Source organism: Arsukibacterium sp. MJ3 (assembly GCF_000987765.1).
In the GTDB taxonomy this organism is placed as follows: Bacteria; Pseudomonadota; Gammaproteobacteria; order Enterobacterales; family Alteromonadaceae; genus Alishewanella.
Map to the genome: position 1 here is coordinate 1 of NZ_LAHP01000001.1, position 230,686 is coordinate 230,686.

Sequence of the window (230,686 nt, forward strand, 5' to 3'; positions counted from 1 at the left end):
TCCCAATTCAATAAATAAGCCCCTCTCGTAAGAGCTGGGGCTTTTTTATTGGCTGTGCAATGTTAGTACTACGCTAAAAGGCCCGCTCAAGCGTTTTAGGCGCTATGTTACTCTAACGATTTATCTCCCCAAAAAGCTATCCCAATCTTTCCATACTGGTTGCAAGCCTTGTTGCATCAGCGCGGCGGCTACTTGTTCTGGTGATCTGGTATCGTCAATGCTGAATTGCTCCAAGTTTTCCGGTGCAACACTATAGCCACCAGGTTGGGTTTTTGAACCGGCGCTAACGCTGGTGATCGCCAAGGGTACTGCGTGCTGACGAAACAGCGCTGATTCCCGGGTAGAGAGGCTAATCTCAAGCTCTGGCGCGAACAAACGAAAAGCGCAGATCAACTGGATCAACTCTTTATCACTGATAGACGTTGCAGCACTGTTGTTGCCGCCACCGTTACAAGGACGGATCCTGGGCACTGATAAACTAAAGCGGCTTTGCCAATACTGCTTTTGTAAATACTGCAGATGTTGCGCCAGGTAGATGGCATCAGTACGCCAATCCGTTAAGCCCAGCAGAATACCCAGGCCAATTTTATCAATACCCGCTTGGCCAACTCTGTCAGGCCCATCCAGTCGCCAGTTTATATCGGTTTTTTTGCCTTTTAGATGATACTGCTGATACGCTTGAGCATGGTAGGTTTCCTGATATAGCATTACTGCATCAACACCCAGTAATTTAAGTTTACTATATTCAACAGTGCTGAGTGGTTGCACTTCTAGCTGGACACTACTGAAGTAGCTACGAACTAAGGGTAGCATTTCGCAAAAATACTCAATGCCGACTTTGCGTTCATGCTCACCGGTAACCAGCAGAACCTGATCAATGCCTAATGCTTTGATAGCCTGACATTCTTGCTCCACTTCAGCATAGTTTAAGGTGCGGCGCTTCACTTTTTGGCTAAGGGAAAAACCGCAATAGGTACATTCATTGGCGCACAGATTAGATAAATACAGTGGGGCGAAAAACTGCACGTTATAACCAAAACGTTGCTGGGTTAAACGCTGTGCTTTGCTAGCCAGCTGAGCCAGAAACGGTAACGCGGCTGGCGATAGCAATGCCTGTAAGTCATCGAGAGTTAACCGGGTTTTCTGCAGCACGGTTGCTATCTGAAAGTGCGAGAAACTTCGACTTTTTAGTTGCCATTGTTGCCAGTTTTGCTGTTGCCAGTGGTTGTAAAAGCTCATAGCGCTGCCAAAAAGTCAGTGAATGGGCTTGACGCAGTAGCTTGTTGTTGCGGTGTTACCAAACCAGCCAGATAAGCCGTACGGCCGGCGTTGACCGCGTTAGCAAAGGCGCCGGCCATCGCTACCGGATCACTGCTGCTGGCAATAGCAGTATTTACCAGCACTGCCGCGGCGCCTAACTCCATAGCGGTAGCCGCATGAGAAGGCGCACCTAATCCTGCATCAATAATTACTGGTACCGTGGCTTGCTCAATAATAATCTCGAGCATGGCTCGGGTTTGCAAGCCCTGGTTGGAACCTATAGCAGCACCTAGCGGCATTACGGCAGCGCAACCTGCTTGCTCCAGCCGTTTACATAGCACCGGATCAGCACTGCAGTAGGGCAGCACCACAAACCCCAACTTGACCAGTTGCTCTGCAGCTAACAGGGTTTCAATTGGGTCTGGCATTAAATAACGTGGATCTGGGTGAATCTCCAGTTTAAGCCAGTTAGTTTGTAGCGCTTCACGCGCTAATTCTGCGACAAAAATTGCCTCTTTGGCAGTTTTCGCGCCGGAGGTATTCGGTAATAGTTGAATATTCAGGGCTCGAAGTGGGGCAAGTAACTCATCTTTTGGTTTCTTTAACTGCAGCCGTTTTAGTGCAAGGGTTACCAACTTACAACCACTGGCTATTACTGCTTGCTGCATTATTATTGGGCTTGAAAATTTGCCGCTACCGAGCAAAAGCCGGCTATTAAAATTTTGGTTTGCAATGCGCAGCATGCTTAGCCTCCGGTTACAATCTGAAATAGCTGTACGTTATCATCTGGCTGCAGCTGATACTCTGGCCATAATCGCTTGGCCAGAACCGTATTATTTATCGCAACTGCCAGACCTTCTGTTGGTAACTGCTGCTGTTGCAGTAATGTAGAAACGGTTGTTTCTGCAGTTAGCAACTGCAGGTGGTCGTTAAGCGTTATGTGCATAAAACTGCTCCACCCTGTGTTTAAATTTGAGAAATGCTTGTTCTGGTTGCCGCTGCCCGGTAATTGCTGACACCACGGCGACCCCATCGACTTCGCAAGCCAGTACTTTATCCAGTCGCTGTAAATTGATACCGCCTATAGCAACAGTAGGAATACCATGGCAAAGAGCCGCATAGCGCTTAAGGCGTTTTAGTCCCTGCGGCTGCGACAACATCTGCTTGGTTTGAGTAGCAAAAATATGGCCCAATGCAATATAAGAGGGAGTAAGTTGTTTTGCCCGCAGCAGTTCATAATAGCTATGGGTTGAAATTCCCAGCCGCAGGCCAGCTGCGGCGATAGCGTTAAGGTCAGCCAATGCCAGATCTTCCTGGCCCAGATGCACACCATAAGCGCCATATTTAATTGCCAGCTGCCAGTGATCATTAATAAACAACCGCAGGTTATAGTCGCGGCTAAGCTGTACCGCCTTGGCAATTTGTTGTTCAATTTGGTTGGTGCTGCCTTGCTTTATCCGTAGTTGAATCACATCAGGCTCTAGCGGCAGTAAGCGTTTCAGCCACATTACATTGTCGACAACCGGGTATAGCCCTATAGGGGTAGCCATACTGGCAAAACTGACCTTTTTAACGGTAGGTTCTTGCTGCCAATACAGCTTGGAGAAATATTGGTAATCAGTGGGCCAGCTATAATGCTGTAAACAACCAGGACCTTCACCGACAGAATAGCTGTGGCTTAACGCCTGTTGCAAATAAGCTCTGCCAACAATAATGCTGTCGCTAAGCGGGTAGTCTTGAGCACATACGGCGGCGATGGCACTGGACAACACACAACCAGTACCATGGTTATGCTTGGTATTGATTCTGCATTGCTGAAGTGCAAAACGGATATCTTTGCTGAAAAAATAGTCAGTGATATCACCGCCGATGTCGCCATGGCCACCCTTTACTAACACCGCTGCAGCGCCCCATGTTAATAACTGGGTCGCTTGGTTGGCAACGGTTGCCTGGGGCATAGCGCTTAATAAGGCTAATTCTGGCAAATTAGGGGTGATAAGGTCCAGCAGTGGCAGCAGTTGTTGCCGCCAGCTCTCTATAATAGCTTGGCTGGCAAAGTGATAGCCGCTACTGCTGCTTAGTACCGGATCCGCGATGATCATAAAGCCGCTAGCGGTTTTATGTTGGTGCAACCACTGTGCTAGTTGTGTTAATAATTTGGGCTCGGGAATAAGCCCTATTTTGATGACGTTAGGTGGCATATCCTGCAGCAGGCAATCTAATTGATTGGCAAATAGCGCTGGACTGACAGGTTCTACTCTGACTATCTGTGTGCTGTTTTGCGCAGTTATGGCGGCAATTACACTGCAGCCATGACAGCCCAGCGCATTAAAGGTATGTAAGTCAGCCTGAATACCGGCACCGCCGCCACTGTCGGAGCTGGCGATAGTCCAGACTATGGGTTTTTTAGCCATTGTTTGCTCTGCAATTGGTTTATGCATCACTTGGCGCCTCTTGTTGCTGAATTTGTTGGTTAAGTTTCATCGAGCAAAACTTCGGGCCGCACATTGAACAAAACTGCTCAGTGTCAGCCCCTTCATGGCTTAGCGTTTCATCGTGATAGGCTTTAGCAGTAAAAGGGTCCAACGACAGATTGTACTGATCTTGCCAGCGAAACTCGTAGCGGGCTTTGGAAAGCGCATTATCTCTTAACTGAGCTGCCGGATGGCCTTTGGCAAGATCGGCAGCATGGGCGGCAATTTTATAAGCAATAAGACCTTGCTTTACGTCTTCCTTGTTTGGCAGGCCCAGATGTTCTTTTGGTGTAACGTAACAAAGCATGGCACAACCAAACCAGCCAATCATCGCCGCACCAATAGCAGAAGTAATATGATCATAACCTGGCGCAATATCGGTAGTAAGCGGCCCAAGGGTGTAAAAAGGTGCTTCGTGGCAGTGCTTTAGCTGCTCGGTCATATTTTCTTGAATAAGCTGCATCGGCACATGCCCCGGCCCTTCAATCATAACCTGTACATCATAGCGCCAGGCAATTTTGGTTAGTTCACCCAAGGTGCGTAGTTCAGCAAACTGAGCTTCATCGTTTGCATCGGCAATACTGCCTGGGCGTAAGCCATCACCTAGGGATAGTGAAATGTCATAGGCGGCACACAATTGACAAATTTGCTCAAAGTGCTGATATAAAAAGCTCTCCTGATTATATAACCGAGTCCACTGCGCCATAATTGCGCCTCCACGCGATACAATGCCGGTAACCCGATTGGCCGTTAGGGCAACATAATCCTTCAATACACCGGCATGAATGGTGAAATAATCGACACCTTGCTCCGCTTGCTCGACCAAAGTGTCATAAAAAACTTGCCAATTAAGCTTACTAACATCACCATTTACTTTTTCCAGCGCCTGATAGATTGGCACAGTACCAATGGGCACCGGGCTGTTACGTAAAATCCAGTCGCGGGTTTGATGAATACGACGGCCAGTTGATAAATCCATCACCGTATCGGCTCCCCAACGGGTAGCCCATATCAGTTTTTCTACTTCTTCTTCAATACTGGAGCTAACTGAAGAGTTACCGATATTAGCATTTACTTTTACTTTAAAATTGCGGCCAATAATCATTGGTTCGGCTTCAGGGTGGTTAATATTAGCCGGAATAATGGCCCGTCCGGCAGCCACTTCTTGCCTGACAAATTCAGCGCTAATTTGGTTAGGGATTGCTGCACCGAAACTCTCACCCTGATGCGTTCTGACACCATCGCTAGCCGTTGCCATATTTTCGCGCAAGGCAATAAATTGCATCTCCAGGGTGATAATACCCGCGCGGGCATAGTGTAATTGGGTTACGGTGCTACCGGGTTTGGCTCTTAATGGCTGATGGTCAAATTCAGTGATCTGCTCATCCAGAGCAATGTCAGCAAACGCTGGCAACGGCGAAGGTTCAACATCGTTGCGGGCAGTAATCCATTGTTGTCGCAGCTTCGCCAGCCCTTTAAGCACATCTAATTGCTGCGCAGGATCACCATAAGGTCCAGATGTGTCATACACCGGCAGTGTGGAATTAACCCGTTCAGTGCCGTTAGCTAAGCGGGTAGGGGTAAGCTGGATATCCCGAACCGGTACCTGCACTTTGCTCTGTTCGCATAGCAAATAACGACGGCTGGAGCCGGGGAAAGTTTCACCCTGCAGCGCCTGAATATAAGCTCTGGCATGGGCACGTAAATCGCGTTTAGATAAGGTTTTATCAGACATAGCAAACTCCGGTTAACAAGTAAGGGTTGCTTGTCCGGAGTGGGGGCAGGTTGAAGCAGGCAGCAGATCCGTTGGGCGGAACTGTGCTCTGTTATTTGCTGTATTTCCCCTTGTTTCCCTTCGCAGGTATTAGCCTGATCAGGTTCAACGGATCCCGTTTTCACGGTCTCAGCCCGCTGTAAACAGCTGGGCACTCCGACAAGTACCCGCGGAGTATAAAGCCAGCCCGCTTAAATTGAAAGGCCGATTTGGTTGTTAATAAAGGTTACTCGTCGGAGTTGTTCGCCAGCGTGAATTAACTTATGTTGGCAGTTCGAGTCAGAATTAATAATTTAAAAAACATAATAATAAATGGGAATTACTATGAAAGATGTACTTTTTTTTAATTCAATGCTGACACCAAAGATTATTACTATTGTTTACTGGTTACTGCTATTTGCTGTGTTAGTCAGTGGTTTAGGCTCAATATTTACTGCTTATGGTAGTTTTTGGTCTGGGTTAGGAATTTTAGTATTTGGTAGCATTGGTGTGCGAATTTGGTGCGAATTATTAATTGTACTGTTTAAAATTCATGAGAACCTGAAAAAACTGGCTGACTCAGACTAAATAAACACCGGCTTTAACACCGGTATTTATCGATAGCTAAAGGCTTTGTGCATACAAATACAAAGCCTTTAAAATATTCATTTTCTGCTCATCACTAGCATGCTCATGCGTTAAATTCTCTAACAGTAAACTAAAGTCTTCCATGGTCAGGTTAGGGTTGTCGACGCCATGCATTAGTTTGTCGGTACGATAGCGTTGCCATTTTTGCTGCTCGCTGTCATTTAAACTTTGCGGGTAATTTCGGGCTCGATACAAAAATAGCAGACTGTTTAAGCGTTCATCAGTAAATAGTGGCGCTTTTACGGCCAGTTGTTCTGGTGTCAGTTGATGCAGTTGCAACATTTTCTGCTGGTCTGCATCACTACTAAACCCATTATATAATTGGTAATCAGGGTTAGTCTCTTTTGGGTAATCTGTTGGCTGCTGATAAAGCTCAACAACCTTTTGTTGCACTTGCCGATGCTGTTTAAACCACTCCAGATGCGCCAGGCAGCGGGCACGATCTATACCAAGCTCAGTGGCTCGTTCACCGCTTAATGCTTTGGCATTAGCTAGCACCGGGCATTTATTTAAGTGTATAAGCTTTAAACCCAGTCGTTCTTCACCTGCAGCTAAATCAGCCGTGCGGGTATAAAGTTTACTGGTTAACGTAGCGATGTCATCTGTTAATAAAGGCGAGGGATCGGCCTGCAGGTTATAACAAATAACGGCATTTTTATTGGTAGGATGAAAGGCCAGTGGCACTATCCAACTAATACAGCCAGAATTGGCAGGAAATTTTGATGAGACATGTACCAGTGGCGTTAAACCGGCAACGTCAATGAGCTCTGCCGTTTTAGCCTTTTTCCGCAGATCAAATAAATAACTAAATAGTTTTGGCTGTTTTTGTTTAATTAATTTAGCAATAGCAATAGTGGCATAAACGTCTGATAACGCATCGTGCGCGTGTTCATGAGTTAAACCATTGGCTTTAGTTAATGCTTCCAGTTTAAAGCTGGGGCTGCCATCTTCACGCATCGGCCAGTTTATTCCCTCAGGACGCAGTGCGTAGCAGGCCCTTACAACATCAATTAAATCCCAGCGGCTATTACCGTGCTGCCATTCGCGGCCATAGGGCTCATAAAAATTACGGTATAAGCTGTATCGGGTAACTTCATCATCAAACCGAAGGCTGTTATAGCCAAGCACGCAAGTGTTGGCAACACTAAAGCACCCAATAATGTGTTGCATAAATTCGCTTTCATTTAAGCCTTTTTTATTGCACAGTTGTGGTGTTAAGCCGGTAATCAATGCCGCTTGCGGATGAGGTAAATAATCATTTGCTAGTTGGCAGTACCAGACATCAGGTTCACTGATAATATTTAATTCTAAATCGGTGCGAATACCAGCAAATTGGGCAGGACGGTCGCGTTTTGGATCGGCGCCCCAGGTTTCAAAGTCATAAAAATATAAGCTGTCATCAGTCATCAGAGCATTCTTTAGCATAAAATTTTCGTCATTATAGCAAGTCGATATCTGGCTGCACCCGTTAAGTATGATAAAAAGTATTATAAATCATCGCACAGTACTGCGGTTCTACCGTAATTTACAGTTAACGAGTGACTATCACGGCATAGTAAATACTACATCAACAAATATAGGCTGAAAATGAAAACGATAAAAATACCAGCAATAACATTAAGTATATTGGTACTTGTAAGTGGATTTACTGAGGCTAAGGCTCCGGTAGGCATTGTGATCCATGGCGGTGCCGGTACCATTGAGCGCAGTCAGATGAGTGCTGAGCAACAACAACAGTATGAAGCAACCCTAACCGATGCTGTTAATAAGGGTTATCAATTATTAGCGGCGGGTGGCACAAGCCTGGATGCGGTAATCGCGGCGGTTACCCTATTGGAAGACTCCCCCTTATTTAATGCCGGTAAAGGCGCGGTATACACCTGGGATGAAACTCACGAGCTTGATGCTGCCATTATGACCGGGCAGGATCGTAAGGCAGGTGCGGTTGCCAGTGTTAGTAATGTCAAAAACCCGATCTTATTAGCGCGTGCGGTAATGGAGCATTCCGAGCATGTTATGTTAACGGGCAAAGGCGCGGAGCAGTTTGCTGACACGCAGCAACTTGAACTGGTAGAAAACAGTTATTTTAATACCGAGTTTCGCTATGAAGCATTAAAGCGCGCTAAGCAAGCAAAACAAGCACTACCACATCAGGCTGCAGTGCTGACCGATCCAAACTGGAAAATGGGTACCGTCGGTGCAGTGGCTATCGATAGCCAGGGTAACCTGGCCGCAGCAACCTCAACCGGCGGTATGACAGCCAAACGCTGGGGACGAATTGGTGACGTGCCGGTTATTGGCGCGGGTAATTTTGCCGACAACAGCAGCTGTGCAGTATCAGGTACTGGCCATGGTGAATACTTTATTCGTTATAACGTGGCATCCGATATTTGTGCTCGGGTTAAATACCAGGGAAAAACCGCGGCAACTGCAGCTGGAGAAGTAATGCGTGAATTACTGGCAGTGGGCGGTACTGGCGGCGTTATTGTTGTTGATCCTAAAGGAGAACTAAGCTGGGCATTTAATACCCCCGGCATGTATCGGGCTAAACGTAACGCTGCAGGTACAGTTGTTGAAATATTCGGCAATCAAAACGAAAAAACAAGCAATTAACACATGGTTGGCTACACTGACTACGTTGGATTAGGTTCGTTGTTTTGGAGGGTAATACATGGATCTACTTAAAGTGGCCGACTATATGCACCGTCATCCGGTAACATTTACCGTTGAAATGCCCGTCGAATTAGCGGTAGCCCGGCTAATAAAAGGTCGGCAGACGGGCGGGCCGGTTGTAAATAATGAGAATAAAATTGTTGGTTTTATTTCTGAACAAGATTGTCTGGCCCGGATGTTGATGTCAACATATCACGACCAGCAGGCAGCCCAGGTTGCTGACGTAATGAACTCACAGGTGTTAACAGTAAAACCTTATGACAATATTATCGATGTAGCTCAAATGATGTTAAAAATTAAGCCGAAGGTATATCCAGTAGTTGATGATGATGGTTACCTGCAGGGCATTATAACCCGTTCAGATGTGCTGGGGGCCATTGATAAAGAGCTCCATTCTCACTACAACCGGCTTGTTTCACGCTAAAGCTGGATTTTTACCCCGCTAGCTTGGTAGCATGGCGCCCTCTGATTTCTGAGGGTGTTATTTTGTCAGTTGAGCCTGTGTTATCTGCTGCATCGTTATATTCCAAACTACAAGACTGCTTGTTACCGGATCAGTTCCGGTTACGCCGGCGGCTGGCTAACAGCAAAAAATTAAATCCGCCCGCTAAACAGCAACAAGCACTTGAGGTTATTGCTGCAGATATAGCACGCTCTGCCGCGGCTCGCCTTGCCCGCCTGGCTGCAATGCCCCGCATTACCTATCCACTAGAACTGCCGGTAGCAGCAAGAAAAGAAGATATAAAAGCCGCTATTGCTGCTAATCAGGTGGTCATTATTGCTGGTGAAACCGGCTCAGGGAAAACAACTCAAATCCCGAAAATATGTCTGGAGCTTGGACGTGGCGTCGCCGGGACTATTGCGCATACTCAGCCTAGGCGTTTGGCCGCTCGAAGCGTTGCTGACAGAATTGCCCAGGAGCTGGCGTGTCAGGTGGGCCAGCAGGTGGGGTATAAAATCCGTTTTGGTGATCATACTAGTGCCCGTACGTTAGTTAAGTTGATGACTGATGGCGTGTTATTGGCAGAAATGCAGCAAGATCGGTTTTTAAATCAGTACGACACCATTATCATTGATGAAGCGCATGAACGTAGTCTCAATATCGATTTTTTGTTAGGGTATTTAAAGCAGTTACTGCCAAAGCGGCCCGATTTAAAATTAATTATTACCTCAGCAACGATAGATCCGCAGCGTTTCTCCCAACATTTTTTTGATGCGCCAATTATTGAAGTGTCGGGCCGCACTTATCCGGTTGAAACCCGTTATCGGCCTTACAGTGAGCAAACAGATAAAGATGCTGATCAGTTACAGGGTATTTTTGATGCCGTGGATGAGTTATATCGAGAAGCCCCCGGCGATATTCTGATTTTCTTAAATGGCGAGCGGGAAATTCGAGATACTGCCGAGGCATTGGATAAGCTTAATTTACCGCATACCGAAGTGTTGCCATTATACGCACGATTAAGTGCTGCCGAACAAAACCGCATATTTCAAAGCCATCCCGGGCGGCGTATTGTTCTGGCAACTAATGTTGCCGAAACCTCGCTTACCGTGCCGGGTATTCGCTATGTTATTGACCCGGGCACGGCCCGCTTATCGCGTTACAGTTATCGCTCTAAAGTACAGCAATTACCCATAGAAGCGATTAGCCAGGCTAGCGCCAACCAACGCAAAGGCCGCTGCGGGCGTGTGGCGGCGGGGATCTGTATTCGTTTGTACAGTGAAGAAGACTTTTTAGGCCGGTCTGAGTTTACTGATCCTGAGATTTTACGCACTAATTTAGCGTCAGTTATTATGCAAATGTTGGCGCTTGGTCTGGGTGATATTGATGCCTTCCCGTTTTTACAGCGCCCTGACAGTCGCTTTGTTAATGATGGTATAAAGCTGCTGGAGGAACTTAGCGCTATTGAACCGCAACGTGGCCGGCAGCAACTAAGTTTAACGGCTTTAGGTAAGCAATTGGCACGGTTACCTATTGATCCGCGTCTGGCCAGAATGGTAGTGGCAGCCAGTGACAATGCTGCACTAAACGAAGTATTGGTTATCGTTGCCGCGTTATCAATACAGGATCCACGCGAGCGACCGCTGGATAAACAGCAAAAAGCCGATGAGTGTCATAGTCGTTTTGTTGATACTGATTCCGATTTTAGCAGCTGGTTAAAGTTGTGGGCCTATTTGCAGCAACAACAAGATGACTTAAGTAATAATCAGTTTCGTCGTTTATGCCGCCAAGAGTTTTTAAATTACTTACGGGTACGGGAGTGGCAAGATTTAGTCAGCCAGCTTAGCCAGGTGAGCAAGGAGCAGGGGCTGACCTTCAATAGCAGTACGCCAGATTATCAACAATTGCACAGTGCTTTATTAACCGGCTTATTAGGCCAGATAGGTTTTAAAGACGTTGATGCAGATTATTTAGGGCCACGACAAACCCGTTTTTATGCTTTTCCCGGCAGTCATTTATTTAAACGCAAACCAAAGTGGGTGATGGCCGCAGAGTTGGTTGAAACCAGCCGGTTATATGCGCGTAGCCTTGCTAAAATTGAGCCAGAATGGATAGAACCCTTAGCCGCTCATTTGGTTAGTCGTAGTTATAGTGAGCCACATTGGCAAAAAAAACGTGGGGCAGTAATAGCGTTTGAGCAAGTGTCACTTTACGGTCTGGTTATCGTGGCCAAACGACCAGTGCTATATAGTAAAATTGATGAAGCCGTATGTCATCAACTGTTTATTCGTGAAGCACTGGTTAATCAGGATCTGGGTAGTAATGAAGCTTTTTTAGATTATAATCAGAAACTTATTGATAATGTTACGGCGTTGGAAGAAAAGTCACGCCGGCGCGATATTCTGGTTGACGAAGAAAGTTTGGCTGCTTTTTATGTCGAGAAAATTCCCAGCTGGGCCAATAACCGGATTGATTTCACTAAGTGGTGGAAAAAACAGCGCGGCATTGATGCCAGCTTTTTAAATTTTGACCCTGATAGCTTGTTAAACAGAGATACCAGCGACATTACCGCCGATAAATTTCCTGAAAGCTGGCGTCAGGGTAATGTAACGCTGCCATTAGTGTATCACTTTGCACCAACAGAGCCTGATGATGGTATTAGCGTTATTATTCCGCTAGCCTTGCTTAACCAGGTAGAAGATGTTGGTTTTGACTGGCTTATTCCAGCACTGCGGCATGAATTATTAGTGGCTTTGATAAAATCGTTACCGAAACAATATCGTCGTAATTTTGTGCCGGCACCAAACTATGCTGATGCACTACTGCAGCTGATTAGCCCAGAGCAGGGTACATTGCTGGAGGTAATAAGCCAGCGCTTAAAACGGATGTCTGGCCTGACCATTCCTGATGATGCCTGGGAATTAACCAGCTTAGCGCAGCATTTGAAAATGAACTTTAAGGTGGTCGATGACAATGGCACCGTAATACAGCAAAACCGCTCATTAAGCTTATTAAAGCAAGGTTTACAAGGTGAAGTGCAGCAAAGTTTAAGCCAGGTGGCTGAACAGGGTATTGAACAAAGCAAGCTAACTGAATGGAGCTTTGGCCAGTTACCACAGGAATATGTTAAGTTACAGGCCGGTTACGAAATAAAAGCCTTCCCGGCATTGGTAGATGAACGCGATTCAGTAGCCATTAAATTACTGGATAATCCGCAACAAGCTGCAGCAACTACTAGGCAGGGTTTACGGCGTTTGTTGCTGTTAAATGTGCCCTCACCCATAAAATATCTGCAGGAGTCACTACCGAATAAAGCAAAACTGGGGCTTTATTTTAATCCGTTTGGCCGGGTATTGGAGTTAATAGACGATTGTATTGCGGCAGGAGTAGACGCCTTGCTTGATAAAGTAGCGTTGCCAGAGAATGCCACAGATTTTATGGTACTGCGAGAGTCAGTTCGGGCTGAATTAGGTGATACTGTGGTGGCGATAGCATTAAAGGTTGAGCAAATTTTAACCTTAGGTCATGCTATTCAAAAGTTGCTAAAAGGCAAAGTTGACTTGGCGCATATTCAATCGCAGGGTGACATAAAACAGCAATTAACTGAGTTGGTTTTTAAGGGGTTCGTCAGTAGTCATGGTGCCGCCAGGCTGGATGATATTTTGCGGTATTTACAGGCAATGCAAAAGCGGCTGGAGAAATTGCCGGTGGATCCGCAGCGCGACCGGTTATTGATGCACGAATATCAAAAAGCGGCAGAAGCTTATGAGCACTTACTTGGTAAATTTGTTGGAAACAGTTTGCTATCTCAGCCCGTGCAGGCTATTTACTGGATGTTGCAGGAATTAAAAGTGTCATTACATGCACAGCAGCTGGGTACACCTTATCCTATTTCAGTGAAACGGATATTACATGCGGTGGCAGAGTTAAAAAGTGCATAACCCACATCGTGATTAAAAGAATAAGCTGGCATTAATCGAAAATCTGCTGATAGCTTGCGCCAGTGATTACGCTACTTTACACGCAGCATGGAAAGTTCTATAACTAGCATTGTAGTATTGACAGGGGAAAGTTATGTTAACAAAAGGCGATGGACGGCATTATTTCAGAATGATGGTAAATGCCGATGTGCAATTACAGCTAAATGATCCTGAAGCAGGCCGGATGATAGATGGTATTTGCCGTGATTTAAGTGCATCTGGTATGTCAGTTGATATCGATGAACCACTGGAAATGGGGACGTTGATTAAAATACGCTTAGAATCTAATAACGCCAGTATTTCACCACTGGATGCCACCGCGAAAGTGGTGCGCTGCGCTCAGGAAAGTGAAGCGTGTTATCAGATAGGCCTGGCCTTTATGGAATTAAATTAAACCAACAGTAATTGCCGGTTTAATTTAATATTACGGTTAATAGCGCAGCTTAGCCTAGTGTGCAAATTAACCCTTTCAGATAATGGCCTTCCGGGAATGTGCTTAATACCGGATGGTCGCTATCTTGCTGTAATCGCTCTAAAAACTGGCAATGTCGTTTAGCATCCAGCGCGGCATCGGCTACCACTTTCTGAAACAAGCTGTCTTCCATTAAACCGGAGCAGGAAAACGTAAATAACAATCCACCGGGCTTGACCAGTTGCATAGCAATCATATTAATATCTTTATAGCCCCGACAGGCCCCAACTAATTGGCTTTTGTTATCGGCAAACTTTGGTGGATCCAGGATCACCAAGTCAAATTGAACCCCTTGCTCCCGATAGTGGCGTAACTGTTTAAATACATCGGCTTTTACCTGCTCTATCGCGCTTAACGCTAAATGATTCAACTGCGCATTACGATGAGCGGTGGCCAGGGCCAATTCAGATAAATCAATATTGGTCACTTTACTGGCCCCACCTTGAAGGGCAGCAACAGCAAAAGTACCGGTATAGCTAAAGCAATTTAAAACCGTTTTTCCTTTGGCGTAACGCTTAACGGCTTGGCGGTTAGCACGTTGGTCGAGGTAGAAACCAGTTTTATGGCCATTAATTACATTTACCAGTAACGCCATGCCATGTTCGGTAATAATGACTTCACCATCGCTGCGTGGTAAGTGTAACCAACCTGTGGTGGGCTCTAAACCTTCTTTCTTTCGAACATCCGCATCGGAACGCTCGTAAATACTATGTTCCGGGAATAATTGGATCAAGGCGGCTAGCAGCAGCTTGCGGCTGGCTTCAGCACCAGCGGATAACAGTTGGCATACCAGCACATCGGCATATTTATCGATAGTAATGCCCGGCAAACCGTCAGATTCTCCGGCGATTAATCGCACAGCGTTAGTGCTTTGCTGATCAAACAAGCGTTGTCGCAACTGCCAGGCATTTGCTAGCGTGTTATAAAAAAACTGGGCATCGATAGCCTGCTCTTGCACAAAGGTCCAGACCCTGGCGCGAATTTGCGAGCGGGGAGAATAGGCTGCCCTCGCTAACCATTCACCTTTACTGCTAAGCACATCGACAATATCACCACTGTTGGGTGTACTGATAACCTGACTAATGGCGTTAGAAAAAATCCAGGGATGCTGCCGCTTTAACGCTTTCTCTCGACCTGGGGCCAAAATAATAGCGGGACTTATAGTTTGCTTGCTCATGCGCTTAGTTACACTGTGCTAGACTAAAAGGCGTATTTTAGTGAAGCTTGCACTAAAGCTAAAGGAAAAACTGTCAATTGACGGTAAATAGAGTGGTTATGATGAAAATCCCGCGGGACATGCAAGTGATGATGGTAATGCAGCCGGGTAAAAACAGTACCCTTGAGTTACAACAGCGGGCTATGCCCATTATCAAGCCGGGTCAGTTACTGCTTAAAGTGCACGCTGCAGGAGTAAACCGGGCTGACTTAATGCAGCGCCAGGGGCTTTACCCTGCGCCGGCCGGTGAAAGCGACATTCTGGGCTTAGAAGTAGCAGGTAGTGTTGTGCAGGTTGGCAGCAACGCTGATGAACATTGGTTAGGTGAAGAGGTATTTGGTATCGTTGCCGGCGGTGGTTACGCAGAATATGCGGTGTTACAGGCAAACCACGCCATTAAAAAACCACTATGCTGGAATTGGTCGCAGGCGGCTGGGGCGGCGGAAACGTTTTTAACAGCCTATCAGCTGTTATTTACCCTTGGTAAGCTAAAGGCGGGCCAACGCGTCCTGCTGCACGCCGGTGCCAGTGGTGTGGGCACCAGCGCTGTGCAATTAGCAACGGTTGCCGGCGCAGAGGTTGCAGTAACGGTAGGCCGGCCAGATAAAGTGCAAGCCTGCTTAGCACTAGGCGCTAAGATTGCTATTAATTACCAACACAGTAACTTTGCCAGCGAGTTGGCCTTAAGCTGGCCGGAGGGCGCTGATATTATTCTTGATCCGGTAGCCGGCAGTTATCTTAACGATAACGTGAAAGTATTAGCTGAGGATGGCGTCATTATCGTTTATGCCTTGATGGGAGGACGCTTAATAGAGAAATTTGACCTGGCTCCATTGTTTAAAAAACGTGGCCGGATAATTTGTAGTACTTTGCGTAACCGCAGTAATGAGTATAAAACCAGTTTAACAGCGGCATTTACTGCTGCCTATGGGCAAGCAATGGCCGAGGGGCAAATTGCACCGCTTATTAACCAGTGTTTTGGCTGGGAAAATGCCGAGCAAGCGCATAATATGATGGTAAATAACGATAATATTGGTAAATTAGTACTAACATTTTAAGCTTTTGGCATAATAACAAGGATAACCCCGGATAATGTCGATTGGTAATGTAGGTAAATCCAATTTTACTAAGGCAGTAAAAACATTATTAAATCGTATCTACGATGCCACGCCGGTTGCCGATTCTCTTTTTGAGCAAGCCGTTAATTGGTTTGCTAATCACGCTGAGCGTCAGCAGCAGCGAGCAGAGCTGGAACAACAGCTGTTGCTTTTTAAAGACCGTCAGAGCAACGTAAGCAAAGGGCAGCAAGCATTAATTGAGCGTAACTTGCAGCAGGCACAACGTGAGCAAGAGCTGTTTATACAGCAGCAGCAGGATGAGAATACCCTGCGCTACGATGCATTACGACGTTTATGTCTGGATATTCTGACATTATCGGAAAGTGACTCGTTTGCAGAGACTAATACTCAGACGGCAAAAATGCTGGGTACTATACAATTAATGTCGCCTACGGTTGGTAAGAACGTCGCCTTATCAAATCAGAAAAGTAAACATTTGTACAAAGCCTTACTCAGTCTTCGCTTGTTAGATCGCCTACTGCTAGATAAGCATATAAGTCATCCGTTTATTCTGAATCGAAAACAGGCAATGGCTGATACCCCGCCTGACAGCCCTTATCAGCCTTTTCGAGATGATATTCAAGTACCGCTGTTAATGGCGGCACTGCTACAGGATATTGGCAGCTGCCATCCTGATGCGTTGCACATATTAAAAGGGCCGGCCGGCGATCTTGATGAATTTCGAATATTAGAAAATGACGAGCGGACTGAATTGCTGAAAACAAGCTATCGGGAGGGGCTGAACTTTGTGGTGCAAGCGCTTGGGGTAGGGGTTTATCAGGGTAATTCCAAAGTAGAGCGAGACAGTTATCTGCAAAACGAACGGGAAAAGCAATCTTTTTTGATATTTCTATTAAAAAATGCCATTAAACCCGAGCATGGTGTGGGTAATTTATTGAAAATTCCACAAATTTATACCTCAGTAGTGCTATCAACTAAAGCTAATTACAGTTATGACAGCCTGCCTAAGGTGGGGTTAGTATTAGAAAAAGGGGTAGAAAAAGGCGTTTATAGCCAGCTCGCCGTCGCTGGCCTGCTGCAAATAACCGGCACTTTTCCGCAGGGATTTGGAGTAACGTATATTCCAAAAGGTTCTGATCGGCAGGATATGGACCGCTATGAATATGCCATTGTAACTAGTTTATATCCGGACGATCCGCGGGTGCCGGTGTGTCGGATAGTAACCCGCAATCTTACGTATGCAGTTTCTGCACAGGGTTGTACGGTAAGTGTCGAGAATAACTTATATTATCCGCATGCTAGGAAAAAATTGGAGCGAATAAGTGAAGAGCGCTTATTAGAAATCTTAAGTAAATTAGTCTCTAACTTTGAAGAGCGTAAAAACATGGCACTGTTACCAAAATGTTGGCATCCGACAGAGTATTTTTCTTATACTAAGAATCAGAACTTATGGAACAACGCTTTGATTAATCCAAACTAACCATTAATCGGCTTTTGGCTGTTGTGGCAACTCTGCTGTTGTTACTGAAGCTTCAAACACTGCGGTGTCTGCTTCTGCTTCATGTGCTGCCGGGCAGGCTATATCAGCGGTAGCATCTGTCAGTGGCTCGTTACGCATTTGCTGCTGAACTAATGCTTCATCAACCCGCGGATCTAGTGCTGCTGCCAGCGGTGAAGATACTAAATCGCCTGACGCCATCTGATAATCTGATGACTGTTGCTGCGCTAGCATCCGCTTGGCCATTTTCTGATTATAATTAACCCGTTGTAGCCGAATAAATAAAATTAAGCACGCCACCGCCATATAACCATACAGCATACTGTTACCCAGTAATTGCATCATTCCCGAGGCAATTAGCGGGCCTATGGTTGCACCAATACCAAACGTCAGCAAAATAGTGGCTGACAAGGCGACCCGGTCTTGTGCTTCAATATGCTGGTTTGCCAGTGCCGTCGCCAGTGGATATAGCGTAAAAGCCAAGATACCGAAGCAAAACGTCATGCCAATTAGCAGTGGCCCTTTTATGGGCAATATCGCCATTGTTAGCACTAGTAAGCCTAATAAGGCACTGTTAACCCGCAATAATCGACTACGGGGTATTCTATCTGACAACTTACCCATCGGCCATTGCGCCAATAGCCCGGCCATAATAGTGGCCGACATAAATAGCGCAATTTCTTTCGTGGATAAACCCGAGCCTGCAGCAAACGCCGGTGCTAAACCATAGAATGAACCTGAAATGCCACCTGCCATTAAAATTGTGGTGAGCGATTGTGGCACCTGGCGCCAGAATGGCAAAATTTTCAGTGGTGCCAGGTGCAGTGGTGCCGGGTGAATACGACGGGTCAGGGCGATAGGCACAATACATAAGGCGTAACACATGCCAACCAGTAATAATGGTTTTAACCCCAACTCCGGGAAAAATGACAACACGGTTTGACCCGCCACCATTCCAAAGTAAGAGACAATCATATAACTGGCAAACACGGTACCGCGTTGATTGGTTTCTGCTTGCTCGTTTAACCAGCTTTCTAACACCATGTACTGGCACATCATACCAGTACCCACTAATAGCCGCAGTACCAGCCAGATTTGTAAGTCAGAGGTAAGCGCATGCCCCAGTGCGGAAGCAGTAACCATTCCGGCACTGGCGACAAAGGTGCGGATATGCCCAACCCGACCAATTAGCTTATGACCAAGCTTAGAGCCCAGCACCAGCCCAAGATAATAAGCCGACATCATACCGCCAATCCACAGCTGTGCTATACCGTCTGCTGCCAGCGATAACCCCAGATAGGTCGTTAACAAGCCAGCACCCAATACCATGATTAGGGTGCTGGCAAATAACGACGAAAAACTGCGAAACGGGCTGGCCACCGGTTTATTTTACCCTCATTCCTGCAGTAGCGCCGTCATCCGGGCTCAGAATAAACAACTCGCTACCGCCCGGGCCTGCGGCCAGCACCATACCTTCTGATAAACCAAAGCGCATTTTACGGGGCGCCAGATTCGCGACCATGACCGTGCTACGGCCGACTAAATCTTCCGGTACATAAGCGGCCTTAATACCGGCGAATACCTGGCGGGTTTCACCGTTACCAATATCCAGTTGCAACTGCACCAGTTTGTCGGCGCCTTCTACGGCACTGGCCGCGACTATCCGGGCTACCCGTAAATCAATTTTTGCAAAGTCATCAATGCTAACGGTGTCGCTAATCGGCTCACGTTCGCGGCTAGTCACTGTATTGCTGTTAACCATGGTTGTTGGCGCTTGAGGTGTCGCTTGCAAATTTTCGGTGGAGGCAGCAACCATAGCAGCGACTTTTAGCGGGTCAACCCGTTGCATCAAGGCTTGAAACGGATTTATAGCATGGTCAACTAATGGGCTCTGGTAGGTGTTCCAGCTAAGCTCACTGTTTAAAAATAATTCCACTTCACCGGCCATGACGGGTAATACGGGTTTTAAATAATGCATTAATACCCGGAACAAGTTAATGCCCATTGAACAGACTGCATGCGCTTCCTGCTGACGGGCTTCATCTTTCACCAATACCCAGGGTGCTTTGTGATCAATATACTGGTTAGCTTTATCAGCCAGCGCCATAATGTCACGAATAGCTCTGGCAAACTCGCGTTTCTCAAAACTATCAGCAATGCTGTCACCCGCTGCCACAAAACCGTTTAATAAGGCGGGTTCAGCTACCGTGGCGGCCAGCTTGCCGTCAAAGCGTTTGCTGATAAAACCGGCGCAGCGGCTAGCAATATTAACCACCTTACCGACTAAATCGGCATTCACTTTTTGAGTGAAATCATCTAGGTTTAAATCCAGATCAGTAATGCCGGAAGTAAGCTTTGAGGCAAAATAATAGCGCAGGTATTCCGGGTTTAAGTTATCCAGATAGGTGCGGGCTTTAATAAAGGTGCCGCGAGATTTAGACATTTTCGCGCCATTAACCGTAACAAAACCATGAGCATAAACGGCGTTAGGTTTTCTAAAGCCAGCGCCTTCTAACATAGCTGGCCAGAACAAACTATGGAAATAAATAATATCTTTGCCAATAAAATGATAAACCTCGGCGCTAGAATCGGGCCGCCAGAAACTGTCAAAATCAATATTATGTTGGTTACAGTAGTGTTTAAAACTGGCTAAGTAGCCTATTGGCGCGTCTAGCCAAACGTAAAAAAACTTGCCGGGTGCCCCGGGTATTTCAAAACCAAAGTAGGGGGCGTCGCGGCTAATGTCCCACATTTGTAAACCATCGTTAAACCACTCTTGCAGTTTGTTGGCCATTTCTTCTTGCAGGGCGCCGCTGCGGGTCCAGTCTTGCAGCATCTGACTAAAAGCGGGCAAATCAAAAAAGTAGTGTTCAGAATCTTTTAATACCGGGGTAGCACCTGATACCACTGAGCGTGGGTTTTTAACATCTGTTGGGCTGTAAGTTGCCCCACAGACATCGCAACTGTCGCCATTTTGATCTACGGCACCGCATTTAGGGCAGTCGCCTTTGACAAAACGGTCAGGTAAAAACATGTTTTTCTGTGGATCGTACAATTGGCTAATAACTTTACGTTTAATATAACCGGCCTGGTCCAGACGCTGATAAATAAGACTGGCAAACTCGCGGTTCTCTTCGCTATGGGTCGAGTAATAATTATCAAAACCAATAGCAAAGCCAGCAAAATCAGCTTCATGTTCAATTTTTGTTTCGGCAATCATCTGCTCCGGATCCATGCCCTGCTGCTGGGCCTTCAGCATAATAGGGGTACCATGGGCATCATCAGCGCAAACGTAATAGCATTCATGCCCTCGCGCTTTTTGAAAACGTGACCAAATATCCGTTTGAATATATTCAAGCAAATGACCTAAATGAATAGGGCCATTGGCATAGGGTAAAGCGCTGGTGATCAAGATTTTCCGTGGCGGCATCAGGGGGTGCTCTTTGCATAAATTACTAAAAAATGATGGCTTAATGATACAATAGCCAGCATCAAATCGCATCTGCCAATGCCCCAATGTGGCAAAAATGCGGCAAAAAACCGCTATTTCTTTCAGATTTGGAGTAACAATGTTCAATTGGTTGAAAAAGTCAGCAGAAAAACCAACTTCAGCTATCGGTAATACTGAAAAAGCTAGCCCTGGACATGCTAACGTTGAGTTAACCACCTTGCTAGATTCATTGCGTGCAAGTGAGCCGGTAAAAGCCAATATTCAGCACATTGTGCTGGTGGCGTCGGGTAAAGGCGGCGTTGGTAAGTCGACTACGGCGGTTAATTTAGCCACCACTGTGGCTACTATGGGGCTGCGCACCGGCTTGCTTGATGCCGATATTTATGGGCCGTCTATTCCGATAATGCTCGGGTTGGAAGGGGCTAAGGCCGACTCTCCTGACAATAAATTGCTTAATCCAAAGCACGCTTTTGGTTTGAGCTTACAATCTATTGGTTTTTTGGTTGACCCAAGCCAGGCGTCAGTGTGGCGCGGGCCAATGGCCAGTCAGGCATTATTGCAGCTGATTAACGAAACCTTATGGCCCGATTTAGACATACTGATTGTTGATATGCCGCCAGGTACCGGCGATATTCAACTTACTCTGGCACAGAAGCTTAGTGTAAGTGGTGCTGTTATTGTTACCACTCCGCAAGATGTGGCGTTAACCGATGCCGGAAAAGCCATTGCCATGTTTAATCAGGTTAAGATCCCGGTGCTTGGCCTGATAGAAAATATGAGTTATTACCTGTGCCCGCATTGTGGCGAAAGCGATGATATTTTCGGCACAGCCGGTGGTGTTAAATTAGCCGAGCGTTATCAGGTGCCGGTGCTGGGCCAGTTGCCACTGCAGCGAGAAATTCGTGAACATGCTGATCGGGGTGAGCCGGCGGTATTAAAGCTGCAGCCAATTGCTGAAATATACCGTACAATCGCCTGGCAAATGTTAATCAATATAACCGGTGCCAGCGCGCCAGTGGTTAAAATTATAATAACGGATGATTAAGCATGAGATTGAGTGACCGCGATATAGAACGTTACCTGGCTGAAGGTAAAATTGGCATTACCCCGGCACCCGATGCCGATATGATCAGCGGTGTTAGTGTTGATATTCGCCTCGGCAATAAATTTCGAGTGTTTCAGGCGCATGCTGCCCCCTTTATTGACTTAAGTGGTCCGCGGGCCGAGGTTGATGCCGCACTGAACTCGGTGATGAGTGATGAAATTTATATTGCCGATGATCAGGTGTTTATTTTGCATCCCAGTGAGTTAGCGTTAGGCGTAACCCAAGAGTCAGTGCGTTTGCCGGCTGATATTGTCGGTTGGCTGGATGGCCGCTCGTCTTTGGCCCGTTTAGGTTTAATGGTTCATGTTACGGCACATCGCATTGACCCGGGCTGGTCTGGCAATATTGTACTGGAATTTTATAATAGTGGTAAATTGCCATTAGCGCTGCGCCCACATATGAAAATTGGTGCGCTTAATTTTGAATTAATGACCACCCCAGCCGATCGGCCCTATAATACCCGTGCCGACGCCAAGTATCGTCAACAAACTGGTGCCGACGCCAGCCGTATTGGTCATGACGATAAAAGCTAACTATTTTTTGCTTAACGGTAATAAAAAACCCACGCATTTGCGTGGGTCAAAAGCTATAAAGCAAAAATGAAGCAGGATTATTATGCAATAAAGCTGCATAGCTTGGCAATGCGCTGTTCACTATTATTTGATTATTTTATTCCGTTACCACAGAGGCATCGACATGCAATTATTTGGCTCACAAACCTCCCCATATGTGCGGCGCATTCGTCTGTTATTGGCCGATGCAGCCTATGAATATATAAATATGAATATTTTTGAAGAGACTGATCGCCATACGCTAGCGGTAATGAACCCTACGTTACGAATTCCAATGCTGCTTGATAACGAGCAGGTTATTTTTGACTCAACCGTCATTTATCGTTATCTGACTCAAAACACTACCACAGCACCACTAAGTTGGTATCAGGAGAATCAGTTAACCGTGATTAACGCCGTCAATGACTCACTGGTTATGCTTTATCAATGCAGTCGTAGTGGTTTTGATACTAACGACGATAAACTCTTTTTTAACTTACAGCGCGAGCGGATCGCCAGCTCAATGTTTGTGTTGGAGCAACAAGCGGCTAATGGCGAATTTGCCAACTGGAACTATATCGCAATAGCACTTTATAGCTTGCTGGACTGGACCGCATTTCGGCAGTTAATGGAATTGGATGATTATCCGGCGTTATTAGCTTTTATGCAGCAACATCAGCAACAGTCGTTTGTTAGTAAAACGGATCCGCGCCTTAGCTAAGGCGCTTACTTTGCCGCTTTTAGCAGTATTGGTTCAATTAATACGCTTTGGTTGGCATCAGATAACCAAATTTGGCCTTCGCTAACATTACATTGCAGCTGCATGTTGCGGTTAACCAAGCCTGCCATTGCTTTAACCGCCTCTTCTGGAATGTCGGTTACCTGCAAGTTCTGATAGCGCTGCAGTGCTGGCTCAATATTTTTCCACCATACCGGCACACTGCGGCCACCATAGCAAAATAGGTGAACCTGGCGTGCACGGCCGCAAGCTTTACGCAACCATTTCTCATCAGGTTGGCCAAACTCAACCCATAAATTAATGTTGCCGGTAAGGTCGCAATCCCACAGTTCGGCCTGATCTGCATCCGCACTTAAGCCTTTGGTAAAACTTAAGCTGGTCGAAGCATTAATCACAAAAGCTAATAACCGTACCATCATGCGCTCATCATTTTCAGACGGGTGCTGTGCCAGCGTTAAACTATGGTCTTGATAATAATTGCGGTCCATATCTGCAATTTGCAGCTGAACTTTGAAAACGGTCGCTTTAAGTGCCATATCGTTATTCCGGCCATTAAAAAACCGCAGTGTAACGCAGCACTGCGGCTATAGCATTAAAAACAGCTTAGTTAGTGGCAGTACTAAATAACGCATTTACTTTTTGCCAGTTAACAATTTGCCACCAGGCACTGGCGTAGTCACCACGCTTATTCTGATACTGCAGGTAATAGGCATGCTCCCACACATCTAGCGCCAGTATTGGCGTACCTTGTACCTCCACCATATCCATTAATGGATTATCCTGATTGGGAGTAGAGGTAACCACCAGCTTATTGTTGCTATCAACAATAAGCCAGGCCCATCCTGAACCAAAGCGGGTTGCCGCAGCCTGATTAAAGGCATTTTGTAGTGCAGGTAACGAACCAAAATCACGTTTTATGGCTTCGGCAAGTTGCACAGACGGTTCACCGCCCTGGCCTGGCGGGGACAGTAGCTGCCAAAACAGCTGATGATTATAATGGCCGCCGCCATTATTGCGCACCGCCGCATTGTAACGCGACATGCGCGACATAATAGCTTCGAGCGGCAGTTTGGCTAATTCCGGAAAGGTTTCAAGCTGACCATTTAAGTTATTTACATAAGCCTGATGGTGTTTCCCATGATGAATTTGCATGGTTTGTTCATCAATAACCGGCGCCAGTGCATCAGCAGCGTAGGGCAGTGGTGCCAGGGTAAACGTCGCCGCAGCAGCGACAGTGCTTAGTGACATGAACGTTGCAATTAACAACGATTTGGCAGTATTTAATAGCATTACACATTCCTATTTTGATATAAATTTAGTATGAAGTCGTTTGTATTTACACATACTGCAGATTAAAAGTAACCAAGGCAATCAAAAACGATTAGTTACTATCATTACAGACTACAACTGTATTTAAGCACATATTTAGGACGGTATTGTTATAGCTGGCTCTCTTGTATTTATCGCTAAACTAATCATAAAGAAGGATGTTAAGGTCATTAAAATGAAAACATGTTGCTTTCAGCCACGCTTATCTTTGGGGGGCAGATCCAATTGTTAATAATTGGCATATCCAATTACACAAATAAAAAAGCCTGTTATTAAACAGGCTTTTTTATGGAGATTTTGGTCGGTACGAGAGGATTCGAACCTCCGACCCCTTCACCCCCAGCGAAGTGCGCTACCAAGCTGCGCTACGTACCGACGTAGGGCGTATCATAATGATTCCGCGCCAGAAAGCAATGCTCGTTGAGCTAACTGCAGTAATTTTAGCCAGTTGCTGACCGCTTTTATTGTAAGCGCTAGTAAAGACAATAGTGAATGATAGCCTGATGGTAAACGGGTAGCCGCAATTTACTGGCTTATTAGGCAGAATAAATGCGTTCAACGCTGGTGAATTTTTGCTAACTCAGTAAAATAGGCCGCTGTTTTAAGTAACCGAACTGAGTAATAGTGCAGCAAGATCCTTTTGCCGATATCCGGCCTTACCATGACGACGAAGTGGCGCCGGCAATAGCGCGCTTAATAGCCGATCGTGAATTTATTCAGGCGATACTACATTACCGCTTCCCTCGTTTATCCGGCCCTTTGGGGTGGTTACTATCGCCATTGGTAAAGTTATGGTTAAAACGGCGCTGGGCCAGATTAAAATCGGTTAGGGCGGTGCAGCTGCAGGTTGCGGGTTTTATAGACCGGATGATTGCCAATACTACAGATAAGGTAACCTATTCCGGGTTGGATCAGCTAAACCCGGCGCAATCGTATTTATTTTTATCTAATCATCGTGATATTGCTATGGATCCGGCCCTGGTAAACTGGTGTTTGCACCAATGCGGTTTTGCGACGGCGCGCATTGCAATTGGTGATAATTTATTACGTAAAGCTTGTGCCACTGAACTGATGAAACTGAATAAAAGCTTTATCGTTAAACGCGGCGCCAAAGGGCCGCGGGAAATACTAAAAAATCTGTCACAATTATCGGCCTACATTAAGCATTCACTTGATGAGCGTCATTCAGTCTGGATTGCTCAACGTGAAGGTAGGGCAAAAGATGGTAATGACCAAACCGATGCGACCATTTTAAAAATGTTTTTTATGCATGGCAAAAAGCACGGGCAAACGTTTAGCGATTACCTGCAAAGTTTAAATATTGTGCCGGTGTGCATATCGTACGAATTTGACCCTTGTGATAGCGATAAAATTAACGAGTTATGGCAAAGAAAATTGCATGGCAGTTACCAAAAAACGGAGTTTGAAGATATTGATGCCATTATTAAAGGTATTGTTGGCTATAAAGGCCGGGTACATGTTGCCTTTGCCAAGCCGCTTGAGTACATTCCTGACGATCCGGATGCCGCAGCGGCGTTAATTGATCAGCAAATTTGGCAGCGTTATCGCTTATACCCGATTAATGCGCTGGCTGCCGGTGGCAATGCGTCTGACATTTCTGCAGCGACAGCCGAGCAGTGGCAACAACGGCTGCAAAGCGTGCCGCATGCAGCGCAAGACATGATGACCGCCTTATATGCTGCGCCTGTACTGAAAAACCAACAGCAATGAAATATTTAATTAGTGTCACGCTGCTATGGGCGTTTTCTTTCAGCCTGATAGGTGTGTATCTGGCGGGGCAGGTAGATGCCTACTTTGCGGTATTAAGCCGGGTGCTATTGGCGTTATTATTGTTTAGCCCGTTGATAGTGCGCTATCGTTTTGCGGCCAAGCTAGTGTGGCCGGTTATTGGCCTTGGCGCAGTGCAACTGGGTTTGATGTATCTGTTTTATTATCAGTCATTTTTACTATTAAGCGTACCTGAAGTGCTGATATTTACTATTTTTACCCCGCTGTACATCACCTTGTTGCATGATCTGCTGGCACGACGTTTTAACCCAGTGTTTTTACTGGCAGCGTTAATTGCGGTATTGGCGGCAGCATTAATGCGCTATCAGTCACTAAGTGCACACTACTGGACCGGCTTTGCCGTGGTGCAGGGCGCCAATATTTGTTTTGCCATTGGCCAGGTTGGCTATAAAAGGCTATTGGCCAAGCACCCGACGGTGGCCCAGTATCAGCTCTTTGGCTGGTTTTATGTTGGGGCGGCGCTGGTAGCCATTCCCGCTTGGTGGTTATTGGGCAGTGCACAATATCCGTCCACCACTGTCCACTGGGGAGTGTTACTGTGGCTTGGGCTTATCGCGTCCGGCTTGGGATATTATGGCTGGAATAAAGGCGCCACCCAGGTTTCCAGTGGTATGCTGGCCGTTATGAATAATGCGTTAATTCCGGCCGGCTTATTAGTCAACGTTATTATTTGGCAACGCGATACCGATTTATTGCGCCTGAGCATCGGTAGCGCTATGATCATTTTTTCAATCTGGTTGTGCCGCAGGCCAGCCTGGCAGGGAGGTTAAGTGGCAAGACAAGTACAGTATACGTTTAAAGGTAGCACTAAAATTATTGCCTTTAGTTACGATCGTTTCATCGATTTGTATGAAGCAGTTGCTGCTGCTGAAGACATTAGTTTAGTCAGTTTTCTGGCAATGGAGCAGCAAGTGGCTAAAACGGCTAAAGATAAAGCAGCAATAAAAAACTTTCGTCAGCAAGCGTTTAGCAAAATGGGCTTTAGTAATATTACTTTTCTGCGGGATGAACCTTAGCAGCCCTGCTTGGCTATGTTAGGCTTAATACATTTTAAAACAGGAACCGAATTATGAAAATCACCAGTAACTTTGACAGCGGCAATATTGATATTATTAACGCTGATGATCCGGCCGACATTCAACTGGCTATTCGCAAAGATAATCAGTCAGACTTTTATCAATGGTTTCATTTTCGGTTAAATAGCACTCATCCACAACTACATAAAATTACCCTGACCAATGCCGCGGGTTCAGCGTATCCTGACGGTTGGCAAGATTATCAGGCGGTGGCGTCATATGACCGGCAAACCTGGTTTCGGGTAGAAACAGAATTTGACGGTAAAGCGTTAATTATTAATCATTTCCCGGAAGCTGAATCGGTGTATTTTGCCTACTTTGCGCCATACAGTTACGAGCGTCATCAAGATTTACTGCATCAGGCGCAAAATGATTTTAATTGTCAGCTGGTTGATTTGGGCGATACCCTGGATGGCCGCGACATGAGCTTGCTGGTAATTGGTGAGCCTGATGATAACAAAAAGAAAATTTGGATTATCGCTCGGCAACACCCTGGCGAAACCATGGCCGAATGGTTTATTGAAGGCTTGTTAGACCGTTTACTGGATGAAGACGATGGTGTAGCGCGCAGCCTGCTGGCTAAAGCGGTATTTTATATCGTGCCCAACATGAACCCGGATGGCAGCGTGCGTGGTAATTTACGCACTAACGCCGCCGGTGCTAACCTGAACCGCGAATGGCAAAACCCGACCATGGAACATAGCCCGGAAGTGTATCTGGTGCGCCAGAAAATGTTAGAAACCGGGCTGGATATGTTTTTAGATATTCACGGTGATGAAAACCTGCCGTATAACTTTGTGGCTGGTGCCGAAGGTGTGCCGTCTTACAATGACCATATGCATCAGTTAGCACAAGACTTTAAAGCCGCGCTACTTACCATAACACCGGAGTTTCAGGTAAAACACGGTTATGACATCGATGCCCCGGGGCAAGCCAATTTAACGGTAGCAACTAATTGGGTAGCTGAACAATTTAAGTGTTTAGCTTACACCGTAGAAATGCCCTTCAAAGACAATGCCGATTTACCGGATGCCGCTTTTGGCTGGTCAGATATTCGTTCAATGAAATTAGGCCAGGATAGCTTAGCAGCCATATTACAGGTTGTAGATAAATTGCGTTAAGGCAAATAGAGAGGTAAAGGTAAGTATTATGGCCATTATTTCCTGCCCGTTTTGCGGGCAACGTATTTCAGACAAAGCAGCGGCCTGCAGCAAATGTGCTGGCGATCTCAGCAGTAACACCCCAGAGCAGCTGGCGTTGATTGAACGGGAAAAGAAAAACCGTAAGCTGCAATCATTAATGAATCAATCGATGTTGTCGATGTTGTTGTTTCTAGGCGGCTTTGGCATTTTGTATTGGTGGCAGCCAGCGTCGCACAGTTACAATCAATATGCCTCTAACATCGCCATTGTGCTGGGTTTCAGTTGGTATGTGGTTACCCGGGCCCGAATTATTTTGTTAAAGCGAAAATAACCTATGGACTTTAAAACGCTGGTTAGCGCGATGGCGCCTGAAACCTATCATAAACTGGCCGATGCGGTCGGAACCGGGCGCTGGGCTGATGGCACGCCGCTCACCGAGCAGCAAAAAGGGCAAACATTACAACTGGTACTGGCGTATCAGTCAACGGTGTTGCAGTCGAACGAATTATTTACCGTGGGTGCCGATGGCCAGCTGGTACAAAAAACCAAAGCTGAACTTAAAAAGCAATTTGACAATAACGATGCAATAGCAAGGTTTGGGCACGATGATCTTTAAAAACTGGTTTAAACCGAAGTGGCAACACCCTGATTTTGCTGTACGCCAGCTGGCGATTGCCAGCCTGTCGTCTAGCCAGCTTGAGCATAAGGCAATATTACATGAGCTGGCGTTTAACGATAGCAGTGAAACTGTGCGACGCAGTGCGCTGGAGCAACTAAACGATTTTTCATTGTGGTGGCAAGCCAGTAAACAGGACAACACCGAAAAATTACGTCAGTTTGCCGAACAACAGTTACTGACCATGCTATTAACCCAGCAAATATCCGCTTCATTAAAGCGCCAGTTTGTGGCGCAGTGCAATCGTATGGCTTTACTGGAGCAGCTAGCTGAGCGCGAAACCGACGCCGAAGTACTGTTTAGCGTGTTAGAGCGCCTAAATAAGCCAGACTTAAATATCAAAGCCTTGTTAGGCTCAGTGCTAACTATTGCGCAGAAGCAGCAGTTGTTAGCGCAACTGGACGATCAGAAACAGCTGGAAAAACTTAGTAAATTGTTAAGCGGTGAATTGGCCGGGCAGTTACAACAAATGCTAACGGCTCACGCCAATCAACAGCAAAAGCCACCAAAACTTCGTAAAGATCTTACCTTATTACTGGCCCGGCTTAATGCCCTGCGTGAGCGGTTTGCAGTAGCCGACATTCCAGAACAATTCACTGCGCTGCAGCAACAGTGGCAACAGTATCAAACCGAGCTACATTTTTTACCCGGCGCAGAAGCCGAAAGTATCAGTAACAAATACCAGCAGCTGGTAAGTAAACTGGATAACTGGTTAGCGCCGCAGTTAAAGCAAATTGCCGCAGTGCAGGCCGCCGCAGTTCTGGCTGCTGAAGCAGCCGCACAGTACCAGCAGTTTTCAACGGCTATAGCTGAACTTACTTTACAGCTAAGCACCGCTTTAGCCAGTGCTGATATCAGTAAAGCAGAGAACATTACTCAGCCATTAGCCTTGTTAACGTCAGAAATAGCCAACGCAACACTATTAAGTGATGTACAGCGTAGCAACCTAACAACACAGCTAAGCCTATTGACTAGCCAGTTAACCGATTTAGCACAAACAGCCGAGAAATTAACGGAGGCTGCGGCATTAATAACTGATTGGGCGGCGCAAGCATTGCCAACAGAGTTAACGCAACTTGACCAAGCAAACCAACAATTTGCTGACTATAAGCGCACTTGGCTAACTATTAGCCGTGAGTTACCACTGTTATTACCGGCAGCACTAAGCCAAGCTAAACAACAGTTACAACAGCAGTGGCAGCAAAGTATTGCTGCGTTAACCTCTCAGCGCGAACAAGCATTGCGCCAATGCCGCAGTAAGTTAGCCGAATTTAAACGGCTGGATCAGCAAGGGCGCTATAAAGTGCTATTTGGCTTATTTAAAGGCATTTGTAGCGATTATGTCGAACTTACTCCGTCAGAGCAGAAAAAACTGGCAACTGAAGTAGAGGCAGCCAGTGCCAGAGTAACGGAGTTAGCCAATTTGCAAGCCTACATTGCTGCGCCGCGAAAGCAGGAATTGTTAACAGAGATGCAATTGTTGCTACAAACCGAACCAACGGATATGCCCGCTAGGGCAGAGCAAGTAAAATACGCCCGTCAACAATGGGGCAGTTATGGTAAAGCCGCACCAGAGCAAGACGCTGAGCTTAACCAAGCCTTTGATAGTGCTTGCGAGCAGGCTTATGCGCCTTGCCGTCGTTATTTTGCCGAGCAGGATGAACTAAAAGCGGCAAATTTAGCTGAGCGTGCAGCGATTGTTAACCAGTTAGAGCAACTGGCTAGCCAAGAGCTTACCCCGGCGGCACTAGACAGTGCGCTAAAAGCGACAAGTCAGGCCTGGCAGCAAGCAGGGGCCGTGAAACGGCAAGACTTTTTGCCAGTGCAGCAGCGTTACCAGCAGGCGCTAAACCTACTTAAGGCGCGGGCCAGTGTATGGCAACAGCACGCTGCCAGCGACAAGCAGGCACTTATTGCGGAAGGTCAGGCGGCATTAAGCTTAACTGATACTAATCAAACCAGTAAAATATTAAAAGAGCTGCAGCAACGCTGGAAGCAACTGGGTTATGCCGGTAAAAAACACGATCAGCAACTGTGGCAGCAATTACGGCAATTGTGCGACGGCTTCTTTAATCAGCGTCAGGTCGAACTCGCAGAGCAACAGCAGCAGCAGCGTATTGATGAGCAAGCGTTAAATACCCGCCTTGCTGAAATTGAACAGGCTGTAAATGCGTTAACTATTGCTAGTGCCAGTACGGCATTTACGGCGGTGAGCGAGCAATTGCAGACGCTGGATGTTGGTGTTAATGCCAGTGCTCGTAAACAGCGTGATAAGCTGCAACAACAGTTAACCAGTTTACAGCAACAGCAGGCTAGCCAGGCTGCAAGCCAGGGCGTTATTAATTTATTTAAGGTGTTACAACAAGCTGACACCAGCACCGACGCTTGGCCAGTTGAATTTAAACCACAGCCTGAATTAGCCGGTGCGCTTAAATTAGACCGCCTGGGTGTTACTCAGGCGCTGGAAATTATTGCAGGCATTAGCGGCCCAGAGCAGGAAAGCAGCCAGCGCCAACAGGTACAGCTAACGTTATTGACCTTAAAGCATAACGCTGGTGAGGTTACTGATAAACCGGATTTGTTACGACATTGGCTGGCTTTTGGCCCGGTAACGGCAGCCGAGCTAAGCTTGGTTAGCCGGATAAAAGCGGCCTATCTGGAATAAAATAGCGGGCCATTGGTTAGTGGCCCGCAGTGTGTTGTTGTAGCCTGTAAACCGTACTTAAAGTGTTAGCTCACCACGCAAATTTTGCTGCATTTTCTGGCGAATTTGCGCTGGTTCTAATGGTTGGCTTAACAGGTAATGCAGCTTGGTTAGTGTGGCTTCCAGCGTCATGTCAAAACCACTGATTACGCCACTGGTTTTTAAAGCATTACCGGTGGCGTAACCGTCCATATTTACTTTACCTTTAAAGCACTGCGTGCAATTCACCAGTATTTGGCCATGCTCGCTGGCAGCTTGTAATACTTGTAGCAATTCAGGCCGTTGCGGTGCATTACCTACCCCAAATGACTTAATAATTAATGCCCGCACCGGCGCGCCCAGCATATTACGGATAACATCGGTGCTGATGCCGGGGTATAACGTCACCACACTAATTGGCTGCGGCGTAATAGCGGTTACTTGTAACTCGGCAATTTTTTCACCCGGCTTGCTAACCCTACCTTCGATTAAATCAATATTAATACCCGCTTCGAGCAGGGGTAAAAAATTGGGCGAAGCAAAGGCATTAAAGCCATCGGCATCAGCCTTCGTTGCCCGGTTACCCCGAAACAGTTGGTTATTAAAAAATAACGCCACTTCAGCAATGGGGTAGCACGCGGCCAGGTATAAGGCATTGAGTAAATTTACCTGACCGTCTGAACGCAGCTGTGCCAGTGGAATTTGTGAGCCGGTAATAATGACCGGTTTTTGCAAATTCTCCAGCATAAATGACAAGGCAGAAGCAGTATAGGCCATGGTATCGGTGCCATGCAGCACCACAAAACCGTCATATTGCTGGTAGTGTTGCTGAATATCTTCAGCAATATGTTGCCAGTGGCTTGGTGTCATATCGGAGGAGTCGATAACCGGATGATATTCATGAATATCAAATAATGGCATATCGGGGTGAAAAAACTCTGGCATTTTATTAACAGTAGCCGTTAAAAAGCCAGGTACCGGCACAAAGCCCTGTGCCGATTGCTGCATACCAATAGTACCACCGGTATACGCGACATAAATGCGTTTTCTGTTCATATAAGCTATTAATTTACATAAAAATGCCCGCTAACATAGCGGGCATTGTAAAGCAGTTAATGCCTGTTGTCAGTTAATGCTACAGGTCATGCAATAAGAGTATACGCCGTTCGGATCGTTAAACTGATTCAGTATCACAAAGTCTTGGCGTAACTGCTTACTCATCCGTTGCAGCATTTGTTGCTCGGGTGTGGCCTGCACTTGTGGTAACCAGCCACTCGCTTTGGCACTGGCAAACAATTCTTTTAGCATTTGCTCAGTAGGTGACAATTCCTGAGTAATAACCTGTACATCATAGGTGGTTAAGCCGGCTTTTTCTGCGGCGGCGGCAATAGCGTCGTCAAAGTTGCCCAGCTTATCAACTAAGCCAAGTTCCAGCGCTTTACTGCCGGTCCATACCCGGCCTTGCGCTACAGCATCAACTTCATCAAGCGACATATTACGATTACTGCCAACCATGGTTAAAAACTCGGTATAACCACGTTCAATCAGTAATTGCATAATATCTTTCGCTTTGCTGTTCAGGCCCTGGTAAAGCGGCAAACCGGCAGATAAACCGGCAAGTTCAGTGGTACCTACGCCATCAACGTTTAAGCCAAGTGCTGCCAATGAATCTTCAGCGGTGTGTAGCAAGCCGAAAATGCCAATAGAGCCGGTAATGGTAGTTGGTGAGGCCCAAATTTCATTGGCTGGTGCCGCAATCCAGTAGCCGCCTGATGCCGCAACCGCACCCATAGAGGCAATAACTGGCTTGCCTGCTTCACGTAGCAGGCTAATTTCCTGGCCAATAATTTCTGACGCAAAGGCGCTGCCACCGCCACTGTCAATTCGCAGTACCACGGCTTTTACTTTATCGTCAAAGCGGGCCCGGCGCAGTAAAGCTGCAGTGGTGTCGCCACCAATGGTGCCGGCTTTAGCACTGCCGTCAACAATCATACCTCGGGCCACTACTACAGCTACTTTTGAAGTTAATGGATTAACAAACGCCTTAGAGGGCACAGCATACTTGGCATAGTCGTCAAAGCTAACGTGGTTGTAAACGTGCTTGTCGTTTTTACCCACAATGCCAATCAGTTTTTGCTGAAATTGCTCACGGGTTGCCACGTTATCAACGAACTTATTATTAATGGCATACTGCGCGGTATCACCGTCTGCGGCTTGCATTTTTTGCAGCAGGGCGTCGTAGCTTTCATCAAAGTTAGTCATGTCAAAACCACGACGGCTACTGACATCTTGCTTATAGGTTTGCCACAGGCCTGATAACCAGCCAATGTTGGCTTCTTTTGCTGCATCAGACATATCGTTTCGCAAAAAAGGCTCTACTGCTGATTTATAAGTACCTACCCTAAATACGTGGGTATTAATTTTCAGTTTTTCTAAGGCGGCTTTGTAATACATCGGATAGCTGCCATAACCTTCCAGAATAACGGCGCCCATCGGGTTTAAGCTAATTTCATCGGCGTAACTGGCCAGGTAATACTGGGTTTGTCCAAAGTAAGCGCCATGGCTGAATACTTTTTTGCCAGCCGCTTTAAAACTTTCTATAGCAACACCTACCCGCTGCATTTTATCCAGTGAGGCAGAGCGTAAAGCTGAGACGTCAAGTACCATCGCCTGGATACGGTTATCTGTGGTGGCGGTCTCAATCACTTTAACTATATCCGACACCAGCATTTCCGGTGAATCTTCTGCTGCGCCTAAGCCTTGATTAACCAAACTGGAGAACGGATCGACCCAGCGTTTTTCTTCAACCAAATCACCGTGTAAATTAAGCACCAAGGCGGCGGTATCTGCTATTTTTACTTTGTCTTTACCACTAAATACCGCGATGAGCACAATGGCAACAATAAAAATAAATAATAGGTTAAGCACGGTAGCGCGAAAACCCCGGTAAACACGCCAAATAGCGCCAAAGAAGCGCCGAATGGGACCTTTTCTGATGTCAGACATAGTAAATTCCTGTACTGTTAATAAAGTTTAATCATTAATATTGCTATGCTAACCAATTTAGCGGCAAAGACTAAATTGAATTTGTAAGTAAATGTTTAGCGCTTGCTATCAGCCGCTAAAGCGGCTACATTCTTCCCATTTAACAGGTAAGACCAGAGAGGCTGCGGTGGCATATCAACGATTATTACAACCACTGGATTTAGGGTTCACAACGCTGAAAAATCGCGTCATTATGGGGTCAATGCATACTGGCCTTGAAGAAGAGAAAAACGGTTTTGCGAAACTTGCTGCTTTTTATGCTGAGCGGGCTAAAGGCGGCGTAGGCTTAATTATTACCGGCGGTATCAGCCCAAACTTTCGCGGCAATCTGGTGCCATTTGGGAGCCAGCTTAGCTATTGGTGGCAGGTAAAGAAACATTGTCAGGTTACTGCTGCGGTGCATCAGTACGATGCAAAAATATGCTTGCAACTGCTGCATGCCGGCCGATACGGTTACCATCCTTTTAATGTTGCACCCAGCAAAATACAATCACCTATTACGCCTTTTAAACCCTCTGCCATGTCAGCGCGGCAAGTTACTGGCACCATTAAAGACTTTGCCTCTGCGGCGAAGTTGGCTAAAAAAGCCGGTTACGATGGTGTTGAAATAATGGGTTCTGAAGGCTATTTAATTAATCAATTTGTGTGCCGGCGTACCAACCATCGTAAGGATGAGTGGGGTGGCAGTTTTGAGAACCGTAGCCGCTTTGCGGTTGAAACGGTAAAAGCGGTGCGGGAGCGGTGTGGTCCAGACTTTATTATTATTTACCGTTTATCAATGCTGGATTTAGTAGAAGATGGTAATAGTTTTGAAGAAGTAGTCGCACTAGGCAAAGCCGTTGCAGAAGCTGGCGCTACCTTAATAAACACTGGCATTGGCTGGCATGAAGCTCGGGTGCCAACAATTACCACCCGAGTGCCCCGAGCGGCCTTTAGTTGGATAACTGAACGGGTTAAAAAAGAGCTGAGCATACCGGTTATTGCTACCAATCGCATAAACGATCCGCAGGTAGCGGAAGATATTCTGGCTAACGGCCAGGCTGATATGGTGTGTATGGCCCGGCCATTTTTAGCGGATGCTGATTTTGTTAACAAAGCGGCTGCCGATAACGCCGATTTGATCAATACCTGCATAGCCTGTAATCAGGCATGTCTTGATCATGTGTTTCAAAATAAACGCGCCAGTTGTTTAGTTAACCCCAGAGCTTGCTATGAAACCGAACTGAATTTTGACGCTGCCACAATGCCTAAAAAATTAGCGGTAGTCGGTGCCGGTCCGGCAGGTTTAGCCTTTAGTGTGTATGCGGCGCAGCGTGGTCATCAGGTGCATTTATTTGATAAATCGCATCAAATCGGTGGCCAGTTTAATTATGCCAAGCAAATTCCGGGCAAAGAAGAGTTTTATGAAACCTTACGTTATTTTGGTCGAATGATTGAATTACATGCCATTAAACTGCATTTAAATTCTGAGCAAACGGCAGAAAGTTTAGCAGAAGGTGGCTTTGATGACGTTATTTTAGCCAGTGGTATTTTACCGCGTCAAATTGACTTGGCCGGGCAAGACCATCCGAAAGTACTCAGTTACTTAGATGTGTTACGCGATCATAAATCGGTAGGTAAAAACGTAGCTATTATTGGTGCTGGTGGTATCGGTTTTGATGTTGCCGAGTATTTAACTGAAGATAACTCGTTAACGCTGCAACCCGACGCTTGGTTAAAAGAGTGGGGCGTAGATAAAAGCTACCAGGGCCGTGGTGCTTTACTGCCAGATAGTTTACCTGAGCCTGCCGCGCGTAAAATTTATCTGATGCAACGTAAAGCCAGCAAAGTGGGTGGCAGTTTAGGCAAAACCACTGGTTGGACGCACCGCGCCTCGCTAAAGAAAAAAGGCGTGGAAATGATGGCGGGCGTTAACTATTTAAAAGTAGACGATAACGGTTTATGGCTGGAAATTAACGGCGAAGAGCGCTGCCTCGACGTCGACAATGTAATTATTTGTGCCGGGCAGATACCACAACGGGCGTTACAGCAAGGGTTAACAGAACGGGGTATACGCCATCATTTAATTGGTGGCGCCGATGTTGCCGCCGAACTAGATGCAAAACAAGCGATTCGCCAGGGGGCAGAGCTAGCCGCACAAATTTAACGGTTGGCGGTAAGTAATGAACAGAAGCGTTAAAATGCTACTGTTGCCAACGCCTTATTTTTTGCTTTTGCCACTTCTAAGGCCTGGCGCACTCTTAGCAACTGCTGCTGTGCAGCGCTATAGCGCCCAGTGGCGAGCTGAAAAGCCTCGCTGCCGGCCAGGCTCTGCTGTAACTGCAGCTCTGCTTGCTGTGCTTGTATTTCTGCTGCCGTTACGGCTTGTTCAGCGGTGTTTAACTGCACCCTTGCTTCAGCCTGTTGCTGCTGTAGTGGTGACAATGCTTTCTGTGTCAGATTATTTGTTTGTAACGCGATGGCAGCTTTCGGATCAGCTGCCATCGCGAGTGCCACGTTTAATTCGGCGGGTATTTCTGCATAAAGCTTATTGCTGGCGGCAGAGATGGCTTTTTGCTGCAACGCCGCCGGATCAGCGTAATCAGCTAACGCTTTAGGCCAGCTCGGTATCAGCTGCTCAGCCTGTTTATTGATGTGCTCAGCGAAAATCTGTGGCGCACCACCTGTTACTAATAATACCGCCAGCTGATTAGTATCGGCATTCCAGACTAGGCCTGCTTTTTCTGCCAATAGTGGTATTGGAGTATGTCTTGACACCAGATAAAACAGCGGTCCTTCTTGCTGAATTTCATTGGCGGTTTTTAATAAACTCACTGTAGTGTCGTAATTTGCACCCAGCAAAGACTGCACTCGGCTTTTTATTAGCGGTTGTTCAAATAAATTAACCTCATTGGGATCTAACCCAACCAACGGTTTTAACAATGCCCACATTAACTGGCCTTGGGGTGAAAACAGTAAGGCTGGCGCAATACAGCCGCTTAACAAAAATACTATGGCTACATACCATGCACGCGAAACGGGCACTTTGGGCAAGCAAAACATTGTCATATAACCTCAGAGGGTAAGGTGTTTCGGGTGGGGTTGGGTAAAACCTGCGCAATTTAGCATGCCAAGTTGACGTTGTGCACTAGGCCTGATAACTATATTTTTTAGTGGTTTAAATTTTTGCAGTCAACATGTCGAATACTCCCCTAAGTTCTTGTTTACAGAATACCATAGGGCCACTTATCAGGCTGATTTTCGCTGTTCTTGCGGACATTTCTGGTGCTTTATCTGTTAATAATGCTATCGTGGTATTAGCTTCGCCGCACATTCTATCTATTACCGTTTACTTTTACAGTGTAAATACAGGGAGTCTTTATGTCAGGTGTGTTAACCATGGTGCTTGCAGGGGGTGAAGGAACCCGTTTAGCACCGCTTACCGGGATCCGTGCTAAACCGGCCGTGCCATTTGGTGGCAATTATCGGATTGTCGACTTTGTACTGAATAACTTTGTAAATTCTGATTTATTACAGATATTCGTTATAACGCAGTTTAAATCGCATTCACTGATGAAGCATCTGGGTCGCGCTTGGCGAGTAAGTGGCTTAACCAACCGTTTTATCGACCCGATACCGGCGCAAATGCAAACGGGTAAGCATTGGTATTTAGGTACTGCCGATGCCATTTATCAGAATTTACATTTAATTGAAGGCTTAGATCCAGAGCATGTTTGTGTATTTGGCGGTGACCATATTTATAAGATGGATGTGCGGCAAATGCTTGATTTTCATCGTAATAATAAAGCCAAACTTACGGTGGCGGCGATACCAGTACCGGTAAGTCAGGCGCATGAGTTTGGTGTTATTGAAGTTGACGAGCATGGAAAAATGATTGGTTTTGAAGAAAAGCCGAAACAGAACCCGAAAACCATTCCTGGGCGTCCCGATTTTGTGCTGGCATCGATGGGGAATTATATTTTTGAAGCGCGCTGCCTGGTAGATGTACTGGAAGCCGATGCGCAGCTGGCCGACTCTAAACACGATTTTGGTCACAATATTATTCCGGGTTTGTATCCGCAGGGCGAAGTTTATGTGTATGATTTTTCAAGTAATCGTATTCGCGGCGAGTCTGAAAGCAGTGCCGGTTATTGGCGCGATGTGGGTACCATAGATTCTTATTATGAAGCCAATATGGATTTAATTTCTATTAATCCGCCATTTGATGTGTATAACCGCTACTGGCCATTACGTAGCTATACGCCGCCCATGCCACCCGCGAAGTTTGTGCATGACGAAACCAACCGTACCGGTCAGGCTATCAGTTCTATGGTGGCATCAGGCTGCATTGTTAGTGGTGGTATCGTGTATCAGTCAATACTGGGTTACAACGTGCATGTGCATAGCCACAGTTATATTGAGAAATGTGTATTGATGGGCAATAACGATATAGGACGGGGGTGTCGTATTCACCGGGCGATTATTGATAAAGACGTTAAAATTGCCCCAGGTACTATTATTGGTGAAGATCCGGTGCAAGATAAAGCGCGTTTTCATATATCGCCGGGTGGCGTGGTGGTGATCCCAAAAGGCGCTAAGGTTGGTTTTGACGTTTAAGTAATTTAGGAAGGTTTTTTTGCGTATTTTGTTTATTTGCAGTGAATATGAAGGATTAATTAAAACCGGTGGCTTGGCCGATGCTTGTCGCGGTCTGGCCAGCAATTTGCTAGCCAGTGGTCATCAGGTTAGTGTGATTTTACCGAGGTACGCCACGCTTTATCAGCTGAAAACTGAACACTCAGAGTCGGTATTTGTAGAGTTAGGTGGCCGTACTTTAGGCTGTGCGGTGCGCAGTACTTCGCTTGCCGGGGTAACTATACATCTGGTTGAACATCATGATTTTTTTGGCCGGTCCCGACCTTATGATGATGGCCAGCATGGCTACGCCGATAACCCGCTGCGTTTTGCTTTTTTTTGCAAGGCGGCTTTGGCATGGGCCAGTAACCAGCCTGCCTTTGACGTGCTGCATGGCCATGACTGGCAAACCGCGCCTGCCGCCTTTTACTTATCTACGTTGCGCCAACACGTGTCTGCGTTAGCTGCAACGCCTTTTATATTTACCATTCATAATGGTGCTTATCAGCAGCAGTGTCAGCCGTTTTGGGCAGAACAGCTTGATTTGCCAACAACCGGACAGAACATTAATTTTTTACAATTAGCCCTGCAATACGCCACTAAAATTAATACGGTAAGCCGGGGCTATCGTGACGAGTTACTAACAGAGCCAGCGGCTAATGGCCTGGCATATTGGTATCAGCTGCGCCAAAACGATTTTAGTGGCATTTTAAATGGCTGTGATTACGCGATGTGGGATCCGGCGACGGATCCGGCCATAGCAGCGCCTTATCATCTTACCAATTTGGCGGGCAAAGCTTGCTGTAAACAACAGCTGCAGCAAGATTATCAGCTTGCCATAGCCAATAGCCCCTTATTCGTTGCGGTGAGCCGGGTGACCGGCCAAAAGGGCTTTGATATGCTGATCCCAGCATTGCAGCAATGGTTAAAAGAAGCACCGGTGCAAGTGGTTATTGTGGGCAGTGGCGAGGTGTATTACTGCCAACAATTACATCAATTAGCCCTAACGTTTCCAGACAAGTTCCGTTTTATTGAAGGTTTTAATGAACGTCTGGCACATCAGGTAGAAGCAGCGGGAGATTTTTTTCTAATGCCCAGTTTGTTTGAACCCTGCGGTTTAAATCAGTTATACAGTTTACGTTACGGTAATTTGCCGATTGTAAGGTTAACCGGTGGGTTAAAAGATACCGTGCTGCCCTGGCCGGACAAACAGGCTACAGGTATTGGTTTTGCTGAACCAACTACACCAGCACTACTACAAGCACTACAACAAGCATTAACATTATATGAAAACCGGAAAATGTATAACAAAGTACAACAAAGGGCGATGAAGCAGAGTTTTGGTTGGGATGAGGCTAGTGCGCACTATCTGGCACTGTATCAACAGGCGATATCAGCGCTATAGTGCTGTTATTGCTGTTACTAGACGCGTACTGGTCGGCGAATGAGCAAACAACCGCTATTGTACTAGTTTCTCATGTGCATAATGAGTGAACTTTGTTAGCCTGCTGGCCGAGTCGTTGAATGAGGTTAAATTATGGATGCGTTGACACTACTGACAACACGGTATTCCACCCCGCGATTAACCGAGCCGGCACCTGCTGGCGAGGTGTTAGAGCTTATTAAGCGGGCCGCATTAAAGGTGCCTGATCATGGTGGTTTACGCCCCTGGCGGTTTGTTATTGTCACCGGTAAAGAGCCGCTTAATCGGTTGGGTGATGTGTTTGCCGAAGCGGCTATTGAAGATGCACCGGGTATTTCACCAGAAATGCATGAGCGGGCGCGGCAATTGCCGCTGCGGGCGCCAATGGTGATTGTATGTATAGCAAAAGTTATTGAGCATCCTAAGGTGCCGGCCCATGAACAAGTGCAATCGGCGGCTTGTGCGGTAATGGCGATGCAACAAGCGGCCTTTGCACAAGGGTTTGGTGGGGTATGGCGCACTGGCGGTTATGCTCAGCAAGACTTTGTTAAGCAATCGCTGGAAGTAGGTGAAGATGATGAAATTGTCGGCTTTTTGTATTTAGGCACCGCCGTCAGTACTGCACCGGTACGCACTGATATTGATCCTGCTGCGTTTTTTTCTTACTTCTAGCAGTATTCGTGAAACAAAACCATTAAAAAGGGAGCCGGTGGCTCCCTTTTGCTATTTACGATTATTGATAATCGCTTAGAACTCGGCGTTACCCGGCGTACGCGGGAAGGCGATAACATCACGCACGTTACCTACCCCGGTAACATAGGATACTAAACGCTCGAAGCCTAAGCCAAAGCCTGCATGTGGTACGGTGCCGTAGCGACGTAAATCACGATACCAACTGTAATCTTCCTTATTCAGGCCCATTTCATCAAGTCGACGGTCAAAATGCTCCAGCCGCTCTTCCCGTTGGCTCCCACCAATAATTTCACCAATACCAGGCGCCAATACATCCATGGCAGCAACGGTTTTACCATCGTCATTTAAGCGCATATAAAACGCTTTAATGTCTTTTGGGTAGTTTTGCATAATGATTGGTGCGCCCACATGCTCCTCTGCTAAGTAGCGTTCGTGTTCAGATTGCAAATCAACACCCCATTCCACTGGATATTGGAAGGTTTTGCCACAGGTTTTTAATATTTCAATGGCATCGGTGTAGTCCATCCGCACAAAAGGCGAGCTAACTAACTGTTGTAAGCGGGTAATGGCTGTCGGGTCGATGCGCTCCGCAAAAAACGCCATATCATCAGCGCGCTCAGTCAGTACTGCCTGGCAAACGTACTTCAGCATGTCTTCAGCCAGCTGAGCAATGTCTTTTAGCTCGGCAAAGGCCACTTCTGGCTCTATCATCCAAAACTCTGCTAAATGGCGGCTGGTATTGGAGTTTTCAGCTCGAAAGGTTGGGCCAAAAGTATAAATTTTTGACATGGCACAAGCGTAGGTTTCACCATTAAGCTGGCCAGATACGGTAAGGTAAGTTTCTTTACCGAAAAAATCCTTGCTGTAGTCAATGTTGCCTTTGTCGGTACGCGGTAAGTTTTCCAAATCCAGCGTACTAACCCGGAACATTTCACCAGCACCTTCGGTATCGGAACCGGTAATAATCGGCGTACTGATCCAATAATAGCCTTGCTCATGAAAAAAACGGTGCACCGCTTGGGCCAAACAATGTCTTACCCGGGTAACCGCACCCATTACATTGGTCCGCGCACGCAGATGGGCGTGCTCGCGCAGGTACTCCATGCTGTGCCGCTTTGGCGCCATTGGGTAGGTGTCTGGGTTTTCAACCCAGCCGACCACGCTAACATGGTCAGCTTGAATTTCATACGCCTGGCCCTGGCCCTCAGAGCGGGCAACGGTGCCGGTTACCATAACCGAACAGGCTGTGGTTAAGCGCTTAATTTCATTTTCATAATTAGCCAGCTCTGATGGCACAACAGCCTGCACTGCATCAAAACAGCTGCCATCGTGCACAGCTAAAAAAGAAATACCGGCTTTCGAATCGCGACGGGTGCGGATCCAGCCTTTAACTGTGATCTGTGAACCGGTAGGGTATTTACCGGCCAACACATCTTTAACTACGGCGTGCGTCATGCAACAAACTCCAGATGGTGTTATAACTAAGCTATATTTATGAAAGTTGTAATCATACTTTGCCAGTAGCTGAAAACAAGTAAAAATTGGAAGGAAGCCAAAAATGACCGCACATTACAGAACAGGACAAGATAAAGGCGGCCCCGACTTTGAACGTAGAGCTGGCCCTGACTTGCTATGCCGGGCTTTTAAGTATCTGGCGATTATTGCCTGGCTGCTGTTTTTTGTGGCGTTAGTGCTTAGCCATTACGCCCGGCCAGACATGGACTCTGGTTTAGTGCGTTACCTGGGTATAGACATTCGGGACTATTGGCGGCCACAGTTAACGTTTTGGCTGGTTTATTTACTCTGGGGTTGCGTTATTATTACTGCCGCCAGCATCGTGCTAAATTGGGTGCGTTTAAAGCGCTATAGTGACCATCTGCATTTTAATATTATTGTGTTACTGCTCAGTGCCAGCGGTATGTTGTTTTATATTATGCGTTAGCGCCGGCCACCGTTGCCATGGCCGAAGTTAGCCTGCTTAACTGTGCCGGACTGATAATAAACGGCGGCATAATATAAATTAAGTTATTAAATGGTCGGATCCACACGCCTAATTCCACAAATTGCTGCTGTAGTGTTGCTACATCAACGTTGTGTCGCATTTCCAGCACACCAATAGCGCCCAATACCCTGACATCTTTTACCGCAGCTGAAGTATTGCATACCGCTAATTCATGCTGCATTTGCTGCTCAATAGCTTTAACCTGAGCCGGCCAGTTATCTTGCCGAATTAAAGTAACACTGGCATTGGCAACGGCACAGGCCAGTGGGTTAGCCATAAAAGTGGGGCCATGCATTAAGCCGCCAGCAGCACTTTGGCTGATGCCCCGCGCAACTTCATCGGTGCATAGCGTAGCTGCCAGCGTAATATAGCCGCCGCTAAGGGCCTTACCTAAGCACATAATATCGGGTGTTATACCGGCATGCTCGCAGGCAAACAACTTACCGGTACGGCCAAAGCCAGTGGCAATTTCATCGGCAATTAATAGTATCCGATAGTGATCGCATAACGCCCGTGCCTGGCGCAGATACTCCGGGTGATAAAAGCGCATACCGCCATAACCCTGCACAATCGGCTCTAAAATAAGTGCGGCAATATGCTGGTGTTCTTTCGCTAAAAGGGTGGCTAAAGGCGCAATATCAGCCGGGTTAAAGGTTTCACTAAACGTACTGGCTGGTGCCGGTAAAAAATAATGCTTATTGAGAATGCCAGCAAAAAGGTCGTGCATGCCGTCTACCGGATCACAAACAGCCATCGCGGCAAAGGTATCGCCATGATAGCCTTTACGCAAGCTCACCAGCTTGGTTTTTTGCGGCGTGTCGCTGGCGAGCCAGTACTGTAAAGCCATTTTAATGGCCACTTCGACCGCCACTGAACCACTGTCAGCTAAAAACACTTTAGTGAGTGCTGCAGGGGTTATCTCAATCAGTTGCTGACATAAACTGACGGCAGGTTGATGGGTTATACCGCCAAACATCACGTGGGCCATTTGTTGCAGCTGCGCTGTTACTGCTGCATTTAATACCGGATGATTATAGCCATGGGCGGCGGCCCACCACGATGAGGTACCATCAATGAGATGCTGGCCATTTTCTAAAATAAGTTCGCAGCCCTTGGCCGCCACAACTGGATAAACCGGCAGTGGTTTGTCCATTGAGGTATAAGGATGCCAAATATGGTTACGGTCAAACTCTAAATCAATGCTCATAAAATAACCAGTAGTAAAGTTAATGATGTGGTCGGCGTTGACAACGGCTAATGGCCGGTTAGACTAGCCGAAAAACCTTATAACAACAATGGATACGCTCTATGCATGCTACAGCCACTCACCCCCAAGTTCGTTATAACTGGACGCTCGCTGAAGTGAATGCGCTGTATGCGCTGCCGTTTAACGACTTATTATTTCAGGCACAAAGCACTCATCGCCAGTTTTTTAAACCAAACGAAGTACAAATTAGTACGTTATTGTCGATTAAAACCGGTGCTTGCGCCGAAGATTGTAAGTATTGTCCACAAAGCGGCCATTATAACACCGGCCTGGAACGCGAACGCTTATTGGAAGTAGAAAAGGTGTTAACTCAGGCTGCGGCAGCCAAGGCGCAAGGAGCCAGTCGTTTTTGTATGGGGGCGGCCTGGAGTAACCCTAAACAGCGTGATATGCCTTACATAATTGAAATGGTGCAGGGCGTTAAAGCCATGGGCCTGGAAACCTGCATGACCCTTGGCATGCTTAACACCACTCAGGCGCAGAGCTTGGCGCAGGCCGGTTTAGATTTTTATAATCATAATTTGGACACTTCACCGGAATTTTATGGTGAAATTATTACCACTCGCAGTTATCAAGATCGGTTGGATACGCTCAGCCATGTTCGTGATGCCGGTATGAAAGTCTGTTGTGGTGGCATTGTCGGGCTGGGTGAAAGCGCCAATGACCGTTCGGCGTTATTAATGCAGTTGGCAAATTTACCAGAGCATCCACAAAGTGTGCCGATCAATATGCTGGTTAAAGTGAAAGGTACGCCGCTGGAAAATGTGGACGATTTAGACGGTTTTGAATTTATTCGTACTATTGCCGTAGCACGAATCATGTTACCGCAAAGCCATGTGCGTTTGTCGGCGGGCCGCTCGCGCATGAATGAGCAAATGCAGGCGTTGTGTTTCTTTGCTGGTGCTAATTCAATATTTTATGGTGATAAATTACTGACCACAGATAACCCGGAAGCTAATTCAGATATGCAGCTGTTTGCGAAGCTTGGCATAAAACCTGAGCAGCGTGCTGACGTATCGGATGAGGCACACGAATTGGCGCTGGCCGATGCCATTAACGAGCAGGTTACGCCGCCGTTGTATCACGCGGCAGGCTAAATGAGCCAGCGCAAACTTGCCGAGCTGCAACACGCGTTGCAGCAAAGGGCCAGCAGCCAACAACTGCGCACACCGATTACTGTAGAGCAGTATGCTGGTCGATTGCTTGGCATTGCCGGGCAGCACTATATTAACTTTTCTGGCAACGATTATCTGGGGCTGGCGACTGAGCCGATGGTATTGCAAGCGTTTGCCGAGGGTGCCGCGCGGTTTGGGGCTGGCAGTAGTGGTTCACCTTTAGTCACTGGCCAACATCAGGTGCACCGGCAATTAATCGATGCGCTGTGCGACTGGCTTGGCGTAGACCGAGTATTGTTGTTTTCATCCGGCTTTGCTGCCAATCAGGCGATGTTATCAACGCTAAGCGCTAAAACCGACACCTTGCTGCTGGATAAATTAAGCCATGCTTCGTTAATTGATGCGGCGTTACACAGTGACGCTGACTTTAAGCGCTTTGCTCATAATGATCTGCCAGCGCTTGAGCACTATTTAAGGCAGTGCAAACACGCCATGGTGGTTACCGAGGGTGTGTTCAGTATGGATGGTGACAGTCCGGATATACTGGCTGTGCTGCAGCTTTGTCAGCAGTATGCTGCGCCGCTGTTATTAGACGATGCCCATGGCTTAGGGGTGCTGGGTAATGAAGGTCGTGGTAGTGCTGTTGCACAAGGTGTGGCCAATAGCGAGTTATTTTGTCTGATGGCTAATTTTGGCAAGGCGCTGGGGGTTAGTGGTGCTTTTTTGGCCGGCAGCAACACGGTTATGGATTATCTGGAACAATTTGGTCGGCATTATATTTACAGCACCGGGTTATCTCCGGCAGTTTGTGCAGCGGTTATAAAAAGTATTGAATTGTGCCGCAGCCAAGACTGGCGGCGTGACAAGTTACACAGCAATATCCGGCTATTTAAGCAGTTGGCTGCAGATTTGCCACTGCTTGCTTCAAGCACGGCTATTCAGGGGCTGGTATTAGGCAGTAGCGAGCAGGCGCTGAATGCCAGCACCCAATTGAGAGAGGCGGGCGTCTGGCTTAGCGCTATTCGGCCACCGACGGTGCCAAAAGGCAGCGCTAGGTTACGCATAACCTTAAGTAGCCATCATAACCAGCACGATATAGCGCTATTAGTAAAGCAATTGAGACTGTTGATATGAGTGAAGCCAGCCCATTACCACTATTACTTCAACTACCAGCCTGCCGTGAGCAATTTGTAGAGCAGGTTGCCAGAAGTTTTGGCAACGCTTGTCACAGCTACACCAGCGCTGCCCGTTTACAACAACAGGTGGCACTGGATGCACTAGCATTATTACCGGCTACGCCGCAAGGCCACTTGCTTGATGTAGGTTGCGGCCCGGGCTGGGTTCACCCTCGTTTCAGCGGCTATTGCCACACCTTTAGTGCCGTTGACTTAAGTGCTGGTATGTTGGCCAAAGCTGCCAGCCAGCAATTAGCCACCGACTATATTCAGGCTGATGCCGAAAGCCTGCCGCTACCGTCACAAAGTGTAGATACGGTATTTTCCAGCCTGATGCTGCAATGGTGCCAGCGCCCTGCAGCAGTATTAGCGGAGATTACGCGGGTATTAACGCCCGGTGGCCAACTGGTGCTGACCACGTTAGTGGACGGCAGCCTGGCTGAGCTGAAACGCGCCTTTGCTGCACTGGACAACAAGCAGCATGTTAATCACTTTTTAGCGGTAAGCGATGTAATAGCAGCAGCCAGCACAGTCAGTGGGGTGCGATGGCAGTTTACCGAGCGCAGTTATTCACTGTTTTATGCCGATGTGCAAAGCCTGGCTCGCGAACTAAAAGCCTTGGGGGCAAATAAAGTGGCTGGCAGGCAAAGTCAGGGGTTAACTGGCAAAGGCTACTGGCAAAAACTCGCTGCCGCATACGATGCAAAACGAAGTGCTGCTGGCTTACCGGCAACGTACCAGGTACTACTGATAACTGGAGTAAAAGATGGCCGTTAAGCGCTACTTTATTACCGCAACGGATACCGATGCTGGCAAAACCTTTGTCAGTACCTTGTTGTTACAAGGTTTTGCCACGCTGGGGAGCGTAGCTGTTGGGGTAAAGCCAATAGCCGCAGGGGTTGACGCACAAGGCCTTAACAGTGACGCGTTACTGCTGCAGCGCTATTCTGGTATCGCGTTACCGTATAAGATGATAAACCCCATTTGCTATCAGCAACCTGTAGCGCCGCATCTGGCGGCGATACTTGAGCAGCAACCAATATGCGAAACACAGCTTTCTCAGGCGCTACATAGCTGGCAGCAGTTACCGCTGCAGCAACTACTAATTGAAGGGGCCGGCGGCTGGTTACTGCCAATTAGCAACCAGCGGTATTTAGCCGATTGGGTAGCCGAGCAGCAATTACCAGTAATTTTAGTAGTTGGTATGAAACTGGGCTGTTTAAACCACGCCATGCTAACCGTGCGGGAAATTGCACGCAGTGGTGCCACGTTAGTTGGCTGGGTGGCCAATTGCATTGACCCTGATATGGCATTGCTGCAGCAAAATATTACTGACTTACAGCAGCGAATTTCGGTGCCGTGTCTGGGGGTAGTGCCATTTCAGCCTGAACACCAGCAGCAGCTTGGCTTGAGTTTAGCCAGCGAGCTACTTATGACGTCAGCGTAGTTATTTTTAACGCAATAAGTGCGATAAATCGCTGTTTTCGGGTATGGCCGTTTTATCGCCGCCCTTAAACAAATAGCCACCGTTGCTACCCAGCAGGTTAAGCTTATCGCCACTGCGCTTAAGTGCGGTACCTTCTGGCAAGGCAATAATCGGCGTAGTGGGGTTTAGTATCATAAACTCCGCTAACCGCATATCTCGGGTTTCACCATGGAAACCCTCTGGTTCATAGTCACTGTAATGCGGGTTTAATTGCAATGGCAACAGCGTTAATCCGTTAAAAGATTGTGGTTCAACAATAGGCATATCATTGGTGGTGCGAATACTGCTGCCGGCAATGTTAGAGCCGGCGCTCCAGCCAATATATGGCACACCGCTGGTTACGCGTTTCTTGATAAGCTGCAGTATATCATGTTGATATAAAAGATGAAGTAACTGAAATGTGTTACCACCTCCAACGACAATTGCCTGCGCTTGCGCCAGTGCTTTTTTAGGATCGGTACATTGGTGAATGCTGTTGACGTTAATGTTTAAGGGTGCGAATGCCGTCGCGACTTGTTGTAAATAGGTGTCGTAACTTACCGATACGCCAGCATAGGGGATAAACAACAACTCGCTAACACCTTGCAGATGTGTTTGCAGCCAGTTCATATAAGGTGCCAGATAAGCACTGTTGTTCGCACGTGAACTGCTTAGTAGTAATAATTTCATTGGGTGTTCCTGCTTTTTTGGCTATTGTAGCTAAAACTAGCCAATTCAACATGTTTAGTTACACTTTATTGGTGTGACTTTAATTTGATATTCAGCTTGATGGCCATATATTATGCTCAGTTAAAATATGAGGTAAGTGTATATGAAAAGAGTTTTGCTGTTTTTGGCAACAAACCTGGCGGTTATTCTGGTACTGAGTATCGTGTTGAATATCGTCTTTAGCTTCTTCGGGATAGATCACAGCAGTATCAGCGGTTTGCTGGTGTTTGCTGCAATTTTTGGTTTTGGTGGTTCTTTTATCTCTTTAGCATTGTCGAAATGGATGGCGAAACGCTCTACCGGTGCGGTGGTAATTACCCAGCCCCGAAATGCGACTGAGCAGTGGTTGATGACGACGGTTGCCCGACAGGCAAAACAAGCCGGTATTGGCATGCCAGAAGTAGCCGTTTATGACTCGCCGGAGATGAATGCTTTTGCCACCGGTATGAATCGTAATGCGGCGTTAGTTGCGGTCAGTACAGGTTTGCTGCGTAATATGAAAGAAGATGAAGTAGAAGCGGTGTTGGCACATGAGGTATCGCATATTGCTAACGGCGATATGGTAACGCTTACGCTGATCCAGGGTGTGGTCAATACCTTTGTTATTTTCTTTGCCCGCTTAATCGCTGGTGCTATTCGTAATAATAACCAGCAGTTAGGCACTATTGCCTACTTTGGTATTGTTATTGTGTTGGAGCTAGTGTTTGGTTTCTTGGCTAGCATCATCGTTATGTGGTTCTCGCGTCAGCGGGAGTACCGTGCTGATGCCGGTGCTGCTCGTTTGGCTGGTCCAACTAAAATGATTGCGGCATTGGAGCGCCTGAAAAACAACCATGAAAGCCGGTTGGAAGGCAGTATGATGGCGTTTGGTATAGCCGGTAAAAAAGCAAAGTCAGAGTTGTTATTAACCCATCCACCGCTGGATAAACGCATAGCCGCACTGCGTAATAGCCGCGAGTTTTAACAATGTAAGCTGTAACAGTGCGCATTATTCGTTATTTCAGGCCCCAGATATTGGGGCTTTTTTCGCTTATGAGTATTAAGCCACTGAATAACCGTGGTGGTATGGCCGTATGCGTTGCATGAGGCCTTACTTTTATTGGCGGCAGAAGGGTTAGAAAACCCCTAGCTGACGTGGAACACGCCGATAAGTACTGGTAAAGATATTCTGCTGGCTAATCGAAAAATTACTGCAAAAAAGGCTGCCAATAATCAGTGATAACCGTTATCTTGATACGGCTTAATAACAGAGGATGTATGCTATGCCAGTAACTGCAGAGCTAAATGCTGAGATAAAAATTCTTAGTTTATTTAATCTCGATTCACAGATGGAAGGATTAAAAGTTCACAAAAATGCTGACAACGACAGCCGGGCTGCCATTGCCAGGTTACATGCGAAAGGTTTGCTTACCCAATCTGATGGTGGTTATCTTACCGATCTGGGTGTGCATTGTGCTGAACATATTCAAACGGCACTGCGGATTTTAACCTCACCCTAATAAGTTGCTGTATTAACTGGCTTGTGACTGCTTATTAGGCTCAGGCCAGTTTAACCCCGCTAGTTGTTTGCGGTTACACTGTAACAGGGTTTTTAATTGTTGCATTGCGTACTGATCTTCAGCAAACAATGCACGCTGATACAGAGTGTCTACGTCAGCTAACAGTAAAGCCTGTGCTGGATTATAGTTGCTAAGCTGTAATATAAAAGCACTATGTGATTGGCTAAGCGCTTTATATACCAGCATTTTTTGAAGATATCGCTGTAATAATAATACCGGTGCTGCAAGTTTTGCCGGGCGTTTTGTATAATAACGATACCACGTTAACAATAGCGCTATTAACACGACTATCCCGAGCAGGGCGATAAATTTACTGGCGGCTTTCAATTGTTGCCACAGATTACGTTGCTGACTGTCATCAAAACCCAATACCCAAACTGACCAATAATAGTCAAGATGTAAAAATTGCTGACTAATAAAATTGATTGCAGAAAACCGGCGCCAGTTAGCTTGTAATTGATTTTGCTCATCGGCAGATAACACCGCATCAAGTCCTGCCAATACGCGTTCTGGCGCAATGACCGCGGTAGGATCGAATCGCTGCCATCGATTTTGATCAAAATATTCTACCCAGGCATGGGCTTCACGTTGCCGAACTTCCAAATATTGTTGATCTTCATGCCAAACGCCGCCCTGATAGCCGCCAACCACCCGCGCAGCAATTCCCGCCTCACGTAAAATAACCGCAGTAGCTGAAGCGTAGTGACTGCAAAAGCCAGTGCGACTGTCAAACAAAAAGGCATCAACACTATTAGCGCCTAACCTGGGAGGATTGAGGCTGTAATAAAAAGGCTGTTGTCGAAATAAACTACTGATTTGCTCTATTATTTCAGGCGTTGAAGAACCGTTTGCTGCCCATTTCCTGGCCAGTGCTCTGGTTTGTGGGTTGGCATTTGCGGTGCGTAAATTAAGTTGTGTTTCATCGGCAGAGTCTGCTGGTACCTTATTCAGGGTGCTGGTAAGCCGATAACTTAAGCGTTGACTTACCGGTCGTCTGGCCTCTATCAAAGAAGCTGCTGTTGGCCGGATTTCGCTGGTCAGTTCCAGCGGTTCGCTCAGCGCAAACAAACTTCGCTGATTACTCACTTCGGCTATTATCTGATAGCTGACTTTTGTGCCGGCTTCATCGCTTGAGGTTGCTTGTTTAGTTAGCTGAGCACGCAGAAACCTTGGGTTTACTGTCCAGCTGCGACCATCAAAGTTTTCATACACTTTAGCACGCCAATACCATTCCTGACGTGGCGGTGGCAGAGTGTTAAAAACAACCCTAAATGCCAGCGCGTCGCTTTGTACCAGGTTCTCGATACTACCGGGGTCCAATGTGTCAGCCAAACCGGTTATGGCAGCCTGAGCGGTAGGGATCTGCCATAGCGGTTGTAACCGTGGAAATAATAGAAATAAAGTCAGCCACACCGGCATGGTGATTAATAATGCTTTCCCTATTTGTACCAGCTGAATGCGCTGGTTTTTGCTGGCATATAATTGATAATGGCAACAAAGCGTTAACAATAGCAATGTCATTATTAGCAGGCTGATCATTATGCTTTGATAAAAAATAAAGCAGCAGGCTAATAAAAAATACAGTACCCATAACAGTTGATGGCTATCTTTACGCTGGCGCACCAACACTAAACGACTGGCTGCAGACAGTAATAAAATTTGCAGCATAAGATGAAACACACCACTTTGCTTAATACTGACGAGTAACAGCAGCAAGATAAGTGCGGCGATAATGTTTACTCTTTTTAACTTGTTTACGGTATTACTGCTTTGCTGCAATGGCCAGCGGTAAAGCAATAACAATATGAGAATAGCGCTATACCAAAGTGGCAAGGCAGATTGCAGTAATGCAATAACTGACACCAAGATGACATTGAACGTTAAGATAGTTTGTCGGTTTAGCAGTATCAGCATAGCGCTAACTCGCGTAAACAGCGCTCAAGATGTTGTTGTCCACAGGAAGGATTTAAACGTTTGTTGTTAATGCGCAGACCATAAGGCTTATTGCGTTGTTCCAGTTGCAGCATCAAATAGCAGGCTTTAGACAGCGCCATTTCCAGTGCTGCGCCTGATACCGCAGGTATTATAATCCAGTCAGGTTCTGGCTGTGGAGTGCTTTGTGCATATTTTACCACTGGATTAGCCGGATCGCGGGCGAGTCGCTTCCACAGCATTAGCTTAAGGTTATCACCAGCCTGATAACCACGAATAGTATCGTATTCATCTGCCGCCTTATTTTTACTACCGCTGTCATCGCTACTGACATGCAGGGTCTCAATGGCCAACGGTTTAGGAAAAACCCAGTAATGATAGTCAAGATTTAACATACTTTTACAGTTGAATAAGCCAAAAGGAAAATAGCTGTGTAACGTAAGACGCGGCACTGGAAAGTAACCGCGGCTGTCGGTGACCAGTGGCACCATTGCTGCATTGTTTGCGTCGGTTATTGAGGTGGGTTGTTGCTTATTAATAAAGTAAAACTGTAATTGCTGACGCGGTTGGTCAGATTGTATTGTGACCGGTACCATTAAAGTTTCTTCGGCATAGGCACTGAGCACCGGGGCAACCGAGACGGTTAGGCCGTGTAAATTTCGCCAAGCCATCACCATGGCCAGTAATAGCACTGATAACAACATATAACTCATCAATAAAATAAGATTATTTTGATAATTAGTGCCAAGTAAGTACAGTATTACCAGTAATAATATATACCAAAGACCAAATCGACTGGGCAGGATATAAATGATTTTTTGACTCAGTTTCACTTGTCTGGCCTTTGGCTGGCGATTATCCAGCCAGCTATTAAGCCATTGACGAAGTTGTTGCCGCACTCTGCTCATAGCGGGCAAACTGTTTGCTCAAGTATAATGTGACTGAGGCTATGGCTGGCCGCACTGGATCGGGGGTCTAACCGGTGCTCTGCCACAGAGGGAAAGACCTGTTGTACATCGTCAGCGTTAGTGAAATCGCGGCCGGCCAGCAAGGCATGTGCTTTACTGGCTCGCAGCAGTGCTTTCGATGCACGCGGTGATAACGGCAGCATGTCATTGCGGTTTCTGCTGGCATCTACCAGGCTTAGTAAGTAATCAATGACGCCATCACTCACTGTAACGTTGGCAACGTTTTGCTGTAATTTTTGCAGCGTGTTGCTGTCTAATTGCTGCGTTAAAAACTGCAGTCTGGAACCTTTGGCGTCATCGACCAGCAACTGATGCTCTGCTGCGCGTTCCGGAAACCCTAATGATAGACGCATTAAAAAGCGATCTAGTTGCGATTCTGGCAAGGCAGAAGTACCGGCATGAAACAATGGATTCTGAGTGGCAATAACGAAAAAGGGTGCCGGTAGAGGTCGGGTTTCGCCGTCGGTACTAACCTGACGCTCCTCCATGGCTTCTAGCAACGCACTTTGGGTTTTGGGACTTGCCCGGTTAATTTCATCAGCCAGTAAAACTTGAGAAAACACTGGGCCAGGTTGAAAATGAAATTGTTGTGAACGGGCATCATAAATATTGATACCGGTTAAATCTGCTGGCAATAAATCGCTGGTAAACTGTACCCGTCGATAACTTAACCCAAGGCTATTTGCCAAGGCATGGGCGAGGGTAGTTTTACCCAGACCAGGCAAATCTTCTAATAATAAGTGTCCTTCAGCTAACAAGCAGCACAAGGCAAAACGTATTTGTTGTTGTTTGCCCAGAATAACCTGATTAAGACTTTGTTCGACCTGATGTAGTTGTGATAACACGTCATCTCCTTACTGCAGATATAGCAAAATAACGCATACGAGATAATTTGCTGAGATTGCCGGATCTAGTTCGAAAAGCATCAAACATACCGAGTTATCTATACTAACTGCTCTGGCAATGGGATCAACAAAAGAATAAGGCAGCCGCAGCTGCCTTATTGACGGATGACTTAGTAGGGTTAGAAAGTAACCAATAAATCAGCTGAACATAGGGTTGTGCCTTCCAGGCACAGACTATAGGTCGCCGAAGCGGCCATAGAATTAAACCGATCACGATGTTTACCGGTATTTTCTATAGTTCGTATAAACTGGCCATCTCGATATAAATCGAGACTATCCGTAGCGCCAGTCCAGCGTAAATCGACAATAGTAGAACCGGTACGTGCTCTGATTGCCCGATGTAAGGTGACAGTAATATCACTTTCTACCAGCGTAACGGACTGGGTTATCATTGCCGATAATCCGGTGCTGTCAGTAACAGTAAGGCTAACGCTGTAGCTACCTTCTGCTGCATAACTGTGGCTTGGGTTTTGTTCATCTGAAAGCACACCATCACCAAAGTCCCAGCTCCAGCTGTTGATATCGTTATCTGCATCTGTTGAACTGTCAGTAAAATCAACGTTTAAGCCTGAAGCAATATAGCTAAAGTCGGCAACCGGTGCCACAGGATCGGGATTAACAATATCACCGGCAAGCGCGGTAATTGTTAAATTCCAACTATTTAAAGTGCCAATATCGGCGCCGGCATTGTCTGAGACAGCAAGCGTCCAATCACCTTGCATTGCCTCTTCATTAAATGTTTCAACAGTCCAAGTATTAACAATATCGTCAGCACTGCCACCAGTACGGTTATGTAAGGTGTGCATCGTACCTTCAGGTGAGCGTAAGGTAACCAGCAGATCACCACGCCAGGTATGGCTAATATTGACGCCAACATCAGTACTAAATACCGTGCCTTCGTTTGGTACGTTTATAATGCTGGCAATACCTACCGGGGCATTATCAGGAATTGCTATCGGGGTGGTGTTTTCAAAACTGAAATCTGCCAAGCCTTGTGGTAATACATTTAAATTAGCCGAGATGTCTTTAATAATGCTTGCATCACTAGCACCTACCCCTGTTACGGTGAGCTGATAATCGCCCCAAGCAGTGCTTGCAGTGGTTGGCACGGTTACCGTTAAGGTATCCCCAGGTTGAGCGGTCATTGCCGACAAACTCACGCCCTCAATGCTGGGGTTAATGCTGACACTTAATTCAACATCGCCCATCCAGTCAGCGATATTGCCAACCACCAGGCTATATTCAGCATTGGCGCCTGCGACAATTTGCTGATTACCTGGCGACATTGACAGGCGGAAGCTTGGTGTTGGATCAGCTTCTGCCAATGCATTTACCAGATTTAATCGTTTACCTGAGACAGTTTTGCCTGCCAGTGATAATAGTTCGTCACCGCTGTCCATCAAAATAGCTTTCATCTCTAATGGCGTAATGTCTGGATTAATTGACCATAACAAAGCGGCAGCCCCGGCAACATGAGGCGATGCCATCGAGGTTCCGGAATAGGCAGCATAACCGTTACCCGGAATAGTAGATAAAATTGCCGATCCGGGCGCACCAAGGTCGACAGTTGTTGCACCAAAGTTTGATGCACCAGATGAAAATACCGATAAATTATCATTGCGATCCGTTGACGCTACTGAGACGATGACATCTAAATCGTAACCCGCCGGATACATTGGGCTGACATCTGCATCAGCACCATCGTTACCCGATGCAGCAATAAAAAGAATACCGGCATCACCAGCAGATTGGATAGCAGCTCTTAGGGTTCCAGAAAAGCCACCGCCCCCCCAAGAATTATTAGTTGCCTTGATATTGACACCATAATTCGTTTTAAGATCAGTGTAATAATCAATACATTCAATGGCGCCAGCGGTGCTGCCACCGGTTGGGCCTAAAAATTGGCATGGTAATAATGTAACATTCCAGCTTACCCCAACAATGCCAATCCCATTATCACCCGCAGCGCCAATAGTACCGGCAACGTGTGTACCATGGCTGTCACTGTCCATTGGATCATTTGCCGCATTTAACGTTGAGTAGCCATAAGGGTGGCCAGGATAACTGCCATCGTTTTCCCAGCGATTAGGAATTAAATCAGGATGGTTATAATCCATGCCTGAATCAATGACCCCGATAATTACCTCCCGACTGCCTGTTGTGGTGTTCCAGGCTTCAATGGCACTGATATCGGCACCTGCCGTACCGCCATTTTGACCAGTATTATTTAAACCCCACATCTCACCAAACCTTGGGTCGCCTGGTATGGCAAAAGGCGCAACCAGTGCTTTCACTAAGTAATTTGGCTCGGCTATTTCAATAGTCGGATTTAGGGTGAGTTGCTTAATTAAATAGTCTCGATTTACACCCTTGGGTACCTTGATTTTGGCAATACGGCCATCGGCAATATGACGCATTTTTATATCCCGGCCTTGCGCGTCCAGTTGGCGAAGACTGGCGCCACTGCGTTTAATGGTAGAAACCCGCTCTTGCTTCGATACACCGGGTTTAAACATCACCAGAATAGAATCATCTGCTTGTGTTGCTTTGGCGTTGGCAAAGGCAGTTCCTGAGGAAAGAGCAGCAGCAACCGCTAATGCTATAATTTTTTGCTTTGACATGTCAGTTCCCATTTTAATTATTTGTAATAAATATGCTTAATATTTCGCACCTATTAGCATTAGCATGCTTATTAACAATTTGCTTATAAGATTAATAAAATAATACAAATGGGCTAGTAAGTAAGTCTGGTCACTTGTTAACTATTCTGCCATTACGCGTTGTAAATAAAGCAATTAATCTTTTTTGTGCTCCAACAAAAGTAAAATAAAAATAAAACATTTGTCCTATTGTGGCTTTCTGATATGTCTTTAGTCTGGTTCTTGTAATAACAAATGAAGGAGTATTTGTGTGTAATGTAACTTTGAAGGCGATAGGGTTGTTAGCCACACTGGTAACAAGCGGTAGTGCGTTTGCAGATGTCTCGTTGCAATTAACTTCGTTGTTAGAGCGTCATGCCTTGGCTAACGGGGTTGATATTACTCAACTGGGTGATCTGAATGTTGCTGATGTAACACAAGGTGGTGATACTAATTACGCTGTGTTATTACAACAAGGTGTCCTTAACCAGGTTTTGCTGCAGCAATACGGCAGTGGTAATCAAGCTCAGATCCGCCAGTTTGGCAATAACAATACTGCTGATATTTTACAGCAAGGAGAAAGCAACCTTATCCAGTTAGAACAATGGGGAAACCGTGGTTTCTCTATTGAGCAAATTGGAAATGGTGCGGAAATCTCAATTATTCAATACTAATAAGAGACTCAGGGAGAACTACATGAACCTTATTAAACCACGTAAACATTTGTTGGGCTTAGCTGTCGCATTGTGTTTTGCGAGCAGCGCCTTGGCCGATAATGAAGCCTTTATATACCAAAGCTCTGACGCGGGTGCGCTAGAGGGGAACACGGCAGAAATTACCCAAACAAATACTGGCGGTAACGTAAACCTGGCAGTAATTGAACAAACGGGGTTGTTAAATTACAGCAGTATTTTACAAAACGGTTTATGGCTTGAAGGTTATAGCTTTAATACTGGTAATGATAACTCAGTTCGCTTGGAGCAGTTTGCCGACTGGCATATTGCCTATAGCGAGATTATCGGCGATGACAACATTGTCACCATTACCCAAGACGGCTTTTATAATCAAACTGAAGTTATTATCGAGGGTAATACTAATGATGCTGTAGTACTTCAACTCGGTGAAGTAAATGAAGCTTTTGCAACCTTTATTGGCGATGTGAATGTTGCTGAAATTGAACAAAATGGTAATGCCAACTGGACTAATGCTGGCTTTACGGGTAACGATAATATGTTTTTCAGTTTTCAGGAAGGTAACGACAACCAGGCGGGCATGTTTAACCTTTTTGGCAATGCAAACGAATTTGAAGCTGAGCAGTTTGGCGACCAAAATGTTGCGGGTGTTATTGGTTTAACCGGCGATAACAATGCGGTATATGTGCAGCAAGATGGTTTAGCTAATGCATTTATTGCGAGGAGTGTGTCTGGCAATAACAACGTTGTAGATATTAAACAAGACGGTTTTGACAATGTATTTTTGGTAGAGCCATTAGATGGCGATAACAATATGGTGCTGATTGACCAGACTGGCGATAGCAACCTGGTAGAAGCGCCAATTGGTCTGGTAGGAAACGATAACTTAATAGATATGCGCCAAGATGGCATTGAAAATTATGCACTGATTACCACCGATGGTGATGGCCATAATCTGACGCTCTACCAGAATGGCGAACTTAATAACGCTGAAATGAGCTTAAGTGGCGACAGTAATGACGGCGTAATCTATAGTTTTGGCAACGCCAATTATGCTGGTATTGTATTAGATGGCAGTACTAACCGTGCAGAAATTAATCAACTTGGTGATGATAATTTTGCTTTAATTGATGTAATTGGTGATGACAATGAAATATTGGTTGCTCAGAGTGGCGATTTAAATGAAATTCTGATTAACAGTGAAGTTGCTGTTTCAATGAATACCATTGATGTTGAGCAAAGCGGTGACTTAAACTTAGTTGATATGCTGGTTGAGGGGAGCCGTAACATTGCCGATATTCTGCAGCAAGGCGATGGTAACTGGGTGCTCGGCAACAATGGTTATTTTGCACTTTCGGGTGATAATGGCACGGTAGCTATTAACCAAATTGGCAACGATAACCTGGTACTAGGCGAGCAGTTCGGTAATGGCAATATTATGAATATTACCCAGCTAGGTGATTTTAATACCGCTATAGTGACGCAAAACTAACTTTAAGGGCGGCGCAAGCCGCCAGAGATGTATGAAAGTATTTTTTCTGCTCCTTTTTTTGCTGCTACCTGCCAAGGTAGCAGCAAATGACATCGAACTCAGCGGTTTAGTTATTGATCGCACTATCTCACGTTTTGGTAAAGATTTTATGTTTTACTATGCCGGTTATTGGCGCGATATGCCGGCAACTGAAGGCGTGTCTGTGGTTATTTATGAACAAGTTTATCCGCAAGCGGGGACTTTTCTCTGGGTTGAGCTAAACCAGCAGCGGGTTTATCAAACGTATTTTGGCCGGCGTTATAATGATGTCAAACAGATGGCTGAACAGGCTATTTTGCAAAGTATTAACGAACTGGCTAATATTCAGTCCAGTTTATTGTTGGGTGACCAGGAACAAGACATTTTCTAAAAGGGAATAATAATGAAGAAAATCGCAGTACTGTTATTATTGCTGGCAACCCATTGTGCCGGTGCTACTGAATTAGTGTACACCCCCATTAATCCCAGTTTTGGTGGTAATCCATTAAATGGCAATTTTTTGTTGCAAAAAGCACAAAGTCAGAATGATTATTCAGCAGAGCGTCCAACCTTATCATTTGTAGATAAATTTCAGGAAGCGCTGGAGCGTAACATCATTAATTCACTAACCCGACGTATAGCCGACGGCAACGTAGTTGATGGTGTGTATAACACGGGGGAATTTTTAGTGGAAATTACCACCGGTACTGATGGCAGTGTTATCGTCAACATTACTAACCTTGTTACAGGTGAAGTAACCATTATTACCATTCCTGTTATTGGGGGGTAGTGATGAAACTTATCATTATAACCGCCATATTACTGGCATTAGCCAGCTGTTCTCTGGTACCCAAACCAGAGCTCAATATTACACCAGCTAGTGTTGATAAGGTAAGCAGCACCATGTTGGCACTTCAACAGCAAGCAAAACCCCGGCAACAAATACCCGTGTCGGTTTATGCCTTTCGCGACCAAACGGGCCAGTATAAACCGCAAGCAAACGTCTCAAGCTTTTCTACTGCAGTAACCCAGGGCGCAACGTCTATGTTAACTCAGATTTTGCTGGATAGTGGCTGGTTTGCACCATTAGAGCGGGAAGGGCTGCAAAATTTGCTAACTGAGCGCAAGATTCACGGCTCAAATAAGAAGCTTAACGATTTACCCCCATTAAAAGAAGCGAGATTGGTATTTGAAGGCGGTATTATTGGCTATGAAACGAATTTAACAACGGGAGGGATAGGCGCTGAATATTTTGGTTTGGGATTATCAGAGCTGTATCGGGAAGATCAGGTTACTGTTTATTTGCGGGCAATAGATGTACATAGTGGCCAGGTATTATTATCAGTCTCTACCACTAAAAAAGTGTTTTCACAGGAACTTCGGGCTGGACTATTTCGATATGTGTCATTAAACAGGCTGGTTGAAATGGAAGGCGGGTACTCCACTAATGAACCGGTACAGTTTTGCGTAAAACAAGCCATGGAAAGTGCAGTTGTCGAATTAATTACTGTTGGTATAGCGCGTGGTTTTTGGCGATCGGACGATCAGGCTAGTCTGGCGAATGCCGGCTGACATTCTGATAGCAGGGTTGATTGTTGCAACCAACGCAATAGTTCAACCCGGTTTCTGGCCTGAATTTTCCGAAAAATTGCTGATAAATGCGCTTTAACGGTATGAGCACTAATATTTAAAACTTCAGCAATCTCTTTGTTACGAGCCCCTTCAGCCACTAAACCAATAATCCTTTTTTCTTGTTTAGTTAATTGCGCATTTGCGCTGCTGGTAGCATCGTAGTTTACCTTTTTAGGTTGGTTGATTAACAGGTCTACAACGTCAGACATGACGGTTCTGGAAAAGTATAACTGACCCGACATTAAGGTTTTTAATGCGGTAAGTACCCGATCTAACTGCTCGTCGCGGTAAATTAACCCCCTTAGCCCATTATGCACCGCAATAACAGGATCGATAAGTGCCCGTTCTGCCTGAAAGATAAAGGCTGGGCTGTGCTGCATCAGCAGTAATAACTCACTGGAAATACCTTTTTTTGTTAGATCATGACTGTTAAACTGGCACCCAATAATTACACCCGGTTTTATCGGTTGCTGCAAAAACTCTTCGCGGGTGTATTGCTGCACTTGTATGCCAACCGACTGAGCTAACATTGCGGTATTATGTAATTGTTTGCGTTCTGTCAGTATTACTAGCTTAGAAAACCGTTCCATTGTCTTCACCTCCAAACTTCTTTAGCCAAAATGTGCGGCTAAAATAACTTTTGGTATACTGTACCGCGCTGCGGCGAATTGCAACTATTGTTGGCCGGTAACGCCAAAATAGTGTTGTACAATTGCTGTATCTTGAAGGGGATACATTAAAGGATATTAGATGTCTGGTAAAAAAATTCTTGTGGTGTGTTTAGGAAATATTTGTCGCTCACCTACGGCACAAGCTGTATTACGACATAAAGCATTGTTACAAAACCGAGATATTACTATCGATTCTGCTGGCACCAGTGCCTCACACAAAGGAGCGCTACCCGATAGTCGCAGCATTCGTGCAGGTGCGGCCAGAGGCTACAATTTTAGCGGGTTGTATTCACGTCCGGTGTTCGAGCAGGATTTTGTTAACTTCGATTTAATTCTGGCTATGGACAAAAGTAATTTGGCAGAGCTACGGCGTCGCTGTCCTGCAGAACATCACCATAAGCTTGGTTTGTTTTTGCAACATCTTCCAGATTACCCGAAAATAAATGAAGTGCCCGATCCCTATTATAGTGGAAGCCAGGGCTTTGAATTAGTTTTAGATTTAATTGAACAAGCCAGTGAACAGCTACTTATTGCGTTAACGCGCTAGGCTGAAAATTTGAGCTGCTTAGACCAATAACCATTAGGCTATTGCTAAAAACTCTGAGACCGCCATTGAATTCATGTCCAGAAGTCTATAACTTTGCCAGTGTTTGATTAATTCATTTTTTTATAGGAAAACCATTGTGACTACCTGGACGCCAGATAGCTGGAGAGCTCTGCCTATTCAACAACAGCCGTCCTATCAGGACCAACCATTACTTAAGCAAGTTGAACAACAGCTGCATCGTTATCCACCACTGGTTTTTGCGCAGGAAACCCGGGATTTACACCGACAGTTAGGTCAGGTTGCTCAGGGACAGGGTTTTTTGCTGCAGGGCGGCGATTGCGCTGAGAGCTTTAATGACTTTAATGCCCCAAAAATCCGTGACACCTTTAAGGTGTTGTTACAAATGGCAGTAGTACTAACTTATGCCGGCGGCTTGCCGGTAGTCAAAGTTGCCCGGATGGCTGGCCAGTATGCCAAACCACGTTCCAGTGATCTGGAAACCATTGATGGCGTTTCTTTGCCCAGTTACCGTGGTGATATTGTTAATAGTTTTGAATTTACCGAAGCGGCCCGGCAGCCTGATCCAAATCGTTTGGTAACCGCTTATCATCATTCTGCTGCTACCTTAAATTTGTTACGGGCTTTTGCCCAAGGTGGCTTAGCTGATTTACATCAGGTCAGTAAGTGGAATATGGGTTTTGTTGAATCTAACCCGTTAAAAGATCGCTATCATAGTGTGGCACAACGTATTCAAGAAGCGCTGCGGTTTATGGAAATTTGCGGCATTACTGCTCAGAACTCGCCCTCTATCCGCGAAACCCAGCTCTATACTTCTCACGAAGCCTTACTGCTTAATTATGAAGAAGCATTGACCCGTCGAGATTCGCTGACGGGGGACTGGTATGATTGTTCAGCGCATATGGTATGGATTGGTGAGCGTACTAGGCAGTTAGATCATGCGCATCTTGAGTTTTTCAGGGGTATTCATAATCCGGTTGGTGTAAAAGTAGGCCCGGGTATGCAACCAGATGAATTAATTCGTCTGATTGATGCGCTAAATCCCGCGAATACGCCAGGTCGTTTAACGCTGATTACCCGGATGGGAGCAGATAAGTTAGCAGATAAACTACCGGCACTAGTGCGTAGGGTCAAAGCTGAAGGGCGGACAGTGGTCTGGAGCTCAGACCCAATGCACGGTAATACCGTCAAAGCCAGTAATGATTATAAAACCCGTGATTTTGAAGCTATTTTACGCGAAATTAGGAGCTTCTTTGCGGTACACAAGGCTGAAGGTACGCATGCCGGCGGTATTCATCTGGAGATGACCGGTGATCATGTTACCGAATGTACCGGTGGGGCTTATGGTTTAAGCGAGCATGATTTGGGTAAGCGCTATTTCACTCAATGTGATCCTCGCCTAAACGCCGATCAGGTTCTGGAGTTAGCTTTTTTAATTGCAGACACCCTGAGCGCTAGTCGCTGATAGCTGCACCCTGTTTTTTATTTTAACAATGTTAAAATTAATGGCCCGTTTGGGCCATTAATATTTATGCCGTTTTAACCCTGTTTTCGCGATAATTTTCGCGGATATCTCTTCGATAGACAAATGGGTTGAGTTTAAAAAAGGAATTTTCTCCTGTCGATATAATGCCTCTACCTCATTCAGCTCGCTGGTGCATTGTCTGATCGAGGCATAGCGGCTATCGGGACGGCGCTGTTGTCTAATTTGACTAAGCCGCTCGGCGGTAATACTTAAGCCAAACAATTTTCTTCTGTTACGCATAAGCTCTGGCGGCAAGTGCAGGCTGGCCATATCTTCTTCTACAAAAGGATAATTCGCGGCTTTAATACCATATTGCAACGCCAAATACAGACTGGTAGGGGTTTTACCAGAGCGACTGACACCAATTAAAATAATATCGGCCTGGTCAAGGTTTTTCATATTCGCGCCGTCATCATTAGCCAGGGCGTAATTTACCGCATCAATTCGGAAATCGTAGGTTTTCTCATGCATGCTATGCGTGCGATGCGTTTTTGGTACCGGCGCAACCCCTAATTCACGCTGAATTGGCTCGACAAAGCTATTAAGAAAATCATAGCAAACGCCATTACTACTATTAATAATGTGGCGTAAATTATCGTCAACGAAGGTCTGAAAAATAAGGGGGCGTGCCCCCGTAGTTTTATACCGATCATTAATACGTTGTTTAACTTGCTCTGCCATATCAATTGTTTCTACAAAAGGAATAGTAACATGCTCAAATTGTGCTGGAAAAAGAGTAAGTAAGGCATGGCCAAACACTTCAGCCGTAATGGCTGTCCCATCTGAAATGTAAAATGCAGTTCGCACCGTTATCTCCAATTTGTTGTAATTAAATTACACTAAAATTAAGGTTTTAATTAATCTCAGCCAGAGTGTAAAATCAAAATACTACGTAATACAGGCTGTAAGCTTACACGTCATATAACAAAAAATGGAGATGAACTGTGCAAGAATTTGTAATTTGGTATGAAAACCTTGGAATGCACGATGTTAACCGAGTAGGGGGCAAGAATGCGTCCTTAGGTGAGATGATCAGTAATCTGGCTAACGCCAACGTGCAAGTGCCCGGCGGTTTTGCAACCACTGCCGATGCCTTTAATCAGTTCTTAGAGCAAAGTGGCGTTAACGAGCGAATTTATCAATTACTAGATGGCTTGGACGTAGATGATGTGACGGCGCTTAGCAAAGCGGGAGCACAAATTCGGCAGTGGGTTATTGATACGCCTTTTCAGCCAGCGTTAGAGCAAGCTATCCATGCAGCTTATCAGCAATTGCATCCCGATTTAAGTCAGGATGTTTCTTTTGCAGTGCGTTCATCTGCTACGGCTGAAGACATGCCAGATGCCTCATTTGCCGGCCAACAGGAAACCTTTTTAAATGTGCGTGGTTATGATGCGGTTATTATTGCCATTAAGCATGTTTTTGCCTCGTTATTTAACGATAGAGCTATTTCTTATCGGGTACATCAAGGCTATGACCATCGGGGCGTGGCGTTGTCTGCCGGCATTCAGAAAATGGTTCGATCCGATTTAGCTGCATCGGGTGTGATGTTTAGCATTGACACTGAATCAGGATTTGAAGAGGTGGTCTTTATTACTTCCTCTTATGGTTTGGGTGAAATGGTTGTTCAAGGTGCCGTTAACCCAGACGAGTTTTATGTGCATAAACCCACGCTGGCGGCTGGCCGCCCGGCTGTTGTAAAACGCAGTTTAGGCAGCAAAAAAGTTGAAATGGTCTATTCCACTGAGCCGGGACATGGTAAGCAAGTAAAAATAACCGACATTGAACCACAGCGGAGTCAACAATTTTCATTAACCGATGCCGAAGTGGAAGAATTAGCCAAGCAGGCCGTCATTATTGCTGAGCATTATGGTCGTGCAATGGATATTGAGTGGGCTAAAGATGGTAACGATGGCAAATTATACATCGTGCAGGCGCGGCCAGAAACAGTTAAAAGCCGCGAAGACAGCAATACCATGGAACGTTTTCAGCTATTAGCTAAAGCGCCGGTATTAGTCGAGGGGCGGGCAATAGGTCAGCGCATTGGCGCCGGTACGGCCAAAGTGCTCAAAGGCATTGAGCAGATGGATCAAATTCAGCCTGGCGATGTGTTAGTCACTGATATGACCGATCCAGATTGGGAACCTATTATGAAACGGGCTTCCGCTATTGTGACTAACCGTGGTGGCCGCACGTGTCATGCCGCTATTATTGCCCGTGAATTAGGCATTCCTGCGGTAGTAGGCTGTGGTGATGCGACCAGTAAACTGAAGACCGGGCAACAGGTTACGGTTTCTTGTGCTGAAGGCGACACCGGTTTTATCTACGATGGCAAGCTGGACTATAAAGTGGTTAGCAGCCGGGTTGACCAAATGCCGGCGCTTGATTTAAAAATAATGATGAATGTTGGTAATCCGGAGCGCGCTTTCTCTTTTGCCAAATTACCCCATGCTGGCATCGGCTTAGCGCGTTTAGAGTTTATTATTAATCGAATGATAGGCATTCACCCTAAAGCATTGCTGAATTTTGAGACGCAAACTCCGGAACTTAAAGCTACTATCAGTGAAATGATCGCCGGTTACGCTAATCCGGTAGAGTTTTATATCGCTAAACTTACTGAAGGCATTGCAACATTAGCCTGTGCTTTTGCTCCAGAAAAAGTCATCGTGCGGATGTCTGATTTCAAATCAAACGAATATGCTAATTTAGTTGGCGGTCGTCAGTATGAACCGCATGAAGAAAATCCGATGATTGGTTTTCGTGGTGCGTCTCGTTATATTTCAAAAGATTTCCAAGAGTGTTTTGCGTTGGAAGTTGAAGCGTTAAAACGGGTACGTAATGTCATGGGCTTCACTAATGTTGAGGTGATGATCCCGTTCGTTCGCACCTTAGAAGAAGCCAGTGCCGTGATTGATTTACTGGCCGAGCATGGTTTGAAGCGCGGTGATAATGGCCTTAGAGTTATTATGATGTGTGAGCTGCCATCGAACGCGTTACTGGCGGAAGAGTTTTTAGAGTATTTCGATGGTTTTTCTATTGGCTCTAACGATTTAACCCAGCTTACTCTGGGGTTAGATCGGGACAGTGGCTTAATTGCTCATCTGTTTGATGAACGAAACCCGGCTATCTATAAACTGCTGGAAATGGCCATTACTACCTGTAAAGCCAAAGGCAAGTATATTGGTATCTGTGGCCAGGGACCTTCAGACCATGACGATTTTGCCGGCTGGTTAATGCAACAGGGCATTGATAGTGTGTCACTTAACCCGGATACCGTGCTGGAAACCTGGTTATATCTGGCTGAAAAATTTGGTAAAAAATAATAAAGTTAGCTCATCAAGCCCCGCATTGCGGGGCTTTTTTATTTCGGCAGATAAGATTAGTTCCGCCTTTAACGGTAAAACGCGTCAAAAAACCGCTAAACATCGGCAAGCGGTATGGTCAGGCGTAGCTATTCACTGTCTGTTATGGCAAATTAACTGCCGTTATTAATTATTAATACATCCAACAAAAAAATAATTACAGGAGAAACGAATGGAAGCTTTTGTCAGCGCTGTTAACACTATTATCTGGAGCCCAGCGCTAATATTTTTGTGCCTCGGTGCCGGTTTATTTTACTCCATCCTTACCCGCTTTGCTCAGGTTCGACATTTTAAAGAAATGTGTAAATTGCTATTTAGTAGCAATGAATCTGATAAAGGTATCTCATCGTTTCAGGCGCTTGCGGTATCACTATCAGGCCGGGTTGGGGTAGGTAATATTGCGGGTGTCGCTGCTGCTATCGGCTTTGGTGGTCCGGGTGCGGTATTTTGGATGTGGGTTGTAGCTTTTCTTGGGGCCAGTACAGCCTATGCCGAATCTACTCTGGGACAGATTTATAAAGTTGAAGAAGAGGGTCAGTATCGAGGTGGCCCGGCTTATTATTTTGAGCGTTGCCTGGGGCAGAAGTGGTTAGCCATTTTGTTTGCGATATCAGCTATTATTGCATGTGGAGTATTTCTTCCTGGCGTGCAGGCCAACGCAGTAGGCAACGCTTTTACCCAGGTATTTGGTGAAGGCAACATGGTCGTCACCAGTTTTGGTGAGGTAGGAAGCTTTAAACTGGTTGCATTGGCGATCATTTTAATTGTACTGGCCTTTATCATTTTCGGTGGTATTAAGCGGATTGCGCAGTTTACCCAAATCGTCGTACCTTTTATGGCATTGGGTTACATTGTTATGGCGTTAATCGTGGTGTTTTTAAATCTGGATAAAGTGCCTGGTATTTTTAGTCTTATTATTTCTGATGCCTTTACCGCACAAGCAGGTATGGGGGCCGCCATTGGCTGGGGAGTTAAGCGGGGTATTTATTCCAATGAGGCTGGTCAGGGCACCGGTCCGCATGCCGCGGCCGCAGCAGAGGTCGATCATCCAGCGCAGCAAGGCCTGGTGCAGGCTTTTTCGGTCTATGTTGATACCTTGTTTGTTTGTACCGCTACCGCTTTAATGATTTTAATAACATCGCAATACAATATCCAGACTGAAGACTTTAATGCGGCTACTGGCGCCGGTGCTATTATTCTGCAAAACATAGATGCGACTACTGAAGTGGCCTCGCCAGCGTTTACCCAAATGGCACTCAATAGTGTGTTTGGTCAATTTGGTCAAGTGTTTGTTGGTATAGCTATTTTCTTCTTTGCTTTTACCACTATCCTGGCTTATTACTATATTGCTGAAACCAACGTAGCGTATTTAAATCGCTATTTTAAGGGCAATATTCCGTTAGTACTGGTGAAAATCGTTATTATGGCAATGGTAGCGTACGGCATGGTTAATAGCTCAGGCTACATTTGGGCTATTGGTGATATTGGTGTGGGCTTAATGGCTTGGATAAACATTCTGGGCATACTGGCTATCTTCTTTGTCGCTAAACCGGCTATTTTGTGTTTACGTGATTATGAAGACCAAAAGAAAGCCGGCGGGCCCATTAATTTTGACCCAGTAAAGTTAGGCATTAAAAACGCAACCTTTTGGGAAAAGCGTTTAGACAAACAACAGCAAGACAAACAACAATAACCCGTTTTTTGGTTTACGGTTTTTGAAAAATCCCGGCTAGATTTGCCGGGATTTTGTTATTCTACACCAATAAAACCACCGGTTTGATGAGCCCATAACTGGGCGTAGATACCACCACTGGCGATAAGCTCGCTGTGAGTACCTTGTTCGACAATAGTACCTTGGTCTAACACAATTAACCGGTCCATTTGGGCAATGGTTGATAATCGATGGGCAATGGCAATAACGGTTTTACCATCCATTAAGGTGTTCAAGCTGGCCTGAATAGCCGCTTCCACTTCAGAATCTAAAGCGGACGTGGCTTCGTCAAGGATCAAAATAGGCGCGTTTTTTAGCAACACCCGGGCAATGGCGATGCGCTGGCGCTGGCCACCTGACAGCTTAACCCCGCGTTCACCCACTTGTGCATCTAAACCACTATTGCCTTTGGGGTCGGTTAAGTCATTAATAAAGTCAGTTGCTTCGGCCTGTTTTGCTGCTAACAGCAATTCTGCTTCAGTGGCGTCAGGTTTACCATAAGCAATATTTTCCCGCACCGAGCGATGTAGTAACGAGGTATCTTGAGTGACCATCGCAATATTTTGGCGCAAGCTTTCCTGGGTAACGTTGCTAATATCCTGACCATCAATTAAGATTTTGCCGTTTTCAATATCGTAGAAACGCAGCAACAGATTAACTAATGTTGACTTGCCCGCACCAGAGCGACCAACCAGCCCAACTTTTTCTCCAGGTGCAATGCTCAGATCCAGTTGTTGCAATACTGCGGCTTTGCCACCTTCAATTGCTGGTTTGCCATAGTTAAAACACACTTGTTGAAATTCAATTTTACCTTGCGGTACTTTTAATGAACTGGCATTGGCATTATCTTGCACTTCAATTGGCCGAGCCAGAGTGGTAATACCATCCGCAACTGTGCCAATATTTTCAAATAATGAACTTACTTCCCACATAATCCATTGCGCCATACCATTTAAGCGAAGTGCCAGGCTGATGGCGATAGCAATGGCACCCACCGTTATGGCACTCCCTGCCCACAGGTAAAGTGATAGCGCAGCGACACTGAACACTAAAACATAATTGAGGGACTGCACTGATACGCTAAGCCCGGTGGCCAGCCGCATTTGCTGATAAACCGGTTGCAGAAAAACATCCATGCTGTCTTTGCTATAACCTTCTTCACGGTTGGTATGCGAAAATAATTTGATGGTGGTAATGTTAGTGTAGCTATCAACAATACGGCCGGTCATTTCAGAACGAGCATCGGCCTGAGCCGTGGACACCCTTTTCAACCGGGGTACAAAATAAAATTGCAGGGCAATATACAATACCAGCCAAATTAGCATGGGCACTATTAAACGCAGGTCAGCATTAGCTACAAAAAACAGCATTGCACCGAAATAAACCAGTACATAAACCATAACATCAAGCAGTTTCATTACTGTTTCCCGCACCGAAAGCGCCGTTTGCATCACCTTGGTGGCAATACGTCCGGCAAAGTCGTTCTGATAAAAACTGACACTTTGACGCAGTAAATAACGATGCGCTAACCAGCGTATTGACATTGGATAGTTGCCTAACAGCGTTTGATGGACAATTGCTGAATGTAAAAATGTCATTACAGGCAGTATTACTAGTGTAACCAGTGCCATCCAAATTAGCGTACCGCGTTGTTCACTAAAGAAATTCTCTGGATCGTTTGCTACCAGCCAATCAACTAGCTGGCCCATAAAACTAAAAAGCGATACCTCTAAAATTGCTAAAAAGGCGGACGTTAACGACATAAAAAATAAGGAGGTTTCCATACCTTTAGTATAGTGACGACAGAAAGCGAACAAGCCACGAGGTGGTTGCCCTGGCGCTGCCGCTGGGAAGGGTTTAGTAAGTCGTTCAAAAAAACGCAGCATGAGATGTCCTGAATGCGTGAAGAAATTATTGAGGCGCCATATTGTACCCGAGTTTGCCGGTTTGGATCAGGCCGATCAGCTAAATTACGCTTTATGGGCGTAGTTATATTGAGCTGTCACGTTCTTTATGATGGTTTCACCAATCAATATTGTGCTGGCACTGGGATGGACGGTTATAATCTGCGTAAGTTACAAAGTGGCTTTTGCTGAAGTATCGTTAAGGTATGACTTGAATTACGCGTCTACAGACCCAACTTTATTAAGCTATTGAGTAATTTATTCTGCCCGTTTTTGCTGAGAAGTATCAATGACTATTAAACTTGTCACCTCCACCGTGTTACCGACTCCTTTTGCCGAATTCCGATTGCATGGCTTTATTGCCAATAATGGTAAAGAGCATGTCGCACTGACGCTAGGTGATGTCACTTCTGCTGAACCGGTGTTAACCCGGGTTCATTCAGAGTGTTTAACAGGGGATGCTTTGTTTAGTCTGCGCTGCGATTGCGGCCCGCAATTAGAGGCGGCAATGCGGAAAATTGCCGACGCCGGCCGAGGTTGTATTTTGTATTTACGCCAGGAAGGCCGAGGTATTGGCCTTATTAATAAAATTAGGGCTTATGCCGAGCAAGATAAAGGTCTTGATACGGTAGAAGCTAATGAAATTTTAGGGTTTCTGCCCGATATGCGTGAGTACGATATTGCTGCACAAATGTTTCAGCAGTTAGACGTAAAGCACATCAGACTACTGACTAACAATCCCCGAAAATTAAAAGCGTTAGCCGACGCTGGGGTGAATATAGTTGAACGTGTTCAGCATAGGGTAAAAACTACCGCTCACAGTCATCGCTATCTGGCAACCAAAGCGTCTAAAATGGGCCATATGGATTAATACGCTAAAAAACGGCTGCCATAGCATTACCGCATGGTATAATTTTTAACCTTTTTCGTGGTGTTTGCCGCTTATGATACCAAAGCTTAATCCTGAGTTAGCGCTGGATGCCAGTATTGTTGCTTATAGTAAGGCTTTGCAGGTAGCCGGCTTTACTGGAGACATTGAAACCAGCTATGGCAGCCGTTTAGCGGTTGCCACTGATAACAGCGTCTATCAAGCCCTACCGCAAGCGGTGCTATTGCCCAAAACCACCGACGACTTGGTTATCTTGACCTCTTTAGCTCAAACCTCTAGTTTTTCTCATATTAAATTTAGCCCCCGTGGTGGTGGTACTGGCACAAATGGTCAGGCCCTGACAGAACATGTGGTGATAGATTTGTCACGTCACATGCGCGAAATTTTGGAAATTAATGTTGAACAGCGCTGGGTTCGGGTTCAAGCCGGTGTAATTAAAGATCAGCTTAACGCCTTCTTAAAACCGTATGGTTTTTTCTTCGCTCCAGATTTGTCAACCTCAAGTCGCGCCACCATTGGTGGCATGATTAATACCGACGCCTCGGGCCAGGGGTCGTTAGTTTATGGTAAAACCAGTAACCACGTGTTAGCGCTAAAAACGGTTTTAATCGACGGGACAATTTTAAAAACGCATAAAATGGCTACGTTTGAAGCGGAGCACCGGGCAGAGATGCCAAGCCGTATTGGTTTCATTTACCGACAAGTGCTGGACAGTTGCCGCCAGTTCCGGCCACAAATTCTCGAGACATTCCCACGATTAAACCGATTTTTAACTGGTTATGATTTAGAACATGTATTTAACGATGATCTGAGCGAGTTCGATTTATCCCGCATCATAACGGGCTCAGAAGGATCGCTCGGTTTTGTCAGCGAAGCAAAACTAACCATTACCCCTATTGCCACATATAAATGTCTGGTTAACATCAAATATAACAGTTTTGAGAGCGCACTTAGAAATTCGCCATTTTTAGTGGCGGCAGAAGCTACATCGGTAGAGACGGTTGATAGCAAGGTACTTAATTTAGCTCGCAGCGACATTATTTGGCATCAGGTTAAAGATCTGATAACCGATATACCGGGTGTGGCGATGCAAGGCCTGAACATGGTCGAGTTCAACAGTGAAGATCACGCCGCAATTGAGCAAAAAATTGCTGACTTAACCGCACGTTTAGACAGCGCCATTACCGAGAAAACTGACGGTATTATTGGTTACCAGCTTACCTACAACAATGCTGATATTGCCAATATTTACGCCATGCGAAAAAAAGCGGTAGGGTTATTGGGCAACACTACCGGTTCGCAAAAACCCATTGCCTTTGCCGAAGATACTGCGGTACCACCAGAGCATTTAGCCGATTATATTATGGAATTTCGGGCATTGCTTGACAGCTACGGTTTGCACTATGGCATGTTTGGTCATGTTGATGCGGGTGTGTTGCATGTGCGCCCTGCGCTCGATTTATGCGATCCAGAGCAGGAAAAGTTGCTGCGCACTATTTCAGATAAGGTCGTTACGTTAACTGCTAAATATGGCGGTTTAATGTGGGGAGAGCATGGTAAAGGTTATCGTAGCGAATATGGCCCGGCCTTTTTTGGTGACGAGCTGTTTAATGAGCTACGTAAAATTAAAGCGGCTTTTGATCCGCGTAACAGAGTTAATCCCGGAAAAATTTGTACGCCTTATCACAGTGCGGAGCAATTAGTGTCGGTTGATGGCGTAAAGCGTGCGTACTTTGATCGACAAATTCCCATAGCAGTAAAAGAAAGTTTTGACAGCAGCTTAAATTGTAATGGTAATGGCTTGTGTTTTAACTATGACGAAAACTCACCAATGTGCCCGTCAAGCAAAGTGACCAAAGATCGGCGGCATAGCCCAAAAGGCCGGGCGGGCCTAATGCGCGAGTGGTTACGCCTAACCGAGCAGCAGGGTCTTAATGTCCTGGCAGAAGAACAGCAGCTTCTTAGTAAATCTTCAGGTATTAGCAGCTTATGGCAAAAAACTAAAAACACCTTGGCCAAACAACAAGGTGAACAAGATTTTTCACACGAAGTGATGGAGGCAATGGAAGGATGTTTAGCCTGTAAAGCTTGTGCGGGCCAATGTCCGATAAAAGTTGATGTGCCTTCGTTTCGTTCACGCTTTTTGCAATTGTATTACAGCCGCTATTTACGGCCAGTAAAAGATTACATTGTTGGTAATATTGAACGCACTGCGCCAATATTGGCGAAAGCGCCTAGGCTGGTAAATTTTGTGTTGCGGCGTAAATTGACCGCTGCCATGTTAAAAACGACAGTCGGTTATGTGGATACACCGCTATTATCGGTGCCAACACTGGCGCAGCAAATTGGTGAACGTTATGGTTTTAACTTAGCGGCACTGCAACAATTAACGGCTGAGCAACACTCGCGAACTGTTTTGCTGGTACAAGACCCTTTTACCAGTTTTTATGAAGCAGAGTTGGTAGCGGATGCATTAACGTTATTAGAAAAATTGGGCTTTAAGCCCGTGCTGCTGCCATTTTTACCCAATGGCAAACCGCAACATGTAAAAGGTTTTTTACGTGACTTTGCTAAAACCGCAGCGACCGCAGCGCAGTTTTTAAATCAGTTGCAGCAACTTGCTATGCCGCTAATAGGCTTAGATGCTTCATTAGTGCTGGTTTACCGGGATGAGTATAATAAAGCGCTTGGCGCTAAACGTGGCGATTTTAACGTACAGTTACTACACGAGTGGCTGGTTAATCAAACACTGCCTAAAACAGTGAATACTGCTGATTTCGCCTTGCTGGCACATTGCACTGAAAAAACCGCGTTGCCAGCCACTGAGCAAGCCTGGCAACAGATATTTAGCCGGGTTGGTCTTAGCTTAAAACCGGTAAGTGTCGGTTGTTGTGGTATGGCGGGCACGTATGGCCATGAAGCGCAGAACATTGATAACAGCAAAGCACTATTTGACATGAGCTGGCGCGCTCCTGTTGAGCAATATGGCGTGCAAAATATTGTTGTTACCGGTTTTTCCTGTCGAAGCCAGGTTAAGCGCCTGGTAGGTGCTAAGCCTTTACATCCGTTACAAGCGTTGTTACAGCGCTTATAACAAAATTGAGTTATACGCTTTATAGCATAAAAAACGCCCTCAGCTGAGGGCGTTTTATCACTCACGACACTTGTTTAGAATTTATAGCTTGCCCGTACATAGTAGTAACCACCGTTAATACCCATTGGTGATGTTTCATAGTACTTGCCACCAAACTCATTATTGGCAACACCGGCCTGACCTAGCATTAGCTTTTCAGGCTCAACATCAAATAAATTTTGAGCACCGACAGCCAGCATAACGTTATCAGTAATAAAGTAACTGACTTCGGCATCAAATGTTATTTTTGCAGAGGCATTAATCTCAGTACCCGGTTCGGCTGGTGAACCTACCCAGTCAACGTGCACTCCCTGATATTCGCCATAATAGTTGGCCCGGGCGAAGAAGCTCCAATCGTCCCAACTTTGGTTCAAGCTAAAAGTAGCACGATGATTAGGTAAGTCATTTTCTAAGCGGGATACTTTGTCTGGACCAGTAATAGGTTGACGACCTTGTGGTGGTGTAGTGATCCGATCGACCGTTGTTTCATTCCAGTTGTAAGCCACGCTAAAAGTACTGCGACCATTAAATAAGTTCATAGCATAGTTTGCCACTAAGTCGATACCCTGGGTGGTGGTATCAAAGTCATTAGTGAAAAAGCTAACTTGCTGAATAGCGTCAACGTTTCTGACACCTGCCGCGCTTAGCGCAATACGGTCAGCATTAGTAAGGTTAATTTTACTTGATTGGCTGATCCTATCGGTCACTTCAATATTGTAATAATCAGCAGTAATAAACAGACCGTTATCGTTCCTATAGACTACACCCATGGCATAGCTGGTTGACTCTTCTGGTGTCAGTTCTTTACCGCCTAACTGCAATGACACAGGATTGGTTGGTGGCAGTAAAGCCGAATCGACTAATACGCCAGATTCGAGGTTGGTCTGAACATTACTGACATTAGCCTGGCCTACGGTGGGTGCTCTGAAACCACTGCTGGTTGATGCCCGCAGCGCCCATTCCTCATTTAAACGATATTGGCCAGTTAATTTGTAATTGGTGGTATCACCGAAGGTATCATAGTCTTCGTAGCGTAATGCCAAGCCTAACAATAAGGCATCGGTTACTTCAGCTTCCATATCAACATAAGCGGCATAGTTACGACGGCTGTATACGCCAGCATCTTCTGGTTTAAAACCGGGAAAACCATTAGAGCCGATACTAAATCCCTGATCAACAAAAGGACCAACAGTAAAGGAGGCGACATCGCCAGCAACCACTTCAAAGGTTTCTTCGGTCCACTGGGCGCCAAAAGCAACTGTTAAATCTTCGTATAAACCTGCTGGTACAAACTTAACAAAATCAGCACTGAAGGTTTTTTCTAACTGAATATATTTACCCGGATTAAATTCAGTTGGAGACTCAGGGCCTAGCGAGGCGTTAATGGTGTTGGTCATTTTGTAGCTTGACTCATTGCGGCCAACTGAACCGCTGAAATCATACGTAATGTCTGTTAACCAGCCTTGTTTAAATTCACCTTTGGTACCAATAGCTAATGCAGTATCGGTAACATTACCACCAAAAGTTGGCGTAAAGCCGCCGGGGAATAATTCATTAAAAGCGAAACAATTTTGGCCAACGGCGGTATTTGGGTCGGCAATTAAGCCGTAGTCGGCTTGGGTAAGAACATTGCCTGTGGTGATATTCACCGTTGGGCAAGCAATGTTGGGGTTAAGCTGTGCCACCAAAAGTGTTGCACCACCATCGTTTGAAAACACGCCTGGCCGATTATGTGGGTTACGAAAGTAAAAGCCACCGATAACATCGCGCTCAGAGTAGTTACCAAACATATACGCTTCAGCACCATTGCCTAAATCTAAACCTGAATTAACGAAGATAGTAAAATCGTCTTTTATTTCAGGAGAGCCCCAAACCTGAGTTATTGGTGCAATAGCGGTGTTGCCAGCAGCAATAAAACCTAACGCATCACGGCGTTGTTCACTGCGACTGGTGGCATCGGAGTTTTTATATTGGGCACTAACATTAACAAAGCCATTATCGGTTAATGGCATACCAATGTTAGCTGCATATTCAGTTGACGTGCCATCACCTTCATAAAATTCACCACGTTTTACTTCAAAACTACCGCCCTCGGCCGAATCTTTAAGCACAAAGTTAATAACACCGGCTATCGCATCAGAGCCATATTGCGCTGCTGCACCATCGCGTAAAATTTCGACTTGTTTTAAGGCAATACCGGGAATTACCGAAATGTCAGCACCCTGAGCCCCATCGTTAATACCGCCGCCTAAAAAGGCAATAACAGAGGCTTTATGGCGCCGTTTGCCGTTAGTAAGAATGAGGGTACTGTCGGCAGATAGACCGCGAAGGTTAGCCGGGCGGACAAGAGTTGCGGCATCACTTATGGGGTTAGAATGTACATTTAACGAGGGTACTGTGGTGGTGATCATGTTTAGCATATCTGAACTACCACTTCTAGTAAGTTCATCACCGCCGATAATATCCACCGGCACCGGTGAGTCACCAATAGAGCGGGGTGCTGCGCGACTACCTACTACGGCAATTTTTTCGATAGCTTGCTCTTTCGCCGTGGTGTCAGTTGTTTCCTGTGCAACAGCTGCACCGCTTGCTAATCCTAACGCAAAAGTAGTTGCTATGGCATACTTTACAGCATGTGCAACCGGATGGTATTTATTGTTATGTTTCATAATTTTTCCTGGATTATTTTTTTAGTGACGCTAATAGTTAGACGCTAATAGTTTATAGGCGCCGAATTAACCATATTTTAAATAGCGCCTGTTGTCTATCGCATTTTTAAAGCTATTGGTCGAATACATAGAGCAAGTTTATAAAAACACCTGTTTTGTAAACCGCTGAAATACAGAGGTAAGGTGGGATGAAATCGATTTTAACTATGCAACCAGAGTATTTTTCACAAATTGTCAAGTTAGCCAATCAGGTGCATGGTGATAATTATCTTAATTTATCAACACTTAACGATTTGTATCAGCGCGGTATTCAACACAATATCAATGCCAGCTTTATAGCGTTGAATGGCGATAAGGTTGTGGCTTATCGCTTAACGTATGCCGCCGGGCAGTGGCCATTAGATGAATGGTGCTCTGTTGATTTATGGCCGGTAAAACCAGCTAAAATGGCGTATTTTAAATCTGTTGCGGTGGTGCCAGGCATGCAAGGGCAAGGGCTGGGGACCGCGTTATTAAAAGCATCCATTGCTGCATTAGTTGCACAAGGTGCTACTGCAGGCTTAGCCCATATTTGGCGTGATAGCCCCGGCAATGCAGCAGAGCGGTATTTTAGTAAGGCGGGTGGGCAACGACTGAAAATCCATCCCAATAGATGGTTATATTTAAGTGCAACCGCGAGCTATGTTTGTCCACTGTGTGGCAATCAATGCCATTGTTCAGCTGCTGAAATGGCACTGTTATTTACCGAGCAAGTACTGGCAGAGCAAACCTGATGTACGATCCTTATACCACTTCGGCATTAAGCGTATCGCAGCCTGATGTTGCCAGCTATTGGCAGGCTATTACACCTGCTGCTCGCGACCTATATCCACCGCTTAATCGTGATATTAGTTGTGATACCCTAGTGATTGGGGCCGGTTATACCGGGTTAAGTTGTGGCTATGAACTGGCAGCCAGTCAGCAGCGCGATGTGGTTATCCTGGATGCCCTGCAACCGGGTTGGGGTTGCAGTGGCCGCAATGGTGGCTTCGTGCTAAGAGGTACTGGCAGGTTAGGGTTAAGCCAGTTAAAGCATAAGTTTGGGCTAGATACGGCCATGTTGTTTCATCGGGAATATGGTGATGCTATTACGCGGGTAAATCAGTTAATTGCGCTTGGCAACATTGACTGTCAGCCACAGCCGTTAGGCTATTATAAACTAGCCCATAAAGCGACTATGGCAACTGAACTAGCGAATCAAGCCAAGTGGCTACAACAAGAATTTGGTTATCAGGTGCAGTACCTGAACCAATCAGAAATAGCACAGACGGTGGCTCATCATCAACAGGCGTTCGCTGCGCTGCGGTTTCCGGACTGTTATGGCTTAAACCCATTAGCTTTAGCACGAGGTTATGCTACTTTAGCCGAAACAACTGGCGCTAAGGTATATGGCCAGAGCCCGGTAACCCGCTGGCAACGAATAGCGACTGGCTTTAAGGTGATAACACCGCAAGCAGAAATTAGCGCTAAAAATATTGTATTGGCAACCAATGCCTATACCGCTAAAGGGTTTTATCCGGCCCTTAATAACAGCTGTTTGCCGGTATTAAGTAGTGTTATTGTTACCGAGCCATTAAGTCCAGACCAGCTGCAGCAGCTAAATTGGCAGCACAATAGTATTATGATGGATACCCGCACCCTTAAATACTATTATCGGTTACTGCCGGATAATCGAATTTTGTTTGGTGGGCGTGGTGCCATAACCGGCAAAGCGGCTGCTGATCCTATATACTCCCGCCGCTTACTTGCTGCGTTAAAACACTGTTTTCCTGCTTTAGCGCAGCTTAAATCTCAATATCAATGGAGTGGATGGGTAGGGGTGTCATTTGATGATTTACCACGGGTTTATTCACCAGAGCCTAACCTGTTTTATGCGGCGGGCTATTGTGGTAGTGGTTTATCTTTTAGTACTCTTGCCGGTAAACGCTTGGCACAATTAGTGGCTAAGGAAGCACTACCTGCCTTACCTATTTATCAAAGCCCTTTGCCCACCTTTCCCTTTTCAGCATGTCGACGCCAGGGGCAGCAATTGTATTATCAGTGGGGCCGCTTTAAAGATCGGTTTTTATAATGTTTTTTCAGGCAGATTAGTTATGTCATTTTGGCCAGAATTTTTTCTTATTGCATCCATTCATTTATTAGCCGTTGCCAGCCCGGGGCCCGATTTTGCTATTGTCTTGCGTTATGCCGTGCGTTATGGCCGTAGGGCGGCACTATTTGCCAGTTTAGGCATTGGTTTAGGTATTTTGGTACATGTTACGTATTCATTAATTGGTATTGGGGTAATAATTAAAACCACCCCTTGGTTATTTAAATTATTGTCGGTATCAGCAGCTTGTTACCTGCTATATCTGGCACAAGGTGCTTTACGAGCTACCGCGCCAGTTGCAGATGACGTTATCGCACTGCAGCAATCCGCTGCTCCCGCCAGCACTAAAGCGTTTAGTGCTGGTTTTATTACTAATGGTTTAAATCCGAAAGCTACGCTGTTTTTCCTGTCACTTTTTGCGGTAGTTATTTCTGCAGAAACGCCATTTAGCTATAAGGTTATTTATGGTTTATATATGGCATTGGCAACGGCAGCCTGGTTTATGTTTTTATCACTGGTACTGACTAATACCAAAGTGCGGGGTTTTTTGTTATTAAAAGGCTATTGGTTCGACCGTTTAATGGGCTTATTGTTGTTGGCTTTAGCGGCTCAGTTGCTTTTTAACAGTTTCAGTAATTCGGTTAACGGTTAATTAATGGCAAAGCGGGTATCTTTCAGCGCTTTGCCCGGCTGTAAACTAGCGGTATAATAGTGGCCGTTGTTAATTTGCTCTGGATTTACGGTCCAGCGTTGCAAGAGGTAAACTATGTACGTTGTTGCTGCTTTATATAAATTTGTTCATTTGCCTGATTATCATGCGCTGCGTCAGCCTCTTTATGATGTTATGGCTGAAAATGAGGTAAAAGGCACCTTGTTGCTGGCTGCTGAAGGTATTAATGGCACCATTTGTGGTAGTCGCTCTGGAATTAATGCGCTGAATGCTTGGTTTGCTGCTGATATGCGCTTTGCTGATTTAAGCTACAAAGAGTCTTTTGCCAATGAACCGGCGTTTTACCGAACTAAAGTTAAGCTTAAAAGCGAAATAGTCACTATGGGAATAGAGGGTATTAATCCGGCACATATTGTCGGCACCTATGTTAAAGGTGATGCCTGGAACGAACTGATCAATGATGCCGATACGTTGCTTATTGATACCCGAAATGACTATGAAGTGGCTATTGGAACCTTTAAAAATGCTATTAACCCTAACACCACCTCCTTTCGAGAATTTCCACAGTGGGCCGCTGAAAACTTAAATCAAAACAAGCATAAAAAAGTAGCGATGTTTTGTACCGGGGGTATTCGTTGTGAAAAATCGACTGCTTTTTTAAAAGAACAGGGATTTGCTGAGGTGTATCACTTAGAAGGCGGCATTTTAAAATATCTTGAAGAAGTACCGGCGGCCAAAAGCTTGTGGCAAGGAGAATGCTTTGTGTTCGATCAACGCGTAGCGGTTAAGCACGGTTTGGAGCAGGGTAGCTATGATCAGTGCTACGCCTGCAGGATGCCGCTGTCGGTTGTTGAAATGGCATCAGAGCATTACATCAAGGGGTTAAGTTGTCCGCATTGTTACGATAAAACCACCGATGAGCAAAAGGCCGCTTTTGCTGAACGACAAAAACAAGTTTCATTGGCCGAGGCTCGTGGCGAAAAACATATTCGGGATGGTAAACTAGATCATTAAGGTTTTAGTAGTAGTTGTTGGTAACGCTTTACGGTATTACTGACAACTGTAGCTTCACCTGATCTTTTAAATCCATAAAATCTTCATCAGCACTGGTTGTGTTGACAATATCAGAAAATAACAATTCTGCACGGCCGATACTGCCCGATAATATAAACAATTGTACAAGGCGTAACTTAGCCCAGTTTAATCTGATCTGTTCACTGTTTTGGTAAAAACCAATGTAGTCAGACAACGCAGTAATACCTTGCAGCACGTCATTATTATTTAACACCGCTAACCGGCCAACCTGATATAACGCATTGTAACGTTGCAACGGCTCAGTACTGAATTCTGCTGTTTTACTGTATAACTGCTGAGCCACCAAAAAAGCATTTTGTCGAGCCAGAATGCTGGCTTTACTTGCCAATAAATCTGGCTGGTTTGGCATACGGGTGAGATGTTTATCTAGCAGGGCAACGGCTTCACTAAACCGCTCTTCCAGTATTAATATTTGAATTTGCGCTAAGGCGCCTTGTAATGGATTGAGGCCGGCAAGCAAGGTTGCTTGCTGCTGCGCTAACATTTCACTGCCACCCGTAGCAGCAGGAGCCGACTGGTAGAAACTTATAAGCGCTTGTTGTGCCTGATAGTTATGCGGGTTAACCGTTACCGCTTGCATTATTAATTGCAGACCGTCGCTGGTGCGTTGACGGGCATTAAAAATATTACCACCCGACGCCAGTATTATCTTGTTGATACCGGCCAGATACAGTAACTCGCTGTGTTGTGGAAATTCAGACCTGAGTTGGTTTAACAACGTATTGGCTTGCTCTCGTTGGCGCAGGTTAAACATCGCTTTAACATAGAACGCAATTACGTTAGGATCTTTTTTTAGGCTGGGTTGCCGGTCAATTTCGGTTAATATCTTTTGATATTGTGCTTGCTCAAACCAACTGGTAGCCTGGTTTAACTCAACGGCTACAGCAGTAAAGTTAAGCAATAAACTAAGCAATAAACTAAGAAACGCTATCTTCATTGAAACCAGCCTTAACGCAAGATAAATACCCGCTAAGTGTGCGATATAACGTGGGGAATTACCATAGGATCACGGTATTTCAATGTGGATATCGGTAACGGGGATGCTACAACAGGGTAAAAACTCTCCTTTACGAACAAACGCTAATGGCTCGTTCAGGTAGTGAATAGTACCGCTAATCAATTTACAGCGACACGCACCGCAATAGCCTTCACGACATTGGTAGCTGACTTCTTGCTGTTGCTGTTCCAAACAGCTAAGAATAGTCAGTTGGCTGCCATCAAATAAGATAGCAGCTTGTCCGGCTATGTTGATTTCAGGCATCGCAGACTACACTACAGGTCGAAATCGCCAAAATCGGTACCACTGACTTCGTTATCAATTTGACCAACCAGATAAGAGCTAATTTCAGATTCTTGCGGCGCTACCTGTACGTTATCTGATACCAGCCAGGCATTGATCCAAGGGATCGGGTTTTGGGTAGTTGAAAAACTGGCTTTTAAGCCAATGGCTTGCATTCTACTGTTAGTAATATATTCGACGTACTGACACAAGATATCTTTATTAAGACCTATCATTGAGCCATCTTTAAATAAATAGTGTGCCCAATCTTTTTCTTGCTCAGCAGCTTTTAAGAAAATAGCATAAGCATCTGCTTCACATTCTTTAGCAATGTCAGCCATATCGGAATCATCATCACCGGCGGCCATAATATTCAGAATATGTTGGGTACCGGTGAGGTGCAGTGCTTCATCCCGGGCAATTAACTTAATAATTTTGGCGTTGCCTTCCATTAGCTCCCGCTCAGCGAAGGCAAAACTGCAGGCAAAGCTGACGTAAAAACGAATGGCTTCCAGTACATTGACTGATAGCATGCACAAATACAGCCGCTTTTTCAGCTCGCGCAAAGTAATGCTAGCCGTTTGACCATTAATTTGATGATCTCCTTCACCGCAACGCTGATATAAATTGATACCCTCAATCAGGCTATCGTAGTAGCGGGTGACATCATCGGCTCGCTCTAATATTTTCTCATTTAGCATAATGTCATCAAATACTTTATGCGGTTCTGACGTAATGTTGCGCACGATATGGGTATAGCTGCGGCTATGGATAGTTTCACTAAAAGCCCAGGTTTCAATCCAGGTTTCTAGCTCGGGTATTGATACTATCGGTAAAAAAGCGACATTAGGTGAACGGCCTTGCACAGAGTCCAATAATGTTTGATATTTTAGATTACTCAAAAAAATATGCTTTTCATGATCAGGCAAGTTTTGAAAATCAATCCGATCTTTGCTGACATCAATTTCTTCTGGTCGCCAGAAAAAACTCAGTTGTTTTTCAATCAGTTTTTCAAAAATAGGGTATTTTTGCTGATCATAACGCGACACATTGACAGCATTGCCAAAGAACATCGGTTCTTTTAGTTGATCATTGATTTTACGGTTAAAGGTTGTGTACGCCATTACTGTTGCTATCCTAACTTAAACACTTGTCTTTACTACGCTCCAGCACGCTGGAGCGATGACTTTTTCGGATTAAATTTTACAGGCGCCACCGGCACAACTGTCATCTTCCAACTCAGGCTTAATATCTTCCTGTATATCGGCTGCACCATCACGGGTGTTATGATAATACATGGTCTTAACCCCCAGTTTGTAGGCAGTTAGCAGGTCTTTTAGTAATAGCTTCATGGGTACCCGGCCACCATCAAACTTATTCGGGTCATAATTGGTATTAGCAGAAATAGTCTGATCAACAAATTTTTGCATTATCGCTACCAGGCTTATATATCCATCGTTTGATGGAATATCCCACAGGAGTTCATACTGATTTTTTAGCCGTTCATATTCAGGTACAACCTGCTTTAAAATACCGTCTTTACTGGCTTTAACACTAATGTGACCGCGCGGTGGTTCAATACCATTGGTGGCATTAGAAATTTGTGATGAGGTTTCTGACGGCATCAATGCCGACAAGGTGGAGTTGCGCAGGCCGAATTGCAAAATGTCTTTGCGTAATTGCTCCCAGTTTAACAACAACGGTTCAGCACACACTTTATCGAGATCTTTTTTGTAGCTGTCGATGGGTAAAATACCATCAGCGTAGGTTGTTTCATTAAATTTAGGGCAGGGGCCTTGCTCCTGAGCTAATTTATTAGAAGCTTTTAGCAGATAATACTGAATAGCTTCAAAAGTACGGTGGGTTAAACCGTTGGCTGATCCATCGGAATATTTAACGCCATTTTTAGCCAGGTAGTAAGCATAGTTTATAACACCCACCCCTAATGTCCGGCGGTTAATTGAAGCATGGTAGGCTGCGGGAATGGGATAATCCTGATAATCAAGTAAACTGTCTAATGCCCGCACCGCGAGTTCTGCCAGTTCTTCTAATTCGCTCAGGTCGCTAATGGCCCCCAGGTTAAACGCGGACAAAGTGCACAGGGCAATTTCACCATTAGGGTCGTTAATATGTTCCAGTGGCTTGGTTGGCAAGGCAATTTCTAAACACAGATTACTTTGCCGCACCGGTGCCAGTTTCGGATTAAACGGACTATGGGTATTGCAGTGGTCAACGTTCTGTAAATAAATGCGACCGGTGCTGGCGCGTTCTTGCATAAACAGGGTAAATAACTCTAACGCTTTTATGCGCTTCTTGCGGATACTGCTATCGGCTTCATATTGAACATATAGCTTGTCAAACTGTTCCTGATCCTGAAAGAACGCATCATATAATCCCGGGACATCTGACGGACTAAACAGGGTAATATAGTCATCTTTAATCAGTCGGGTATACATTAGCCGGTTAAACTGTACGCCATAGTCAAGATGGCGTACTCGGTTCTCTTCTACTCCCCGGTTGTTTTTCAGCACCAGCAAGGATTCTACTTCCAAATGCCATAATGGAAAAAACAGTGTCGCCGCACCACCGCGAACACCGCCTTGAGAGCAGCTTTTTACCGCAGTCTGAAAATGCTTGTAAAAAGGTATACAACCAGTGTGAAACGCTTCGCCATTGCGAATAGGGCTGCCTAAAGCGCGGATCCGGCCGGCGTTAATACCAATGCCTGCACGCTGTGACACATATTTAACAATAGCACTTGAGGTAGCGTTGATTGAGTCGAGGCTGTCACCACATTCAATTAATACGCAAGAGCTAAACTGACGGGTTGGGGTGCGTACACCAGACATAATAGGGGTAGGTAGCGATATTTTAAATAATGATGTGGCATCATAAAAACGGCGTACAAATTCTAAACGGGTGCTTTTCGGGTAATTGGCAAACAAGCAGGCTGCCACCAGAATGTATAAAAACTGCGCGCTTTCATAAATTTCGCCACTTACCCGGTTTTGTACCAGGTATTTACCTTCCAGCTGTTTTACGGCGGCGTAACTAAAGTTTAAATCCCGGCCATGGTCAATAAAACCATTAATTGTTTCCAGCTCTTGCTGGCTATAGTCGGCCAAAATATGCTGATCATAACGTTTAGCGGCTACCATCTTAAGCAGATGAGCATATAAATGAGGCGGTTCAAACTGGCCATAGGCTTTTTTACGCAGGTGAAATACCGCCAGCCGTGCAGACAAATACTGATAGTCAGGGCTCTCTTTTGAGATCAGATCGGCAGCCGCTTTAATAATAGTTTCATGAATGTCAGACGACTTAATGCCATCGTAAAACTGGATATGAGATTTAAGTTCGACCTGCGACACCGATACATTGTGTAAGCCTTCGGCAGCCCAGGTAATGACTCGATGGATTTTATCTAAATCGAGGGGTTCACGGCGTCCGTCACGTTTAGTGACAAAAAGTTTTTGCGTCATCGCTGAAGAGTTCCGTTTCAATAGTTATTATTAACTGACAGCCCGTTAGCGCACGGCCCTATACACGCACCTTATTATTGGCTGTTTGCACAACATATAGGTGTAAATTCAAAACTTATCACAAGATAGTGTGTATTAACGGTTTTTGCAAGAGCGTGGATTGTTGAAAAAAACCCGTAATTGTTAGCTGTTAGTAGCTACTAACCTGTTAGCGCCTGTCAGGGAAATAGCAAAAATGAAGCAAGCTTTATATTGGTTATAAAATTATTTGTTCTAAGCAACGACTTTTAAGTGCAACTGGCTATTTAGCAGGCGTCAGCACGCTGACTAACGCCGTCTTGGGACAGTTAGTTGTTGACTGGTTTACGAGCTACTACAAAATAATTTACGTCCAGCCCGGGACCGGTTTTAAAGGTATTATTAAACGGATTAAAATGCAGACCAGTAGCATCGACCAGTTCCAGTCCCGCTTGCTCAATATCATGCATGAGTTGCGATGGCCGGATAAACTTACTAAATTGATGGGTGCCCTTGGGTACCAGTCGCAAAATATACTCAGCGCCGACAATGGCCATTACATAGGCTTTAACGCTTTTATTAATTGTCGAAAAAAATAACAGGCCGCCTGGTTTCGCTAATTCAGCACAGGCCTGAATAACCGAGGACGGCTTTGGCACATGCTCCAGCATCTCCATGCAGGTAACAATATCAAATTGTGCCGGCTGACTGGCAGCAAAGCTTTCGGCAGTACTTTGCACATAAGTAACCGCTACGGCACTTTCCATCGCATGCAGTCGGCCAACTTGTAATGCATCTTCGGCCATATCAATACCAGTAACCACCGCGCCGCTGCGTGCCAAGCTCTCAGCTAAAATACCGCCGCCGCAGCCAACATCTACAATATTTTTACCAAATACGCCGCCGGCCATATCACTGATGTAGCCCAGTCGGGTAGGATTTAGCAAATGCAACGGTTTAAATTCACCGTCTACATCCCACCAGCGGGCAGCAATATCATTAAATTTTGCAATTTCAGCTGGATCAACATTTGTATTTTGTGTCATGGTTCAAGCCTTAATGTTTTTGCCATTATAAAGCCTTGATCTGTTTCAGCAAATAGCTGGCTGCTTTTAGCAAGCATAACAGGCATGGCAACTGGCATTTTATGTGGTAGAATCGTGCGTTGTCTCGCGCTTTATAACATCGAAAAAAGCGAGTTATCTATCTGATTTAAGGGAAATTAGCGTTATATGACAGATCTGGCCAAACAAATAATTCCAATTAATATCGAAGAGGAATTAAAAAACTCCTACCTCGATTACGCTATGAGCGTAATTGTTGGCCGGGCTTTACCCGATGTAAGAGACGGTTTAAAGCCTGTACACCGTCGTGTTCTGTTCGCTATGAAGGAACTGGGTAACGACTGGAACAAGGCATATAAAAAGTCTGCCCGGGTGGTGGGTGACGTTATTGGTAAATACCACCCGCACGGCGACAGTGCGGTATACGACACCATTGTTCGAATGGCTCAACCCTTTTCATTACGTTATATGCTGGTTGATGGTCAGGGTAACTTTGGTTCTATTGATGGCGACTCTGCGGCGGCAATGCGTTATACCGAAGTAAGAATGTCTCGTATAGCGCACGAGTTGCTGGCCGACCTGGATAAAGAAACGGTCGATTTTGTGCCTAACTATGATGGTACTGAGCAAATACCGGCGGTGTTACCGACAAAAATCCCCAATTTATTGATAAATGGCTCTTCCGGCATTGCGGTAGGTATGGCCACTAATATTCCGCCACACAACCTGAACGAAGTTATTGATGGTTGTCTAGCACTAATTGCTAACCCTGATATTGAACTGCATGAATTAATGCAATTTATACCGGGCCCGGATTTCCCCACTGCCGCGATTATTAACGGCCGAAAAGGTATTGAAGAAGCCTATCGTACCGGGCGGGGTAAAGTTTACATTCGCAGTAAAACCTTTATTGAAACGGATGAGAAAACCGGTCGCGAAACCATTATTGTTTACGAACTACCGTACCAGGTTAATAAAGCTCGTTTAATTGAAAAAATTGCCGAGCTGGTTAAAGAAAAGCGAATTGAAGGTATTTCGGCATTGCGCGATGAGTCTGACAAAGACGGTATGCGTATTGTTATTGAATTAAAGCGCGGTGAATCGTCCGATGTCATGCTTAATCAGTTGTACTCGAACACTCAGATGCAAACGGTGTTTGGTATCAACATGGTGGCCCTGGATGATGGCCAGCCCAAATTACTCAGCTTAAAGAAAATGCTCGAGTGTTTTGTGCTACACCGGCGTGAAGTGGTTACCCGTCGGACTGTTTACGATTTACGCAAAGCGCGAGATCGTGCGCACATTCTAGAAGGCCTGGCAGTGGCGCTTGCCAACATTGACGAAATAATCGAATTGGTTAAAACTTCTGCCAGCCCATCTGAAGCCAAAGCAGGTTTACTTGCCCGAGGTTGGCAATTAGGCGGTGTCAGTGCCATGCTAGAGCGCGCTGGCGAAAACGCAGCCCGGCCAGAATGGTTAGAAGCGCATTTTGGCATTCGTGATAACTTTTATTTCTTAACAGAACAACAAGCGCAAGCCATTCTGGATTTACGCTTACATAAGCTAACCGGCTTAGAGCATGAAAAAATTCTGGATGAGTACAAGCAGTTGCTCGAAGTGATTGCCGAGTTACTGCATATTCTGGCCAGCCCAGAGCGTTTAATGGAAGTTATTTGTGAAGAGCTAGAAGCGGCAAAAGCGCAGTATGGCGACGCAAGGCGCACCGATATTCAGGATAATATGCTGGATATCAACATGGAAGATTTAATTACCGAAGAAGATGTAGTCGTAACCTTGTCACATTTGGGCTATGCCAAGTATCAGCCTTTATCGGATTACGAAGCGCAGCGTCGTGGCGGTAAAGGTAAAGCAGCAACTACCGTTAAAGATGAAGATTTTGTCGATAAACTGTTGGTAGCCAGTACCCACGACACCATTTTATGTTTCTCGAATCGTGGCCGTTTATACTGGATGAAGGTATATCAATTGCCGCTAGCCAGTCGAACCGCGCGGGGCAAGCCAATCGTTAACTTGCTACCGCTGGAGCAAGGCGAGCGTATTAACGCCATTTTACCGGTGCGTGAATATGAAGAGGGCAAGTATGTCTTTATGGCCACTGCAAATGGTACCGTAAAGAAAACCGCTCTTACCGATTATTCGCGGCCGCGGGCTAACGGCATTATTGCTGTTAATCTGAATGAAGGTGACCATTTAATTGGCGTTGATATCACCGATGGCAGCAATGAAATTATGCTGTTCTCTGATGATGGTAAAGTTGTGCGTTTTACCGAAGATCAGGTACGCGGCATGGGCCGTACTGCCACTGGTGTACGTGGGATTCGGCTGCGTGAAGGTGGTTCAGTGGTGTCCTTAATTATTCCAAAAGGCGAAGGTGCTGTCTTAACGGTTACTGAAAATGGTTATGGTAAGCGCACAGCGTTAACCGAGTATCCAGCGAAGAGCCGAGCTACCCAGGGCGTGCTATCGATCAAAGTCTCTGAACGTAATGGCCTGGTTGTCGGGGCGGTACAAGTAAGCGAGTCGGATGAAATTATGATGATTTCAAACCGTGGCACTTTAGTTCGAACTAGGGTTAAAGAAGTGTCTGAAGTGGGTCGAAACACCCAAGGTGTTATTTTGATCCGTACTCAGGAGCAAGAGAAAGTGGTTGGTGTAGCAAAAGTCGATGAAATTCAAGAGCAAGACCTGCCACAGAATATTGAGGAGGGCACTGATAACATTACTGCTAGTGCAGAAAATGTTGAAAGCGCCGAGGTGTCAGGTCCTGATCTGCAAGATAGCCAGTTAGCTCAGGATAACGATACCGAGCAGTAACATTCCTACATTAAACGGGCGCAGTAGCGCTCGTTTTTTTTAACGTATTTTAAGCATAAATGTGAGTAGTAAGTGATGACCACCTTTAATTTTTGTGCCGGCCCGGCGATGTTACCCACTGCAGTAATGCAACAGGCTCAACAAGAGTTCATTAACTGGCAGCACCAAGGCTGTTCGGTAATGGAAATAAGCCACCGTAGTAAACCTTTTATCAAGGTTGCAGCAGAGGCTGAACAAGACTTACGGGATTTACTCCAGATACCTGCTAACTATAAAGTACTGTTTATGCATGGCGGTGGCCGTGGGCAATTTTCTGCAGTACCGTTAAACCTGTTTAACAATGACATAAATAGCAATAATAAAATGGCAGATTATGTGATATCCGGTGCCTGGTCAAAATCGGCAGTGGATGAAGGACAAAAATATGGACAGCTGAATGTGCAGGATATCCGGCATAAAACGCCTGAGGGGTTGCGCACGATCACTGATCCGGCCAACTGGCAATTAAGCCGTAACGCGGCCTTTATTCATTGCTGTCCGAATGAAACCATTGATGGCATAGAGTTTACCGGCCTGCCAGTTACAGATGTTCCGATTGTGGTTGATTTGTCTTCAACCATATTATCCCGCCCAATTGATATTAGTCGTTATGGCGTGATATACGCGGGTGCTCAGAAAAACATCGGGCCCTCTGGTTTAACCTTGGCTATTGTTCGTGAAGATTTATTGCCGGCGAAAAATTCCGCCATACCATCGGTACTGGATTACCGCTTAGCGGCTGAAAATGACAGTATGTATAACACGCCTCCTACTTTTGCCTGGTACCTAGCTGGTTTGGTATTTAAATGGTTAAAACAGCAGGGTGGCATAACCGAAATGGCTACGCGTAACCAAGCTAAAGCAAGTTTACTTTATGATTACATTGATAAAAGTGGTTTTTACAGTAATGATGTTGCCAAACCATATCGGTCGTGGATGAACGTACCGTTTTTTTTGGCCGACGAGCGTTTAAACGATATGTTTGTTGAGCAGGCGCAGCTGCATGGCTTGCTGGCATTAAAAGGCCATCGAATAGTAGGTGGTATGCGGGCCAGCATTTACAACGCGATGCCATTAGAGGGCGTACAGACTTTAGTGGGTTATATGCAGGAATTTGAGCGAGTGCATGGATGAAGACATTAACCATACAGCCTATTGCTAACGTGGCCGGTAAGGTGCATTTGCCAGGATCAAAAAGTATCTCAAACCGGGTGTTGTTGCTGGCGGCACTGGCAAAAGGCCGCACCGAAATTAGCAACATGCTAGACAGCGACGATGTACGCCACATGCTAAATGCGTTAACCGCTCTGGGCGTCAGTTACCAATTGTCTGCTTGTCGGACAACATGCACGATTGAAGGTGTTGGCGGTTTGTTTCGGCAGGTTACGCCTAAAACCTTGTTTTTGGGTAATGCCGGTACTGCGATGCGACCACTTACGGCAGCGTTAGCCGCGTCTGATGTTCAGGTAACACTTAACGGTGAACCGCGAATGCACGAGCGGCCTATTGGTCATCTGGTCGATGCGTTACGCCAGTGGCAAGCCAACATTGTTTATCTGGAAAAGGAAGGTTTTCCACCTTTACAGATTAATGGTAAGGCACTGGCTGGTGGTAACATTCAAATTAATGGCAGTATCTCCAGTCAGTTCCTTACCGCGGTACTTATGGTAGCACCGCTGCTTAACGGCGATAGCAACATTGATATCATCGGCGAGCTGGTGTCCAAGCCCTATATCGATATTACTCTGGCACTGATGCAACGATTTGGAGTGCAAGTGGTTAACCATGGTTATCAGCGTTTTACCATTAAAGGTCAGCAACACTATAGCTCGCCGGGTAAGTGGTTGGTAGAAGGCGATGCTTCTTCAGCTTCCTATTTTCTGGCTGCCGCAGCAATAAAAGGCGGTAGCATTACGGTAAGCGGTATTGGCAAAAATGCGGTACAAGGTGATATTTATTTTGCTGATGCATTGCAGCAAATGGGGGCTGATGTTGAGTGGGGTGACGACTACATAAAGGTTACGCGTAACGAGCTAAATGGTATTGACCGTGATTATAACGCTATACCAGACGCTGCTATGACCATTGCTACTACCGCCTTATTTGCTAAGGGGCCGACCGTTATTCGTAATGTCTACAATTGGCGGGTAAAAGAGACTGACCGCTTAGCTGCCATGGCTACTGAGCTTCGAAAAGTAGGTGCCATAGTTGAAGAAGGACACGACTATCTTAAGATAACCCCACCAGTTCAATTAACGCATGCCAGTATTGCTACTTATAACGACCATCGAATGGCGATGTGTTTTTCATTAGTGGCACTTAGTGATACCGCTGTAACAATTGAAGATCCTGATTGTACAGCAAAAACCTTTCCAGGTTATTTTAGCTTATTTCAGAGCTTACAAACGACACCCACAACCGACGGTTAAGTACTGTTTGTGCTTTTAAGCTGTATTATCAGCGGCCCTTTGTTGTAAGTAATCAGAACTTTTGTTGCGAAAAGCTGTATAATATGCCGGTTTTAAAATTTGAATTAGCAGAATGATGCTTTGAAGGAGGTAGGATGCCACAACATGCACCAGTAATTACCATTGATGGACCGGGAGGCTCAGGTAAAGGTACCTTAAGTCGATTACTGGCTCAAAAGCTAGGGTGGCAATTACTAGACAGTGGCGCCATCTACCGTGTTCTGGCATTGGCTGCAATGCATCATCAGATTTCAGCAGATGATGAGGAAGCACTGCAACCGCTGGCTGCACATCTTGATGTCCAGTTTAGCGCTGATGAGCACGGCAATACCAAAGTGACGTTGGAAGGTGAGAATGTATCGCATACCATTCGGACGGAAGACGTAGGTAGCGTTGCCTCTAAGATCGCGTCACTACCACGAGTTCGAGAAGCGTTGTTAAGGCGTCAGCGCGCTTTCGCCGAATCCCCAGGTCTGATTGCCGACGGTCGCGATATGGGTACTGTGGTGTTCCCTCAGGCAGAAGTTAAAATCTTTTTAACGGCTGATGCTGCAGAACGCGCCAACCGTAGATATTTAGAGTTGAAACAAAAGGGGCTGGATGTTAATATCGGCGAGCTTTTGAACGAAATCCAAACGCGTGATGAGCGCGATATCAGCAGAACAACGGCACCATTGAAGCCAGCTGCTGGTGCTTACATGTTGGATTCGACTAATAAACCTATTGAACAAGTGTTGGAAGAGGTACTGAATTACATCAACAGCAATTCACTGTTGAACGTAGTTTAACGATCACAACCACATTTTGGACAGCCCGTAACAAGGAATGTTGCAGGTAAACTTAGCAACCCCATAACGCATGATGCGAAGTGGAGCACTTAACTGAAAAAGTGACTATGACTGAAAATTTTGCACTATTATTTGAGGAAAGCCTCAAGACCATCGAAACCCGCCCGGGTGCCATTGTTAAAGGTACCGTTGTTGCGATTCTGAAAGACGTTGTTATGGTTGACGCCGGTCTTAAATCAGAAGCCGCTATCCCTATTGAGCAGTTTAAATCGCTTAGCGGTGAAATCGAAGTTAGCGTAGGCGACATTATTGACGTTGCTTTAGATGCTATCGAAGATGGTTTTGGTGAGACCTTATTATCTCGTGAAAAAGCTAAGCGCCATGAGGCCTGGGTTCGCCTGGAAAAAGCTTGCGAAGATAAAGAAACTGTTATTGGTGTTATCACTGGTAAAGTTAAAGGTGGTTTTACGGTTGAAGTCGACGGTATTCGTGCCTTCCTGCCAGGTTCGTTAGTAGATGTCCGTCCGGTACGTGACACTTTACACCTGGAAAACAAAGAACTTGAATTCAAAGTTATTAAGCTGGATCAAAAGCGCAACAACGTGGTGGTTTCACGTCGTGCCGTGATCGAGTCTGAAAGCAGCCAGGAACGTGATCAGCTGTTAGAAACCTTAGAAGAAGGTATGGAAGTCAAAGGTATTGTTAAGAACCTTACTGATTACGGTGCGTTCGTAGACTTAGGTGGTGTTGACGGCTTACTGCATATCACCGATATGGCTTGGAAGCGTGTTAAGCACCCAAGCGAAATCGTAAATGTTGGCGACGAAATTCCAGTAAAAGTACTGAAATTTGACCGCGAGAAACAACGTGTTTCATTAGGCTTGAAGCAAATGGGTGAAGATCCATGGGCCGCTATTGCCTCACGTTACCCTGAAGGTGCTCGCATCTCTGGTCGCGTAACCAACCTAACTGACTATGGCTGCTTCGTAGAAATCGAAGAAGGCGTTGAAGGCTTAGTTCACGTTTCAGAAATGGATTGGACTAACAAAAATATTCACCCATCTAAAGTGGTTAACTTAGGTGACGCTGTTGAAGTTATGGTACTTGAAATTGACGAAGAACGTCGTCGTATTTCATTAGGCCTTAAACAGTGTAAAGCTAATCCATGGGAAGAGTTTGCTAAAGGCTTTAACAAAAATGACCGGGTTAGCGGTAAGATCAAGTCAATCACTGACTTTGGTATCTTTATCGGCTTAGACGGCGGCATTGATGGTTTGGTTCACTTATCTGATATCAGCTGGAACGCTACTGGTGAAGAAGCGGTTCGTGAATTTAAGAAAGGCGATGAAGTGCATGCTGTGGTACTGCAAGTTGACCCAGAGCGCGAGCGTATTTCTTTAGGTATCAAACAACTGGATGAAGACCCGTTCAACGGTTACCTTGCTGACAACAAAAAAGGTGCTATTGTTAAAGGTGAAGTAACTGCCGTTGACGCTAAAGGCGCTACTGTAATGTTGGAAGGTGCTGTTGAAGGTTACATTCGCGTATCTGATATTGCGCGTGAGCGTATTGAAGACGCATCAACGGTACTGAAAGTAGGCGAAGAAGTTGAAGCTCGTTTAATGGGTGTTGATCGCAAAAATCGCGTAATCAGCCTGTCAATCAAAGCGAAATTCGACGCTGAAGAAAAAGAAGCTATGGATACCGTTAATACCAAGCAGCAGCAAGAAGCTGACTTTGGTGGTAACGCTATGGCCGAAGCATTTAAAGCTGCTCAGAAGCAGGATTAATTGCTAGCAAAGCAGGGGGCATCTAGCCCCTTGCTTTACTTTTTGGGTTTTGCAGGAGGGTCTATGACCAAGTCTGAATTGATTGAAAAATTAGCAACCGATTTCCCGCATATTCAAGTCAAGGATGTCGAAGCATCTGTTAAAGAAATACTGGAACAGATGGCCCAGTCACTGTCATCAAATGAACGAATTGAAATTCGCGGTTTTGGCAGCTTCTCGCTACATTATCGTGCTCCCCGTGTTGGTCGCAATCCTAAAACCGGTGACAAAGTTGAATTAGACGGTAAATACGTCCCACACTTTAAACCAGGAAAAGAGTTACGCGACCGGGTAAAAGATAATTCCTGATCCTGTATCAGGGCCATTGCAGTAAACGGAGTGTCTTTTGAGCAGATTACTGTATCTGATATTAATTATTGCTTTTTTAGTGATTGGTTTTATATTTGGTGCAATTAACCAACAACTTACCGACGTGCATTTTCTTATCATCAAACTTCAATTACGTATTGTAGATGTTGCCATCATTTTCTTACTTACTGGTGTAGCGTTGGGATTAGTCATTGCGGCCTGGCTAAGTATGATACGCCGTACTAAAGGTTGGTTTAACCGAACTGCTGAGAAAAACTGACATATATGTTGGAATTGCTATTTTTGTTACTACCTGTTGCTGCCGCTTACGGTTGGTTTATGGGTAGGAATAGTGTTAAACATACCGAACTGAAAGACCGCGCCAGTGTTACCCGTAATTTGTCCTCAGGACTAAATTTTTTACTTACTGATCAAGAAGATAAAGCAATAGAGCAATTGCTTGAATTGCTTGATATTGAAGCGGCTACTATTGAAACTTATTTAGCATTAGCCAATTTATTCCGGCGTAAAGGCGATTGGGACAAAGCCATTCGGATCCATGAAAAACTGCATCAGCTAAAACTTACCAAACCACAAGCACAGCAAATTCAATATGAACTGGCAAAAGACTACTTCTCAGCGGGTCTGTACGACAGAGCAGAGAGTTTGGTAACACCACTTATTAATACGCCACGTTGGCGTGAACCAGCACTTAAGCAATTATTTAGTATTTTTACTGCAAGCCACGATTGGCATAAAGCAGTAGCATTGGAAAGTGTGGTGATGCAAAGTGAATCGCGCTCACTGAAGATTGCGCTGGCCAATATGGCAGTTGAAGCGATGCAAAATGCGCCAAATTCAGAACAATTACTGCAATTGGTTAGTGTTAACCCGCTAGCAATAAGACCCCGTTATGCCTTAGCAGAACATTACTTGGCAATAGGGCAAACTGAACACGCTAAACCTGGCTTGCTTAGTATTATTAAACAAAAGCCGCAATGGAGCGCAGATGTATTGCCCTTGTTGCAGCAATGTCATTTTGACGGCGACGAGTGGTATCAATTACTTAGCCAATTGGCGAATAAACAAAATAATGTTACAGCCTGTAGTTTACTGGCCGACTGGCTAGCTGAGCATGGTTCAGCCAAAGCGGCCGAACAATTTCTATTAGACAAACTGCACCAGCAACCGAGTATCCGGTTGTTTCAAAAGTTATTACAAGTGCGCCAACACCAATCTAGTGCAGCCGCTGAGGCATTGCTATCGGTAGAAGGATTAGTACAGGCCTATCTGGCAAATAAAGTATTATACAGCTGCCGCAATTGCGGTTTTAAAACACGTCAGCAATACTGGCTATGTCCGTCATGTCAGCAATGGGAGACAGTAGAGCCGATTACCGGTATTGACGGCCGTTAATCTTCCATCCGAGTACTAAGGAATACCAATGTCTTGTCATACCCCTGTTATCGTTGCGCTTGATTATGCTTGCAAGGCTGAAGCGTTTCACGTAGTGGCACAACTCGACCCATCGTTGTGCCGCTTAAAAGTAGGTAAAGAAATGTTTACTCATTTTGGTCCGGGTTTTGTCAGCGAATTACAACAACGCCACTTTGACGTTTTTCTCGATTTAAAATTTCATGATATTCCCAACACGGTAGCAAAGGCAGTACAGGCTGCGGCTGATTTAGGGGTATGGATGGTCAATGTACATGCCAGTGGCGGTAGCAAAATGATGCGGGCCGCCTATGATGCCTTACAGCAGTTCGGTAGCAGTAGACCAAAATTGATTGCTGTAACGGTGTTGACCAGCATGGATCAGAATGACTTAACGGAGCTTGGCGTTACATTAAGCTTAGCAGAGCAAGTACAAAAACTAGCAGCACTGGCAGCAGCCAGTAAATTAGATGGTGTGGTATGCTCTGCTCAGGAAGCGGTTGCTTTAAAACAGCAATTTGGGACAAGTTTTCAACTTATTACACCAGGCATTCGGCCGGCCAGTAGCCATGTTGATGATCAAAAAAGGATTATGACGCCAACGGCGGCAATGGCTGCCGGAGTTGATTACTTAGTCATTGGCCGGCCCATTACTCAGGCCGTATCGCCATTAATTGCTTTGCAGGACATCGTAACTGAAATCAACATGCATAAAGTAATGTAGTGTTTAGCCATTAACCATTAATAAAAGGAGGTTTTTTTGGATGCTATAAACCTCACTATTTTAGTTGCTGGACTATTATTTTTCGTCAGCATTATTGCGACATTAATTTCGGCGCGCTTAGGTGCGCCCATGCTACTTATTTTTCTTATTATTGGTATGCTTGCCGGTGAAGATGGTATTGCTGGTATTCAATTTGATAATCCGCAAACCGCATTTTTAATCGGCTCAATTGCGTTGGTTATTATTTTATTTGATGGTGGTATGCGTACTCATCCGGAGCGCTTTCGGGTGGCTTTGGCGCCGGCGTCAATGTTAGCCACCCTTGGTGTTGTCATTACCTGCGGAGTAGTGGGGGTGTCAGCTGCTTATATGCTTGATTTATCTATTATGGAAGGGTTGTTATTAGGGGCAATTTTAAGTTCTACTGATGCAGCCGCAGTCTTTTCAATATTTCAGTCACAACGACTCAGAATTAAACAACGGGTTGCCTCTACCCTGGAAATTGAGTCAGGCAGTAATGATCCGATGGCTGTTATGCTCACCCTGACATTGGTTAGTGTACTAGCACAAGACGCCAAACTAGATTGGTTAGTATTATTGTCTTTTTTACAACAGGCGGTAGTCGGTGCAGCCATGGGGTATGGGGCAGGGCGGGTATTCGTGTTTTTATGCCGCAAGTTACCGTTAAGCTTTGCGTTTTTCCCATTATTAGCCGTTGCCAGTAGCATCTTTATCTACGCTATAACGAACAGCTTTGGCGGTAGTGGTTTCTTGGCCGTATATCTAATGGGGTATCTGGTGGGTAACGCCAGATTACCGCAAATTATTCATATTCTCAGAATGCACGATGGCTTAGCCTGGATCAGCCAAATCAGTATGTTCTTAATGCTCGGGCTGTTGGTTGTTCCCAGCAATTTAAAAGAACATTTAATTGATGCGCTGATCCTGGCGGGTATTCTTATTTTTATCGCTAGACCCTTGGCCGTTTTAATCAGTCTAGTTCCATTTCGATTTCCGGTTAAGGATCAGATTTTTATCAGTTGGGTTGGTTTGCGCGGCGCGGTTCCTATTATTCTTGCGTTATTTCCCTGGCTGGCCGGTGTACCAAACGAGCATTTATATTTCGATGTGGCTTTTGTGGTGGTGATTGTGTCGCTGGTGTTACAGGGCTGGACGTTGGTACCGGTAGCTCGCTGGCTGAAGCTTGAGGTACCGGGTGAATTAGCACCTGATCAAGCTATGCCGCTTGATGCTATTCCCAGTAAAGATGTAATGGAAGTGCTGGCTTTTAGTGTTACGGATCAATCGCCTATTCGCGGCATTTGCTGGCATGATTTAAAATTTTCAGTGCCAATACAGTTTCTTGGGATTATTCGTGACGGGGAATGGCAACTACCCTTTACTGAGCCGGTGTTTAATAGTCTCGATACGCTAATGGTGTTGGCTAAGCTAAAGGATGTGAAAAAAATCAGTAATATCCTGGCCAGTGAAGCAGAAATATCTGGTTTAAGTAACAGTAATTTCTTCGGTGATTTTATGCTAAATGGCGAGGTTAGTCTGGCCGATTTAGATGCTTTTTATACCATAAATATGGAAAACCAACAAAAACTCCAAAGCCTTTCATCTTACATTAGCGAACGATTTCATCGACGAGTGGTTATTGGCGACCAGGTTAGCCTGGATAAGTTGGTGCTGACAGTTCGAGAGCTTAATGAGCAAGGAATTATTACACAAGTTGGTATAAAAGCGTTGGAGCCATAATCGATATAACTATGTTATATCGATTGCAACGTTGTTAATTGAATCGAGTACAACACAATGCTATAAGGTCCGGCATTTTTATCTGCCAGCATCACACTGATATGACTAATATCAGCGAAATTCAAAGGTGGCACATTACTTACTCTGCGGCCCCGAAACTGAGCAACAAATGCAGTTGGTTGAAAAAGATAGTGGCTAAGTGCTTCACTGCTGCTAAATTCTGCAACATAAGCGACACCACGAGGTATATAGGGGGTTTTAAGTCGTAGCTGATAAGCCCTGCCATCAGATGCAACGTTAAGTTGCAAACCATTAAAAGCCCGGTCAGGTACCGGCTGCGCTAGTGTAAACTCAGCTGAAGCAAAACCGCCATTATTAGCCAATGACAAGTTACCAAAAAACTGCAAACCAGCAGGTTCGGTCACGGCCCTAATCATACCGTCTGAACGGCCACCCATAACGGTATCATGTATAAGTTGTACCTGACTAAAATGGCTAGCGTTATTAAATTCTAACAGCATCGATCCTGGCATAACGTTAAATGCTCGTGTTGGTAGCGTCACCGCTTCGCCTTTAGAACAGGCAACCGCTAAAAACGCGATAAAAGTTAGTAATAAGCCGCGCATGGTAGCCTCCGGCAGCAGATTTTGCTGGTAAGTTTTTAAATGATACTCAGCTAAAATACGCAACAAAAAAGCATTCAGATTGCTCTCAATACAAAACCACAACAGCGCATATCTCGTTTAAGCTTAAAAGCCTGAGCAAGAAATGCTATGAGTAAAGCAGATATCTGCCAATTGTGTGCCAGACCGTGTCAGTTAACATTTCATCATCTTATTCCACGAAAAATGCACCGACGGCCGTATTTTAAAAAGCATTACCAGAGAAGCCAGCTACAAGAAGGTGTCATGTTATGTAAGCTTTGCCATAAAGCCATACACATTTTTTATGATGAAATGACTTTAGCTAAACATTTAAATACATTACTGCTTTTGCAACAGGATAACCGAGTGCAAATACATGTCGTTTGGGTAAAAAAACAAAAAGCTTAAAACATGCTCTTTGTGTTGTCCGTTTTCTTTACATTAATTCAAATTTATAAAAATGAATTACCATTTATTTTATCTAAAATATTGTTTTTAAAGGAATAAAATATATCGGCCTAATTTTTGCACTATAAATCGCGAGATTCTATGGTGAACCGAAAGGTTTTTATAATATAAGGAAGTTATTATGAAGTTTACAAAAAAAATATTAGGCGCTACAGTTTTTGCACTAGCAAGTTTATCAGCGCATGCAGCCCCAATTAATGTTGGTGGTGTTACCTGGGATCCGGCTTGGGTTGATGGTGGTGAGCAAGATTTTGCAATGAAATATGATTTTACGCAGTGGTTTTCAACTACCTCTGCTGGCAATAATAACGTTGCTAACATGCAAACGTCTTACACTACTGCAATTGGCATCAATACCTTGTTAAGTACACTTAATGGTTCGAATACTGCTACTGGATATTTTTTATCTGGTGTAGGCGAAACTTATTATATTAACGGCAGTACTTCGTTTTGTACTGGCTGTGAATTAACACTTGCCTTTGGTGGTTTAGGCTTAAATAACAACAATACCTTTGATATAACCAATGCCTGGATTAATTTGTATGTTGATTTTACAGCAGATTATACATCTCCGACCTCAAATGTTGGTGAAGTTGCAAGTGCAATGGATGGTAATTTGTGGCTTTCTGCCTCCGTACTTTCATTTGGATTGACAAGTGGTACTGTTCAAAATGCTTTGGCAAGTGCCCAGTTCCAAGTAACTGGCGGCTTGGCAGCAAATAACTTTTTAAATTCACCCAAAGCTGGTTTTGCCAATCAATCAGGTAGTGCATTTTTTAATACAAGTATTAATGCCAAGTTTTCATCCTTAGGCAATGGCCAGGTTGTCTCTGAAACCATTCCTGAACCAGCTAGTTTAGCTATATTTGGTTTAGGTTTAATTGGCTTGGCTGGCATGGCTCGTCGTAAAACAAAAAAAAGTTAGGTTAAAACTTGGCTGTAACAAAATTATCACCTATGGATGATGCTTTTAGCTTAAAAACCGCCTTTGGCGGTTTTTTGTTTTGTTAATCTATAAAAAAGGAGCATTTTTTTGGGTATAGCTCAATGAATAAACAAACAACTGCAGTGTGTTTTGGAAGTTAATTCCCCATTTTAAATAAGTCATACCTAGCCGCTAATGTATATTATGTTAAATAGCGTTTAAGCTGAGTATTTTAAAATCTATTTATGATGATACAACTCCAATGGCAGATCCTTATAATCGGATCCAAAACTAATATATGTTTGGCCAAAATTAATGGAATTCCTGTTTGATTATGCTGCCGTACACAGGATTGAAATAGATTTCAACTCGCTCTTTGCACCAATTAATACCCTCAATCAGCTAAAACCGAATGCGTTTAAACCCATAAAATAGGGAGCGAAGCTAATCTAAAAATAATTAGCTTCGACCGCTTTAGCCTTTTTCGACCCCTTTTTCGGAAACGGAAATGTTAAAAATAGTGCGAATTTAAGGTCAAATGTGTGACTACTCCGGCAGCGTATCCCAGTAAAATCACCGGCGTCCATTTTAAATGGCCAGCAAAGGTATAATATCCGCGAGCTTGTCCCATTAACGCTACGCCCGCTGCAGATCCAATTGAGAGTAAACTGCCTCCAATTCCTGCGGTAAGCGTTATAAGCAACCACTGCCCGTGCGACATTTCAGGCATCATGGTCAGCACGGCAAACATGACCGGAATATTATCAATTACGGCAGAGATGAGGCCAAGTGTGATGTTAGCCCCGGTCGCGTTCCAGTCGTTATAGAGGACATCGGACATAATAGACAAATACCCCAAAAACCCGAGCCCACCTACACACATAACCACACCGTAAAAAAACAAAAGCGTGTCCCACTCTGCGCGCGCTACTCGACTAAATACGTCAAAAGGAACAACAGAGCCTAAACGGCTAAGCCGTTGTGTATCACCGCTTTGTTCAGCTAGTGCGCGTTTGCGAGCCAGCGATCCTGGTAAGGTCATACGCAAGAAATACCCAAAAAACTGTAGGTATCCTAAGCCCATCATCATGCCTAAAACAGGAGGCAAATGTAGTGTTATTTTTAACACCACGGCGGTTGCAATTGTAAATAAAAATAGCGCTAAAATCCTAAACGCACCTCGCTTCAACTCAATTTCTTCAATAACATTTTGAGGTTTTTTGTTTTCAATAAAAAGTGACATAATAGCGGCAGGCACAAGGTAACTGACTAAAGCAGGAAAAAACAAAACCAAAAACTCAAAAAACTCAATCACATTAGCCTGCCAGACCATTAATGTAGTAATGTCACCAAATGGACTGAACGCGCCGCCAGCGTTTGCCGCCACAACGATGTTGATACAACTCATACCGATAAATTCTTTATCGCCATCGGCAACCTTCATCACTACTGCACATAGCAGCAAAGCGGTGGTAAGGTTGTCTGCAACGGGTGATATGAAAAAAGCAAGAAACCCCGTTATCCAAAACAGCTGTTTGTAACTAAATCCTTTCTTAACCAGCCATACGCGCAAGCCATCGAAAAGACGTCGTTCTTCAAGCGCATTAATGTAAGTCATTGCGACAAGCAAAAATAGCATTAGCTCTGCGAACTCCAAAAGCGTGTGCCTAAAAGCTTCAGCGCTTAATTCAGGCATGTCCGCAGCTGTATATTGCCATGCTATTAAAATCCATATTAGGCCTGCTGCCACTAACACAGGTTTGGACTTTCTCAGATGAATTTTTTCTTCCAATATCACTAAAGTGTAGGCTAATACAAATATTACCAAACAAGCTAAGCTTGCTGTCGTTGCAGTAAGATCAAGGACTCCCGTGGCAGCATATGACGAGGGGCTTAGCAAAATCAGTATTAAAAAAAATATAACGGGGAAATGACGTTTTATGTTCATTTGGAATATTCCAAGTGCCAACCATGAGAAAGTGAGCGCGTAAATTTGAGGATAAAGCATAAAGAATGCTCAGAAGCTTTTCAATAACAACTTTAGTCTCATCTCAATATAACCATTTGCAGCTTTTTGCCAGGGTGCCATACCACCAATACAATACTTTACGGCACTACCCTCGCCGCTTAATTACTGGTTAGGTTTAAAGGCCAGTATGCTTAATTAAACGCCAGCGATGCTGGCGGTGGATAGTTTTCATTCATCGGAACAAGGTTGTAATAGTTGGGCTAAGCAGCTGGCGAAAACAATTAAAGCTGTTGTTACTGATTAACCCAAACTTATATTTTTAATGTACTCTATTAGTATTTACCTGACTACAGGCCTTTTATGCTAGATTTACCGTATTCTCAAGCCTGTGAAAACAATAAAGCGCCTATTTTGGCATTGCTTAAGCAGGCATTTGCTAATCGCAGCAAGGTATTGGAAATTGGCAGTGGTACCGGCCAGCATGCGTTACATTTTGCTGAAAACTTACCCCATTTATACTGGCAGGCGTCTGATCAACCACTGTATTTAGTTCCACTAGCTGAACGAATTCGCCGGGCAGCGTTACCTAATCTACCAATGCCGTTAATATTAGATATTGGTAATAATGCGGCACCGGCTGAGCCATTTGATGGAATATTCACCGCTAATACCTTGCATATTATGCCCTGGCCTTTGGTAAAGCAGTTTTTCAACCGTCTGAGTGAATTCACTCAAACCAATGCTACCCTATGCATTTACGGACCTTTTAATTATAACGGTCAGTTCAGCAGTGCCAGTAATCAGGTATTTAATGCCAGCTTAAAAAGCCGTGATACTGCTACGGGCATTCGCGATATTGAACAGGTACAAGCGCTGGCTCTGCAGCAAGGGTTTAGTTTGCTGCAGGATTACGCTATGCCGGCCAATAATCGACTTTTATGGTTTACGAGTAATCGGTAGAATGATCGCCTGCCATGACTTAACTTAATATCTCGTTCACAGGTAAGTATATGTCAGTCCGTAACGCATTCTCCTCAGTAAGTTCAGGGTCATCAAGATAGTGCAATAAGCAAGGTTTATCAGCCGGCAGCTGTTGGTCATCCAGAAGTGTGACCAAGTACAGATCATCAATAATTTTAGCTAAATCCTGATATGACCCTTGATGTCGCACTACTGCATAGCGTTGCTCGGGGTTAGGCTGTACTATAAAAGGTTCTGGCAAGGTATCAGGAATTTTCCTCAACAACACGCCACAATCAAAACGCGACTGCTCTTTTTCCCCAGACTCTATATCACCATATGCTAAGCCCAAGATAGCCGCCACATTCTCGGGGCCACCAGCCAATTCAAACAGCTGTGCGTACAGTTCGTTCAGGTTGGGATAACGATTGTCAGTAGAGACAGCCACCATTTGAAACGGTGCTAGTGATGTTAATCTAACCTCAAATGGCGAAGCCTGCGGGTTTTCTGGGTTTAACGGAGCATTCAATTTAAGCAATATACTAGATAGCTGCTCAGGATCTGCTCGCAAATTACTAGCTGTAGTGCCAAGTTCTCGTTTGATCACTTTGGCAAACGCTTGTGAGGAGCTGAAACCAGCTTGTAATGCAATATCAGTGATCGTTACCGAATTATCTTTTAATGCGTTTGCTGCTTTAAGCATTTGTAATCTAGTAATAGTTTGTTGGCATGTCTCCCCAAGTAGTAACCGGTAAATCCTATGGAAATGAAAACGCGAAATCGATGCTGTATCCGCTAACTCACACAAAGTGGGTGGCGTTTGTTCTGACTGCAGTCTTTGTTCAATAAGTACAATAGCTTTGTTTAATTGACGCAGTATATGTTGGTTTGATCTCATAATTATTTCTCAGCTTTGGTTTTACTCCTATAAGATTACCTGAGAATTTACTGTTAAGCGTGTCCATAATTGCTCAAAATGTATCTAAGATTTGTTAAGTTACCTTGCCCTTAATTGCATACTGCGGTTTTAAATACTCCTCGGTGCGAACAATATCTGCCAATATTTCAACAGCAGTCCACATATCGATATAACGTAAATAAAGCGGTGTAAACCCCAGGCGAAGAATATTCGGCGCCCGAAAATCAGTTATTACCCCCTGCTTGATTAGCGCCTGACACAGCGCATACGCATCGGGATGCTGATAAGCCAGTTGGCTGCCCCGCTCTACCGGGTTTGCTGGTGTAAGCAATTGTAGCACTTGCAGGCAGTCATGTTGTCGCAGCAGTTGGTGAAAACAGCTACTTAAAGCCAGTGATTTCTGCCGGAGTTGTAACATGTTAACGTCGAAAAAAACGTCTAATGCTGCATCTAATACGCTCATAGATATAATGGGCGGTGTGCCAGTAAGAAACTGCTCAATGCCAGGGGCACTTTGGTATTTATTATCAAAGCTAAAGGGCGTTTTATGCCCCATCCAACCGCATAATGGCTGACTAATAGTGGCATGATGGCGCTGTGCAGCATATAAAAAAGCCGGTGCTCCCGGGCCGCCATTAAGATACTTGTAACCACAACCCACCGCAAAATCAACCTTGCAGGCATCAAGCTCCACTTCGATGGCACCGGCGCTATGCGCTAAATCCCAAATTACTACGATCCCTTTAGCATGAGCTAACGCAGTGAGTCGCTGCATATCGAGAACCCTGCCACTACGAAAATCAACCTGAGTAAGCATTAATACTGCAATATCAGTTGATAACTCGTCGATAAGTGCATGTTCGTCAGTTGCTAATACCAGTTGGCAATGTTCTTCGCCCAGCAAGCTGGCCAAACCTTGCACCATATATAAATCGGTTGGGAAGTTGCCCGCCTGTGACAGTATTTTCATTCGACCTTGTTGCATTAACATGGCGCCACTAAGCACTTTAAATAAATTGACAGAAGTTGAATCGCAACATATCACCTGGCCGGCTGCAGCGCCGATTAAACGGGCTATTTTTTCACCCACTATGACCGGTAAATCTATCCAGTTATGGCTGTTCCAACTTTTAATTAAATCCAGTGACCATTGTTGTTGCAACACATTGCTGGCGCGTTCAATAGCAACTTCAGGCATAGCGCCGAGCGAATTGCCGTCCAGATAAATAGTATCTGCAGGCAATCTAAACGCGTCTCGCTTGGCGGCTAACGAGTCTAGTTTGTCTTGTTGAACAATATCATGGTAATTCACTGGTTATTAACTCCTGCAGCGTAGATAGAAATACCTTATACGCGTTACTTTGTGAGTGGATCCGATTACTAAGGCACCACACTACCATATTCGAATTTAATCTGACTTAGTCCTAAAGTCTATGCGTTAACTGGCCTCGTTGGCTTGTAATTAGTGCTAGTAAAGCCAATATTAGTAGTTGCTCGCTATTTTACTTAGCAACGATAAAAAGGCTTTTTATGAGTAACCAGTATATCCCACCAAAAATTTGGCAAAAAGACGTGGAAAGCGGCGGCCAGTTTGCCAGTATTAACCGCCCGGTGTCAGGCGCTACTCACCAAAAAAACTTACCTGAAGGTAAACAGCCATTTCAGCTGTATTCATTGGCAACACCGAACGGTGTCAAAGTTACCATATTACTGGAAGAGTTGCTGGAACTGGGTCATCACGAAGCTGAATATGATGCCTGGCTAATCAGTATTAAAGATGGTGACCAGTTTAGTAGCGGGTTTGTTGAGCTTAACCCTAATTCGAAAATTCCAGCACTGCTTGATACCACAAACGGTAACCGCGTATTTGAATCCGGCGCAATTTTGCTATATCTGGCGGAAAAGTTTGGCGTGTTTTTGCCAAAAAATGCAGAAAAAAGAACTGAAACACTCAGCTGGCTGTTTTGGCAAATGGGTAGCGCACCCTTTCTTGGCGGTGGTTTCGGCCACTTTTATGCTTACGCACCAGAAAAATTTGAATACCCGATAAACCGTTATACCATGGAAGTAAAACGGCAATTGGATGTGTTAGATAAACAACTGGCACAACATGGATATGTGGCTGGAGATGAATACAGTATTGCCGATATGGCAATCTGGCCCTGGTATGGCGCACTGGTACTTGGCCGTTTATACGACGCGGCTGAATTTTTACAAGTTGCAGACTACCCTAATCTGCAACGCTGGGCTAGGCAACTGGATGCCCGCCCTGCAGTAAAACGGGGTGCTATGGTTAACCGAAATTGGGGTGACGAGCCGCAACTTCCTCAGCGGCACAGCAGCGCTGATTTTACGTAAAATATTATTGAATAAACGTTTACCAGCCGGACACTTTCTGGGCCGATTCGGCCCAGATGTAGGTAACACCCAGCCCTACTGACCAACCCCCGTTTTTTACCACCAAGGGGCTTGGCTTGTTTTTGGCAGCAGTAACAAATTCATAGCGGGCAAAACCAAAACCGCGCCATTTAGATGAGAATTTTTTACTTATAGCACCAGAGCCGCGAAGTGCAATTAAACCAGGCTTGGCATCATAAAACGGGCGTTCAATAGTGGCATATTGTTCCGCTACCTGATAATAACGGTCGGTAAGTTTTTCACTGCCAAAAAGCGCACTAACACCAAAGGTATAAGATAAATTATGATCAGTGACAACATCGGCAAAAAGCGCAGGTTCAAAACTAATACCGCTGTAACGCATACTGTCTTCAATATCTAATACTGCTCTTAACGGCAAATCTAAGCGTACCCTGCTACCGAATATACTGTCACTTAGTGTCCAGCGTAACCGTGGGCCAGCCTCAATCAAGGTGCCAAGCTCCGGCATATCCTGACGAATTTCAATATCGTCTTCCGATGAGCCAAGTGCAGCAGCAAAACCAACGTCAAGCTCAAAGTTGTCGCTTTTATATGCCCGCAAGCCAACATTACCCCGATCGGCCCTGAAGAAGTCACCACGATAAACCAGATAAGGTAGCACAATACTACGCTGTACCTGTTCCTTCGCTCCTGGATAAGCTAACTGATTAATACCAAAACCAATCAAGCCAGCTTCCCACAAGGGTAACTCGGTTGCCGGCTCCGCCTGCAACGACACTGATGTCAGGGCTAAAGCCATGTATACAGAAGTGTTAAGCTGTTTCATAGTTATCCTGTGCCGAATGCGTAACGAGCGAGTGAGTTAAATAAGGTGTAATTAACGACCTAACATTAACCCGGGCGCCCAGCCTAGCGGCCAGTAAATATAATCCGGCAATTTTACGATGTAAAAACAACGCATCTGCCGGCGGACTATGCCAATAATTTTGTTGCATACTCAGTGCAGTTCCCGCTTCACGCACCCGTTGAGCTAAATTGCTTTGCCCAAAATCAAACGGGGTATTTTGCTGCAATGGCTCGCAGGCCAACAGCACCAGATTTAGCACGGCTTGCTTCTGCTCTGGTAAAATACTCTGACTGAAAAATCCTATAGCCGTTAACGCGTTTTCAATAGCGTCTGAATTATCGTTACATGCTGCGGTAAATAAAGCCTGATAACCGGCACTTATCTTATCTGGGTAATCACGACAGGCGCCAAAATCTAGTAACACCAGCTGAGTTGTTAACGGGTTATACAAAAAATTAGCAAAATTAGGATCTGTTTGCACCAGCTTAAATTCAAATAACTCACGAAACAGTAGCGTAAACATTAAAGCTAGCACACGATCACGCTCTGCTTGCGGTGCGTTTTGTAAAGATTCAATCGGCTCCCCTGCAACATACGACATCACTAAAATATTATTGCTACTTAGTTCAGGATAAACTTTGGGTAATAAATAGTTATCGTCATCAGCTAAATGCCAGCGATAACGTGTTAAGTAATCTGCTTCTTTTAAATAGTCGGCTTCATTTTTTAACTGCAATTTTGCTTCATGCAGCAAGCTTTGGTATTCAACACCCGCCGGGATAAGACCACTTATTTTAAGCAACGTTGCCACATTGTCGACATCACTATCAATACTAGCTTTAATGCCCGGATACTGTACTTTAACCGCCAGTTTAGTGCCATTATCATGAAAGGCCTGATGCACCTGACCAATAGATGCAGCAGCCATGGGTACAAAGGTAAAGTCGGCAAAGTGTTGTTGCCATTGCTCGCCTAATTCTTGCCGTAACACTTGTGATAGCTGCTTTACCGGCATAGGGTTAGCGCTGGCACGCAACCGGGCAAGTAATTCAGTAAGCTCAGGAGGTAATAAGTCACCGGCATCCATCGACAATAATTGGCCCATTTTCATAGCAGCGCCGCGCATGTGTGCCAGCTTATCAGCTACTCGCCGGGCGTTGGCGGGTGTCAGTAGCATACCTTTACCTGTTGGCCGCTTACCTTGCGCTAACTGACGGGCGCCTTCAGCTAACATACCGCCGGCAACCCTGCCGGCCAGTGATGCTAAGCCACCTATCCGGCTTAGTCTGTTCGTTGGTACTTGTGAGTTCTTATCTGACATTGCAACCTCTGCACCCTAATAGAGGGTTCTAGGTGGTTTACGCAACCAAGGCGCGCAAAGCTCAGTTATCGGCTAAAAAAATCACTCGGTAACCATTTGTTCTGCGGCTAATGCTTGTTGTTTTAATTCTTGCTGTAAAGCCAACGGCAATTTTAATTGCTGGCCCAGTTCATTTAAATAACTGCGCTCCATAAAGCTTTCTTCGTCGATGATTAATACGCTTACTAAATACATTTCAGCCGCAATTTCCTGCGTAGACGCCGCCATGGCAATCGTTACCGGATCTAATGGTTTTTGTAATTCGCTATCAACCCAGCGCAGCATTGTGGTATCACGGGTGAATTTTTTAATTTCAGCATCAATTATTTCCCGCTCACGATCATCAATATGGCCATCCGATTTTGCGGCAGCAATAACGGCTATTAAAATTGCTTTGCAATGAATTTCAACATCAGCTTCAGGTACACGATCAATAGTGGCGGGCGGGGTTGCTGATTGTTGCTGATTATTGCTTTGCCAATTGTTATAGGCTTTAAAGGCTACTACACCCAACGCCGCCATGCCGCCATAGGTTAATACCTTACCACCGAGCTTACGCCCTTTTTTACTGCCTAATAGTAAACCCAGCGCACCACCACCGAGCGCCGCACCGCCTTTACCAGATAACAACTCGCTAAGGCCACTACCGGACTTCGCATTTGTACTACTAGCTGCTGAATTATTGCTATTTAAAAAACCAGAACCTGACTGTAATAACTGGCCTAATAAGCCTTTGGTATTCATAACACGCCCCCATTGTTTTTAAGACAAATAATAGATTTAGAAACCAGGAAATAATTCAATTTTTTCTTACAAACGTGATTAAAGTTAATCACTAAGCTCATAGTGCTGTAGCAAGGCTTGACGTTCACGTTGGCAATAGTCAGCAATTGGCTTACTTAACACCGTTGGACTAAAATCATAAAAACCATGACGCAGTACCGGCATAAACCCTCGGGTTAGCTTGTGCTCACCCTGCGCGCCCGCATCAAACTGGCGTAAACCATTCGCAATACAATAATCAATGCCAGCATAGTAACAGCATTCAAAGTGCAACTTATCAAATTCGGCAAGGCATCCCCAGTAGCGGCCATATAAGCTATTAGCCGATTTAAAGCACAGTGAAGCAGCCACTAGTTTACCCACAGCATAGGCGGCAAAAACCACTATGTTATTAGCCATATACTGGCCCCATGCTTGGAATGTTTCAGCGGTTAAATACCCATTATGGCCCGCTCTTTTTTGATAAGTTGCCTGATAAAAACCGGTAAAGTGTGGCCAAAAATCATCAGGCAAGTCGTTGCCATGGAAGACTTTAATGGCAATGTTTTGCTGAGAAACCTGCAACCGTTCTTTCTTAATTTGTTTACGCTTACGTGACGTCAATTGCGCTAAAAAGTCGTTAAAATCGGTATAACTGTGGTTAAACCATTGAAACTGCACATCATAACGATGCAGCATACTGTGTTTAGCCAGTAAACGTTGTAACGGTTGCTCAACATATAAACACTGAAAATTGCTGCAGCCTAACTGCTGCTGGCGTTGCTTAATAGCATGCATGAGTAAAGTGAAAAGCTCAGCAGCATCTTCACCTATAGCAATACCCAACCTTGGGCCTTGTACCGGGGTAAACGGAATGGCAGATACTAATTTGGGGTAATAGCTAAGCTGATGCTGCTGATACGCTTCGGCGATGGTCCAGTCAAATAGGTATTCACCATAAGAGTGTAATTTTAAATAGAGCGGCATGGCAGCAATTAAGCTGTCATGCCGATAAAGCAATAGATGCTGTGGTAGCCAACCGGTGCCTTCACCAACACTGCCGCCCTGCTCCAGGCCGTTTAGAAAACCATGCCGGCAAAACGGATTGTCTGCAGGGAAAAGGCTATCCCACTGTGCCGGCGCTATAGTGGCCAAGTCATCACATAAGCGTATTTCAATCATTAGTCTAGCCGCTTGGCTGCCTCTAACTCTTGTTCCAGTCGGTTGCTTTCATCGGCACGGGGTTTAGCAAAACGTGCCAGTGCTAAATACAATACCGGTGTTAGATACAAGGTGAAAATTACCGCGATACCTAAGCCGCCAAATACCACCCACCCAATGGCACTGCGCGCTTCCGCGCCGGCACCAGTAGACAGTATAAGCGGCAACCCGCCAAGTAAAGTGGATAATAAGGTCATGGCAATGGGCCGCAGACGAATTTGCGCCGCTTCTTCCACTGCTTTACGAACGCTGTAACCACGATCGCGCAACTGATCAGCAAACTCTACCAATAAAATGGCATTTTTTGCTAATAATCCAATTAACATCACTAAACCAATTTGCGAATAAATGTTTATTGAGGTGCCGGTTAAAAATAACGCAAATATTGCTGCAGCAATACCAAAAGGCACGGTAGCCATGACCACAATAGCGCTGTTAGCACTTTCAAACTGGGCCGCCAGCACTAACAATACAATTAAAAAGGCCAGTACATAGGTTAACGATATTTCACGGGCCGTTTCTTCAAAGGTCAGTGCTTCGCCCAAAAACACTAAACCAATGTTTGACGGCAATACTGTTTGTGCCAACGCACGAAGTTGTTCAACTGCCTGCGCCATCGACAAATCAGCTGGTAACTCCAGTTCCATTTCTATAGCACGGCGCTGCGCCTGTCGTTCTAACTCAGCCGCAACCCCTTCTTCAGAAATATATGCCAAGCTGGATAACGGCACCAAACCGCCGCTACGCGACCCTACATACAAATTGGCTAAATCAGACGGATCCGTTACCGACGCCGCTGCCGCCTGCAAAATAATAGGAATAGATTGATCGCCTACATTTAAATCTGCCAAGTCGTCACCGTTAATGGCTACCCGTAACGTGGTGGCAATATCGGATAATGGTACGCCTAACGCTTCTGCACGACGCCGGTCAATATTAACCCGTAGTTGTGGTTGAGTAGGCTGATAAGAAATACGTGGCATGCCAAGTTCCGGCATTTTTTGCTGAATAGCTGCAGATAGCTTTTGGGCTGCGGCAAAAATACCCGCATACGACTCACCCGTCAGGGCCATTTCTAAGCCGCCACCCTGGCCACGCAAATTTAAACTGTTTGAACCAAATGCCCGGGCTGGCGCACCAGGAATTGCGCCAAGTTGCGGGCTAATTTCGGTAATAATTTCCTGTTGCGAGCGGCTGCGCTCACTCCAGTTTTTCAACGGTACGGTAATAAAGACTAAGTTAGGATCCCATTGGCCTACTACGGTATATATAGAATCAATGTCACCACCATTCACATAGGGCAGTAACACTTCTTCCATCTTATCAGCTTGCCGGTCCATAAAATTCAAACCAACTCCGTCCGGACCACGGGCAAATACCCTAATGGTACCGCGGTCTTCGCTTGGCATCAATTCATTATCCAGTACCGTATATAATGCTCCGGCACTGCCTGCTGCCAATAAACAGGCAGCAAAAACCAACCAGGCATGATCAAGGGTCCAGTGTAAGCTGCGGCTATAATAATTCAGCAACGCGTTACCAATACCACCAAACATATTTTTAGCATTTGGCTTAATGGGTAAGCGTGCAGTTAGCGCTGGCACCAGAGATAACGCCACAAAAGAGGAAATAATAACGGCAGCGGCGAACACGCCACCAAATTCACGAAAGAGCCGACCTGCGGTCGAAGGTAAAAACGCAATCGGTACAAACACGGCGACTAGCACCGCCGTAGTGGCGACTACCGCGAAAAACACTTCTCGCGTGCCAATTACCGCTGCCGCTCTGGCACCTAGCCCCATGCTGCGCCGGCGCTGAATATTTTCAGAAACAACTATGGCATCGTCAACAATAAGGCCGGTGGCCAGCACTAACGCCAGTAAGGTTAAAATATTGATTGAGAAGCCCATTAACCAAATTGCCGCCAGCGCGCCTATCAGCGAAACCGGTATCGATAAGGCGGGTACAATAGTGGCGCGCCAGGAGCCAATAAATAACCAAAGGGTAAATATAACCAGTAATACTGTCAGTGCCAGCGAGGTAATCACTTCACGCACTGAACTGCGGATAAATTCAGCATCATCTGAGGTAACTTGTAATTGCAGCTCCGGAAAACGGTTTTCCAGTTGTTTAACCAATGCTAATACTTCGTCTGAAATTTCTATAGTGTTAGAGCGTGCCTGACGAATAATACCTAAACCAATAACGGGGCGGCCGTCTAATCGCACCATACTGTTAGCATCAGCCGGACCAAAATACACCGTGGCCACGTCGCCAATCCGGGTATTACCGCTAATAATAATGTCTTCTACCTGTTCGGCACTGACTGACGTCGCATCGGCCCGTACAATAAGCTGCTGATCGGTAGAGCGCAGGCTGCCAGCCGGAACATCAAAGGGCGCCAGGCGCAGCGCTGCTGCTACATCGGTTACCGCTAAATTAAAACTGGTTAAGCGTAACGGGTCCAGAATTACCCGCAGCACCCGCTCCCGATCGCCATTTAACCTAACGTCTGCCACGCCGGGAATGGTTAAAAATAATGGCGCTAAATCGGTTTCAATCCGCTCGGTCAGGGTTTCTAGATCCAGAGTGGTACTGGATACAGCAATACTCACAACCGATTCGGCATCGTTGTCGGCTTTAATAATAGCCAAACGGTCTACCCCATCAGGTAACTCTCGTTGCACTCGGCTAACGGCCTCGCGGGTTTCATTGGCCGCATCATCTAAGTTGGTACCCGGCCGAAACACTACTCTAACGCGTGAGCTGCCCTCTTCACTGGAAGCATTAATGGACTTTACACCGGTAACTCGGGCCACAGCGCCTTCGAGCTTACTGGTTACCTCGGTATCGACTGTTTCTGGTGAGCCACCTGGAAAACTGGCAGTAACAGATACTATTGGCTGATCAACATCAGGTAACTCGCGCACTTCCAAACCGTTAATGGCGGCAATACCAGCGATAATAATCAGTAAATTAAGAACAATAATCAGTACCGGTCGACGAATAGAGAGTGACGGTAAGTCATTTTGCACGGGTTCTTGTTTCATAAACCGGCCTTTTGTTCGTTAACGGCATTAACCGCCTGGCCTTCACGTAACGTTTGCACACCTTCGGTGATTAACATATCGCCTTGGTTTAACGCCGCAGATACTAATATACGGCCACTTAAACGCTGTTTAATTTGCACATCTACCCGCTTAGCTTGGCTATTTTGTGCTAACCAAACATAAGCCCCTGTGGCACTCCACAATAATGCGGCTTCAGGGATAACGGCATAGGCAGCACCCAGCACTTCAAGGCTTACCCGAAAGCTCATGCCAGGTCGGTATAGATCTGCCTCATTGTCAAGTAATGCTCTAACCCGGATAGTGCGGTTAGTACTGTCAATTCTTGAATCAATTTGGCTAATTATCGCTTTAAGATTCAAGGCATCGCCCTGCCATGGCTGCAATGTCAACGTAGGTTGTTGTTGCAACATCTCCAACGCACTTTCAGGTGCCCGAAAATTAATTAATAACTCACTACGATTATCCAGGGTAGTGATGGCGGTTTGCTGGGTGATCCGATCACCCGGTTCAACATCAGTTAACCCTACTACCCCATCGAATGGTGCCCGCACGGTGCGGTCTTCTAATTCAGTCTGTGCTTCAGTGAGCATTACCTGCATTAAATCGCGGGCGGTCACCGCATCATCTAACTGACTTTGCGCAATGGCGCCCTGACGGCGGCTCGCATTTAACCGCTCTACCGTGCGCTGTGCATCGGTAAGCTGAATACGGGCACGGTCAACCGCCACTTTTTGCCGGCGGGCATCCAGCTCTACTAACATATCACCCTGCTGCACTTTCTGGCCTGGCACAAAATTAATGGCAGTAACTTTGTCCGCTACTGCAGGATAAATAACCACTGACTGAATAGCTTCGGCTGAGCCAACAGCTTCTATCCGGCTGCTTTGTTGCTCAAATTCTACCGGCATACTAATAATTTGCGCCGGACGACCGCCACCACGGCTTTGTGCCTGAAGTGTTAACGTCGAACTGCCAATTAAAATCGTTATTATCAGGCAGCCTGCTTTTTGCCATGCTATGGTCATTTAGTGTCCTTTTCTCACATCACTATTCTTGTTAACCCTGACTAATGCTGGTGCCATTTTGACAAGATATCACCGGTTAATGTTGTTTTATATTAGTATCCATTACAGCGGATAATTGCCGCCAATATACGAATTTTAACCGAGGATGATCACAAAACACGCTCAATAGGCGATAAACAACAGTATTTTAAGCTAAGTGGCAGTCGGCCATCGACACTGCAGGTTGTGACTGCTAGCATCATTTTATGCACCGCTAATTTGGAACAATGCTGAATATGGTTGAAGTAACAGCAACTCACTATCGGTATCAGCTGCGCTGGTGGTTGTTTGCCATTATTGTGTTAAGTGTAGCATTGTCCTGGAGCGGGATTATTGAGAACTACACAACCGCTTATATTGATGATGCTCTGGTGCAGGCAAGCTCAGCTTTTGTTATTGCCCGGGGCATGAATGCCCTTATTTCCTTTTTACAATCTGTTACCTTTGAGTTCAGTTTTGGTGTTGGCGGCTCGGTTGGTGCAGGTCAGGTGCTTGACCCATTAAACGATTTAGTTGAGCAGTATTCGTCGGCAATGAAACTGGCCATCGGTTCTTTGGTTATTCAAAAAGTGTTACTGGAAATTGTCAGTGACACTTTTTTCAACGTGTTGCTCAGCCTATCGGCACTATCTGTACTGTTAAGCACCTTTTTCAGTACATTATTGTCTCAAGCCGGACTTAAATTAGTGTTACTGCGTATTTTTCTTATTTTATTGTTTTTACGTTTTGCACTGGTGTTAGTGGTTGCCGCTAATGGTGTGGTTGATAATAGCTTCTTAAATGAGCGTACGGTAAAGCAAATGCACATTCTTGAAAATATAGAAGGCGTGAAAGAACAAAACACGCCGCTAATTGAACCGGCATTACGTCAGGCACTTACTGCGGACATTACCCAGTTACAACAGCAAGTCTCGCTATTAGATAGTAATGTTTTAGCGTTAAAACAGCGACAACTGCGAGGACGGCAAGCGCTTGAACAACTGCAGCTACAACAGAAAAATGTGGTGCGTGAGTTGGGCACTTTGCAACGCCTAAATTATTTAAATCCTGATCCCAGAGTAGAAGCCTTGAATGAAAAAATTGAGCAGCAACGCAGCCAGCTGAACACTTGGCAAGATGAGCAGCAACGCCAACAACGACAATCGGCAGATTTAAACCATCAAATTCAGCTGGCTGAGTTAACCCTGGAAGGGAAAACCCCCGGCTTCTTTGCTGAAATTTCAACAAGTTTTAGCTCGTTAGGCGATGGTATCGCCGCCATTAAAGACGCCGTTAACCCACGGCAGGTATATCAGTTAAAGCAACGGCTAGATGATGCCGTGTCTAACATTCTTAATTTAATGGCGCTATTTATGCTTAAAACACTCATTTTGCCGCTGTTGTTTTTATATTTACTCAACAATGGTTTTAAACTTATCTGGCGTAGTAATCCACTGCTGGCAATTGCCCCATAGCAAAGCAGCTAATTGCTGGTTAACCATGATTTTTAAACTCAGCCAAGGAAATAGTAAATGTTGTATATGGTCATGCTGGGCGGAAGCCACCCTAAAGCCAATATTGAAGTACATGATGTGGTGTTTGTGGCGGGTGATACACTGATGCAAACTTACCCGCAGTTACAGACATTGTGGTTTGCAGAACCTAAAGGGCTGCATATTGATGCCTGGATGGCGATTTCTGGCATTGATCAGTATGCTGTCAGGTTATGTGATACCCCGGCTACCAGTGGCCCTAAATTGTTTTTCATTAATTTAGGGGGGTATTTCTCCAGCATTTTTGGTGAAGACCATCGCTATTTTGTGCTGGCAGCCAACAACAAAACCGAAGCGAAAAAACAAGCTAAACAGCAGCTAGCCCTAAAATGGGATAAGCCACATACCGATAATGTTTTTGAAATAGAGCAGTGTCTGGCAATAGAGCACGTAGCCGGGCGCTATGTTCAGCTTTACCCGGCCTCGCATAAGGGCTGTTATTTTGAAAACGACTATATTGTTATAGCCTAGCCTGCATTAATTGGTAACATAATGGCTCAGCCAATCGTTAATAAGGCGTTACGTCTAAATCTTAATGTAACAAGCTTTATCAAAGAGTTTTATATTAGCCACTTACTCTTTTGTAGTGCCGGTATTGCGGTTTCCAGAAGTTATCCTCAATACGCTGTTGTAGGGTATTGTCATCAATTTCTAATGCCAGCCCTTGCTGCTGCGCTACCTTTGCCACAGCAAAAGCCATTTTTTTACTTAATTCCGCCAGAGCAGTAAAAGGCGGTAACAGGCCACCTTTACCGGTATTTGCCAACGGCGAGGTGGCGGCCAGGGTTTTACTGGCCGCACGCAGCATTTCATCACTTATAACCTGTGCTTTAACTGCAATAACACCCAGCCCTACTCCGGGGAAAATATAACTGTTGTTACATTGGGCAATATGGTGCACCTTGCCCTGAAACTCTACCGGTGGAAAAGGGCTGCCCGTTGCTATAATCACTTCGCCATCGGTCCATTCGATAACCTGTTGCGGTGTGGCTTCAACCTGGCGTGACGGATTACTTAATGGAAATATAATCGGCTTAGCACAACCCTTTTTCATCGCCCGAATAATTTGCTCTGTAAACAACCCGGCCTGGCCAGACACGCCAATAAGAATATCGGGGCTGGCGCAATTCATTACGTCCAATAAGCTGGGGTAGTCACCACTATAATTCCAACTACCGATATTGGCGGCACTTTGTATAAGCACTTGTTGAAAATCACGTAAATCGAGCATAGTGTCGGTTAACAGACCAAAGCGGTCTACCATAAAAATTTGTTGCCGGGCCTGTCGCTCTGTTATTCCCTCAGCCACCATCTGACTGATAATTTGCTCGGCAATACCACAACCGGCTGAACCAGCACCGACAAAGACTACGCGCTGCTCACTGAGTTTAACGCCTTTACTTAGACAAGCGGCTAGTAAGGTACCTACCGTCACTGCGGCGGTACCTTGAATATCATCATTAAAACAACACACTTGATCGCGATAACGTTGCAATAACGGCATGGCGTTAGGCTGGGCAAAATCTTCGAACTGAATAATGGCTGTGGGCCAGCGGCGTTTTACCGCCTGGATAAACAGCTCAATAAATTCGTTATAGTCGTCATGGCCTACTCGTTTTTGGCGTAAGCCCATGTACATAGGGTCATTGAGTAGTTTTTCATTATTGGTACCAACATCCAGCATCACTGGTAAGGTATAGGCGGGGCTAATGCCACCACAAGCGGTATACAATGACAGTTTACCAATAGAAATACCCATACCTCCTATGCCCTGATCGCCTAACCCCAATACACGCTCACCATCGGTTACCACTATTACTTTTACTTTAGCTTTGGTGGCATTACGCAGAACATCATCTAAGTTATAGCGATCATCAAAGCTAATAAATAAGCCACGGGCACTGCGATAGATATCAGAGAATTGCTCGCAGGCATCGCCAACGGTCGGAGTATAAATAATGGGGATCATTTCTTCTAAATGCTGCTGCACCAAGCGGTAAAATAAGGTTTCGTTGTTGTCTTGAATTGCCCGCAAGTAGATATGCTTATTAATCGCTGTATCAAAGCTTTTATATTGTAAATAAGCACGGCTAACCTGTTCTTCAATGCTTTCATAACGTGGTGGTAACAAACCAGTTAAATTAAACGCCGCGCGTTCTTCACGGTTAAAAGCACTGCCTTTATTTAATAATGGTGTTTCCAGTAAAGCAGAGCCTGAATAGGCGGTGTATAACGATGCTTTAACTTTTAGTTCAGACATAGTGATGTTCCAATAAATAACAGCGGCAATTTATACCGGATAATAACAAGAGAGGCTCAGTAAAGCGTTCTGTCAGTCGTGTGGTAGTTGCTCAGTAAATAGTGCTGATACGTGGATTAAGCACCGATAAAATAAATAAACCTTCGGTATTACAAAAATCGATGGCTTTAATTAAGTCGGCTTGTTCAAGATGTAATAATTCCAACACGAAGGGATCAACCAGGTTTTTAATGCTGTATAAATCAGGATGCTGATTGGACAGGGCCAGCCTTACCGCCAAATAGCTTATCAAAATATCAGGCTCTGCTGCATTAAACTGGGTGTTATGCTGGCGGGCCAGCGGCTCAACAATACTATCTGGTAACTGCCATAAGTTAAGCAGTTCTGCACCACAGGCTGCGTAAGTAAAGCCCAAAGTGCTTTGCTGTAACTGCCAAGGTTTAGTGTCATTATTGTAATTCTGACACAACGTGGCATTATCTGCGGCTAGTTGCATTACCACCAGCTCGCCAATGTTGTGAAGTAATCCAACAACATACAGTCGATCAGGTTGACGTAAGCCGCAAAAATTAGCCAGGTATTTAGCAATTAGCGCGGCATTAACACTTTGTTCCCAAAACCTCTCAATGTCGATAGCTTTAGAAGTCAGTTTACTGCATGCTGAGCTGACCGCGATACTCACTACCAGATTAAATAATTGAGTTTTACCTAACACCAATAATGCTTTGCTAACGGATTCAACCTGATAAGGTAAGCGGTAAACCGCACTGTTAGCCAACTTTAATAATTTAGAGGTGAGCACCGGATCCAGTAAAATAACCTCAGCGATATCATCCAGACTGGCAGTTTCCGATTCCATTAATTCTTTAACGCGAAAATAACTATCTGGAAAGGCAAATAAAGCAACAGAGTTTTGCGCATATTGCAAAGCGTTCATCGGGGACATCTCCGGTTGGGTCTATCAGCACTAAAAAACTGATGCTTTTAAGTGTTGCTGCTAAGACTGATTTTACAAGTTTTTACCGGAAATTCTTAGTACTTTTTTATGACATTGTAATTAAATCAGTATTTTGACTATTATCGGATAAAAAAACAGCGCTTTAGGCGCTGCTTTTGTAATGCTGCTGACGGTTAAATTTTTAACCAACCTGACTGTTCAAATTTATAGCTCAATTTAACTAAGCCACCATGCTGCGCAACATCCAGGCGGTTTTTTCATGAACCATCATTCGCTGTGTCAACAAATCCAGAGTAACTTCATCGGCAGCCTCGTCAGCAACAGGCACGATAGAACGTGCTGTTTTGGCGATAGCCTCCTGCCCTTCAACCAAATCTTTAATCATCGCTTCAGCGCTGGGTATACCATCGGCTTCTTTAATATTAGTGAGCTTGGCAAATTCTTTGTAAGAGCCAGGAGCAAACTCACCCAGGGCACGAATGCGCTCTGCAATGTCATCCACTGCCAATGCCAGTTCGGTGTACTGGGTTTCAAATAAGGTATGCAGTGACTGAAACATCGGCCCTGTCACATTCCAATGATAATTATGCGTTTTCAAATACAAGGTATAAGTATCTGCCAGTAATACCGCTAAACCCTGGCATATCGCTTTACGTTGGTTTTCTGCAATTCCAATATTTACTTTCATATTTATCGTCCACTATTATCATTACGTTATCGGCAATACTACAACATATTGTTGATCACGAGTGCTAAGAACTTTTTTATGCTTGGCGTGTTTCTATATTAACGATATGGGTCGTAATCTGAAAAAAACAAGCCGGTAGCGTTAAGCGATACCGGCTTGTTTTGGATAGCAATTAAACTGCTGTAGCACTAACTTATCTGTGCAATCAAATATTCTTCATAAGTACCGGCAAAATTACGGACATCCTGGCCGGTAATTTCAATAATCCGGCTAGCCAATGTAGAAACAAATTCACGGTCATGACTAACAAAAATAAGCGTGCCTTTGTAATGCTCTAACGCCATGTTCAGTGACTCAATAGACTCCATATCCAAATGGTTAGTTGGTTCATCCATTAACAGAATATTAGGCCGTTGTAGCATCAACTTACCGAACATCATCCGACCTTTTTCACCACCAGAAAGTACTTTAACTGATTTTTTTATTTCATCTTGCGAAAACAGTAAACGGCCTAAAATGCCGCGAATAGCTTGCTCATCGTCCGACGGCTGTTTCCACTGGCTCATCCAATCGAATAAAGTCATTGGTTCAATAAATTCATGAGCATGATCCTGAGCATAATAGCCAATATTGGCATTCTCAGACCACTTAACCCTGCCAGCTTCTGGCGTTAAGTCGCCAATCAAACATTTTAGCAAGGTCGACTTACCAATACCGTTCGCACCTAAAATAGCCACTTTTTCACCCACTTCAATGGTGGTGTTCAGGTTTTTCAATAGTTGTAAATCGTCAAAGCCTTTGTGTAGCCCTTCTACCTCTAATGCTAAACGGTAAAGCTGTTTTTGCTGTTCAAAGCGGATAAACGGGTTAACCCGGCTCGATGCTTTAACTTCTTCTAACTGAATTTTGTCAATTTGTTTGGCGCGCGAGGTGGCTTGCTTCGCTTTAGAGGCATTGGCAGAAAAGCGGCTGACAAAGGTTTGTAAATCGGCTATTTGGGCTTTTTTCTTGGCATTGTCTGACAGTAAGCGTTCCCGTGATTGGGTCGCTGCAAACATATATTCGTCATAATTACCTGGGTATAAGCGCAGCTCGCCGTAATCTAGGTCAGCCATGTGGGTGCAGACACTGTTTAAAAAATGCCGGTCGTGCGAAATAATTACCATAGTACTGTCGCGCTCAGCCAGTACGTTTTCCAGCCAGCGAATGGTATTAATGTCCAGGTTGTTAGTAGGTTCATCAAGTAACATTATTTCTGGTTCAGCAAACAATACCTGTGCCAGTAATACCCGAAGTTTAAAACCCGGCGCTATGGCTGACATCAAACCAAAATGCTGCTCTACCGGAATACCGACCCCAATTAATAACTCGCCTGCCCGTGATTCTGCGGTATAACCGTCCATTTCACCAAAAGCGACTTCCAGATCGGCAACCTTCATGCCGTCCTCTTCGCTCATGTCGCTACTGGAATAAATACGATCGCGTTCTTCTTTTACCGCCCATAATTGGCCATGGCCCATAATCACCGTATCAATTACCGAATATTGCTCAAAAGCAAACTGATCCTGATTTAGTTTGGCAACACGGAAATTGGGTTCAACCGACACATTACCTGCAGTAGGCTCAAGTTCACGGCTGAGAATTTTCATGAAAGTCGATTTACCACAACCATTAGCGCCTATCAGGCCATAGCGGTTACCGTCACCGAATTTAATAGAAATGTTTTCAAACAACGGCTTGGCGCCGAATTGCATTGTAATATTGGCAGTTGAGATCACTAAAATGTCCGCTACAGATTGTACTGGATGAAAATGGTGCGCCACTATACGCGATTTGCTGACATAATTCAAAAATACCGGCATATAAGCCGGTATTTTCTAAAGTTAGTAACAGGCTCGTTCGCTGTTGCTGTTAAGTCTGTTGACAGGTTATGGCATTTTATTATCAACGGCTACTTGCGGCTGCAGCAGCTACTGCCGTGCGGGTTAGCTCAGTAATGGTATGCCACTCTTTATTATTCACCGCTGCATCAGGCACAATCCATGAACCGCCAACACAACTGACGTTAGGTAAGGCCAAATACTCCAGGTAATTCTTATCGTTAATACCGCCTGTTGGGCAAAATCGAATATCGGCAAAAGGACCATAGATCGATTTTAAGGTTTTAACGCCACCGGCGGCTTCTGCCGGAAAAAATTTAAAATGCGTATAGCCCAAACCTGTTCCTTCCATCAGCTCTGAAATGCTGGCAATGCCCGGTATTAGTGGAATAACGGCATCTTTGCCTGCTTGTAACAGCTCACGGGTTAACCCCGGGCTAATAGCAAATTTAGCACCAGCCGCAATAGCTAAATCCAGTTGTGCGGCAGTGGTAACCGTACCTGCACCGACAATAGCTTGGGGTACTTGTTCGGCTAATAGTTTAATCGCATCCAGTGCTACCGGGGTGCGCAAGGTTACTTCCAGTACCTTAATACCCCCGGCCAGCAATGCTTTTGCCAGCGGTACAGCGTCTGCTAAATCTTTAATTACTATAACGGGAACTACTGCGCCTAGCGCAAATAACTCAGCCGGTTGTAGCTGCCAATTACTAAATGCCATAAGGTTAACTCGCCAAAGATTGTTTTAAGTAAACTGCAGCACCCAGCAAGCCTGGCTGAGGTGCAGTAACGATAAAAGTGGCGATTTGGCGATTAAATGCGCTAAACCGACCTTTTGCTTCAAAACGGCTTCTAAATTCGCTTTCTGCCAATAATGGCAATAATCTAGGGGCAATGCCTCCTGCCACATAAACGCCACCGAAAGTACTTAGGGTTAGCGCTAAATCGCCGGCAATACTGCCTAAACTAGCAAAAAACTGCGCTACAGTCGCTTTGGCTAAATCAGAGCTGCCCGCTAAAGCCTGGCTGCCAATTTCACCCGCTGACAGCGGTAGCACATCTAGCTGGCGAAATAATGCCAGCCCACGGTAAATAGCTTCTAAGCCCGGACCTGACAATAAACGCTCGGGTGAAACGTGGCCATATTCTTTGGCCAGCATTTGCTGAATAAACCATTCTTGCTCGGTTTGAGCAGCCCAATCAACATGGCCGCCTTCCCCCGGCAATGGCACAAACTGGCCATTACATTGAAGTAAATGCGCAACGCCAAGACCCGTACCCGCCCCCAGCACCGCCATAGGCTTGGTAAGTTGTACTTTGCCCTGGCCTATCTGCACTTTGTCGTTTTCACCCAGTGCCGGCAAGCACATTGCTACCGCGGTAAAATCGTTCATTACCAGTAAGCGGGTTAACCCAAGCTGACGTTGCATGGCATTAATTGAAAAATGCCAGTGAAAATTAGTCATACTGACTTCATCATTTGTTACTGGACAAGCAATGGCAATGGCGACATGTTTTAATGCCGTTAATTGTTGCTCAAGTTGGTAATGCTGCAGGGCGTCTGCCAAACTCGCAAACGTTGCGCAGGCATACACAGCAACTTTATCCAAATGCAGGCTGGTTAAATTTACTCGACTAAAACGGGCATTGGTACCGCCAATATCAGCCACTATGGCATAATTAACCCGCTCAGCCATGCAGATGCTCCTCAGTAACGAATAAGCTGCAGGCCCCTTGCTCAGCGCCGGTTAATTGACCTCTTAAGGCACCAAGCATTTCTCTTCCCATACCATAAACGTTATGACTTAAATCACAGGTAACTTGTGCTCTGGCGTTAAATTCAGTCGCGTCAACCAGTACTTCAAGTTTGCCAGTAGTACCATCAACCAGCATCATATCGCCGGTTTGAATGCGGCCAATACCACCGCCATCAACTGCTTCAGGCGTAACATGAATAGCCGCGGGCACCTTACCTGAGGCGCCAGACATTCTGCCGTCAGTCACCAGCGCTACTTTAAAGCCTCGGTCTTGCAATACGCCAAGTGGTGGCGTTAATTTGTGCAGTTCTGGCATACCACAGGCTTTAGGCCCTTGAAAACGTACCACAACAATACAGTCTTTATTCAAATTGCCGGCTTTAAAAGCAGCATCCAACTCATGCTGGCTGTCAAATACCACTGCCGGTGCTTTAATTATCTCGGTCCCTTCACGCAGGGCTGACGTTTTTAAAATAGCCCGGCCAATATTGCCCGACAACACCTCTAAGCCACCATGTGCTTTGAACGGTTTAGCAACCGTAGCCAGCACCGTAGTATCCAGTGACTCTGCTGGTGCATCAACCCAGTGTAATTTACCATTTTTTAACAGTGGCAGCTGGGTATAACGGCGCAGCCCCGGTCCGGCAATCGTCTGTACATCCTCATGCAACAAGCCGGCATCCAGCAATTCCCTAATCAACAACGCCATACCGCCTGCATGTTGAAAATGGTTAATGTCGGCTTCGCCATTGGGATAAATTCGGGTTAGTAATGGTGTTGCGGCAGATAATTCGGCAAAGTCATCCCAGTTAACGATATAACCGGCCGACCGTGCTATTGCAACCAAATGCATGGTGTGGTTGGTAGAGCCGCCTGTGGCGAGCAAGCCCACAATGCCGTTAACCAGCGATTTAGCGTCAATCAGCTTGCCTATGGGTAAATAGTTATCACCCAGTTGGGTAAGCCGGGTGATCTGGCGCGACACAGCTTTGGTTAGCTCTTCACGCAGCGCACTACCCGGATTAACAAAAGACGCACCGGGTAAATGCAAGCCCATCATTTCAACCACTAATTGATTTGAGTTGGCGGTACCATAAAAAGTACAGGTGCCAGCAGAATGATAAGACGCTGACTCGGCTTCCAATAATTCTTCTTTGCCTACTTTGCCTTCAGCAAAGAGCTGACGTACCCTGGCTTTCTCTTTATTAGGAATACCAGAAGGCATAGGACCGGCTGGCACAAAAGCAAAGGGTAAATGGCCAAAACTTAATGCGGCCATCAATAAACCCGGGACAATTTTGTCACAAATGCCCAGCATCAGCCCACCGTCAAACATATTATGAGATAACCCCACAGCGGCAGACATGGCAATAATATCTCGGCTAAGTAAGCTTAGTTCCATGCCGGGCTGGCCTTGAGTAACACCGTCACACATTGCCGGTACACCACCAGCAAACTGCGCCACACTGCCTACCTCATTAACCGCTTGCTTTATCAGTGTCGGATAGCTTTCATAGGGTTGATGTGCTGACAACATATCGTTATAAGATGAAATAATACCGATATTGGCTTTAATTAAGCTGCGCAGATCAGCCTTGTCTTCTTTATTGCAGGCGGCAAAACCATGCGCCAGATTCCCGCAGCTTAATACGCCACGATGAGGGCCAGATTGCCCCGCTTCCGCTATCCGCGCCAAATATATAGCACGGCATTTTTCGCTGCGGGCAATAATACGGTCGGTAACTCGTTGAATATCAGCATTCATAACGCTTCCTCTAATTAGCGGCATACATGACAGCCACATCAACATCTGACTGCTGTAAAAATGCCCGGATTGGCATGGTGGTCACATCGGAACCGGCTTGAGCTAGGCTTAATACCTCAAGCTTACTCTGCCCAACCAGATGTAAAAATAACTTACGGGTATGCAATAACCTCGGCAAACTCAGCGATATACGCTGATAAGGTGCCGTTGTTGGATTAACAATTAATACTGGAGCGGCATCCTTGGCTAATCCGGCAGAAAGCTCTTTACTACACGGAAATAGCGACGCGGTATGACCATCTTCACCCATTCCTAGGATCACCGCATCAAACTGAGGCAGCGCAACAAGTCTTGGCAAAATAGTGTCAATCGCCAGCTCGGCAGTAGCTGCCTCGGCATATAAACTGATAAAAGTGGCAAGCGCCGCATTACCTTGCAGTAAATTGGCTTTTACTAAACGCTCATTACTGTCAGCAGAACCTGGCGCAACGAAGCGCTCATCGGCGAGTAAAACGGTTACTTTTTGCCAGTCTAGCGCGGCTGTGGCTAATGTATGAAATAAGCCGGTCGGTGTGCGACCGCCGGAAACCACCAGATAAGCCTGACCGCGATTAGTAATGGCTTCGGTTAAAATAGTAGCCAGTTGCTTAGCAAAGTCATGGTTTAACGCGGTAGTGTCAGTAAATTGATGCAGCTGCATTGTGGATAATCCTGTTTATTCGTCCCAGTTACGTTCGTCACGGGCTAGCAAGGAAATAGACGCCACCGGCCCCCAGGTACCAGACTGATAGGTTTTCGCCGGCTCATTGTTATTTTTCCAAGCATTTAAAATACCATCAACCCATTGCCAGGCCTGCTCTACTTCATCGCGGCGCACGAACAAGTACTGATTACCCAACATCGCCTCTAATAACAAGCGCTCGTAGGCATCGGCAATACGTTGTGATTTAAACGTTTCGTCGAAGCTTAAATCCAGTTTACTTTGTTGCAGGCGCATGTGTTCACCCAGCCCGGGGATTTTGTTCATTACCTGAATTTCAACACCTTCATCTGGCTGTAGTCGGATGATCAGTTTATTTGCGGGTAATTCATTGTAGGTTTCATGAAAAATATTGTGTGGTTGCGGTTTAAAGCAAATAACCACTTCGCTGTGTTTTTTCGGCATACGTTTGCCTGTCCGCAAATAAAACGGCACACCAGCCCAGCGCCAATTATCAATATCTACTTTAATTGCCACAAAGGTTTCAGTGCGGCTACCGGCACGGGCACCTTCTTCTTCCAGATAACCGGGCACTTGTTTACCGCTGACAAAACCACTGGCATATTGGCCGCGCACTGTTTTTTCCTGAACATTACTGCTGTCAATACGCCGCAGTGCTTTTAATACTTTAAGTTTTTCATCCCGGATACTGTCAGCATCCAGGCGGGCTGGTGGCTCCATGGCAATTAACGATAACACCTGCAATAAATGGTTTTGTACCATGTCACGCATTTGACCGGCATCATCGTAATAACTCCAACGCCCTTCTACCCCAACTTCTTCCGCCACGGTAATTTGCACATGATCTATAGCGTTATGATCCCAATTCGACGCAAAAATAGCATTGGCAAAACGCAACGCTAATAAATTCAGTACCGTTTCTTTACCAAGATAATGATCAATACGATAAATCTGACATTCTTTAAAATGTTCTGCCACATGATCATTAATAACAATAGATGACGCTAAGTTATGGCCAATAGGTTTTTCCAATACCACACGCGAAGGCTCTGCGGCCAAACCTGCTGTGGCTAAGCCTTTACATAAGTCACCAAACAATGCAGGCGGTGTGGCGAAGTAGCTTACCGTGGTGCGCTTACCAGGGTCGACCAATTCACTGAGCTTTTTATAATCATTGGTTTGGGTGAGATCAAGTTGCACATACAGCAATTTAGCCGCAAGTTGCTGCCAAACCGTTTCATCTAACGTTTCTTTTTTTAAAAAAGTGGTCAGATTAGTTTTAACCATCTCAGTGTAGCTGCTGTTATCCATGTTATCGCGGGCTACGCCAATAATACGGGAGTCCGCAGCCAGTAAACCAGCTTTCTCTAATTGATAGAGTGCCGGGAGTAATTTACGACGCGCTAAATCACCTTTAGTACCGAATAAAATTAAATCACAGGCATTGTTCTGAGCATGTTGTGCTGTGGTTGTCATGTCTGACCCTTGCAATATTGTGTAATTTTACAACAATTAACGCATAGTAACGCGCGAAATAGTCGCTGTAAACCCGATTTGTTGTAATTTAATTACAAGACAACTTATATTTTGACTACTCTTACATATTAAGGCAGCCTTAGCCAAGTAATTACAGTTTTGTGGTAAATTTAATACTGTTTTGTTGTTTAACTTGGTGTATAACCACACAAGCAACAACGGTAATAGACTTTAGGTGCCAGCTTAACAACTTATAACATCAGGAATTATTTGATGAACGTACTGGAAAAAATTGTGAGTAGCGCAACGAGCTTTAGCAAATCTGAGCGTAAAGTTGCCGATATTATTCTGGCTAATCCGCAGATCACCATTCACAGTAGTATAGCAGCACTGGCTAAAATGGCGGATGTAAGCGAACCAACAGTTAATCGGTTTTGTCGCCGGCTCGACACCAAAGGTTTTCCTGATTTTAAATTACATTTAGCGCAAAGTCTGGCTAATGGCACCCCCTATGTTAACCGACACGTTGAAGAAGACGATGGTCCGGAGGCTTACACGGCAAAAATTTTTGAGTCTACCATGGCGGCACTCGATACGGCGCGCCAACGGGTCGATATTAATATGATTAACCGCGCGGTTGATGTTCTTACTCAAGCAAAAAAAATCTCATTTTTTGGTTTAGGCGCTTCCGCCTCGGTGGCGCATGATGCGCAAAATAAATTTTTCCGTTTTAACGTTCCGGTAGTATGTTTTGATGACATTGTTATGCAAAGAATGTCAGCCATTAACAGCTCTGATGGTGATGTAGTGGTGTGTATAAGCCACACTGGCCGCACTAAAAATTTGTGTGACATCGCAGCAATAGCACGGGAAAACGATGCTACAGTCATTGGCATAACCGCTTATGACAGCCCATTAGCGCGTGAGTGCACCTTGGTATTATCATTGGATGTACCAGAAGATACCGATATGTACATGCCGATGGCGTCCAGAGTCGCTCAGTTGGTGTTAATTGATATTCTGGCCACCGGTTTTACCTTACGCCGTGGCAGTAAATTCCGGGAAAATCTGAAAAAAGTCAAAGACAGCCTTCGCGGTTCCCGTTTTGAAAAGAAAGACTTCACTAATTAATCAGCCTAATTAAACGGCGTAGTCTCATTACAGCTTAGCTAACAGCACCTACCTATCGTTTATGACAATAATGTCGCTGTATTCTGTAATTAAATTACATTACACTTAACTATATGTTCGATCCGCGTTCAACAGCAGGAGCATCTGATGCCAAGAAGAACCAAAATTGTCGCCACCCTCGGCCCCGCAACCAATACTCAACTCTCTATTGAAAAACTGATCAGTGCTGGTGCCACCGTCTTCAGGCTTAATTTTTCGCATGGCAGTGCAGATGACCATCGTGAGCGAGCGAAGATGGTGCGGGCGGCAGCCGCTAAGTTGGGTGAACATGTTGCCATACTGGGTGACTTACAAGGCCCGAAAATTCGTGTCTCTACCTTTAAAGAAGGTACGGTACTATTAGCTGAGGGCCAGCAATTTGTATTAGACGCGAGTCTGGCGAAGGGCGAAGGTGATCACCACCAGGTGGGTATTGATTACAAAGCACTGCCGCAAGATGTAAGCGCCGGTGATTTGTTGCTGCTGGACGATGGCAGGATCCAGTTATACGTAGAAAAGGTAGAAGGTGACAGAGTTTATACCAAGGTTACTGTCGGCGGTAAGTTGAGTAACAATAAAGGTATTAACCGCCAGGGAGGTGGTTTAACTGCCCCTGCCCTGACTGAAAAAGATAAAGCCGATATTATTACCGCCGCTGAAATTGATGTTGATTTTTTAGCCGTGTCTTTCCCGCGCTGCGGCGATGATATGCGCTTGGCGCGGCAATTGGCCCAAGCTGCCGGCTCCGAAGCACGGTTAATGGCAAAAATAGAACGTGCTGAAGCGGTCGCTGACAATGCCACACTGGATGATATAATCCTCGCCTCTGATGCTGTAATGGTTGCACGGGGTGATTTAGGTGTAGAAATTGGTGATGCCGAGCTGGTTGGCCAGCAAAAACGTATTATTGCCCGCTCACGTCAGCTTAATCGGGTGGTAATAACCGCAACCCAAATGATGGAAAGCATGATTGAAAGCCCAATGCCAACTCGGGCTGAAGTAATGGATGTAGCAAACGCCGTGCTAGATGGCACTGATGCGGTTATGTTGTCAGCAGAAACGGCTGCAGGTAAGTACCCGACTGAAACGGTTATAGCCATGGCCCGGGTATGTGATGGCGCAGAAAAGCACCCCAGCGTGCAAATATCAAAACACCGGATGGACGTAGCCTTTACTGAAATTAGCGAAACCATCGCGTTATCGGCTATGTATGCGGCTAATCATTTAGCCGATATTAAAGCTATTATTACCTTAACAGAATCGGGTTATACGGCAAAACTAATGTCGCGTATAACGTCGCCGCAGCCTATTTATGCGCTGTCAAGACACAGCAAAACACTAAATAAAATGGCGCTTTATCGTGGTGTTTATCCGGCGTTTTTTGATAGCACAGCCTTAGTAGAACAATCACTGGCCGATGCTGCTATAAATGCCATTCGTAGCCAAGCCGGCTTAAAAAGTGGTGATCTGGTGATAATGACCCATGGTGATGTAATGGAAACTATCGGTGCCTCTAACACCTGTAAAATTGTTCAGGTTAAATAAGTTTAAACAAGCCTACTTTAAATATTAAAATAGCAACAAAAAAGGGCCTCAGGCCCTTTTTTGTTGCTATTAACCTCATTTAAAACACATCACGTTGTAATTTACGCACCCGACGTGCAGCACGATACTGCACAAACTGCGGCGCTAACGCAGTTAGCGCCGAACCGGTTACCACCATTAGCGCGCCAAACCAAGACCAGATATTTAATTGTTGTGGTACTAAAAAATCAGGAAACAACCACCCCGTTATATTTGCAAACAAAATAGTAAACAACGGCGTAAGCGCCAAAACTGCACTTACTTTAGACGCTTCCCAGTGATGCAATGCTTCGGCAAAAGCGCCATAGGCCACCACCGTATTTAAACAGCAAAAAACCAACAGTGCCCAGTGCAAATTCGTCATAGTAAGAAAGGGGGTAAAATCAGCAACCGGCATAAAACAAATCGTACCCGCAACATACAGCAAGTACATAATTTGTTTAGAGCTGAAATTAACTAATAACTGTTTTTGCGCTAGCGCATAGGCCGCCCAGGTAATTCCGGCGGCGATAATTAATAAAACCCCCATGGTTTCACTGCCTGCCTGTGTTACCAGATCAACCAGTCGCTCGTTAAAAAACAGCAATAAGCCACCCAGCAAGGTAAACGCACCTATTTTTTGCCATAACAAGAGTCTTTCTTTAAAAATAACAATGCCACCCAGCATCATTAAAAACGGTGCCAGTTGAATAACAACTTGGCCAGTCTCAGCATTCAGATAATTTAAACCGCTTAAAAACATAATGTAGTTCGACAATAAACCGACAATGGCAATCAGCATTAATCTCGCGACTTTAGCGTTATACAGCAGTTTTAATGCCGGCAATTTGCCACGGGCCGCCAACCATAGTCCAACAATAAGGGCTGCGGCTAAAAACCGAATGGCAGTAATGGTATTAGCTGACATAATAACCAGCAAACTTTTCAGGGCTATGGGTAATATGCCCCATAACACGGCAGTAGTTAATGCCAGCAGCAATCCTATCAGACTTTTTCCGGTAATTTGATGCATAAGCTAGGGTTATCCTCAGACTGTCGATTGCCGACAGTTTAACAAACGTTATTGTGGCTTATTTACCGCATCACTGTCGCGTACATTGTTAAACTTTGCGACAAATCAAGTGCTTTCGCTGTTCAATCACTATACTAAGCAAGCTACGGGGCACCATCAATATGGGGTATATCATGAGCAGGATTAAACGCTTAGCAGTATTAACATCGGGTGGCGATGCGCCAGGAATGAATGCCTGTATCCGGGCTATCCAGTTAACCGCCAGTGCTTGTAATATCGAGGTAATTGGCTTTATGCACGGTTTTAATGGCTTGCTGGAGCAAGAGTATCTGATGCTACATGAACAGCATGTCAATAATATTATTCAGCGCGGCGGTACTATTCTCAAAAGCGCCCGTTGTCCTGCGCTGGAGCAAGCAGGTGGGCCAGCTAAGGCGGCAACTGTATTGCAACAGCTTAATATTGACGCACTGATTATTATTGGAGGCGATGGCAGTTTTCGTGGTGCCATGGCTATTAGCCAACATTATCATGGCCAATTAATGGGCGTACCAGGCACTATTGATAACGATGTGGATGGAACTGACAATACCATTGGTTTTGCTACTGCTATTGATACAGCACTAGACGCTATTGATAAAATACGGGATACCGCCGATGCTTTTGAGCGCATGTTTTTAATTGAATTAATGGGACGCCACAGTGGTTACTTAAGCCTGGCAGCCGGAATAGCGGCAGGCGCAGAGCAAATTATTTGCCCCGAATTTGGCCCGTTAAGCCCGGATAATTTAAAACACCTTATTATCCCAATGCAACACGCTCAATTATTGAGCGCAAAAGCCAGTTACTTAATCGTAGTGGCTGAAAACAGCTACCCTGGTGGCACTACGGCTTTGGCTGATGACCTAACCAAGGCCAGCGGCATTGAATGTCGTGCCTGTATTTTGGGGCATATTCAGCGGGGAGGTAGCCCGGTTGGCGCTGATCGTATTTTGGCTACCAAACTGGGCGCTTATGCGGTTGAACAATTATTGCAAGGGGCAAGCCTGATGATGGCAGGTGAAATTAATGGTCAGGCCGGTTTGTATCCGCTGAAAAAAACCGGCGACAGGACCAAAGCTATTGATCCCTTTCTAGTGCGCTGGCAACAACAAATAGGCAGCTTTTAAGCTGCCAGCGTTATTTAGTGGCTAAAAACCTGTTTAACCCTGTCCTTATAGCTGCGGCTTACTTTAACAGCCTGACCATTGGTGAGCATCAGCTGATGCTCACCATTAGACAACATTTGCAGTTTAGCAATGGTATGAACATTAACAATGGCAGAGCGATGCACTCGAACAAATAACTTTGGATCCAATTCTTGTTCAAGTTCTTTCATAGTACGGCGTAAAATATGGGTTTGACGGTCTTTAGTATGAATACACATGTAATCACCGGCCGCATCAACCCAATCTATCTCTGCTACCGGAACCCGGGTTATTTCGCCGCTGTCTTTAATACTAATCGCTTCAGGGTAACGATCATTTACCACCGGCTCTGATTTATCAAGCCGCTGTAAAATATTACCGGCTTCATCCCCGGTTAGCTTTGCTACTGCTGCGGCTAACTGGCCTTTATGTTTTTGACTGTCGGCTGCAGCATGAAATTTTAACACCTTATTTACTGCTGCAGTTAAGCGTTCAGGTGCCACCGGTTTTAACACATAATCTAATGCATTTACTTCAAAGGCATTAAACGCATAATGATCGTAAGCTGTCACAAAAACAATATAAGGTAGACGAACCTGTTTTTGCTGTAAGGTTTTTAACACCGCAAAGCCGTCCATTCCCGGCATCTCGACATCGAGAAACACGACATCAGGCTTTAATTCCAGAATACGTTTTACGGCTTCATCACCATTACTACACTCAGCCACCACGTCAAGTTCTGCAAAAGCAGCCAATCGTACCAACATGCCTTTGCGCGCCAGTGGCTCATCATCTACTACTATTACTTTCAACATGGTTTGCTTCCACTTGCTCTAGCTGTAAAGGGATCCTAATGTTGACTTTTAGCCCCTTGGGCTCGTTGTGCGTCAGCACCAGGGCAAAATCATTATCGTAAAGTGCTGCCAGGCGCTCTTTCGTGTTAACTAAACCTACCCCGCTGGCGTTATTCTTCGGAATACCGTCACTTATTGGCATACCAGGGCCATTATCTGATACTTCTAACAGTAAATCGTGACCGAATTTTTTCGCGGTTATAACAATAGCGCCGCCATTAACCTGGCTTGCTACCGCGTATTTAATCGCATTTTCAATTAATGGTTGCAGAATTAAACTGGGCACTAATGCCCGCTCAGTGCCTGATTCAATATCAAATGCAATAGATAACCGCTCGGAAAACCTGACTTTTTCAATCTCAAGATATAATTTCGCGGCATAAAGTTCTTGCTCTAGCGGTACCCGGTTTATCGGGTCTTTATAAAGCGAGTAGCGTAAAAAATCGCTTAACCGGGTAACCATTTTGTTGGCGGTGTCAGTTTCGTTAATCAGTACCAGCGTCGAGATTGCATTTAAGGTATTAAACAAAAAATGCGGATTAAGTTGATACCGTAACATCTTTAATTGCGCTTCATGGGCTTTGTTGGTTGCCGTCAGTGACTTCTGCTTTTCCAGTTGCAAGGTCTGATAGTATTTAATACCAAAATACAAACCGCTCCAGCTTAACATAACGTAAAATGCTACCGGTGTATCTTTAATATACTGCAACCATTCGTCCGGGCGATAACCGTGACGATATATTTCCCAGTAATTAAAATTTCTTACGCTAGTCCATATGGCGGCGATCAATAACGCTAATACGAATATTAACAGGATCATCCGCCAGGGTTGCCAAAACCAAATTCGCTGATAGATGTAACGTAGTGGAATAGTAATTAGCCAGCCCGCATAGGCATCTAATGCCACGACAATTAAATAGGCGTCACGCGTTTCCTGTACCAGTGAACCTAAATAGTTAACAATGGCAAAGCCTAGCCACCCCAGACTATGCAGGATCCAAAATTGGCGGTTTCTATCTTCAAACAGTTTATACAAGGAAATAACCCGGGTTATGGCTGTTTGCCGATTATAACCAACAAGCCGCTTAAAACCTTCACACTTAAACTGATTTCAGCAGACATTAATCGCAATTAAGCAGTATTGCGGCTAATGCCAGCATAATTAGAAATCTGCAAGCACCGGTGTAGGTTTACGATCGGCGCCTAAAGCAACAAAAGTAAAATTACCCGAAATAGCTTTATGTTGATCGTCGTGATACATATCTTCGACAAAAATATCGACGTGTACCTTAATACTTGTGCGTCCAACCTGTTCAATTTTGGCAACAAGCTCAATAATTGTACCGGCGGGGATCGACTCTTTAAAATCAACCCGATCTGAACACACCGTAACCAGGGGTTTACGACAAAACCGGGTTGCCGCGATAAAAGCCGCTTCATCCATCCAGGCTAAGGCTTCCCCACCAAACAAGGTATTGTGATGGTTGGTTCGTCCCGGAAACACAGTTTTGGTTACCCGGGTAACGGCGTGAGCCATTCGTTTGGCTATCAGGGCTTCACTGGGTGGCGCGTTTGACATAAGCTACTCGCTGTTAAGAGATATAAAAAGAGTTTCACAGGCCGTCAGTGCGCACGGTGGCCCTTATTATAACAGCCCTTATCACGCTATCGGTATTTACATCTGCTAAAATTGGCCCAAATAATGATCGTACCTAAATAGTGAACACGGTGGTGGGCTTAATCGCCCATAGCGGCAAATTCCCCCTTATGGAGGTGTAATGAACGTAGTCAGTTACCAGTTAAAAATACACGATGTGGCCAGCCATCAAATTGAAATTAGCTTAACCTTTATGCCACGTTACAATGTTCATCAGCTAAGCATGCCAGCCTGGATCCCCGGCAGCTATATGATCCGCGATTTTGCCAAACACTTGCTGGCGATTAGCGCTACTGATGCTACCGGCCCACTGTTGCTAGAGCAACAAGATAAACAACGCTGGCAACTGCAATGCCGGCAACAGCTTGTTACGGTAACTTACTTTGTGTATGCGTTTGATATGTCGGTGCGCGCTGCCTATATTGACGATGAACTTGCCGTGCTAAACCCCGCGGCACTCTGCCTGGCGGTAAGTGATTTAACCGCCCTTCCCCAGCAAATTGTGTTACCAAAACCAGCGGCAGTTGAGGCAAAAAAATGGCGAGTGGCAACGTCTTTAACCGCGGTTAATGGCACACTGGCACTGGGTTTTGGTACTTATCAAGCGGCGGATTACGACGCTTTAATTGACAGCCCCATTCTGGCTGGCATTTTCAGCGTGCAGCAATTTAAAATTAATACAGTACCGCATTATCTGGTGGTAACCGGTGATAATTTAGCTGACTTAACGCGTTTTAGTAACGACTTACAGCGAGTTTGTCAGCAGCAGGTTAAGGTATTTAATGGCTTACCGACTGATTTAACGCAGTACTGGTTTTTATTATGGGTAACTGAGCAAGGTTATGGCGGCTTAGAACATCGGCAGTCAACCTTATTACTGTGTAACCGCTATGATTTACCGGCAACGGGTAGCAACGCGCCCGACGATAATTATCAGCAATTGCTGGCGCTGTGCAGCCATGAGTATTTTCATACCTGGTGGGTAAAGCGCTTAAAGCCAGCCGAGTTTAGCCCTTATCAGTTAGCTGCTGAACAATACAGTAGCCAGCTATGGCTGTACGAAGGCGTTACTTCTTACTTCGATGATCTTGCGCTGGTGCAAAGTGGGTTAATTAGCCCGCAGCGCTACCTTAGCTCACTTGAAAAAGTAATAAGCCGTGTTAACCGTAGCCCGTCTGATAGCCAGCAAAGCTTGGCAGAAAGCAGTTTTAATGCCTGGAGTAAATTTTATAAACAAGACGAAAATGCCATTAATGCCGTGGTAAGTTACTATGCCAAAGGCGCATTGCTGGCGTTATGTTTAGACGCATCGTTGCAAACGCAAGGCAGCTCGATGCAGCAACTTTGCCAGCATATGTATCAGCACTATTTAAGCAGCGGGACCAATGAGCAAAGCCTGTTCGATAGTCTGGAGGCTATGGGCTTTAGTGAGCTGGCTAATGTCACTGTTTCCTGGGTTAACCACAGCGCACCACTACCTTTGATTAACGCCGCTAACCAATTGGGGCTTTCACTTAGTTTTCGGCCAGCAGAAAATCATACCGACTTAAGTGGCCCGGCAACGGATAACAACAACAGCAATTTGCTACCGGCTAGCCTGGCCGCCGGGGTGAAACTGCAACAAGGGTTGCTGACGATTACTCAGGTTATTAATGGTGGTGCAGCGCACCTAGCCGGGATAATGGTTGGCGATCAGTTATTGGCACTTGCCGGCTGGAAAATCACTGAGCAAAGCCTGCAGCCGCTGTTACAACGATTACCCACCGGATCGGTACAGCCACTAACGCTTTACCGTAAAGACCGTTTGCTAACGCTTCAATTACCCATTCAGGTTGCTGAGCCAAAAATTGCCAACCTGCGCATTATTGATGGCAATAAAGCCAGTAAATGGTTACAACAACCGCTGGTTATTCCGTTAATAGCAATTGCGGATCAAGTCGTTCCTGCAGCCAGTTAATCCGCCAGTCAAGATGGGGGCCGGTAACCCGGCCACTGGCCCCTACTTCTGCCACTTTGTCACCTTGTCGCAGCTGCTGGCCAACACTGACATTAATAACATGTAAATGCATCAGGGTTGATGTCACGCCCATGCCATGGTCAATAATTAAGGTCAGGCCAGAAAAATATAAATCTTCGGCCAGTAACACTTCGCCATCCCAAGGCGCCAGCACAGGTGCACCAACGGGCGCTGCAATATCTAAACCAAAATGCGGGTTACGCGGTTCGCCATTAAATACCCGTTGGCTGCCATATACGCCAGAAACGCGGCCTTCGGCTGGCCGTAGTGGCGCACTAAAAATAGCGGTATTAGCGGTTAAGGTATTACGTACAGCTTGTACTTTGCGGGTATCATTTTTAATGCGCTCTGTCACTTCTGCCGGGGGGGTTACATACTTTTGCGCTACCCCGCTAATACGCTGAATATCGTACTGGCGGGCACTAAATGTCAGCGGCATAACGTTGCGACTGGCATCGGTTTTAACAATAGTCAGTTGGTGGTTAAGCGCGGCATCACGGCCGATGCCAAAAACAAAGCGCCCCTCTGGGGTAATGCTAAGTGGCTGGTTATTAAACCATACTTTAGCCCCAGCGGGCGCTTTACCCCGGATTAAGCTACCCTGGGTAAGCTTACCACTTAGCAATATCTCTTCAGCTGCCTGCACCACCAGCACAGTAGCCATGCTACTGCTGAGCAATAGCGCCTTTAGCCACACCTTCATATGCTACTACCTTATAGGTTTTACTGTTATCCATTGCCTTAAGTTCGCTGGCAATATAATCGGCCAAACATTCTACAGTGCTGTCACAAGGCACAATTTCACAATGACGCTGCGGGATCACTAATTCAAACCATCCTTGGCTAGCCTGGTAGCGGAAACAATAAGCATCGGCCTGGCCAGCAAGTTGTTGCAATGCCGAACTGTCACATAGATCAGTTGCACTTCCTAAATAAATATCATGCCAACGTTCACTCCACTGTTTGTTAAGCCGTGGTGATAACATGCCATCGACATACAGTTGAATAGTCGAACGATGGCCATGGGCAATACGCTGACAATTACCATCGTGTTTTTTCAAACCATGGCTGTAGTGATAATAAAACCCATTGCTGGCTTCCGGGCGCAACGTCAGAACTAGCCGTTCCACATTGGCCGGTAACAAGGGTTTTATGTTTTCTTGCAGAAATTCGCTAACACTTTGCTCATTAATTTGCGTAGTGGCAATGCAGGCAAAAGCGTCAGCAGGTGAGGCTAAACTAATAGTGCCACGGTCACTGTTGTAGTGCACCACTGTAGCGGTGTCGGTAGCGCAGAGCGTTACTGCCTGGCAAGCTGTGGGTATAGCAAGTTTATGATCAACTAACTGATCTATAGCTTGTTTAATTACTTTTTTAACTTTGGCAAAATCGAATACCATGGCGGTATCATCTAAGCTACCATGCAGTTCGGCATCAACAATATAACTCTCGCCCACCATGCCGCGTTTCAGGTCCAGGTAGGAAAAATCAATCACCGTTAAGGAATTTACAAATAATATCATCTGATAGTCCAGGCTAAGGCTGTTACAACAAGGCCCTAAGTATACCTGTTCAGCACTCTGGCGTTAAGAGCAAGCGGTTGTATTTAGCGCTTATGTTCAGTTAACCAGCTGTTTAAAATACCCACCTGACCACACTTATGTGCAGCATACATCAACCGAATGGCATTACTAAGCAAGGTGCTGTCATTCCATTGGGTTTTTTGCTGGATCTCCTGATAACAGCTAAGTGCTTCAGGAGTTAAGTAGCCTCTAAGCTCTTTTTTGCCAGACTGTTGTTGGCGCTGCCGGTAGCGTTGTTGTTTTTCGGCATTACTCAGTGCTTGTTTATTGTCGCGGCTCATTGTTTTACTCATTACGTAGTTATTTATCGGGATAATAGTGCGTCGCTGCTACTCACCAGCGTGCCGAAAAAAACAGCAAACCGACAAATCGGACTTGTTTGGCGTACAAGTGTTCGCTAAAGTGGCGCAGCAATTAGAATAGGTTAAACATACATGACTAAGAATAGCTTTACAAAAGAAGATTTAATCGCTTGTGCAGCCGGTGAATTATTTGGTGAAGGTAACAGCCAGTTACCCTCTGATAACATGCTGATGATGGACCGAGTTCTTCATATTTCTGAAGAAGGTGGCTTGTATGGCAAAGGACAAATTATTGCCGAACTGGATATTAGCCCGGAACTTTGGTTTTTTGCTTGCCATTTTAAAGGCGATCCGGTAATGCCAGGCTGTCTGGGACTAGATGCTATGTGGCAATTGGTAGGTTTTTTTCTTGGCTGGTGTGGTGGCCCCGGTAAAGGCCGGGCATTGGGTGTGGGTGAGGTTAAATTTACCGGCCAAGTTTTACCCAGCGCTAAAAAAGTGACCTACACCATTAATATGAAGCGGGTAATTAAACGTAAATTATTTATGGGTATTGCCGATGGTATAGTTAGTGTTGATGGTCGTGACATTTATGCGGCTACCGATTTAAAAGTGGGTTTATTTCAAGATACCTCCAACTTTTAATCTAAGCTTAAAACAGCAAACCCCGGCCTAATGTCAGGGTTTGCTGTTTTTAAATAGCGTTGATTGAGGTTCCAGTTAAAGGCCTTTGTTAAATAAACCGACGTTTCGGTCTTCCATTGCTTCTCGCCAACCTCCAAGCCACTGCGAGCGGGCATCTAAATTCTGATAAGGGCAAATTTCTTTGGAGCGTCCGGTAACACCAGCACGATAACCTTGAGCATGAGCACGTTCCAGACGATCACGTTTTTGTCTTTTCATACGGCAGTCTTCCTCAACTTTTTTAATGGGTACAACTTTTTAATCGTTAATAGTACAACGCAATAATAACGGCGTTTATACCCTTTAATTGATAGCTGAGCAGTGGCGAAGGTTCAAACATAAATAACAGATATACTGCTTGACAAAAGCTAACAAGCTGAACTTGTTTGTCTTTTAAAGATAAATTTTTTTATACTTTATTACGCTAACTAAGCGTTTCTTATAACTGCTTTAATAAGTAGCTAAACGCACTGGTTAAACCATAAAAAAAGCTGCCGAAGCAGCTTATTATGAAAGGCGATGTAATTTACTCTGCCGATTGACGACGACGGCGCAGTAACCAAGCAAAACTCGCCAGTAACATTAGGCCAATGTGTCCAAAACCACCAGCTTTTCGCTGATAGCTGTTTTGCTCGGTGTTACAGTCTTCGGCCTGGCCGTTAGCAATAGGCAATAACTTTACCGCTTTTGTTTGATCAACCATTACCGCATTACCGCTCTCATCCAGCAATGGCTCGCCTTTAGCGTCTAGCAACGGTAATGATTGCAATACCGTGGCCAATATCTCACCATTATTATTAATGGCACTGGCATCTACTACCGTTAATGTGGCATTGCAGCCAAGTAAGCTATTCAAATCGCGAAAGGTATCGCTGGCTATGTCGTAAATAAAGCCATGTAACCGGCGTGTGATAGTACCGCCAATTATCACTTCAGCATTACCCACAATTTGCCCCATATCGTTAATAGCTTTAGGCACAGACGATGAACCGGCAAAAAAGTCTTTTGGGAACACAATAGCGTCGGCCGCCACATCATAATAGAAAAATTTATCCCGCCGAAAACCATTTACAGTTTTAATGGCATGCCCGGTAACGATGTTGTTATTATTAATATCTACTGCATTACTGGCCAGCCACTGTGCTGGGTCTACTATGCCGCTCACTTCACCATTACGATATAAAGTAGCATGTGGTGCTGCATATATCCGGCTAAATTCCTGGCCAGTAAATTCATCTCTGGAACGAATAATCCGCTCGCCATCACTGTACATGGAATGACCAACGGCTATGCCATTATCATTAACCGCATTGGCCGTACTGTAATAAAACACTTCAGAAAAGTTATTTACCGGTACATAAGCACCGCCATTGCCTTTTTCACCTAAAAAACCAAAGGTCTGACTTAACGACACACCGCCATCGGTTTGTAGTTGCCACAGCATAGCCCGTTCTTGATAGCCATTCTGGAAAAAACGAACTGTTTGATCTCGCTTAATTAAGAATTCCAAACCGGCAAAAGTATATACTCTTTTTTGTTGTTCGGTGTTCAGACAACTTACTGTCGGCTCGCTATTACCGTTACAAATAGTGGTTAAGGTGGTAATAACGCTGTCGGCTAAACCAACCGAGCCTGAACCGGCGATAAGATTTTGGTTATTTACTGAAAACGCCCGGCTAAAGCCACCACCAAACTCGGTGTATGGCGGTAGTAATGTTATTGGCCCATTGTTATCTACTGCTACACCATACTGAAAACCTGCTTCTGGTTGCCAAATTGTCAGGGTTTCAGGTGGTGCCGCATCTTCGTCATTAGGGTCTGCTGCCGGGGTAAAAGCTTGTTTACTATAAGATGGCGTAGCAATACCAACAGCCACACCTAGCTCGTTTAAGTCATAAATAAATTCATCGTTAGAGCGCAACTGGTTAATATCCCGCAGTGGCAACACCGCAGGCAGAGCATTTTCAGCCTGAAGAATATTGACTGACAAACCAATTTTTTGATTCGTTAATTCGATATTTCTAGCCAGAAACAGGGTGAAAAAGTTCAGAACCTGAGCGTCATAAATACCCTGTTTGGCATCTTCTATTTGTGCCGGGGTTAACGTAGCGGTTATCGACGCATTCTCAAAATCGATGGTAGCAACATCCAGCGGGAAATTAATAAAATCGACCCCTCGGCCGGATACCAAACCCTGACCAATTACTACAGCATCACCCTGGTCATTTAATGCTGCAGCAAATGTTGTTTTAGATACGGAATTGGGTTCAAGCTCCACTACCTGATAAACGGCAGCTACAGTAGAAAAAGCAGTTAGCAGTGGTAATAACGCTAAACTGATTCGAGATAATTTCATTCAAAGCCCCTAATGTACTTCTAATATACTTTTCATGTACAAAAATAACACACAAAAATAATGTACTACGAATTTAATGCTTCTAATTGTTCCCAGCGCGCATAGACTTGCGCCAACTTCGACTCAGTTTGCTTTAATTGGTTCAACGTTTGCTGATTATCAACAGCATTCTGTTTAAAAAACTCCGGGCTATTTACCTGTAACTGCAATGCACTTAGCTCGGCGTCAAGTTGTTCAATCTGCTGCGGTAACAGCTCCAACTCGCGCTTTTCTTTGTATGATAGCTTCTTCGGATTTTGAACTAAAGGATTAACTAAAGGCTCTGTTGGTTTTTCTGTCGTGTTGGCCGGGGTTACCGTTGTTTTAGCGGATAACGTTTTTGCTGCCTGACGTGCCTGATAAGCCGTAACATCATCATAGCCACCGGCAATTTCAATAATACGGCCATTACCGGCAAATAACAGTGAGCTGGTGACCGTGTTATTAACAAATTCCCGATCGTGGCTGACTAAAATAACCGTGCCTTGATATTGCTGTAAAATATCTTCCAGTAACTCCAGAGTTTCTACATCTAAATCGTTAGTAGGTTCATCTAAAATTAATAAGTTACTGGGTTTGGCAAATAATTTCGCTAATAACAGACGGTTTTTCTCACCGCCGGATAACGCTTTCACCGGCGTTCGGGCCCGTGCCGGAGCAAACAAAAAGTCTTGCAGGTAACTTAATACATGGCGGCTTTGGCCGTTTTGCTGCACTTCCTGCTTGCCGTCTGCTACGTTATCTTGCACCGTGGCTTCTAAATCAAGGGCAATTCGATGCTGATCAAAATAGGCTACTTCAATATTGGTGCCGCGCTTTACTTCACCACTATCTACCTGGTATTCAGCTAGTAATACTTTAATTAAACTGGATTTCCCAACACCATTAGGGCCGACCAAGGCAATTCGGTCGCCCCGCATCACCAGTAAATCTAATTGATCCATTACCGGCTTACCGTTAAACGCCAGGCTAATACCTTTACCTTCAAATACCAGCTTGCCGGAGCGATTAGCCTGCTCAATATTAAAGTCGACCTTGCCTAGTTGCTCTAAGCGGGCGGCCCGCTCCTGGCGCAACGCTTTTAGTGCCCTAACCCGCCCTTCATTGCGGGTACGGCGGGCTTTTATACCTTGGCGGATCCATACTTCTTCTTCAGCCAACCGTTTATCGAATAAGGCATTATGCTTTTGCTCGTCTTCCAGCATTTTCTGTTTACGATCAAGGTATTCTTGGTAATTGCCAGGATGTGACGTGAGTTCGCCACGATCTAAGTCAATAATGCGGGTCGCCAATGCCCGGATAAACGCCCGGTCGTGCGAAATAAAAATAATAGCACCGTTAAAACTCAGTAAAAACTGTTCCAGCCATTGAATAGCCGCCAGATCTAGGTGGTTAGTGGGCTCATCTAGCAACAAAATATCTGGTTTGGCAACAAGTGCTCTGGCTAAAGCCGCTTTTCGCAACCAGCCACCCGACAAGGTCGCCAAACTGGCCTCGGGATCCATGTCAAATTGCTGACAAATATCGCTGACTCTAGATTCTAATGACCAGCCATCACGGGTATCCATTTCATTTTGCAGTTGCTCAAATAAACGAAACTCAGCATCGCCAGCACCTTCCAGGTTTTCTGACAGTGTATAAAACTGCTGCAGTTTTTCGGCTAAATCGCCAGCGCCTTGCCGAATAAAATCCGCTATTTTGGTCTGCAATTTTGCCGGTGGATCTTGCTCTAAGCGGCTTAACACTACACCGGTATTAATAACAATTTGGCCATCATCTAAATTTTGATGCCCGGTCAACAATTTTAAAAATGACGACTTACCCGCACCATTACGGCCCACTAAGCACACACGTTCGCCGCTAAACAAACTAAAATCGACATGATCTAATATCGGGTTAGTACCAAATGCTAAACAAGCCTGTTGAAAACGTAATAATTCCACTACTTTTTATCCTTTAACCCTTAATATCCATTAACCATAACGCCACACTGGCTTGATCAAATGGCCAATACAACAGTTTATCAGCGGCTGCCAGCACCGGTATATGTAGCCTAAACTGTTGCAATAATTTTTCATCATCAATAATATCAACAACCTGAAAAGGCATGTCCGTCGTCATTAATAAGGCTTCTGCCTGCTCACATAAATGACAGCCCCAGGTGCTATACAGTGTTAATGTGCTCATTAGCGCAGTAACTCGAAACACACATGAATGTTCGGATTGCGTTTAAAATCTTCTGGTAAGGTTGCCGCAGATATATCTTTTACCTGCCAACCTGCCTCTTCCAGCGCTACTTTATCAATTTTAAATTTACGTTTATTATTAGAGAAAATAACCTTGCCGCCCGGGGTTAACCGGCCAATTAGCAAGTTAAGTAACATTACATGATCCCGCTGCACATCCCAGTTATCTTCCATCCGTTTTGAATTAGAAAAAGTTGGCGGGTCAACAAATATTAAATCGTACTGATTACGACACCGCGCCAGCCATTGCAAACAATCGGCTTGTTCAAACTGATATTGTTTAGCCTGTGGGCCATTTAGCATAAAGCCGTTTAGGGTAAAGTTACGCTTAGCCCAGTCTAAATAAGTATGTGACATATCAACGGTAGTTACTGCTTTGGCGCCGCCAATGGCAGCATGCACCGAGGCAGAACCGGTATAAGCAAACAAATTAAGCACGGTTTTATCTTTTGCTTGCTGCTGAATTAACCGCCGGGTTAAGCGATGATCTAAAAATAAACCGGTATCCAAATAATCACGCAAATTCACCTGAAATTTAGCACCGTATTCAACCACTTCCTTGTACTGGCCGGCTTTCGCCATGGCCTGATACTGATTACTGCCTTTTTGTTTTTCACGTACTTTTAAGATCATTTTATCAGCAGTAATACCTAGTATGGTCGGAACCTGGTTTACCACATCAAACAAGCGCTTTTGCGACACCTGCTCGTCAACAGTAGACGGTGCGGCATATTCATGCACCACTACTTCACCATCGTACCAGTCAACAGCAACATTATATTCTGGAATATCCGCATCATACACCCGGTAGCAGGTAACACCTTCGCGTTTCGCCCATTTTTGTAATGGTTTTAAATTCTTAGCCAGCCGGTTACCAAAAGAGCTGCTTTCACTAAAAAACAGTGACGGTGCGTCTGAGCTTACCGCAACCTGTTTTTCAGTTAACTCAAATAAGGTAAATTCACAATCAAGCGGACCGTTGGTAAACTTATAGGTTTTACTTTTCGATAGGCGTAATGACCGCAGTAAATCGGCATTAGAGGTAATAATAGCCAGGCGCCAGCCCTGATAATGCTGTTTTAACGCCAATGCAAATTTGCTGTATAGCGGAATTAACGTAGGTAAGTCACCTAACCGCTCACCATAAGGCGGGTTAGTTACTATTACCCCAGGGCTTGCGCTAACAGCGTTACCTAATGCGGTGGCATCGGCATAATCAATTTTGATGTAATCGGCCACGCCGGCCCTGGCAACATTTTGGCGTGCTTTTGCCAACGCCCGCTCATCGTTATCGCTGCCATAACAGAGAATTTGTGCCGGCAGGCTGCGCTCTTCAGCTTTGGCTGCCACTTTAAGTTGTTGCCATACGCTGGCGCGATGTCCAGGCCAACCTTCAAAAGCAAAACGTTCACGTTGTAAACCGGGTGCTTTGTTTAAGGCCTGTAGCGCCGCTTCAATAATAATAGTGCCGCTACCACAAAACGGGTCAAATAACGGTTTATCAACCGTCCAGCCGGAACGCTTTAATAGCGCGGCGGCCAAATGTTCTTTCAACGGTGCTTCGCCCTGACCAGCTCGGTAACCACGCTGATGTAAAGACGGACCAGAAAAATCTTGTAGAAAATGGAAAAAGTTTTTCTCTAATCTTACCTGAAAACGCATATCCGGGTTTAAGCGGTCAACATCGGGTCGTTGGCCGGTTTCTTCCCGAAACTGGTCAACAATGGCATCTTTTAAGCGCATGCCACCAAACTGGCTGTTATCAATAGTGGCATGTTTACCGACACAATCTACCGCCAACGTTTGGCGAATGGTCATTAACTGCGGCCAGTCAATTTTACGGGCGATTTGATAAAGATCGGATTCTGCTGTTACCGCTTCAGATTGGATCAGCCGCATAATGCGGGTAGCCAGCCGTGACCACAAACATAACTGATAAGCACTATTAAGCTCGGCTTTAAAGCGCACGACACCCATCGATACTTTTATTACTTCACCATGATGATGGCGTATCTCATCAGCTAATAGCTCTTCGACGCCTTTTGACGTTAAAGCCCAGAATTCCAGCATAACAACCAACCTTCAAATAAAATGGCCGACAGTATAACAGAATGTGCTTTAAACACGTTTGAAGATTTGTAATAGCCTGCAGTATTGTTGCTTAAAACAGCAGGCTGCTGCTTAAACCAGCAAGTAAACAGAATAACGAAAAATAACTTAACTAACATCTTGCATAGCCTCTCTAAAAAAACTATTATGCGCCCCGCAATGACGGACGCGGGATGGAGCAGCCTGGTAGCTCGTCGGGCTCATAACCCGAAGGTCGTCGGTTCAAATCCGGCTCCCGCAACCAAATTGATTGTGACAGTGGTATTAGTTAAAAGCCCTCGGGCTCCTCTCTATAACCACGGGGCGAAGGTTAAAATCCGGCTCCCGCAACCAAATGCCGACATTGCAAATAAATACTAAACACACTCTGCTCGGTGTTTAGTTTCGGACGCGGGATGGAGCAGCCTGGTAGCTCGTCGGGCTCATAACCCGAAGGTCGTCGGTTCAAATCCGGCTCCCGCAACCAACTAAACCGACTATTAAGTCGGTTTTTTTGTAACTAATATTTTATAACCCGAAGGTCGTCGGTTCACTCTTCAATAAGATCAGGGCTCCCGCAACCAACATCTTAACCAGCCAAGTGCTGGTTTTTTTGTATCTAAAATTCGTGATCCCGATTGAAAAAATATAGCTTTCCCTCTTGTGGAAATTTTTTATGCCCGAAATATGTGTTTCTGTGTCAATTCTGTGACGAAAACCTGGTTGCTGTTCTTATAAGAGCGGCGCAGGTAAAACGCCACGTCGTGCTCTTGCTTAATGCCGGCATCAAGTTTGATGCCGAGCTGGTTTGGGTTTTGTCTTTTAAAATCATCGGCCGTGGTAATCTTCAGGGTAGCTGTTGTTACAGCAAAGTGGATAATAAATCATTGCTGCATTAATACTACGATCAGTCTAGCTAACTGGCAAATCGCGCGTCTTTTGGTAATGAATTTCCTGCTCCTTATGACCACAACTAGCACCTTCTTTGCGATAATTGCGGCAGCTCCAAAATGCGCCATAAGAGCCTGTACGTTGCACCATCTCAGCACTACACTTCGGGCAAACCGGCACCCAGTTACCACAGCTGTCGTTAAGGCATACTTTAAAGCGGCCATCCCGCTTCATGGGCGAGCTACATGAAGTGCAGCCTCGCTCTTTATGGTTACACAATGGGTATTTGTTGCAGCCAAAGAAAGCGCCGAACTGCCCCACCCTTGGCACCATGCTGCCGGTTTTACATTTGATGCACTTGATAAGATGAAATAGCTGCTGGCTAAGTGAAGTAGCAAATTCATCAAGCTCTAACGGATAATTGTCATTCAGTAGCTCTATAATAAACTCAGACGCCACTGCCATATCGGTAATCAAATACACCCTATGCCGGGCACGGGTTAGCCCCACATAAAACAACCGGCGCTCTTCAGCAAAAGCAAACGGTTCAGCCGCCGGCAGTAAGGCTTCTAATAACGGATGCGTTTGCTTTTGAGACGGGAAACCGTGCTTGCCATTATCTAAACCTAGCAGCACTACATAATCAGCTTCTTTGCCTTTTGAGGCGTGAAGGGTGTAGCTTTCCAGTACAATGTTGCTAAAACGCTTAGCCAGGCGATACCGCTCAGCACGATCAGGCAGGTTAAAGCCAAAACGTCCCAGTAAATATACTCTGCTGCCAGGCTCAGCCTTGTCGTTAACTTTTTTAAGTACCATCTCTAATCTGCTAGGCTCTCCGGCAGTAAAGTCTTGCCGGTTATCAGCGCGCAGCATTGATACTGCTGGTTTAGCGACACTATTAAGCGTATTAAGCTGTTTTCGCACCTGCTGTGGGTTTTGCAGCACAAAGCGCGACGCCACCTCGCTAATGCTGTTGTTAAAGCGAAAGGTTAAGTCTAGTGCGGTGGTGCAGGTAGGCCCAAAGTGCTGGTTAAAATCAGTGGTAAATTGCAAATCACTGCCGGTAAAGCGGTAAATGGCCTGCCAGTCATCACCAACACAAAACAAGGAAGCATCTGGGACACTATCACGTAAATAGGTTATTAATCTGGCACGGGCATCTGATATATCCTGAAATTCATCCACCAGAATATAGCGCCAGCGGCTTTTATAGCGGCCGTTTTTGACATAAGTGATGGCCTTACCAATCATATCGTCAAAGTCGATATGCTGCTGCTCAGTTAATAATTGTTGATAGTCATCTACCACTGGCAATAATAAAGATAGCGCCGCCTGCACTTGCTCGGAGTTAGCAGCTAGCGCAATGGCTTTATCTAGCTGACCCGGTTCATAGCAGTTAGCCCGGTAGCGCTTGAGTAAATCGGCTAGCAGTATCGCAAATGCGCTAATAGCACCAAACTCTCGCAAGGTTTCAAGTACCGCCTCTGGCGGCAAGGGGTCGGGAGTTACTGAAAAAGTGGCTAGCTGCTTATCCATCGCCTGATAAAGCGTCCCGTCCATAAGCTGATAATGAAATAGCGTAATCAACTTAGTGCTATGCTGCTGGTGAAGCTGCTGTTTCCAGAGCATATCGTCGTGATACTGCTGCCGGTTAATAAAGGGCGCCGTATTACCCTTTCGGTCTGTGCCGTAAAACTCGATATATATACCGTATTCCGCCAGATAAAAATCAGGTTGATACTGGCGGTGAAATACCGTTGCTGTGGGGTGTTCATAATCGGCCTCGTAACGGTACTCTATACCTTGGCGAAGCAAATAATTGGCAATCAGGCACTCACCCAGGCTTTTAACTTTCTCACCTTTAAGCGTGCGAATGTCATTAGCCAGAATGTAATCGAAATACTCACCCTCAGTGTCAAAGTCGAAGAGGTTTTTTACCGGGTATAAATAATGCTGAAAGTAATCCAGCACCTTCTTTTGATAATCAGCCTGCTTAAGGTGCTGCTCAAACCAATCGTTCACCTGCCTGGCTAACAGCTTTTCGTCATCAGCCAATGGCGTTAATGACGGTTGCTTACCCTCTACCGTGGCGATAATGTCTTTACCCAGCTTATGAAAGGTACTAGCGGTAATACCACAATCGCCCAGCCGCTTTTTAATTCGTTCCTGCATTTCTGCTGCGGCTTTATTTGCAAAAGCCAGCATCAGTACTTCATCCGCTTGCGCCTGGCCACTTTGCAATAAGTAACCAGCACGCCCCACCATGGTGCTAGTTTTTCCTGTGCCGGCTCCCGCCAGCACCAGGTTGTTGTCTTCATCGATAACACAGGCTTGGCGCTGTTTTTCAGTCAGAGGCTTACTTTCAACCTGATCAAAGTACCGCTGATATTTCGTCAACTGCTGCTTAACGTAACGTTCTCTCAGTAAATTAAAATCAGCTTCTACCCAGGCTGCCTGAAACTGCAGCGTTTCAAAAAGGGTAAAATTAATATCAGGGAGTTCAGTTTTAGCCGGTAAGCAGTTAAAGCTTGCCACGGCTTGCTTTGCCAAGGTAACAACCTGTTGCAGGCGTGATGTTCTGGGGTAGCCCAGGTCAAGTAGTTGCTGTATTTGTGCAGAAGCGGCCAGCATTGCCGGCGTTAATTGCGACAACCAAGTATGTTGCAACCATAGAAAATGTTTAACAGCTGCAGATTTAGGTAAGCCTTTTAACCGCACATAGCCTTGATCGGTAGATAAACACAAAGTTGAGAAGAAAACACCGATGTGGTGAGTATGGCTATTAGCCATAGACTCCGGGTCCACAACATAGGCTTGCCCGGCAGCGGTTGTTAACACTAAACGCTGCTCAACCATCTGCAACGCAAATGACTTAGCGCCAACAAAGCGCATCAACCAGTGCGGTTTTACTAGCCGATTGGTTGGTGAAACATGAGTACTGCTTTCTCTCAATGTTGCATTCCTTGTTACATCCACACTAAACAGGCAAAATTCCCTGGGCGGTTAAAAATGCCTAGCGCTTAAAATCTTTTAAATAAACGACATTACCACCGGGTTGCAGCCGGTAAAGGGGGTAAGTCGGTTTTTAGCCAATTGGTTAGGTCGTTGGTGGTGCTGAATAAATAATTTATTTGTGTTGTGTTAGCCATTAAAACCCATCTTTAAATAGAAAAAACAGCCACACCAGCAACGCGCCTGACATCGTAAAACCTAGCAGTAAAATAATGCCTAATTTAGTCACGTCAGTGACCAATTTCTGACGTTGCAACGCGGTTAGTATTAGTGATCTGTACCAGCAACAGCGGACACTTCACTAAGCACTACTCTTCAATTCTAAATTCTCTGGGCTAAGATAGCCAAGAGCACTATGCCTTCTGGTCTTGTTGTAATCAACCTCAATGTATTCAAAACACTCTGGCGCATTCTTTCCCGAACCACAATTAGCTCGTTGTGAATTGCTTTAACTTTCAGTGAATGGAAAAAGCTTTCCGCTACTGCGTTGTCCCAACAACAGGCTTTTCAGTTCATGCTTTGAACCAATTGGTGTTTTTTAATTAAGTCACTACCTTGGAGGTTAGATCCAATTGTTAAAACTATGTATGAAGCGGATGACGTTGTTTTGCCATTGAACACCATTATTAACGTGGTAATCTTAATCCTTAAATTGGTGACTGGTTTAGTAGCACACTGCAGTTACAAAAAAAGTCTACTTAACCTTTTATGCTATTGGAGAATAATATGACAGTTCAAACCACGTGTTTGCGAAAAAAAGCCATTATTATAGGCGGATCGCTTAGTGGTTTATTCACCGCGACTATTTTAAAAAGTATCGGTTGGAATGTCGATGTTTACGAGCGCTCAGCAGCTGACTTAGATAGTAGAGGCGGTGGCATGGTGTTACAGGCCGACGTTGTTAATGTGCTGAGAAAAGTAGGCGCAACGATATCAGGAGAACTTGGTGTATCGTCAAAAGACAGAGTGGTGTTTGACCCTCAGGGTAAGGTACTTCAGCGCGATAAAGCGCCTCAAACTCAAACATCATGGAGTTTAATCTATTCAAATATGCGGCAGCATTTTGAGGATAAACATTACCATCAAGGCAAAACACTGCTAAATATTTTACAACATAAAGACTCGGTAAGTGCTTTCTTTGACGATGGCAGTGAAGTCAACGCCGATATAATTATTGGCGCTGATGGCGGTCGTTCCACTGTGCGCAAAATAGTGTCACCAACCAGCAAAACAACCTATGCCGGTTATGTCGCTTACAGAGGTTTAATCAACGAAAAAGATATGCCAGAGGATGCAAAAGCGCTACTTGGTGATTTTGCCTTTGCCAGCAACACCCGCTCGCATATTTTAGGCTACTTAGTGCCCGGCGATAACAACAGTAATGAAGAAGGAAGTCGGTACTATAATTGGGTTTGGTATCGTGCCGTTGAAGAAACAACTGAATTGCCCGATTTAATGACTGACAACGCCGGCAAACAACGAGAGCACACCATGCCACCTGGCATGTTGGCGCCAAAATGGCGTAATAAAATATATCATGATGCTAATGCGTTATTGCCACCGGCATTTAAAGCAGCGGTACTAGCAACTGAAGAACCATTTGCTCAAGCTATTGTAGATTTAACCAGTGAAAAGATGGTGTATGACAAAGTGCTGCTCGTTGGCGATGCCGCCTTTATTCCGCGCCCGCACACTGCAGCAAGCACTGCCAAAGCAGCCGCCAACGCGCTTGCACTTGGCGAATCGCTAGCGCATGTTAACAGTTATGACGACCTAAAAAATGCACTGCGCAAATGGGAAAAACCACAGCTACGCTTAGGAAACTATTTGTACCAGCAGGGCTCCAGAGCAGGCAATTACCTCATATTTGGTGGGTAGTAATACCAAAAATGTTTATCGATGTCATTACAGATTAGGCCTATTCGCATTACCTTGCTGGTTTATTAATTTACTACTGTTTCTAATTCGGTTGGCGATGCGGCCTTAACATTACCCGGTAAGGGATTTTCTTCAGCCTGTTGGGCCGGCTCTTCAATCGGTTCGACTATTAGCGTTAGCCGCTCGGTTTCAAAATCCATGTGCGCCGCTTCCAGATGCGGCAAGCTTTTACTCACCTTAACGGATAGCTGATTAAAGCGTTCAACTTTGCCATATAAACCCTGTTGCCCGGCCAGTGCTTTTACCGTGTTGTTATAATGATTACTAACGGTACTTAGGGTGCCACCTAATTTACTTAAACGATCGGCCACAATACAAACCTGATTGAAGATATCGCCCGCCTTTTCACTGATTTCACGAGCTTCAGCATTACTACGTTCAATCATCCACAGGTTCGACACTGTACGCAAAATGGGGATAAGGGTGGTGTGCGATACCAGCACAATGTTTTTCTTGTAACCATATTCAAATAAGTCTTTGTTGTTTTTCAGTGCCTCAATATAAGCCGGTTCGATGGGCATAAACATCAATACAAAACTGGGGCTGCGCATTCCGACCAGATTGGTATAATCCTTGGAGGCTAAATCATCAATATGTTTATACACGGCTTTAGCGTGCTCCAGCATAGCCAGTTTATATTCCTCAGGCGTTTCTGCTGAAACCGCACGATCATAGGCGTTAAGGGTTACTTTGCTATCGATGATGATATGTTTACCATCCGGTAATTTAATTAAATAGTCTGTTTGTTTATTTTTACCCTCAACATCTTTAAACGGACTTTGTACTTCAAAATGCGCGTTTTCAATCAACCCCCCCATTTCCAAAGTACGCCGCAATTGTGCTTCGCCCCATGCACCACGTTGTTGTGAGTCTCCTTTTAAAGCTGAAGTCAGGTTATTGGCCTCTTTGCTCATTTGCAGGCCAATATCCAATACTCTTTTAATTTCAGAGTTTAGGCTGGTATTGCCTTTTAAGGATTCGTCATGCACATCGTTAACCCGCTTTTGAAAGCCTTCAATTTGTTCGCGAAAAGGTTTAAGCATATTGTCAATGCTGGCCTGGCTAGTGTGAGTAAAGGTTTTACCTTTTTCTTCGAATATTTTATTAGCCAGGTTCTCAAACTCTTTGGTAAGTGACTGTTTGGTTTCGCTTAACTGCTGCATTTGCTCTTTAAAATGCTCTTCTTTGCGTAGCAAAGATGTTTTAAGCTCAGTGTGCTCATTGCTCAACACGTGGAAGCGATCATGCAGTTGACTGTATTTAGTTTGTTGTTCAGCCAGACTTTGCTTAACTTCTTTTAATTGTAGCCGGGCGTCAGTATTCGAAGCTTCTAGCTCTTTAGCGTTTTTACCCTCTTGCGCTAACGCCTCTTTAAGGTTACTCACCACCACACGTTCTTGCTGTAGTTGCTGCTCTGTTTTATCTAAACGGTTACGTAAATCATGGGTTTGATCTTTTAACGCCCGGTTATCGGCCTGAGCCGTTTCCAGCTGTTTCTCTGCGTTGTGCTGCTGTGCCCTAACGGCTTCAAGCGCTTGGTTTTGCGAAAGCAACTCGGCTTTACGTACTGCAAGCTCATCAAATAAACGCTGCTCTGTAGCCATCGCACTGTTTAACTGATTCTGTAACTTATTTTCAGATAACGCTTTGTCGTATAGCGCCTTATTAAGCTGCTTAAGTTCATCCTGAAATTGTTGATGCTGGCTGTTGGCCTGCTGCAGCGTTTTTTCTGCTTGTTGCAGTTGCACGCTAAGGGCAGTAACCTTGCGGCCCTGTAACACCAAGGCCAGCAGATAACCTAGCGTAGCAAATACCAAGCCAGCGGTGGTAACGATGATAATAAATTCAGATGTCCATTCGACGCTTTGCATAGTCACTATAACCATTAGTTATTTAATAACTTATATTAACAAACATTCTATACTTGTCAGTAATGATTCTACTGGTTGCCGAGGTATGGCCACAATAACAGCTGCGAAAGGTGTGAAGATAAGCCGCTAAAACTTATTTAGACGTGCGGCTCCACCATAATTTTACAATAATGGCGTGCGGCAGGGTTAATGCTGCCAGGGCCCAGAACATCACTTTGACTGCCTCTATTAACAAACTTGCTGAAGGCTCTAGCAGTACGAGCATCACCCAGGCAGCACATGCCATAATAATGGCACCGAGTGTTGCCGGTAAGATTTTGCTAACAGGAAATGCCTTAAAAAAACCTTTTTGTTCTGACAACAGCCGATGTTCAGCAATCGAAAGAAAATGGCGTATGCTGTGAATGGCACAAAAATAAAAGGCAAAACTCAATAATGGTGGCAATACGATTAAGCTGGCACCTACCAGAAATAACTCGGCAATAACTCTTAGCGGTGGCCGGTTAATACGGCTCACTAATAAATAACTGAAACCAAATAACCAAAGTAACGCCAACAATGGCGCCAGCCATACCAGCACCTTTAACACCACTGCTGTTTCTATGGTAATTAACCAGGCGAATAATTCGCTGGTCTGCTGTGGATGGCCAAGCATGGGTCCCAAAATAGCCATACTGCCACTAAGCCACCTAAGCAGCGGGTTTTTCGTCGCGCTTAAAAAAGCTTCATCGGTGTAGCCAAAATGCCAGACCGACAAGCCAAGGAACAGCAACAGTGCTACTACTGGCAGCAACCAGATCAATGCAACAAATACCAATGAAGCAGCCAGATAAAGGCTTATTACACCAATCAAACCACGCTGGGACGTAGCAGTTAATGTTTTAAGAATGGCCGGATCAGCACCGCCATGGCACAAACCGAACAGACCAATGGGCACTATCACCAGCCAGAACTGCTGCTCAATTGACAGCGTGGGCAGCATTATACCTACGCTAAGTGCCAGACAAGCCATAAGCAATATAACCAACTGGTGACGGCGGCCGCTGCTACTGTAATAAAGAAGCTTATTCGTAGAAACAGCGTTGGTTACCATGGCAACACTGCCCGAATAAAGGGGGCTGGCGGCAAGGCACTTGCGACAGCCCAGGCATCACCTAAATAGGGCTTATCGTTCATAAACCGACTCATTTGTGCTGCAGTAGTGCCAGCAAACAAGCGGACAAACCATTGCGGTGCTTGCTCTGGATGGCGTTTTAGTGCACGCAAAAACACCATGTCCATCCAGTCTAACCAGCGCGTCCGCACCTGAGGGCTGTGTAGTTGCCAATTGTCACTGGCGTTAGCCGCCAGGATCTGCCGGGCAAGTGCTGCACAGCCCCGTTGACAGCTCACAAAATGATAACCCGTCGCGGCTCTCATCCAACCCGCGCCTACGCCGGCATTAAGCACCCGACCTGAATTAGTATTTTTTGACAGGCGCATCATCGGCAAGCTACCAGACTCAGCTCTTGTTACGTGAAAGTTTTCCACGTTTTGTCGTTGTAGCCAGGCCTTAACATCAGCAGAATAGTCAGCCGGTGTCGCTTTATCTGCTTGAAAAGCCGTCCATTCAACCAAAAAATGGTCCTGATCCAGCGGTAATAAATAAATAAAACAAGGGTGTCGGTAGCCGCCCTGAAAATCCATTAAGATGGCAGTAGAAGTATCAAAACCATGCTTTGCACAAGCTACCTCCAGCCCGGAAAAAACCTGCCAACAACCTTCGTTCGCGCTAAGCTGGCTATTACTGGGTGGGCGGGTATCAATAACGGCTTTCGCCTGCCAATGCTTTGTGCTGCCGCAAACTGAGCCTGCTACTAAAACACTATCATCGTCTTGTTGAACAGTGCTGACCGTTACGCCAAGCTGCAGCGTAAATGCCGGGTTGTTCGCAATTTTAGCCAGGGCATGTTTATACAACGCCTCTGCCGGTAGCATGGCATAAGCCGCATTATTATCAGTTTGGCAAGCAACAATACTACCCTGGCTTACCTGCCAACGGCCCCAGCGTTGGCTAATAAGCCCCCGAAACGGATGTGCTTCTAGGTCCCAAAAGCACCAGGTTCTATCGTTACTGTAATGGGTGCGTGGTTCAAGCAGACATACTCTTGGCAAAGTTGTTTGCTCAGCCTCGGCCAATTGCAACAGCCAGCAGACTAAACTAAGCCCGGTTAAACCCGCGCCAATAATAATAAGGTCATATTCTGTTGCGGCTTCTGACAGCGCGTCAGGGCTAGTGTCACACGTCATTGTGTTTCTGGCTGGGTAATTTGACGCTGCTGTTCAGATGATAATGTAGCGCTTTATCGTGAGCAGTGGTTTGGCGCGAGACGGCCGCTAGCGACACCTGAAAAAGGGCGATAACCGTTAGTTTTAGTTTTTGTGCCGGGCCAATAACACTCCGGCTTTGCCAATACTGTTGTTCGCCTTTTTGTAAAATTTGCTGGCCTATCTGCCGATAAACCTTTGCCGCAACGGCAATGGCTAAACGTGCCCGAAACGGCAAATAACCAAGGCCTTGCCAGCCACTTTTATAATACTTTTCGGCTAAATTCAGCAAATCGACTACTCCCAACCAGGCGTTATGTCGGGCAAGTGTATTTGCAGCAATGATAGCGTCTGGGGCAATAACGCCCGCTATGCCGTCGGCCGGCAAGTACATTCGGTTTAGGTGCGCATCTTCGAGTACATCGCGCGATATATTGGTAAGTTGCATCGCAATACCTAAATCAATGGCGTGGGGTAAGGCTTTTTCCCGCTGCCGGGCGCCAAGTAAACACGTCATCATCACCCCTACCGTACCGGCCACGCCGTAACAATATCGAAGCAGTGCCGCATGCTCGCTAACTCGAACCAGCTGCAAATCCTGCCTTACCGTGTTAACCAGATCTGCCAAAGCATGTAGTGCCAGTGGCTGCACGTCGAACAACGATTTCGCTTGCTGATAAAGAAGCGATGTTGTGGCTGACGCCATTGGTTTTGCTATAAGCGCCTGATGAAATTCACCAAGCTGCTTATCAGCAGCTTTTACCTGAGCGACTGTGACGGCTTCATCGGCAATATCGTCAATATTACGACATAATTGATATAGCTGTGCCGCATTATTAAGCTGTTGTTCGGTCAATAGCTGGCCAGCCCAATAAAAGCTTTTACCTTTTCGCCGTAACACCTCGGTATTAGTTGCAGCAAGGCTGCCCTCAGCTACCGTTTCGCTCATTTAGTGCCCCTAATTGGCGCCGCGGTGGTACTTATGTCGTTTGCCGCAACGGTTTCATAGGCTCTTATTACCAGTTCTTCAACCACACCGGCCGAACACACCACTCCGGGCACACCTGCACCAGGATGAACGGCAGCACCAACAAAAAACAGATTGGGATAACGCGGCGACTGATTATGAAAACGCAGTCCGGCTGACTGGGTTAGCGTTGGTGCAATAGAAAACCCACTGCCAAACGGACTGTTTAGTTCAGAATGAAAATAGGTAGGAGAAATACTGTGTTTGGCACGAAGTTGCTGTGGCAAGTCTGGCATTAACCGCTGGGTTAGAATAGTAATAATGCGCTGCTCTAATGCAGCAGAGATAGTCGGCCAATCCTGATTACCCTGCAGATTGGGTACCGGCGCCAGCACATAGAAAGCGTCGCCATGCTCAGGCGCCATGCTCGGGTCTGTAGCGCCAGGCCGATGCAAATACAAACTTAAGTCATCTGGGATCTGGCGCTGCTCAAATATTTCAGTCAAAATTTCCCGAAAAGTCTCACCAAATACAATAGTGTGATGTTCGATATCGGTGTAAACCCGCTCAGTAGTAAAATACAGCACAAACAGGCCCATCGATTGCTTCAAGCGTTTTCGGTGGCTGTCGGCAAGTCGTTGCAGTGTAGTTCTTTCAATCCATTTATTATAAACATATAGCGGGTCGGCATTACTGACCAAAAAGTCGGCAGCAAAGCGTTGTCCCTGCTCGGTAATAGCCGCGCGCACGTTCAGACCCTCCATTTCCAAATACTGTACCGATTGGCCGGTGTGCAAGCGGCCACCATGTCGCTGAAACAGCGACGCCAATGCGTCAATTAACGCGCCGGTGCCACCTTGCACATACCAGACACCCTCCTTGCGTTCCAGCGCATGGATCAGTGCATACAAGGCCGATGTTTTAAAAGGATTACCACCTACCAATAGCGAAGGCACAGAGAATGCTCTGCGTAAACGTTCATCACTGAAAAAATCGGATACAAACTGATAAATACTGCGATCAGCCCTAAGCTTAAGCAGATCAGGTAACACCTTAAGCATATCAGCAACACGGGTAAAAGGCCGTTGTGCCAATTCGGTAAAGCCACGATCGTACATTGCTTCAGCTGCCTGCAGAAAAAGCGGGTATTGCTTACCCTCACCCGGCGACAGTCTCTCAATTTCATCAATTAGCGCCGCTGTTGTACCGTGATAATCGAAATGGCTGCCATCAGCAAAGTCCATCCGATAAAATGGCGCAACCGGCAATAGTGTGACGTGGTCTTCAAGTGTTTCGCCAAAACGCTCAAATAATTCAGTAAAAAGCAAAGGCGCCGTAATAACTGTTGGCCCGGCATCAAAGCGGTGTCCATCTAGCTGAAACGTTCTGGCACGGCCACCAAGGTCAGCGTGTTTTTCCAGCAAATCAACCGTATAGCCCCGCGCCAATAAGCGTAACGCTACAGCAAGCCCGCCAAATCCGGCACCGACTACCACTGCCGTTTTCGCGGCATTTATTCCAGCAGATTGCTGCATAACTTTACTCCCAATTTACTCTACCGTAATAACGGTGTGCTTGTGCCCGACGTTCTAGTTGTAATAATAACGGCCCTAGTGTAGGGATAATGGACGTTGGGAGCTGTTGTTCCAGATGCTGCAGCTGCTGACGAGCGCGTTGCAGTAATGCCTGGGCATGGCGGGTTGCGCTTAGAAAGCGTAGCTCTGGGCTGTCATTTAGTCTATTACGATGATGATGCCATGCATGAAACGGATGAAGCGATTTCACTTTATGGTTTATGTCAGTCAAAGGGCCAGTAATATCGGTCAAGTCGTCCAGATCATCAATAATCTGATAGGCAAGGCCTACTGCCTCAGCCAACCGCTTTATTGATGCCAATATTGGCTGGCTAGCATTGGCCGCTATTGCACCAGTTAATAATGGAAGTTGGATCAGTGGCGCGGTTTTAGCTTGTGCCGCATTAATATAGGCCCTAAACCGTGGCCAGCTGTTGAGCTCCCTCGGCGCAATTTCAACACTTTGCCCGACAATAACCCGACATGTCATCGCCGCAAGATGTTGTGTCAGATAACACGATTTTTGGCTGTCTTTTAAGCCTGAGGTAACAGCAAAAGCGGTACATAGAAGTAAGTCACCGGCACACAGTGCAACACCTTTACCGTGCTTTTTCCATACCGTAGGCTGTCCTCTTCGCTGCTTATCGCCGTCAAGCACATCATCATGCACTAGCGACGCGTTGTGAACCAATTCGCAGGCTGCAGCTGCGACAATGGCGTAATCTGCTGAACATTGAAAACTTTTGCAACTGGCTAACGCTAACCGCGCCCGAAGCAAGCTGCCTTTGGTACCAATTTGGTACTGACTGGCATTATTAGCCGGACCTTGCATCGCATTCTGCAGACTGTCGAGCATAAGTGCTTTAACTTTTTTTAATTCTTCAGCAAATATGTCTTCATCGGCAGATGGAACCGCTACAACGTAAGCACTAACATTTTTACCAAAAGATACACCGGTGCATAAGGCAGTAACCGCCATTGGTATTCTCCCTAAAAGGGGATGAGCACTAACATCTTATTGTTAAGCACTTTCCCTCAACAAAGCCTGAGACGTGATCGGCACGAACAACGTCCGTGCCGGTTTGATCATGACTGCTAACAAGTAGCAGTCAAATTCCAACAAACATCACGTTGAATATCAGGCATTTTGCATTTGTGCATCTGCTTTGCTTTTGCGAACAGCAATAGTAAAGATCAGTATACCAAACACGGCTTTTGCAACGATGTCAGCAATTGTATAACCCGCTTCTACCATTACAATAGCATTACCACCTGTTACGCCCAGCAATGGGAGTAAGTAAACAATCGGGTAGAACGCCCAAGATAAAACAACAAGCCAAGCGGCTTTGTTGATAAGGCCTTTAACGCTGTCAGGCTGATTAGCAATTGAGCTTTTAAGACCAACTACCAGCTCTTTAACGATGTATAAGAATGGAATCATTGACAGAACCCAAAAAATTGTCCGGGTTTCCATGCTTTCAGACACTTCACCTGGGTAACCAAGGATAATCATCAATGCAGCGGCGCCGCCCAATTTAACTGACTTACTCATGGTTTCACTGCCACTAAGCTTCATAACTAAAATAAGTTCAATTAAAAGTAGTGGTACTGTTAACAACCAATCTACATAGCGGTACGCACGGTTAAATCCTTCTCCCGTTGGTACAACCTGACCTGAAGTCACTACTACCGCACTATCCCAAGACAACATGATTTGCAAGTAATGGTAAGCGGCAATAGCCGTTACCAAACCGCTAATCGTGATGGCCATTTGATAAGCCGGCGCAACTGACGACTTCATCAGCCACAAAAACAATGTGGTAGATGCCATTACGGCCAGGCCAAAGGAAAAAACGTTTCCTATAAAGCCATATTGACCAACTGATAAACTCTCGAGTATTAGCATTTTATTTTTTTCCTTTAACAAAATTTTGCTTAAGTATTAGCTGCTTACGAATCCCAGCAGTTAGGCATGCAGCCTAACGTTTTTAATAGCACCATACAGTACTATTCTGGTTAAAATGCTTACGCTTGGTGTTTGTATCAAGATCAGCTTCAAAAGATTATTCGCAAAACTTATTGATAAAGCGGGTAAAAGTAGTCGTAACGACTTTAGGCAGTGTTTACTTTCAAAAAGGGGTATAGCCAAGTAAAGTAGCCAATTCTGCCCTTTTTGATGAGCCTGTTATGTCTGCTACTACCGATTCTTTTAATGTTGAACACAGTTATCAGCAATTACCTGCCTCTTTATTCACACATTGCCAACCAACACCAGTGGCAGCCCCTGAGTGGTTAGCGTTTAATCAGCCTTTGGCAGACGAGCTGGGTTTACCGTCGACATACCATGCCAGCGACGCAGGCTTGCAGCTGTTTGCGGGTAATGCATTAGCTGACTGGTGCAAACCACTGGCGCAGGCTTATGCGGGCCACCAATTTGCCAATTATGTTCCCCGTTTAGGCGATGGCCGGGCACTGCTGTTAGCTGAAGTAATAAACCCGCAAGGCCAACGATATGATTTGCAATTAAAAGGGGCCGGGCCAACGCCCTTTTCCAGAGGTGGCGATGGCCGCTCTCCGCTGGGGCCGGTTATGCGCGAGTATCTATTAAGCGAAGCCATGCACGCACTGGGCGTACCCACAACCCGGGCTTTGGCTGCGGTCAGCAGTGGCGAAATAGTGTTGCGTGATGAAAGCCTGCCAGGGGCTATTTTAACCCGGGTAGCAAAAAGCCACATTCGGATTGGTACCTTTCAATATGTTGCCTCACTTGCCGATCAAGCACAGTTAACTGAGTTTGCTGATTATGCTATCGCCCGCCATTACCCACATTGTAGTAAACAGCCGCAACCTTACCGGGCGTTACTGGAGGCCGTTATTGCCGCCCAGGCAGCCACAGTTGCACACTGGATGAGCCTAGGTTTTATTCATGGAGTTATGAATACCGACAATATGAGTATTAGTGGCGAGACCATTGATTACGGGCCTTGTGCTTTTATGGAAGCCTATGACGAGAAAACGGTGTTTAGCGCTATCGACCGTCGTGGCCGTTATGCCTATTGCAACCAACCACCAATTGCACTTTGGAACCTGACCCGATTTGCAGAAGCGTTGTTGCCGCTATTGCACCATGCCCAATCAGAAGCCATAGCGCTGGCGACAGTGGCTTTAGATAAATTTAGTACGGTATATGATGCTGCCTATCGGCAAAGAATGATGGCAAAACTGGGCATTACCCAAGCAGAAAAGGAAGACGAGCAACTTATCGGTAGCTTATTATTATTAATGCAACAGCAGCGAGTCGACTTTACATTATTTTTCAGACAGCTTAGCCAAGAAAACTGTGCTGCTGCAGCTGATCTATGTAGTAATAGCGCTGACTGGAAAAGCTGGTATGCCAACTGGCAAAGCTGTCTGTCCCGGCAGGCAATAACCAACGAGCAGCGAGTAATAGCAATGCAACAAGTGAACCCCGCGCTTATTCCGCGCAATCATTTGGTACAACAAGCTATTACACAGGCAACGCAACAAGGTGATCTCAGTTTATTTAATCAGTTACAGCAAGCCTGGCTGCAGCCTTTTGTCGATAAGCCGGCTTACCAAGTGTTCAGCCACCCCGCCACGGCTGAACAACAAGTGAACCGGACGTTTTGTGGTACCTGAAAAATTGAAAGTTAGTCACTAGTAGCAATGCTAGCGTCTAATTCCAGTTTGGCTCGTTCAACAAATTCCGGATCCAACTCGGTTTTAACCTCTACACCTAAATCTTTAAACTCTGCTGCCATAATTGGCTTTGGTTATCACTTTTAGCCTGGCTTAACAGCAACTCGCGATTGCGACGCTTTAAGCTATAGCAACCCGCAGCATAATAACAAGCCCCATAGTCAATATACTGATATTCATTGGTGTAAACTGAAAACCGATTATTAAGTAACACTGGATAAAATACGGTTATGCGTAAATATAATGGCCGGGAAGAGTCTACATTTCCACCCTGTTACGGCCTTTACCTTTCGCCCGGTACAACGCATCGTCAGCCCGCTTTAAAATAGTACTGGCATCGTCGTCACGAATAAAACAGGCCACACCCAGGCTAACAGTTAACTGCTTACCATGCGCAAAACTGTAGTGTTCTACTGCCGCGCGGATCCGCTCTGCTAGCAATTTAGCCCCGGTTAAATCAGTATGCGGACAAATAATTAAAAACTCTTCCCCGCCCCAACGGCCAGCAACGTCAAGTTCACGGCAATACTGCTGTAAAATACCGGAAAATGACATTAATGCTTGATCACCTGCCATATGGCCAAAATTATCGTTTATCGCTTTGAAAAAGTCTAAATCAGCCAAAATAACGCTAAAAGGGCTGCTATGACGAATTGAACGAGCTATTTCATGACTTAAAATATTATCCAGCTTAATACGATTGTATAAACCGGTTAGGGTATCGGTAACAGAAAGCCGTTGTAATTGCCGATGTTGTGTCGCTAATGCCCGGAACACGTGCTGTCGGCTTACTTCATAATAGTGCACTAAAAGCGTCAGGCATAGTGTCGCCAAGCCAACATTTAACACTGCCTCACTGCTGACACTGCCGTCTGGCCACAAACTAGCGCGCCAGCCAAGCAGTATTGCTAAAAGGCTTAGAAATATAACAGTAGTGATTAACCCCCGGCGACGGCCGAGTAAGAAAAAAGCCAATGGTGGAAACAGGCTTAACCAGATTAACGAGTAAAACTCAGGGCCAGTAAAACCATAATAGCCGAGTAAAAAAACAGCCAGTAGCAATACGGTATAATTTGCCCCTTGCCGCACATTATTAGACACTTGAAAACGTCGTAATAAGGTTGCCGCCAGCGCCGCGGCAATAAAATCGAGTAAAGCAACCGCATATAAGGAGAATAAAGCCAGATTAACGAAGAAAAAAAATGTAAAAACAACCACCATTCCCAACAGCATGCTATTAATTAAATAAACCTGCTGATATTCAGGATCAGTGGGTTTAAATTTGCGATTGTTGGTTATAAAGTTTTTAAACACCAGAATTCCTGCTAAATAATCACCATAGCATGGTAATCGATAAGCTTTAAACCAGCAAAGTACTAATTTATACTAATAAATCAACTTATTAAGCAAGTATTGCTAGATATAAGCTGCGGCCGCTTAACAACAATGTCAGCAGCCATACCGTACTTCCGACAATATTTTGCCGTAAGGTATTACGATATTGTCCCATTAACGGTGAATTAACAGCCAGCAGTAGAGCTAAACTAATTAACGGTAATAAGATACCGTTGGCCACTTGAGCAAACCAAATAACCGCAAGCGGACGAATGCCCAGTGACGACAAACTTACCCCAATTACAATAATCAGTAACCAACAAACCCGAAACTGCGCTTTATTTAGCGGGAATAAACCATTTAATGCATACGCAGCAGCCAACGGTGCGGTAATTGCTGACGTCACTCCGGCAGCCATTAACCCACCAGCCATTAACCACAGGGCGGCATCCCCAGCGAGTGGCTGCAATGATTGCGCTAAATCGACGGCATTGTTTATCCGGTGTTCCTGACCATAAAAGGCCGCAGCAGCAGTAGATAAAATAGCAATAGATATTAAGCCACCCAATGGAATAGCGGTACGAATATCAGCATTGGACAATGCCAATTGTTGTTGACAACTTAAGCTAGAGCCTTGCCATTTTCTGGCGCTGGCAGCAGCATGTAAAAATAGTGAATAAGGCACCACTGTGGTGCCTACCAAGGCAATAACAGACAACAGTGCCCCATCAGGCAATGTGGGTATAAGCAAGCCCTTAAACAGGCTAACAACATCGGGTTTACTGAGAATAAGCGTTAGCAGAAACGCCAGACTCATTAGTAACACCAAACCAATAAGAAAACGCTCAATCAGCAGATAATTACGCTGCCACAACACCGCAATAGCAATAAAACCAAACACTATTGCCCAGGGGTTGGTGATACCCTGCTCGCGCATCAGGACAATAACGGTAGATTGTTGCCAAAGTGCATCAGCACCCATACTGGCACCACTAATATTGCCCCCCTGATAAGCACTGTTACCAATAACCACAGCGGCAATAATCAGCAACATCAGCGGGTATTTAAGCCAGGGCTGACGGTATAACTGACGTAAGTTCTCACCAAGACCCTGGCCGGTTACAATACCGAGTCGTGCCGCCATTTCCTGTAATACCATGGTCGCAAACACTGAAAACAACAAGGCCCATAGTAACGCGTAGCCATAATCCGCACCGGCCAGCGACGCACTAATCACCGTTCCCGGGCCAATAAAGGCAGCAGTAACTAGCGTGGCTGGACCCAGGGTAAATACCGGTGTTTTAGTGGTCATAATGACAGGTTTCTTACATGTTAATTAAGCAAGACTTGATAAATAATATTCATTGCTAAATACGATATTACTAGTGTAGCGGTAAACATAGCCACTTCAAAATCATAAACGTATAGTACAAATATTCTATACTAACCTGGCTAACCGCTTACGGAATGACCGTTAAGCATAATTTTGCTAAACTATTCAATTTTTAACATTTGCTATATCAATTTGAGTTAGCATACAACCAATACAATTAAGCAATTAAGCAATTAAGCCAATGAGCTTACCCTTATGAGCAGTGTTTACCGCATTTTTAGTTATGCGTTACTAAGTTTGGCTATCTTCAGTGTTGTATCGTGTAGTTCGGGTACCGTTAATAGCAAACAACCCAAGGTTGATGCGACAGTTATTCTTATTTCTCTGGATGGCTACAGTCAGCAATATCTTGGCAAGTACCCCGCCCCTAATATTGAGGCGCTTATTAAAGAAGGGCTAATTGCTGAGTCGATGCAACCGGCGTTTCCGACCAAAACCTTTCCTAATCACAACAGTATTGTAACTGGTTTATTATTGTCGACAGCTTATTCCAAAGTGAAAACGCAGCATTAATATTATGGACGCCAGAAATTGTGTCCATTTTTCCAAAAACAGGTGAGTTAGACGCTATTTATCATCAACTAAAGACTGCGTTACCTAACAGTGCAAAAGTTTATCGCAAGTCAGATTTACCCGCGCGCTGGCATTATCAACAAAGTAAACGGGTGGCACCTTTATTAATTATCCCGGAGCCTGGTTGGCGCTTAATGCAACAAAGCCAGTATCAACGCTGGTTGCAACGAACCGATAAGCAAGCTGTTACTGGTAGTCACGGTTATGACAATATAGCACCCGAAATGCAGGCAATATTTATTGGCCATGGCCCGGCTTTTGCTAAGGGCCAGCAAATTCCGGCCTTCGCAAATATTCAGCTATATAACCTGATGTGCGCTATTTTGGGGATTACTCCGGCACTAAACGATGGTGATTTAACGTGGGCAGAGCAGATACTTAAACAAGACCAAGGGGCAAAAGAATAATAAACAGCTACTGTGCTAAACCTTTACGACACACAGCGTAATTTAGCAGTACTAAAGCGCTATTGCTCCGTTACTGAGCTTATGTCATGTTGGTATTTTAAGCTTGAACAAGGAATAAAACCATGAACAATAGCCTGCTTAGACACAGTATTGTTGTTAGTATGCTTGTAGCTGCACCGGTAGTGGTTGCTGACAGTAAAACATTAAAAATTGTTGAAAAAATAACCGTTTCCGGTTTGTCTTCAGGTGCTTATATGGCAGCACAGTTTCATGTTGCATTTTCTGAGCAGGTAAATGGTGCGGCATTAATTGCTGGTGGTCCACTGTATTGTGCTCAAAATAACCTGGGTACGGCACTAGCACACTGTATGGGAAAAGCCGATGCCAAGCCTGACTTAGCGGCTATCGATAGTTATTTAGACCAGCTGGAACAAACCGGTTTATTGGCGCAGCGCAGCAATTTACAAGATGACAAGGTGTGGATTTTACATGGTAGTGCTGACACCACGGTACATCAAAATGTCGGCAAGGCACTGGTAAGCCAATACCACCAATGGCTAACACCCGCTAACATTACTGTTGTTAACGATAAACCTTTCGCGCATCATTTCCCAACCAATGTTAGTGGCCACAGTGCCTGCAATGTGTCTGAATCGCCGTTTATTGCCAGCTGTGACTATGATGCAGCCGGCGAGCTGCTAACCCATTTACTGGGGCCACTTAGCAAACCTAGTGCCTCAACGACAGGTAACCTAGTTGAACTGACCCAGTCTCAGGCAGGTAGTCATCTGGCAAAAACTGGCTTTGCTTATATTCCACAAAGCTGTGCAAAAGGCGAGCCTTGCCAGTTGCATATTAGTTTTCACGGCTGTAAGCAACATGCCGACGCCGTTGGCGATGCCTACTTAACGCAAACGGGTTTAAATAATTATGCTGACACCAATAATCTGGTTGTGCTATATCCGCAGGTAGCGGCCAGTGCTTTTAATCCCCATGGTTGTTGGGATTGGTGGGGTTACAGCAGTGAGCAATATATTAGCAACAAAGGCCCACAATTGCAGGCCGTAAAATTATTGGCTGAACAACTATACCCTCAATAAGAAATTGGTTTTACTCAGTGCTCTCTGCCTGCAGCAGTTGCTCCAGGCAGTGCTGATCAATACCATAAAATTGTTTAATAGCCGCTATTTGCTTTAGCACAGCACTGTTATCTCGCGCAGTTTTACGCTTAATCGCCAGTATCATTTTATTTTTACTGGTATGCTCCAGCGAAATAAACTCAAACACCTTAGTCTGATAACCATGGGCCTCTAGTAGCAGTGCCCGTAAGCTGTCCGTTACCATTTCGGCTTCCTGTCCTAAATGGATACCATGCTTCAGCATGGGCGCCATCACTACCGGCAAACTAATTTGTGGTCGAATTTCTTTGTGGCAGCAAGGTGAGCACATAATAATTTCAGCCCCAGTACGGATCCCCATATGAATGGCATAATCGGTTGCAACATCACAAGCATGCAGCGCAACCATGACATTAATGCCTTTTGCTTTAAAATGCTTAACGTCTCCCTGCTCAAACTGCAAGCCTTTAAGCTGTATAGCTTTTGCGGTATCGTTGCATAAATTCACCAAATTTTGGCGCAATTCTACGCCGGTGATTTGCGCATCTAACCCCAGGGTATGACAAAAATAGTCATGCATAGCAAAAGTTAAATAAGCTTTGCCAGAACCAAAATCGGCAACGTGTAATTGCTGAGCCGAAAGCAGTTCGGTCTCTTTTACTGCCGCTTGTAATATTTCTATAAACTTATTAATTTGTTTCCATTTGTTTGACATGGCGGGTATGATTTGACCCTGCTGATCGGTCACCCCCAATGCCGTTAAAAAAGGGCGGCTTTGCTCAACATAGCGTTGCTTTTGCCGGTTATGCTCACTAAGCAATGGCGTAGCCTGAGTTTGCTCGGTGCGTTGACAATGTAATAAATACTTACCCTTTTTACTAATAGATAACTGGCACTGTTGCTTAGTAGTAAATAAATGCGCTTGTTTAAAACTATCAGTCATCAAATGCTTTAGTTGATCAATACCTGCAGAGACAGAAAAATTTTTAGTAATATGGTTGGTTGTATATTCCGATAAAAAACGTAGTTGTAATTGTTCTTTCAACAGCAACGGGCTGATTTCAAGCCGAAGTAGTGGCTCAGTGCCCTGATACTTACCCAGCACTAACCTAACAAAACTGCCGTTAGTTATGCTGTCAGTCAAAATTTGCTGAAATTTTTGCTCATTATCACGCTTTATCTTTTGCACTGTACTCAAGCTATTCCCCAGTTTGTAATTCATTATAAAATTGGTGACATTAAATTGGCCGCTTGCGATGCGGCTTTTTTATACCAAGGACGGTTAAGCACATCAGCCAGCTTCATTTGACGGGACAGTGCAAAATCAAGTAAAAATTGCTGCTGTAATTGCTGATTCAGCGCCGCATCAGCTAATAACGCCGTGATCTCAAAATTCAAACGAAAAGAGCGATTATCTAAATTTACTGTACCAACAGCAATAAACTCATCATCCAGTACAAAGCTTTTGGCATGCAAAAAGCCTCGTTGATAACGATAGATTTTTACGCCGGCATCTAGCAAAGGACCAACAAAAGCATATGCAGCTAAACTGACCAGTAGAATATCCGTGCGTTCCGGAATAAGGATCCGCACGTCTACCCCTCGTAAAGCAGCTAGTTTTAACGCTGCCACGGTGCCTTCATCTGGCACGAAATAGGGGCTGGCAACCCAGATTTTTTTGCTAGCACTATTTAGTGCGTGTTGCATCATCAGGCTAGCTGTTTCAAACCGATCTGCCGGGCCTGACGGTATTATTAATACGGGAATATCGCTGTCATTTGCCGGTATGGCTTGCCAATTTAAACTTGGCAGCTGTTCACTACTCCAATACCAGTCTTCCACAAAGGAGAGCTGCAGCCCTAACACTGCCGGACCACTTAAGCGTAAATGGGTATCACGCCATTCGCCAAAGCGTGGGTCTTTACCAAGATACTCATCGCCAACATTAAGGCCGCCTAACCAGCCATGATGGCCATCGGTTACAACAATTTTCCGATGATTGCGAAAATTAAGTTGAAAACGGTTACCCGGCCCTTTCGTTGAATGGAATGGCCGAACTAACACCCCCGCATCAGCCAGCTGCTGAATATAACGTTTGGGTAAACGGTGGCTACCAATTTCATCAAACAGAAAATAGACGGCTACCCCACTCCGGGCTTTCTCAATGAGCAGTTGCTGTAATTGACGGCCGAGCTGATCATCACGCACAATATAAAACTGCACCAACACATAATGTTTAGCCTGGCGGATCCCTTCAAAAATACTGTTAAAGGTTTGCTCACCATCTATTAGCAATTGCGCCTGATTACCAGTTAAAAATGGCATTTTCGCTAATTGTTCAATAGCAGCAAAACTTGCGCCGATACGTTCTTCTGCCATTAAATACTGTTCAGCACCGGCCGTTTTCAGCTGATGTTTAGCAAATAACTCATGATCGGTTTCTTTTCGCGAAATAACATAACCCTGAAACTTGCTACGACCAAATATCCAATAAGCGGGCACGGCAATATAGGGAAACGTATTTAATGACACTATCCAGGCAATACTACCCTGGGAAGTACGAGAAGACATTAGCGCATCTAACGAGGATAACGCACCCAAAGTATGAAACAAGGCTAACAAAAGTAAGAGTAAACGACGTCGTGTACTGGTTTTTTTTGCTGGCAGTTTAACCGGCGGGTCATGCGAAGCAAAAGCCTGTTTTAATAGCGAAGTTATTTTAAACATAGCAGCATTATCAGACTTTATTTCAGCATTATGGGTAGGTTATTTTAGCATGTATCAACCTTCTATGCCGGCTGCTATGCGCTTTGCGCTAAATAATGACGGGTACTAACAGGACCTAACCGATTGCATAACACCCTTAACAAACTGCAACGGTTTAATAGTTTACCACTAAGGCTGTAGCCAGCAGACAGCAATAGACAAATGGCACTGTCACCATCCCGTTCCAGTACTACCGCCGGAATAACAGCGTGCAAACCGCAAAGTTGTACCAATTGATATTTATGGATACAGCTAAGCGGCTGCTCTGCAAAATACCAGCTTTTATGGCCCGTATGTTGAGCGTAACTGGCAGCTAAGGCGTGCAGGGTAAATTCCAGCAGCTCTGCTTCACCCAAAGGTAATAGTTCAAGGCTTTCCCAAACATGCCAAAATGCAGCAGCTTCAGTAATAGACAATGCTTTTGCTGACGGTTTTTCAGTTAACTGTTTAGCGCTTAGTTCAGAACAAAACTGCAACTGCTCATTGATATCCAATAGCAGACGATCACGTTGCTTGCAGTAATTCCAATTCCAGCGCTCTGAAGGCGTTAACATTTTTAAATCCTTTCAAACACGTTAATCAACCACATGATAATATTTATCAATATAGCATGCTGATTAACTCGTTAAAGATTATTTATTTATAATAAGCAAAGATCGAAAACTGATCATTATAAGCCATCAATGATCACTTTAACCAGTGGCGGGCCGTGATAAATAAAACCAGTATAAACCTGCAGCAAATTAGCGCCCGCGTCTAATTTAGCTTGTGCTGATGCACTATCGTTAATGCCACCAACACCAATAATAGGTAGCTTAGTTCCCACCGCCTGGCGCAGCTGAGTAATAATATCGGTACTTTTTTGTTGAACCGGCAAACCACTTAAGCCGCCGGCTTCATCAGCATAGGCTTGGCCCTGCACCAAGGACCGGTCTAACGTCGTATTAGTGGCAATAGCACCATCCATTTTACTTTTCAGTAAGCTGTCTGCTACCTGACTCACCGCCAGGATATCCATATCAGGGGCAATTTTAACAAATATAGGCACGTACTTATCATACTGCGCTTGTAAATCAAGCTGTTCATTTTTTACAGTCATTAACAAATCAAGTAAGGCATCGCCAAATTGCAAATCACGTAAACCCGGGGTATTGGGAGACGATATATTTACCGTAATGTAACTGGCATGCGGGTAGACTTTTCGCATACAACTGACATAGTCGTCTTTACCACGCTCGTTACTGGTGTCTTTGTTTTTACCAATATTAATGCCAAGAACGCCTTTATAACGGGCATTTTTAACATTATGTACCAGATAATCGACCCCTTTGTTATTAAAGCCCATCCGGTTAATAATAGCTTCGGCTTGCGGTAGCCTGAAAATTCGTGGTTTGTCATTTCCCGCTTGCGGCAATGGTGTTACGGTGCCAACTTCTATAAAACCAAAACCCATTTGGCCAAAGGCATCAATACAATCGGCATTTTTATCCAGACCGGCAGCCAGGCCCAACGGGTTTTCAAATCGAATTCCGGCTACAGTAACAGGCTTAGCCGCTACCTGTTGGCGCCATAATACTGACGCCGGCGTATGAGCCAGCCGTTTAAAACTGCCCAGAGCCAGATTATGAGCCCGCTCAGCATCAAAGCTAAACATGATTTTTTTCGCTAAAGAATAAAACATAGACCCCTTCGACAATAAAAAAATACCCCGGTAATAACCGGGGTATTGTAACCATTTTAAAAGGTTATTTCAGCATTAAACTGACTGACTTAGCAGCATCAATTCACGCATTGCAACTGAGAACTTAGCGAACTCGTGGCTTTTAGTTGTTTTAAACTCAGTAAGCATTAAGCGCCAGCGCTCAACCAAAATGTGATGCTGAGTTAACCAGCTATCAATCACTTCATCAGCGGCACACGCATTACCACAGTTACGCACCACTACCGCGGTTAATGAGCGCTGTTGCCAGTCAAGCTCTTCACGATACGAGGCCCGCGCCAGTGCTTGCCAATGGTTAGCAACCGGTTGCTGCGTAATTTGCTCAAGAAACCAATGCAGATCAAGACGATCGCCCAATTTAAAGTAAATCTCAGACACCAGCGCCAGTGGTGTTCCTTGATTATCACTAACCTGAGCAATATCCATTACTGAGAAGATAGTGCTTAGTTGAGTAAGGTAACGGGCGATATCTGCCGGGATTCCCTTATCAATTAAATCATCTTCATTTACACGTAGCTGTGCCAGTTCAGCTACAGCCAGGTAATTAGCCAAATCATTTGAGATTGCCAGGTAGGCTGGTTTAAAGAAATCGACCGTTTGCTGAATATCCAACGTTTTATTACGATGACGAATAAACCAGCGGGTTGCCCGGCGCATGGTCCGTCTTAATTGAAATAACAAGCGGTTTTGTAAAGCAGTAGAAATTTTATTATCCAGTTTCTCAAGCTGCTTCCATACTTTTGACAAGTCAAATAAATCGCGGGCTATCGCATAGCTCATCGCCACTTCGCCGATGGTAGCGCCGGTTTCTTCCAGCATTCGCTGCGCAAAATTTGGCCCCATTTCGTTTACTAACATATTGGCCAGTTTAGTAGCTATTATCTCGGCTTTTAATGGATGTGTTTCCATTTGCGCGGCGTATTGTTTTTGTAATAACTCAGGGAAAGCAGTAAATAGCTGACGTTTAAAATAGGCATTCTCAAAAATTTCTGGCAATACTAAACGTTCTTTTAACACCATTTTGCCGTAGGCGGTTAAAATGGCCAACTCTGGACGGGTTAAACCGATACCTTTGACCATACGTTCTGCCAGCTCATCGTCTGAGGGTAAAAACTCCAGCTCACGATTGAGCTTACCGTCTTTTTCCAAAGTATGTATAAAGCGGGTGTACTCTTTAATTTGCTCAGAACCCAGTAACGACGATAAAGTAATACTTTGCGTTTGCCGGTAGCATTCTTTTAAGACCAGTTCGGCCACATCGTCGGTCATATCGTTTAATAATTTATTGCGTTGTTTTAGCGTTAAATCACCGCTTTGCACTAATGCATTCAATAAAATCTTAATATTAACTTCATTGTCTGAGCAGGTTACACCGCCAACGTTGTCAACAAAGTCAGTATTGATTCGGCCGCCATTAGCCGCATATTCAATACGACCGCGCTGAGTCGCCCCCAAGTTGCCACCTTCACCAACAATTTTTGCTCTTAAATCTTTACCGTTAATTCGCAGCGCTTCAGAACCTCTGTCACCCACTTCAGCATGACTCTCAGACGTAGCTTTAATGTAGGTACCAATACCACCGTTCCAAATCAGGTCTACCGGCATCATTAAACATTCACGGATCAGTTCATTGGGCGTTAAACTGGCTTTGGTGGTACTAAGCATCTCTTTCATTTGTGGAGAAAGTTTAATCGCTTTGGCGCTGCGGGCAAAAATACCACCGCCTTCGGAAATAAGCGTTTTATTGTAATCATCCCAGGTTGAGGTTGGCAGATTAAATAAACGATCACGTTCAACAAAGCTGCTTGCTGCATCTGGAGCTGGGTCAATAAAAATATGCATATGGTTAAAGGCAGCTTGTAAGCGGATATGCCTCGATAACAGCATGCCATTACCAAACACATCACCTGCCATATCACCAATACCGACACAGGTAAAATCGGTGGTTTGGCAGTCAATACCAGTTTCTCGAAAATGACGTTTAACCGCTTCCCAGCCACCACGAGCGGTAATGCCCATTTTCTTGTGGTCGTAACCATTGGACCCACCAGAGGCAAATGCATCGCCTAACCAAAAATGATATTCTTCAGAAATACCGTTTGAAATATCTGAAAAAGTCGCTGTACCTTTATCGGCTGCAACTACCAAATACGGGTCATCTTCATCCAGACGGATAACATTTTTAGGCGGCACAATACTGCCTTGGATAATATTATCAGTAATATCCAGTAAACCGCGGATAAAGGTACGATAGCACTCTTTGCCTTCTGCAATATAGGCATCACGGCCACCAGTTTCAGGCAGTTTTTTACAAACAAAACCACCTTTTGCACCAGACGGTACAATTACCGTATTTTTAACTTGTTGTGCTTTTACCAGGCCCAGGACTTCGGTCCGGAAATCTTCCCGTCGATCAGACCAGCGTAAGCCGCCACGCGCTACTTTACCAAAGCGCAAATGTACACCTTCTACCCTTGGTGAATAGACAAAAATCTCGTACATGGGCAGTGGTAGCGGAATATCAGGAATTAAATCTGGCTTTATTTTAAATGATATATACGGTTTATCACTGCCATCAGCCGCCTGCTGATAATAGTTAGTACGCAACGTCGCGTTAATCATATAAACGAAACGGCGGATAATCCGATCATCGTCAAGATTAGCAACGTTTTCCAGCTGAGCATTTATTTGCTCTTCTAACTTCTCAATAACTTTGGCAGTAGCCTTAGATGATGGCGCAAATTTTTTATCAAAAAGTTGCACCAGTAGCCCGGCAAGTTCAGAATATTTTGAAAAGGTACTTTCAACATAACGTTGGCTAAAAGTACCACCAATCTGCCGCTTATACTTAGAATAAGCCCGAATAATAGATGCTTGACGGCCGGTTAAACCGGCACCCAAAATTAAACGGTTAAAACCATCATCTTCCAATTGTCCGGCCCAAACTTTGGCAAAAGAAGATTGAAAGCTTTGCTGCGCTTCGGCGAAATCAAGTGGTACTTCACCATTTAGCTCCATGCTAAAATTGAGTATCCAACTTATCGAACCATCTGGATACTTCACCGCATAAGGAGTTTCACCAATCACCCGCAAGCCAAAGTTCTCGAGCATGGGCAATACGTCAGATAAATGAATAGGATTATCTTTATGAAATAGGTTTAATCGAACCGCTTTACTTTCTTTGTTCTCTTCCTGTGGCCGGTAAAATAGCATTTCCAGCTTATTATCAGCAGTTAATGCTTCTAGCTTACCGATATCGACCAGAGCATCGCTTGGTAACATTTCTTCTTTGTAACCACGAGCAAAACTATTGACATATTTGCGGCCTAACTCACGGCCTCTAGCTTCACCGTAAACGCCGGTTAATGCTGTTTCTAACTTATCTTCCCAGGTACGGGCTGCTTCAATCAGATTACGTTCAATATCTTTCACTTTATACTCAACATGGCTATCGGTGATCCGAACCAAATAATGGGTCCGGGCCAACACGGATTCTGAAAAATAGGTAGTAAATTCTACCGGCTCATCGGTGCCCAAGGCCCGTTGTAAAATAACTTGGGTATCTCTGCGAAGTTGCGTGTTGTAACGCTCTCTGGGTACATACACCATGACAGTAACAAAACGACCAAATGCGTCTTTTCGCATAAATAAACGCGTCATATCACGCTCTTGCATTTGCAATACACCCATCGCAACGTAAAGTAACTCGTCAGAACTGGCCTGAATAAGCTCGTCGCGCGGATAGGTTTCCAGAATATTTAACAGCGCTTTGTAAGCATGGGTGCCGGTAGCAAACTCAGATTTCTCCATTACCCGAGCCAGTTTACTTTTTAGCAGTGGAATATCAGCGGCACTATTGTTATAAAGTGAAGATGAGTACAAACCAATAAAACGATGCTCGCCCGTTACCTTGCCATCTGCATCAAATTGCTTAACACCCACATAGTCTATATAGGCCGGACGATGTACCCGTGATTTATTATTCGTTTTGGTTAACACCAAAACCCTGGGGCTAAGTGCTTGCTTGCGACCAGTATCAGGTAACTCGGATAACATAAGATCACGTGATTCGGAGCGACGCATTAAGCCCTGTGAGCTGGCATCAATGCCGGCAATATTATAGTCACCTTTTATCGGTGTAATCTTGTATTCGCGATAGCCTAATAAGGTGAAATTATCCTTGGCAAGCCAATTTAAAAAATCAGTTGTTTCTTTAATTTCCGCAGCAGCAGCTTTACCCGCTTGCTTAGCAAAGGTGTTAATTACATCAAATAGTTTTTCCCGGATGGGTAACCAGTCCTGCACGGCAAGTGATACATCTTCCATAACCGAATGCAATTCACTTTTTAATGCCTGGATGGTAGCGTCGTCGCTTATCCGGTCAATCTCAATGTGAAATACCGTCTGCTGGGTGCTGGCTTTCGTTTTACTACCCATTTTAAAGAAATCGATGATACGTCCGGCTTTATCGCGCTGGGTTTGCAATGGATAATGCAGTAATAAATGCGCGGCAACACTATGGCGGCTTAATGCCATTCTTACCGAATCTACTAAAAAAGGCATATCATGCACCACTATTTCAACAATAGTGTGCTTAGACTCCCAGCCATGGCGGGCAATCTCCGGATTATATACCCGGATCCGCGCGGCAGGCTCAGCATGCTGATTAAAGGTTTGCCATAAACTTAACGCCGCACCATACAGATCACTGTCATTGCGGCCAACTAAATCTTCATCCGATATTTTACCATAAAGGGTATATGCAAATTTTTCGACCAGTTCTGTCTGATCTTTCACTTTTTGATTGATGAGTTTGCTAACATTTTGTAGAAGTACAGAGGGATGACCATCTATCGGTGTCATTATTGTATCCTTTTTTAGAGCACAGCGTTTAACAGCTGGATCTACCTAACATACAAGGTCTTGTCTGCTGCGCAGTGTAGTGCCTATTGTAGCGCTTTTGAAGCACTATTTCTGGCTTTTAAGCTGGTTAAACCAGTGGTTTATAAGGCTTTTGACAACTTATTCAGTTAGCCTAAATAGAAAATGGCCTTTCGGCCATTTTCGTGTTTAAACATGCAAAATTTTATTTTTGCTGTTAACGTTTATTTCGCCAAAACAGGGCTGCTAACGCTGGCAACACCACTATGGCACCTAACATATTCACAATAAACATAAAGGTCAGCAGTATGCCCATATCTACCTGAAATTTCAGATCTGAGAAAACCCAGGTGCTGACACCGATAGCTAAGGTAATACCGGTAAACAACACTGCACTGCCCCGCTCTTTTAGTGCTTCAAAATACGCCTGACGTAGTGGCATCCCATCACGTAGCAACTGGCTCATACTAGACAAGATATAAATACCGTAATCAACGCCGATACCAACACCCAGTGCAATAACCGGTAAAGTAGATACCGTTAAGCCAATCTGTAGTTTTGTCATTAACGCCGTTGCCAACACCGACACAACATATAACGGTACTACAATAGCAACTGTTGCGCGTAGCGATCTAAAGCTTAGCAAACATAAAATAATAACCGCACCATACACATACCACATCATAGGTTGCTGAGCCGCAGCAACGGCTTCATTGGTAGCGGCCATAACACCAGCAGGGCCAGATGCCAACATAAACCGGGTCTGTTCGTCACCAAGCTCAGCACCATATTTTTTGGCTGCAGCTACCACGCCTTCTATTGTTTCGGCTTTATGGTCTTCTAAAAATATCATTACAGGCATTACGGAACAGTCTGCATTTAATAGCCCGGTACTGGTTTCAACCCTTGAGCTGGCCTGAACTAACGACTGGGTATTGCGCGGTAACACACGCCATTTCTGGTTCCCCTCGTTATAAGCAGCATTAATGCTTTTTGATACCGATGCTAACGACACGGCAGATTGCACGCCTGGCACGTTTACCATTAACCATTGAAATTGATCAATCCGATCCATAATGTCATGTTCGGTACAGGCACTTGGTACCGACTCAACCATAATATTGATGTAATCAACCGATATCGCAAAACGGTCAGTAATTAAAAACGTATCCTGGTTATAACGAGAATCTTCATGTAGCGAGGGCGCACCTGCATGCAAATCACCGATTTTAAGTTGCTGACTTTGCCAATAACCCAAAGCAAAAAGTATGGCAGTTATTAATATAATGCCATAAGCAAAAGGTTTAGTTGCAAATGCCGACAACGCATACCAAAATTTATCTGCTTTTACCGACGGTGTTGTCACTCTCGCCTTATAAGCTGCACTAAATTTAACATATGACATTAATACTGGCAGCAACACCAAATTGGTGAGAATAATTACTGCAACACCTAAGCTAGCCGTAATAGCCAATTCGCGAATTACACCAATTTCAATAATCAATAAGGTTAAAAAACCAACGGTATCTGATAATAACGCTATACCACCTGGTACTAATAACTTTCTGAAACTGGATTTAGCAGCAGATTTTTCATCCATCCCGGCAGCAACCCGTTTACCGGTTGAGTTAATCATTTGTACGCCATGACTAACACCAATTGCAAACACCAGGAAAGGTACCAGGATTGACATAGGATCAATGCCAAAACCCAGTATCGTTAACAGACCCATTTGCCAGACCACAGCGATCAATGAACAAGCAATTGGCAGAATAGTTAACATTATAGATTTTGAAAACAAATACACCATTAGCGCGGTAACTGCTATGGCGATCAAGAAAAACAATACAACGCCTTTAGCGCCATCGGCAACATCACCGACCATTTTAGCAAAACCAATAATGTGAACACTAATTTGGTCGCTTTGGTGCTTAGCACGAATATTTTGCTCCAGTGTCGCAGCAAAAGCCAACGTATCTACCGCTTGATCCGTCTCTGGGTCAATCTCTAATAATTGTGCAGTAATCATGGCACAGCTGTAATCATCAGCGACCATCCGACCAACAATTCCTGCTTTTTCTATATTAGCTTTAACCCGCGCTAACCCGCGCTGATCTGCAACAAAATTTGCTGGAATAACCGGGCCGCCCGCAAAGCCATCTTCAACCACTTCTATAAAACGGGTGCTGGGACTAAACAAAGACTTTACTAATACCCGATCGACACCTGAGGTATACAGCACGTCATCATGCGCCTGACGGAACGTTTCAAAAAATGTCGGATTAAAAATATCCCCACTGGCATCACAAACTGCAATCAGGATATTGTTGGCACCACCGAAGTCTTCCGCGTGCTCCAGATAGGTTTGCATGTACTCGTGCTTTAAAGGGATATTTTTAGTAAAAGATGCATCGAGTTTGATGTCAGTAGCTTTTATTAACAACCCAATGCTGACAACTAAAAACACCATTAACACCAGTAAACGATGACGGAACAGCGCATACTCAAATTTATTAACCAGCAAATTTACACTCATATTATTCAGACTTATCCAGGTTTATTACTTTAATGCCAACCTCGGTAACCAGTAGTAAATGATTATCCAGCGCTATACCATTTAAAATCGCTTTGCCATCAGGCTCAGAATGATTTGAAAAGGTCAGGCCGTCATCCTTACTTATTAGCAAAACACCCGCATTACCAATCAAATAAACATGTCCCGCCGCATCACTAAAAACACTATTAAGCGTCGCTGATTCGCTAATAGAAACTTGCTGCCAGTACTGACCGTTATCTTCACTTCTAAATACATGACCGCGTAGGCCAACCGCTAGTAAACCCATGTCCGGGGTGCGGTGTAAGTCAAACAGAGAGCCATTATAAAATTCTTCTAATCGAAGCCAGCTGTCACCAAAATCATTACTTTTTGCTATAAAGCCAGCTTCGCCAACTATGTATAAGGTATTAGCATCGGCAAAAAGCCGGTTAAAATGCGGTAAAATCGACCCTAACTCTGAACGATACACCTCAGGATCATTTTCTTGTAAATCAAGTAAATACTCTTTATCTTCTTCTGCCGCTAACTCAACAAAAAAAGATTGCTCCCAACTGCTGCCACCATCGCTGGTAGTATAAAATAAACCATAAGCACCTACCGCAATACCTTGTTTCGGGTTACGAAAATAAACATCTAGCAGTGGTTTATCCGCATCAGGTAAAAACTGCTGTACCAACCAACTTATTCCACCATCAGTTGTAGCCAAAATAACCGCATCATGGCCAACGGCCCAACCATGAAGTTCATCAGTGAAATAAACAGCGTTCAAACTACTTTGTAAGGGTACCTGAGCTTGTTGCCAGTCAATGCCATTTTGACTTAACAAAATATGACCACGCTCCCCTACTGCCACATAAAAGTTAGCATTCACTTGACGGACATCGGTTAACAGTGACTTTTCAGCGAGCGGCATAATATAAGCTGGCTTAATACTTTCAGTAGGTTCAACGTTCGCAACAACATTTAACGCCATGCCTAACAGCAAAACGTTACTGCAAGCCAAAATAAATTTATTTAACATAGGCAACGTAATGACTCTATAAATTAGTGGAAAACAATCAGACTGCTGTTTGCGTGCCAGAATGGTGTCCCAGCCGCAACAGAAACTCAAAAAAAAACGGCCAGCTAATGCCAGCCGTAGTATTAACTTATAAACTTAACGAGTACCTTCCCGGCGCAGTGCCGCTGGGGTAAAGTCGTTATCTGACAAGCTAACCGAGAAATCATACATTCTATTTTCATTATCCAGGCCGATAGCGATATAACGGCGTGAATTCAGATCATGATAAACTTCCAGCGTACTCCAGTGAGTTGGTACTTCATAGTAGTTCAAACCATGAGCAACCGCTACCCGGTACATATCACCACGGTTATCATAAAGGTCGGCAATATGGATCTGCCAACTGTCTTCATCAATAAAGAAAACCCGTTTGCCATAAACATGACGCGTGCCATCTTTTAAGGTAGCTTCTACTACCCAAACCCGATGTTTTTCCCAGCGTACATAATCAGGATTAATATGACCAGCCATCAGAATATCAGCATATTTTGCTTCTTTACTGTGCAGTTTGTAATCGTTATAGGCGATATACATTTCCTGCTTACCTTTTAGCTCCCAATTGTAACGATCGGGGGAGCCATTAAACATATCAAAATCATCTGTTGTCCGCAGACCGTCTGATGCGGTACCTGGTGCATCATAGGCTACGTTTGGTGCCCGTCTGACACGGCGTTGACCGGTGTTGTACGTCCAGGCCTGCCGTGGAGTAGCTACTTGGTCCATGGTTTCATGAACCAGCAAAGCAGTACCTGCCAGCCGAGCGGGTGAAGTCACACTTTGTTTAAACCGGAATAAAATATTTTCTGCTTGCAAGGCAGCTGGTGTTGCTTCTGGCGCCGAGTACTTAAACATTATTTGTTCGTCAAAACCGATCACGGTATAAGCACCGCTGGCAGTAGGCGCTGCCTGTCCACCATTTCGAGTAGCGGCAACGCCACGGTAGCGAACAATATGATTCCATATCGCTTCCAAGCCATTAGCCGGGATAGGAAACGGAATACCAATAGCAGCATTAATTAAGCCGTTTCCGTCTTGTACTAGCTCTGCTTCAGTAGCTATTTTCTTAGTTGCGTCGTAAAAATATTGCGGATAAGACGCACTACGCTGCGTGGGGTACACATTCATTTTGAAAGTGTCAGGGTAAATATCGAATAACTGCAGCATACCAGGGCTTAAGAAGCTGCGATGCTCATTAACATTAGACTTATCTACCGTAAACATAATGTTATCAGCAGCAAATGGGTTCTTATGGTGATCACCAACAGTGTAACCTGCGGGTGCACTGGTTATACCGCCAGTCCATGCCGGGATTGAACCATCGGCGTTACCTGCTTTTTCAGCGCCAACCGGTGTTAAATCGTTTCCTAATCGGGCTGCTTGCTCTGGCGTTAACTTTGCCAGAGCACTACAACTAAACACCAGTGCTATCGCAGAGGATAATAGGGTGAGTTTTTTCATAATCGGCTCTCGTCCCTTAAATAGAGTATTTAATATTAAAAGATACAAAATCACGGTCAGCTACGTTATTAGTTGTGCCTTTACCGCCCCAAAACAAATTGTATGACACTTCAGCTGACCACTTACTTAAGTAATCAAAGCTAACGGCATAAGCGGCTGATTTTCTGCCTTCAACAAACATAAACAATGGATCGGGTGTGATACCGTTAACGTCATGAGAGAACACTAAACGTTGTGACATATTAACACCTGCTAACACGTTATTGTAATCGGCTTTGGCCAGGATACGATAGCCCCAGGCAGACTTAGTTGGGAAAGGATTAGTTTCCGGCCCATCTGACAGGCCAGTATGCAATCCCTGAACAGGTCCATTATCACCAATTAACGGGCCACCACTACGATCAGTGTTAGGACCATTTAAACGTAACTCATCATAAGCAGGCATGTCATTGATGGTAATACCACCTACTTCGGCCAGCATAGTAAAATTATCCGCTCCGGCCATTGGCCCAAATAAATGGGTAAAGGTCATTTGCGCCTGAGTGGTATCACTTAAGATATAACCCTGGGCAAATTCACCTGGACCAACTTTATTACCAAAAGCACGGCCAATCTGCGAAATACCGGCTAAATCAGCTCGTAAACCGGCGTTAGCAAGCTGTTCAGGCATACCGGCATACAATATTTCAACATCATCAATTTGCAGGGGTTCGTCCTGACGATATGAAATTTCACCGGCAACCGAAGTGCCGCCTACCGTAGTATTAAAGCTAAAACCATAAAGTTTAATGTCTTCAGGATATTCCAGTAACGCTTGGGAAAACATATTCATGTTTGCAATGTTATCGCTGGTAATTTGACCCTGATTTTGTGCCAAATAGCTAAGTGATTGCAACACGCCTAACAGCTCTCCGGTTTGTGGATTTGCACCGACAGTGAAATCAGCGGCAATACCAGAAATAACCGGTACCCTGCTATGGTAGTTCATATAATAGAGGGCGAATTCAGTATCATTTAATGCCTGAGAATAGTATTCAAACTTAATACCGTACTGGCCACCATTTTTTGGCTTAACTTCACCGGCACTGCCTGCTGGGCGTAACGTTACTTTGGTTGGATAAGCTATTGCCAAACTTACTGCATCGGCACGTTGCTGCGCCGTACTGTTTGGGTTAGTAATAGCTTGCAACAACTGAGGTGCAAACATGGATAACGTGTTCATCTGATCAACCAGAAAATCCATATCGATATCTGGGTTACCAGCAAAGCCCAATTGAACATTCTGAGCGTAGCCGCCACGACCGGCAAAGTCATTGGTAGAAAAATAACTACCCGGTACCGGCAAGTAGCTTTGTTCCCAGTCATACTGATAAAATAATTCAGTAGACAAATTTTCGGTTAGGCCAATAGATAGCGTTACCATGCCTACAGGAATAAACGCTTCTTTTAAATCGGCGCCCGGTGCACGTAAAATACCCACATCAACCGGTGTAATATTTATACCATGAGGAATAAAGGTACTTTCTCCCCAGCTTAATACTTGATTACCAACCCGAATAGTTACCGGGTTCATACCATCGTTAAAACTGAAGTTGCCATAAACATAGGCGTCGAGTAAGCGGAAATCTTTACAAGCCAATTCGCTGGCGCCAGTATCAGAACAAGGGTCTACCCGGTTGCCACTTAACGGGTTTATGTATGCAGGATCCTGATCGGCTACCGCAAAATCATAAAAATACATAAAACGGCTGAATAAACCAATTTTATCTCCGCTAATCGACAACTCATGTAACCCTTTAAACATGCTACTGAACATATCGCCACGATCATAATTCAGGTTACCAGCATCCCCGTTGCTAGAGTAAGCACCCGGTTCTTGCCAAATTTGTGAGCTGGCATACACACTATTAAAATTAGGGCGGCCATTACCGTCCACAACATAACCATAACCCGTCCAGTCGAAGCGAGGGTGGTTAACTTTAGAAATAGTATCAAAGTTACGGTCTTCAGTACGGATACTGCCGCCGTAAGAAAAGGTTGAATCAAATACAACCTGAAAATTGCCGACATCAAAGGTTGCTGCTTGAGCTGGCACAATAGATAACGCCAGTAATGCAGATGCAACCCCCAAGGCTAACGGACTTTTTGAAAAAGTATTAGGCCTTATATTCATCTTGTGATCTCCCCCTGTCCCTGCAGGTATGTTTAATGTCTTTTTAATTATTATGCTGAACCAACTGCTCGGAGCTCAGCTTGCATCACTGAAATAATTACATCATTTTAGGGTGTTAGCAAGGCTTCTCCGTGCGTAAATCTGTTGATTTTTATTCAATTTTTACTTATCAGCGCATGTGCTCAATAAGATTAACCACTTTTTAGTTTAATCGCCTGCAGAACCTCAACATCACTAGTTCATAAGCTAATGAAATTAAAGGTCAAACCAGATAGAACTACAAGCAGGTGTTTTAATTTATCGTTTAAAGTAATAACTCTAATTAATTTTTTCCAACTTTCCGAAAGCGCCATTTTCAAGCAATGACAGTCTAAATCGCCCTTTTAGCCCTACATCAGAAAAAAAGGGTTGAAAATGTTTTAAAGCCAGCTGGATCCTCTCACCACTGTCTGCGGTTACTACTACATAGCGGATTATACCCTGATAATAAAGTAGGCATTTTTCTCTTGCTAAATAAGCACTAAAACAATATTGAAGTTTCATAACAAGCTTTTGGTTATTTTCTCATATAAATCGTTACTTAAGGTTGGCTTAGCAGCCAGCAACTGTAATTGTTGCAATAAATGCTCACGTCGTTCACCTGCAAAACGCTGCCAAGCCAGTAAAGGTGTAATGAGTCTGGCGGCTACTTGTGGATTAATACCGTCCATTCGGGTTACCACCTCTGCCAAACTACGATAACCTGCGCCGTCTTCGCGATGAAACTGTGCCGGATTACGCATGCTAAAAGCACCAAACAAGGCGCGTACCCTATTAGGATTTTTCCAGCTAAATAGAGGATGATTGGTTAGTTCAGTAATGTCGATAAATACCTGAGGGGATGGGTTACTCGCTAATAGTGAAAAATATTTGTCCATTACCTGAACATCCTGTTGCCACTTACTGGCAAAATCATCAGCCAGCTCGTTTAAACAAGTATGTGAGCCAAGTTGTGCCGCTGTTAAAGCCGCCATCGTATCGGTCATATTGTCAGACTGTATATAATGCTGCTGAAGCCGGTTCGAGCTTTGTTCAAGCAATGACAGATAAGCCAGACAGCGATTGCGCAACGCCCGCTGACCAGTAGCCTGCTCAGTATAATGATAAGGTAATGGCTTAAGCGACTGGTAACAAAGCAGCCAGTGTTCAGCTAGCTGTTCTGCTAGTTGTTGTTTAATTGTCGCCAGACTACTCAGGATGGTGTCTACCGGTATCAGTGAATACTGCTCAGCTAACGTATCAAAATCTGGTAACGTTAGTAGCTCTGCCGTTAACGCCAAATCAGATAGCGGTTGCTCCAACCAGCCACGAAGTAATGCTAATAGTGCATCAGATAGCGTCAATGCGCGTTCTGGATGATTCACTTTGTCACTAATAACCGCAGACCAGAATTGCTGCATAGCATCCCAGCGCGCAAAGCCATTGTCAGCTTGGGCGGCAATTAACAACAATTGTGCGGGTTGGTAATTTTGCTGCATTTTAACCGGCGCCGAGAAGTTTTCCCACACCACTACCGGCTCACTGTTAATATTAGTAAACGTAACATGTTCAGCGTATTGGCTAAGGGTTAATAAATGTTGCTGATTTACCCGGCCATCGACGCTGAGCAATTGTATTTGCAATGGAATAACCAGCGCGTGCTTTGTTTGCTGATCTGCCGTGGCAGTGGTGCACTGTTTAATATTCAGCGTTAATGTCGCACTGCTGGCATCATAATGCTGGATTAAGCTTACCTGTGGCGTACCTGATTGACTATACCACAAGCGAAATTGAGTTAAATCGATATGGTTAGCATCTTGCATTGCCAATACAAAATCATCACAGGTTACCGCCTGCCCATCATGGCGCTGCAGGTAAAGCGCCAAGCCTTGGTTAAAACCAGCTTGCCCTAATAAGGTTTGTAGCATCCGAATGACTTCTGCACCTTTATCGTACACTGTCACGGTATAGAAATTATTCATCTCTATTACCTGCTCAGGTCTTATTGGGTGAGCCATTGGCCCGGCATCTTCAGCAAACTGAGCGGTGCGAATAAGCTTTACGGCGTCAATCCGGTTTAACGTGGCAGAGCCCATATCGGCACTAAACTCCTGATCACGAAACACAGTAAGCCCTTCTTTCAAACTAAGTTGAAACCAATCTCGGCAGGTTACCCGATTACCTGTCCAATTATGAAAGTACTCGTGACCAATTATCGATTCAATATTAAAATAATCTTTATCGGTCGCAGTGCTGTCATCGGCTAGCACATATTTACTGTTAAAGACGTTTAAGCCTTTGTTTTCCATGGCGCCCATATTAAAAAAATCTACCGCAACCACCATGTACACATCAAGATCGTACTCTAAGTTATAACGTGTTTCGTCCCAGCGCATTGCCCTTTTTAACGCCGCCATAGCAAAGTTTGCTTTGTGTTGCTGGCCTTTATCTACAAATAACTGTAATGCTATGGTGCGGCCACTGTGGGTAATAAAATTATCATTGATACAATCAAAGTTACCGGCAACTAAAGCGAACAAATAACAAGGTTTAGCAAAAGGATCATGCCAGCTTACCCGGGTTCTGCCATCGGCTAATGGCTCAGTCGCGGTGTTGTTGCCATTAGCCAGCAAATAACGATACTTATTTTGGTCAGCAATAATGTGGGTAGTATAAACTGATAATACATCTGGCCGATCCGGATAAAACATTATGCGGCGAAAGCCCTCTGCTTCGCATTGCGTACAAAATACATTGTTCGCCAAATAAAGCCCTTCTAACGCTGAGTTTGCTGCCGGATTAATTTCAGTAATAATTTCTAACGTAAACTCAACTGGAACCTTGGCAATAATTAGTTGATCAGCACTAAGCTGATAATCATCAGGCGTAAGTTCAACACCGTTCAACGCAATATAGCTCAGGTTTAACTGCTGCCCATCCAAAACCAAATCCGCGCCAGCAGTCTGTTGTTTAACCTGCATCAACGCTTTTACTGTAGTGCTATCAGGGCCTAAATCAAAGGTAAGCTCTATTTGCGGAATTAAAAAATCGGGCTGCTGGTAATCAACTAATCGCCTGCTCGTTCGTGCTGAATTACTGCTCATGTTGGCTCCTTGATATCGCGATAATGGTAACGCTACAGTGCTAAAAAAGCCTGAAACAGTTCAGGCTTTTAAGTCGCTACTAATTTTTAACCAGCTGCTCTTGATGGCCATTTACAGGAGGCGTCAGCCGCAATATTTTTATGCCCAAATACGCATAAATAATAGATAACAACGGATTTATTAAATTGAAAAACGCATAAAAAGCGTAGTCAAGCGGGCTAACGCCCAAAACACCGTGCATATAGGCACCACAAGTATTCCAGGGAATTAACGGACTGGTAATGGTGCCACCATCTTCCAATGAGCGGGATAAATTAACCGGCGCTAAGCCACGACGCTCATATTCCTCTTTAAACATTCTGCCCGGCATCACAATAGACATATATTGATCGGCCGTTAGAATATTGGTAACAAAACAGGTGCCAATGGTGCTGGTAATAAGCGAACCGGTGCTGCGGGCAAAAAACAAGATAGAATGCACGAATTTACGTAACAGCCCAATTTTCTCGATAGTTGCACCAAACATCATGGCGCAAAACACCAACCAAACGGTATTTAACATACTAACCATACCGCCACCACTGAGTAAATCATTTAGATTGGCATTACCCGTCTCCAAGGCAAAGCCGGCATAAAGGGTATGCCAAATCAGTTTAACGGTAGCAAGCGCTACTGGCAGGTTGCTGTCAATAAGTTGCGATAACAATTCCTGCTGGAAAATAACAGCCCATATAGCACCTAGTAATGCACCAATAAACACCGTCGGAAAAGCCGGTACTTTCTTAATCGCCATCGTTAACAGCACAAATAAGGGTAATAAAGACCAAATACTAATTGAGAAATGCTGTTGCAACACCACACTTATTTGTTCAATTCTGGCAAAATCAGATGCCACTTCACTGTTAAAACCAATAATCGTAAACAGCAACACGGCAAGAATAAAACTCGGCACCGTGGTCCATAACATATGCCGGATATGTTCAAATAAATCAGCGCCGGCTACCGCAGGCGCCAAATTAGTGGTTTCACTTAACGGCGATAATTTATCACCAAAATAAGCGCCAGAGACTATAGCCCCGGCAGTAATGGCCGGTGATAACCCCAAACCAGATGCCACGCCAATTAATGCTACGCCTATCGTAGCTGCGGTAGTCCAGGAGCTACCAATACTCATCGCGACAATACCGCATAACAAACAACTAGCGGCATAAAACCAACTTGGACTTAATAACTGCAAACCATAATAAATAAGGGTGGGTACTGTACCTGATAACATCCAGGTGCCAATAAGCGCGCCAACAGACAGCAAAATAAGTACCGCCCCTAACGACAGTGAAATACCTTTCACCATGGCTTTTTCCATTGCCTGCCACTTATAACCATTTTTTAAACCAATGATTACCGCTACGGCTGTAGCAAGAAACAACGCAATTTGATTAGGACCATATGAGGAGTCGCTGCCAAACAAATATACCGAGGCTGACAACAGTATGATCAGCACAATCAGTGGTAAAGCAGCGTCCAGCATGCTGGGATGTTTTTCAGACATTAATATTGCTCCATTTAACAAAGGCGCTTAAGGCGCCTCTGATTGTTATTATTGTTGGATTATTTTTGAATAACTCTTACAAAGACCGGTAAAACATCAGCAAAATAATGACCGGACAAACAAACTTGACATACCAGGGCCAAATGCGCCAGAACCAGCTGTGCTCAGCGTGTTCATCACCTTTTTTCAATTCAGCCAGAATGTTATTACGGTTCCATATCCAGCCGGCAAAAATACACAACATTAAACCAAGCAACGGTTGACTGTATTGCGTGGTTAAGGCAATCACAAAACCAAATAACAGCTTAAAATTTAAAAGAATAATGATACTTAGTACAAAAATAATGCCCGCAATAAGCCATACGGCTTTGTTACGAACAACTTTCCTATTCTCAACAACATAGGATACCGGTACTTCCAGCATAGAAATGGAAGATGTTAACGCAGCAATTGTCATTAACAAGAAAAATGCAAAAGCTACTACCGTACCAACAGTGCCCATAGTGGCAAATAATGACGGCAGTACGGTAAATATCAAGGTATCTTCGGCAAGTAATTCACCATTTGTGCCAAAAATTTCTACCCCATTGTGTAGCGCAACATACATTGCCGGAATAATAAGTAGTCCCGCCAATACCGCAACACCAATATCAACTAACGCCACCGACGCCCCAAGCGTAGGCAAGTTTTCTTTGTGGCTGACATAAGAGCCATAAATGAGCATAGTGCCGACACCAAGCGACATAGAGAAAAAGGCCTGTCCCATGGCACTAATTAACAAATCAGGGTCGAGTATTTCAGAAAAATCAGGCAGTAAATACACTTTTAAACCGTCGATGGCACCATCCTGTGTCATTACATAGCCAAACAGTAATAACATTAAGACGAATAAAGTAGGCATTAATCGTACTGACCAGCGTTCAATACCATTTACCACACCGCCACTGACGATACCTACGGTAAGTAACATAAACAAACCACAAAACAGCACATTACGATAAAGCGATGTTGATAACAACCAGTGTGCTACTTGGTCTAATCCGGCCAGACTGGCCAAGGCTTCCAGGCTGTATGCCAGCATCCAACCGCCGACAATACCGTAAAATGCTAAAATTAGTGATACCGTGGCAATACCCCACATGCCAACAAAACGACCTGAACGCCCCTTCGACACCTTACCCAGTGCATCGACCACGTTTGACTCCGTTGCACGACCAATTAACAACTCCGCCATTAACACCGGATACGCCAGCACAAATGCCAGAATTAAATACATCAAAACAAAGGCTGCACCACCATTACTGGCAACCTGAGAAGGAAAACCCCAAACGTTACCAAGCCCTACAGCTGAACCGGAAGCAGCCAGAATAAAACCGATCCGCGATGAGAATACGCCCCGTGTTGTCATAGTTAACCTTTATAATAATTATTATTTATCTGATCTTTAACCCAATAAAAAGCGGTAATCAATACCGCTTTTTAATAACACTCTTTAACACTATTTTATTTTTTTGCCAATCGGCTACTCATTAACAAATCTGCCGTAATACTAGCCGCCTCTTCCAGAAAGGGATCCAACTCGCTAATCATTTCTGGTGCATCATCTACCGACTCTACTTTAGCTAATTCAAACCTAACCAGCCGCTCGTTAAGCCTGGCCAATTGTTCGGCTTTTTCTTTATCACGCTCACTAATACGCACGTCTTCTTTTAATGATATCGTTTTATCTTCCTGACGTTTTTTGTAGTCATCAATGTCAGCCAGCAAAAATGTAAATTCTGGCTCTTTGCTAATCCGCTGCTGATGTTTTTCAAGTAACATTGGTACTAACGTCTTAATATCATTAGTGCTGGCATAATTTGCTGGCGCTATTGAATCCCAGGGTAAGGCATATTGCTCTTTGCTTTCGCCCCACTCTGCAGGGTTTATCGCCGTTGGAAAATGAATATCAGGAATAACACCTTGGTGTTGAGTACTGCCACCATTTATCCGATAAAATTTGGCAATGGTATACTGCACGCTACCTAAGGGATTTTCGAACATATCGTAAATCCGGCCAAGGCCACGATGTTGCTGCACGGTGCCCTTACCAAAGGTTTGCTCACCAACAATTAAAGCCCGACCATAGTCTTGCATCGCTGCTGCAAAAATTTCAGAAGCAGACGCACTGTATCGATCGACTAAAACGGTTAACGGGCCATCGTAATAACTAATACCGTCTGTATCGGGTGACTCAGTCACTTTGCCATCACCCTGGCGAATTTGCACTACAGGGCCACGGTCAATAAATAAGCCAGTTAATAACGTGGCTTCCTGCAGTGACCCGCCACCGTTGCCGCGCAAATCAATAATAATGCCATCAACTTGTTGCTCTTTTAATTCAACCAATAGCTTCTTTACATCATCAGCCAGGTTGTTATAAAAGCCAGGTATGCTTATTACACCAATGTTTTGAGACAACGCAGTAAGTTTAGGCTGCAGCATTTCGGCTTTGGCTGCACGGTCTTCCAAACGAATTTTGTCACGAACTATGGTCACAATTTCCGCTTTATTGGCGGCAATATTACTGCCCCCTAACACCTGCAACCTTACAGTGCTACCTTTAGGGCCTTTTATTAAGTCAACAACATCGTCTAAACGCCAGCCAATGACATCAACAAAATCATCTTCCGCCTGAGCGACGCCAACCACGCGATCTTTTGCTTTTAACTTCTGGGTTTGATCCGCCGGACCGCCTGGTACTAAACTTTGTATTACGGTGTAATCTTCTTCAGCACGCAGAACCGCGCCGATACCTTCCAGCGACAAATTCATTTCTTGCTGAAAACGGTCGGCATTGCGTGGCGATAAATAAGAGGTATGCGCTTCAATAGCACGGCCAAAACCGTTCATCACCAACTGAAAAACATCTTCGCTATTGGTTTGGCTAAGCCGTTTTTGACTGTTGCGATAACGTTTAGTTAAAATATCACGAATTTCAGCGTCTGTTTTACCGGTAAGCTTTAAATTAAGTGCATCAAATTTAACCCGTTGCCGCCAAAGCTCGTTTAGTTCAGCTTGATCGACCGGCCATTCTGCCTCTTCGCGGTCATACTGATAGGTGTCAGCAACACTAAAATTAAATTCCTGGCTTAATAAACTTATTGCGTAGTCAAAACGCTCAGCACGGCGCTCGAGAGTATGGTTAAACATGTCAAACGCAAAACCCAAATCGCCTTTGTTCAGGCCATCATCAAAATTATCACGAAAACGCATAAACGAATCAACGTCCGTTTTTAACAAAACATTTCGAAAATAATCAAGGTTTTTCAGATACATGTCAAAAATGCGACCCGAAAGCTCATCATTTAATTGTACAGGGATATAATGGCCACGGGTAAACAGCGCGGTTATCCTTTTACTGGCCGTAGCATGATGTGAAGCTTGTGCAACAAGTGGCAACACAAATTGCTCTTCTGATTTTTCAGGCTCTGCATGTACTGCAAAAGCCAACATTATACTTGCCGCTAAAATGGATAATTTCTTCATAAGCTACTCTGTATTAGTCAGGCCTGATACAAACTGTCCTGACGGGTTTTTACGACCATACCAGATGCCAACTGCACGGTTACATCATCTTTACCTACTTCCATTACCGTGGCTGTCATCGGCGATTGGCCCAGTTTAACCAGCACACTGGCACCAACTTTCAAATGGACTTTAGCTACAGCTTGTAAAGCGGGTTCAGTTGCGGCTCCCACTGTTTGGTTGCCGGGCTTTACCTCAACTTTACTGCTTAGCGTCGTGCTGTTAGAGCTGCTGTTTGCTGATTTGTTCGGCTTTTTTTTGTAAGCAGGTTTGTCAGCAGCAGGTTTTGCCTTAGCTTTTTGCTCAGCCATTCTGGCTTTACGCACCTCGGCAGCCTTTTGCTTACTGTCAGTCAGGGTAGTAAGAGCATGCTCAGCTTGCTGTTGATCAATAGGCTCGCCAGCTACTCCATCTAAATCTACGCGGGCAACACCTACCTGGATTGCTTGCAAGTAACGCCAGCTGGAGGTGTATACCCTTAACGCCTGACGTAACTGGGTTTTACTCAACAGACTGTCATCGGCCAACTTAACCGAAAGGTCCTGGAAAATACCTATTTTAAGCGGTCTTGCGTCACCTTTAACACTAAAACATAAAGGGTACGATTGTGCCAGATACGCCAGGACTTCCTTTACATTTGCCAGCTTAGTTGCTGCAGTCAGGTTATCGGTTGTGGCAAGCACTGTGGTGCTGTTATCAGTTGTATTTAAAGCTTCAGTGGAGGTTGTCATTAAGGTTTCACTCTTCTTCATAATCTACATCAACGTCTGCTGATTCTGCTTCAGGTTGTTCAGCGTCATCAATGCCCAATTCTATTTGTTGTCGCATGTGCGTTAAAGCCCAACCAATCAACTCATGTTCATCGACATCCAGCAAGACAGAGTCACCGCCTAGCTGCTGCCAAAATTGTGGCATTAACTGATCTATTTTCTCGGTCGATAATGTTTCTGGTAAGGCATCCCACACTGCATGAATTATAGTATTAATGGTATCGGCAACCTGTTCTTCTTCACCATCCCAATCACCCACTTCAGATACATCTAATAAATAGTCCTGCACCGTCATTAAATCTTTCATAGGGGGCCAGTTAATCGCTGCTCAAATTGCGCCACTAATTGACTAAGATAATGCTGATCAATAGTGTCAAAGCGCGCTATCGTTGGGCTGTCGATATCTAGCACGGCAATCACCTCACCATTAAAACGTATTGGTAATACTATTTCGGCGTTACTGGCAGAATCACAGGCAATATGCCCATCAAACTGATGCACATTTTCAACCAATTGAATATCACCGGTGGCTACCGCAGTGCCACACACGCCCTTACCAACAGGAATTCGAACACAGGCCACCTGGCCTTGAAATGGCCCTAATACTAATTCGCCTGCACGCATAATATAAAAACCTGCCCAATTTAAATCAGGTAAACTATTAAAAAGTAATGCACTTAAATTAGCCATATTGGCAATAGCATCGGGTTCATCGGCAGTAAGCGCCTGAGCTTGCATTAACAGCAAGTCATATTGAGCATTTTTATCGGTAGACATCGGTTATTCGCGGTTTCTGGTTACTAATATTAAAGTCACTACATTACTTGGTTTAACCGTTAATTTAAACCTTTTTAATCTGAAACACGGCCTCGACCTGCATGATTTATTTGTGATGCCGCTAATTCTGTCTATTATTAAGGCAAACTGTGCTGTTGCTGGCTAAATTGCAATGGATTTGCCGGATAATAACATGCAGGACTTTGCGGTTGATGTTGAAAAAATCGGGTGTCTTTGTAAGGTAATTTCATAAAACCGCCAACACCTTCACCACTAATTAAAATAACTTTTTGCAGAATACTTTGCAGCAACGCCGCAAATTGAGGCTCAGCTGCTTTATCTAATAGCCGATAATAGCTATGCACCTTCATATACAGTGGGGTGACTTCAAAAATAATACAACCGGTGTGCCGGACCAAGTTTAAGCAAGCAATATCATCCATGATGGCATCGGGTAAAACCAGTTGCTCATCAGGATCTTTTCCATCCTCAAAATAAGAATGCTGTTTGCTGGCGTCTTCTTGGCTTAGCACCGGTGCCAACTGGTAGGGTATTTTTGCTTTATCGGGCACAGTAAACGGCTGTTCTGTACTGTCTCTACTAATATGAATTGTATTACGGGCATCAAATAAACAAGCTTTAAACACGCCTAATTTGCCAATTGCGCTGCCCAAACTCACCACATTATTAACCGCATGGCTAAACGCTATTTTAAGTTCTGTATTATATAAATTTAAACTTGAATCGATATATACCCCGGCCGCCTGCCAATGAATCGCTAAGCCCCCCACTACCGGATAACGGGCTAACCGGCCCACTGCGGCAATAAAGGCTTTTTCAGTTTCGCCCATCCCTTCCAAATAATTTTTGTAATATCGCTCTAGTTGCACGTCATCAACATCACACAAATGGCTCTCTTCCTGGTGTTCTCGTAAGAAAGATTTGCGTGAGGAATACACCACCGTATCTAAATCCTGCTTTTGATCACTACACCATACTGGCAGCAGCGGCACATCGGCCAACAAGCTAACCGGTGGTAACACTAAGTGAGCTAAAGTAGCCATACGACTGATAAAATAATCCCCGGCTTGGTGGCGTAAAATACGATCTTCAGCCAACATGCTGTCAAGCATGGTAGCAAATTCAACCGGTAACCCTAAGCTACGGGCGGGTATTGCCAGTCGACCAAAGCGGCACGATTGCGCCGATGCTAACGCGTACAAGGTGCTGGCAACACCCTGCTCGTCAAAACGGGGACTGGATAATTCTCCACTGCGTTGCTCCGGACCAATAAAGTAGACGTCGCCCATTCGGGCATTTGAATGCTGTAAATCGGCAGACATTAATTGCATAACGTTATTACATAAAAATTGACCTTGGCTATCCAGCTGAGCATGCACCGATGAGCCCCAATCAATTAAACTCACTTTTCCGGTGTGCTCATCAAACACTACATTGGAAGGCTTAATATCGCCATGTACTATTGGGGTACTTTGGCCAAGCGTTTGCTGTTGCCTCAGGAAGTGTAATAACACGGCCAGTTGCGCCGCAATATCAATTAATAACCTAACTGACAGGCGCCCTACTTTCAGACTAAATTGTTCGAGGTCGAGGCCTTTAGCCCGTCCCATCATTAAAATGCCCTGCTTTTTTATCACCTGATAAGTAATATACGTCGGCACCGCCGGATGCTTAACTAATGACAGCATGTGCGCTTCATCAGCCAGCCGTTCCTGAATATGCTGAGCTAAATTAATCCGGGAAAACTTAAACACATACGATACGCCATCTTGACCAAAGCCGGCAAAAGCAAAACCATAGGCACCCTTACCAATTAGTTCAATTTGCCTATAGCCTAGCTTTTCTAACTCTTCAACACACAACGCTACCCAATCCTTCAGCTTTTTAGCGTCATTCGCATTTAACAAATAAACCGATTGCTCTTCTGGTATATAAAAGTTACGCAGTTGATTTTTTTCAATTTTATCTGGCATACGCGATGTGTCCGGGTTAAGCCATAACACAGCGCTGCTGCGCCCATTGCCGAAGTGCGGTGACGCGTTCTGCCATAACGACCGATAGCGGCTGTGTTTCTGCAAGCTCGGCCATTAAGTGATTTAAACTAAAACCGCCGCCATCGCTGTGCAACCGGTAGCTGGCACTGACTACAGCTTGCTCTAGTTCAGCACCCGAAAAACCTTGCGCTAAGGCAATACATTGCGCCAGTTCATTATCATGCAGTGCTAAATTACGTCGCTGTAAATGCAACGCCAAAAGTGCTTTAATTTGCGCATTATCAGGTAAATCAACAAAGAATATTTCATCAAAGCGGCCTTTACGCAATAACTCCGGCGCCAGCTCTTCAATATTATTCGAGGTAGCAACCATAAATACCGGTTTTGTCCGCTCGGCCATCCAAGTTAATAAGGTGCCCAGTATGCGGCGGGTAACGCCATTGTCATTATCACCACCGGCCAAGCCTTTTTCAATTTCATCTATCCAGAGCACACAGGGGGCCATGGCATCGGCCTGCGCCAGAGCCTGACTGAGATTTTTCTCGGTTTCACCAATATATTTATTATATAACGCTGCCATATCAAGCCGCAGTAACGGTAAGCCCCAACTGCCGGCGATGGCTTTAGCGGTAAGGCTTTTACCGGTACCTTGCACACCAGTTAACAATAAGCCTTTAGGGATGTCTTGGCTATTACTATTAAACGCTGGCTGGCGTTGAGTTAACCAACGTTTTAAATTGGCTAAGCCGACTACGTCGGCCAGGTTTTTGGTATCGTAAACCTGGCTTAAGGTACCGGCCGCTTGCAGCAAATTAAACTTTGCCCGGTTTATTCTGGGTAAATCGCTCGCGGTTATCGCACCATCATCGGCTATCGCTTTGTAGGCCAGTCGTTTTGCTTCATCAAAAGTTAAACCGCGTAAGTTTTGCAATAAGGCACTAACATCTTCTGGCGCCATGTCTACGGGCTGACCATGCTGATGGCGATACATCTCGGCGGCTTCACTGATCATCTGTCGTAATTGCTGATCACTAGGTAATGACAATTGAAAGCGGTAGCTTAAGCGGGCTAATTCAGGTGGTGTTTGTAGTGCATAGCTTAAAAATACCAGCGTGTGTCCTAAACTCTCATGCGCCTGGGCAATTTCTTTTAAAAAGCGAATATGCCGCGGTTCATTTAAAAAAGGATGAAAATCGCATAACACATAAATACCCGGGATCCGAGTACCTTTAATTTGGGCCAATACTTGCGCCGGTTCAGTATTAAACGCTTGTGGGCTGCTTTCACGGTCGGTACGCAACAAGCCATCGGTAATAGTCCATTGAAATACCGGCCGCATTAAATTCATTGCCAGACGCTTTATTAAGGCCAGTGCCCGTAGTTCTTCATAAGTTTCAATAATAATCAGCGGGCTTTTCGCCTGTACCAACACTCTTAAATCTTCAAATTCAACCATATTTATTCCCTGTACCGGTCAAAATAACGACCATAAAAAAACCCACCTTGCACCGTGGGTTTTTAACAGAAACAGCTGAACTTGCCAACTGCTTAAATCATGTTAACCAGCATTGCCGAAGGCTGCTCCAAATAGTGCTTCCACAAATTGGTAAAGCGGGCAATGGTACCACCATCAATAATCCGGTGATCACCTGACCAGCTTATTTGCATCAGTTGTCTGGCTTCAACCTCGCCTTTGTCATTAAAGCGTGGCAAGGTTTGCACCTTTCCTAAAGCAACAATAGCCACTTCAGGCTTATTAATAATTGGCGTCGCAACTGTACCGCCAATGGCGCCAATATTAGAGATAGTAATAGTACCACCTTTAAGATCTGCCGGGCTAACCCGTCCCTCGCGAGCTGAGTCAGTCAATCGGCTTAGCTCACGTGCGATGTCGACAATTGATTTGCTTTGACAGCTTTTAATGTTGGGAACTAATAAACCTACCTTAGAATCAACAGCAACACCAATATTGTGCTGGGCAAGAAAACGCAGCTCAGTACAGTCGCTATTGGGCTGGCTGTTCATTACTGGAAAATCTTTAATTGCCAATGATAATGCTTTCATAAAAAATGGCATCATCGTCAGCTTAACGCCTTGCTTAGCATAGTTATCTTTCAGGCTCAAACGTAGACTAATTAACGCCGTCAGATCTATTTCTTCACAGTAGGTAAAATGCGGAATAGTTGACACCGACTCAGCCATTAACCGCGCCATTACCGCTTTAATACCTTTAATAGGTTCAACCCGGTCAGCAATGCCGGCAACGGAATTAATATGTTGTGCTGAACTGGCTTTGGCGCTATCGCTGCTAGCAGTGGGGTCAGCACTACTACTGTCTGACTCAGTGCTGCTGGCAGCAAAGGCTTTTACGTCGTCTTTAAAAACCCGGCCTTTATCGCCTGAGCCGTTTACGTTGGTTAAATCGATATTTAGCTCACGTGCTAAACGACGCACCGCCGGGCTAGCGAGTGCTTTACCGCTGGCTGCTGACACTGCAGACTTATGGCTAGTTTGCCCGGTTGCAACAGGGTTGCTTGCTATGGTTTGGCTTGCCGGTGACGATGTCGAACTAGTGGCATCTGACGTCTGTCCGGCTATTTGCATGGCAAATAACGGTGAATGCACTTTAGCAATTTCGCCCTTAGCGTAATATAACTTACTGACAACACCAGAATACTTAGCCGGAATTTGTACCAGCGCTTTGTCGGTCATAACATCACAAACTGGCTGATCTTCTAAAATGGTATCGCCTTCAGCTACTAACCAGTCGACAATTTCACACTCAACAATACCTTCACCAATGTCGGGTAAAATAAAGTCTTCAGTGGTTTCAGCGGCAGTATTAACAGGTTCAGCTTGCACCGTGGCCGTATTATTTGTTGCACCTTGCTTAACTGGTTGCGGTGTAGTGTCAGTAGTATCAACAATGTCGGCTATTTCCATAGCAAACAACGGAGCATGCACTTTAGCAATGTCACCTTTAGCATAATACAACTTGCTGACAACACCGTTGTATACCGCCGGTATTTGCACCAGCGCTTTGTCGGTCATGACATCACAAACCGGTTGATCTTCTTTTATGGTGTCACCTTCGTTAACCAGCCATTCCACTATTTCACATTCAACGATACCTTCGCCGATATCCGGCAGTATAAAATCCTGTTTCATGCTGCCGCCTTAATAGTTAACCGAGCGCATAATGGCTTCGTAGGTTTTTAGATGATCGGCAACGTATTCTTTTTCCAGTGCCAGCGGATACGGCGTATCCATGCCACACACGCGCTCAATCGGGCTTTCCAGATGTAAAAAACAACGTTGTTGCATAGTGGCGGCAATTTCACCCGCGAAACCACCGGTTAACGGCGCTTCATGGTTGATCACCAACCGGCCGGTTTTTTCTAGCGAGGCGGCAACGGTATCTGCATCCCAGGGTAAAATGCTACGCAAGTCGATAACTTCGCAAGATACGCCCTGCTCGGCGGCCATTGCTACCGCTTTCTCAACTATTTCCATCTGAGCGCCCCAGGCTAATACGGTAACATCTTTACCTTCGCGCACTACCTCTGCTTTACCCAATTCAATTTCATAATACTCTTCAGGTACTTCACCAGTTGACGCCCGATACAATTTTTTCGGCTCAAAAAATATCACCGGATCTTCACTGGCAATAGAGGCCAGTAATAAGCCTTTTGCCTGATAAGGATCGCGTGGAATAACCACTTTTAAGCCTGGAGTGTGCGCAAAATAGGCTTCAGGTGACTGGCTATGATAATGGCCGCCGGCAATACCGCCGCCATAGGGGCTTCGAAATACCAAGCCACCAACGTTGAATTCATTACCTGAACGATAGCGGAATTTTGCTGTTTCATTGACTATTTGGTCAAACGCCGGAAAAATATAGTCAGCAAACTGAATTTCAGCTACCGGCTTCATGCCTTGTGCGGCCATACCATTGGCAAAGCCAGCTATACCCTGCTCGGTCAGCGGAGTGTTAAAACAGCGCGCCTTACCGTATTTTTCCTGCAGCTTACTGGTGGCCCGAAACACCCCACCAAAATGGCCAACGTCTTCACCAAAACACACTACGGCATCATCTTTAGCCATAGCTAAATCAAGCGCATTATTAATCGCTTGTAGCATATTCATTTTTGCCATTAATCCATTCTCCCCGACGTCACCGGATAAGCATCCGGGTATTTTCTGATATGTTGTTTTAATTCGTCTAATTGTTGTTGTAGCGCCGGGATCGGCTGGTGATACACATCAGATATCAGGTGTTCTATACCTGGTTTTGCCACTTTCTCAGCCACTTTCAGTGCATCCAGAATTTCAGTACGCAGTGCTTCAATACTGGCTTTGTCTGCAGCGTCGTCTAACCAGCCCTGTTTAACTAACCATAAACGAAAGCGGGAAATAGGGTCGGTTTTACGCCACATTTCTTCTTCTTCTTTCGAACGATAGCCACTGGGATCATCAGACGATGAATGCGCGCCTAAGCGATACGCCATGGCTTCAATTAATACTGGTTCGTTATGCTCCAGCGCATAATCACGAGCCATTTTAGTAGCCTGATACACTGCCAAAATATCGGCGCCGTCTACCCGCAACGCTTTCATACCATAACCTACCGCCCGACAAGCAATGCCGTCACCAACAAACTGTTCGTTGGCCGGAGTTGAAATGGCATAGCCATTATTGCGACAAAAGAACAGTACCGGCGCTTTATGCACCGCCGCCATATTTAATCCGGCGTGAAAATCACCTTCTGATGCAGCACCTTCACCGAAATAACAAATAGTGGTTTTATTTAAGCCCCGTAATTTCTGGGCATAAGCATAGCCACTGGCTTGCGGAATTTGTGTGCCCAAAGGCGATGAAATCGTCATGTAGTAAATGTCTTTACTACCGTAGTGCACCGGCATCTGCCGGCCTTTACCAAGATCTTTTTCATTAGAAAACAGCTGATTCATAAACTGCTCTAAAGTAAAGCCGCGATAACGCAAGGCACCCTGCTCGCGATATTGCGCCATAATCATGTCTTGCTCATCCAGCGCGGCAGCACTGCCGACCGTAGTGGCTTCCTCGCCTAAACACTGCATATAAAAGCTGATGCGGCCCTGGCGCTGTGCGGCTAACATGCGCTCATCTAATACCCGGGTGAACACCATAGTGTTGTACATTTTCAAGGCGGTTTCTTTGTCTACCGTTGGGGTATCAGCACCGTCATACAGGTTGCCATCATCTTTTAAAATACACAGAGTAGGAATTTTTAACGCATCACCGGCAGTAAAAGCTGCAGAATGCACCGTGGTGATGGTGGCGTTATTAGGGTTTTTCATGGCTATCTCTTGGTTTGTGGACACACTGTCGATTATCGTTATTTGCCCGGAACTTTACCTTTACGTAAACTGCATTGCAACCGTCGCCAGGTACAAAAAAACCTGACGGCTTGCAGAGCTGTCAGGTTATATTTACTGTCTGTCACACTGGTATTAACCGTAAACCAAGCATTTTACTGCAGATTGTCGGTAACTGACGTGGGCCTGACCATTAACATCGCGCGCTGACCTACCGCCACTTTCGCATTAGGAAATATTAAGGCTTCGCCCTCATGCTCTACCCGATATTCAATATCACCATCAGTTGCCAGCAAGGTACCAGGTGGATAGCAGGTGAAATTTTCAATATCATCAGCAAAGCGTAATTTAAAATCCTGTGTTTGTTTTATAATAGCGCGATATACCTGAAAAATATTGAACTGGCTGGCATCAAAAGCGGCTGCTTTTACGGGCTCGGCCTGAATAAAGGCCCGTAAGCTCGCCTCCACTTTAGCAAAATTTGCCATAGTGTTCTGTCCAAACGGCTTTACCTTACCCAGTTCAATAGTAAAAGAATTGGCTTGATGGGTGTTCGACGCGTAATAACTAAAGGTAGTTGCTGGCGTTTGCATTAACAGCACAGTATTTACCCCACACGCGGCTAAAAAAGCCAGCTCAGCCTGCTGCCAGGGCTTATCGTGCAGATAAGGATACACCGCAAATTTTTCAAAGCGCGAGCCGCGAATAGCGGTATGTAAATCATACAAACTACGACTACGCGTTACCAACTCGGTTACGGGTAACTGCTGGTAAAACTGACTAACGTACTGCTCTAATGCTTTTGCCCGCTGCCGCTCAGCATTTATTACACCAGCGCCGTTACTGTGCTGGCCTGAAAACAACCGATTAAGATTCTCAGTAATTTCCCGGCTACCAGCATTAATGGCTGGCGGATTGCCAAACAGCATTAACAATCTTACTTTGGGTAGTAAACGCTCTGTCAGAATATCCTGCACAATAGCCGCGCATATTTCGATAGGGGCGGTTTCGTTGCCATGTATGCCACAAGACAACACCAGATCCTCAGTGGTAGCACTGGCAGGCTCAAAGCAAATAACTCCCGTGTCCCATACCTGAACCAGCGTGTTGTTTGTTAAGGTAAAACGCAGTGGCGCCAACCCCGTTGGGTTAGCTAAGGTAAGTGCTAAAAAATCACCGGCCGGGATTGGCTGCTGCAACATATATTACTCCATATTATGGTCAAACCGCTAACTGACTTTAAAACGACTAGGTTACGGTTTTACTAAATTCGACAACCTGATTACGACCATTGGTTTTTGCCTGGTACATGGCGTTATCGGCGTCTGCCAGCAACTGCTTAACATCATAACCACTTATATCGCTGCCACTTACTCCAAAACTGGCACTTAAACTAAAATCATATTCAATGCTGGTCGTTTCAATACCATAAACAGCATCACGACAAATTTCAGCCAGTAAACTGGCTTTATCCAGCTCGCAGTCTGGCAGCATAATAACGAACTCTTCGCCGCCAATACGGCCAAAAATGTCATTAGAGCGCATAAATTGCTTACATATCAGCACAATTTGTTGCAGAGCCCAATCACCTGTCGCGTGGCCAAATTGGTCATTAATGACTTTAAAATGGTCTAAATCAAATAAAATCATGGCGACTGGTTTTTGTCTGGACTGGCAAAAACGTAATGCCTGTTTCGCCTGATAATTAAAGTGATAGCGATTACTGATCCCAGTTAGCTGATCGTACTCAGCCATCAATTTAAATCGCTTACGCCCTGCTAAACCTCGATAGGCGAATACCAGCGCAATGCTCCCCAGTAGCGCCGATAAGAGTAGCAATAAATGGCTGTTTTTTACCTCTTCCCGGTAAATGTTTTGCTGTAACACTAGTAGCTCATTGTCTCTGTCTAATAAACTAATACGCTGATTTTGGAATTCAATTTGTGAGCGTACAGTATGGTAAGCCGCCTGCTGCGAGGCTTTATTAGCATTAAATTCGCCTTCAATCTGCTGCTTTCTTTCCAGATAATGCAGGGCCTGCTGATAGTTTTGCTCGGCTTTGGCTATCTGATACAGAGTCGCATAGGCTTCAACCAGTGCAAAATTATTAGGGCTAGATTTTGCGGCGTTTAACGCCTGATTTGCCAGCATAATAGCCTGTTGTAAATCGCCATTAAGTAACTGTGCCTGCGCCGCTAGCGCGCTAACCTGAGATATCAATATCGGATAATTAGTTTGCTTAATTTCAGCAATGTTTTGCTGATAAAGTGCCAATACCGCTTGGCTATTATTATTGTTTAGCAAATTTCGCATTTGCTCTTTTCTGGCTAAATTAGCTGGAATAACCTCTTTGGCCGCAACACAATCGTTTATAACCTGATGTGTTTCTTGCTCGGTAACAGTGTTATCAGGTTGCTGGTACTGAGCATCAAGTGCGACAACCCTAATTTGGCAAGTTAACTTAGCTGATATTGCATCAAAATCAATGTAACGTACATATAACAAAGTAAGATCATAACGTTCCAGCATGTTATAGGTAAACATCGTAAGAACTATCATTTGGGCTAGTAATTCGGGATCGTTAATCGTTGGAATACTATTAATTAGCTGCTCGAAGTAGAAAAAAGCCAAGGTGTGATTATTAGACAGCAGTAGTACGTTGACCGCCATAATCTGGGCTCTACTGAAAAACTCTGAATTGGCAGAGGCATCGAGCAATGGCATTATAGTTGGAAGTACTTTGTCATATTGACCTTGAAGCGCGAACTCATAAGCTGTTAGCAAAGTTAAATATTCGATATCTGAGGCTAAAGCCAGCGGCAGCTGTTTTACTCTATTCAATTCAGCATTAAAAAGCGGCTGATTTTCCAATCTAATTTGATCAATCTGAGCTAACTGTTGGCGTATTGATAGCTGTTGGACAACTGTAATGCTCTCGGGCAAAATAGTGTTGTTAACCGCAGCTATTAACGGCTCAGCTATTGCGAACTGCAGTAAAAACAATGCAGTTCGCATAAGTATGGTTTTCACCAAGTCAGTTATGATATTTTCTGATAACAATTACCTTATACTACTTGCTTAATATCGTACTCTGCAGGCTCTGGTGTATCGGCAGGCTGTTTTGCCGGCAAATCAGCTGGCTGATCTTGTGGTGCTGGTTCTTCAGCCGGAAATATCATACAAACAATCTTGTTGGTGGTATCTAGTAGCCGGGCTAGCATTGCATCATCTTTTTCAAAAATAGCTTGCTGCACTGCAGAGTCTAGGTTTAGCGGATTTAACACTGTTGGTAATTGGCTAGTGGCGATATTGCGCAATGAGGCATCTTCACCTAAGCGTTGTAAAAGCTGCAGTACCTTGTTCATGCTAAACTTCCTTTAAGAGTGTTTTTTATATTACTGTAGTAACTGATAGCAATTACCGTTGCCACAATACACAAAGCCTAAGCGGCTAACCAGCTTTTTTGCAGCGAAATTATGCGCTGCAGTGCAAAAAGTAAAGCGATAAATGTTAGGTTGTACGCTCAATTTTTGGCACAAGCCCGCAATAGCAGCTTGCCCTAACCCCAGGTTTTGGGCCGACGGTAGCAACATAATACCCAGTTCAGCCTCAAATTTACCGACAAACCCGATATCTGCTTGCGTAATTAGCTGTACGCTTACCGATAGCAAGCCCAAACGCTGCTTTGACTCATTATCGGCCATCACCAGAAAAACCCGGCACCCCAGCTGGTAGCTCTGGCTGGCCATATGGTTATGTCGAAGTGCCGCGTTAAAGCTGGTGCATGCATGCGGTTCAGTTAATGGCGTGCTGATATACTGCATAACTTGCTTACTGCAATAAAGTTGTTGATATAATGCTTTATCCGGTTCGGCTAAAAGCCGTACGGAAAACGTGGTGCCCTGAAAGCAAAAATCGCTGCTATTCAGGTTGCTGATTATTCTGCTCATAAGCTTGTAGTGCGGCCAATTTATCTAATATGGCTTGGTTTGGGATCATCTTTGTGGCAGGTGGGATCACCAGCGTGGTTTTACCGTCCAGCTCGGCATTCACTAACTCGGCCAGCGGCAATCTGGTTATGCGCGGTTGCTGAATGGGTAAGGTTACCGCTTCATATAAAATAACCTGATGTGTTAACGAATAATGCTCGGCCAATACCTCAAGCAGCAGTTGCCGGTAGGGCTCGCCAGTGCTCAGTTTAGCTAGGCTTCGATCGCCTGCCACACCTACCTGCCATAAAATAAGATAAGCGGCCGGGTCAATAGTACGCTTGTAAAACATAAACTGGCTAGTTTCAAAATGCTGGCAGCCATAGGTACCGGGGTCTATGGCTAAATCGGCTATCAGGCAGTCTTCTGCTGAAATGCCAGGTTCCATATGGGCGGCAAACCCCTCGGCTTTCGCCTTTGCAATGGCTTGGTGGGGTACCCAGGCAAATACCCCGGGGTGGCCATAAAATGCCCCCACCACTTTTTTACCTAACCGCACCTCAGTCAGCATTGCAGCTACCATTTGCTGGTAGCTAAGCATTCTTGATAAGTCAGGTTGATAATATGACTGCAGTGATCGCACATCGCTATTCATCTGGCTAACCCATTGCTCGGTAATACCATCGGCTACCAGCACAAATACTACATCAGCTTGTTCAATATAACTGCGGCTTAATGGGCTAATATGCGAGCCTAATGTCATACCAGTCCCGACACAAACTACACTACCTACCTTATCTACACCGGCTGCTTGCTGCAATGTCGACGCCCCTTTTTATGGTTGAGGGTTATATGGTATTACATTTTATTATTACTGATTATCATAATAAACCACACCCATCAAAAGATGGGTGTGGTTTATAGTGGCGTACTGATGTTAAATCACTTAAATGATTTTAATGTGATATTTTGCATGGCTTAAGCTTCCATATCCGGCTGACGTAATCTTCAATAGAGCGGTCAGAGGTAAATTTACTTACCAATGCCGTATTTAAAATAGCTTTTTTTGCCCATCCTGCTTTATCGCGATACCAGCTGTCTATTTGTTGTTGAGCTTTAGCATAAGATTCAAAATCAGCTAATACCAAATAAGGATCGCCTCCTTCCAGCAGGCTATGCTTAATAGCAGCCAGCTCACCGGGCTTACCAGGGGTAAAGTAGTCTGTTTCTAACCAGTCTAACACCGCCTTAATTTCCGGGTTATTGTGATAATAATCCTGGCTTTGATAACCTTTAGCATGTAGCGCTTTTACTTCATCGACCGTTAAGCCAAAAATGGCAATATTGTCGCTACCCACTTCTTCAGCAATTTCAATATTGGCACCATCCAGGGTACCCACTGTAATGGCACCGTTTAAGGCCAATTTCATATTGCCAGTACCCGATGCCTCTTTACCAGCGGTAGAGATTTGTTCAGAAACATCTGCCGCCGGGATCATTTTCTCGGCCAGAGTCACCCGGTAATTAGGCATAAAGACCACTTTAATCCGGTTTTTAACCCGCTTATCATTATTAATTTTGTCGGCAATTTTATTAATAGCAAAAATGATTTCTTTTGCCAATTTATAGCCAGGTGCCGCTTTTGCACCGAACACAAATACCCGCGGTACCATGTCATAATCCGGGTTTTGCAAAATACGCCGGTACAACGCCAGAATATGCAGTAAATTCAGGTGTTGGCGTTTGTATTCATGCAGCCGTTTAATCTGAATATCGAAAATGGCGGCCGGATCAATATCAATTCGGGTGAGTTTTTTCACTTCTTGGGCAAAATCAGCTTTATTTTGCTGTTTTATTGCCATAAAGCTATCTTGCATCTGCGGATCATCAGCATAGTCAGCTAACTTACTTAATAACTTCAAATTAACAGGCCAGTCAGGACCAATGGTTTTATCCAGTAATCTTGCCAGCCTGGGGTTACAGGCTTTTAACCAGCGCCGCGGTGTAACACCATTGGTGACATTGGTAAATTTATCTGGCCATAGTGCAACCATTTCCGGAAATAAATCTGATTTCACCAGTTTTGAGTGTATTTCTGCCACACCATTTACTTTAAATGACCCGACTACCGACAAGTGGCCCATCCGAACCATCGGTTCGTTACCTTCTTCAATAATCGACAATTTACGTTTCTTCGCATTATCGCCCGGCCACAGTACGTCAACCTGCTCCAGTAAAAATCGGCGGTTAATTTCATAAATAATTTCAATATGGCGCGGTAATACTTTTTCAAACAGCCGTACCGGCCATTTCTCTAACGCTTCTGGTAATAAAGTATGGTTAGTATAAGCAAAAACCTGCTGACACAACGCCCAGGCATCATCCCAGTTCATGTCGGCCCGGTCGACTAAAATACGCATTAACTCGGGTATAGCGACAGCGGGGTGGGTGTCGTTAAGCTGAATAACCACTTGCTTTGGAAAATGGCTCCAGTCATCACCATGCGCCCGTTTATAGCGGCGAATAATGTCTTTTAATGAACATGAACAAAAAAAGTATTGCTGAATAAGGCGCAGTTCTTTGCCGGCATCGGTTTCATCATTTGGATACAATACTTTTGAAATCGTTTCGGCTTCAATATTTTGTCTGGCGGCATCGATATAACCACCAGAATTAAATACGTCCCAGTTAAAGAAATCGCTGGCCCGGCTTTCCCACAACCGCAACACATTGACCGAGCTACCGTTATAACCGACCACCGGAATATCCCAAGGTACACCCTTAATAATACGACGAGGATGCCACACTTTATTCATTTTACCTTGCAGGTCATACACCGTCTCAACATAACCATATACCGAGATTTCCTGAATAGATTCTGGCCGGCATATTTCCCACGGATTACCATATTCACGCCAGCTGTCTGGGCGCTCTATTTGGCGGCCATCCTGAAAACTTTGTTTAAATAGACCATGCTCATAGTGAATACCATAACCAATAGCCGGATAATTTAATGTCGCCAATGAATCAATAAAACAGGCGGCTAACCGGCCGAGCCCGCCGTTGCCCAGCGCCATATCTTCTTCTTGATCTTCCAGATCTGCAATGTCCATTCCCAGCTCAAACAAGGCTTGCTTAGCTTGATCATACAAGCCTAAATTATGCAGATTATTACTGAATAAACGGCCCATCAGGTATTCAAGGCTGAAATAATGCAAGGCACGGGTATCTTGCTGATAATGCGTTCGCTGCGTGTTACGCAAACCATCATAAACTTGCTCGTTTACCGCAGCGCAGGTCGCGCGCCACCAAGCCTGACTACTGGCTTTATTCACGTCAGTACCCAGACTTGAATGTAAATGCTTAATAATGTTTTGCTTCAGTTGCTCGGTGCTTGCACCGTCAATAACTGCCGCTGTAGTTGTTGATGCTTTTTTCATTGCCAATCCTGAAATTTACTGAGCTAAATGACCAGGCTAATCTACTTACTTAGCGTACATAAACTACTCTATTAAGGGTAGTTTACTCAGCTTAACCTGCCAATTTTGATATTAAATGTAGAAAAATTACGAAAACAATACCCTAAATTCAAGTTTTTGGCAAAATAAAGACTATTAATGTAATTAAATTACATGACACTAACAGCCGGCTTAAAGGCTAAATTGTACTAAATACCTTGCTGACAAAGGCTTTTGCATCTTCTTCTAATTGTTGCAAGTGTTGTTGATCAACAAAACTTTCTAAATAAATTTTATAAGCATTTTCAGTACCGGATGGCCTGGCCGCAAACCAGCCATTGCGGGTAACAACTTTTACGCCACCAATATCTTTGTTATTACCCGGCGCCTTCGTTAATACTGCCAGAATAGGATCGCCCGCCAATTCAGTTTGCCTAACACTGGCTACATCCAATGATTTTAGTGCCAATTTTTGCGCGGCACTGGCTGGCGCATCCAGTCTTCGATACAACGGCGAACCCAACTCTTTAGTTAATGCCTGGTATTGCTGATAAGGGTCAACCCCGGTTTTAGCCAGCATTTCGGCCGCTAATAACCCTAAAATAAAGCCATCTTTGTCAGTAGACCATACCGTGCCATCCTGGCGTAAAAAGCTGGCGCCCGCACTTTCTTCGCCCCCAAAGGCCAGCGTGGCATTCAATAAGCCATCAACAAACCATTTAAAACCAACCGGCACTTCACACAAGTTTCGGCCACGGGCGGATACCACCCGATCAATTAGCGCACTGGATACCAGGGTTTTGCCTATGGCTAAACGTGCTGACCAGTCAGGTCGGTTAGATAATAAATAATTAATGACCACGGCCAGATAATGATTCGGGTTCATTAAGCCGCCACTGCGGGTCACAATACCGTGCCGGTCAAAGTCCGGGTCATTACCGATGGCAATATCAAATTTATCTTTAAGTTGAATTAAATTAGCCATGGCAAACGCAGACGAGCAATCCATACGAATTTGGCCGTCTTTATCCAATGGCATAAATGCAAACGACGGGTCTACTTTTTCATTGACGACAGTAATATTAAGGCCATACTTTTCGGCAATTCTAGGCCAAAATGCAATACCAGAGCCGCCCATCGGATCAACACCAATCCGAATACCCGCTTTTGCAATTGCGGCCATATCAATCACATTTTCTAAATCATCAACATAATGTTGAATGTAATCGATATGCTGACAATATCCAGACTGAATGGCCAGCTGATAAGGCATCATTTTTACGCCTTCCAGATCATTTGCCAACAACTGATTAGCGCGTTGTTCTATCCAACTAGTCGCATCGGTGTCTGCAGGGCCGCCATGGGGCGGATTATATTTAATACCGCCATCTTCTGGTGGGTTATGCGATGGCGTAATGACAATACCATCTGCCAGCTTAGTCTCAGCGCCCTTATTTTGGGTAAGAATGGCATGCGAAATCACTGGGGTTGGGGTATACCCTAAACCTTTTTGAATACACACCTGAATTTTATTGGCAATAAGTACTTCCAGCGCTGAGGCAAAGGCGGCTTCAGATAAAGCATGGGTATCTTTGCCCAGGAAAAGCGGGCCATTAATACCCTGCTCCTTGCGGTAGTCAGCGATAGCCTGGCATATCGCCAGTACATGCGGCTCGTTAAACGAACAGGTAAGGGCACTGCCCCGATGACCTGAGGTACCAAAACTGACTTTGTGCTCCGGATGCTGATGTATATCGGGTTCCAGCACGTAATAGGCTGCCATAAGGCGACTAATATTGGGAATGCGATCATTCGGTACCGGTTGCCCGGCCAGTGGATGTACTGACATGCTCTTTCCTTATAATAAATCGCGGATCCGCTCTGCGTCTGACTCACTATAACCCAGTTTAATGGCAGTTTCGGTAAGCATCATCTTTTTTCGGGTAGTATTCGAATTAGTAATAACCCAAAACCCGGTATTAGGTATCTGCTTTGGATTAGTACTAATGCCGGCTTCTGACAATGCCTCAGCGGTAGTAGCAAAATACAGACGATTGCGGCCTTTAATCTCTAACACGTTACTAAAGTGTTTTTTATGAACCCGTGCCAGCACTGAGAGCAAATATAAAAAACGACCCACAACACTCGACTCAGCCTGTAAATCCTGACGACTTACTAAATCAAAAATACTACCGGGATCGGTTTTGTCTTGCTTAGCTGACGCTGGCTCGATAGCGTCGGTAATAACCGGCTCAATGCTACTGACCACTGACGCTTTCTTTGCCGGCTGTTCACCCAGCAACAAACGACGTAATATATCTGAGGCATTCTCGCCAATTTGCTGGGTTTGCGTGGCAATGTAGTGATATAAATCGTCATCTATTTCAATGGTTTTCATATGGTTTTCCGTTAAGGTAAAGTTACCTCATTATATAAAGGCTTTGTCACTGACGCCAGCAGCTTAATTTGTTAAAATACCAGCTTAACGTTATCAGCGAGATAGCAATGATTCTACACACTCATAGCGCCGGCACCGGCGAGCCACTGGTATTACTGCATGGTTTGTTTGGCAGTTACGAAAATTTAGGCGTTATTGCCCGGGCGCTGGCTGACCAGTGGCAGGTTATTAATATTGACTTGCCTAACCATGGCCAATCGCCGCACAGCCATAGTATGAACTACGCTACAATGGTAACAGACTTGGCTGAAACGCTCGACAGCCTTAATATCAGTCAGTGTGCCTTGTTAGGGCATTCAATGGGCGGAAAACTAGCAATGGCATTTGCCATAACGTATCCGACCAGAGTAACGCAATTAATTGTCGCAGATATTGCACCAGTTAGTTATAGCAACCGACATCAACAGGTTTTTGCCGGTTTAAATGCCGTAAAACTGTCTGAAATAACAAACCGCAGTGCTGCCGATCGCCAGCTGGCAGAGCATATTTTTGAAAAAACCGTGCGCCAGTTTCTTCTTAAAAGCCTGGAGAAAACAGTAACAGGCTTTCGTTGGCGCTTTAATCTAACGGCGCTGCAACAACACTATAATCAACTGATTGCAGCACCGGCAGTAACCGGGCAATATCCCGGTCCAACGCTATTTATAAAAGGGGCCGAATCAGATTATATTTTGCCGGAACACCGACCCGCTATTATTCAAACTTTTCCTGCTGCTCAGGCAAAAATTATTAATGGCACAGGCCATTGGTTACACGCGGAAAAGCCTGCAGCTTTTACTAAGCTGGTACGAGACTTTTTATTGAGCACGCACACTAAAATTTAACGCTTTCTGTGCTATAGTGCGCGCAATTTTTACAGTATGGCCAGAAATAATGACCGTTGCACAGTTTGAAACTATAGGCTTATGGTTGGGGTTAACCGCACTGTATATTTTTATTGTGCTGGCGATTAATGATGTACTGAAAAAAAGCCAGGCACCGCTGTTTGGCCGATTATTTGTCTGGTTAGTGCTATTTTTGTCGCCGCTGGTTTTTATTATTAAAACGGTTGTACAGCATTTTATTGAATAACAAGGTTGAGGTTAATGGCTAAAATCGCCACTGATCGCACCACTATTGATTTGTTTGCTGCAGATAAGCGTCCTGGCAGGCCAAAAACCAATCCGTTGCCGCGTGAGGAACAGCTTAAGCTAAATAAACGTAATCAAATTAAACGCGATCGTAATAACGGGTTAAAGCGTATTGAGTTTAAGGTGTCCGGCCAGTTATACGAAGCACTAGGCCAGGCTGCCATAAAAGCGAATACCACACGCAACGACTTAATTGAACAGCTTTTAGAACAGGCATTATCCAGGTAAGAAGGCATTATATCATGGCAACAGTAGGAATTTTTTTCGGTAGCGATACCGGCAACACTGAGCACATTGCGAAAATGATTCAGAAAGAACTGGGAAAAAGCCTGGTTGACATTCGGGATATTGCTAAAAGCAGTAAAGAAGATATTGCCGAATTCGACTTGTTGTTACTGGGTATCCCTACCTGGTATTACGGCGAAGCACAGTGTGACTGGGATGATTTTTTTCCGGAGTTAGACGGTATTGATTTTAACAATAAATTGGTAGCTATTTTTGGTTGTGGCGATCAAGAAGATTATGCCGAGTACTTTCTGGATGCTATGGGCACTTTACGAGATATTATTGAGCCCAGAGGCGCCATTATTGTAGGTAACTGGCCCACCGCCGGCTACAACTTTGTGGCTTCAAAAGCCTTGGCCGATGACAGCCATTTTGTCGGTTTAGGGGTAGATGAAGACCGTCAACCTGAGTTAACTGAACAGCGCGTTAAGCAATGGTGCAAGCTGGTATATGAAGAAATGAGCCTGCGGGAATTTGCTAATTTGTAATAGTAACAACGTCGCGTTGTATCGTAAAAAAGAGGCATAACGCCTCTTTTTTATTCACTTGTGTTTATAAGCTGTGTTGGTTTACCCCCCAGCCAAGGTCAGCGATATTTCGGCTTTTTTCGAATATAGATGGTGCGGTTTACTTCAGCAACCACGTTGTTATTTGGATCTTTGATGTGCACCAGAAACTGAGGAAAATATTTTTCACCCGTTACAGTATGCTTTTTTATATCATCAATGGCTTCATCAGTTAGCAGAAACTCGGCTGTTAACTTGCCCACACCGGGTTTAATATAATTAATATCAGCTTGCTTATCCCAGACAATATATTCCTTGCCCAACGCCCCCATGAGTAAAAGTGGATAGATCGGATCGGTCATGGCAAACATCGCACCGCCAAACTGACTATTATTAATATTACGTGTCCAGGGCCGGTTTTTCAGCTCTACTCTAGCGTAACGATAGTCTTCAGCCAATACGGCAACCTGAATGCCGCTGAAAAAAAAGGGTGGCCAAAAATTAAGCAGTTTTCGCATCACCTGCGGTTTAAAAGCCCAGCGCATAACTTTACCTGGTATGACCTGTCAAGAATTGCCATTTTACCTCGCCACAGTGAAAGTACAAGCGTATTGCCACAAAATCAGCAACCCTCGGCCATTTCAATATTGAGCTAATGTCTTTATAATCGATGCAAATTCACCAGAAAACAGAGTTTTTATGTCAGAGCATAATAATGAGCTACGTAAAGCGGGCCTAAAAGTTACCCTACCCCGGGTAAAGATCCTTGAAATTTTACAGGATCCTAACCATCAGCACATCAGCGCAGAAGACGTGTATAAAATTCTGTTAGAACTGGGCGAAGACATCGGCCTGGCTACCGTTTACCGGGTACTGAACCAGTTTGATGACGCGGGTATCTTAACCCGTCACCATTTTGAAGGTGGTAAGTCGGTATTCGAATTAACCGGTAACAGCCATCATGACCATTTAGTCTGTCTAAAATGCGGCAAGGTTATTGAATTTGAAGATGAGATTATTGAAGCAAAACAACTGGAAATTGCTGAGAAAAACGGCATAAAGTTAACATACCACAGCTTATATTTGTATGGCGAATGTACAGACACTAAGCAATGCCAGCACAATGCCAATAATAACTAAGGTATATCATTAAAAAACGGCAAAATAGGCTGCCGTTTTTTATTTTATTAACAAGCCTTATTTGATGCCGCTGTTAATTCTAGCCAGACACAAGGCACTAACATAGTTGCCGTACTGAAACGCAAAATCGGCCAGTTCTGCCTCTACTTCAAAGCCAAACCGCTCATACAGTGCTATGGCCACCTCATTATTACTGTAAACCGTTAATTCCATCCGTCGAATATTAAGCCAGTTATCAGCCATTTCCAATGCCGCTCTTAGTAAGGCAGAGCCAATACCCTGGCCTTGATATTCTTCTAACACGCCCATGCCTAACTCGGCTACGTGGCGTCTTCTGGGGTTCTGACAAACTTGCAAACCAAGTTGCCCTACCACCTTGCCCTCAATTTCAGCCACTAAATTATAAAACCCGGCACCGGCATTATATAGCTTCTGCCAGCTGGCCACTGGCTGATAAGGTAGTTGCAACGTATTGGCGTACACAGTGGGTTGATCGTATATCGATTTAATGGCATCAATATCAACTGGTTCTGCATGGCGGATCATAACAGGCATAATGGTATCCTTTACAAAATGACGGCGTTATCTTAAATCGGAAATCTGGCTTTCAACAAGTCCTAAAATGAAAAAAGCCAGCAATAAGCTGGCTTTAACGACACTTGCACCCATTAGAGCTGCTGTTCTAGCTCTGGCAGCACCGTAAACAAATCTGCAACTAAACCATAATCTGCTACCTGAAAAATAGGCGCTTCGGCATCTTTATTAATAGCCACAATAACCTTGGAATCTTTCATGCCGGCTAAGTGCTGAATAGCGCCGGAAATACCCACTGCAATGTATAAATCAGGTGCAACAATTTTACCAGTTTGGCCAACCTGCATATCATTTGGTACAAAACCCGCATCAACAGCCGCACGAGACGCGCCAATAGCCGCGTTTAGCTTATCCGCTATACCGTTTAACAAGGCAAAATTTTCACCATTTTGCATGCCTCGGCCACCCGAAATAATCACTTTTGCGGCAGTCAATTCTGGCCTGGCCGATTTGGTCAGTTCTTCTCCAATAAAGCTGGAAAGCTGCAAATCTTTAACGACGTCTACTTTTTCAATGCTGGCACTATTACCTTCAGCTGCCGCTGCAAACGCTGAGCTGCGCACAGTTAATACTTTAATGGCATCGGTTGATTGCACGGTAGCTATAGCATTACCTGCATAAACCGGCCGCACAAAAGTGTCTGCATTTTCAACCGCAATAATGTCTGACAACTGTGCAACATCTAATAATGCGGCAACCCGTGGTAACATGTTTTTACCGGTAGTAGTGGCAGCAGCCAAAATATGGCTATAACCTTTACCAATTTCTGCTACTAATGCCGCCACATTTTCAGCCAATTGGTGGCCGTAAGCACTGGCATCTGCTACCAGCACTTTAGTAACACCAGCAATGGTTGCCGCAGCCGTTGCTGCCCCATCGCAATGCTCTCCGGCAACTAATAAATGAATGTCACCGCCTATGGCACTGGCAGCGTGAACCACCTTATATGTATCACCTTTAAGCGCATCGTTGCTATGTTCTGCAATTACTAAAATCGTCATCAGATCACCTTTGCTTCATGCTTTAATTTTTCAACCAGTTCTGCCACAGAATCAACTATTACCCCAGCCTGGCGCGTTGGTGGCGCAGATACTTTTAAGGTGGTGACCTTAGACGTTAACATTACACCCAAACTGTCGGCAGCTTTAATATCTAATGGCTTTTTCTTAGCTTTCATTATATTAGGTAGCGAAGCATAACGAGGCTCGTTCAATCTAAGATCGGTAGACACTACCGCAGGCAGGCTAAGCTCTACTGTTTGTAAACCACCATCCACTTCACGGGTTACTTGTACTTTATTACCATTAACCACGACTTTAGAAGCAAAGGTTCCCTGGCCCATGCCAGTTAAGGCCGCCAGCATTTGACCCGTCTGGTTATTGTCTGAATCAATCGCCTGCTTGCCCAGAATAACCAGTTGTGGATGTTCTTCTTCAACCAGCTTAGCCAGTAATTTGGCAACTTGTAATGAATCCAGATTAAGTTCCGTTTCTAGATGTATAGCCCGGTCTGCACCCAACGCTAAAGCGGTACGCAGTTGTTCTTGTACTGCTTTGGCGCCAATTGATACTGCAATTACTTCGGTTGCTATGCCCGCTTCTTTTAAACGTACGGCTTCTTCAATCGCAATTTCACAAAACGGATTAAGTGCCATTTTTACGTTGGCTAAATCGACACCCGTTTGGTCTGCTTTCACCCGGACTTTTACGTTGTAATCGATAACCCGTTTTACCGGAACTAATATCTTCATATAATCCTCTTAAATCGCATGCAATAGCTTGCTTGGCAGCAGGTTTGCGTTAAGGTAAACAAACGAATGTGTAATATTACTCAATTTACTTACTGTTGACGTTAACGTCAACCTGCAATACCCTTATCCCTATAATAATCGCAGTGAATACTGTAAATATAAGCATCCAAGAGGTAACCATCGTGGAAAGAGAAGCAATGGAGTTCGATGTTGTAATCGTTGGTGCCGGACCAGCGGGCTTATCGGCCGCGATCCGGTTAATGCAACAAGCGCAGCAAGCTAATAAAGCGTTCACCGTCTGTGTAGTTGAAAAAGGGTCTGAAGTGGGCGCCCATATTTTATCTGGTGCGGTATTTGAACCCAGAGCATTAAATGAATTACTGCCCGACTGGCAAGAGCTAGGCGCGCCGCTGTCTACCCCGGTTACGCATGATGATCTTTATTTATTTACCGCTGCTGATGCCAGTCGCAAATTACCCGGTTTTGCCGTACCTAACACTATGCATAACAGTGGTAACTATATCGTGTCCGTCGCCAACCTATGCCGTTGGTTAGCTGAGCAGGCTGAGGCTCTGGGTGTAGAAATATTCCCCGGCTTTGCCGCCAGCGAACTGTTACTTGAAGACAACATAGTAAAAGGCATTGTTATTGGCGACATGGGACTTGACCGGGAAGGCAAACCGAAAGACAGTTTTACACCCGGTATGGAATTACGCGCCAAATATACCCTGTTTGCTGAGGGCTGCCGTGGCCATTTAGGTAAGCAACTTATTAAGCATTTTGAGCTTGATAAAGAGGTTTCACCGCAACACTATGCGATAGGTTTTAAAGAAATTTGGGATGTCCCGGCAACCAACCATCACCAAGGACTGGTAGTACATTCTGCTGGCTGGCCGTTAGCAGATCAGGCATCCGGCGGTGGCTATCTGTATCATGCGGAAGATCAGCAAGTGGTCGTTGGCTTAATTATCGATTTAAACTACGCCAATCCACACTTAGACCCGTTTGCAGAGTTTCAGCGTTACAAACAACATCCTGTTATTAAACAGTATTTATCTGGCGGTAAACGAGTCAGTTACGGTGCCAGAGCAATCACAAAGGGTGGTTTAAACAGTCTGCCCAAAATGAGTTTCAATGGTGGTTTATTGTTAGGTTGTGACGCCGGCACCTTAAATTTCGCCAAAATCAAAGGTAATCACACTGCAATGAAGTCTGGCATGCTGGCAGCTGAAACGGTGTTTGCGGCAATTAACGATACTGACGCAGGTGGCAAAGATTTAACCGAGTATTTTAGTGTTATCAAACAAAGCTGGCTTTACGATGAATTATATCGTTCGCGCAATTTTGGCCCAGCTATGCACAAATTTGGCACTTTCTGGGGTGGCGTATTTAATACCATTGAACAAAACTGGTTCGCTGGCAAACTACCTTTTACGCTGAAAGACAATAATCAAGACTATGCGCAGTTAAAGCTGGCTACTGAGGCGTCCAAAATTGTTTATGCCAAACCCGATAATGTTTTAAGCTTTGATCGGCTATCTTCAGTGTATTTGTCCAATACCAATCATGAAGAACAGCAACCATGTCATTTAAAACTGACGGACTCCACTATCCCGGTCAAGGTAAACCTGGCTAAATATGATGAGCCAGCTCAACGTTACTGTCCAGCCGGTGTGTATGAAATTATTACCGATGACCAGCAGCAGCCTCAATTACAAATTAATGCCCAAAATTGTATTCATTGCAAAACCTGCGATATTAAAGATCCCAGTCAGAATATTACCTGGGTAACACCAGAAGGTGGTGGTGGTCCTAATTATCCCAATATGTAAAGATTTTGATGTTTTAAGCTGATACAGCAGTGAAAAAAATACTGCTTTATTAGCTGGATATGGCCTAACGCTTGCTGACTTGTCAGCAAGCCCTTAAACTAATAGCCATATTCCTCTGACCAAAGAATCTGATGACCTCTACTACTCAGTACCGCCTTAATAAATATATCAGTGACACCGGGTTTTGCTCTCGCCGTCAGGCCGATAAGTTCATCGAACAAGGTGTTGTTACCGTTAATGGCCAGCTAGCCACGGTTGGCTTAAAAGTCACTATCAATGATCAGGTTCAGGTAGACGGTAAACCTTTAAAAGAAAAGCCTGCGCGGGTTTATCTGGCCTATCATAAGCCAGTTGGCATTACCTGTACTACCGAACGTCATATTAAAGGAAATATTATTGATGCCATTGGTTATTCAGAGCGTATTTTTCCTATTGGCCGGCTTGATAAACCCTCAGAAGGTTTGATTTTTCTAACTAATGATGGTGACATAGTGAACAAGGTATTACGTGCCGGTAATGCTCATGAAAAGGAGTACACTGTCAGTGTAAATAAACCCATTAGCAGTCATTTTATCGCAAAAATGAGTAGCGGTGTCCCCATCCTTGACACCGTTACTCTGCCCTGTAAAGTTAGCCAAATCTCTAAAAACACCTTTAAAATTATTCTTACTCAGGGCTTAAACCGGCAAATTCGCCGCATGGCAGAATATCTTGGTTATGAGGTGGTTAAATTAAAGCGTATCCGCATTATGCACGTACGCTTAGCCGAGTTAAGAGCGGGACAATGGCGTTTACTCGATAAGTATGAAATGGCTCATATGGAACAACTGATCGAACATTCTGCTAAAACAGCAACTGTTGATAATACCTTAGCGCGACACCATGATGAGGAATAACCCGCAATGAGCAGCAGAAATTTTGGTTACCTGCTGCCATTATTGGCCGGCCCGCTGTTATTTTTACTGGTATTAATGAATGATCCCTGGTTTAGCAGTATGTCAGAGTCGGCCTGGTTACTCAGTGGTCTCACCGTGTGGATGGCCATGTGGTGGATCACCGAGAGCGTGCCAATTCCAGCCACTTCTTTATTACCCATTATCGTTGTTCCACTGCTAGGCCTCGACTCTGTCGCCAATGTTACCGCACCCTATGCCGATCCGCTTATTTTTCTATTTTTAGGTGGCTTTATGCTGTCTATCGCCATGGAGCGCTGGGATCTGCATCGGCGCATAGCACTGTTAACCATGCTATTAGTTGGCAGCAAACCCAGCCAGCAAATCGCCGGCATGATGCTGGTCACCGCCTTTTTGTCGATGTGGATGTCCAATACCGCCACCGCGGTAATGATGCTGCCGATTGCGCTATCGATTATTAGTATGCAAGATAATATCAGCGAGAAATTTGCCAAAGCATTGCTGTTATCTATCGCATATGCCGCTAGTATCGGCGGTGTTGCAACCATCATTGGCACCCCGCCTAATGCCTTGCTGGCCGGATATTTGCGTAATCAGTATCAACTGGAGATTGGGTTTGCTGAATGGATGTTACTTGGCGTGCCAGTGGCGCTAGTGATGCTACTAGGGACCTGGTATTGGCTAACGCAATGTCATTTTCGCTTTGCTAAAGATGAAGCAAGAGTGAGCCGGCAGTTATATCTCGATAAGCTGGTCGCTTTGGGACCAATGCAGCGGGCCGAAAAAATTGTATTAGCAGTGTTTTTACTGGCGGCTTCCCTGTGGGTAGGCCGCAGCGGGTTTATCAAGCTAACCGGTTTACCACTAAACGATACACTAACCGCGATTTTCTGTGCTAGTTTGTTATTTATCCTACCGGTTAGCGTTAAAACAGGCCAAAGAGTACTGGTATGGGAAGACTGCAGTAAACTGCCATGGGGCATTTTAATTCTGTTTGGTGGTGGCTTAACGTTGGCGGCACAAATTCAGCAATCAGGATTAGCTGATTTTATTGCTGCACAGGTTGGTTCGCTCGGTGCTATTAATTTACTATTACTCATCGTACTGGTGACGACTATTATTATCTTCTTAACCGAAATAACCAGTAACACCGCCACTGCCGCGGCATTTTTGCCTTTGTTAGGTCCAGTTGCCGTATCACTTAATACACCAGCCTCGATGTTGGTCATCCCTGCAGCTATTGCCGCCAGCTGTGCCTTTATGATGCCGGTCGCTACACCACCCAATGCCATAATATTTGGTTCAGGTAAATTGAAAATTATCGATATGGTAACCGCCGGATTCGTGCTGAATTTACTGGCTATTCTGGTAATTACCGTAGCTGTATGGTTTATTAGTCCCTACATTTTTGATTTTTAATGCGGCTCAACCAGTAACAACCCTCACTTTTACGTCTCAGAATGCAAAAAAGCAGCCTAAGGCTGCTTTTTACAATATGGAGCGAGTAACGAGATTCGAACTCGTGACCTCGACCTTGGCAAGGTCGCGCTCTACCAGCTGAGCTATACTCGCGATAATCTGGTTATACGCCAACAACTGTTAACGTTAAATGGTGCCCGGAGCCGGACTTGAACCGGCACGACCTTTCGATCGAGGGATTTTAAATCCCTTGTGTCTACCGATTTCACCACCCGGGCAGACTACTTTTTGTTACTGGTTTACACTACTAATAATGTTATGGAGGCGGGTCCCGGAGTCGAACCGAGGTGGGCGGATTTGCAATCCGCTGCATGGCCACTCTGCCAACCCGCCAATCAAGCAACGCTTTACTCTTGTTAAGAGTTGGAGCGAGTAACGAGATTCGAACTCGTGACCTCGACCTTGGCAAGGTCGCGCTCTACCAGCTGAGCTATACTCGCAATGCTTATGGCCATGTGCCTTAACACGTGACGCATTCTACTGTTTTAATTAAGCCAGTCAATGAAAAATTAGTAGTTTTACAACTGACTGCTTAAATTTTAGCTGACTTGCTGCAATAAACTGCTACAGCCTTAGTGCTGAGACAAATCTTGCCAGGCAGCAGTCACATATTGATACATTGACCATATCGTTAAGACAGTCGCCAGATATAATAAAGCATACCCAACAGGGGTAAACCACACTAACAACGTAAATTGCGGCTGCCAGATTAACCCGATCAGAGCAATCATCTGCGCTATTGTTTTGTATTTACCCATGTTAGAGACCGCAACGTTAGCCCTTTTACCTATTTCAGCCATCCACTCCCGAAGTGCTGAAATAGCAATTTCGCGACTTATGATGATAATAGCGGGAATGCTAAACCACAGTGACTGCTCATGAATTGCCAATACCACCAATGCCACCGCTACCATAACTTTATCGGCAACCGGATCAAGAAACGCGCCAAAAGCAGTAGATTGCTGCAGTTTGCGCGCCAGATAGCCATCAAGCGCATCGGTTATTGCTGCTAAACAAAATACAAACGCTGCCCAGAACCGATAATTTTCCCAGCCTGAATAAAAACAAAACATAAATACCGGAATTAAAAATAACCTGAACAGCGTTAATAGATTGGGAATATTCCACATATAACAATTCTCACTAAAACAATGTCGCTATGCTACTTGTTATGACAGGCTTGGTAAATCTTTTCTGCTTGCTGACGGGAAATACCCGGCACCGAGCTAAGCTCTGCCACAGAGGCTTTTAATACCCCTTGCAAGCCTCCCAAATATTGCAGCAACGCTTGTCGGCGTTTTTCTCCTATCCCATCAATATTTTCCAACGGGCTCTTTAACATGCTTTTGCCACGTTTACTGCGATGACCGGTAATCGCAAAACGATGCGCTTCATCACGAATTTGCTGAATTAAATGTAAGGCCGGACTATCACCAGGTAAATGTAATGATTTACCTGTCTTAGCAATAATTAACGTTTCCAACCCCGGTTTGCGGCTTACCCCCTTGGCAACCCCCACTAATAACGGCATTTTTTCATGTGGCCAATGTTCAAACTGGCTAATGGCAATATTAAGCTGCCCTAAGCCCCCATCAATAAATATGATATCGGGTATTTTTGTCTCGTCGGTTAAGCGGCTGTAACGTTTATCCAGCGCAAATTGCATTGCTGCATAATCATCCCCCCCGGTAATCCCAGTAACATTGTAGCGCCGGTATTCCTGCTTAAATGGGCCCTCACCATCAAATACCACACAAGATGCAATCGTTGCCTGGCCCATCGTATGACTTATATCAAAACATTCCATCCGGGTAATAGCATTGGGTAACTCAAGTAGCAATTGCAGCGCCGAGTAGCGTAATTGCATTTTTTGCCCGACAGACTGACGGCTATCACAAGCGAGCTCAGCATTTTTCTGTGCCAAACTTAAGTACTGTGACTTTTCGCCGCGCTTTGCCTGGATAAGTTTTACTTTACGCCCGGCTGCAGCACTTATTACATTGGCCAATGAATCGGCATCTTCCAACGTTAACGGTAAAATAATCTCAGGGGGTATTTGCTGGCCGGCACTACCGTTAAGATAAAACTGTAGCAAAAATGCACTAAGTACTTCATCAGGCTCGGTATTAGCCGGCACTTTGGGATAGTATGACTTTGAACCAAGTATTTTCTGCTGTCGCACAAACAGCACATGCACCACGGCAATCTGACCAGATTGAGCAAAACCAATAATATCCAGTTCAGCGTGTTCGCCACTGACATATTGTTGTTCCTGAACTTTTCGCAAGGCACTAATTTGATCCCGGAAAAGGGCGGCATCTTCAAAAGCAAGTTGCTCGCTGGCAACGTTCATTTTTTGTACCAGTTGCTCAACAACCAATTGATTCTTGCCGCTGAGAAACAAAGCCGCCAACTGAACTTGCTCTGTATATTGCGCATCAGATATTTTACCGACACAAGGTGCTGAACAAAGTTTTAATTGATATTGTAAACAGGGACGCGTTCTGGCGCGATAAAAACCATCTTCACATTGGCGGATCGGAAAGATTTTTTGCAACACTTTTAAGCTTTGCCAGACAGCGCCGGCATTAGGATAAGGACCAAAGTACTGACCCGTTTTTTTTCGTGGTCCCCGATGCGAACTGATCCTCGGATGTTTGTGCTCAGAAATAAAAATAAATGGATAAGACTTATCATCTCGCAGCAGCACATTGTACTTGGGCATAAACTGCTTGATCAGATTATTTTCGAGGATCAGCGCTTCAGTTTCACTGTGCGTGGCCATAATCTCAATACTAGCAATTTGTGCTACCAACGCTCTGGTTTTAACACTGTCAACTTGCTGGCGAAAATAACTACTTAACCGTTTTTTAAGATCTTTCGCTTTACCAACGTAGATAACCTGCTCTGCCTGATTAAACATGCGATAGACGCCAGGTTGAGCAGGAACTGTGGATAAAAAAGATTTGGCATCAAACATCAGATCAATATGACACCTTAGCAATATCTATCATGCCGTGACGTAACGCTAAATGCGTTAATTCAACATCACCACTTATCGCTAATTTTTCAAACATACGGTAGCGATAAGAATTAACAGTCTTCGTACTAACACTGAGTTGTTCAGCGATGTCGGTTACTTTTTGTCCGCGGGTAATCATCAGCATAATTTGTAGTTCCCTATCAGACAGTCCATCAAAGGGATTATCATTATGGTTATTTACCTTGGCCAATGCCATTTTCTGGGCAACTTCATCAGAAATATGTCGCAGCCCGCTATAAACTTTGCGAATTGCCGATACCATATCTTTTGGCGCTGAGTTTTTGGAAATAAAACCCGCAGCACCTAACTGCATTACTTTTGTGGGTACCGGCTCTTCAAAAGAAACTGACAATGCCAGCACTTTAATATCCGGACAAAAATGTAATATACGCTTGGTGGCAGTCATGCCTCCCATACCGGGCATATTCATATCCATCAACACCACATCAGGTTCATGTTGACGACAAAATTGCAGAGCGTCCTCACCGGATCCAGCTTCGCCTATCACCTTGATACCGCGCTCATCCATTAGTATGCGACTGATCCCAGTGCGTACAAGCTCGTGATCATCAACTAACAATACGTTAATCAACTTGGCTTCTCCGTTTCACTGGTTATTAGAATTATTATGCAGCTAGCATAGTAGAGCCTACGCTTTTACGCTAACGGGTTCAACACCAACATTATATACGCTTGCGTTAATAAGAAGTAAGTGTGCCAGAAAGGTAAAAGTTAGGAAATAACATTAAGAAATTATTTAACGAATTGTGGAGGATTTTACTTATTGGCTCAAAATTATATTTTAAATCTATGGGGAGAACAAAATGGCGGAGGGAGAGAGATTCGAACTCTCGGTGGGCTATTAACCCACGCCGGTTTTCAAGACCGGTGCATTAAACCGCTCTGCCATCCCTCCGCGCTACGGAGCGAATATTAAGAACTCGCTGTCATTTTGTAAAGCGCTTTTTGTTATCTTTTGCCTGTTTGGTTACAATTCAGTCAGTAACACGGCATTTCTGAACATTGTAACGGTAAAATGATCATTTTAAGCTAACCAAAAACGCAAAAACCACCTTGCGGTGGTTTGCGTATATATCAACGTAACTGTTTTAATTTATGTTGAAAACTAAATGGCGGAGGGAGAGAGATTCGAACTCTCGGTGGGCTACTAACCCACGCCGGTTTTCAAGACCGGTGCATTAAACCGCTCTGCCATCCCTCCAGCGCTGCGTATACTAATCAGTTTGACTGAAAAAAGAAAGGCAAAAGTTAAAATACTTCAACTAACCACGATATTTATCCGCTAACTACTAGAGATATGGGAACTTAGTCAGTATGATAACAGTCAAATGACGATAAAATTAAGCTAAAGGAGTCAACATATGTCCTACAGAGAAACCAGTAGCATCGGTACCGTTAGTCGCGGTATTGAAATTAACAAAGTGCTTCGAAACACGTACTTTTTACTTGGCCTTACCTTGGCGTTCAGTGCGTTAACTGCGGTAATTGCCATGGCCATGAATCTGTCACCAATAGCCTCTATTGTCTGTTTTGTGGCAGGTTTTATTATGTTGTTTGTGGTGAATAAAAAGGCTGACTCTGCCAGCGGTTTATTCTGGGTGTTTGGTTTTGCCGGAGCGATGGGCGCATCGTTAGGCCCGTTACTGAATGCGTATGCGGGATTAGCTAATGGGCCAAGCTTAATAATGCAAGCGTTAGGTGGCACAGCCGTTATTTTCTTTTCTCTATCGGCTTATGTACTAACAACCCGCAAAGACTTCTCATTTATGGGTGGTTTTTTGATGGTAGGGTTAATAGTAGCTTTGGTTGCCATTGTTGCGAACATCTTTTTGGCAATCCCGGCACTAAGTTTAGCAATTAGCGCTGCAATTATTATGATTATGTCTGGTTTTATTTTGTTTGATACCAGTCGAATCATTAACGGTGGTGAAACAAATTACATCCGCGCTACCGTTGGTTTATACTTGAATATATTCAATATTTTTGTGCATTTACTCAGCCTGTTAGGCATTATGGGCGACGAGTAACACTTTGCTGATACCTTAAGTTCCGTTAGAATACCCCGTCTGGTACGGGGTATTTTTTTATGAGGCTATTTTGACCGCTTTTAGCATACTGTTAACTACCAGCCCTTTGGCGAACCAAGATTTTGCCAGCGCCTTGCAGTTTTCTAAAACCGCATTGCGTAACGGTTACAAGATTGAACAGGTGTTTCTTTATCAGGATGCCGTATTAGCTGCAGCAGAACACATAGACTTACCGGCAGATGAAATTAACTTAGGCCGAAAACTAGCTGATTATTGCAAAGAATTTAACATTCCTCTGTTGTATTGTGTTACTGCTGCAGAAAAACGTGGATTAACTCAGGTTAACAGCGGTTTTGTTGCAGCAGGTTTGGCCGAATTTGCCATGCGTTTAGCTAACAGTAAATTGGTGCAATTCTGATGCAGCATATAACAGTAATACAACGACAAAGTCCTTTTAATAGCAGTGGTGGACGTGAAACGCTTGATTTGCTACTGGCGTTAGCCGCGGTAGAGCACCGCTTAAGCGTCATATTTAGTGGTGATGCGGTATATCAATTGCTTACGGTAAATGAAACCGTTAATTTTCAGCTTAAACGCTATCAACGTGGCTTTAAACTATTTGGCTTGTATGACATTGAACAGGTGTATGTTTGCCAACAAGCATTAACACAACGCCAGTTAAATCATGCGGATTTGGCAATAGATGCTAAACCAGTATCGGCTGCACAATTACAACAACTGCTGGCCAGCCAACAACACATAGTTTGTATTTAATATGAAACTGATTACCTTGATAAGTCCTGCCATTATACTGCCCGAACTGGCTGAAATATGTCAGCTTGACGATATTATTTTATTGCGCCAGGATGCTGTTTATCTGGCACAGCAAAGTGATATAAACTGGCCTTGCAGGAAAGTGGTTGCACTGCATTCTGATGTAAATTTACGTCATGTTAGCGCCACCGCCGGCATTACTATTATCGATGATGATAACTGGGTGCAATTAGTCGCAACAGCCTCGCAGGTCCTGTTATGGCGTTAACGAGTATTAACGTTGGTGGCGTTACCTTAGCGTTGGATAAGCACGGTTACTTAGCTGATATCAGCCAATGGCAACCGGCAGTTGCTGAACACTTTGCAGTACTTGAACATATTACGTTAACCGCGGCACACTGGGAAGTTATCCTGTTTGTTCGCCAGTTTTATCAGGAATTTGGCACTTCACCGGCCATCAGAGTTCTGGTGAAGGCTATGGCGCAGCAGTTAGGGCCAGATAAAGGCAATAGTAAATATCTTTTTTTGCTGTTTCCACAAGGCCCGGCTAAGCAGGCTACCCGCTTAGCGGGACTGCCCAAACCAGCCCGCTGTCTGTAACAACAGCAAACCGGACGACTAATCAGGCTTTATACCAAACGTTATAACAGACCAGTTAGCTGGGGAAATTTACTTATTTTAAGTGGGTTTTACCCGCCATATAAGGCAATAACACTGCGGGGATCTCGACGCTACCATCCGCTTGCTGATAGTTTTCCAAAATGGCTACCAACGTGCGGCCCACGGCTAAAGCAGAACCATTTAAGCTGTGTAACAGTTCAGGTTTTTTCATATCAGCACCCCTATAGCGGGCTTGCATCCGCCGAGTCTGGAAATCGGTCATATTACTGCAAGAAGATATCTCACGGTAGGTGTTTTGTGCCGGCAACCAGACTTCTAAATCATACGTTTTGCTGGCACCAAAGCCCATATCACCGGTACACAACAACATGACTCGATAAGGTAACTCTAAAAGCTGCAGCACTTTTTCAGCATGACCGGTAAGCTGCTCCAATGCCTGCATAGAGTGTTCTGGCTGAACTAATTGCACCAGCTCTACCTTATCAAACTGATGCTGACGAATAAGGCCACGGGTATCACGGCCATAAGAGCCGGCTTCACTACGAAAACAGGGAGTATGAGCCGTATATTTCAGAGGTAACTCAGCGGCATCAACAATACTATCACGCACTAAATTGGTAACCGGAACCTCAGCCGTGGGAATTAAGGCTAAGCCCTGCCCCTCTTCAGTAGCTGGCTGGGTATGAAATAAATCAGCACCAAACTTTGGCAACTGTCCGGTACCATATAAACTAGTATGGTTTACTAGATAAGGCACATATAACTCCGTGTAACCATGCTCCTCTGAATGTAAATCAAGCATAAACTGTGCTACAGCTCGATGTAATCTGGCCATCTGCCCTTTCATCACAATAAAACGGGTACCAGAGATTTTTACACCTGCCGCAAAATCTAAACCTTCAGCGTAAGCCTCGCCCAGCTCAACATGATCTTTTACTTTGAAATCAAATTGTCTTGGTTCGCCACTCTGCCGAACAAGTTGATTCTCAGTTTCATCTTTACCAACCGGCACCGACTCATCCGGTAAATTGGGAATAGTTAATGCAAGTTGCGCAACGTTGGCTAAAACGGTGTCTAATTGGGCTTTTGCTGCATCCAGTTCAGCACCTAACCCATCAACTTCTTTTAATAGTGGTGCAATATCTTCACCGCGGGCTTTGGCCTGGCCAATACCTTTCGACTTGCTGTTACGCTGGTTTTGTAATTCCTGGGTTTGCACCTGTAACACCCGACGCTGCTCTTCCAGCGCACTAAATTTATCACTATCCAGCACAAAACCACGGCTAGCTAGGCGGGCTTTAGTAACGGCTAATTCGGAACGTAAAAATTTTGGATCTAACATAATTTAGTTACTTCTGTCAGCTGAGGCCAAAATGGCAGACAAGGTTAAAACAAACGACCAGAATAGTAACCAGCTCAGACTAAAATTGAAATGCTTTAACTAAAAGAAAGCTTATTCTTTGTAGCGTTGCTGACTACTATTGGCATCAAGCTGACGTAAATAACGTAACTTTTCGGCCAGTTGCTTTTCCATACCGCGATCAGAAGGCTGATAAAGCGGATTATTGGCTAATTCTGGCGGCAAATAACGTTCACCAGCAGCAAAGGCACCCGGCTCGTTGTGAGCATAACGATAGCCCTCACCATGACCGAGCTGCTGCTGCAGTTT

At 44.9% G+C, this 230,686-nt stretch carries 190 protein-coding genes, 9 tRNA genes, 2 pseudogenes and 1 riboswitch (1 of these 202 cut by a window edge); of the genes and pseudogenes, 83 read left to right on the plus strand and 118 right to left on the minus strand.

Features of this window, described 5'->3' with window-relative positions; all coding sequences use genetic code 11:
* Window positions 1-120: 120 nt before the first annotated feature.
* The 5 genes and pseudogenes from thiH to thiC all read right to left on the minus strand — a co-directional run.
* Window positions 121-1,239 (minus strand): 2-iminoacetate synthase ThiH, encoded by a 1,119-nt coding sequence (thiH, locus tag VT06_RS00005; protein ID WP_046552219.1) that lies wholly within the window; start codon window positions 1,237-1,239, stop codon window positions 121-123.
* On the minus strand, window positions 1,236-2,003 hold the full coding sequence (locus VT06_RS00010) for a thiazole synthase (RefSeq protein ID WP_046552220.1): 768 nt from the start codon (window positions 2,001-2,003) through the stop codon (window positions 1,236-1,238). Before VT06_RS00010 ends, thiH begins: the two co-directional genes overlap by 4 nt.
* Before the next feature lie 2 nt (window positions 2,004-2,005).
* Window positions 2,006-2,206 (minus strand): sulfur carrier protein ThiS, encoded by a 201-nt coding sequence (thiS, locus tag VT06_RS00015; RefSeq protein ID WP_046552221.1) that lies wholly within the window; start codon window positions 2,204-2,206, stop codon window positions 2,006-2,008.
* Entirely contained in the window at window positions 2,190-3,701 is a 1,512-nt protein-coding gene (gene thiE, locus VT06_RS00020) for a thiamine phosphate synthase (RefSeq protein ID WP_052750113.1), read from the minus strand. Before thiE ends, thiS begins: the two co-directional genes overlap by 17 nt.
* A 16-nt stretch (window positions 3,702-3,717) precedes the next feature.
* Window positions 3,718-5,469: pseudogene (thiC, locus tag VT06_RS00025) on the minus strand (phosphomethylpyrimidine synthase ThiC); the annotation flags it as partial.
* 97 nt (window positions 5,470-5,566) lie between these two features.
* A riboswitch (TPP riboswitch) is annotated at window positions 5,567-5,677 on the minus strand.
* Between the two features lie 155 nt (window positions 5,678-5,832).
* Between thiC and VT06_RS00030 the strand changes: the two are divergent.
* Complete coding sequence (locus VT06_RS00030) at window positions 5,833-6,075, plus strand: DUF4282 domain-containing protein (RefSeq protein ID WP_046552223.1); 243 nt, start codon at window positions 5,833-5,835, stop codon at window positions 6,073-6,075.
* 36 nt (window positions 6,076-6,111) lie between these two features.
* Here VT06_RS00030 and sbcB read toward each other — a convergent pair whose 3' ends face one another.
* Window positions 6,112-7,560 (minus strand): exodeoxyribonuclease I, encoded by a 1,449-nt coding sequence (gene sbcB, locus VT06_RS00035; RefSeq protein ID WP_235357305.1) that lies wholly within the window; start codon window positions 7,558-7,560, stop codon window positions 6,112-6,114.
* 162 nt (window positions 7,561-7,722) lie between these two features.
* On the opposite strand from sbcB, the gene VT06_RS00040 reads away from it, so the two are divergent.
* The 4 genes from VT06_RS00040 to VT06_RS00055 all read left to right on the plus strand — a co-directional run bounded on the left by VT06_RS00040 (window position 7,723) and on the right by VT06_RS00055 (window position 13,624).
* Complete coding sequence (locus VT06_RS00040) at window positions 7,723-8,748, plus strand: isoaspartyl peptidase/L-asparaginase family protein (protein ID WP_046552225.1); 1,026 nt, start codon at window positions 7,723-7,725, stop codon at window positions 8,746-8,748.
* 58 nt (window positions 8,749-8,806) lie between these two features.
* On the plus strand, window positions 8,807-9,232 hold the full coding sequence (locus tag VT06_RS00045; RefSeq protein WP_046552226.1) for a CBS domain-containing protein: 426 nt from the start codon (window positions 8,807-8,809) through the stop codon (window positions 9,230-9,232).
* Between the two features lie 62 nt (window positions 9,233-9,294).
* Window positions 9,295-13,191 (plus strand): ATP-dependent RNA helicase HrpA, encoded by a 3,897-nt coding sequence (hrpA, locus tag VT06_RS00050; RefSeq protein ID WP_046552227.1) that lies wholly within the window; start codon window positions 9,295-9,297, stop codon window positions 13,189-13,191.
* 133 nt (window positions 13,192-13,324) lie between these two features.
* Window positions 13,325-13,624, plus strand: a complete 300-nt coding sequence (locus tag VT06_RS00055) for a PilZ domain-containing protein (protein ID WP_046552228.1) — start codon at window positions 13,325-13,327, stop codon at window positions 13,622-13,624.
* Window positions 13,625-13,673: 49 nt separating this feature from the next.
* On the opposite strand, the gene VT06_RS00060 is transcribed toward VT06_RS00055, so the two are convergent.
* Complete coding sequence (locus tag VT06_RS00060) at window positions 13,674-14,879, minus strand: class I SAM-dependent methyltransferase (RefSeq protein ID WP_082122404.1); 1,206 nt, start codon at window positions 14,877-14,879, stop codon at window positions 13,674-13,676.
* 98 nt (window positions 14,880-14,977) lie between these two features.
* Here VT06_RS00060 and VT06_RS00065 point away from each other — a divergent pair, with 98 nt between their 5' ends.
* Both VT06_RS00065 and VT06_RS00070 read left to right on the plus strand, forming a co-directional pair.
* On the plus strand, window positions 14,978-15,976 hold the full coding sequence (locus VT06_RS00065; protein ID WP_052750114.1) for an NAD(P)H-quinone oxidoreductase: 999 nt from the start codon (window positions 14,978-14,980) through the stop codon (window positions 15,974-15,976).
* Between the two features lie 34 nt (window positions 15,977-16,010).
* Window positions 16,011-17,477 carry a hypothetical protein gene (locus tag VT06_RS00070; protein WP_046552229.1) on the plus strand — a complete coding sequence of 489 codons (1,467 nt, stop codon included), beginning with the start codon at window positions 16,011-16,013 and terminating at the stop codon, window positions 17,475-17,477.
* A gap of 3 nt (window positions 17,478-17,480) precedes the next feature.
* On the opposite strand, the gene VT06_RS00075 is transcribed toward VT06_RS00070, so the two are convergent.
* Window positions 17,481-18,875, minus strand: coding sequence for an MFS transporter (locus tag VT06_RS00075; protein WP_046552230.1), 1,395 nt, complete (start codon window positions 18,873-18,875; stop codon window positions 17,481-17,483).
* Between the two features lie 4 nt (window positions 18,876-18,879).
* Window positions 18,880-20,925, minus strand: coding sequence for a methionine--tRNA ligase (metG, locus tag VT06_RS00080; protein WP_046552466.1), 2,046 nt, complete (start codon window positions 20,923-20,925; stop codon window positions 18,880-18,882).
* A 139-nt stretch (window positions 20,926-21,064) separates the two neighbouring features.
* Between metG and apbC the strand changes: the two genes are divergently transcribed.
* The 3 genes from apbC to VT06_RS00095 all read left to right on the plus strand — a co-directional run bounded on the left by apbC (window position 21,065) and on the right by VT06_RS00095 (window position 23,323).
* Window positions 21,065-21,991 (plus strand): iron-sulfur cluster carrier protein ApbC, encoded by a 927-nt coding sequence (gene apbC, locus VT06_RS00085; protein ID WP_046552231.1) that lies wholly within the window; start codon window positions 21,065-21,067, stop codon window positions 21,989-21,991.
* A 2-nt stretch (window positions 21,992-21,993) separates the two neighbouring features.
* Window positions 21,994-22,584, plus strand: coding sequence for a dCTP deaminase (gene dcd, locus VT06_RS00090; protein ID WP_046552232.1), 591 nt, complete (start codon window positions 21,994-21,996; stop codon window positions 22,582-22,584).
* A gap of 163 nt (window positions 22,585-22,747) precedes the next feature.
* Window positions 22,748-23,323, plus strand: coding sequence for a glutathione S-transferase family protein (locus VT06_RS00095; protein ID WP_046552233.1), 576 nt, complete (start codon window positions 22,748-22,750; stop codon window positions 23,321-23,323).
* A gap of 5 nt (window positions 23,324-23,328) precedes the next feature.
* Here VT06_RS00095 and VT06_RS00100 read toward each other — a convergent pair whose 3' ends face one another.
* The 3 genes from VT06_RS00100 to VT06_RS00110 form a co-directional block, all read right to left on the minus strand.
* Complete coding sequence (locus VT06_RS00100) at window positions 23,329-23,877, minus strand: YaeQ family protein (RefSeq protein WP_046552234.1); 549 nt, start codon at window positions 23,875-23,877, stop codon at window positions 23,329-23,331.
* A 67-nt stretch (window positions 23,878-23,944) separates the two neighbouring features.
* Window positions 23,945-24,589, minus strand: a complete 645-nt coding sequence (locus VT06_RS00105; RefSeq protein ID WP_200897875.1) for a superoxide dismutase — start codon at window positions 24,587-24,589, stop codon at window positions 23,945-23,947.
* Between the two features lie 379 nt (window positions 24,590-24,968).
* Window positions 24,969-25,045 (minus strand) — tRNA-Pro (locus VT06_RS00110).
* Between the two features lie 249 nt (window positions 25,046-25,294).
* On the opposite strand from VT06_RS00110, the gene VT06_RS00115 reads away from it, so the two are divergent.
* Genes VT06_RS00115 through VT06_RS00145 form a run of 7 tightly spaced genes read left to right on the plus strand, consistent with a single transcriptional unit; the run spans window position 25,295 to window position 32,038 of the window.
* Window positions 25,295-26,401: a 1-acyl-sn-glycerol-3-phosphate acyltransferase gene (locus VT06_RS00115; protein WP_046552236.1), complete on the plus strand. Its 1,107-nt coding sequence runs from the start codon at window positions 25,295-25,297 to the stop codon at window positions 26,399-26,401.
* The gene (locus VT06_RS00120) at window positions 26,398-27,249 is read left to right on the plus strand and encodes an EamA family transporter (protein WP_046552237.1); all 852 of its coding nucleotides are present in this window, start codon (window positions 26,398-26,400) and stop codon (window positions 27,247-27,249) included. The genes VT06_RS00115 and VT06_RS00120 overlap by 4 nt, the downstream gene beginning before the upstream one ends.
* Entirely contained in the window at window positions 27,250-27,495 is a 246-nt protein-coding gene (locus tag VT06_RS00125; RefSeq protein ID WP_046552238.1) for a DUF2960 family protein, read from the plus strand.
* Window positions 27,496-27,548: 53 nt separating this feature from the next.
* Window positions 27,549-28,676 (plus strand): M14-type cytosolic carboxypeptidase, encoded by a 1,128-nt coding sequence (locus VT06_RS00130; protein WP_046552239.1) that lies wholly within the window; start codon window positions 27,549-27,551, stop codon window positions 28,674-28,676.
* Between the two features lie 28 nt (window positions 28,677-28,704).
* Window positions 28,705-29,028, plus strand: a complete 324-nt coding sequence (locus VT06_RS00135) for a zinc ribbon domain-containing protein (protein WP_046552240.1) — start codon at window positions 28,705-28,707, stop codon at window positions 29,026-29,028.
* 3 nt (window positions 29,029-29,031) lie between these two features.
* On the plus strand, window positions 29,032-29,313 hold the full coding sequence (locus tag VT06_RS00140) for a DUF1315 family protein (RefSeq protein WP_046552241.1): 282 nt from the start codon (window positions 29,032-29,034) through the stop codon (window positions 29,311-29,313).
* Complete coding sequence (locus tag VT06_RS00145) at window positions 29,303-32,038, plus strand: DUF349 domain-containing protein (protein WP_046552242.1); 2,736 nt, start codon at window positions 29,303-29,305, stop codon at window positions 32,036-32,038. The genes VT06_RS00140 and VT06_RS00145 overlap by 11 nt, the downstream gene beginning before the upstream one ends.
* 57 nt (window positions 32,039-32,095) lie before the next feature.
* On the opposite strand, the gene ansA is transcribed toward VT06_RS00145, so the two are convergent.
* Window positions 32,096-33,112: an asparaginase gene (ansA, locus tag VT06_RS00150; RefSeq protein WP_046552243.1), complete on the minus strand. Its 1,017-nt coding sequence runs from the start codon at window positions 33,110-33,112 to the stop codon at window positions 32,096-32,098.
* A 69-nt stretch (window positions 33,113-33,181) separates the two neighbouring features.
* Entirely contained in the window at window positions 33,182-35,062 is a 1,881-nt protein-coding gene (sppA, locus tag VT06_RS00155; RefSeq protein WP_046552244.1) for a signal peptide peptidase SppA, read from the minus strand.
* A gap of 166 nt (window positions 35,063-35,228) precedes the next feature.
* On the opposite strand from sppA, the gene VT06_RS00160 reads away from it, so the two are divergent.
* Window positions 35,229-37,247 carry an NADPH-dependent 2,4-dienoyl-CoA reductase gene (locus VT06_RS00160; protein WP_046552467.1) on the plus strand — a complete coding sequence of 673 codons (2,019 nt, stop codon included), beginning with the start codon at window positions 35,229-35,231 and terminating at the stop codon, window positions 37,245-37,247.
* A gap of 29 nt (window positions 37,248-37,276) precedes the next feature.
* Here VT06_RS00160 and VT06_RS18345 read toward each other — a convergent pair whose 3' ends face one another.
* On the minus strand, window positions 37,277-38,149 hold the full coding sequence (locus VT06_RS18345; protein WP_200897869.1) for a hypothetical protein: 873 nt from the start codon (window positions 38,147-38,149) through the stop codon (window positions 37,277-37,279).
* A 312-nt stretch (window positions 38,150-38,461) separates the two neighbouring features.
* On the opposite strand from VT06_RS18345, the gene glgC reads away from it, so the two are divergent.
* The 3 genes from glgC (at window position 38,462) to VT06_RS00180 (ending at window position 41,810) form a co-directional block, all read left to right on the plus strand.
* Entirely contained in the window at window positions 38,462-39,697 is a 1,236-nt protein-coding gene (gene glgC, locus VT06_RS00170) for a glucose-1-phosphate adenylyltransferase (protein ID WP_046552245.1), read from the plus strand.
* Between the two features lie 19 nt (window positions 39,698-39,716).
* Window positions 39,717-41,120 (plus strand): glycogen synthase, encoded by a 1,404-nt coding sequence (locus VT06_RS00175; RefSeq protein ID WP_046552246.1) that lies wholly within the window; start codon window positions 39,717-39,719, stop codon window positions 41,118-41,120.
* 132 nt (window positions 41,121-41,252) lie between these two features.
* Window positions 41,253-41,810, plus strand: a complete 558-nt coding sequence (locus VT06_RS00180; RefSeq protein ID WP_046552247.1) for an NAD(P)H nitroreductase — start codon at window positions 41,253-41,255, stop codon at window positions 41,808-41,810.
* A gap of 75 nt (window positions 41,811-41,885) precedes the next feature.
* Here the strand turns inward: VT06_RS00180 and asnS are convergent, their stop codons facing one another.
* The gene (asnS, locus tag VT06_RS00185) at window positions 41,886-43,286 is read right to left on the minus strand and encodes an asparagine--tRNA ligase (protein WP_046552248.1); all 1,401 of its coding nucleotides are present in this window, start codon (window positions 43,284-43,286) and stop codon (window positions 41,886-41,888) included.
* Window positions 43,287-43,389: 103 nt separating this feature from the next.
* On the opposite strand from asnS, the gene VT06_RS00190 reads away from it, so the two are divergent.
* Window positions 43,390-43,773 carry a hypothetical protein gene (locus VT06_RS00190; protein ID WP_046552249.1) on the plus strand — a complete coding sequence of 128 codons (384 nt, stop codon included), beginning with the start codon at window positions 43,390-43,392 and terminating at the stop codon, window positions 43,771-43,773.
* On the opposite strand, the gene bioA is transcribed toward VT06_RS00190, so the two are convergent.
* Window positions 43,763-45,040, minus strand: coding sequence for an adenosylmethionine--8-amino-7-oxononanoate transaminase (gene bioA / locus VT06_RS00195; protein ID WP_046552250.1), 1,278 nt, complete (start codon window positions 45,038-45,040; stop codon window positions 43,763-43,765). The genes VT06_RS00190 and bioA overlap by 11 nt on opposite strands.
* A 101-nt stretch (window positions 45,041-45,141) precedes the next feature.
* Between bioA and bioB the strand changes: the two genes are divergently transcribed.
* The 4 genes from bioB to bioD are packed head-to-tail and all read left to right on the plus strand — an operon-like array spanning window position 45,142 to window position 48,837.
* Entirely contained in the window at window positions 45,142-46,197 is a 1,056-nt protein-coding gene (gene bioB, locus VT06_RS00200; protein WP_046552251.1) for a biotin synthase BioB, read from the plus strand.
* The gene (locus VT06_RS00205; protein ID WP_046552252.1) at window positions 46,198-47,349 is read left to right on the plus strand and encodes an 8-amino-7-oxononanoate synthase; all 1,152 of its coding nucleotides are present in this window, start codon (window positions 46,198-46,200) and stop codon (window positions 47,347-47,349) included.
* Window positions 47,346-48,167, plus strand: coding sequence for a methyltransferase domain-containing protein (locus VT06_RS00210; RefSeq protein ID WP_046552253.1), 822 nt, complete (start codon window positions 47,346-47,348; stop codon window positions 48,165-48,167). Before VT06_RS00205 ends, VT06_RS00210 begins: the two co-directional genes overlap by 4 nt.
* Window positions 48,157-48,837 (plus strand): dethiobiotin synthase, encoded by a 681-nt coding sequence (gene bioD / locus VT06_RS00215; protein WP_046552254.1) that lies wholly within the window; start codon window positions 48,157-48,159, stop codon window positions 48,835-48,837. Before VT06_RS00210 ends, bioD begins: the two co-directional genes overlap by 11 nt.
* A 6-nt stretch (window positions 48,838-48,843) precedes the next feature.
* On the opposite strand, the gene pepE is transcribed toward bioD, so the two are convergent.
* Window positions 48,844-49,545 carry a dipeptidase PepE gene (gene pepE / locus VT06_RS00220; protein WP_046552255.1) on the minus strand — a complete coding sequence of 234 codons (702 nt, stop codon included), beginning with the start codon at window positions 49,543-49,545 and terminating at the stop codon, window positions 48,844-48,846.
* Window positions 49,546-49,687: 142 nt separating this feature from the next.
* Here pepE and htpX point away from each other — a divergent pair, with 142 nt between their 5' ends.
* Both htpX and VT06_RS00230 read left to right on the plus strand, forming a co-directional pair.
* Window positions 49,688-50,548, plus strand: a complete 861-nt coding sequence (htpX, locus tag VT06_RS00225) for a protease HtpX (RefSeq protein ID WP_046552256.1) — start codon at window positions 49,688-49,690, stop codon at window positions 50,546-50,548.
* A 298-nt stretch (window positions 50,549-50,846) separates the two neighbouring features.
* On the plus strand, window positions 50,847-51,083 hold the full coding sequence (locus VT06_RS00230) for a TIGR02647 family protein (RefSeq protein ID WP_046552257.1): 237 nt from the start codon (window positions 50,847-50,849) through the stop codon (window positions 51,081-51,083).
* 12 nt (window positions 51,084-51,095) lie between these two features.
* Here the strand turns inward: VT06_RS00230 and VT06_RS00235 are convergent, their stop codons facing one another.
* From VT06_RS00235 to VT06_RS00250, 4 genes are all read right to left on the minus strand, one after another.
* Window positions 51,096-53,057, minus strand: a complete 1,962-nt coding sequence (locus tag VT06_RS00235) for a DUF3488 and transglutaminase-like domain-containing protein (RefSeq protein ID WP_046552258.1) — start codon at window positions 53,055-53,057, stop codon at window positions 51,096-51,098.
* Window positions 53,051-53,983 (minus strand): DUF58 domain-containing protein, encoded by a 933-nt coding sequence (locus VT06_RS00240; RefSeq protein WP_046552259.1) that lies wholly within the window; start codon window positions 53,981-53,983, stop codon window positions 53,051-53,053. Before VT06_RS00240 ends, VT06_RS00235 begins: the two co-directional genes overlap by 7 nt.
* Entirely contained in the window at window positions 53,980-54,888 is a 909-nt protein-coding gene (locus tag VT06_RS00245; RefSeq protein WP_046552260.1) for a MoxR family ATPase, read from the minus strand. The genes VT06_RS00240 and VT06_RS00245 overlap by 4 nt, the downstream gene beginning before the upstream one ends.
* 179 nt (window positions 54,889-55,067) lie before the next feature.
* Window positions 55,068-57,569, minus strand: a complete 2,502-nt coding sequence (locus VT06_RS00250; RefSeq protein ID WP_046552261.1) for a S8 family serine peptidase — start codon at window positions 57,567-57,569, stop codon at window positions 55,068-55,070.
* A gap of 287 nt (window positions 57,570-57,856) precedes the next feature.
* On the opposite strand from VT06_RS00250, the gene VT06_RS00255 reads away from it, so the two are divergent.
* From VT06_RS00255 to VT06_RS00275, 5 genes are read left to right on the plus strand one after another with little or no spacing between them, the layout of a single operon-like run.
* On the plus strand, window positions 57,857-58,261 hold the full coding sequence (locus VT06_RS00255) for a curlin subunit CsgB (RefSeq protein WP_082122405.1): 405 nt from the start codon (window positions 57,857-57,859) through the stop codon (window positions 58,259-58,261).
* Between the two features lie 22 nt (window positions 58,262-58,283).
* Window positions 58,284-59,771 (plus strand): hypothetical protein, encoded by a 1,488-nt coding sequence (locus VT06_RS00260; protein WP_046552262.1) that lies wholly within the window; start codon window positions 58,284-58,286, stop codon window positions 59,769-59,771.
* 31 nt (window positions 59,772-59,802) lie between these two features.
* On the plus strand, window positions 59,803-60,180 hold the full coding sequence (locus tag VT06_RS00265) for a curli production assembly/transport protein CsgE (RefSeq protein WP_046552263.1): 378 nt from the start codon (window positions 59,803-59,805) through the stop codon (window positions 60,178-60,180).
* Between the two features lie 12 nt (window positions 60,181-60,192).
* Window positions 60,193-60,579 carry a curli assembly protein CsgF gene (locus VT06_RS00270; protein ID WP_046552264.1) on the plus strand — a complete coding sequence of 129 codons (387 nt, stop codon included), beginning with the start codon at window positions 60,193-60,195 and terminating at the stop codon, window positions 60,577-60,579.
* 2 nt (window positions 60,580-60,581) lie between these two features.
* The gene (locus VT06_RS00275; protein ID WP_046552265.1) at window positions 60,582-61,361 is read left to right on the plus strand and encodes a CsgG/HfaB family protein; all 780 of its coding nucleotides are present in this window, start codon (window positions 60,582-60,584) and stop codon (window positions 61,359-61,361) included.
* On the opposite strand, the gene VT06_RS00280 is transcribed toward VT06_RS00275, so the two are convergent.
* Complete coding sequence (locus VT06_RS00280) at window positions 61,334-62,011, minus strand: response regulator transcription factor (protein WP_046552266.1); 678 nt, start codon at window positions 62,009-62,011, stop codon at window positions 61,334-61,336. The genes VT06_RS00275 and VT06_RS00280 overlap by 28 nt on opposite strands.
* A 160-nt stretch (window positions 62,012-62,171) precedes the next feature.
* Between VT06_RS00280 and VT06_RS00285 the strand changes: the two genes are divergently transcribed.
* Both VT06_RS00285 and VT06_RS00290 read left to right on the plus strand, forming a co-directional pair.
* Window positions 62,172-62,639: a low molecular weight protein-tyrosine-phosphatase gene (locus VT06_RS00285; RefSeq protein ID WP_046552267.1), complete on the plus strand. Its 468-nt coding sequence runs from the start codon at window positions 62,172-62,174 to the stop codon at window positions 62,637-62,639.
* A gap of 136 nt (window positions 62,640-62,775) precedes the next feature.
* Window positions 62,776-64,122, plus strand: a complete 1,347-nt coding sequence (locus tag VT06_RS00290) for a class II 3-deoxy-7-phosphoheptulonate synthase (protein ID WP_046552268.1) — start codon at window positions 62,776-62,778, stop codon at window positions 64,120-64,122.
* Window positions 64,123-64,179: 57 nt separating this feature from the next.
* On the opposite strand, the gene VT06_RS00295 is transcribed toward VT06_RS00290, so the two are convergent.
* Window positions 64,180-64,989, minus strand: coding sequence for a pyruvate, water dikinase regulatory protein (locus tag VT06_RS00295; protein ID WP_046552269.1), 810 nt, complete (start codon window positions 64,987-64,989; stop codon window positions 64,180-64,182).
* 137 nt (window positions 64,990-65,126) lie between these two features.
* Between VT06_RS00295 and ppsA the strand changes: the two genes are divergently transcribed.
* Together ppsA and VT06_RS00310 are read left to right on the plus strand one after the other, a co-directional pair.
* The gene (gene ppsA, locus VT06_RS00300) at window positions 65,127-67,505 is read left to right on the plus strand and encodes a phosphoenolpyruvate synthase (RefSeq protein WP_046552270.1); all 2,379 of its coding nucleotides are present in this window, start codon (window positions 65,127-65,129) and stop codon (window positions 67,503-67,505) included.
* A 211-nt stretch (window positions 67,506-67,716) separates the two neighbouring features.
* On the plus strand, window positions 67,717-69,237 hold the full coding sequence (locus VT06_RS00310; protein WP_046552272.1) for a sodium:alanine symporter family protein: 1,521 nt from the start codon (window positions 67,717-67,719) through the stop codon (window positions 69,235-69,237).
* A 56-nt stretch (window positions 69,238-69,293) separates the two neighbouring features.
* On the opposite strand, the gene VT06_RS00315 is transcribed toward VT06_RS00310, so the two are convergent.
* Window positions 69,294-71,141, minus strand: coding sequence for an ABC transporter ATP-binding protein (locus VT06_RS00315; protein ID WP_046552273.1), 1,848 nt, complete (start codon window positions 71,139-71,141; stop codon window positions 69,294-69,296).
* Between the two features lie 307 nt (window positions 71,142-71,448).
* Between VT06_RS00315 and ribA the strand changes: the two genes are divergently transcribed.
* Window positions 71,449-72,030 (plus strand): GTP cyclohydrolase II, encoded by a 582-nt coding sequence (gene ribA, locus VT06_RS00320; RefSeq protein ID WP_046552274.1) that lies wholly within the window; start codon window positions 71,449-71,451, stop codon window positions 72,028-72,030.
* Between the two features lie 73 nt (window positions 72,031-72,103).
* Window positions 72,104-75,142: an FAD-binding and (Fe-S)-binding domain-containing protein gene (locus tag VT06_RS00325; protein WP_046552275.1), complete on the plus strand. Its 3,039-nt coding sequence runs from the start codon at window positions 72,104-72,106 to the stop codon at window positions 75,140-75,142.
* 74 nt (window positions 75,143-75,216) lie between these two features.
* On the opposite strand, the gene VT06_RS00330 is transcribed toward VT06_RS00325, so the two are convergent.
* Window positions 75,217-77,850 (minus strand): TonB-dependent siderophore receptor, encoded by a 2,634-nt coding sequence (locus tag VT06_RS00330; RefSeq protein ID WP_046552276.1) that lies wholly within the window; start codon window positions 77,848-77,850, stop codon window positions 75,217-75,219.
* A 188-nt stretch (window positions 77,851-78,038) separates the two neighbouring features.
* Between VT06_RS00330 and VT06_RS00335 the strand changes: the two genes are divergently transcribed.
* The 4 genes from VT06_RS00335 (at window position 78,039) to VT06_RS00350 (ending at window position 81,662) form a co-directional block, all read left to right on the plus strand.
* The gene (locus tag VT06_RS00335; RefSeq protein ID WP_046552277.1) at window positions 78,039-78,623 is read left to right on the plus strand and encodes a GNAT family N-acetyltransferase; all 585 of its coding nucleotides are present in this window, start codon (window positions 78,039-78,041) and stop codon (window positions 78,621-78,623) included.
* Window positions 78,623-79,960 (plus strand): FAD-binding oxidoreductase, encoded by a 1,338-nt coding sequence (locus VT06_RS00340; RefSeq protein ID WP_046552278.1) that lies wholly within the window; start codon window positions 78,623-78,625, stop codon window positions 79,958-79,960. The genes VT06_RS00335 and VT06_RS00340 overlap by 1 nt, the downstream gene beginning before the upstream one ends.
* Window positions 79,961-79,982: 22 nt before the next feature.
* On the plus strand, window positions 79,983-80,630 hold the full coding sequence (locus VT06_RS00345) for a LysE family translocator (RefSeq protein WP_046552279.1): 648 nt from the start codon (window positions 79,983-79,985) through the stop codon (window positions 80,628-80,630).
* Window positions 80,631-80,744: 114 nt separating this feature from the next.
* Window positions 80,745-81,662: a rhodanese-related sulfurtransferase gene (locus tag VT06_RS00350; protein WP_046552280.1), complete on the plus strand. Its 918-nt coding sequence runs from the start codon at window positions 80,745-80,747 to the stop codon at window positions 81,660-81,662.
* 28 nt (window positions 81,663-81,690) lie between these two features.
* Here VT06_RS00350 and VT06_RS00355 read toward each other — a convergent pair whose 3' ends face one another.
* The 5 genes from VT06_RS00355 to ubiG form a co-directional block, all read right to left on the minus strand.
* Entirely contained in the window at window positions 81,691-82,680 is a 990-nt protein-coding gene (locus VT06_RS00355) for a hypothetical protein (protein ID WP_052750115.1), read from the minus strand.
* Between the two features lie 69 nt (window positions 82,681-82,749).
* A complete protein-coding gene (gene yfaE, locus VT06_RS00360) occupies window positions 82,750-83,004 on the minus strand; it encodes a class I ribonucleotide reductase maintenance protein YfaE (RefSeq protein WP_046552281.1) in 255 nt (84 codons plus the stop codon).
* An 11-nt stretch (window positions 83,005-83,015) separates the two neighbouring features.
* A complete protein-coding gene (gene nrdB / locus VT06_RS00365; RefSeq protein ID WP_046552282.1) occupies window positions 83,016-84,146 on the minus strand; it encodes a class Ia ribonucleoside-diphosphate reductase subunit beta in 1,131 nt (376 codons plus the stop codon).
* 72 nt (window positions 84,147-84,218) lie between these two features.
* Window positions 84,219-86,504 (minus strand): class 1a ribonucleoside-diphosphate reductase subunit alpha, encoded by a 2,286-nt coding sequence (gene nrdA, locus VT06_RS00370; protein WP_046552283.1) that lies wholly within the window; start codon window positions 86,502-86,504, stop codon window positions 84,219-84,221.
* A 347-nt stretch (window positions 86,505-86,851) separates the two neighbouring features.
* The gene (gene ubiG / locus VT06_RS00375; RefSeq protein ID WP_046552284.1) at window positions 86,852-87,568 is read right to left on the minus strand and encodes a bifunctional 2-polyprenyl-6-hydroxyphenol methylase/3-demethylubiquinol 3-O-methyltransferase UbiG; all 717 of its coding nucleotides are present in this window, start codon (window positions 87,566-87,568) and stop codon (window positions 86,852-86,854) included.
* Window positions 87,569-87,754: 186 nt separating this feature from the next.
* On the opposite strand from ubiG, the gene gyrA reads away from it, so the two are divergent.
* From gyrA to VT06_RS00425, 10 genes are all read left to right on the plus strand, one after another.
* Complete coding sequence (gyrA, locus tag VT06_RS00380; protein ID WP_046552285.1) at window positions 87,755-90,421, plus strand: DNA gyrase subunit A; 2,667 nt, start codon at window positions 87,755-87,757, stop codon at window positions 90,419-90,421.
* A 72-nt stretch (window positions 90,422-90,493) separates the two neighbouring features.
* The gene (gene serC / locus VT06_RS00385; protein ID WP_369796871.1) at window positions 90,494-91,594 is read left to right on the plus strand and encodes a 3-phosphoserine/phosphohydroxythreonine transaminase; all 1,101 of its coding nucleotides are present in this window, start codon (window positions 90,494-90,496) and stop codon (window positions 91,592-91,594) included.
* Window positions 91,591-92,889 carry a 3-phosphoshikimate 1-carboxyvinyltransferase gene (gene aroA / locus VT06_RS00390; protein ID WP_046552287.1) on the plus strand — a complete coding sequence of 433 codons (1,299 nt, stop codon included), beginning with the start codon at window positions 91,591-91,593 and terminating at the stop codon, window positions 92,887-92,889. Before serC ends, aroA begins: the two co-directional genes overlap by 4 nt.
* Window positions 92,890-93,023: 134 nt before the next feature.
* A complete protein-coding gene (gene cmk, locus VT06_RS00395) occupies window positions 93,024-93,716 on the plus strand; it encodes a (d)CMP kinase (protein ID WP_046552288.1) in 693 nt (230 codons plus the stop codon).
* A 107-nt stretch (window positions 93,717-93,823) separates the two neighbouring features.
* Window positions 93,824-95,506, plus strand: a complete 1,683-nt coding sequence (rpsA, locus tag VT06_RS00400; protein ID WP_046552471.1) for a 30S ribosomal protein S1 — start codon at window positions 93,824-93,826, stop codon at window positions 95,504-95,506.
* Window positions 95,507-95,548: 42 nt separating this feature from the next.
* Window positions 95,549-95,854: an integration host factor subunit beta gene (ihfB, locus tag VT06_RS00405; RefSeq protein ID WP_161795030.1), complete on the plus strand. Its 306-nt coding sequence runs from the start codon at window positions 95,549-95,551 to the stop codon at window positions 95,852-95,854.
* Window positions 95,855-95,891: 37 nt separating this feature from the next.
* Entirely contained in the window at window positions 95,892-96,134 is a 243-nt protein-coding gene (locus VT06_RS00410) for a DUF1049 domain-containing protein (protein WP_046552290.1), read from the plus strand.
* A 59-nt stretch (window positions 96,135-96,193) separates the two neighbouring features.
* The gene (locus tag VT06_RS00415) at window positions 96,194-97,270 is read left to right on the plus strand and encodes an N-acetylglucosaminyl transferase (protein WP_235357306.1); all 1,077 of its coding nucleotides are present in this window, start codon (window positions 96,194-96,196) and stop codon (window positions 97,268-97,270) included.
* Between the two features lie 28 nt (window positions 97,271-97,298).
* Window positions 97,299-98,012, plus strand: a complete 714-nt coding sequence (pyrF, locus tag VT06_RS00420; RefSeq protein WP_046552292.1) for an orotidine-5'-phosphate decarboxylase — start codon at window positions 97,299-97,301, stop codon at window positions 98,010-98,012.
* Window positions 98,013-98,048: 36 nt separating this feature from the next.
* Window positions 98,049-99,773 carry a potassium/proton antiporter gene (locus VT06_RS00425; protein WP_046552293.1) on the plus strand — a complete coding sequence of 575 codons (1,725 nt, stop codon included), beginning with the start codon at window positions 98,049-98,051 and terminating at the stop codon, window positions 99,771-99,773.
* 14 nt (window positions 99,774-99,787) lie between these two features.
* Here the strand turns inward: VT06_RS00425 and VT06_RS00430 are convergent, their stop codons facing one another.
* Window positions 99,788-100,399 carry a CIA30 family protein gene (locus VT06_RS00430; RefSeq protein ID WP_152658953.1) on the minus strand — a complete coding sequence of 204 codons (612 nt, stop codon included), beginning with the start codon at window positions 100,397-100,399 and terminating at the stop codon, window positions 99,788-99,790.
* Between the two features lie 607 nt (window positions 100,400-101,006).
* Here VT06_RS00430 and VT06_RS00440 point away from each other — a divergent pair.
* Window positions 101,007-101,810, plus strand: coding sequence for a PEP-CTERM sorting domain-containing protein (locus VT06_RS00440; protein ID WP_046552295.1), 804 nt, complete (start codon window positions 101,007-101,009; stop codon window positions 101,808-101,810).
* A gap of 511 nt (window positions 101,811-102,321) precedes the next feature.
* Here the strand turns inward: VT06_RS00440 and nhaD are convergent.
* On the minus strand, window positions 102,322-103,758 hold the full coding sequence (gene nhaD / locus VT06_RS00445) for a sodium:proton antiporter NhaD (RefSeq protein WP_200897870.1): 1,437 nt from the start codon (window positions 103,756-103,758) through the stop codon (window positions 102,322-102,324).
* A 381-nt stretch (window positions 103,759-104,139) separates the two neighbouring features.
* Between nhaD and VT06_RS00450 the strand changes: the two genes are divergently transcribed.
* Window positions 104,140-104,739, plus strand: a complete 600-nt coding sequence (locus VT06_RS00450; protein WP_046552296.1) for a DUF938 domain-containing protein — start codon at window positions 104,140-104,142, stop codon at window positions 104,737-104,739.
* A gap of 19 nt (window positions 104,740-104,758) precedes the next feature.
* Here the strand turns inward: VT06_RS00450 and VT06_RS00455 are convergent, their stop codons facing one another.
* Window positions 104,759-105,637: a GyrI-like domain-containing protein gene (locus tag VT06_RS00455; protein WP_046552297.1), complete on the minus strand. Its 879-nt coding sequence runs from the start codon at window positions 105,635-105,637 to the stop codon at window positions 104,759-104,761.
* A 94-nt stretch (window positions 105,638-105,731) separates the two neighbouring features.
* Window positions 105,732-106,970 (minus strand): kynureninase, encoded by a 1,239-nt coding sequence (gene kynU / locus VT06_RS00460; protein ID WP_046552298.1) that lies wholly within the window; start codon window positions 106,968-106,970, stop codon window positions 105,732-105,734.
* Window positions 106,971-107,188: 218 nt separating this feature from the next.
* Here kynU and yghU point away from each other — a divergent pair, with 218 nt between their 5' ends.
* A complete protein-coding gene (yghU, locus tag VT06_RS00465) occupies window positions 107,189-108,016 on the plus strand; it encodes a glutathione-dependent disulfide-bond oxidoreductase (RefSeq protein ID WP_046552299.1) in 828 nt (275 codons plus the stop codon).
* Between the two features lie 19 nt (window positions 108,017-108,035).
* Here the strand turns inward: yghU and VT06_RS00470 are convergent, their stop codons facing one another.
* From VT06_RS00470 to VT06_RS00495, 6 genes are all read right to left on the minus strand, one after another.
* The gene (locus VT06_RS00470) at window positions 108,036-108,863 is read right to left on the minus strand and encodes a MipA/OmpV family protein (RefSeq protein ID WP_052750117.1); all 828 of its coding nucleotides are present in this window, start codon (window positions 108,861-108,863) and stop codon (window positions 108,036-108,038) included.
* Window positions 108,850-110,205, minus strand: a complete 1,356-nt coding sequence (locus VT06_RS00475) for an AarF/ABC1/UbiB kinase family protein (RefSeq protein ID WP_046552300.1) — start codon at window positions 110,203-110,205, stop codon at window positions 108,850-108,852. The genes VT06_RS00470 and VT06_RS00475 overlap by 14 nt, the downstream gene beginning before the upstream one ends.
* An 81-nt stretch (window positions 110,206-110,286) precedes the next feature.
* Complete coding sequence (locus VT06_RS00480) at window positions 110,287-110,988, minus strand: tellurite resistance TerB family protein (protein ID WP_046552301.1); 702 nt, start codon at window positions 110,986-110,988, stop codon at window positions 110,287-110,289.
* Window positions 110,989-111,072: 84 nt separating this feature from the next.
* Complete coding sequence (locus VT06_RS00485; protein ID WP_046552302.1) at window positions 111,073-112,188, minus strand: GNAT family N-acetyltransferase; 1,116 nt, start codon at window positions 112,186-112,188, stop codon at window positions 111,073-111,075.
* Window positions 112,188-115,277 (minus strand): efflux RND transporter permease subunit, encoded by a 3,090-nt coding sequence (locus VT06_RS00490; RefSeq protein ID WP_046552303.1) that lies wholly within the window; start codon window positions 115,275-115,277, stop codon window positions 112,188-112,190. The genes VT06_RS00485 and VT06_RS00490 overlap by 1 nt, the downstream gene beginning before the upstream one ends.
* Window positions 115,274-116,323, minus strand: coding sequence for an efflux RND transporter periplasmic adaptor subunit (locus VT06_RS00495; protein ID WP_046552304.1), 1,050 nt, complete (start codon window positions 116,321-116,323; stop codon window positions 115,274-115,276). Before VT06_RS00495 ends, VT06_RS00490 begins: the two co-directional genes overlap by 4 nt.
* A 275-nt stretch (window positions 116,324-116,598) precedes the next feature.
* On the opposite strand from VT06_RS00495, the gene VT06_RS00500 reads away from it, so the two are divergent.
* Both VT06_RS00500 and VT06_RS00505 read left to right on the plus strand, forming a co-directional pair.
* A complete protein-coding gene (locus tag VT06_RS00500) occupies window positions 116,599-117,816 on the plus strand; it encodes a hypothetical protein (RefSeq protein ID WP_152658954.1) in 1,218 nt (405 codons plus the stop codon).
* Between the two features lie 57 nt (window positions 117,817-117,873).
* Window positions 117,874-118,365 (plus strand): DUF1543 domain-containing protein, encoded by a 492-nt coding sequence (locus VT06_RS00505; RefSeq protein ID WP_046552306.1) that lies wholly within the window; start codon window positions 117,874-117,876, stop codon window positions 118,363-118,365.
* Window positions 118,366-118,459: 94 nt separating this feature from the next.
* Here VT06_RS00505 and VT06_RS00510 read toward each other — a convergent pair whose 3' ends face one another.
* The 9 genes from VT06_RS00510 to zwf form a co-directional block, all read right to left on the minus strand.
* Window positions 118,460-120,154, minus strand: coding sequence for an NAD-dependent malic enzyme (locus VT06_RS00510; protein WP_046552307.1), 1,695 nt, complete (start codon window positions 120,152-120,154; stop codon window positions 118,460-118,462).
* A 91-nt stretch (window positions 120,155-120,245) separates the two neighbouring features.
* Entirely contained in the window at window positions 120,246-121,091 is an 846-nt protein-coding gene (locus VT06_RS00515) for an HDOD domain-containing protein (RefSeq protein ID WP_046552308.1), read from the minus strand.
* Window positions 121,092-121,332: 241 nt separating this feature from the next.
* Window positions 121,333-121,800, minus strand: a complete 468-nt coding sequence (locus VT06_RS00520; protein ID WP_046552309.1) for a Dps family protein — start codon at window positions 121,798-121,800, stop codon at window positions 121,333-121,335.
* Window positions 121,801-121,988: 188 nt separating this feature from the next.
* Window positions 121,989-123,578, minus strand: a complete 1,590-nt coding sequence (locus VT06_RS00525) for an ABC-F family ATPase (protein WP_046552475.1) — start codon at window positions 123,576-123,578, stop codon at window positions 121,989-121,991.
* Window positions 123,579-123,744: 166 nt separating this feature from the next.
* Window positions 123,745-124,401, minus strand: a complete 657-nt coding sequence (locus VT06_RS00530) for a bifunctional 4-hydroxy-2-oxoglutarate aldolase/2-dehydro-3-deoxy-phosphogluconate aldolase (protein ID WP_046552310.1) — start codon at window positions 124,399-124,401, stop codon at window positions 123,745-123,747.
* 4 nt (window positions 124,402-124,405) lie between these two features.
* Complete coding sequence (locus VT06_RS00535) at window positions 124,406-125,377, minus strand: glucokinase (protein WP_046552311.1); 972 nt, start codon at window positions 125,375-125,377, stop codon at window positions 124,406-124,408.
* Window positions 125,370-127,202 (minus strand): phosphogluconate dehydratase, encoded by a 1,833-nt coding sequence (gene edd, locus VT06_RS00540; RefSeq protein WP_046552312.1) that lies wholly within the window; start codon window positions 127,200-127,202, stop codon window positions 125,370-125,372. Before edd ends, VT06_RS00535 begins: the two co-directional genes overlap by 8 nt.
* Window positions 127,203-127,212: 10 nt before the next feature.
* Complete coding sequence (pgl, locus tag VT06_RS00545; RefSeq protein ID WP_046552313.1) at window positions 127,213-127,902, minus strand: 6-phosphogluconolactonase; 690 nt, start codon at window positions 127,900-127,902, stop codon at window positions 127,213-127,215.
* A 15-nt stretch (window positions 127,903-127,917) separates the two neighbouring features.
* Window positions 127,918-129,399 carry a glucose-6-phosphate dehydrogenase gene (gene zwf, locus VT06_RS00550; RefSeq protein WP_046552314.1) on the minus strand — a complete coding sequence of 494 codons (1,482 nt, stop codon included), beginning with the start codon at window positions 129,397-129,399 and terminating at the stop codon, window positions 127,918-127,920.
* 273 nt (window positions 129,400-129,672) lie between these two features.
* Here zwf and VT06_RS00555 point away from each other — a divergent pair, with 273 nt between their 5' ends.
* Together VT06_RS00555 and pyk are read left to right on the plus strand one after the other, a co-directional pair.
* Window positions 129,673-130,530: a MurR/RpiR family transcriptional regulator gene (locus VT06_RS00555; protein WP_046552315.1), complete on the plus strand. Its 858-nt coding sequence runs from the start codon at window positions 129,673-129,675 to the stop codon at window positions 130,528-130,530.
* 147 nt (window positions 130,531-130,677) lie between these two features.
* A complete protein-coding gene (gene pyk / locus VT06_RS00560) occupies window positions 130,678-132,114 on the plus strand; it encodes a pyruvate kinase (protein ID WP_046552316.1) in 1,437 nt (478 codons plus the stop codon).
* 79 nt (window positions 132,115-132,193) lie between these two features.
* Here pyk and VT06_RS00565 read toward each other — a convergent pair whose 3' ends face one another.
* Window positions 132,194-133,165, minus strand: coding sequence for a DMT family transporter (locus tag VT06_RS00565; RefSeq protein WP_046552317.1), 972 nt, complete (start codon window positions 133,163-133,165; stop codon window positions 132,194-132,196).
* A gap of 173 nt (window positions 133,166-133,338) precedes the next feature.
* Here VT06_RS00565 and VT06_RS00570 point away from each other — a divergent pair, with 173 nt between their 5' ends.
* Window positions 133,339-134,334, plus strand: a complete 996-nt coding sequence (locus VT06_RS00570) for a 6-phosphofructokinase (RefSeq protein WP_046552318.1) — start codon at window positions 133,339-133,341, stop codon at window positions 134,332-134,334.
* Window positions 134,335-134,348: 14 nt separating this feature from the next.
* Here the strand turns inward: VT06_RS00570 and VT06_RS00575 are convergent, their stop codons facing one another.
* The 3 genes from VT06_RS00575 to VT06_RS00585 form a co-directional block, all read right to left on the minus strand.
* Window positions 134,349-135,167: a LytTR family DNA-binding domain-containing protein gene (locus VT06_RS00575; RefSeq protein ID WP_046552319.1), complete on the minus strand. Its 819-nt coding sequence runs from the start codon at window positions 135,165-135,167 to the stop codon at window positions 134,349-134,351.
* Window positions 135,142-136,242 (minus strand): sensor histidine kinase, encoded by a 1,101-nt coding sequence (locus VT06_RS00580; protein ID WP_046552320.1) that lies wholly within the window; start codon window positions 136,240-136,242, stop codon window positions 135,142-135,144. The genes VT06_RS00575 and VT06_RS00580 overlap by 26 nt, the downstream gene beginning before the upstream one ends.
* A gap of 126 nt (window positions 136,243-136,368) precedes the next feature.
* Entirely contained in the window at window positions 136,369-136,785 is a 417-nt protein-coding gene (locus VT06_RS00585) for an acyl-CoA thioesterase (RefSeq protein WP_046552321.1), read from the minus strand.
* Window positions 136,786-136,984: 199 nt separating this feature from the next.
* Between VT06_RS00585 and VT06_RS00590 the strand changes: the two genes are divergently transcribed.
* Window positions 136,985-138,820: a M61 family metallopeptidase gene (locus VT06_RS00590; protein WP_046552322.1), complete on the plus strand. Its 1,836-nt coding sequence runs from the start codon at window positions 136,985-136,987 to the stop codon at window positions 138,818-138,820.
* On the opposite strand, the gene VT06_RS00595 is transcribed toward VT06_RS00590, so the two are convergent.
* The 3 genes from VT06_RS00595 to VT06_RS00605 all read right to left on the minus strand — a co-directional run bounded on the left by VT06_RS00595 (window position 138,771) and on the right by VT06_RS00605 (window position 140,744).
* The gene (locus VT06_RS00595; RefSeq protein ID WP_046552323.1) at window positions 138,771-139,583 is read right to left on the minus strand and encodes a M23 family metallopeptidase; all 813 of its coding nucleotides are present in this window, start codon (window positions 139,581-139,583) and stop codon (window positions 138,771-138,773) included. The two genes, VT06_RS00590 and VT06_RS00595, sit on opposite strands and share 50 nt — an antisense overlap.
* Entirely contained in the window at window positions 139,546-140,403 is an 858-nt protein-coding gene (locus VT06_RS00600) for a 6-carboxytetrahydropterin synthase (RefSeq protein ID WP_046552324.1), read from the minus strand. Before VT06_RS00600 ends, VT06_RS00595 begins: the two co-directional genes overlap by 38 nt.
* A gap of 83 nt (window positions 140,404-140,486) precedes the next feature.
* On the minus strand, window positions 140,487-140,744 hold the full coding sequence (locus VT06_RS00605; RefSeq protein WP_046552476.1) for a hypothetical protein: 258 nt from the start codon (window positions 140,742-140,744) through the stop codon (window positions 140,487-140,489).
* Between the two features lie 153 nt (window positions 140,745-140,897).
* On the opposite strand from VT06_RS00605, the gene fabA reads away from it, so the two are divergent.
* Window positions 140,898-141,410, plus strand: coding sequence for a bifunctional 3-hydroxydecanoyl-ACP dehydratase/trans-2-decenoyl-ACP isomerase (gene fabA, locus VT06_RS00610; protein ID WP_046552325.1), 513 nt, complete (start codon window positions 140,898-140,900; stop codon window positions 141,408-141,410).
* A gap of 75 nt (window positions 141,411-141,485) precedes the next feature.
* Here fabA and rmf read toward each other — a convergent pair whose 3' ends face one another.
* From rmf to rlmKL, 5 genes are all read right to left on the minus strand, one after another.
* Complete coding sequence (gene rmf, locus VT06_RS00615) at window positions 141,486-141,668, minus strand: ribosome modulation factor (protein WP_019674311.1); 183 nt, start codon at window positions 141,666-141,668, stop codon at window positions 141,486-141,488.
* A 307-nt stretch (window positions 141,669-141,975) separates the two neighbouring features.
* On the minus strand, window positions 141,976-143,805 hold the full coding sequence (locus tag VT06_RS00620) for a DUF3466 family protein (protein ID WP_046552326.1): 1,830 nt from the start codon (window positions 143,803-143,805) through the stop codon (window positions 141,976-141,978).
* 65 nt (window positions 143,806-143,870) lie between these two features.
* Window positions 143,871-145,787: an ATP-binding cassette domain-containing protein gene (locus VT06_RS00625; RefSeq protein WP_046552327.1), complete on the minus strand. Its 1,917-nt coding sequence runs from the start codon at window positions 145,785-145,787 to the stop codon at window positions 143,871-143,873.
* A gap of 13 nt (window positions 145,788-145,800) precedes the next feature.
* Window positions 145,801-146,031, minus strand: coding sequence for a glutaredoxin family protein (locus VT06_RS00630; protein WP_046552328.1), 231 nt, complete (start codon window positions 146,029-146,031; stop codon window positions 145,801-145,803).
* Window positions 146,031-148,160 (minus strand): bifunctional 23S rRNA (guanine(2069)-N(7))-methyltransferase RlmK/23S rRNA (guanine(2445)-N(2))-methyltransferase RlmL, encoded by a 2,130-nt coding sequence (gene rlmKL, locus VT06_RS00635; protein ID WP_046552329.1) that lies wholly within the window; start codon window positions 148,158-148,160, stop codon window positions 146,031-146,033. The genes VT06_RS00630 and rlmKL overlap by 1 nt, the downstream gene beginning before the upstream one ends.
* A gap of 206 nt (window positions 148,161-148,366) precedes the next feature.
* Here rlmKL and VT06_RS00645 point away from each other — a divergent pair.
* Window positions 148,367-148,443 (plus strand) — tRNA-Met (locus VT06_RS00645).
* A gap of 145 nt (window positions 148,444-148,588) precedes the next feature.
* Window positions 148,589-148,665, plus strand: a tRNA-Met gene (locus tag VT06_RS00650).
* 425 nt (window positions 148,666-149,090) lie between these two features.
* Here the strand turns inward: VT06_RS00650 and VT06_RS00655 are convergent.
* Together VT06_RS00655 and VT06_RS17715 are read right to left on the minus strand one after the other, a co-directional pair.
* Window positions 149,091-152,021 (minus strand): UvrD-helicase domain-containing protein, encoded by a 2,931-nt coding sequence (locus tag VT06_RS00655; RefSeq protein WP_052750118.1) that lies wholly within the window; start codon window positions 152,019-152,021, stop codon window positions 149,091-149,093.
* A 361-nt stretch (window positions 152,022-152,382) separates the two neighbouring features.
* A pseudogene (locus VT06_RS17715) lies at window positions 152,383-152,630 on the minus strand (IS3 family transposase); the annotation flags it as partial.
* Window positions 152,631-152,807: 177 nt separating this feature from the next.
* Between VT06_RS17715 and VT06_RS00660 the strand changes: the two are divergent.
* Window positions 152,808-153,959, plus strand: a complete 1,152-nt coding sequence (locus tag VT06_RS00660) for an FAD-dependent monooxygenase (protein WP_046552331.1) — start codon at window positions 152,808-152,810, stop codon at window positions 153,957-153,959.
* A gap of 65 nt (window positions 153,960-154,024) precedes the next feature.
* Here the strand turns inward: VT06_RS00660 and rmuC are convergent, their stop codons facing one another.
* The 7 genes from rmuC to VT06_RS00695 form a co-directional block, all read right to left on the minus strand.
* The gene (gene rmuC, locus VT06_RS00665; protein ID WP_046552332.1) at window positions 154,025-155,890 is read right to left on the minus strand and encodes a DNA recombination protein RmuC; all 1,866 of its coding nucleotides are present in this window, start codon (window positions 155,888-155,890) and stop codon (window positions 154,025-154,027) included.
* A gap of 133 nt (window positions 155,891-156,023) precedes the next feature.
* The gene (locus VT06_RS00670; RefSeq protein ID WP_200897871.1) at window positions 156,024-156,872 is read right to left on the minus strand and encodes a Brp/Blh family beta-carotene 15,15'-dioxygenase; all 849 of its coding nucleotides are present in this window, start codon (window positions 156,870-156,872) and stop codon (window positions 156,024-156,026) included.
* Window positions 156,873-156,976: 104 nt separating this feature from the next.
* Window positions 156,977-158,179: a lycopene cyclase family protein gene (locus VT06_RS00675; protein WP_082122407.1), complete on the minus strand. Its 1,203-nt coding sequence runs from the start codon at window positions 158,177-158,179 to the stop codon at window positions 156,977-156,979.
* Window positions 158,169-159,146 carry a phytoene/squalene synthase family protein gene (locus VT06_RS00680; protein ID WP_046552334.1) on the minus strand — a complete coding sequence of 326 codons (978 nt, stop codon included), beginning with the start codon at window positions 159,144-159,146 and terminating at the stop codon, window positions 158,169-158,171. Before VT06_RS00680 ends, VT06_RS00675 begins: the two co-directional genes overlap by 11 nt.
* Window positions 159,143-160,699, minus strand: coding sequence for a phytoene desaturase family protein (gene crtI, locus VT06_RS00685; RefSeq protein WP_046552335.1), 1,557 nt, complete (start codon window positions 160,697-160,699; stop codon window positions 159,143-159,145). The genes VT06_RS00680 and crtI overlap by 4 nt, the downstream gene beginning before the upstream one ends.
* Before the next feature lie 4 nt (window positions 160,700-160,703).
* Complete coding sequence (locus VT06_RS00690; protein WP_046552336.1) at window positions 160,704-161,717, minus strand: polyprenyl synthetase family protein; 1,014 nt, start codon at window positions 161,715-161,717, stop codon at window positions 160,704-160,706.
* Between the two features lie 159 nt (window positions 161,718-161,876).
* Window positions 161,877-162,665, minus strand: coding sequence for a bacteriorhodopsin-like (locus VT06_RS00695; RefSeq protein WP_235357307.1), 789 nt, complete (start codon window positions 162,663-162,665; stop codon window positions 161,877-161,879).
* 260 nt (window positions 162,666-162,925) lie between these two features.
* Between VT06_RS00695 and VT06_RS00700 the strand changes: the two genes are divergently transcribed.
* Entirely contained in the window at window positions 162,926-164,398 is a 1,473-nt protein-coding gene (locus VT06_RS00700) for a YdiU family protein (protein ID WP_046552338.1), read from the plus strand.
* Window positions 164,399-164,716: 318 nt separating this feature from the next.
* On the opposite strand, the gene VT06_RS17480 is transcribed toward VT06_RS00700, so the two are convergent.
* Window positions 164,717-165,772: a GGDEF domain-containing protein gene (locus VT06_RS17480; RefSeq protein WP_052750119.1), complete on the minus strand. Its 1,056-nt coding sequence runs from the start codon at window positions 165,770-165,772 to the stop codon at window positions 164,717-164,719.
* An 88-nt stretch (window positions 165,773-165,860) separates the two neighbouring features.
* The gene (locus tag VT06_RS00710) at window positions 165,861-167,105 is read right to left on the minus strand and encodes an Nramp family divalent metal transporter (protein WP_046552339.1); all 1,245 of its coding nucleotides are present in this window, start codon (window positions 167,103-167,105) and stop codon (window positions 165,861-165,863) included.
* Window positions 167,106-167,381: 276 nt separating this feature from the next.
* Here VT06_RS00710 and VT06_RS18550 point away from each other — a divergent pair, with 276 nt between their 5' ends.
* The 3 genes from VT06_RS18550 to VT06_RS00725 all read left to right on the plus strand — a co-directional run bounded on the left by VT06_RS18550 (window position 167,382) and on the right by VT06_RS00725 (window position 169,266).
* Window positions 167,382-167,699 (plus strand): alkaline phosphatase family protein, encoded by a 318-nt coding sequence (locus VT06_RS18550; protein WP_046552340.1) that lies wholly within the window; start codon window positions 167,382-167,384, stop codon window positions 167,697-167,699.
* Between the two features lie 20 nt (window positions 167,700-167,719).
* A complete protein-coding gene (locus VT06_RS18555) occupies window positions 167,720-168,166 on the plus strand; it encodes an alkaline phosphatase family protein (protein WP_046552341.1) in 447 nt (148 codons plus the stop codon).
* 122 nt (window positions 168,167-168,288) lie between these two features.
* Window positions 168,289-169,266 carry a PHB depolymerase family esterase gene (locus VT06_RS00725; protein ID WP_052750120.1) on the plus strand — a complete coding sequence of 326 codons (978 nt, stop codon included), beginning with the start codon at window positions 168,289-168,291 and terminating at the stop codon, window positions 169,264-169,266.
* Window positions 169,267-169,276: 10 nt separating this feature from the next.
* On the opposite strand, the gene VT06_RS00730 is transcribed toward VT06_RS00725, so the two are convergent.
* The 30 genes from VT06_RS00730 to seqA all read right to left on the minus strand — a co-directional run bounded on the left by VT06_RS00730 (window position 169,277) and on the right by seqA (window position 212,841).
* A complete protein-coding gene (locus VT06_RS00730; RefSeq protein ID WP_235357316.1) occupies window positions 169,277-170,473 on the minus strand; it encodes an SAM-dependent methyltransferase in 1,197 nt (398 codons plus the stop codon).
* A gap of 32 nt (window positions 170,474-170,505) precedes the next feature.
* Window positions 170,506-172,011: a cardiolipin synthase gene (gene cls, locus VT06_RS00735; RefSeq protein WP_082122408.1), complete on the minus strand. Its 1,506-nt coding sequence runs from the start codon at window positions 172,009-172,011 to the stop codon at window positions 170,506-170,508.
* 74 nt (window positions 172,012-172,085) lie between these two features.
* Window positions 172,086-172,604, minus strand: a complete 519-nt coding sequence (locus VT06_RS00740) for a cell division protein ZapC domain-containing protein (RefSeq protein ID WP_046552343.1) — start codon at window positions 172,602-172,604, stop codon at window positions 172,086-172,088.
* A 116-nt stretch (window positions 172,605-172,720) separates the two neighbouring features.
* Window positions 172,721-173,731, minus strand: a complete 1,011-nt coding sequence (pyrD, locus tag VT06_RS00745) for a quinone-dependent dihydroorotate dehydrogenase (protein ID WP_046552344.1) — start codon at window positions 173,729-173,731, stop codon at window positions 172,721-172,723.
* A 75-nt stretch (window positions 173,732-173,806) separates the two neighbouring features.
* Window positions 173,807-178,633 carry an NAD-glutamate dehydrogenase gene (locus VT06_RS00750; RefSeq protein WP_046552345.1) on the minus strand — a complete coding sequence of 1,609 codons (4,827 nt, stop codon included), beginning with the start codon at window positions 178,631-178,633 and terminating at the stop codon, window positions 173,807-173,809.
* 235 nt (window positions 178,634-178,868) lie between these two features.
* Window positions 178,869-181,187 carry an RND family transporter gene (locus VT06_RS00755; protein WP_046552346.1) on the minus strand — a complete coding sequence of 773 codons (2,319 nt, stop codon included), beginning with the start codon at window positions 181,185-181,187 and terminating at the stop codon, window positions 178,869-178,871.
* A 1-nt stretch (window position 181,188) separates the two neighbouring features.
* Window positions 181,189-182,181 (minus strand): YCF48-related protein, encoded by a 993-nt coding sequence (locus VT06_RS00760; RefSeq protein ID WP_235357308.1) that lies wholly within the window; start codon window positions 182,179-182,181, stop codon window positions 181,189-181,191.
* 183 nt (window positions 182,182-182,364) lie between these two features.
* A complete protein-coding gene (locus VT06_RS00765; RefSeq protein ID WP_046552347.1) occupies window positions 182,365-183,726 on the minus strand; it encodes a DUF1329 domain-containing protein in 1,362 nt (453 codons plus the stop codon).
* Window positions 183,727-183,742: 16 nt separating this feature from the next.
* Window positions 183,743-185,899 (minus strand): DUF1302 domain-containing protein, encoded by a 2,157-nt coding sequence (locus VT06_RS00770; protein WP_046552348.1) that lies wholly within the window; start codon window positions 185,897-185,899, stop codon window positions 183,743-183,745.
* A gap of 318 nt (window positions 185,900-186,217) precedes the next feature.
* Complete coding sequence (locus tag VT06_RS00775) at window positions 186,218-186,442, minus strand: DUF2835 family protein (protein ID WP_046552349.1); 225 nt, start codon at window positions 186,440-186,442, stop codon at window positions 186,218-186,220.
* On the minus strand, window positions 186,439-189,021 hold the full coding sequence (pepN, locus tag VT06_RS00780; protein ID WP_046552350.1) for an aminopeptidase N: 2,583 nt from the start codon (window positions 189,019-189,021) through the stop codon (window positions 186,439-186,441). Before pepN ends, VT06_RS00775 begins: the two co-directional genes overlap by 4 nt.
* A 79-nt stretch (window positions 189,022-189,100) precedes the next feature.
* A complete protein-coding gene (gene nhaC / locus VT06_RS00785; protein WP_046552351.1) occupies window positions 189,101-190,570 on the minus strand; it encodes a Na+/H+ antiporter NhaC in 1,470 nt (489 codons plus the stop codon).
* Window positions 190,571-190,646: 76 nt separating this feature from the next.
* Entirely contained in the window at window positions 190,647-191,978 is a 1,332-nt protein-coding gene (locus VT06_RS00790; RefSeq protein ID WP_046552352.1) for a sodium-dependent transporter, read from the minus strand.
* A gap of 95 nt (window positions 191,979-192,073) precedes the next feature.
* Window positions 192,074-194,098, minus strand: a complete 2,025-nt coding sequence (gene prc, locus VT06_RS00795; protein WP_046552353.1) for a carboxy terminal-processing peptidase — start codon at window positions 194,096-194,098, stop codon at window positions 192,074-192,076.
* Between the two features lie 17 nt (window positions 194,099-194,115).
* Complete coding sequence (gene proQ / locus VT06_RS00800) at window positions 194,116-194,868, minus strand: RNA chaperone ProQ (protein ID WP_235357309.1); 753 nt, start codon at window positions 194,866-194,868, stop codon at window positions 194,116-194,118.
* Between the two features lie 7 nt (window positions 194,869-194,875).
* A complete protein-coding gene (locus VT06_RS00805) occupies window positions 194,876-195,214 on the minus strand; it encodes a hypothetical protein (protein ID WP_046552354.1) in 339 nt (112 codons plus the stop codon).
* Window positions 195,211-195,684 carry a GAF domain-containing protein gene (locus VT06_RS00810; RefSeq protein WP_046552355.1) on the minus strand — a complete coding sequence of 158 codons (474 nt, stop codon included), beginning with the start codon at window positions 195,682-195,684 and terminating at the stop codon, window positions 195,211-195,213. The genes VT06_RS00805 and VT06_RS00810 overlap by 4 nt, the downstream gene beginning before the upstream one ends.
* 137 nt (window positions 195,685-195,821) lie before the next feature.
* Window positions 195,822-197,678, minus strand: coding sequence for a protein kinase (locus VT06_RS00815; RefSeq protein WP_046552356.1), 1,857 nt, complete (start codon window positions 197,676-197,678; stop codon window positions 195,822-195,824).
* A 16-nt stretch (window positions 197,679-197,694) separates the two neighbouring features.
* Window positions 197,695-199,155: an AAA family ATPase gene (locus VT06_RS00820; protein ID WP_046552357.1), complete on the minus strand. Its 1,461-nt coding sequence runs from the start codon at window positions 199,153-199,155 to the stop codon at window positions 197,695-197,697.
* Window positions 199,156-199,247: 92 nt separating this feature from the next.
* Window positions 199,248-200,867 (minus strand): dihydrolipoyllysine-residue acetyltransferase, encoded by a 1,620-nt coding sequence (locus tag VT06_RS00825; RefSeq protein ID WP_046552358.1) that lies wholly within the window; start codon window positions 200,865-200,867, stop codon window positions 199,248-199,250.
* Window positions 200,868-200,876: 9 nt separating this feature from the next.
* Complete coding sequence (locus VT06_RS00830; protein WP_046552359.1) at window positions 200,877-201,854, minus strand: alpha-ketoacid dehydrogenase subunit beta; 978 nt, start codon at window positions 201,852-201,854, stop codon at window positions 200,877-200,879.
* The gene (locus VT06_RS00835) at window positions 201,854-203,038 is read right to left on the minus strand and encodes a thiamine pyrophosphate-dependent dehydrogenase E1 component subunit alpha (protein WP_046552360.1); all 1,185 of its coding nucleotides are present in this window, start codon (window positions 203,036-203,038) and stop codon (window positions 201,854-201,856) included. The genes VT06_RS00830 and VT06_RS00835 overlap by 1 nt, the downstream gene beginning before the upstream one ends.
* Before the next feature lie 173 nt (window positions 203,039-203,211).
* Window positions 203,212-204,258 (minus strand): succinylglutamate desuccinylase, encoded by a 1,047-nt coding sequence (astE, locus tag VT06_RS00840; protein WP_046552361.1) that lies wholly within the window; start codon window positions 204,256-204,258, stop codon window positions 203,212-203,214.
* A 46-nt stretch (window positions 204,259-204,304) separates the two neighbouring features.
* Window positions 204,305-206,071 carry a GGDEF domain-containing protein gene (locus tag VT06_RS18350; RefSeq protein WP_200897872.1) on the minus strand — a complete coding sequence of 589 codons (1,767 nt, stop codon included), beginning with the start codon at window positions 206,069-206,071 and terminating at the stop codon, window positions 204,305-204,307.
* A gap of 50 nt (window positions 206,072-206,121) precedes the next feature.
* Complete coding sequence (locus VT06_RS00850; RefSeq protein WP_046552362.1) at window positions 206,122-206,421, minus strand: hypothetical protein; 300 nt, start codon at window positions 206,419-206,421, stop codon at window positions 206,122-206,124.
* A gap of 30 nt (window positions 206,422-206,451) precedes the next feature.
* Complete coding sequence (locus tag VT06_RS00855; RefSeq protein WP_046552363.1) at window positions 206,452-207,006, minus strand: GNAT family N-acetyltransferase; 555 nt, start codon at window positions 207,004-207,006, stop codon at window positions 206,452-206,454.
* Window positions 206,978-207,805: an SAM-dependent methyltransferase gene (locus VT06_RS00860; protein WP_235357310.1), complete on the minus strand. Its 828-nt coding sequence runs from the start codon at window positions 207,803-207,805 to the stop codon at window positions 206,978-206,980. Before VT06_RS00860 ends, VT06_RS00855 begins: the two co-directional genes overlap by 29 nt.
* Window positions 207,806-207,941: 136 nt before the next feature.
* Window positions 207,942-210,425: a glycogen/starch/alpha-glucan phosphorylase gene (locus VT06_RS00865; protein ID WP_046552364.1), complete on the minus strand. Its 2,484-nt coding sequence runs from the start codon at window positions 210,423-210,425 to the stop codon at window positions 207,942-207,944.
* Between the two features lie 217 nt (window positions 210,426-210,642).
* Window positions 210,643-212,292 carry a phosphoglucomutase (alpha-D-glucose-1,6-bisphosphate-dependent) gene (gene pgm, locus VT06_RS00870; protein ID WP_046552365.1) on the minus strand — a complete coding sequence of 550 codons (1,650 nt, stop codon included), beginning with the start codon at window positions 212,290-212,292 and terminating at the stop codon, window positions 210,643-210,645.
* Window positions 212,293-212,301: 9 nt separating this feature from the next.
* Window positions 212,302-212,841 carry a replication initiation negative regulator SeqA gene (gene seqA / locus VT06_RS00875; protein ID WP_046552366.1) on the minus strand — a complete coding sequence of 180 codons (540 nt, stop codon included), beginning with the start codon at window positions 212,839-212,841 and terminating at the stop codon, window positions 212,302-212,304.
* A 107-nt stretch (window positions 212,842-212,948) separates the two neighbouring features.
* Between seqA and VT06_RS00880 the strand changes: the two genes are divergently transcribed.
* From VT06_RS00880 to fldA, 4 genes are read left to right on the plus strand one after another with little or no spacing between them, the layout of a single operon-like run.
* On the plus strand, window positions 212,949-213,725 hold the full coding sequence (locus tag VT06_RS00880; protein WP_046552486.1) for an alpha/beta fold hydrolase: 777 nt from the start codon (window positions 212,949-212,951) through the stop codon (window positions 213,723-213,725).
* A 49-nt stretch (window positions 213,726-213,774) separates the two neighbouring features.
* Window positions 213,775-213,972, plus strand: a complete 198-nt coding sequence (locus VT06_RS00885) for a DUF2788 domain-containing protein (RefSeq protein ID WP_046552367.1) — start codon at window positions 213,775-213,777, stop codon at window positions 213,970-213,972.
* A 14-nt stretch (window positions 213,973-213,986) separates the two neighbouring features.
* Window positions 213,987-214,259 (plus strand): LexA regulated protein, encoded by a 273-nt coding sequence (gene ybfE / locus VT06_RS00890; protein WP_046552368.1) that lies wholly within the window; start codon window positions 213,987-213,989, stop codon window positions 214,257-214,259.
* A gap of 14 nt (window positions 214,260-214,273) precedes the next feature.
* On the plus strand, window positions 214,274-214,804 hold the full coding sequence (gene fldA / locus VT06_RS00895) for a flavodoxin FldA (RefSeq protein ID WP_046552369.1): 531 nt from the start codon (window positions 214,274-214,276) through the stop codon (window positions 214,802-214,804).
* 98 nt (window positions 214,805-214,902) lie between these two features.
* Here fldA and VT06_RS00900 read toward each other — a convergent pair whose 3' ends face one another.
* Window positions 214,903-215,367, minus strand: a complete 465-nt coding sequence (locus tag VT06_RS00900; protein WP_046552370.1) for a DUF4442 domain-containing protein — start codon at window positions 215,365-215,367, stop codon at window positions 214,903-214,905.
* A 154-nt stretch (window positions 215,368-215,521) separates the two neighbouring features.
* Here VT06_RS00900 and fur point away from each other — a divergent pair, with 154 nt between their 5' ends.
* Window positions 215,522-215,962: a ferric iron uptake transcriptional regulator gene (gene fur / locus VT06_RS00905; RefSeq protein WP_046552371.1), complete on the plus strand. Its 441-nt coding sequence runs from the start codon at window positions 215,522-215,524 to the stop codon at window positions 215,960-215,962.
* 57 nt (window positions 215,963-216,019) lie between these two features.
* On the opposite strand, the gene VT06_RS00910 is transcribed toward fur, so the two are convergent.
* The 3 genes from VT06_RS00910 to VT06_RS00920 all read right to left on the minus strand — a co-directional run bounded on the left by VT06_RS00910 (window position 216,020) and on the right by VT06_RS00920 (window position 218,306).
* Window positions 216,020-216,517, minus strand: coding sequence for a GNAT family N-acetyltransferase (locus tag VT06_RS00910; RefSeq protein ID WP_046552372.1), 498 nt, complete (start codon window positions 216,515-216,517; stop codon window positions 216,020-216,022).
* A gap of 113 nt (window positions 216,518-216,630) precedes the next feature.
* Window positions 216,631-217,557: an electron transfer flavoprotein subunit alpha/FixB family protein gene (locus tag VT06_RS00915; protein ID WP_046552373.1), complete on the minus strand. Its 927-nt coding sequence runs from the start codon at window positions 217,555-217,557 to the stop codon at window positions 216,631-216,633.
* Window positions 217,557-218,306 (minus strand): electron transfer flavoprotein subunit beta/FixA family protein, encoded by a 750-nt coding sequence (locus VT06_RS00920; RefSeq protein ID WP_046552374.1) that lies wholly within the window; start codon window positions 218,304-218,306, stop codon window positions 217,557-217,559. The genes VT06_RS00915 and VT06_RS00920 overlap by 1 nt, the downstream gene beginning before the upstream one ends.
* Before the next feature lie 197 nt (window positions 218,307-218,503).
* Between VT06_RS00920 and VT06_RS00925 the strand changes: the two genes are divergently transcribed.
* The 3 genes from VT06_RS00925 (at window position 218,504) to VT06_RS00935 (ending at window position 222,471) form a co-directional block, all read left to right on the plus strand.
* Complete coding sequence (locus VT06_RS00925) at window positions 218,504-220,138, plus strand: electron transfer flavoprotein-ubiquinone oxidoreductase (protein WP_200897873.1); 1,635 nt, start codon at window positions 218,504-218,506, stop codon at window positions 220,136-220,138.
* 131 nt (window positions 220,139-220,269) lie between these two features.
* Window positions 220,270-221,034 carry a 23S rRNA pseudouridine(2604) synthase RluF gene (gene rluF / locus VT06_RS00930; protein ID WP_046552376.1) on the plus strand — a complete coding sequence of 255 codons (765 nt, stop codon included), beginning with the start codon at window positions 220,270-220,272 and terminating at the stop codon, window positions 221,032-221,034.
* Between the two features lie 6 nt (window positions 221,035-221,040).
* Window positions 221,041-222,471 (plus strand): DASS family sodium-coupled anion symporter, encoded by a 1,431-nt coding sequence (locus VT06_RS00935; protein WP_046552377.1) that lies wholly within the window; start codon window positions 221,041-221,043, stop codon window positions 222,469-222,471.
* Between the two features lie 77 nt (window positions 222,472-222,548).
* Here VT06_RS00935 and VT06_RS00940 read toward each other — a convergent pair.
* The 9 genes from VT06_RS00940 to VT06_RS00980 form a co-directional block, all read right to left on the minus strand.
* A tRNA-Gly gene (locus VT06_RS00940) sits at window positions 222,549-222,624 on the minus strand.
* A 38-nt stretch (window positions 222,625-222,662) separates the two neighbouring features.
* Window positions 222,663-222,749, minus strand: a tRNA-Leu gene (locus VT06_RS00945).
* Between the two features lie 41 nt (window positions 222,750-222,790).
* A tRNA-Cys gene (locus VT06_RS00950) sits at window positions 222,791-222,864 on the minus strand.
* A 31-nt stretch (window positions 222,865-222,895) separates the two neighbouring features.
* Window positions 222,896-222,971 (minus strand) — tRNA-Gly (locus VT06_RS00955).
* Window positions 222,972-223,103: 132 nt separating this feature from the next.
* A complete protein-coding gene (pgsA, locus tag VT06_RS00960) occupies window positions 223,104-223,661 on the minus strand; it encodes a CDP-diacylglycerol--glycerol-3-phosphate 3-phosphatidyltransferase (RefSeq protein WP_046552378.1) in 558 nt (185 codons plus the stop codon).
* Window positions 223,662-223,693: 32 nt separating this feature from the next.
* Complete coding sequence (uvrC, locus tag VT06_RS00965) at window positions 223,694-225,511, minus strand: excinuclease ABC subunit UvrC (RefSeq protein ID WP_046552379.1); 1,818 nt, start codon at window positions 225,509-225,511, stop codon at window positions 223,694-223,696.
* A 4-nt stretch (window positions 225,512-225,515) separates the two neighbouring features.
* Window positions 225,516-226,166, minus strand: a complete 651-nt coding sequence (gene uvrY, locus VT06_RS00970; RefSeq protein WP_046552380.1) for a UvrY/SirA/GacA family response regulator transcription factor — start codon at window positions 226,164-226,166, stop codon at window positions 225,516-225,518.
* 233 nt (window positions 226,167-226,399) lie between these two features.
* A tRNA-Ser gene (locus tag VT06_RS00975) sits at window positions 226,400-226,490 on the minus strand.
* Between the two features lie 215 nt (window positions 226,491-226,705).
* Window positions 226,706-226,796, minus strand: a tRNA-Ser gene (locus tag VT06_RS00980).
* A 160-nt stretch (window positions 226,797-226,956) separates the two neighbouring features.
* On the opposite strand from VT06_RS00980, the gene VT06_RS00985 reads away from it, so the two are divergent.
* The 5 genes from VT06_RS00985 to VT06_RS01005 all read left to right on the plus strand — a co-directional run bounded on the left by VT06_RS00985 (window position 226,957) and on the right by VT06_RS01005 (window position 228,996).
* The gene (locus VT06_RS00985) at window positions 226,957-227,622 is read left to right on the plus strand and encodes a Bax inhibitor-1/YccA family protein (RefSeq protein WP_046552381.1); all 666 of its coding nucleotides are present in this window, start codon (window positions 226,957-226,959) and stop codon (window positions 227,620-227,622) included.
* A 70-nt stretch (window positions 227,623-227,692) separates the two neighbouring features.
* Window positions 227,693-228,040: a DsrE/DsrF/TusD sulfur relay family protein gene (locus VT06_RS00990; protein WP_082122409.1), complete on the plus strand. Its 348-nt coding sequence runs from the start codon at window positions 227,693-227,695 to the stop codon at window positions 228,038-228,040.
* Window positions 228,040-228,396 (plus strand): sulfurtransferase complex subunit TusC, encoded by a 357-nt coding sequence (tusC, locus tag VT06_RS00995; RefSeq protein ID WP_046552382.1) that lies wholly within the window; start codon window positions 228,040-228,042, stop codon window positions 228,394-228,396. Before VT06_RS00990 ends, tusC begins: the two co-directional genes overlap by 1 nt.
* Before the next feature lies 1 nt (window position 228,397).
* Window positions 228,398-228,664, plus strand: coding sequence for a DsrH/TusB family sulfur metabolism protein (locus VT06_RS01000; RefSeq protein WP_046552383.1), 267 nt, complete (start codon window positions 228,398-228,400; stop codon window positions 228,662-228,664).
* Entirely contained in the window at window positions 228,655-228,996 is a 342-nt protein-coding gene (locus VT06_RS01005) for a TusE/DsrC/DsvC family sulfur relay protein (RefSeq protein ID WP_046552384.1), read from the plus strand. The genes VT06_RS01000 and VT06_RS01005 overlap by 10 nt, the downstream gene beginning before the upstream one ends.
* Before the next feature lie 73 nt (window positions 228,997-229,069).
* Here the strand turns inward: VT06_RS01005 and serS are convergent, their stop codons facing one another.
* Both serS and VT06_RS01015 read right to left on the minus strand, forming a co-directional pair.
* A complete protein-coding gene (gene serS / locus VT06_RS01010) occupies window positions 229,070-230,359 on the minus strand; it encodes a serine--tRNA ligase (protein WP_046552385.1) in 1,290 nt (429 codons plus the stop codon).
* A 111-nt stretch (window positions 230,360-230,470) separates the two neighbouring features.
* On the minus strand, window positions 230,471-230,686 hold the final stretch of the coding sequence (locus VT06_RS01015; RefSeq protein ID WP_046552386.1) for a replication-associated recombination protein A. 1,149 nt of this gene lie beyond the right edge of the window; the window shows 216 of its 1,365 coding nt (coding positions 1,150-1,365); the start codon falls outside the window, past its right edge; the stop codon is at window positions 230,471-230,473.

Coding starts and splice junctions, on each gene's coding strand:
- thiH (WP_046552219.1), bottom strand. CDS start 1,239: ATGAGCTTTTACAACCACTGGCAACAGCAAAACTGGCAACAATGGCAA.
- VT06_RS00010 (WP_046552220.1), bottom strand. CDS start 2,003: ATGCTGCGCATTGCAAACCAAAATTTTAATAGCCGGCTTTTGCTCGGT.
- thiS (WP_046552221.1), bottom strand. CDS start 2,206: ATGCACATAACGCTTAACGACCACCTGCAGTTGCTAACTGCAGAAACA.
- thiE (WP_052750113.1), bottom strand. CDS start 3,701: ATGCATAAACCAATTGCAGAGCAAACAATGGCTAAAAAACCCATAGTC.
- VT06_RS00030 (WP_046552223.1), top strand. CDS start 5,833: ATGAAAGATGTACTTTTTTTTAATTCAATGCTGACACCAAAGATTATT.
- sbcB (WP_235357305.1), bottom strand. CDS start 7,560: ATGCTAAAGAATGCTCTGATGACTGATGACAGCTTATATTTTTATGAC.
- VT06_RS00040 (WP_046552225.1), top strand. CDS start 7,723: ATGAAAACGATAAAAATACCAGCAATAACATTAAGTATATTGGTACTT.
- VT06_RS00045 (WP_046552226.1), top strand. CDS start 8,807: ATGGATCTACTTAAAGTGGCCGACTATATGCACCGTCATCCGGTAACA.
- VT06_RS00055 (WP_046552228.1), top strand. CDS start 13,325: ATGTTAACAAAAGGCGATGGACGGCATTATTTCAGAATGATGGTAAAT.
- VT06_RS00060 (WP_082122404.1), bottom strand. CDS start 14,879: ATGAGCAAGCAAACTATAAGTCCCGCTATTATTTTGGCCCCAGGTCGA.
- VT06_RS00065 (WP_052750114.1), top strand. CDS start 14,978: ATGATGAAAATCCCGCGGGACATGCAAGTGATGATGGTAATGCAGCCG.
- VT06_RS00070 (WP_046552229.1), top strand. CDS start 16,011: ATGTCGATTGGTAATGTAGGTAAATCCAATTTTACTAAGGCAGTAAAA.
- metG (WP_046552466.1), bottom strand. CDS start 20,925: ATGCCGCCACGGAAAATCTTGATCACCAGCGCTTTACCCTATGCCAAT.
- apbC (WP_046552231.1), top strand. CDS start 21,065: ATGTTCAATTGGTTGAAAAAGTCAGCAGAAAAACCAACTTCAGCTATC.
- dcd (WP_046552232.1), top strand. CDS start 21,994: ATGAGATTGAGTGACCGCGATATAGAACGTTACCTGGCTGAAGGTAAA.
- VT06_RS00095 (WP_046552233.1), top strand. CDS start 22,748: ATGCAATTATTTGGCTCACAAACCTCCCCATATGTGCGGCGCATTCGT.
- VT06_RS00100 (WP_046552234.1), bottom strand. CDS start 23,877: ATGGCACTTAAAGCGACCGTTTTCAAAGTTCAGCTGCAAATTGCAGAT.
- VT06_RS00105 (WP_200897875.1), bottom strand. CDS start 24,589: ATGTCACTAAGCACTGTCGCTGCTGCGGCGACGTTTACCCTGGCACCA.
- VT06_RS00120 (WP_046552237.1), top strand. CDS start 26,398: ATGAAATATTTAATTAGTGTCACGCTGCTATGGGCGTTTTCTTTCAGC.
- VT06_RS00130 (WP_046552239.1), top strand. CDS start 27,549: ATGAAAATCACCAGTAACTTTGACAGCGGCAATATTGATATTATTAAC.
- VT06_RS00135 (WP_046552240.1), top strand. CDS start 28,705: ATGGCCATTATTTCCTGCCCGTTTTGCGGGCAACGTATTTCAGACAAA.
- VT06_RS00140 (WP_046552241.1), top strand. CDS start 29,032: ATGGACTTTAAAACGCTGGTTAGCGCGATGGCGCCTGAAACCTATCAT.
- VT06_RS00145 (WP_046552242.1), top strand. CDS start 29,303: ATGATCTTTAAAAACTGGTTTAAACCGAAGTGGCAACACCCTGATTTT.
- ansA (WP_046552243.1), bottom strand. CDS start 33,112: ATGAACAGAAAACGCATTTATGTCGCGTATACCGGTGGTACTATTGGT.
- sppA (WP_046552244.1), bottom strand. CDS start 35,062: ATGTCTGACATCAGAAAAGGTCCCATTCGGCGCTTCTTTGGCGCTATT.
- VT06_RS18345 (WP_200897869.1), bottom strand. CDS start 38,149: ATGACAATGTTTTGCTTGCCCAAAGTGCCCGTTTCGCGTGCATGGTAT.
- glgC (WP_046552245.1), top strand. CDS start 38,462: ATGTCAGGTGTGTTAACCATGGTGCTTGCAGGGGGTGAAGGAACCCGT.
- VT06_RS00180 (WP_046552247.1), top strand. CDS start 41,253: ATGGATGCGTTGACACTACTGACAACACGGTATTCCACCCCGCGATTA.
- asnS (WP_046552248.1), bottom strand. CDS start 43,286: ATGACGCACGCCGTAGTTAAAGATGTGTTGGCCGGTAAATACCCTACC.
- VT06_RS00190 (WP_046552249.1), top strand. CDS start 43,390: ATGACCGCACATTACAGAACAGGACAAGATAAAGGCGGCCCCGACTTT.
- bioA (WP_046552250.1), bottom strand. CDS start 45,040: ATGAGCATTGATTTAGAGTTTGACCGTAACCATATTTGGCATCCTTAT.
- bioB (WP_046552251.1), top strand. CDS start 45,142: ATGCATGCTACAGCCACTCACCCCCAAGTTCGTTATAACTGGACGCTC.
- VT06_RS00205 (WP_046552252.1), top strand. CDS start 46,198: ATGAGCCAGCGCAAACTTGCCGAGCTGCAACACGCGTTGCAGCAAAGG.
- VT06_RS00210 (WP_046552253.1), top strand. CDS start 47,346: ATGAGTGAAGCCAGCCCATTACCACTATTACTTCAACTACCAGCCTGC.
- bioD (WP_046552254.1), top strand. CDS start 48,157: ATGGCCGTTAAGCGCTACTTTATTACCGCAACGGATACCGATGCTGGC.
- pepE (WP_046552255.1), bottom strand. CDS start 49,545: ATGAAATTATTACTACTAAGCAGTTCACGTGCGAACAACAGTGCTTAT.
- htpX (WP_046552256.1), top strand. CDS start 49,688: ATGAAAAGAGTTTTGCTGTTTTTGGCAACAAACCTGGCGGTTATTCTG.
- VT06_RS00230 (WP_046552257.1), top strand. CDS start 50,847: ATGCCAGTAACTGCAGAGCTAAATGCTGAGATAAAAATTCTTAGTTTA.
- VT06_RS00235 (WP_046552258.1), bottom strand. CDS start 53,057: ATGCTGATACTGCTAAACCGACAAACTATCTTAACGTTCAATGTCATC.
- VT06_RS00240 (WP_046552259.1), bottom strand. CDS start 53,983: ATGAGCAGAGTGCGGCAACAACTTCGTCAATGGCTTAATAGCTGGCTG.
- VT06_RS00250 (WP_046552261.1), bottom strand. CDS start 57,569: ATGTCAAAGCAAAAAATTATAGCATTAGCGGTTGCTGCTGCTCTTTCC.
- VT06_RS00260 (WP_046552262.1), top strand. CDS start 58,284: ATGAACCTTATTAAACCACGTAAACATTTGTTGGGCTTAGCTGTCGCA.
- VT06_RS00265 (WP_046552263.1), top strand. CDS start 59,803: ATGAAAGTATTTTTTCTGCTCCTTTTTTTGCTGCTACCTGCCAAGGTA.
- VT06_RS00270 (WP_046552264.1), top strand. CDS start 60,193: ATGAAGAAAATCGCAGTACTGTTATTATTGCTGGCAACCCATTGTGCC.
- VT06_RS00275 (WP_046552265.1), top strand. CDS start 60,582: ATGAAACTTATCATTATAACCGCCATATTACTGGCATTAGCCAGCTGT.
- VT06_RS00280 (WP_046552266.1), bottom strand. CDS start 62,011: ATGGAACGGTTTTCTAAGCTAGTAATACTGACAGAACGCAAACAATTA.
- VT06_RS00285 (WP_046552267.1), top strand. CDS start 62,172: ATGTCTGGTAAAAAAATTCTTGTGGTGTGTTTAGGAAATATTTGTCGC.
- VT06_RS00310 (WP_046552272.1), top strand. CDS start 67,717: ATGGAAGCTTTTGTCAGCGCTGTTAACACTATTATCTGGAGCCCAGCG.
- VT06_RS00315 (WP_046552273.1), bottom strand. CDS start 71,141: ATGCTGCGTTTTTTTGAACGACTTACTAAACCCTTCCCAGCGGCAGCG.
- ribA (WP_046552274.1), top strand. CDS start 71,449: ATGACTATTAAACTTGTCACCTCCACCGTGTTACCGACTCCTTTTGCC.
- VT06_RS00325 (WP_046552275.1), top strand. CDS start 72,104: ATGATACCAAAGCTTAATCCTGAGTTAGCGCTGGATGCCAGTATTGTT.
- VT06_RS00330 (WP_046552276.1), bottom strand. CDS start 77,850: ATGAAACATAACAATAAATACCATCCGGTTGCACATGCTGTAAAGTAT.
- VT06_RS00335 (WP_046552277.1), top strand. CDS start 78,039: ATGAAATCGATTTTAACTATGCAACCAGAGTATTTTTCACAAATTGTC.
- VT06_RS00340 (WP_046552278.1), top strand. CDS start 78,623: ATGTACGATCCTTATACCACTTCGGCATTAAGCGTATCGCAGCCTGAT.
- VT06_RS00345 (WP_046552279.1), top strand. CDS start 79,983: ATGTCATTTTGGCCAGAATTTTTTCTTATTGCATCCATTCATTTATTA.
- VT06_RS00350 (WP_046552280.1), top strand. CDS start 80,745: ATGTACGTTGTTGCTGCTTTATATAAATTTGTTCATTTGCCTGATTAT.
- VT06_RS00355 (WP_052750115.1), bottom strand. CDS start 82,680: ATGAAGATAGCGTTTCTTAGTTTATTGCTTAGTTTATTGCTTAACTTT.
- yfaE (WP_046552281.1), bottom strand. CDS start 83,004: ATGCCTGAAATCAACATAGCCGGACAAGCTGCTATCTTATTTGATGGC.
- nrdB (WP_046552282.1), bottom strand. CDS start 84,146: ATGGCGTACACAACCTTTAACCGTAAAATCAATGATCAACTAAAAGAA.
- nrdA (WP_046552283.1), bottom strand. CDS start 86,504: ATGACGCAAAAACTTTTTGTCACTAAACGTGACGGACGCCGTGAACCC.
- ubiG (WP_046552284.1), bottom strand. CDS start 87,568: ATGACACAAAATACAAATGTTGATCCAGCTGAAATTGCAAAATTTAAT.
- gyrA (WP_046552285.1), top strand. CDS start 87,755: ATGACAGATCTGGCCAAACAAATAATTCCAATTAATATCGAAGAGGAA.
- aroA (WP_046552287.1), top strand. CDS start 91,591: ATGAAGACATTAACCATACAGCCTATTGCTAACGTGGCCGGTAAGGTG.
- cmk (WP_046552288.1), top strand. CDS start 93,024: ATGCCACAACATGCACCAGTAATTACCATTGATGGACCGGGAGGCTCA.
- rpsA (WP_046552471.1), top strand. CDS start 93,824: ATGACTGAAAATTTTGCACTATTATTTGAGGAAAGCCTCAAGACCATC.
- VT06_RS00415 (WP_235357306.1), top strand. CDS start 96,194: ATGGGTAGGAATAGTGTTAAACATACCGAACTGAAAGACCGCGCCAGT.
- pyrF (WP_046552292.1), top strand. CDS start 97,299: ATGTCTTGTCATACCCCTGTTATCGTTGCGCTTGATTATGCTTGCAAG.
- VT06_RS00430 (WP_152658953.1), bottom strand. CDS start 100,399: ATGCGCGGCTTATTACTAACTTTTATCGCGTTTTTAGCGGTTGCCTGT.
- VT06_RS00440 (WP_046552295.1), top strand. CDS start 101,007: ATGAAGTTTACAAAAAAAATATTAGGCGCTACAGTTTTTGCACTAGCA.
- nhaD (WP_200897870.1), bottom strand. CDS start 103,758: ATGAACATAAAACGTCATTTCCCCGTTATATTTTTTTTAATACTGATT.
- VT06_RS00450 (WP_046552296.1), top strand. CDS start 104,140: ATGCTAGATTTACCGTATTCTCAAGCCTGTGAAAACAATAAAGCGCCT.
- VT06_RS00455 (WP_046552297.1), bottom strand. CDS start 105,637: ATGAGATCAAACCAACATATACTGCGTCAATTAAACAAAGCTATTGTA.
- yghU (WP_046552299.1), top strand. CDS start 107,189: ATGAGTAACCAGTATATCCCACCAAAAATTTGGCAAAAAGACGTGGAA.
- VT06_RS00470 (WP_052750117.1), bottom strand. CDS start 108,863: ATGAAACAGCTTAACACTTCTGTATACATGGCTTTAGCCCTGACATCA.
- VT06_RS00475 (WP_046552300.1), bottom strand. CDS start 110,205: ATGTCAGATAAGAACTCACAAGTACCAACGAACAGACTAAGCCGGATA.
- VT06_RS00480 (WP_046552301.1), bottom strand. CDS start 110,988: ATGAATACCAAAGGCTTATTAGGCCAGTTATTACAGTCAGGTTCTGGT.
- VT06_RS00485 (WP_046552302.1), bottom strand. CDS start 112,188: ATGATTGAAATACGCTTATGTGATGACTTGGCCACTATAGCGCCGGCA.
- VT06_RS00490 (WP_046552303.1), bottom strand. CDS start 115,277: ATGAAACAAGAACCCGTGCAAAATGACTTACCGTCACTCTCTATTCGT.
- VT06_RS00495 (WP_046552304.1), bottom strand. CDS start 116,323: ATGACCATAGCATGGCAAAAAGCAGGCTGCCTGATAATAACGATTTTA.
- VT06_RS00500 (WP_152658954.1), top strand. CDS start 116,599: ATGGTTGAAGTAACAGCAACTCACTATCGGTATCAGCTGCGCTGGTGG.
- VT06_RS00505 (WP_046552306.1), top strand. CDS start 117,874: ATGTTGTATATGGTCATGCTGGGCGGAAGCCACCCTAAAGCCAATATT.
- VT06_RS00510 (WP_046552307.1), bottom strand. CDS start 120,154: ATGTCTGAACTAAAAGTTAAAGCATCGTTATACACCGCCTATTCAGGC.
- VT06_RS00515 (WP_046552308.1), bottom strand. CDS start 121,091: ATGAACGCTTTGCAATATGCGCAAAACTCTGTTGCTTTATTTGCCTTT.
- VT06_RS00520 (WP_046552309.1), bottom strand. CDS start 121,800: ATGAAAGTAAATATTGGAATTGCAGAAAACCAACGTAAAGCGATATGC.
- VT06_RS00530 (WP_046552310.1), bottom strand. CDS start 124,401: ATGGCATTTAGTAATTGGCAGCTACAACCGGCTGAGTTATTTGCGCTA.
- VT06_RS00535 (WP_046552311.1), bottom strand. CDS start 125,377: ATGGCTGAGCGGGTTAATTATGCCATAGTGGCTGATATTGGCGGTACC.
- edd (WP_046552312.1), bottom strand. CDS start 127,202: ATGAATGCTGATATTCAACGAGTTACCGACCGTATTATTGCCCGCAGC.
- pgl (WP_046552313.1), bottom strand. CDS start 127,902: ATGCAGCTGCATCAATTTACTGACACTACCGCGTTAAACCATGACTTT.
- zwf (WP_046552314.1), bottom strand. CDS start 129,399: ATGACAACCACAGCACAACATGCTCAGAACAATGCCTGTGATTTAATT.
- VT06_RS00555 (WP_046552315.1), top strand. CDS start 129,673: ATGAACGTACTGGAAAAAATTGTGAGTAGCGCAACGAGCTTTAGCAAA.
- pyk (WP_046552316.1), top strand. CDS start 130,678: ATGCCAAGAAGAACCAAAATTGTCGCCACCCTCGGCCCCGCAACCAAT.
- VT06_RS00565 (WP_046552317.1), bottom strand. CDS start 133,165: ATGCATCAAATTACCGGAAAAAGTCTGATAGGATTGCTGCTGGCATTA.
- VT06_RS00570 (WP_046552318.1), top strand. CDS start 133,339: ATGAGCAGGATTAAACGCTTAGCAGTATTAACATCGGGTGGCGATGCG.
- VT06_RS00575 (WP_046552319.1), bottom strand. CDS start 135,167: ATGTTGAAAGTAATAGTAGTAGATGATGAGCCACTGGCGCGCAAAGGC.
- VT06_RS00585 (WP_046552321.1), bottom strand. CDS start 136,785: ATGTCAAACGCGCCACCCAGTGAAGCCCTGATAGCCAAACGAATGGCT.
- VT06_RS00590 (WP_046552322.1), top strand. CDS start 136,985: ATGAACGTAGTCAGTTACCAGTTAAAAATACACGATGTGGCCAGCCAT.
- VT06_RS00595 (WP_046552323.1), bottom strand. CDS start 139,583: ATGAAGGTGTGGCTAAAGGCGCTATTGCTCAGCAGTAGCATGGCTACT.
- VT06_RS00600 (WP_046552324.1), bottom strand. CDS start 140,403: ATGATATTATTTGTAAATTCCTTAACGGTGATTGATTTTTCCTACCTG.
- VT06_RS00605 (WP_046552476.1), bottom strand. CDS start 140,744: ATGAGCCGCGACAATAAACAAGCACTGAGTAATGCCGAAAAACAACAA.
- fabA (WP_046552325.1), top strand. CDS start 140,898: ATGACTAAGAATAGCTTTACAAAAGAAGATTTAATCGCTTGTGCAGCC.
- rmf (WP_019674311.1), bottom strand. CDS start 141,668: ATGAAAAGACAAAAACGTGATCGTCTGGAACGTGCTCATGCTCAAGGT.
- VT06_RS00620 (WP_046552326.1), bottom strand. CDS start 143,805: ATGAAATTATCTCGAATCAGTTTAGCGTTATTACCACTGCTAACTGCT.
- VT06_RS00630 (WP_046552328.1), bottom strand. CDS start 146,031: ATGAGCACATTAACACTGTATAGCACCTGGGGCTGTCATTTATGTGAG.
- rlmKL (WP_046552329.1), bottom strand. CDS start 148,160: ATGCTGGAATTCTGGGCTTTAACGTCAAAAGGCGTCGAAGAGCTATTA.
- VT06_RS00660 (WP_046552331.1), top strand. CDS start 152,808: ATGACAGTTCAAACCACGTGTTTGCGAAAAAAAGCCATTATTATAGGC.
- rmuC (WP_046552332.1), bottom strand. CDS start 155,890: ATGCAAAGCGTCGAATGGACATCTGAATTTATTATCATCGTTACCACC.
- VT06_RS00670 (WP_200897871.1), bottom strand. CDS start 156,872: ATGCTGCCCACGCTGTCAATTGAGCAGCAGTTCTGGCTGGTGATAGTG.
- VT06_RS00675 (WP_082122407.1), bottom strand. CDS start 158,179: ATGACGTGTGACACTAGCCCTGACGCGCTGTCAGAAGCCGCAACAGAA.
- VT06_RS00680 (WP_046552334.1), bottom strand. CDS start 159,146: ATGAGCGAAACGGTAGCTGAGGGCAGCCTTGCTGCAACTAATACCGAG.
- crtI (WP_046552335.1), bottom strand. CDS start 160,699: ATGCAGCAATCTGCTGGAATAAATGCCGCGAAAACGGCAGTGGTAGTC.
- VT06_RS00690 (WP_046552336.1), bottom strand. CDS start 161,717: ATGGCGGTTACTGCCTTATGCACCGGTGTATCTTTTGGTAAAAATGTT.
- VT06_RS00700 (WP_046552338.1), top strand. CDS start 162,926: ATGTCTGCTACTACCGATTCTTTTAATGTTGAACACAGTTATCAGCAA.
- VT06_RS00710 (WP_046552339.1), bottom strand. CDS start 167,105: ATGACCACTAAAACACCGGTATTTACCCTGGGTCCAGCCACGCTAGTT.
- VT06_RS18550 (WP_046552340.1), top strand. CDS start 167,382: ATGAGCAGTGTTTACCGCATTTTTAGTTATGCGTTACTAAGTTTGGCT.
- VT06_RS00725 (WP_052750120.1), top strand. CDS start 168,289: ATGAACAATAGCCTGCTTAGACACAGTATTGTTGTTAGTATGCTTGTA.
- cls (WP_082122408.1), bottom strand. CDS start 172,011: ATGTTTAAAATAACTTCGCTATTAAAACAGGCTTTTGCTTCGCATGAC.
- VT06_RS00740 (WP_046552343.1), bottom strand. CDS start 172,604: ATGTTAACGCCTTCAGAGCGCTGGAATTGGAATTACTGCAAGCAACGT.
- pyrD (WP_046552344.1), bottom strand. CDS start 173,731: ATGTTTTATTCTTTAGCGAAAAAAATCATGTTTAGCTTTGATGCTGAG.
- VT06_RS00750 (WP_046552345.1), bottom strand. CDS start 178,633: ATGACACCGATAGATGGTCATCCCTCTGTACTTCTACAAAATGTTAGC.
- VT06_RS00755 (WP_046552346.1), bottom strand. CDS start 181,187: ATGAGTGTAAATTTGCTGGTTAATAAATTTGAGTATGCGCTGTTCCGT.
- VT06_RS00760 (WP_235357308.1), bottom strand. CDS start 182,181: ATGGCGTTAAATGTTGTTGCGAACGTTGAACCTACTGAAAGTATTAAG.
- VT06_RS00765 (WP_046552347.1), bottom strand. CDS start 183,726: ATGAAAAAACTCACCCTATTATCCTCTGCGATAGCACTGGTGTTTAGT.
- VT06_RS00770 (WP_046552348.1), bottom strand. CDS start 185,899: ATGAATATAAGGCCTAATACTTTTTCAAAAAGTCCGTTAGCCTTGGGG.
- VT06_RS00775 (WP_046552349.1), bottom strand. CDS start 186,442: ATGAAACTTCAATATTGTTTTAGTGCTTATTTAGCAAGAGAAAAATGC.
- pepN (WP_046552350.1), bottom strand. CDS start 189,021: ATGAGCAGTAATTCAGCACGAACGAGCAGGCGATTAGTTGATTACCAG.
- nhaC (WP_046552351.1), bottom strand. CDS start 190,570: ATGTCTGAAAAACATCCCAGCATGCTGGACGCTGCTTTACCACTGATT.
- VT06_RS00790 (WP_046552352.1), bottom strand. CDS start 191,978: ATGACAACACGGGGCGTATTCTCATCGCGGATCGGTTTTATTCTGGCT.
- prc (WP_046552353.1), bottom strand. CDS start 194,098: ATGAAGAAATTATCCATTTTAGCGGCAAGTATAATGTTGGCTTTTGCA.
- proQ (WP_235357309.1), bottom strand. CDS start 194,868: ATGACAACCTCCACTGAAGCTTTAAATACAACTGATAACAGCACCACA.
- VT06_RS00805 (WP_046552354.1), bottom strand. CDS start 195,214: ATGAAAGATTTAATGACGGTGCAGGACTATTTATTAGATGTATCTGAA.
- VT06_RS00810 (WP_046552355.1), bottom strand. CDS start 195,684: ATGTCTACCGATAAAAATGCTCAATATGACTTGCTGTTAATGCAAGCT.
- VT06_RS00815 (WP_046552356.1), bottom strand. CDS start 197,678: ATGCCAGATAAAATTGAAAAAAATCAACTGCGTAACTTTTATATACCA.
- VT06_RS00820 (WP_046552357.1), bottom strand. CDS start 199,155: ATGGTTGAATTTGAAGATTTAAGAGTGTTGGTACAGGCGAAAAGCCCG.
- VT06_RS00825 (WP_046552358.1), bottom strand. CDS start 200,867: ATGAAACAGGATTTTATACTGCCGGATATCGGCGAAGGTATCGTTGAA.
- VT06_RS00830 (WP_046552359.1), bottom strand. CDS start 201,854: ATGGCAAAAATGAATATGCTACAAGCGATTAATAATGCGCTTGATTTA.
- VT06_RS00835 (WP_046552360.1), bottom strand. CDS start 203,038: ATGAAAAACCCTAATAACGCCACCATCACCACGGTGCATTCTGCAGCT.
- astE (WP_046552361.1), bottom strand. CDS start 204,258: ATGTTGCAGCAGCCAATCCCGGCCGGTGATTTTTTAGCACTTACCTTA.
- VT06_RS18350 (WP_200897872.1), bottom strand. CDS start 206,071: ATGCGAACTGCATTGTTTTTACTGCAGTTCGCAATAGCTGAGCCGTTA.
- VT06_RS00850 (WP_046552362.1), bottom strand. CDS start 206,421: ATGAACAAGGTACTGCAGCTTTTACAACGCTTAGGTGAAGATGCCTCA.
- VT06_RS00855 (WP_046552363.1), bottom strand. CDS start 207,006: ATGAGCAGAATAATCAGCAACCTGAATAGCAGCGATTTTTGCTTTCAG.
- VT06_RS00865 (WP_046552364.1), bottom strand. CDS start 210,425: ATGAAAAAAGCATCAACAACTACAGCGGCAGTTATTGACGGTGCAAGC.
- pgm (WP_046552365.1), bottom strand. CDS start 212,292: ATGTCAGTACATCCACTGGCCGGGCAACCGGTACCGAATGATCGCATT.
- seqA (WP_046552366.1), bottom strand. CDS start 212,841: ATGAAAACCATTGAAATAGATGACGATTTATATCACTACATTGCCACG.
- VT06_RS00880 (WP_046552486.1), top strand. CDS start 212,949: ATGATTCTACACACTCATAGCGCCGGCACCGGCGAGCCACTGGTATTA.
- VT06_RS00885 (WP_046552367.1), top strand. CDS start 213,775: ATGACCGTTGCACAGTTTGAAACTATAGGCTTATGGTTGGGGTTAACC.
- ybfE (WP_046552368.1), top strand. CDS start 213,987: ATGGCTAAAATCGCCACTGATCGCACCACTATTGATTTGTTTGCTGCA.
- fldA (WP_046552369.1), top strand. CDS start 214,274: ATGGCAACAGTAGGAATTTTTTTCGGTAGCGATACCGGCAACACTGAG.
- VT06_RS00900 (WP_046552370.1), bottom strand. CDS start 215,367: ATGCGCTGGGCTTTTAAACCGCAGGTGATGCGAAAACTGCTTAATTTT.
- fur (WP_046552371.1), top strand. CDS start 215,522: ATGTCAGAGCATAATAATGAGCTACGTAAAGCGGGCCTAAAAGTTACC.
- VT06_RS00910 (WP_046552372.1), bottom strand. CDS start 216,517: ATGCCTGTTATGATCCGCCATGCAGAACCAGTTGATATTGATGCCATT.
- VT06_RS00915 (WP_046552373.1), bottom strand. CDS start 217,557: ATGACGATTTTAGTAATTGCAGAACATAGCAACGATGCGCTTAAAGGT.
- VT06_RS00920 (WP_046552374.1), bottom strand. CDS start 218,306: ATGAAGATATTAGTTCCGGTAAAACGGGTTATCGATTACAACGTAAAA.
- VT06_RS00925 (WP_200897873.1), top strand. CDS start 218,504: ATGGAGTTCGATGTTGTAATCGTTGGTGCCGGACCAGCGGGCTTATCG.
- rluF (WP_046552376.1), top strand. CDS start 220,270: ATGACCTCTACTACTCAGTACCGCCTTAATAAATATATCAGTGACACC.
- VT06_RS00935 (WP_046552377.1), top strand. CDS start 221,041: ATGAGCAGCAGAAATTTTGGTTACCTGCTGCCATTATTGGCCGGCCCG.
- pgsA (WP_046552378.1), bottom strand. CDS start 223,661: ATGTGGAATATTCCCAATCTATTAACGCTGTTCAGGTTATTTTTAATT.
- uvrC (WP_046552379.1), bottom strand. CDS start 225,511: ATGTTTGATGCCAAATCTTTTTTATCCACAGTTCCTGCTCAACCTGGC.
- VT06_RS00985 (WP_046552381.1), top strand. CDS start 226,957: ATGTCCTACAGAGAAACCAGTAGCATCGGTACCGTTAGTCGCGGTATT.
- tusC (WP_046552382.1), top strand. CDS start 228,040: ATGCAGCATATAACAGTAATACAACGACAAAGTCCTTTTAATAGCAGT.
- VT06_RS01000 (WP_046552383.1), top strand. CDS start 228,398: ATGAAACTGATTACCTTGATAAGTCCTGCCATTATACTGCCCGAACTG.
- VT06_RS01005 (WP_046552384.1), top strand. CDS start 228,655: ATGGCGTTAACGAGTATTAACGTTGGTGGCGTTACCTTAGCGTTGGAT.
- serS (WP_046552385.1), bottom strand. CDS start 230,359: ATGTTAGATCCAAAATTTTTACGTTCCGAATTAGCCGTTACTAAAGCC.